A 230,686-nucleotide genomic window follows, 5' to 3' on the forward strand; every position below is an offset into this window, starting at 1 on the left:
TACAAGTTTTTCGTAGTCTGTTTTTTGCTCTACACGATAATTTTCAATGCTGTATTGTACTTTCTTGATCGGCGTGAAAATAGAGTCAATAGCAATAGTACCTACAGGAGCATTGTTTGACTTATTTTGTTCTGAAGGAACATATCCTCTACCTTTTTCAATATTGAAAGTAATTTCGAAAGTTACATCACTGTTTAGGTTACAAATCACTAAATCCGGGTTTAGTACCTCGAATCCGTTGATCGACTTTCCTAAATCTCCAGCAGTAATAATCGTTTGACCTGAAACTTTAGCAACAACCTGCTCGTTAGCCTGGCCTTCTGCTGCAGCTTTTAATCTAACCTGCTTTAGGTTAAGAATAATTTCGGTAACGTCTTCGATTACTCCTGGAATGGTTGAAAATTCGTGCTCTACACCTTCTATTTTGATAGATGAAATAGCATATCCTTCCAGAGAAGAAAGCAACACTCTTCTCAAAGCATTACCGATTGTAAGCCCGAAACCTGGTTCTAAAGGTCTGAATTCAAATTGACCTTTAAATTCATCAGAGTTAAGTAAAATTACTTTATCGGGTTTTATGAATTGTAAAATTGCCATATTATTGGGTTGAGCAAAAATTTGATTAAAAAATTATTTAGAGTAAAGTTCGACGATAAGGTTCTCCTTGATATCCTCCGGAATTTGGATTCTTTCAGGAGCAGAAACGAAAGTTCCTTCTTTTTTCTCATCGTTGAATTGTAACCACTCATAGTTTGACTTAGAAGCCAATGCATTGGTAACAACATCAAGAGACTTAGACTTTTCTCTTACAGCGATTACATCACCAGCTTTTACCAAGTAAGAAGGGATATTAAGGATTTCTCCGTTCACAGTGATGTGTCTGTGAGAAACTAATTGTCTAGCTCCAGATCTTGTTTTAGCAAAACCTAATCTGTATACTACGTTATCCAATCTTGATTCACAAAGTTGTAATAGTACTTCCCCTGTTACACCTTTACTTCTGTGTGCTTTTTCAAATAGGTTAGCAAACTGTCTTTCTAAAATACCGTAAGTATATTTAGCTTTTTGTTTTTCAGCTAACTGAACTGCATATTCTGATTTTTTAGCACCTCTTCTTTTGTTAGGACCGTGTTGTCCTGGCGGTTGGTTCTTTCTTTTTTCGAAGTTTTTATCATCTCCGTAGATTGCAGCACCAAACTTTCTAGCAATCTTAGTTTTAGGTCCAATATATCTTGCCATAATGGGTAAATTCTAAAAATTAAACTCTTCTTCTTTTTGGTGGTCTACATCCATTGTGCGGCATTGGAGTCACATCAATGATTTCGCTAACTTCAATTCCTGAATTGTGGATAGATCTGATAGCAGATTCTCTACCTGCTCCAGGACCTTTCACAAACACCTTTACTCTTCTTAATCCAGCTTCATGCGCTACAGCAGAGCAATTTTCAGCTGCCATTTGAGCAGCAAAAGGAGTGTTCTTTTTAGAACCTCTGAATCCCATTTTACCGGCAGATGCCCAAGAGATAACCTCTCCGTTTTTATTTGTTAAAGAAATGATGATGTTATTGAAAGAAGCTTGAATATGTGCTTCACCAATAGCTTCAACTTTTACTTTTCTTTTTTTAACTACTTTACTTTGTTTTGCCATAATTCCTAACGATTATTTACTTGCCTTTTTCTTGTTAGCAACTGTTTTTCTCTTTCCTTTACGGGTTCTAGAGTTGTTTTTCGTTCTCTGGCCTCTTAAAGGTAATCCTAGTCTGTGACGTATTCCTCGTTGGCATCCTATGTCCATCAATCTCTTGATGTTCAATTGCACTTCAGATCTTAATTCTCCTTCTACTTTAACGTTTTCAGAGATATATGTTCTGATTGCAGCCAATTCATCGTCATTCCATTCGTTGACTTTCTTGTCTTCGCTGATACCGGCAGCTTTAAGGATTTCAGAAGAAGTACTTCTTCCTACTCCATAGATGTAAGTTAAACCGATAACACCTCTTTTGTTTTTTGGTAAATCAATACCTGCAATTCTCGCCATAATTTAATGTTAGCCTTGTCTTTGTTTAAATTTTGGGTTCTTCTTGTTGATTACAAATAGGACACCTTTTCTGCGTACAATCTTGCAATCAGCGCTTCTTTTTTTAATTGATGCTCTTACTTTCATTTTGATAGTATTTATTTTTTACAAATGCCAAATGGAATGTGTATTCCATTTGGCTAATTGTTTTAATATCTAAATGTGATCCTCCCTTTTGTCAAATCATAGGGAGACATTTCTAGTTTTACCTTATCACCGGGTAAAAGTTTAATATAATGCATTCTCATTTTGCCGGAGATATGAGCAATAAGGATATGCCCATTTTCCAACTCTACACGGAACATGGCGTTCGAAAGTGCTTCCACGATCACGCCATCTTGTTCAATATGTTTTTGTTTTGCCATAAATTAATATCCAGTCGTTCTTGATAATTTAGACTGCATTAAGCCATCATAATGATGGTTCAGCAGATAAGTATTAATCTGTTGAACTGTATCTAAAATTACACCCACCATAATTAATAGTGACGTTCCCCCGAAAAACAGGGCAAACGCATCCGTCTGAACAAAGCTTCCATGCACAATTGCTGGAAGGACTGCAAAGATAGATAAAAAAATTGCACCTGGCAAGGTAATTTTTGATAAAATATCATCTAAATAATCAGCGGTCTCTTTTCCGGGTCTTACTTTTGGTACTAAACCTCCGTTTCTCTTTAAATCATCAGCCATCTGGTTTACCGGAATTGTAATCGCAGTATAGAAAAATGAGAAGATAATAATTAGTAGCGCAAACAATACATTGTACTGCCAGCTAAAAACATTCTTGAAACCTGCAAGAAAAGTGTTAGACTCATCGAATTTTGTTAATAGTCCTGGTACGAACATCAATGCCTGGGCAAAGATAATCGGCATTACACCAGCAGCATTCACTTTCAATGGAATCCATTGTCTTGCTCCCTGCATAAGATTTCTGTTTACACCTCCTCTTGCTTGAGCTCTGCTTACATACTGAATTGGAATTTTTCTAACAGCTACTGATAAAATCACAGCTAAAAGAACAACCAACATCCAGAATAATACTTCAATAAGGATCATGATTGATCCCATTCCTCCTTTTCCGTTCTGCACGGCCATCTCCTGTACGAATGCCTCAGGTAATCTTGAAAGGATCCCCACCATAATAAGGATAGAGATACCATTTCCGATTCCTTTATCGGTAATCTTTTCACCTAACCACATTGCAAATACTGAACCGCCTACCAGGATAACAATACTTGGTAACCAGAACATAATTGAATTGGGTTCTACAAAATATGCAGACTGGAACTGAGCATATGGTAAGAATAATTGAGTAATAGAAGTTAAGTAAGAAGGTGCCTGTACCAGACAAACCCCGATCGTTAACCATCTTGTAATTTGGTTCAATGTATTTCTACCTGACTCTCCATCTTTCTGAAGCTTCTGAAGATAAGGAATAGCCATCCCCATCAACTGAACAATAATAGAAGCAGAAATATAAGGCATGATTCCTAACGCCATTACGGAAGCGTGGCTGAAAGCTCCCCCCGTAAACGACGAAAGCAAGCCAAGGAGACCTGCTCCTTGCTTGTTACCGCCTTGATTTTTATAATGCTCTAAGAGATCTCCCACTTCTGCAAGGTTAATTGCGGGAAGTGAGATATAAGATGCGAATCTATACACAAGGATAATACCTAACGTAAAGAGAATTTTATCTCTTAATTCCTTTAGGCTCCATATATTTTTAAGTGTTTGTATAAATTCTTTCATTAGTAAGTATTATAAGGTAATTGCTTTTCCACCTGCTTTAGCAATAAGCTCTTCAGCAGATTTCGTGAATTTATCAGCAGAAATTGAAACCGCAGATTTCAATTCTCCTCTACCCATAATTTTCACTAATTCGTTTTTAGAAACGATCCCGTTTTCTACTAAAACTTCTTTCGTGATATCTCCTGTGATGGATTTGTTCTCGATTAAAGTCTGGATAGTATCAAGGTTCACTCCTCTAAACTCTTTTCTGTTTACGTTTTTGAAACCGAATTTAGGTAATCTTCTTTGCAAAGGCATCTGTCCACCTTCGAAACCGATTTTCTGAGAATAACCAGCTCTAGCTTTCTGACCTTTGTGTCCTTTTGTTGAAGTACCTCCTTTTCCAGTACCTTGTCCTCTACCAATTCTTTTTGAATTGAAAGTAGAACCTGCTGCTGGTTGTATATTGTTTAAATTCATTTTAATTTCTCTTTTATAAAATTATTTTTGAACTTCAAGTAAGTGACCTACAGCAGCGATCATTCCTAAGATAGAAGGAGTAGCTTCGTGCTCTACAACTTGGTGAAGTTTTTTTAATCCTAATGCTTCAAGCGTTCTCTTTTGGGTTTTTGTTCTACCAATAGCGCTTCTTACTTGCTTTACTTTAATTGTTGCCATTGTTTTATTATTAACCGTTAAACACTTTACTTAGAGAAATACCTCTCATTCTAGCGATTTCTTCAGGTCTTCTGATATCCAATAACGCTTTGAAAGTAGCTTTCACCACGTTGTGTGGGTTAGAAGATCCTTTAGATTTTGAAAGGATATCGTGAATACCAGCTGATTCCAATACTGCTCTAACCGCACCACCTGCGATCAATCCTGTACCGTGAGAAGCAGGTCTTAAGAAGATATCTGCACCACCGTATCTAGCAGTAGTTTGGTGAGGGATCGTATGGTTCATTACAGGAACTTTCACAAGGTTTTTCTTAGCATCTTCCACTGCTTTAGCAATTGCAGAAGCAACCTCTTTAGATTTTCCTAAACCGAAACCGATAACACCTTCTTCGTTTCCTACTACAACAATAGCAGAAAATCCGAAAGCTCTACCTCCTTTTGTTACTTTTGTTACTCTGTTAACAGCTACGAGACGATCTTTTAATTCTAATCCTCCCGGTTTTACTCTTTCTATATTATCTAGTCCTAACATATTTTCCGAAATTTAATGATTAGAATTTAAGTCCACCTTCTCTCGCACCATCAGCTAGAGCTTTTACTCTACCGTGATATACGAAACCGTTTCTGTCAAATACAATACTTTCGATTCCTGCAGCGATAGCTTTAGCAGCGATAGCTTTACCAACAGCAGCAGAAACTTCAGTTTTAGTACCTTTAGCGTCTACACCTTTTTCTCTTGAAGAAGCCGATGCTAAAGTTGTACCGTTTTTATCGTCGATTAACTGAGCGTAAATTTCCTTATTACTTTTGTATACAGATAATCTTGGCAATTCAGAAGATCCAGAGATTTTCCCTCTTACTCTTCTTTTGATTCTTATTCTTTTTTCTAATTTACTTAATGCCATAATACTTATAATTTATTAAGCAGATTTACCAGCTTTACGTCTAACAATTTCTCCTACGAATCTTACACCTTTTCCTTTGTATGGTTCAGGCTTTCTGAAAGAACGGATCTTTGCAGCTACCATTCCTAGAAGTTGGTTGTCGTGAGACGTTAAAGTAATAATTGGGTTTTTACCTTTTTCAGTCAATGTATCAACTTTTACTTCACCTGGAAGTTCTAATACGATACCGTGAGAGAATCCTAAAGCCAACTCAAGTTTTTGACCTGCGTGTGAAGCTCTATATCCTACCCCTACTAGTTCTAGTTTCTTTTCGAAACCTGCACTTACTCCAACGATCATGTTGTTGATTAACGCTCTGTATAGACCGTGAAGTGCTTTGTGTTGTTTAGAATCAGATGGTCTGTTTACGTTAAGTTCACCATCTTTCTGTTCTATAGTAATTCCTGCTGTAAGCTCCTGAGAAAGTTCTCCTTTAGGACCTTTTACAGTTACTACACCGTTGTTTTCAGTGATTGTAACTCCAGCTGGAACTGTAATAATTGCTTTACCAATTCTTGACATTTTCCTCTGATTAAAAATTAATAAACATAGCAGATTACTTCACCGCCTACTTTCTCTTCTCTAGCTTTCTTGTCAGTCATTACTCCTTTAGAAGTAGAGATGATAGAAATACCCAAACCGTTTAGTACTCTTGGAAGCTCAGCTGAACCTTTGTACTGTCTTAGACCTGGTCTTGAAGCTCTTTGGATAGACTTAATAGCAGGTTTGTTAGTTTGCTTATCGTACTTTAAAGCGATTTTGATCACTCCTTGAACAGCGTTATCTTCAAACTTGTAGTTTAAGATATACCCTTGATCAAATAGGATCTTAGTAATCTCCTTTTTGATTTTCGATGCAGGAATTTCCACCACTTTGTGGCCTGCGCTTTGTGCGTTCCTTACTCTAGTTAGGAAATCTGAAATTGGATCTGTTACCATTTTTCTTTTATAAATTATTGGTTAAAGAACAATCAGTTTTGCAAAGACTTGAAGAGTAAAATATCAGACTTCAGAAAACTTCGGTCTGATATTTTTTATCTTTAGTATCTGAACAACTTAATTGTTCCGATTTTAATTAGTAATTACTACCAACTGGCTTTTCTTACACCTGGGATAAGACCGTTGTTTGCCATTTCTCTGAAAGTTACTCTGGAAATACCGAACGTTCTCATGTATCCTCTTGGTCTACCTGTCAGTTTACATCTGTTGTGTAATCTTACAGGAGAAGCATTTTTAGGCAATTTTTGAAGTCCTTCGTAATCACCAGCTTCTTTAAGAGCTTGTCTTTTAGCAGCGTATTTAGCAACTAGTGCTTCTCTTTTGCGCTCACGCGCTTTCATTGATTCTTTAGCCATTTCTTAGTTCTTTTTAAATGGTAAACCGAAGTGAGTTAATAATGCTTTAGCTTCTTTATCTGTTTTCGCAGTTGTCACGAAAGTGATGTCCATCCCTTGGATTTTTTTCACTTTGTCAATTACGATTTCAGGGAAGATAATTTGCTCAGTAATACCTAAGTTGTAGTTACCTCTACCATCGAAACCATCTGCTTTGATACCAGAGAAATCTCTGATACGTGGTAAAGCAGAAGAAGTAAGTCTATCTAAGAACTCATACATTCTCTGAGCTCTCAAAGTTACTTTTGCACCTACAGGCATTCCTTTTCTCAGTTTGAATGCAGCTTCATCTTTCTTAGAGATAGTCCCTACTGCTTTCTGACCTGTGATGTTTGTCAATTCTTCTACAGCATAATCAATGATTTTCTTATCTGCAGTAGCATCTCCTAAACCTTGTGATACAACGATTTTCTCTAATCTAGGTACTTGCATGATTGACTTGTACCCGAATTCTTCCATCATTGCAGGAACAATTGTCTCTTTATATGCTTTTTTGGGTCTTGCTATAAATTCCATGTTAATTCAAATTATAAAGTTTCACCCGTTTTTTTGTTCACTCTTACTTTCTTATCTCCTTCGATTTTGTAACCGATTTTGATAGCTTTTCCGTCTTTACCAACTAAAGCTACGTTTGAGATATGAATAGAAGCTTCCTTTTCAGTAATTCCTCCTTGAGGATTTGCAGCTGAAGGCTTAACGTGTTTTTTAACGATGTTAAGTCCTGCAACAATTACTCTTGGGTCTCTACCTTCTTTCTTGATCACTTCAATAACTTCACCAGTCTTACCTTTGATATCTTTCTTACCAGTAGTAATGATTACGTTATCTCCTCTTTTTATTTTTAACTTTGACATTTCTTTAAAAAATTTTAAAAATTAAAGTACTTCAGGAGCTAATGAAATGATTTTCATATATTCTTTGTCTCTCAACTCACGAGCAACCGGTCCGAAAACACGCGTTCCTCTCATTTCTCCCGCTGCGTTTAGTAATACACAAGCATTGTCGTCGAATTTGATGTATGAACCATCTTTTCTTCTTACTGCTTTTTTAGTTCTTACTACGACAGCTTTAGATACCTGACCTTTTTTTGCGTTTCCTGATGGTGTAGAATCCTTGATAGTAACAACGATTTTATCACCAACTGAAGCATATCTTCTTCTGGTTCCTCCCAGAACTCTGATAACTAGTACTTCTTTTGCACCTGTGTTATCAGCAACTTTTAATCTTGATTCTGTTTGTAACATTATTACTTAGCTTTTTCAATGATTCTTACTAATCTCCATCTCTTGCTCTTGCTCAAAGGTCTAGTTTCTTGGATCAAAACTGTATCACCTTCTGTGCATTCGTTGTTCTCGTCGTGTGCGGTATATTTTTTCGTTTTCAAAACGAATTTACCGTACATCGGGTGCTTTACTCTTGTAGTTTCACTAACAACAATAGTTTTTTCCATTTTATTGCTGGAAACCACTCCGATTCTTTCTTTTCTTAAATTTCTATCCATTGTAAAATGAAATTATTGTTTGTTAGTTAACTCAGTGTTTAGTCTTGCGATTGTTCTTCTCAAATCTTTGATTTGAATCGGGTTTTCAATTGGGCTGATTGCATGAGCCAATTTCAGTTTAGAATATTGAGCTTTTGCTTCAGTTAATTGAGCTTGAATATCACCCGCGCTTAAATTTTTAATATCAGCATTTTTCATTGTATTCAAAGATTATAGAGGTTTAACAAAATCGTTAGCAACGACGAATTTAGTAACTACTGGTAATTTTTGTGCAGCAAGTCTTAAAGCTTCCTTAGCGATTTCGTAAGATACTCCACCGATTTCGAACATAATTTTACCTGGTTTTACTACAGCTACCCAATATTCAACAGCACCTTTACCTTTACCCATACGTACTTCCGCTGGCTTCTTAGTAATTGGTTTGTCTGGGAAGATTTTGATCCATAGTTGACCTTCTCTCTTCATATATCTTGTCGCAGCGATACGAGCCGCTTCAATTTGTCTTGCAGTGATCCAAGCTCCTTCCGTTGCTTTGATCCCAAAAGTTCCGTAAGCAAGTTGACTACCTCTCTGGGCATTCCCCTTCATCTTCATCTTGTGAACTCTACGGAATTTGGTTCTTTTTGGTTGTAACATAATTTCTAAATTTTAGATTTTAGATTTTAGATTTTAGATTTTTTTTAATTTTAAAAAAGTAACGGTAATTTAAAATTCAAAACTTCTAATCTAAAATTTTAATTATTATTGTTATTGTTGTTGTTTTTTCTAGGTCTTCTGTTGTCTCTGTCTCCTCCTCTGTTTCCTCTGTCTGACTGACCTCCTTTTTTCTGTTGTCCCACTAGTGGAGAAAGTTCTCTTTTACCGTAAACTTCACCTTTCATGATCCAAACTTTTACTCCTAGTCTACCGTAAGTAGTGTGAGCTTCTGCCCAGTGGTAATCGATATCAGCTCTGAAAGTTGACAATGGAATTCTTCCTTCTTTGAAAGATTCTGATCTTGCCATTTCAGCTCCGTTCAATCTACCAGAGATCTGAACTTTGATACCTTCAGCACCCATTCTCATAGTACTTGCCATCGCCATTTTAACAGCTCTTCTGTAAGAGATTCTGTTTTCAATTTGCTTAGAAATACTATCAGCAACCAGTACAGCATCTAATTCAGGTCTTTTGATTTCGAAGATGTTGATCTGAATATCCTTACCAGTCAATTTCTTCAACTCTTCTTTCAATTTATCAACTTCCTGACCTCCTTTACCGATGATCAATCCCGGTCTAGCAGTAGTGATTGTAACTGTTACTAATTTAAGTGTTCTTTCAATAAAGATTTTTGAAATACCACCTTTAGATAATCTAGCCTCAAGGTATCTTCTGATTTTGTAGTCTTCAGCGATTCTGTCTCCATAATCGTTTCCACCAAACCAGTTAGAATCCCATCCTCTGATGATACCTAATCTATTACCAATTGGATTTGTCTTCTGTCCCATACCTTGATTAATTTTCTTTATTACCTAAGATTAATGTAACGTGGTTAGATCTCTTTCTGATTCTATACCCTCTTCCTTGTGGAGCTGGTCTTAGTCTCTTCAATTGTCTTGCACTATCCACGAAGATTTCTTTAACGATAAGGTTAGCTTCTTCGATATCCGCACCTTCGTTTTTCACCTGCCAGTTTGCCATAGCAGAAAGAAGTAATTTTTCTAACTTGTTAGAAGCATCCTTCTTAGAATATTTTAGGATATAAAGAGCTTTATCTACCTGCTCTCCTCTAATGATATCAGCAACTAATCTCATTTTTCTCGGAGAAGACGGGCAATTATTTAATGAAGCTTTTACAACGTCTTTGTTAGCTTCTTTTCTTGCGATTGAACTATCTTGTTTTCTTGATCCCATGATTATCTGCTTCCTTTGTTTTTGTTACCACCATGACCTCTGAAAGATCTTGTTGGAGAAAATTCGCCTAACTTGTGACCAACCATGTTTTCTGTAACGTAAACAGGGATAAAAGATTTCCCGTTGTGTACAGCAATAGTTTGTCCTACGAAGTCCGGAGAGATCATAGATGCTCTAGACCAAGTTTTGATAACTGTCTTCTTACCAGACTCTATATTTGCCTGAACCTTCTTATCTAAAGTATGATGAATGAACGGTCCTTTCTTAAGTGATCTTGCCATAATTATTTTCTTTTAGATACGATGTAACGGTTAGACACTTTGTTTTTCTTTCTAGTTTTGTAACCTTTAGCCGGTTTACCGTTTCTAGATCTTGGGTGACCTCCTGAAGAACGTCCTTCCCCACCACCCATTGGGTGATCTACTGGGTTCATTACAACCGCTCTTGTTCTTGGTCTTCTACCTAACCATCTGCTTCTACCAGCCTTACCTGATACAGTTAATTGGTGATCTGAGTTGGAAACTGATCCAATCATTGCATAACATTCAGTAAGGATCATTCTTGATTCTCCTGAAGGCAATTTGATGATCGCATACTTACCATCTCTAGAAGTCAATTGAGCTGAAGAACCAGCACTTCTTGCTAAAATTGCACCTTGACCAGGCTTCATTTCAACACAAGAAATTACAGTACCTAAAGGAATGTTTTTCAACTTCATTGCATTTCCTACATTTGGCTCTACGTTTTCACCAGAAATGACTTTCTGATCAACTTTGATACCGTTTGGAGCGATGATATATCTCTTCTCTCCGTCAGCATACTCTAATAAAGCGATAAATGCAGTTCTGTTTGGATCGTATTCTACAGATTTTACAGTTGCTTCAACGTTTGCTTTGTTTCTTTTGAAGTCAATAATTCTGTATTTCTTTTTGTGTCCACCTCCGGTGTAACGCATGGTCATTTTACCTGTTTGGTTACGTCCACCTGACTTTTTAATACCAACTGTTAGAGATTTCTCTGGTTTGTTGGTAGTAATTTCCTCAAAATTGTTTACAATTCTGAATCTCTGTCCCGGGGTGATAGGTTTTAATTTTCTAACAGACATTACTATTATTTATAATTAATAATTAATTTACAGCAAAAATATCGATAACCTCACCTTCAACAAGTTTAATTACCGCTTTTTTCAATTTGTTTGTCTTTCCTACTTGAAGACCTTTTTTAGTGTATTTTGAAGAAACCTTCGGAGCATAAATCATTGTGTTAACGTCTGCTACTTTTACACCGTAAGCTGCTTCAACAGCCTTTTTAATCTGGATTTTATTCGCCTTAGGATCAACTAAGAAAGAATAAGAACCCCTTAAATCTGTAAGGTAATTAGCCTTTTCTGAAATAACTGGTTTAATAATAACTGACATGACTTATTTCTTTAAATTTTCCTGGAATTTTTCAACTGCACCTTCGAAGAAAATGATCTCACCAGCGTTTACTAAATCGTAAGAGCTTACTTCGTTGAAGTTCATTACTTTAGTCTTAGGTAAGTTTCTTGAAGATAAATACACATTCTTGTTAGCTTCAGGAAGAATAAACAAAGATTTTTTACCGCTTAATGTCAATGCATCTAATACAGTGATGAAATCTTTAGTTTTAGGAGCATTTAAGCTCATATCTTCTAAAACTCTGATGCTGTTGTCTCTCATTTTCTGAGATAAAACAGATTTTTTAGCTAATCTCTTAAGAGCTTTGTTCAATTTGAATCTGTAGTCTCTTGGTTTTGGTCCGAATACTCTACCTCCACCTCTGAAAGTTGGAGATTTAATATCACCATATCTAGCAGATCCTGATCCTTTTTGCTTCTTAAGCTTTTTAGTAGAAGCAGTAATTTCGCTTCTTTCTTTTGCTTTATGAGTTCCTTGTCTTTGTGCAGCAAGGTACTGTTTAACTTCTAAGTAAACCGCGTGCTGGTTTGGCTCAATTCCGAATACTGTTTCGTCTAGAGTTACTTTTCTTCCGGTCTCTTTTCCTGATGTATTTAATACTACTAGTTCCATTTTCTGATAATTACATAAGAATTTTTAGCTCCCGGAACAGCACCTTTTACTACTAAAAGATTTTGTTCTTGATCAACTTTTAACACTTGAAGGTTTTGAACAGTTACCTGCTCACCTCCCATTCTTCCAGCCATTCTCATCCCTTTGAATACTCTTGAAGGGTCTGAACCAGCACCGATAGAACCTGGAGCTCTAAGTCTGTTGTGCTGACCATGAGTTGCCTGCATTACACCTCCAAATCCGTGTCTTTTAACAACACCCTGGAAGCCTTTACCTTTTGAAGTTCCTGTTACGTCAACGTACTCACCTTCAGTGAATAAATCAACTTTTACTTCTTCTCCTACTTTTACTTCATCAACGAATTCTCTGTAGAATTCTACCAATTTAGCTTTAGGAGCAGAACCAGCCTTTTTAAAATGACCAGCTAACGCTTTACCAACGTTCTTCTCACTCTTGTCATCGAAACCTAATTGAACAGCTTTATAACCGTCTTTTTCTAAGGTTCTGACCTGTAAAACCGAGCATGGACCAGCTTGGATAACTGTACAAGGAATGTTTTTTCCTTCTTCGTTAAACAAAGATGTCATACCGATTTTTTTACCAATAATACCTGACATTGTTTATATTAAATAAAATTTATCTTTCTGTTTATCACCATTTTTAGGAGGTCTAAAGTAATTTCTACTTCTGATATAGGCATACTACGCCCCTAAAATGAGTGTGCAAATCTACGAATAATTTTGTAACTGACAAATATTTCAACTAAAATATTTTGATTTTTAATCATTTAGGTCATTTTAAAAAAATCAGAAGACTTTGAGAAAAAGATTTGCTGACTCAAAATATTCATGATCTCCATCTGTTTATTACAAAGACTTTGCAGCGAACAGCTATACACAAAACAAATGCCATAACTCATAGAGAATGAAATATTTCCCTTTTTTATCGGAAAAAACTTACAATTCATCACGTACAGAAAATTATAGATGGTTATTTCTGCCATGATGACATCCCATTTAATGAAAAAAAACCTTATGAGATCATAAGGTTGATAGTATTATATAGTAAAGTTCTGATTATATTATCTGATGACATTCACACCGATTTCTTCCAGTTTTGCCTGGTCTTCATCCGAAATTCCATGATCCGTAATGAGATAATCAATCTGATCCAGTGAACCAATTTTACCGAAACCTTTTTTATTCAGCTTGGAAGAATCCGCAAGGATCACGGTCTGATCAGCACATTCAATCATAACCTGATTAAGATGAGCCTCTGCAGCATTGGAGGTACTGATTCCAAATTCAAGATCAATCCCATCCACACCCAGAAAAAGTTTGTTACAGGAAAACTGCTTAAGGATCCCTTCGGAAATAGATCCCACTATGGAAGTAGAGCTTTTCCTCACCTCACCTCCTAATTGGATAATATTAATATTAGGATTATTACAAAGTTCAATTGCGACCCTCAAAGATGACGTCAATACTGTAAGCGGTCCAAAATTCACCAGCATCCTTGCAAGATAGTGCATGGTAGTTCCCGAAGCCAGGATAATACAGTCATTTTCCTGAATCAACGACAAAGCCGCTTTGGCAATTGCCTGCTTCGCTTCCACATTGATATTCTCTTTCTCCCCTACATTCTTCTCATAAGCATATCTTACCTGCTTACTAGCTCCCCCATGATTTCTGAAAAGAAGTCCCAGACTTTCGAGATAGTTCAGATCCTTTCGGATCGTAACTGAAGATACATTTAACCTCTCACACAAATCCTGAACGAGAACATGACCTTTTTCATCCAGTTCTTTTAATATTTCATCATGCCTTGGTATTAGCTTCTCCATTTAATTTGTTTGTTCAAAATTACCGCTTTTTTTTCAAATATAAGCTTTTATTGTTTTTTAAAAGCCCGTTACAATTCGTTCGTTTTCAATGATAAAAGCCTTTTCCAAACAATAATGATTTCATTCGTTGAAATTTCATTTATTTTTCTTTTACTTTCATTTTAAATTTATATATTTGAAAACGAAACATAAACGAAACATTTATGAAACGAAACGAAGAACTCAGTAAATTAACCAATGTAAAACAGTGGGACTTTATAGTCATAGGAGGAGGAGCCAGTGGTTTAGGTTCAGCATTAGACGCAGTAAGCAGAGGATTCAAAACTTTATTGCTTGAATCCCACGACTTTGCGAAAGCAACATCCAGCAGAAGTACCAAATTGGTACATGGTGGAGTAAGATATCTTGCACAGGGAGATATCGGTTTGGTAAAAGAAGCATTAAAAGAAAGAGGCTTGTTGGCTAAAAACGCAGCACATATTGTGAAAAACCAATCTTTTATCATTCCTAATTATACCTGGTGGGGCGGAATCTACTACAAAATAGGATTATCAGTTTATGATTTCCTAGCCGGAAAACTAAGTTTGGGAAAGACAAAATACATCAGCAAATCAAAAACCATCGAAAAGCTGCCAACTATTGAACAAAACCATTTGATGAGTGGAGTTGTTTACCAGGACGGACAGTTTGATGATGCCAGATTGGCGATCAATTTAACCCAGACTATTATTGAAAAAGGCGGAAGTGCAATCAATTATATGAAGGTAGTAGGTCTGTTGAAAAATGATTCCGGTAAAGTAATCGGAGTGACTGCAGAAGATCAGTTTACCCAACAACAGTATCAGATTCATGCCAATGTTGTCATCAACGCGACAGGAGTATTCACCAACGAGATTCTCAACATGAATAATCCGAAACATGGCAAATTTGTTGTACCGAGTCAGGGAATCCACCTGGTATTGGATAAATCTTTCCTTAAAAGTGATGATGCCATTATGATTCCAAAAACTTCCGATGGCAGAGTATTGTTTGTTGTACCATGGCATGACAGAGCACTGGTAGGAACTACCGACACTCTTTTGAAGGATGAAAGTTTTGAACCCCGTGCCCTGGAAGAAGAGATCAGCTTTGTTTTAAACACAGCAAGACAATATTTAGCAAAAAAACCTACCCGCGAGGATGTGAAATCAGTTTTTGCAGGCCTTCGTCCGCTTGCCGCCCCTAAAGACGGTGCCAAAAGTACAAAAGAAGTTTCCCGCAGCCACAAAGTGATCACTTCAGACACAGGACTGGTTTCTATTATCGGAGGAAAATGGACGACCTACCGTAAAATGGCTGAAGATACAATAGACGAAGCCATGAAAGTGCATCAGCTTGGAAACACCCCTTCTAAAACAGAACATCTTTCCATTCACGGGAATATGAAACCGGAGCTGGTAGACAGAACCAATCATTTATATGTTTACGGATCTGATATCCCGGCTGTAAAAGCTCTTCAGGAAAGCAACCCTCGTTATGCGCAAAAAATACACCCGGATCACCCTTTCACTGTGGCCGAGGTAGTATGGGCGGTAAGAAACGAAATGGCTGTGATCATTGAAGATATTTTAGCAAGAAGAGTTCGTTTGTTATTCTTAGATGCAAGAGCAGCGATAGACTGTGCTCACAATGTATCGCGCATCATTGCTGAAGAAAATGGGAATTCTGAAGAATGGGCTCAAAAACAGGAAGACGAATTTATAGCACTGGCAAAAGGATATTTACTGACTCCTTACTCCCCTAAAGTTATTAACCTAAATTAACACCATATATGAATGAAAAATTAATTCTCGCTCTTGACCAGGGGACAACTTCCTCCAGAGCGATTCTTTTCAACCACAGTGGAGAAATAAAATACGTATCACAGAAAGACTTCAGACAAATTTTTCCAACTCCGGGTTGGGTAGAGCATGATCCGAATGAAATCTGGTCATCACAAATCTCTGTGGCAGCAGAAGTGATAGCAAAAGCAGGAATCTCCGGACTGGAAGTTGCCGCTATCGGGATTACCAATCAACGTGAAACAACGGTGGTTTGGGATAAGGAAACAGGTGAACCGATCTATAATGCCATCGTATGGCAGGACCGCAGAACTGCGAAATACTGCGACGAACTGAAAGAACAGGGACACGCCGAAGCTATCAAAGAAAAAACAGGACTTGTACTTGATGCCTACTTTTCAGCAACTAAATTAAAATGGATTCTTGATAATGTAGACGGGGCAAGAGAAAAGGCGGAAGCCGGAAAATTATGTTTTGGAACTGTTGACACATGGCTTGTATGGAAACTTACCCGTGGCAAAATGTTCATCACAGATGTATCGAATGCAAGCAGAACCATGCTTTTAAACATTCATTCTCTGGAATGGGATCAAGATTTACTGGAACTGTTTAATATTCCTAAAGCCATTCTTCCTGAGGTAAAGCAAAGCAGCGAAGTATATGGTGAAACAGCCACTACTCTATTCTCTACAAAGATCCCGATTGCAGGGATAGCAGGAGATCAGCAGGCAGCTTTATTCGGTCAGATGTGTACCTCTCCGGGAATGGTAAAAAATACATACGGAACCGGATGTTTCCTATTAATGAATACGGGAAAAGAAGCGGTATCATCCAAGAACAACCTTCTTACAACTGTAGCATGGAAAATCAACGGCGAAGTAAATTATGCTCTGGAAGGAAGTGTATTTGTAGGTGGCGCAGCTATTCAGTGGCTTCGAGACGGGCTTAAACTGATTGACTCTTCGGAACAGATCAATACATTGGCATCATCTGTTAAAGACAATGGTGGCGTTTATTTCGTTCCGGCCCTTACAGGATTAGGAGCTCCTTACTGGGATCAATATGCCCGTGGAACTATTGTAGGAATCACCAGAGGTACTACCGATGCCCATATCGCCAGAGCAACTCTGGAAGGAATTGCATTTCAGGTCTATGATATTGTAAAAGCGATGGAAGCAGATTCAGGAAGAGCAAGTCTTGAATTGAGAGTAGACGGCGGAGCTTCTGCCAGCAATCTTCTGATGCAGATACAATCCGATTTGTTCAGCTTTAAAATCACAAGACCAAAAACTTTGGAGACAACAGCCCTAGGAGCCGCATACCTGGCAGGTCTTGCTGTAGGATACTGGAAAAGCATAGATGAGATCCAATCTCAATGGATCGTAGACAAAGATTTCCATCCTCAGCTGGAGAAGGAAAAGGTTGACAAAATGATCCATTCATGGAAAAAAGCTGTGAGCCGTGCTCAAAACTGGATAGAAGACTAATTCCCTTACCTTAAAAATACACTTATGACTCCATTTATTGCAGAAGTAATCGGGACGATGCTTCTTATACTGTTAGGCAACGGCGTTGTAGCAAATGTTGTCTTAAAAGATACCAAAGGGAATAATTCCGGATGGATTGTGATCACTACTGCCTGGGCGCTGGCTGTTTTTGTCGGGGTTACAGTAGCCGGCCCTGTGAGTGGGGCTCATTTGAATCCTGCAGTAACCATTGGTTTGGCTACAGCAGGGCAGTTTTCATGGGATCTGGTACCTTCTTATATTGCTGCCCAAATGATCGGAGGGATGCTTGGTGCCTTTCTGGTATGGCTGTTTCATAAAGATCATTTTGCAATTACAGAAGACGAAGGGGCAAAACTGGCCTGTTTCAGTACGGGCCCTGCGATCAGAAAGACTTCTTCAAACCTGATCAGTGAAATTATCGGAACATTTGTACTGGTATTCTGTGTATTCTATTTTGCCAATCCAAGTATTTCCCTGCAGGCAGATCCAACGGCTAAAGTAGGACTCGGTTCCATCGGTGCCATCCCGGTTACGTTTGTAGTTTGGGCCATCGGTCTATCTCTAGGAGGAACTACAGGGTATGCTATTAACCCCGCAAGAGATCTAGCCCCGAGAATAATGCATGCCATCCTTCCGGTAAAAGGGAGCAGTGACTGGAGCTATGCATGGATTCCGGTAGTAGGCCCTATCACAGGAGCCGTTATTGCCGCTGTTTTATATGGATTTTTAAAATAATACAAATGATGAAAAAAATCTTAAAAGGAATCTTCCTTCTTGCCCTGGGCACAGGAAGATTGTTTTCTCAGGAAAACACAGAGGCCAAAGAAGGCAGGTTGGATTTTACCGCTAACATCCAGAACAATCACCTGTGGAGAGGTCTTATTATTACAGATAAACCTGTTGTAATGGGGAATCTTTCCTATGCGCTGGATGCAGAAAAGAAATGGAAAGTAGGAATATGGGGAGCATCGGCATTGGCTGATGATAAAGACAATACCCATTACAAAGAGATCAATTATTATATCCAGTATTCGGACGGACGCTTTTATATTGGATTATGGGATCTTTACAATTCAAGGAACATCAATACAGCTGTTGCCGCTGATGATATCTTCAGCTATTCACAACGAAGAACTGCACATATCATTGATTTAAGGACGAATTACACTTTCGGACCATCATTCCCAATTAATATCGAAGCAGATATTATGCTGTACGGAGGTGCCAATGCCGGAGAAGTGATTCTTGAACCGGACGGAAGTTATAAAAAGAACAGATATTCTACGTACATTCAGGCAAGCTATCCGGTAATCAGCGGGCAGAAAGTAAACCTGGATGCTTTTGTGGGGGCAGGTTTTGCTCTTAATGACAAGACATTCCTCTATGGAAATGGGAAAAACAGTTTTGATATCGTGAATGTAGGTGTGAAAGCAGGAAAAGTGGTTAAGATCACCGATCATTACAGTCTTCCCGTCCATATGATGGTGATGTGGAATCCTTCTAATAAGTTTGCAAGAATTCAACTGGCAGCCACCGTTTTTTAAACCGGTTTCTATAAAAATGATATATGGCCACTCTATTTCGGAGTGGTCTTTCGTTTATTGCATGGAGATCACCCTTACAGATTATCTGATATAGGTTTAAAATTGATATGATGAGTCCCTATCCATTCACCGGGATTTTACGGTTGAGGATTTAAACAATTATTTTTACTTTTGAAAAAAAGAAACTATGAAAAAGATCTTAAGCTTAGTAGTTGTATGTCTTTGTACTTTTGTTTTAGCACAACAGGGAAAGGTACCCTTTACAGGGAAAAGAAGTTTTGATATCATGAAAGGCTACAGCGGTACCGGCACTCCTCATTATTATCTGGATGTAAAGAAAACCGGCGATGTATACTTTGGATACGTTCAGGTGAATCAGGCGAACGGAAAAGAAATGACCGAAGAAGTAAACGCCGGGAAGTATGTTCCTAATAAAGTAATGAAAGTACATTTCAAAAAATACAACGAGACTTTCTTTGTAAAGTTTGATAAAGACAAAATCTTTATGACAGACGAAAAAGGGAAAGTTCAAAATCTTGAAGGTTGCTGCTCTTCCCGAGAAAGTGTGGACAAAGATACTTGCAATTGTGAAAGTGAATTGTATTAACATCATACACAGCCATTCCTTTTGGAGTGGTTTTTTATTTTTAAAAGATCAGGTTGCCCCTGTTCATGCGAAGAAAATAACAAGACGTCCGTTTATCATCACATAAGAGATAAAACAGCTCTATTACCATTAATCACCGGGAAATTACGGTTGAAGATTCAGATAAATATTTCTACTTTTGAAAAAAAAACTATGAAAAAGATTTTCAGTGTACTGATCTTATGCCTGAGTATTTTATCTTTCGCACAGTCTCAGACTCCGTTTACAGGGAAAAGAGATTTTAATATTGAAACCGGAGAACAAGGTTCAGGAGCACCGTCTTATTATCTGGAGGTAAAGAGCAACGGAGATGTTCACTTTGGCTCTGTTCAGGTAGACCCTGAAAGTGGAAAAGAAAAAAAGGAAGTTATCAATGCCGGGAAGTATAATCCGAAAGTCATGAAGGTTCATTTTAAAACATATCATGAAACATTGTATGTGAAATTCGACAAAAAAAATATTTATTTAACGGATGCTAACGGAAACATCAAAAAATCTGATGACTGCTGTCCGGAAACGGGTGAAAAGAATTGTAACTGTAAGAGTATTTTATATCAATGAAAGCATTAAAACTTTTATTTCTCTTGCTCCTTATTGTTTCATGTCATAAAAAGAAAGACCACCCTTATACATTTTATTACTGGAAGACCAATCTGAAGCTGGATCTGGAAGAAAAAAAGGTTTTGGACAAAGCTCCGGTGCCTTTTCTCTATACAAGATTTTTCGATGTCGATAAAGTAAACGGTACATTTCAGCCTGTGGCCGTTATTACCAGGGAGTCAAGTTTTAAGACAGTCCAAAAGATTGTACCCACTGTATTTATCACCAACCCTACTCTGCTGGGGATTACTCAGGAAGAAATTAAGTTTCTGGCAGAAAGTATTCATCATCTGATTCAAAAGAAATCGGAAGAATATCATTTGACAACAAACAATGAAATTCAAATTGATTGTGACTGGACCGCCGGCACACGGGATGATTATTTTAGATTTTTAAAAGAACTGAAAAGAGTTTCGGGAAAAGAGGTTACCTGTACGCTTCGCCTTCATCAGGTAAAGGATAGAAAGCTGACAGGAATTCCTCCTGTTGATAAGGTATATTTAATGTGCTATTCTACTTCATCTCCTCTGGAAAAGTCTGATAAAAATTCAATCCTGGATGTCAATATTCTCAAAAGTTACCTTTCAAAACTGGAAGATTATCCCATCAAGAACATTGACGTTGCGTTACCCATCTATTCATGGGGAATTGTAACGAATCATCTCGACAAACATAAGCTCATCAATGCGTTATCTAAAAAGGATCTTGAAAACCCCGATTTTAAAAAAATCTCTGAATATGAAGCGGAAATCACAAAAGACGGTTTCTATTTTGGAAGATATTTAAACAAGGGATTTACCATAAAAGTAGAAGAAATATCTGAAGAACAACTTGAAGAGGTGATTCAGTTTTTAGAGAAAAAAATCCCTACTTTTAATGTAATTTATTATCAATTAGATAGTAAATTTGTGTCAGATCGAAAATTTTAAATCTTCAAAAGATAGAGGCATTACAATGCCCGGGATCATAAACATCAATTACAAAAAAACTAAAAACACGACAAACCCTATGAAAAAGTATATTCTTTCACTTGCGGTTGTATCACTTTTCTATACCCAATCTGACGCCTGCGCGTGGTCGGATCCTGATTATGATTATTTCAACCTTTTCACCCAAAGCGTTATTAAAGATAAATCATATCTTCCGTTTCTGCGGACGTATTCTGATCGGTTCTATGGAGAATACAGCCCTTCCTTGATTCCTGATGACAATATTGAAACATGGAAAAAGTTCTTTAATAACCAGCTTACTTATTCCGAGACACAAAATCTTGTGTACAAAATGAGTATGAGTGACCTGAATGCGCTTAAAAATGGTAATCCTGCTAATCCATTGCTTCTCAAATTAGGCAACGGGTCCTATCAGAAATATAAGGAAGGTATTGATTATTTAATTGAAGCCAAATATCTGGAACCTTATATGAGCATCAATTATATCGAAAGTGAAAATTCATTTTATTATGAAAGGGATGCCAACCGGAAAAATGCCACTGCCCTTGATTATGATAAAACGATCTCAGCTTTAACATCGCTGTATACTGCGGCCAGAAATCCTGAGATCAAACAACGGTACGGCTATCAGCTGGTGCGTCTGAATCACTATACCAGAAACTATGATTCTGCCGTAAAAGCCTTCAACACCTATGTAACGCCCATTAAACTGAGAGGAACTGTTTACTTTATGGCTTTGGATCAGCTGGCGGGAGCTCAAAGAGGCCTTGAAATGAACGGTGATGCCAACTGGAACTTCTTCCAGGTGTTTATGAACAGTAAAGATCGTAAAGAGTCTGCTTTTGTATCTATGAAACTTTCAGATACGGCTTCTTTCAATAATATCATGAAAAGGGCAGGCAGCAATGAAGAGAAAAATATGGCCTATTTTCTTTTGGGATATGAAGAATACGCCAATCCTATTCCGACTATGGAAAAGATGTATGATATCAATCCTGATTCGGAGATCTTAAAGGTGATGGCTGCAAGGGCTATTAATGAGTTGGAAAGAAATTACCTTCCTACTTATTATTATTCTGAATCAGCATCAGAGAAAAGTGCGGTTCAGAAAGGAAATACAGTAACCAACGATTCAAAAGATAAAGCAGCACCGGTAGTCAAGGAAGAAAAGATCTCTTTCTGGCAAAAAATAGTGAGGTTTTTCAAGAACCTTTTCGGAAGTTCTTCATCTGACAAAAATGGCAATACTAACAAATCAGACCTGAGTGATGATGCATTATTCAGCAATCCGGACAGGATCCCTTTCTATACCCGTGCCAATTATTATTACGATACTAAAAATCAGGACTTCCTGGATGACCTTGAAAAGTTCACTGAAAAAACAAAAGAAAAGTCCGGTGATGAATACTGGCAGATTGCGGACGCTTACCTTAAGTTCCTGAAGAAAGACTATAAAGCCAGTTCTGAAATTCTGAATGATATTAAAACAACCAATCCGGAATATCTGGAAGAAATCAAAAGAATGAAAGTTCTGAATGACATTGTATCCCAGCCTAAAATTGATGCAGCCTACGAAGACCATTTAATGAAAGATTACCCTCAGTATTTTGTAGAAAAAGAGGGTAAGAAAGATACGGCTACTACTGATAAATCCGATTATTACGGAAGTGCACCGTCAACGGCACGCTTCCTTAAAGATGTGCTGGCCAACCGTTATTTCCTTCAGGGAGAAGACGGAAAATCTTTCCTGATGAACAATAAACTTTCAGATTTGCAGTATAACCCGAATTCAGATTTGGTGAAGAGTGTTGAAGATTTTTACAGAAAGCCAAATAAAAATCAGTTTGAGCAGCAGGTCATAGCGAAAAATATGGATAGCGTAGGAAATATTGATGCCTTCTTCAATATGATTTATGGTGACAGGGAGATGAGACTTGCCGACTTTGAGAAAGCAAAATCATATTATGAAAAAGCCCAGAACTTCACCGGAATACCAAGACAAAACTACGAATGGACGGAAAAAGATGGCCAGAAGATCAGCCAAAAACAATATGCTTCCACTGAATACAACGGTTTCAATAATATCTCAGATCTTGTTTTCGGACATAATGTATGGGAAAGTTTTGAGAGCGGGGATACGGAAACAATGAAGGCTGAAAATTATTCGGACTTTCCATTTATTAAGAGTAATATGAACAAGCTCGACCTGGCCAACACCCTTATTCAGCTTAAAAAGATCGGAAGTGGAAATGATGAGAAAGCAGCGAAAGCGAATCAGCTGATCGGAAACCTTCTTTACAACACTTCAGTTTTGGGATATTACAGACAATTGTTTGTAATGGATATCGATAATAGTAACGGAGGAAAGTACCATTTCTGGACAACAGACCGAACCAACCCATACCAATATTATTACAAGGATTTCCTGAATACCATCTTTATTGAACCTGATAATTTTGATCTGTCCATCAATTATTACCAAAAGGCCCTTAAGCTTTCTAACAATAAAGAAGAAAAAGCAAGGATTCTCTTCCAGATGGCAAGTGCTGAGCAGGGTAAATATTATCAATATGAAGCAAAAAACAAAAAAGAATATGACTATTCTGATCCTAAATGGTCAGAAAAAGAGGCCGCCTATCAGAAAGAACTTGACAATCTTAAAAATCAGAAATACAGAACATATTTTGCACAGTTAAAAACTCAATATGGAGATACGGAAGCAGCAAGAAGCCTTATGGGTAGTTGCAGTTACTTCAATTATTTTATGAGATAATTAAGTTACCGGTCTATATTCTGTCAACTTATAGTAAAAAGGAATCAGTTTGATTCCTTTTTTTGTTGTTCCTGTTTTTGCAGCCATTCTTCATGCTTTCGTTTAAAAAAATCATACTTATAATCATGATTTCTCTGGGCAGCATCAATAGAGTGAGAGGTGTGTATATCCAAATCTTTTTTAGACAACTGGGCGAGCTGTTCATAGTAATGGTGAAGCTGATCCAGCTCTACCTCTGTAAGATCTTCGATGTCCACTATTCTATTGCTCGCTTTTTCATGCGCAGCAAGGAGTTCATTTAATTTGATCTGTATGGCTTTGGAATCTTTATTCTGCGCTTTCTGAATAAGGAATACCATCAGAAAAGTGATGATTGTAGTACCGGTATTAATGACCAGCTGCCAGGTTTCCGAGTAATCAAAGAATGGTCCGGAAAATGCCCATAGAACGACAATAAGGAAAGCCCCGACAAAGGCATATGCACTGCCTGTAAATTTCACAGCCCAGTTTGAAAATTTTTCAAAAAACTGATTCTTCTTATGTCCCATACTATTTATTTTTCTTCTAATAAATGTATAAAATTAACATGAATCTGATGAAACAAAAATAAGAAATGAGGTATATAAAAACAGAAAAGAGAAGTTAAAAAACTCCTCTTTAATTTTTCCAGCTGATCTATGTATTGTTCATCTTGCTGTACCTGTGCCACCATATCAGGAATCCCGTCACCGGCAGAGAGCATCCGATGAGGGATACAATACAATAAATAATGATGCTTGGTAATCCCATGATTTCCCCCGTATGCAGAGGTTTTGCCAAAGCAGTAAACTGCTTGTTCAGGGGTTTGTCTGAAAATAATTCTTTGGTTTTGAAAACTCCTGTTTTATCAAAAGTTACTTCATCGGGAAACATCATCCCCAAAGCGTTCTGAGTATTGGTTTTAATAACAACATATCTCGGATTGTCTTTATTGGGAAGTTCTACGCTGGTAACAGCTTTATAAGGCAAATGCTGGTCAGCAAGATGTAAAATCATATCAATGGATGCTGAAGCAGAATTCTTAAGGTTTTTCTTTTCATCCTGCTTTTGAAGCATATCTTCCAAAAGTCCTCCGAAAGGATCATCTGCATTATCTTTCTCTTGAGCAATATTATCTATCGATGTTCCTCCAAGCCCTACAATAAGACCATTCTTCACCCATGGATAGGTAACATATAATCCGGTGACAGCCATAAAGAAAAGCATCAGAAAGGTATAAAAACCAAGGGTATTGTGCAGGTCATAATTGACCCGTTGAAACTTTGCTTTCCACATTACCGTTAAGCCCTGTTTCAAAAACTTCAGCTTTTTGGGCAACCATAATATCAACCCTGAGATCAACAGGATACAAAAGATCAGTACCGATGCTCCTACAATCTGTCTTCCCACATTACCCAACATAAGGTTTCTGTGGAGATCGAGCACAAGTTCAAAGAAACGACCGGAACCAACATCAGCCTGGCCCAGCAACTCTCCTGTGTATTGATTATAATAAGCACTTTTGTCCAGTTGATTTTCACGGTAGCCGATGACGTAACTTCTTCCTTTGTCTGCAGGAATCAGTAAAGACGTTAATTGTTTGTTCTCTCTTAACAATTCGGCCTGAATCAAGTCAGCATTTTTAGTTTTTTCAGCCGTTGCACTGATATACACTTTATCCCTGTTGCTAAAATCGATAACCTGATTTTTAAAGGCATACAGACAACCGGTAAGGCACATCACAAAAACAATAATACTTGATAAAAGACCCAGCCACAGGTGAATCAGCCACATCAGATACTTAGTGACAGATTCATTTTTCCTTTTTTTCCTGTAAAGACTTTTAAGTAATAATTTCATAGGGGGCTTAATAGCAAAAACATTAAGACGCGTTACCGTCTTAATGTTTTCCAAAATTAAAATTGATATGAATAAATTAAAAAAGTTAATATGATTCTGAGTGAAGCCGGTCAAAAAAACGTTTATTTTACAAAACATCTCTTTTTCCTGCATTCAAAACTTAAAACATATTATTTTCTTCCTTTAAACTGAACATCTTTTACAATCTCCTCGAATTTTGTATAGTGTTCAGGGGTTAATGCTTTTTGAATAGCCGCTTTTCTTTGTGCATCGAATTTGTCCCAGTATTCTTTTGCCAGGTCATTGTTTCCGTGGTACACATCATGAGCATCATTAAAAGCTTTTTCAAATGCATCATTGGCAGCGTTTACTACTTTGAATTCGTCCTCTGAAAGTTGGGCTTCCGTTTTGATTCTTTCCAATAAGGCATTATCGTATCTGGGTCTCTTTCTGGAATTTTCATCAACGAACTTATTGAATTGTTCCATCTGAGGACCATCCAAAACCTTAGCCATTTCTATTGACTGCTGGGCTCTCAACTCTTCATTTTTAATTCCCAGAGCCACACGGTCCATATTTCCTCCCTGTGCTTTCGCAGCCTGGAAGTTTTGTTCCTGAAGGTCCTGGTATTTTTTGGTGATTTCGTCAAAACTCTTCGTCTGATCGGGAGTAAGCTGTACTTCGGTTTTGAACTGATTATAGTCGATTCCTTTTTTCTTATCTCCTGAGCATGACATAGCAACTGCTCCAAGAGCTACAGCTATACATAATGTTTTTACACTTTTCATATGAATGATTTTGTTGATTAGAATTTATAGTTAACCTGTACCGCAAAGTTTCTAGGCTGAATCTGGTCGATGTATCCACCTCTGAAATAAGAACTATATCCTACTCTATCAAAAATGTTGTTGAAGAATACTCTCAGCCCCATTCCGTTTTTCAGGGTATATCCTACCTGAGCATCTACCGTAGTATATTCCGGCATATCGAAAGGTTTATCTCCTGGTTGTACACTATTAACGTGGCCTGCTGTATATGTTTTTTGGCTCCATTCATCTACCGGACGGCTTCCCACATAATAAATTCCGGCACCTACATCTAATCCTTCTAATATGGTTGTATTAAATTTATAATTCAACCATGCATTTGCTGTATGTTTCGGGGCATTCATTGGTCTAGAACCATTCATATATGACGGACTGTTCTGATATTGAGCGTCAAGATAAGCCCACCCAGACATAATCTGAAGATTAGGCAAGATTCTACCAATCAATTCAACTTCTACCCCTTTTCTTCTAAGGTCACCAGCCATTACGTAAAGATCACCTCTGCTATCAGACACCGGATTGTAATTACTATCAAGAACTCTGTTTGATAAATTATTAGTATTAATATCAAACCAAGTAAAATTAAATCTTAAACGTTCATTGAACCAGTCTGATTTAAATCCTGCTTCCCATTGTTTTGTAGTAGAAGGCCCCATTAACCCTCCAATCTGAAGAACGTTATTAGCTGTTCTTAAAGAAGTAGTAGTGGTATAAGATCCGAATACATTAATATTTTCAACTGGTGAAAGTATTAATCCAAAAGAAGGGTTCCACGCATCTTTATCATTATTGGTTGTACCATTCAATCTACTATATCTTAAGCCTAAATGAGCTTTTACATATTTTCCGAAAGACATCACATCCTGAGCCATAACTCCAATGGTAGGACTCAAGTTAGGTTTTGATCTCTGTAATTTTTCAAATGCCAGATCAAACGGAAGTTCATTTGGAATAACTCCGTTAACCACATCAAACTGATCGATCACAACTGATGGAATAGGTTTATTATTTACTTTTCTTGGAGACGAAAGTAAATTACCTGGCGCAACAGAGTTTTTATAAACATCGTATCCTGTAGTAGAAGTTTCTGTTTCTCTCCAATCAAATCCTACCTGGAAGGTATGTTTGATAAAACCGGTTTTAATATCTTCTCCAATGAAATCAAATTGCAATACTTTATTAAGATCTTCTGATGCTGATCTGCTTATTGTACGTTGTCTTAAATTATAGTTGATCGTTTTAGGGTCTTTACCTATTGTAGAAATAGATGAACCTAAATTATCTGAATTGCTAACTGAGTTTATAAAAGCTCCTCTAACCTTTAGTTTATTGGTAAGCTGACGCACTACAGTTGTAGCAAAATTATAGGTTTCCGTTTTCATGTAATCAGAAGAATATCCTAAAAACTTTCCTTTTGGCATATGGTATAGTGCCTCTGTAGTTCCTGGCGCGAGGTTAACTGTCCCTCTATCCGGAGTTCTTTTATCATGAAGATAGTCCATCTCCACATTGATTAACGTTTTATCATCCGGACGGAAAGCCACTGAAGGATTGACATATATTCTTTCTCCTGAAACATGGCTTCTAAAAGAATTGTTGTTCTGATAAGCACCATTGAATCTTACGGCCACTTTACCCTGAGAATCCAACACTCTTTGGAAGTCTACGGTAGGTCTGTAAAAATCCCAGCTCCCATAACGGAACCCTACGTTAGTCTGATCAATGAACTGGGGTCTTTTTGTCACCACGTTGATAACTCCACCGGCAGATCCTAAACCATTTCCGATTCCCTGACTAACTGCAGCAGAACCTTTGATGACCTGGATACTTTCAACTCCCTGCATATCTGTCATCATTCCTGCAGTACGGAAGTCCGAATCCATCTGAACTCCGTTTTTCAATACGGGAACACCACGGTATCCCCTGATAGACATACTTTCGTTACCACCTCCATAACTTGAGAATAACGTTACTCCCGGTACGTTTTTAGCAACATCTGTAACGGTAAGCGCACCCAATTCTTCGATTGCTTTGTGAGAGATTACAGAAATACTCTGAATCTGATCTCTGGTTTTTAATGGCAATCTGGTAATTGCATCTAAACCTTGCGGCTGTTTTTTTCTTTCACCAAATAATTCTACTTCTTCAATGTCTTTTGACTTCTTAATAGAATCATTCACTTTCTGTGCGTTTACAAAAACCCCACCCAATACAAGCAGAGAAAAGGATACTACTTTATTCATCTGATAATTTTTTGCAAATTTATTGTTTTTATTCATTCTAAATAAACAATGTAAAGTGACATATGTCACCCACAAAAGACTAATCAATATCAGATCATAAAGTGTTATTTAGAAACATTCAAAATAACACAATATATTAATCAGATGGATAGTTATACCACTTAAAACCTGCTTTATGGTTACGGATCATTAAATTGAAAAAAAAGTAAAGTTTTATAACTTTAACCTTCTATTTTAAATATTCTGAGACTTTTTATAGCAAAAAAAATCCGTTCCTAAAATAGGAACGGATTCTATAATCATTGCAAAGTATGCAATTATCACACTTTAATTTCAACGTCTACTCCTGAAGGAAGTTCTAATTTCATTAGAGCATCAACAGTTTTAGAAGAAGAAGAGTAGATATCCATTAGTCTCTTGTGAGCTGATAACTGGAACTGCTCTCTAGCCTTCTTGTTTACGTGCGGAGATCTCAACACTGTGAAGATTCTCTTATTTGTTGGCAATGGAATTGGACCGTTTACAACAGCACCAGTAGCCTTTACCGTTTTTACGATTTTCTCAGCAGACTTGTCTACCAAGTTGTAATCGTAAGATTTTAGTTTTATTCTGATTCTTTGTGACATTTCTTTAATTTAAAAATTAACCTTTTGCTTTAGCTATGATTTCTTCAGCAACGTTTTGTGGAGTAGCCTGGTACTTCTCTAATTCCATAGAAGAAGTAGCTCTTCCTGATGAAAGTGTTCTTAGAGTTGTTACGTATCCAAACATTTCAGAAAGTGGAACAGAACCTTTGATTACAACAGCACCGTTCTTTTCTTCCTGACCACTGATAGTACCTCTTCTTTTGTTAAGGTCACCAATGATGTTACCCATGTATTCTTCCGGAGTTACAACTTCCAGTTTCATGATAGGCTCCATAATTACTGGCTTAGCAGCACGTCCCGCTTCTTTAAATCCTAACTTAGCAGCCATTTCGAAAGAAAGAGCGTCAGAATCCACCGCGTGGAAAGATCCATCTTTAAGAGTAACTTTAATACCTTCAACTTCGAAACCAGCCAATGGACCGTTCTTCATTGCAGCTTTAAATCCTTTCTCAATTGCAGGAACAAATTCTCTAGGAACGTTACCACCTTTGATCTCATTGATGAATTCTAAACCAACTTTACCTTCGTCTGCAGGTCCTAGTTCAAATACAATGTCAGCAAATTTACCCTTACCACCAGATTGTTTTTTGTAAACTTCTCTGTGTTGAGCAACTTTTGTTAAGTTTTCTTTGTACTCTACCTGAGGTTGTCCTTGGTTTACTTCAACCTTGAATTCTCTCTTCATACGGTCTACAATGATATCTAAGTGAAGCTCACCCATACCAGAGATGATCGTTTGTCCAGAAGCCTCGTCAGTTCTAACAGTAAACGTTGGATCTTCTTCAGCCAATTTAGCTAGAGCGTTACCCATTTTATCCTGGTCAGCTTTAGTTTTAGGCTCAACAGCGATACCAATTACCGGATCAGGGAAAACCATCGATTCAAGAACGATTGGGTTTTTCTCGTCACACATTGTATCACCAGTTTTGATAGACTTGAATCCTACAGCAGCACCAATATCACCAGCTTCAATATATTCTACCGGGTTTTGCTTGTTAGCGTGCATCTGATAGATTCTAGAGATTCTTTCTTTATCTCCTGAACGAGTGTTCAAGATATAAGAACCAGCATCCAGTCTTCCAGAGTATGCTCTGAAGAATGCTAATCTTCCCACGAACGGGTCAGTAGCAATCTTAAATGCCAGAGCAGAGAAAGGCTCATCTACAGATGGCTTTCTTGTAATTTCAGCGTCTGTTCTTGGGTCAGTACCTTTAATATCATCTTTATCCAATGGAGAAGGCAGGTATTTACATACTGCATCCAACATAAACTGTACTCCTTTGTTCTTGAACGAAGAACCACAAGTCATTGGGATAATAGATAAATCGATAGTAGCAGCTCTCAATGCAGCATTGATTTCTTCTTCTGTAATTGAATCCGGATCTTCGAAGAATTTCTCCATCAAAGTTTCATCATACTCAGAAACAGCTTCTACTAATTTCTCTCTGTATTCAAGAACTTCATCTTTCATGTCTTCAGGAATTGGAACTACCTCGAAAGTAGCACCTTGTCCAGCTTCATCCCAGATGATCGCTCTGTTTTTAATTAAGTCAACAACACCTTTGAAATCTTCTTCAGCACCGATTGGTAAAACGATTGGAACTGCGTTAGATCCTAACATTTCTTTAACCTGGTTTACCACGTTAAGGAAGTCAGCACCTTGTCTGTCCATTTTGTTTACGAATCCCATTCTCGCAACTTTGTAGTTGTCAGCAAGTCTCCAGTTTGTTTCAGACTGAGGCTCTACTCCATCTACTGCAGAGAATAAGAATACCAATCCATCCAATACTCTTAAAGATCTGTTTACTTCTACGGTGAAGTCAACGTGTCCCGGTGTATCGATGATGTTGAAGTGGTAAGGTTTAGTATCAGCAACAGGTTTTCCTTGATCTGTTGGAAAGTTCCAAGAACAAGTAGTCGCTGCAGAAGTAATAGTAATACCTCTTTCTGCTTCCTGCTCCATCCAGTCCATCGTAGAAGCACCGTCGTGAACCTCTCCAATTTTGTGGTTTACACCTGTATAGAATAAAATCCTTTCTGTAGTGGTAGTTTTACCCGCATCAATGTGAGCAGCAATACCAATATTTCTTGTAAATTTAAGATCTCTACCCATTTCAGATTAGAATTTAAAGTGTGAAAACGCTTTGTTAGCTTCCGCCATTTTGTGAGTATCAGTTTTCTTTTTGAAAGCTGCACCTTCTTCTCTTGAAGCAGCTACAACTTCATTAGCTAATTTTAAAGCCATAGACTTATCATTTCTCTTTTTAGAGTAGCTAATTAACCATTTCATTGCCATAGAAATTTTTCTGTCAGCTCTGATTGGCATAGGAATCTGGAAGTTAGCTCCACCTACTCTTCTAGAACGTACTTCTACGTGAGGCATAACGTTTGTTAATGCATCTTTCCAGATTTCAAGGGCTGTTTTCTCAGTTTCTCCTTTTTTAGTTTCTACGATATCTAATGCATCATAGAAAATTTTGAATGCGATAGACTTCTTACCGTCTAGCATTAAGTTGTTTACGAATCTCGTTACCAATTGATCATTAAACTTCGGATCTGGTAACAACGGTCTTTTTTTCGCTTTTGTCTTTCTCATTGCTTTTGTACCTTATTTAATGATTATTTTTTCTTTCCTTTTGCAGGAGCTGCAGCAGCTTGTCCTGGTTTAGGTCTCTTAGCTCCGTACTTAGATCTTCTCTGTGTTCTTCCATTTACACCAGCTGTGTCTAATGCACCTCTTACGATGTGGTAACGTACTCCCGGTAGGTCTTTCACCCTTCCGCCTCTAACCAATACTATCGAGTGCTCTTGAAGATTATGTCCTTCGCCCGGGATATAGGCGTTAACTTCTTTACCGTTAGAAAGTCTTACCCTTGCTACTTTTCTAAGTGCAGAGTTAGGTTTCTTAGGTGTAGTCGTATATACTCTCGTACATACACCACGTCTTTGTGGACAAGAATCAAGGGCAGCCGATTTGCTCTTCTTGGCAAGCGTGGCTCTTCCTTTTCTTACTAATTGTTGAATAGTAGGCATTTAATTGCTTTTTATTTTAGGCTGCAAAAATAGTAATATTTTTTTAATTGACAAGCAGTTATGTATTTTTATTTCTCCTGAAAATCTTTACATTGATTTTCCTATCTGGCTGAAACCTGCATCCTATTTATATTATTGAATCTTTTTTAAATCAGAAGATTAGACAAAAAAATTATTTAAAAGCATCTTTAATTACTTTTCCTTTTGCATACTGCATCGGAAGTCTTAAAAGTTCTGCTATAGTACTTGCAATATCAATTTGTTCGTAGTTTCCTGTACTGATGGTTGCATTCTTTTTAAAATCAGGTCCCATCGCAAAGAACTCAATATGTCTGCATCCTGCACAATCGTCTCCATGTTCAGCAAAACCTCCGTTGGCGTCAATATGTCTGCCATGGTCATTAGAAACGATAAGTGTAGTTTTATCTTTATAGGCAGGCTGTGACTGGATGTAATCCCAGATTTCTTTAATGGATGCATCTGTAGTTTTAATCGCTTTGATATATTCATTCCAGTTATTAGCGTGGCCATAAGAATCCACATCTTTAAGATTGATTACGATAACATTCGGGCTGTATTTCGTCATCACCTCTTTGGTTTTCGTCATCGTAATAAGGTCATCACGATATCCTGTTCCGTTTCCGTTCACTCCGCAATCTACACTTGGCTGGAATTTACCTTTCCAATCTGCCAGTTTACAGTCGTTCAAAACTTCCAGCTTATCTTTAGAAGCAATAACCCATGCTTTTGTTTTATCTGCCCCGGTGAATTTAAGCCACTGCTGCATTACAGACGGAAAACCTGGTAATTCCGTCCCATTATTTTTAATATTTTCATAGACTCCTGAGCACATGGCACTATGCCCGGGGTTTGTATTTGTAGTTCCGTTATTTTTAAAATTACTGATAAATACACCCTGGCTGAGAAGGCTGACTCTGTTTGGAATATTTTCTTTATTGGGAGCTTCCCAGGTTTCAGAAATGCGGGGCCCGTCAACAACAAGGAGGACTACGTTTTTTGTTTGGTATTTATCCGCAGTTTTTGTTTGTGCATCCGTATCATTATTGCATGACAACATAGAGATTGATACCATTAAATACAACAAGATCTTTTTCATAGCTTACCCATTTATTTGTGGTTTTCGAATGCAAAGCTAGAAAATCAGACCCCGACGTATATTAACATATTATTATGTAATTCTTAAAAATTCACAATGAGGGGGATGATACGATTTCAATTCCTTGTTATCTCCAAAGTCTTGAATCTGTAAAATTCCTGTAATATCCTGTAGAATAATATAATAGGCAACTAAATTACAAAGTCTGATAAATTCAAACTATTTTAAAAAACTTTCTTATAGTTATCATCTATTAACAATCAGGGAAGTTCGGCACGATATTTCGTAAATTTGGGATATAAAACTAATAAGCATATTGCATTGATGTCCGCAAAACCTCACAGCCAACGATCAGAAAAGCCTGAGGACGGCACGCGAATCATGACCTTTAAAAATAAATATATACATATGAAAAATGCTAGTATTATTGGCTTAAAAGAAGCCGATTGCAAGAAGATCTCAGAAAAATTAAATGTCCTGTTGGCCAACTATTCGGTATTCTACCAGAATACAAGGGGATCCCACTGGAATATTAAAGGAGACCAGTTCTTTACCCTTCACCCGAAATTTGAAGAACTTTACAACAGCCTGGTTTTAAAAATTGATGAAATTGCAGAAAGAATCCTGACTTTAGGGGCTACTCCGGCACATAACTATTCAGATTACCTGAAAGTGGCTACTATTAAAGAAAGTAAAGAAGTAAGTGACGGTACAAAAAGCGTTGAACAAATCTTAAGTTCATTCAAAGTAGTGCTTGATCTTCAGAGAGAGCTTTTAGATATTACTGATGCCGCAGGAGATGAGGGTACTAACTCTCAGATGAGCGATTATATTACCGAACAGGAGAAAGAAGTCTGGATGTATAATTCTTACCTGGGAAAATAGATTGAGAAACACGATCAAAATATTTCAAAAAAATCGCCTTACATTTAGGCGATTTTATTTTTATTTTTTATATTTGCGTTAAAATTACACATATTATGAACGATGTACGACTCAACTCTATTCTAGATAATGATTTCTATAAAATAACCATGCAAAATGCAGTGGTAAAATTATTTCCAGGTTCTATTGTAAAATATGAATTTATCAACAGAGGAAAGCATCATTTCCCGGCAGGATTTGATGCAGCTTTAAAGGAAGCGGTCAACAAAATGGCAGAACTTAAGCTTACCAAAGATGAGAAAAAGTTTATGGCCAGAACCTGCCCTTATATTGATCTTCCTTATCTTGATTTTTTAGAAGGTTATCACTATGATCCTTCTGAAGTAAAGATCCATCAGGAGGGAGGAGATCTTTCTGTGGTGGTAGAAGGACTGTGGTACAGAACAATTCTTTGGGAAGTTCCCTTGCTGGCACTGATCAGTGAGCTGCATTATGAGATGAACCATATGGAAAGAGATTCCAATGAGGTTGTGATGAGCAAAACAGTGGAAAAAGCAGATGCACTCGCTAAACTTGGGGTGACCTTTGCAGAATTCGGGACCCGAAGAAGACATTCTTATAAAGTACAAAACCTGGTGATGGAAGCTTTAACAAAAAATAAAAATTCCACTTTTATCGGAAGCTCAAATGTTCATTTTGCGATGAAGTATGGTGTAAAACCAATAGGAACACATGCTCACGAATGGTTCATGTTTCATGCAGCGGAATATGGTTTCAAAATGGCCAATGAGCTGGCTCTGGAACATTGGGTAGATGTATACAGAGGTGACCTTGGAGTAGCTCTTTCAGATACATATACTACAGATGTTTTCTTCCAGCAGTTTGATAAAAAATTTGCTAAATTGTTTGACGGCGTACGCCATGATAGTGGCGATCCTTTAGAATTTGCAGATAAAACCATTGCCCATTATCAGAATAACGGCATCAATCCTATGTTTAAATATATTATTTTTTCTGACGCCCTCAATCTTGAAAAAGTAGAGGAAATCACCAACTACTGCAGGGGAAAAATCGGAATATCTTTCGGAATAGGAACCAACCTTACAAACGACGTAGGTCTGAAGCCAATGAATATTGTGATGAAACTTATCGGTGTACAAGCTCCTAATAAAGAATGGATCCCAACGGTAAAACTTTCCGATGAACATGGGAAATATACGGGTGATCCTAAAATGATCGAACTTGCTAAAGAATTTTTAAGAATAAAAAATTAAAAGGTAGGTTTCCGTTGTCAGATTTCAGATATTTATATAGTCATAAAACCCGATATCATGAAAGCAAAATTATACCTCATCTTGAGTATGATGATGACTGTTTTATCGTTTAGCCAAGAGAAGAAAAAAGAAAAGCCTGCATTCAATCAGGAATTGGCAATATCCCTTGGTGCTGATAAATACGGAATGAAAGCATATACCATTGCCATGCTTACCACAGGCAACATACAGATTGATGATAAAGCAAGGAGATCAGAACTGATGAAAGGACACATGGCCAATATCAGAAAACTCGCTGATGAAGATAAGATTATTGTGGCAGGACCTTTTCTTGAAAAGAATAAAGAAAATTACCGCGGTATGTTTATTTTCAATACCCCGTCTGAAGAAGAAGCTGAAAAATGGGTGAAAACAGATCCGGCTGTAGAGGCAGGCATTTTCAATTACAAAATCTTTTCCTGGTATGGATCAGCAGCTTTACCTTTATATCTTAAGCATCATGAAGAAATTTCAACAGAAAGCCCATAAACAAACCGCTAGCCCTACCTGATCGATTCCGCAAAAGCAGAGTAATAACAAAAAAATAAAATCAATCTAAACTTCACAATAAAAGAATATTTTTTCTAAATAATAGGTAAACAAACCTTAATTTTCATATTTATTTTGCTGTTTTACAGAATATTATTATATTCGGTCAAATAAAACTTTTACCCTATGAAGAAAATACTATTCTTGAGTTCAATGGTACTTGCCTCGATGAGCAGTGCCCAAATTTTAGTTAATGAGAGTTTTGAAAACGGAACCTATCCGGGTTTTGTCATCACCGGTGGTTACAGCGATACCAGTGGTGGTACAGCGGGTACGTATCTAGGAAGTACCTGTGATGGAAACATACAGATAGGTGCTGAATCCTATGGATCAAGCGTAGCCAACAGAACAATCAACCTTGTGTATACAAAACCTGCAGGGGTGACCGCTAACGGAAAAAAAATTGATATTTCTTTCCAGTTCACTACAACTCCTTATTCAACAGGAGATAGCATCGGAGGAGTTATCAATGTAGAATATTCTACAGATAACGGGACTACCTATGTACCGGTTGGAAGCCCGATTACATTGTCCAGCACCGCTCAGACCTGTGTACCCTTTACAGGTACCATTCCTGAAAGTGCCAATATCAATGGTAACTTCAAGCTGAGAATCCAGACTGTAGGAAGTTCAGGAACCACGTTTGATTTTTATAGCTTTATTGATAAGGTCGTTATCAAACAGGAAGTGACAGCACCTCCGGCATGTACAACAATAAGCGCTCCTGTTACAGGTGCTACCGGGACTTCAGTACGTCAACAAATTACATGGGCTGCCACCGCAGGATCTGAAGGCTACAAAGTGAAAATAGGAACAACACCGGGAGGTTCAAATATTTATACCGGAACGACTATCAATACCTTCCATACTCCGGCATCAACCGAGACATTCCCGCAAAACACGACTCTTTATGCAACTGTTACTCCAACGAATTCTTTAGGTGATGCCACAGGTTGTACTGAAATCTCATTCACAACCGGTGCCAATCCGTTTGCTCCATATTGCAGTCCGCTTTTGGCAAGATCAAGCGTATTCCCTATTTCTAATGTGGTATTGAGTGATATGACCAATGCATCAAGCACCACAACCAATACCGGAAGTGGTCATGAAAATTTCATTTCCAAAATAGCAACTGTTGCAAGAGGATCTTCTTATCCGCTAACTCTTACCGCTACAGGAGCCGGTGCCAACCGATTCGGATTTACAGTATTTATAGATTGGAACCAGAATGGAAGCTTCAGTGATCCGGGAGAGTCTTATTTCGTGACTTCTGATTTTGCTGGAGGTACAGGTAATACTGTAACGGTTAATAAAACCATTGCCGTACCTGCGACAGCAGCTTTAGGAAATACAAGAATGAGAGTTAAGTATCAGTTCAACAGCTCTTCAACGTCAGTAAGAACAGAATTATCTGATCCTTGTTCGGACGTAAACGAGGGACAAGTTGAAGACTATACTATAAAAGTAGATGCGGTATTGGGAACTTCTGAAACCATGGCCAATAAAAAGGGTGATATCTCAGTTTACCCTAATCCGTTTAAGGATACGTTAACCATTTCAGATATTAAGGATGTAAAAACGATTATCGTAAGTGATGTATCCGGAAGACAGTTGAAAACAATTGCGGCAACTCATCAGCTTAACCTTTCTGACCTGAATGCAGGATTATACCTGATCAGTCTTCAGATGAAAGACGGAAGTTCTAAAACAATCAAAGCCGTGAAAAAATAATTAATATTAACATCATTATATATAAAAGGCAGCAGTATGACACTGTTGCCTTTTTAATTTTCATACTGCCGTCATTTCAATACGGTTTGTGATGTAAAAAATCTCCGGGTTGAAGGTTTTTACCAGTCGCTACAAATTGGATGTGGCTTTATGATGCGGAAACAACAATAAGGATCGCAGGATGCATAACCTGGTTTGCAAACTCCGTCTATGGGTGGTTCACATGCTTTTTCAAATCCGCCCAGAACGGCTTTCAATTCTTTTCTGTTTAAACTTCTTACATTTTTCATAGGTATTGTTTATTGTAAATTCCTACTCTTTAAGATTTTCGGATACCTCTGTTTATCTATTTATTTCCTTTTTCCGAGATTTAAATATATAAAATATTTTACAAATCATTAAATTTCAATAGATTATATCAAAATAAACAGAATCTTTTTTTAAAAAAACAATAAAAAATCAATCAATTTTTATTATTTTAGCGATATTGTAAAATACGTTATAACACAGATTATAAGAAACTTACAAACCAAACCTTTAAAAAATTAATTCCATGAAAAAAATGAATCTCTCAAAACTTTCGAGAACAGAACTGAAAGATGTATTCGGCGGGTATTTATATCCTGCACCATGTCCCGGCGGATGCCCTGGTGAAGCTATGATCAGATGCCCTGACGGATCTACTACAATGACCAATTTTATATGTATGGGGAACAGATGTGAACCGGCTGCAAGGTGTAAGCCACTGGTTCTGGAACCGTTTCCGGATCCGATAATCATTAACCCATAACCTGATGAGCACAGATAAGAGCTTCCGGCTCACTTTATAATGATCTGTCATAAAAAAGGCCGGGATCTTCCTCACGGATCCCGGCCTACATAATGAACAAATAAAAAGAAACTATAGGGCTTCTCTGTACTTTTTACGGTAAGCATAATAAAATACAATAGGTAATACTGTAAAAGACAACAGCATACAGATGATCAATCCGCCTACAATCATAATTGCTAAAGGTTTTTGAATCTCAGATCCCATTCCGTTGGATATCGCTGCGGGGAAAAGTCCCATTGATCCCATTAAAGCAATCATTACCACAGGACGAATTCTGCTTCTTACTCCTTCTGAAATGGCATTTTTAAGAGACATTTTATTCTGAAGGTTTTCTTTCATCACCCCGATCAGAACAATACCGTCAATGGTGGCTACTCCGAAGAGAATAATAAAACCAATTCCTGCAGAAATTCCGAAAATAGTTCCTGTAAACCACAGGGACAAGAATCCGCCAATAAATGCAAAAGCAAGGGTAATGGATGAAATTAAAGTGTCTTTTACATTTCCAAAATTAAAATACAGCAACATTAAAATAAGAACCAGGGAAATGGGAACAACCATTGCCAGTTGTTTTGCCGCTCTTTCTTTACTTTCAAACTCTCCTGCCCACGTCATTTTATGATTTTTGGGAAGCTTTACCTCTTTTGCCACTTTAGTCTTGGCTTCGGCGATGGTACTTCCCAGATCTCTTCCTTCGATATTAAATCCAACTCCTATATACCTGCTGTTTCCTTCGCGGTAAATAAAAGAGGGTCCCGTGTGATAATCGATCGTTGCTATCTCTTTTAAAGGCACCTTTTTATTATCCTGAGTAGGGATCAGGATGTTCCCCATTTTTTCGGGAGTATCACGATATTGTTTTTCAAATCTTAGCATCACATCAAACATCCTTTCTTCTTCATAAAATTTAGTCGCCGCCTGACCTCCGATCGTCATTTCGATTACTGCCTATGCATCTGCTGTGGAAACACCGTATTTTGCCATTTTAGAATCATGAAGCTGTATCCTGAGCTCGGGTAAGCCAATATTTTTAAAAACATTTACATCCGATATTCCCGGTACAGTTCTGATAGAATTGGCGACCTGGTTGGCATAATTTTCAAGTTCAAACAGATTGTTCCCGAAAATTTTAATAACGAGCGGCGCCTTTACTCCGGCCACATATTCTTCTACATTATCCTGTATGGGCTGGCTGAATCCGAAGTTTATTCCCGGATATTTTTCAAGAGAAACCCTCATTTCTTCCAGAAGTTCTTCTTTGGATATTTTTTTCTTCCATTCGCTTTCAGGTTTCAGCTGAATATTAAACTCGATATTAAAGAAACCTGTAGGGTCGGTACCGTCATTGGGACGGCCGGTCTGGGTCATGACAAATTTCACTTCATCATATTTCATTAAAATTCCTTTCATTTCCTTGGTAAGACGCACCGATTCGTCCAGATTCACACTATTAGGTAAAGTGGCACGTACATAGATTGCCCCTTCATTCAGTTTCGGGAGAAACTCTGATCCGTAATTTGAAAATCTCCACCCGCAGATGGCCAGCAATGTGAGAAATCCGATAATGAAACCCTTTTTATAACGGTCACTAAACTCATAGATCCTGTAGATATTGACTCTGAAGAATCTGGAAATAAAATTCTCTTTTTCTTCTATATTTTTTGTCAGTAAAAGCTTACACATCGCAGGAACGTATGTCAGGCTTAAAATCAAAGACCCCAATAAGGCATATCCTAATGTAAATGCCAGGGGAGAAAACATTTTCCCTTCCACTTTCTGGAACGAGAAGATTGGCATCAACGCTACGATAAGGATCAGGAGTGCAAAGAAAATATAACTTGCCACACTTCCTGCGCTTCTCTTTATAATTCCGAGTTTGGAAATTTTATTGAATCTCTGCAGTCCGATCTTTTTCGCTTTATGTTCAAGTGCTACAAAGACATTTTCGACAATAACAAGGGTTCCTTCGAGAAGAAGACCAAAATCCAGAGCTCCCATAGAAATCAGGTTCGCAGGCAATCCCTGGATCCTAAGCATAATGATGGCAAAAAGAAATGCCAAAGGAATAACCGATGCCACGATAAAGGTCGTTCTCCAGTTGTACAGGAAAATAAATACGATAATGGAAACAAGAATGACCCCTTCAACCAGGTTTTTGGAAACTGTATGAACCGTGGTGTTCACCAGCTCAGTTCGGTCAATAATAGGTTCAATCTTCACATCACCGGGCAGCTCTCCCCCGTTCAATTCTTCGATCCTGTCTTTTAATCGGGCAATGACTTCACTTGGGTTTTCACCGCGGAGCATGATGACAATACCTTCTACAACATCATTTTCTTTGTTGTATCCCACCTGACCTAATCTTGGTTTTGCCGACACTTTTACTTCAGCAACATGCTTTACTAAAATTGGTGTGGAACCTTTTACTTCAATCTGAATATTTTCAATATCCTCCTTACTTTCCAAAAGACCTATCCCCCTTACTACATAAGCCTGATCTCCTTTTGCCACAACATCTCCACCAACATTGATATTACTCTTCGACACCGCTTCATACACATCCAGAGGGGATAGATCGTAATTGTGTAATTCTGTAGGGTTAATTTTTATTTCGTATGTTTTTTCTTCTCCTCCAAAGCTAACCACATCGGCTACACCGGGCACGGCCAGCAATTCCCTTTCAACCACCCAATCCTGAATAGCGGTAACTTCTTTAATTGGCAATTTACTCCTGATAATATACCGGTAAATCTCACCGGTAGCTCCTGAAGGCGGTTCGATGCTATATTCTGCGCCATTGGGCAGTTGTACATTTCCCAGTTTATTGGATGCATACTGCTGGGCATAAAAATCATTCACATGATCATCAAAAATTACGGTGACCACGGATAGTCCGAATAATGAAATAGACCTTACCGAGGTTTTATTCGGAATGGCATTCATTTCCTTGGAAATAGGCAGAGTAACGAATTTTTCAATTTCCTCAGCACTTCTTCCCGGCCATTGGGTGATTACCCTTACCCTTGTATTGGTAACATCCGGAAATGCCTCGATGGGAGTGTGTATATAGGAATAGATTCCTCCTGCCAAAAGAAGGAAAGTCCCTAAAAGTACAATCAATGAATTTTTTAAGGAGAAGGAAACTATTTTTTGTACAAATTTTCGCATTACTTCATAGAATTATTTAATTGATTTTTCATGTTTTCATAGATCAACAATCCGTTGGAAGCGATAATGGTTTCACCCGGTTTTAAATTCCCTTCTACATAGATATACCGGCTGTTGGAAGCTATTTCCGTCACAGGTCTTATTTCCAGCTCACAGTCTTTTTTGTACACCACTACATAACTTTGGTTATTATCAAATATCAGTGCTTTTGCGGGAATAGCCAATGCGCTTTTATTTTGCGGATTAATTGGCAGAATAACGTCTGCAGACATACCGGGTCTAAGCTTCATTCCATTATTATCCATAATAATTTTGGCTTTCAGGACTCTTTCATTTTCATTAAAAACCTGAGAGATATTATCTATTTTTCCAGCAAAGCTTTCGTCAGGATAAGCCAGGGTTTTCACTACTACCGGCTGATCTACATATACATTTCTCATATTTGTTGCATATACATTGGCCATTACCCAGACCTTATCAAGATTTGAAATGATAAAAAGCTGATCACCTCCGGCAGTAACAGGCATTCCTTTGGAAACATTCTTTGAAATAACATATCCGTCCGCAGGTGCTTTAATCTGAAGCGTGTTTCCGCCTGCAGAATACAGCTGCATATTTTTCCGGGTCTTGGAAATATTAGATTGTAATATAGCCACCTCAGATCTTGCTTCCTGCAGGTCTTTCTGGGAAGCAATATCATCTTTATACATCGCTTCTACTGAAGACAGTTTTCGTTTGGCCACAGCGAGTTGTGCCTGTAAGGTTTGTGTGTCGTCCTGCATTTCGTTCACCGCAGTACTTTTTACCGTAGCCAGTACCTGGCCTTTTCTGACATAGTCTCCCAACGAAAAGTAAGTATCGGTTACTATCCCGTCTACAAGGCTGACAAAAGGAACGGTTTTATCTGAATTGCTTTCTACTTCTCCGGTAAGGGTAATGCTTTCTTCGATAGGAAGAATTTCGGCCTTCACCAGCTTAATATCTTTTTTAAGTTCTTTACTGATACAATAAGCTTTTTCCGTTTCATTTTCCTGTTTTTTATCTTTACAGCCTGTAAAGATCATGAAAGCAGAGAGGTAAATTACCGCAATGTATCTGGTAGTATTCATTTTCATATGTAGATGTTCATTTTTTATAAGGTATCCTATCACCATTCGCTTCAGGCGACTTTTACAAAGCTTTTGAATGATGGTTTAAGATTCTAAAGATCCTGTCCTACAACATATTGCAGGTTTTCATAATATTGATTAAGCTCTTTTTTGGTATCCAGGATGATCATTTTATTTCCGATATAGGTATCTAAGAAGTCCATATACTCGAGCATGCTGATATTTCTTAATCTGAAATTTTTCTCATGGCTGACCAGTAAGCCATCCAGTGTAGACTCGTAAGAGGCGTCTATTTCTTCTGAAACCTGCTGTGTCCGGATATAATTTCTAAAGACTGAAACAATTTCATTTTCCGATTTCAGCATATTTTTCCGGGTTTCATACTTACTTTTTTCAATTTCCAGTTTTGCTTCCTGAATATTTCCCTTATTGCGGTCAAAAATGGGTAGATCAACCGAAACCCCGAGTCCAATGAAGTCCTTCATGATATTCCCTCCCCTGTCATAGCCTATTGAAACAGCTACATCGGGAGTCTTCATGGCATTTTGTATTTCCAGATTCTTTGCCGCATGTTTCTCTTTATTTCTTGAAATAAGAATATCCGGCCGGTTTTCTTTGGCCTTCTCCAGCCATTGCCCCAGTTCCAACTCTGAGAGTTGTTTTTCGGGCATGACAAACGGATCGGAAATAACAAGATATGACGTAGACGGAATCATCAGTAAAGCTTTCAGCTCCACCTGCTGGTCTTCAATCTCCTGCTTCAATGAAACAAGTTTTTTCTTGAATTCAATCTCTTGTGCTTTTAGACGGACATACTCCGCTTTACTGATATTTCCAAGGTTTAATTGGTTCTGATAAGATTTTGTAAGTTTTTCAATGGAAGCAATTTGCCCCTGATATATTTTCTGCTGCTCCTGATTGTACAGGATTTCGGTAATGGTATTCCGTAACGTTTTCTTTAACTCACGTAATACTTCCTGCAGTTCATATTTTTCGCCTTCCACTTCAATTTTCTGCAGCTCAATATTTTTTCTTCTTTTCCCGGCTGTCTGAATAACCTGTTCTATTTCTGCAGAAACCTGGGTATTCTTTCCCCAGTTCCCTATCAAAGCGGGTTGTTCTTCAATATCGTACGTTCTCCACAAATTAACTTCGCTGATACTTAATTTTGGATTAGGCCAGTATTTAGCCTGCAGAGCACGGGCCTCGGCCTGAGAAATCTCCAGCTTCTGAGCAATAAGATCTAAATTTTTTGCCAGAAAAACTGCTTCAGCCTCCTTTCTGCTCACCTTTACAGTGTCTGCAATCTGAGCCGAAAAAAAACTGAAGCAATGAATATAAAATAGGGTAAATATAATTTTCTTCAAGGTCTGATATTTAAGACCACAAAGCTATCTGTCTAATATTAAGCCCAATTTTGAATAGAATTAAAATTCGGTTAGTCCAACATTAGAGTTTGATTAGAATAGGTTGGGATTTACTTAAAATATCCCGCTGATGAGGAAGATTATACCTCTCTTTTTTGACACAATTACACAACTGCTCTTCACCAGCGATATCATTGGCTTTATCCAAACCCGGTCCAAGAAATCTTGTTTTAACAATTAGAAGGAAATATAAGCAGAACGCTTGTTCCCATGTTAATTTTAGAATCAATTTTCATTGTAATATGATGAAGATCAAAAATACTTCTGGAAAGAGATAAACCAATACCACTGCCTTTAATATTATCTACATTTTTTCCTCTATAAAATGTTTCCGTAATTTTATCAAGGTCCTCCTTAGGAATTCCCTTTCCCTGATCTTTTACTTCAATATTCAATTGATTATATTTTTCCGACAGAATAATCGTTACAGGATGGTCTTTAGAATATTTGATCCCGTTTTCCACAATATTATATAAAGCGAGATACAGCAAGGTCTCATTTCCCGGAAACTCCAGTAAAGAAGGCTTTGAAACTTCCAATTGAATTTTAATTGATGAATTATTTTCCTTCGCTTTACATTCCAGTTTTTCGTATATCTTCCAGATCAGCTCATCTACCCTTACCTGCTTATGAGAAGACTCAAGCTTTGTCATCCCTGACATCAGTAAAAGGTTGTTCAGGATATTTTCAATTTCATAGACGTTTTCCAGAGACTCTTTGGCTACCTCTCTGTATTCCTCAGGAGTTCTGTCTCTTTGGGCAAAGACTTCAAGATTCCCTGATATGGCAGCCAACGGAGTTTTAAATTCATGAGAGACATAATTAATAAAATTCTGCTGCAGGAGAACATTTTCAGAAATCCTGCCCAGTAATTTATTATACGATTTTATAAGATCTTCAATCTCGTCATTGGTATTGGTAGAAGTAATTGCAGTAGAAATATTATTGAACTCAACCTTATTGATCCGCTCTACCACATTGGAGATCGGCTTATAAACAATCTTTGAAAGGTATCTGCTTAAAAAAAAGATGGCAAGAAGTCCCAGGATCAGCACTGAAAGCATAATAATTGAAAGCCTCCATATCTGAGACTGAAATGAATCGTTGGGTGACTTGACAAAGACAACAAAATCGCCCTGATTATCCGGATAAAAAATACCGTAATAAAATTGATTGTCAGACATAAATTCTACGCCTTTATTCTTTCTTACGGTTTGTAAATGAATAGGTTTTATATTTTTATCATTCAGATTGTGACCAAATGTGACCTCATTATTCCGGTTATAAACGGCAACCCTGTTATTTTGAATGAGATGGTTGTATTCTTTTTTGATCTGCGCATGCCTGTCTTTGGGAAGTTCATCTTTTTCAAGGTAATAAATGGCAGAAATCAGAGCCGTATTCCTCAGTTTTTCAAAGTAAAAAATCTTGGTACTGTCGTAATAGGCAAAAAATATCACCGCCGATGTGATGATAGAAACGATGCCGAATGAAAGGCTTGAAATCAGGGTGAAACGGTTTCTAAGCGTCATTTTTAATCTTTAATTACATATCCGGTTCCTTTGACCGTATGGATAATCTTCTGATCAGTTTCGTCAATTTTATTACGAACATAAGAAATATACACATCTACCAGATTGGTGGTATTATCAAAATCTATCCCCCATACTTTGTGCAGAATCTGAGTCCTGCTCAGTACTTTATTTTTATTTTCCAGGAGAAAGGTAAAAAGCTTGTATTCTGTAGGAGAAAATTCTATTTCTTTACCATTCTGTGTTACTTTATGCAGGTCGGTATCAATCATTATACTCCCGCAAGACAGCATTTGATCTTCTTTTTGATAACTGAGTTTGTTTCGCCTTGTCAATGCTTTAATTCTTGAGATCAGTTCTTCAAAATGGAAAGGTTTAGACAAGTAATCATCTGCTCCCAAATCAAGCATTTTAATTTTATCATCAGGACTGTTCAGAGCACTTAAAACCAGAATAGGAGTATAATTTCCCTTAAACCGTATCACCTGGGTAAGCTGCATACCGTTCAGACCGGGAAGCATAATATCCATAAGAATAATATCAAAATCGTAGGTACTGATAATTTCCCGTGCTTTCTCACCTGAATCCGCAAGGGTAGTATTGTAACCCGCCTCTGAAAGTCCTTTTATCAGGAAATTACTAATTCTCTGATCATCCTCTACCAACAAAATGTTCATATTCTTCTGAAATTTCCCATAAATATAGGCAATCTTTAGAAAAGGGAAACGGAATGCCGGGAGTTGAAAGGTATAAAAAATCCAACACATTGTGGTTCCCTACTACCATCTTTCTCCAACTTATGACCTTTTTTCATACTTTTGAAAAATGGAGATGACCTATTTACTTATTGGATGTATTGCCGGCGGAATATTGGGAGCTGTCATATTATATTTTGCCTTGAAATCATCAATGGTTTCAAGAAGTACTTATGATGAAATCAAGACAATGCATATCAGAAGTAATTCCGATCTCGAAAATGCCAGCGTAAAAATTAATGAGCTAACCCAAAATATCATTACCGAAAAGGAACTTAATCTCCAGCAACAGGATTTGCTGAACGATCTTAAAAATGAATTTGCAAAGATCTCAGCGGAACATGCATCTTTAAGCTCCCAGTTTCAGGAGCAAAGGCAACTGAATGCCCAGCAAAGCATTCAAATTGAATCGCTGACGGCTGAGAAACAGAATATTTTTGCCAAAAATTCTGAGCTCTTTGCAAAAAATGAAAGCCTTCAACAATCTCTTACTACCCAAAAGGAAGAAATTGCAAAAATTCAGGAAGAAGCAAAATTGCAGTTTGAAAATCTGGCCAATAAAATCTTAGAGGAAAAAACAGAAAAGTTTACTACTTTAAACCAAAACAATCTCAAAAATATCCTTGAACCCTTCCAGGAGAAAATGGCCGATTTAAAAAATAAGGTCAATGAAGCCTATGAGAAGGAAAATAAAGAACGTTTCTCTCTGGCTGAAAAAGTAAAGGAACTTGCTGAACTGAATCAGCAGATTTCCGAAGATGCTAAAAAACTGACCCGTGCCCTGAAAGGAGAAAGTAAAACACAGGGAAACTGGGGAGAAATGATTTTGGAAAGTATCCTCGAAAAATCAGGACTCGTAAAAGGAAGAGAGTATTTTCTGGAACATGAGTTGCGTGACGAAGATAATAAGGCGTTGTTTTCTGAATTTTCAGGAAAAAAAATGCGCCCTGACGCTGTTGTAAAATATCCCGATGAAAGAAATGTCATTATCGATTCCAAAGTATCTCTGACGGCTTTTACAGAATTGGTTGACGAAACAGATCAGGATATTTATCTCATGAAGCTGAATCAGCACCTGGGTTCCATCAAAAATCACATCACACAACTCAGCCAGAAAGCTTATGATGATTATGGGAAGTCATTGGATTTCGTAATGATGTTTATTCCGAGCGAGCCGGCATACATTGCGGCCATGCAGGCAGATCAGGATCTCTGGAACTATGCTTATGAAAGAAGAATTCTACTGCTAAATCCAAGTAACCTGATAACGTCACTTAAACTTATAGCCGATCTCTGGAAACGCGAATACCAGAACAGGAACTCCATGGAAATTGCGGAAAGAGGCGCTAAGTTGTACGACAAATTTGTCGGATTCGTCGATAACCTTGAAAAAATAGGAAAGAACCTGGATCAGGCTAAAAATGTATATGATGATGCGTACAAACAGCTTTCTACCGGAAATGATAATCTGGTAATCCAGACCCAAAAACTAAAATCCCTCGGAATAAAAAACAAAAAAGACTTACCACAAAGTCTTATTGATCATAGCAACCTATCAGACTAAAAATCAAACACCATGAAAAAATCAAATATTATTCTTCTATTCAGTCTTTTTCTATTTATAGCATCACTGCCTTTTACAGCTGTATTTGCACAAAGTCACGAAATGAGCGGATTAGCATGTTTCCTGTTGGGATGGGCTGAGATGCAGGGTGGCGGAATTGCCTGGATGGCCAATCCTCTGATGTTTTTTGCCGCGTTTTTCTTTTTACTGAAAAAACCAAAAATATCAGCAGTGATCAGCTTTATTGCTGTATGTCTCACATTTTGTTATTTATCAGTGGGTGAAATCACCGTAAATGAAGCCGGACATAAATTTCCTATCACAGGCTACGGAGCGGGATATTTTCTTTGGATCGCCAGCTGTCTTTCGTTATTTGCCGGAAGTATTCTCCTTATTCTCTCACCGGAAAAGCAGAAAACAAACAATCCTGTAGGATAAGGTCAAAGCTGATAAGCTCATCCCTATGTTCTCTTTTACCGCATTCCCCTATCCAAAGTCTGGATCTATAAAAGAAATGCTGCTTTCTTCTCTTGCAGCAGGCATTTCTGTATATTTGTTTTTAATCATTTTCCAGCCTTTTGGGACTGAAAACTTCCATCATCCCTATAAACTGATACTCCTTTTCCCCTATACTGTTATATTCGGAATGGCGTTTCTTATCATGAGTCTTTCCACATCAAAATTCAACAACTGGAATCTTGGTGCTGAGCTTCTGAAGATCACAGGTACTTTAATAACGGGGTCAGTTTTCTCCTACTTTTATAATTCATTATTCCTGAGCCATGTGGCACTCAGTTTTGGTAATTATTTCTATATGCTTCTGTATTCTCTGGCAGTAGGAATTCCCGTATCAACCATTTATATTCTTTCCCGGTATATTTATTTAAAGAATTTCTACGAAAATACTGCTAAAACCATTTCACAGCATCTGGCCGGTAAACAAAATGTTCTCCAAAGTGATTCTTTGACAATTTCAGCCGGCAGCACCAAGCTGGTAATCGATGAAAAAGATTTTCTCTATGTTCAATCGATGGAAAATTATTGTGTGTTCTATTGTTTAGAAAACAATCAGCCCAAAAAACACATACTCCGGATAAGTCTCTCCAAGGTTTTACCACAAATTGAAACCCAATCTATTCAGAAATGCCACCGGTCATACATTGTCAATCTCGGAAAAGTAAAAAACCTCAAAGGCAATGCCCAAGGATATAAATTATACATTCTGGACATCGGTTTTGAAGTTCCTGTTTCAAGAAGTTTTATTCCGGCGGTTATTCCCCGGTTAAAGCAATCTGATTCTTAAAAGCTTGTCATTGGTCACACTTGCTTGACATCCATCACTTCTGTTTGACATCCATCGTTAAAAGCTACAATTTTGCTCAAAAATAATCATCATGAGTAAAAACATCCGCTTTTATTTAATCTTTATCATCGGCTTTTCCGTTTACTATTTTTTTGATGCATTTTGTTTTAAAAGCATCCAGACAGTATCAAAAAACTTTTTTCACTCGAAGGCTTTAGCTCATATCATCGCCTATTCCATCACACTGCTCCCTTTGCTCATTACCGGAAAAATTCTGTTACCCGGAAAAAGTATTTTTGACTTATTTTCCCTGAATACATCGATTAAAAAAGGATTTACCCTGGCATTTACCGGAACTCTACCGATGCTCACAGGCTATTTTGTCCATTTCGGCCTATCTTCCTCTATACATTTTGAATCTCTGTTTATCAACACTGTTTCTTCAGCATTTTTTGAGGAAATCATCTTCAGAGCATTCCTTATCGGAATCTTATATAGATTTACAGCACTTGGATTTTTATCTACTGTATTATTGGGATCACTGCTGTTTGCACAGGTTCATTTATACCAAAGCCAGGATCCTGTTGAACTACTCGAAATATTTTCCATTACATTTCTAGGGTCCATATTCTTTGCATGGATCTATTTTGAAACAGACTTTAACCTCTGGACAGCCATTTTTGCTCATTTTTTCATGAATTTATATTGGGAAATATATAATGTTTCTGAAAATGTATCCGGAAATTTATATGGAAATATTTATAAGATTCTCTCACTTCTTGTCATTATTCTCCTCATCATCTATGATAAAAAGAGACATAACACTGCTTTCCAGGTTACTTTGAAAAGTCTTTTTATAAAAAGCAGAGAAGCTCAATCATAATTTTTGCATAATTTTGCAATATGTTGATAGAAAGTTTTCAGAACGATAAAATAAAAAATGTCACTAAGCTCCTTACTGACAACAGATTCCGTAAAAAATCGAAAGTTTTTGTAGTGGAAGGCCAACAGGAGAATGAAAGAGCAATACAATACAATTTCGAACCGGTAGAGTTTTTTCTTTGTGAAAATATATTCAAAGGCAAGCTTCCCAACGGAAAGATCCATTATGTAAGTGAAAAAGTATATGAAAAGATAGCATACAGAGGCAGCTCAGAAGGTATTATAGGAATATATACCGCCAAAGAAACTCCGCTTTCGGATTTTGTACCTAAAGATAATTCTACGGTCATTATTGTCGAGGGAGTGGAAAAACCGGGTAATCTCGGGGCTATTTTAAGGAGCTGTGAAGCATTTGGAGTAGACGCCCTTATCGTTGCAGACGGCAAAACCGACTTTTACAACCCCAATGTGATCAGGTCCAGTGTCGGTTGCCTTTTCGGAATGGAAGTTTATCAGGCAGAAAATGAAGAAACATTAGAATTCCTTCACAAAAAAGGGTTCAATATTTACACCACATTGATGGATGAAACTGCGGAAGACCTTTATAAAAGAGATTTTAAACAACGTTCGGCAGTTTTATTCGGGACTGAACATTCGGGACTGAGTGATTTCTGGATGGGGAAAGGGAAAAACACTTTGATTCCTATGGCCGGAAGTATTGACTCCTTAAACTTAAGTAATGCGGTAGCAATTACCTGCTACGAATCTTTAAAGCAGAAGAAGGGATAAATATAGTTGGGTAAAACTCTTTTCTTAAACAGATTGTTTCACCTTCGGCCCGCAATGGCCTTTTACTATAAAGCATAAAAAAACCGTTTCACTGGGTGAAACGGTTCTTTTATTTTTAAGCTTATGCTAAAATTATTTCTTAGCAGCGTCTTTTGCAGCATCTTTAGCAGCGTCAGCAGCTCCTTTAGCAGCATCAGCAGCACCTTTAGCAGCGTCAGCAGCACCTTTAGCAGCATCTTTAGCAACTTCAGCACCAGCAGCAGTTGTAGCAGCAGCAGCATCTTTAGTAGCACCTACAGCAGCAGTAGCAGCAGAGTCAACAACTTTAGCAGCAGAGTCAGAAACTACAGCAGCAGAATCAGCTACGTTAGCAGCAGCAGAATCAGTTGCTCCTTCAGTAGAAGTAGCTTCAGTTTTTTTACAAGCAACTAGAGAGATTGCAGCGATAGCAGCTACGAATAATGACTTTTTCATAATAAATTAAATTTAATTTTGTTAATATTGTTTTATAAAATTTTCTTCTGTTCTGTTATTTGAACAAGACAAAGGTATAGCAGATAGAAAATTTGTCTATGAAAAATAATTGTAATACCTTTGTAAAATAGTTTTACAAAAAAACATAACTGATAATCAACAATTTAATTATTTTAAAAAAAATTGACAGATTTAGATCTATTACACTTTGAGCAACTAAAAAAGGACGTTCAGGGTCAATATTTAAAAGAATATACCCCTTCACAGGATGACATATCCAAATGGAAGGGTATAGATATCATATATTTCCAGGAAGACCTTCGTAAAAAAGCGAAAGGTAACATCAGCGAAAAATCATTTTACACTTATTTCAAAACATCACCGGTCACTAAATTACCAAGGATTGATATGCTCAATTTACTCAGTAATTATGCGGGTTACGATTCATGGTATGAATTCAAAAAGCTTCATCTTTTTGCTGGAGAATTGTTGCAGGAAAATGAAAATCCGGAAGAGGATGACCTCACTGAACTTGAAAAAACAGTTTCGGATGCTCCTGATCTGCCAAAAGAAGAGATTCCGGTGAAAAAAACCGAAATACAGCCTGGTCTAAATACTGATTTACAAAAAACAACCACTGAAAATCAGCAGGTTGCAAATATCTCCTCAAATCATGATGAAATCAAAAAGTCATCTGAATTACCGAAGAAAAATTTCGTCAAAAAGAATGCATGGGCCATTGTTACCTCCGTATTAATTGCCATTACAGGATTATTAGGATTTAAAGATGTTCTTTTTTCCAAAACTTATAAATACTGCTTCATCGATAAAGACAGAGGAGTAAGCGTGATCAATACTCTAGATATTATGGTCATGAAGGAAAATGAATCTCCGATCATGTATAAAATAAAACCCGGAGAGTGTTTCTTCTATTCTACGAAGGACAAAAATCTTAGGATGAAGATCAGCGCTCCTTTCTACGAGCCGTTGGAAGTTTCAAGGAACCTGGAAAACGCCCCTGAAGAAGAGAAAATTGAATTGAAGCCTGATGATTATAAAATGGCAGCCTACTATTTCTCTATTAAAGATGTAAAGGGAGGTAATCCCGAAGAACAGGTAGCCCTCATCAAGCAAAAAAGAAATCAACTTGAGAACCTGATTAGCAACAGTGCTGTCATTTACCAGGTTTATGACAACGACACTTATGGTATTGAACGATTGGACAAACAGAAGTATATCACGTTGGTAACCACTCCTACAACCTCATTAAAAAACCTGAATGTTATAGAAATGAAAAAGGATACAAATGGTAAAATTGTATCTATCAAATTTAAAATCTCCACAACAGATGAAAAAAATTAATAATTTTTTACTTCTCACCATACTTCTTGCTTTATTTGTTGCCTGCAATAAAAAAAGTACAGAGATAAGTGACCTTGATAAATTACGAAACAGTACTAATGCAAAAAGTTATCCTGCCGTACAAATGGACAGTATGCAGGCCATCAACTCTATTACCAAGCAAAAAGTTCAGGAGCTTCTTGATCTTTCTACCCTTTACCTCTCCGGAAACAGAAATACGGAGATCGATACTGTTATTTATTCACAGATGGAAAGCTATTTTCACAAGCCTGATTCTCTGACCTTCAAAAGGTTATTTAAAGAACTAGACAGCATGAAAGTAAGATCAGTAAAGGTCAATAATCTCAATGTCTATAAAGAATTTTATAAAAAAGACACCTTGGATTACGCCAAATTTAATGTGGAATATTTTGACGATAAAAATAAGTCTTTAGGTAATTTTGAGAAAAATGCACAATATATTTTAATCTCCAGACCAAAGCTTAAGAAGGAATTTAAATTCTATTTTTTAGATTTTTATTCTAAACCTTTAAAGAAAGACAGTACTTCAGCAGGAGTTACCAAATAGTCGAGAGGAACATCGTTTTCCCAGACATCATCAATATATTCATCGGGGTCAAAATAATTGACTCCGATTTTTTTTGTTTCAGGCAACACATTTTGAAACAAACCGTCATAAAATCCTTTTCCGTAGCCTACCCTATTGCCTTTCCTGTCGCAATACAGTAAAGGAGTAATGACATAATCAAAATACTTTTCTCCGGAATCTATATCTGAAACCGGCTCCGGAATCCCCCAACTGCTGGTCACAAAGGTCGTATCCTGAAAAATCTCAACACTGATCAATTGACCTCCTGCCACTTTAGGAACAAAGACACGTATCTGATGTTCAAAAAAATAATTGATAAATACTTGGGTATCTACTTCCTTCTTTTCCAAAATTGGCAGGAAAATATGAACTTTCTCCGTCTCTTTCGGGTCAAAGTAATGAACAAAGTTTTGAAAAATACGTTCAGATAACAAGAAAGCCTCATCAGAAGACAAGGCTTTTCTTTTTTGTATATATTGTTTTCTAAGCTCAGCTTTTTGCATAATTACTGCTTTTTTTTCACTGAAATCAATCCTACTGGCTTTTTTATGATCTACTAAGCGTTTTCAGAAGGCTCGATAATTTTGTATAATTTGTCTGACAAACGAATTCTAAACGGAATTTCAAAAGTAATCTGATCTCCTGTTTTAGCTGTTTCACAAGGTCCTCCATTTGCAAAAATTTCAGTAATGGTAAGCTCTTGGTCTCCGGTAGTCGGTCCTGAAACCAATACTTTATCTCCTACTGACAATTCTTTATTTTCAATTAGAAACTGTCCGATTTTAGATTTTGAAAAGTAATGTTCGGCTTTTCCAATCAAAACTTTCTTGACACTGATTTTCTGACGGATGTTCTTAGTTTCCGCTTTTGCCAAAGGTTTATCCGGAAGATCCCCTGAATTTTTAAATTTCAAAGCATCAGATTTTCCTTTTCTGAAAACTTTATTGCCCACCTGCAGACCTTTTCTCAATTCCACCTGCTTTTCCCAAGGCAAATGTATTGTTTCCAGACATTCTGTAGAACAGCAGTTTTCCATAGCAGCCTTGCATTCGTCACATTGAATGAACAATAAATGACAGGCATCATTTGCACAATTAGTATGATTATCACAAGGTTTACCACACTGGTGGCACTGTGAAATAATATCATCTGTTATTCTTTCTCCCAAACGGTGATCAAATACAAAATTCTTTCCTATGAACTTACTTTTTATACCTTCTTCTTTGATCTGTCGGGTATACTCAATGATACCTCCTTCCAACTGGAAAACATTTTTAAAGCCTTGATGTTTAAAGTAAGCACTTGCTTTTTCACAACGAATACCACCCGTGCAATACATCAAAAGGTTTTTATCTTCTTTAAAATCCTGTAACTGATCGTTGATGATCGGTAAGCTTTCTCTAAAGTTTTCCACATCCGGCGTAATAGCTCCTTCAAAATGCCCCACCTCACTTTCGTAATGATTCCTGAAATCTACTACAATCGTATTAGGGTCATCAAGCATATCGTTGAATTCCTGTGCTTTCAGGTGAATCCCCTTATTGGTAACATCAAAAGTTTCATCATTCAATCCATCGGCAACGATTTTATGTCTTACTTTTATTGTCAGTTTCAAAAAGGAATGGTTATCCTGTTCAACTGCCACATTCAGGCGAATACCTTTCATGAAATCGTATTCTTCCAGCGTAGCACGAAAAGCGTCGAAATGATCTGCAGGAATACTCATCTGAGCATTAATTCCTTCATGGGCAACATAAATACGGCCAAGCGCATCAAGTGCATTCCAGGCTATAAATAAATCGTCGCGAAATTTTTTGGGATCTTCAATTTTGGCATACGCATAGAAAGATAATGTAAGGCGTTCCTTACCAGCTTCATCAATAAGTTTAGCTCTTTCTTCTGCGCTTAAGGTGTTATACAGTTGCATGCTATAAACGTTTTAAGTGAGAAAAATATTTTGGCAAAGATAATCATTTTAAAATTAAGTATATTTATAGACGTAAAGCACGACTAACCAATAACCTTAGAAATCATGAATTTTATACAGCATATCAAATATCATTTTGTCTTATTTTCTTTAATTTTTTTTTAAGTTTTGTTAACTGCCACCTTAACAATTATGACATAAGGTATAAAATGACATAATACCCGTTAAATTTTAGTTAAAATTGAAACATAGCATACTAATTGATTACTTATTTAACATTAAATTTGTTTACTCAAAAACATACAATAGAAATTAATTAATAAACAAGAAAGATATACAATGAAGAGTACTTTAAAAAAACTATTACCATTTGCAGTAGTGGGAGTTGTTTCAGGAGCTACAACCGTTGGAGCAATTCAATATTTCGGACATAATTCCAACAATGGAGACCAATCTTATTTTACAACATCAGCACCTACAGCATCATTCGCGGGTATGAACACTGCAGCAACAGGTGAAGATTTTGTAAAAGCAGCCAAAACGACAGTTCCGGCTGTAGTTACCATTAAAAACTATCAAAGCAGAACAGCCAGCAGAGCTTCTGAGCAGGACTTGTTTGATTTCTTCTTCGGAGACCCTTTCGGAGGAAGAGGCCAGCAGAGACAAAAGCAGCAGCAGCAGGCTCCGGATAACATGCCATCAGGAATGGGTTCTGGTGTTATCATCTCTCCAGATGGTTACATTATTTCAAATAATCACGTGGTAGCAGGTGCCAATAAACTGGAAGTGGTACTAAGCAACAAGAAATCATACATTGCTACTTTAGTGGGAACCGATCCCAACACAGATATTTCTTTATTAAAAATTGAGGAAAAAGGACTTCCTTATCTGAATTTTGCTAACTCAGACAATATTGACGTGGGACAATGGGTACTGGCAGTAGGAAATCCACTGGGATTAAACTCTACAGTAACAGCCGGTATCGTCTCTGCGAAAGGAAGAGGTATCGGAATTCTGGGAAGCCAGGGGAAAGCTACCAACCCTATTGAAAGCTTTATCCAGACGGATGCTGCGATCAACCCGGGAAACTCAGGTGGAGCATTAGTTAACACCAATGGAGAACTGATCGGGATCAACTCTGCCATCCAGTCTACCACGGGATATTATCAGGGATATGGATTTGCTGTTCCGGCTAACCTGGCAAGAAAAATTGTAGAGGATATCAAAAAATTCGGAATTGTACAGAGAGGATTCCTTGGAGTACAATCATTAGACCTGTCTAACGACCAATTGGTTGAAGCATACAACAGACAGAATAAAACAAGTCTTAAAGTAGGTTCCGGAGTATATGTTACAGGATTCGGGGAAAATAGTGGTGCTGAAGATGCAGGTCTGAAAAAAGGAGATGTGATCACCAAAGTAGACAGCTACAATATCACTGATTTTGCAGATCTTTCCATGTCAATCGGAAGCAAGCGTCCGGGAGATAAAGTACAGGTTACTTATTCCAGAAACGGGAAAGAATCTACCACTATGGTAACATTAAGAGATCAGAAAGGCGGAACTTCTACCAGAACAAAAGCTGACCTGAGTGTCACTGAAAAAATCGGAGCTGAGTTCCAGAGCCTGGACGACAGAACAAAGGCATATTATGGTTTAAACAGTGGAATTGTAGCTAAAAACGTTATCGAAGGCAGCGAGTTTGCGAAGGCCGGTATCGTAGACGGTTACATTATCACCGAAATCAACGGTAAGCCTGTGAATTCTCAGAAAGATGTTGAAGCTTTATTAAATAAATTCTCAGGTACAGGCCAGATAAAATACATGGATGATTACGGAAGGAATTATCAGAGAGGATTTAAAATGCCTTAATTAAAACAGATATTTTTATATCAACAAAAACGCTGCAAAAATTTGCAGCGTTTTTTTATGGTTTACTTAAGTTTATTCATTTTTTCAGCAATCCTTTTCTTTTTATTTCTTTCATAAATGACTTCTACAATCTTACCGCCAATCCACGAAAACGGAAAAAAAGTAAGGAAAATAGAGATCTTATAAAATGTAGGATGATACGGAAATATAATAACATCCAACATGGCTATAAAAAGCATAATAAAACCGATCAGAATTGCGTAGGCTACTTTCGCATATTTTACAATGATAGCAGTGGCCACCCCGCCAATTGTAGTTCCCAGTCCGGAAATAAATAATAAGAAGCCAAAAAAGGCCTTATCATCCTTCATGCTGAACAGAAACCTTTGCCAGTGCTCAAACGGAGCAAAAGCTTCAAAAGTAACCCATTGCGGAAAAGCCCTTATCCCAAGAGTGATAATAAGTCCTGTTATCGCAAGACCCACCAAAACCGCAATTGTATTTCTTATAAAACTCATTAATCCTTATGTGCAATCATAGAAATTTCGATATCCACATTTTTAGGCAAACAAGAAACCTGTACCGTTTCACGGGCTGGATAGCTGTCTGCATCTAAATAAGAAGCATAAATATCATTCATCACTGCAAAATCATCCATACTCTTCAGGAAGATGGTAGCTTTTACCACGTTTTTGAAAGTCATTCCCGCTTCCGTAAGAATAGCTTCAAGGTTTTTCATTACCTGATGTGTTTCTTTTTCAATTCCCTCTACCAATTTACCTGTCGCCGGATCTACAGGAATCTGTCCGGAGATATACAAAACCCCGTTTGCCAGATTTGCTTGTGAATAAGGCCCGATCGCTGCAGGTGCATTCGCTGTGTTGATTATTTGTTTCATAGTGGATATTTATTTTTTTAAGTCTTTATGTAATTACAGGTATACGGAATTTATGTATCAAAATTTTGTAACCCGTGATTCCATTAGAATTTATTTTGGTTGCAAATATAAAATTTATATTCTCAAATGCCAATCTGATATTAGAAAGGTGCATTCGGCTGGGTAAAGCTTCTGTCCTTATATTTCAGTGCATCACTTAAGATATTGGCTTTAATCCCGATAAAGAAGTCATATACTTTATATTGTCCGAAAGGAACCCAGTTAAAGTTGATGGTAAAGCTTCGCTGGTCTCGTGAAAAACCGATTCTCGTATAAGCCAGCTGCTTGGTCACCAAATCATAATGCGTACTTCCGTTGATATTCCAGTAAGGAGTAAGTTTAATACTTCCATCCAGACCTAATGATGCAATTTTGCTTCCAAATCTGTTTAGTCCCTTAGAGTAGGCATAATTGGCATTAATATTTAAAGTCCAGGCCTGGTCAAAATGCGCATAATGATCATCATCAAAGTAATAATTTTCATTTCTTACCTCTCCTTTTGATGAATACTTTTTAGCATAATCCGTTTTTTCTCCGAAGATCTCGCTGCTTAAAGGATAAGATAACTGAACATTGAAGCCCTGAACACTGAAAGCGCCGAACTTTTCCGTTCTGATTCCTGTATCTTGTCCCGGAATAAATTCAATTTTATATGGATCCAGGGAAAGGCTTGTATTAACGGTCAGTTTGTTATTGAAGAAAGATGATTGCCCGTTGATCGTAAAGATAGACCATGGATGATCTTTAGCCGCAAAATTGTAACTTCCCGAAAGGTTTAAAGATTCAAAAATTTTGATCTTTTTCATCCCTGTGGAATCACTTTTCGACTTCACTTTCATTTCAATATTGTTTCCGATATTAAAACCTAAAGATCCTACCATTCCGCTTGACGGACTTCCGACGATGCCTTTTTCAAAGATAGAATAAGGAGTCAGTGCTCCGGTTGCATTATAATAATTTTTATAGTACCCGAAATTAGGACTTGAAAAATCTGGAGAATAAGTAAACCCGATGCTCGGCGTCATCATGTGACGTATTGCTTCTATTGCAGATCCTTTTTTGAACTTCAGCATTCCGTACAATGTTGTCTGAAGACTTGCCGTGGTAGAGAAGGTAGAATATCCCGCAAACTTCTTTTCGATGTCGTCTACAGTAACATTCTTTATAGGATCATAATATTTGTTCAATGTTTTTGTCGTCAGGGCATTGTCAATATTGGCACTTAAACTGAAGGTAAAATATTTTGCCAGCGTGGTATTGGTAGCCAGGGCAATATTGTTTTTAAGACCTGTCTGCATTTTATCCCACATTTCTTTTTTAAACAATTCGTTTTCCTGAGTATTTACAAAATTGGTAAGGTTGAATCCTGTATTCACTGTGATATTTTCAATTAACCCTTGTCTTACTCCCGTTTTTGATTTAAAAAGATAAAACTGATTGATCGCCACATTCATTTGTGGAAGACGAAGGTCTGCTAATCCGGTGGCAAAGTTCTGAGAATATGATGCCGTCCCCGTAATGGTCATTGGCAGCTTCAGAAATCGCTTGGTAAGGGTTACCGTCGAGTTCTGTTGCGTATTTAATACATTCTGGTTGAAAATATAATTGTTGTTCAGTGGGTTGTTATAGAACTTTGTACTTACAATATCCACAGAAGCGCTGAATGTCAGAAACGGATTGGCCTTGGCATCCTGAGAGTGTGTCCAGTTGATTCTGTAAGTACTGTTTCTCGTATAATCATCAAGTCCTTTGATTCCTCTTACCATAGTACCGATATCCGCATTAAAGTTTCCGGAATATTTGTATTTTTTCTGGTAATTCATCTGGGGCCTCACGTTCCAGCTTCCTTTGGTATAGATATCAGCAAGTACTTTAAGGTCGAAATGCTCACCGATCGGTTGATAATACCCTATTCCGTTCAGAAAGAACCCTACATCTTCCCTTTCTCCAAAACTCGGGATCAGGATACCGGCTGCTCTTTTGTCTGAAAACGGAAGAATGGCAAACGGCAGATAAAGTGGTGTAGGAACCTTCTCTATAAACATTTGAATAGGTCCTGTAACGATCTGGGATTTGGTTTTGGTTTTAATAAGCTTAATATTGTAAGCCCTCATAAAATAATCCGCTGCCGTATCTTTTTTCTTAATAAAATAATCATCAGTGGTATAATCCGCTTTTCTCATGGCGTACACTGAATCGTTGTATTTTTTTGTTTTCTGAGCGATAATGACCCCTTCACTTTCTTCCGTTCGGGCATTGAAAGCAATAGCCTGTTTCGTCTTTGTATTATAGCTGAACTCGTTGGTTTCATACTTTTTACCTCCCTGCATCGTAATGACAGGCTCAATAATCTTCCCCAGTGAATCCTGTTTTCCGCGGGCATAGATCAGGCTTTTATTATCGTCGATGGAAATATAATCCGCATCAATCTGCATATCCTGATATTTTACCTGGGCATTCTTGTTCAGAAATGTCATTTTCTTTGGGATATCCCTTCTCTGATCATCTGCTTTTGTACGCAAAATATCATCTAAGGATTCCTTTTTTACAACAATGGTATCCTTTTTGGAAATAGTATCATTAACCGCATTTTTAGGCAATTTTTCAGGAGTTTTTTGTGCTAAAAAATTGTTAAAAATTAGGATAATTAAAATTTGTAATATATTTTTGAGGACGGTTTTGGCCAATTTTGTTCTATATAATTAAGGCCCAAAATTAATATAATTTTTATAACTGTAAGATGCACAAACAAAATTTTAAAATAATTTTATCATTTCTCCTTATCCTTTTAAGCAACTTTATTTTCTCCCAGAAGAAGTTCACTATCGTTCTGGACGCAGGACACGGAGGAAGTGACCATGGAGCCAACAGGACTTATGCTGATATCGGAAGAGTCGCAGAAAAAGACATTACACTTGCCATTACGTTAAAGGTAGGGGCAATGCTCGAGAAAAACAGGGACTTCAAAGTAATATACACCCGTAAGATAGATGAGTATCCTTCTTTATCGGACAGGACCAATCTGGCGAACAGAAGCAAGGCGGATCTGTTCGTGTCTATTCACTGTAACTCTGCACAGAGATCAACAGCGTATGGAACGGAAACTTACGTACAGGGACCCAACCAGAATAACGAAAACCTTGAAGTTGCCAAAAGAGAAAATGATGTAATTTTCCTGGATGAAAAAGACAGACAGACCTTCGGTTCTTATAACCCTGATTCTCCGGAGTCATTAATTGCCTTAAAACTTCAACAGAGCAAATATCTTGAATCAAGTCTTCTGTTGGGAGGACTCGTAGAAGATAATTTCGTCAATAAAGACAAAAGATTTTCCAGGGGGGTCTTCCAGAAAAACCTTCACGTTCTTCGTATGAATGCAATGCCCTCTGTGCTGATAGAAACAGGTTTCATCAATCATCCCGAAGAAAGCCACTATATTGCTTCTGAAAAAGGGCAGAATGAAATTGCTGAAAGTATCTATACCGCAATTATCGATTATAAAAAAGCAATTGACAGAAAATCCGGCGGATCTTTTACCACTAAAAAACCGGAGCCGGAAAAACCGGCAGAAGTTGCGCTGAAAAATGATTTCAGAATACTGCTGATGAGTTCCCCGACCAAATACAATGAAAATGATCCTGCCCTGAAAGGCTTGAATTACGTTCTTACCATCAAGGAAAATGGTCTATACAAGTATTACTATGCTGTTACCAATATGGCTTCTGTAAGGGATATTAATCTTAAAACCGCTAAAGATGCAGGATTCAGAAATGCATTTGCGGTAGGATTTATGCCTAATCAGAAAATAAGCATGGGATATTATACCATTGAAGTATACGCCGGTGACAAGCTTAATGGCAATTCGTACATCATCCAAAACCTTAAAGATGTCGAAAGAAATAAAGACAATGGAGTATTCTACTACACCTACGGAAAGGTGTATACTCTGGAAGATGCTGTAAAGCTTCAAAAAGAGCTAGAATCTAAGGGTGTGAAAAACACCGTAATACAAAAAGTTTATAAATAATTTGTAAAAATAATTTTGAAGTTTAAAAGTTAATTCCTACTTTTGCAACCTCAAAATTTGGCCTATTCGTCTAGTGGTTAGGACTCAAGATTTTCATTCTTGCAACAGGGGTTCGATTCCCCTATAGGCTACAAAATTTGATATCATGCCGGATTTAAAAATACAAGAAGCGAAACTGCTTTTTAAGAAAATCCACTCTAACCCAAAAAGTTATGATTTACAAATCAATGAAGACGGGATTACAGGCAGGGATGATAAAATAAGTTTCAGACTTTACAGGATGGGAGAAAGGGTTGCTTTTGAAGTAACAATAGATGAACTCACTTTCACCAATACGACTGGAGAATGGAACAACGCATTGATCATGTTGGGAAACACGATCAAAAAAATAGAAAAAGAACAGGAAAATTTAAAAATAGAACAAGCAATAGATAAACTTAGAAAATACCTGTCAGAAGAAATTTAAAAATTTTTGAAAATAAATTTGGTAGTTTAAAAAAAAGTTTATAGTTTTGCACTCACATTTGAACGATATGGCAAATCATAAATCAGCACTAAAGAGAATTAGACAAAACGAAACTAGAAGACTTCGTAACAGATATTATCACAAGACTGCTAGAACAGCATTGAAAGCTCTAAGAAATGAAGAGAATAAAGCTGCTGCTACAGAACAACTGCCAAAAGTTATCGCTTTATTGGATAAATTAGCTAAGAAAAATATTATCCACAAGAACAAAGCTGCTAACTTGAAAAGCAAATTGACAAAACACGTTAATAAGTTAGCGTAATAGTATAGTAGGCCCGTTCGTCTATCGGTTAGGACCTCAGATTTTCATTCTGGTAAGAGGGGTTCGATTCCCCTACGGGCTACAAAACTAAGAGTTGATACTTATAAAAACAAAACTAACACATTACTTCGGTAGTGGAAGATAGAGGGCCCGTTCGTCTATCGGTTAGGACCTCAGATTTTCATTCTGGTAAGAGGGGTTCGATTCCCCTACGGGCTACAAAGAGAAGACTTTATTTTAAAGTCTTCTCTTTTTGTTTTTATTCCTTTCTATTCTATTAGAAACATTTTGGTTCAGTTCAACAACTGATCAAGCACTACAACAGCTATTGTCGGATCAGTCTCAAAAGCTAAAGAAGCGGGAATATTTATACCTATATCATTGAAATGTAAAGCAAAGTTTTCACTAAATACGATAATAGCATCTGCTACCTGAATCTGGAAATTCATTTTCATATAATTCCACAGTATTTCAACCCTATGCATGACTGATGGATTCATAAATTAGTGTGATTTAAGATCATAAAACCTGAATTTTAAGTTGATCAATTGGGAGCATGATCATATACAGATTCCCAGTATTGCATCAATGAATGACTGATCTTAATATTTCTACGGTCCATCATCATCTGCATTTCCTTCGTAAAGTCTTCCATACTGAATTTTAATCCGGGTACAACCTTTGTGAAAGGCCTGATATATCCTTTTAACAACGGCAGCTGCACTATGGTTGTGCAGATATCAATGAAGGTTCCGGGCATTATCGTAATTCCACCACCTACACGAACAAAATCTCCTATTACCGCTCCAAATTTATTGGTACCGGTTTCGTAAGTATTATCACGATATTTGACAATAATATCTGAATAGTCGGTTTTAAGACAGGCAGTGTTTGTATATCCCCCAAGATTGCACCAATCTCCAACATAGCTGTTGGCAACAAGTCCTTCATGGGTTTTATTGGAATAGTCTCCCATAACGGAATTAGATATTTCTCCTGAAATTTTACAGGTTTTACCAATCAGCACACCACCACTTATCCTGGCAGATTTTATTTCTGTCCGATCTCCTATGTAGGCAGGTCCCTCTATAATAGAAAAAGGATATAACACGACAGAATCACCAAGAACTATTGGTCCGTTAGTGGTGTCCAAAACGACACCTTTATGAATGGTAACATTTTCACCCCAAGTTTTTACCAGATCCGGATCGCCAAAAAAAATTCCATTCGTTCTATCTTTTTCAGGAAGCTGTTTTAACAGATTATATTCACTCAAAAGAACGTAGTCATTTTGGATGTTCTCCTTTATATTTTTCAATATACTCCAAGGGCTAAATTCTGTATCATTTAACACAATTTCTGGAATTACATTGTGAGTAACGGTATCGAGACCACTATAATGCGCATATTTTAAGTTGATCGGATCATCAAGTTTGAAGATCAATCTTTTTTGTGGCTTCATAATGCCAAGTCGTTCAAAATCATTTAATATGCCTTTTTTAATTAATGACAAAGGCCTTTTGATCATATTTTCGTGAGAAAAAAGTTCCTTAACATAAATTTTATCCATAATATATTTTTTTCGATATCAATTTTATGATATGGCGAATTTATTGCGATAATTTTAGCCCCTGAAGAATCATGTCAATTGAAAGATTGTTTGTTACCTGGTCTGCGATTTTAAATCTTTCATCGTCTATGTTCTTAACCCAGGCTATCGTATATAGGCCTGCTGCTTTAGCTGAATGTACACCTGATATACTATCCTCTACAGCCACGCAATCTGCCAAATCTACATGGAGGATTTCCATTGCGGTCCTATAGGGTTCCGGATGGGGTTTTGGGTTCTTTACATGATCGAGGCTTATAATGGAAATACAGTTTTCATAGATATTGGAATTCTTAAGATATAGAACCGCAATGTCATGATAGCTGCTGGTGACAACAGCCTGTTTGATGCCCATTTGATGGGCTGTATTCCAAATATCCACGATATTTTCCCTTGATCTGACCATAGAAATATTTTGTTTTAGACAGGATACGGCATGGTTTTCCCATATTTCAAAAGCGCTCATTAAATTCTTTTCGTCGGTCACTCCATTCGCTTGCAGCACAGCCTTAAAAACTTCCAGACCAGTATGACCGATGTATTGATCTTCAGATATATTAAAATCCAGGCCTGTATTAAGGCAAGCTGTCGAGAATATGAGGCTCTTAAACTCAGGATCCTCACTGTTGACGATTGTCCCGTCCAAATCCCACAAAATGTATTTTTCCATCGCCTATCATTTTGTATTAATTTCTTTTAGTTTGCGTGCTACGCTCTCAGAAATCTGTTGATACGATTTATATTCCTCAATTTCAGATGGGCTGAACGAAATATCAAAAGCTGATTCAAACTCCGCGATCATTGTGAGATGCGACAGCGAATCCCATCCCTCAATAGTTTCACTTGTACAGTATTCGGTAAGCTTGTGAACTGGCATATTAAATGCATATGCCATGATCTGTTTAATTTGGTCTTCCATAGAATTCTATTTTGTAATTATGATGATGTTGTTTTAATTGATCGTATTTTGCAAGATAAACCTTGGTATCATCCCCATGTTTCGTGGTATGGGTAAATCCCAAGTCATCAAAAAAGGTCGCGCACTGTTTGTTTTTTTCAGATGGTCTGTACATCGCTTTTATACATAGATTATCCTTTTCAGCGTAGGTTTTCAGTATATAACACAAGAGGATATTTTCAATATTCCGGCCTAGAATTCTACAGCTGAGCAGATAGGATTCGATTGACAAAGTATCGTCTCTTACTTCCAATATGCATACAGCTGTAATCCCGTTGTCGCCAAATTTATCCTTCACTCTTGCTGACAGTATCTTAAAGCCTGTGTTACGCAAATGGATAAGGTCATTTTCCAAATACCGTTTGGTTGTAACATTAAACTGGTTGGTTTTATTCATCAACTGGGCAATACGGCCAATATGTTCATCTGTATTTTCGTAGATCGCTATTTTTATATCCAACGAGGATAGATAATCTTCAATATTGATCGCTTGCTGCATCAACTGCTTTCTCTTTTGGTTATCTTTATATGATCTGGTCTTATTTCGGTCTTCATCCGATAATTGATACGCTAAAAAATAGTTCTGGTAAACTTGCCAAAAAAATGGTATTAGATTGTAGCTATTTTCTGGAAAATCAGGAACTTCTACTTCTGGCAGATATTTTTTGATCAGTTCCCGTTCAGTTTCATTATCATCGATAAATACACAACTGTCCAATCCAATATTCAATTCCTCAGCAATTGATTTGATATTTGAAGCCTTATCCATCCAATTGATCCTGAAAGCTGATAGATGCTTTTCATTTAAAATATTAGCGGGATGACTATTCCAAACATGCTGAACATCCTGCAGGTTGTTTTTACTGCATACCGCAAGAATTATCCCTTTTTCAGAAGCTTCTACAATAAGTTGCTGGAATCTCTGGAAGCATTCTCCCGGATAACCTTCCCCCAGATGTATTTGATGGTCATCTTCTCCAACAATCCCTCCCCAAAGTGTATTATCACAATCGAGAATCATACATTTTTTCCTAGCCCCGAATAATGAGCGGATCTGCATCGAATACCAATTTTTGAACTTTTCCGAAAGTTTGGGGTCAATGATCATCTGGGAGAGAAAAAGATATTTCCAATCTGTCAGGTTTGTAAGGCAATGAAAACTATTCAAATCAATGATCTGTACAGCAGATTTTTCAATCTCTAAACCCTTTAAATATTGGTTGTTAAAGCTGTTAATTTCGTTAAGGAGCTCATTGCAACAGCATTCCCATGCAAAAATCCAATGTGTGGATAAGCTCATAACCACAACCCTGATGGAAGAAGGAATTTGATCTGTTATCAACGATATTCTCTCCTTGATTGTCTGTATTTCTGCAACTTGCTTATCAGGAGTAGACGAAGGGTTGATCTGAAAAAACAGGAGATAGTATTGATATTCTGATTGTGGAACATTTAGATTGCCATAGGCTCCAATTTCAAAATCGTTCTCATCAAAGAGATGCTCGACGGTATAGTTTCTGAATACATATGCTTTCATAAGAGTTTTTGTACCAATTCGATTAACCCTACATGGGAGTGAAACATGAAACATATAGACTGATAGTTGAAAGCCACTGCCGGCACTGGGTCATGAAGTAAAACGAATCTCTGCTGTTTTAGCTTCTTGATCGATAATGCCATATCCTCAACCTGATAGCAGGTATGATAGAGTGAATTGCCATTCTTCTTTAAAATATTAACAACGGGCGAACTAGCATTCAATGGCTCTACCAATTCGATGGCGACATCATCATCCTTCTGAATAAAAATAATTTTGACACGTTGTATCTCATCCATGAATACATCTGAAATGATTTGATAGCCAAGATTTAGATAACTGTCGGTAGACTTTGCAAGATCTTTGGTTGCGAATCCATAATGATCAATCTTCATAGAGGTAGAATTTGCTTATTATTGATTTGTTGAATTCTTCTTTTGATATATTGTGTCAGGATAAAAACTACAGAACCCAATATAGCAAGTATAGACAAAGCGCCTCTCAGGGTAATGATCCCCGAAAGAAATCCGATCACTGCAGGCCCCAGCAGAATGCCTACATAACCAATTGTCGCAATGGCAGAAAGCGCCACGGGGTGTCTCTTTATCAGATAGTTTGGAAGTGAAGGTGTAGGTGATCGGTACGATATTAGAAATACTTAAGCCACTGATGATGTAACCTAGAATGACCAACAACGGATTTATCGTACATAAGGAAAGAATCATTCCTGAAAAAAGTCCGATCTCGCTTATCGAGAGTATTGTTGTTGGCCGAAATCGATTCACCAAATCGTCACCGATCCACCTGCCCAGCGTCATTGCGATAGAGAATGAGACTAAGGCACTTGCAGAGTAGTTAATAACGGAACTACTGACATATTGCCTGAAATATACTGCGGCCCAGTCAATTAAGATGCCCTCACTTACTACACCACAGAAAACAATAAATCCTAGTATCCATAGATTTTTATCGGAAGTAATAATAACTAAGTTCCGAGTGTTATTTTTTGCCCTATTTTCGCTATCCAACAGGTATCTAAAAGCCAAAATGGCCATTACCACATTAGCAACGAGTAAAAAAGCGAAATGGTTGAAAGGTGAAATATTCTGTTTCGAAAGTATTCCGCCAAAACCAACACTCAGCATGAAGCCGATGCTGTATATGGCGTGGAAGGAAATCATTATAGACTTCCTCATTTTTTCCTGTATAGCTAATGCCTGGGTATTGATGGCAACATTCAGGGTATTTCCAAAAAGACCAAAAAGGAAAAGGGAGAAAACCAGTATATCCTTTGATCCTAATAAACTCAAACCTAACAGGGATAGATTCAAAAGCATGAATGATCCCAGAATAATCAGTTTAGTATTGTACCTAGATATAATTTTACCGCTGAACAGCAGGAAAATAATCGTTCCAAGAGGCATCGTCATAAGAACCGCACCGAATTGGGAATCTTTTAACTGTGGCGAAATTTCGATATCAGGAATTCTTGCCGCCCATGCGGCAAATATGGTTCCGTAAAGAAAAAAGACTATCGAACGGGAAATCCGTGCATGATTGAAACCTGTAGATGTATCAGAATTAGAGTCTGTTTCTTTAATTCTCATAGTCAGCATTTTAAATGTATTCCAAATATAATACTATTTTTCACATAACAGTGAAAAATAGTATTAAATATTTATTTTAAACATTTAGAGTACACCAAAAGGTCATAACCGTATAAAATTCAATCGATTACCGACCGCTACATTTGACTTGCAGTGATAAATAATTGAAATATTAATCAATGATTTAAGGCAGAGGTAAATAGGGAACGACTCGATTGCAATTATTTGAAAAGCGCAATATAGCGTGTGGAATTTAAATAACTGAAATGCATGGATTAGCGAAACCATGCTGCAGATCACTTTTCAACCATATTTCATGTGCCACTATAGGTTTTCTTAATAATAGTGCTTATAACGGTTTTGATTCTTTCAAAACCTTCCAGTTTATTGATATCAATTTCACAAAAACATGAATCGGTAGATTTCGCATGCAAAACAAGGTTATAAACGCCTGCAACCACTAATGCAGATACAGCTCTTAGGTCAATATTTTTATCTGCAATTTCCTGATCAGCCAATGCGAAAAATTTAGTACTCAACAGTTCCCTTTCCTTGCATATTTCGTTCATGATTTCGTAACTCTTACTCACTTGCCAGGCGGTAATTTTCTTTGGCTATTTCCTGGGTATAGTTCCACAGCTCTTCAAGCTGGGATTCTATACGTTCTTCATTCTTTTTGATAGCCTTTCCCCATACAAATGTATATCGATTAGCATTGGCTTCTATTTTGGTTCCATCTGTAAAAACAGTCTGTAAACTTACCAAACCTTCTTTTCCCAAATACACTACAATTTGTGCAAATATATCTTTGAGCTCACCTTTTAACCTTTCACTTCTGAAACGGTTCAGTGTATTATGATCTGGCCGGTTCATGGCACTAAGCCACATAAAGTGGACGTTTTCCTTAAGAGCTTGTTCCAGCTTTCTGCTTGAATAGATATTGCACAAATAGCCATATACCAATACTTTCAAAAGCATTTTAGGATGATACACGGAAGTTCCACCAGGTTTGTAAGTACGAATTAAATTGCTGATATCCAGTCCGCCTATCACTGCGGAAACTGTTCGTACAGGATGATTATGGTCTATCAGTTCCGATAAATTCGGAGGAAAAAGAAAATTTGGCTTGGGATTATAATCTTTTAAAGATCACCTTTAACTTAGTTAACACACAGCAAATTAATCAATTTGCAACTATTAGGAAAGCTTTTGCTTTCCTTTTTTTTGTAACCATAAAAAAAAGGCTATCTCACTTTTGAGACAGCCTCTTTTTGTTTTATTTCTTTCTATTCTATTAGAAACATTTTGGTTCAGTTCAACAACTGATCAAACACTACAACAGCTATTGTCGGATCAGTCTCAAAAGCTAAAGAAGCGGGAATATTTATACCTATATCATTGAAATGTAAAGCAAAGTTTTCACTATTCCTGTGGATTATTTAGGATGGCTTCTCTTTTCTGTCTGTCTCATCAATAAGGAATTGCGGAACAGATCCTTATTGGTTCCTAAGTTTTAAATAAAAGACTTCACTTTTTTGAACAAATTATTAAATCTGACAAAAGGCATCGTAAAAATCACCAAAAAAGGAAATATTATTTCCTACTGTTCTTATTAATCATTAACTTTGAGGGAACTATTCATCAAAAAATTAACAACATGAAATTTAATTTACTTTTGAAGGAGAGAATCTCTTTACAAACGGCATTTGTTGCCTTACTACTCTTTTCATCTCAAACGTTGGTTTCTGCTCAAAATCGTATTTATGCCCATGCTCAAAGTTCCGGAGTTTTCGGAGTGGCATGTTTAGGCTGCCGTGTAGATAATCCGGAAAATGCTGTAGGCGATAATGAAGACAACTACTCCACTATGGTATTGGGCACAGCATTACTGGGTGGCATACAACAAACTTTAGTTTTTCCGGATCTACGATCAGATACAAGGCTTGTTGTAGGAATCGGAACAGATAATATTCCTTTATCTGTACAATTACTAAGCGGTGTATCGCTGGAAACGATGAACGGAGGTTCATCCAATAATGACCGAAGAACGGTAGATGTAAGTTTGCTAAAACTGGGAGCCACTCCCAACAGAGGAACAATAGAATTTAAACCTTCAAAACCATACGATGGGATCAGAATTGGTCTTTCAGGAGGAGTACTCAGCCTTGGAGGTGGATTCAGGATTTATTATGCTTATCAGGATCCGCTGAATTCATTAATGGCACATAGTCAAAACGGGCAGATTACCCTTGACGGCAATATTGCTGTGGACGGAGCTGAAGTAAGCTTGGTTAATACATCCGGAAAAGAAGTATACCGTAACACACTCAGATCAAAAACATTTGATTCAAGGCAATCTGAAGGTATATATATTATGACACTCAAAACCAAAGAAGGAAAAATGTATTCGCGAAAAATTATGATTAAATAGATAATTGTTTTTCAACTCATGTACGGCAGGCTATTTAGTCTGCCGTATTTCTTTTTACCTATATAAGAAAGAATGGCGTATACCACATAAAATAAAAGCAAATAACAATCCCGTATAAGAACAAATTATTAACAAATCACATAATTATGAAATAAATTATACAACATAATCATTTTATGTGTAAATTAGTAAAAACTATAAAACTCAAATTTTTATATATATGAAAACTCATTTATTACTTAGCCAACGCACTATTAAAGCGGCTTTAATGGCTTCATTCTTATTTTTAGCAAGCACAATGTCTTTTGCACAGATTACTAAAATCTACGCAAGCAGTCAAACAAATCAGGTGGTAGGGATCTGCCTCGGATGCGGTGTATTAAACCCACAAAATGCTGTGGGAAGTAATGAAAGCGATTATTCTACACTACAGGTTTCTGTAGGGTTACTCGCAAGAACTGAACAAACCCTGATTTTCCCAGCAACAAATATTGCTATGGGAACGAATAAGTTTGTCCTGGGTTTTGGTACTGATCAGGTAATGCTTTCCGCACAGTTGATAAGCGGAATTTCCATCGAAACATTCAATGGGGATGTATCGAACGGGGATTATCAAAACCTCAACAATGACGCTATTAAACTGGGAGGTACGGATCCAAGCAAAGGAGAGCTTGAACTTACCATGAACAAACCTTTTGACAGAATTAAAGTAAACCTTAACGGTGGATTACTAAGTGTTAATGGTGCACTTAGGCTGTATTATGCATATCAATATAATGATCCGTATATCAATTTTGCTGCGCACAATGATAACGGACAGATTACTCTTGATAAAAAACTTCCTGTAGAGGGAGCAGAAGTTACTTTAACGAATACTTCAGGAAAAGAAGTGTATCGTTCCAAGTTAACATCTAATACATTTGAGGCTAAGCAAGCCCAGGGAATGTATATTATGACCCTTACAACAAAAGAAGGGAAAACGTATTCCAAAAAAATTATGATCAAGTAAATAACAAATCTTATCAATTCAAACGGCAGGCTTTTCAAGCCTGCCGTTTTTTTTCCTTAATAAGCTAAAATCCATCAGTTATTTTCCAGAAAATGATTGTTGCAATGACTATTTACCTCTTTAAAAAAGAGGTAGATTTTTTGTCTACCTCCCATAAAATTAATTCAAATCTATTTTTAAATGCTAAAATTAAAATTTAAAAATTACTGCATCAGCCAAGCAACAGCATTAGCATATAGGATGCTGTTGTAAACCGTACTTCCTGCGCCTGGTCCTGACCCGAAATTGGTTTTTGGAATTGGTCTTCCTGCTGCATCCACACCTGCCGGATAAGAACCCGTTGAAGTGTTATTAACAGCTCCCAGAGGGAAGCCTCCGTCGCCCCAGAAGAATAATTTGTAAGTTTTATGAACAAATCCAACCACAAGTCCGTTTTTAGTAGATAAAATATCCGCATTGGAACTGTTAAGATTAGAATTTGTATATGAACTCGAATCATCATTATCATCACCTACAAGCTTTCCTCTTACATCTCCAAACGGACCATTAAGAACGGGGTGATTGATATTAGCAATGGTTTTGATGTAGTTGGTTCCTGTGGCAGGCGTGACAACGGTAGGTGCTCCAAATATCTGGTTCAAAGCCTGAGTCGGCTGAGCCTGCTGGAGAAAGATCATCGCCCGGCCTCCTTTATCCAGATAATTTTTTAACGCTACGGCATCTGCATCATTACATGTATAATCCCATGTCATAATAATCATATAGGGATTATGAATTGCAATATTAACAGCAAGATCTCCGCTACCTGTTCCCATAGATTTGATATCAAATCCTTGAGACGGCACTGTTCCGGTAGGTCCGAAATTTGCCGCAGACTGTAATATTGTTGTCGGCGCAGTTGTACCTGTAGGACTAGGGGTATAAATACCTCCGCCCAGAGATAATATGGTCCTTCTAGGAATTACTCCGGAGTTTACATTGACGGAAAAGCCACAAGATTGTCCTGCAATATTTATAGTGAAATAAGCCATTCCGGAGGCAGAGGGAGTTCCGGAGATTGCCAGTGATATACTTCCACTACCATTAGCCAGTGTACCTGCAGGTGCTGTGGCTGTAAGCCCGGATACCCCTGATGAAGCTGCTGAAACAGCATTATATGCCTGTCCGTTTGCATTGGTATAATTGATCGTTTTTGATCCGCTGCTCATTGCGCCGGATGTGTAGGTTCCGGAAATAGCGCCGCCTGTACAGTCTAAGGTAAAGCCAGGTGTAGGGCCGCACTGATCACACAAACAGTTTGACCAACCTGAAGATTTGTATACCCGGACACAGCTCAATGTAGAATCATACATTATTGTTCCAATTGCTACATTTCCTCCTTTTGGATTGATCATATTTTTAGGATCTTCATTGGTAGGTAGTACCAATCCCATATTATTGGTGGTTTCTTTATTAATGTCTAAAGCACCTCTGGGATTGGCCGTACCTATACCTACTTGAGAGAACAAGATATTTACGAAGAATATCATCGGTAATACATAATTTTTTCTATTTTTCATTTGTTTCTGTTTGCCGCAAAAATATCTTATAGTTTTCTTTTCTTCCAAGGATCTATATACATCATAAATACATCAATCATTTTACCGAGAGTGCTCCTCAAACTCTACATTCGCTCTACAGGGCCAATATACACGGGAGATAGCGCTTATACCTTTTAAAAATTTCGCATGAATAAATTCGCGTTTAGAAACATAAAATTTTAAAACATTTTTTAATTTTGATTGAATAAACTTAATCTATCATACTTCAAAAAGCCATAATCATCATTTCTATATTCAAATAAGGTTATAGATTTACTTACCGAATGTATATAATAAGATACAGAGGCTATTCTAAATAATATAAAATATACAGACCGCGTTCCACCCATCTATAATGCGCATTATTTATTACAAAAAAAACCGTTTCAATCTTATGAAACGGTCTGAAATAATTTGATCCAATATTCTTTTCAGAAATATTGTAAGTATGATGATGTGTTTTTTTAAATGGATCTCAACTTTTAATTTGATAATACATATTGTACTGCTTTTTCAAATATATTACAGAACAAGATAGAAGAGTTATTTTCGGTACAGCTCGATGTTCCATTATAAAAGCCATCCGTCGATTCATATGCTGTATACCAGTTTGTATCGCCTACCGTTACATAGTTATCTCCAGCAACAGCATTTACAGATCCATCAGGATTTGAAAGAAAAGCAGATCCTGCATACTCGGTAAGCTTACCTACGGCACGGGTTTGCTGTATCGTCTGGCCTGTCGGAATAGTTCCAAAAATACCATTAGCCGGTCCGCCACCCATTACAGATATCTGGGTTGTTCCAAATCCATAATAATCGTAGGTATTGCCTGCAAATGTGGTTTTGGCCGGAAAATAGGTTCCATTGTAATTATCATTACCAATAAAGAAAAATTTCTTTTTATCATTTATTTTCTGTGTGATCATTTGTCTTTTATCAGAATTTGGCGGCAAATAACCTGTTGCAACATATCCAATCCATATAATATCTGCATTATCTATAGCGGTTCCTATCTCCTCTGCAGTAGCAGTACTTACATTAATGGTATTGTATGAGAAATTAGTCATTTTTACTGTTCCATTAGGTCCGAAATTAGCCGGATTGTTTAATTTCAACCTCGCTATGTTAGAATAGGAACCATTTGATAAATTGGCATTCCAGGTATCTGGTATAAAGCTTAATATCCTCACTGTTCTTAAAGCAGCCTGAACTGTTATAGTAAATGTACACGACTGCCCGGCAATACTGATCATAAAGCTCGCAGACCCTGAAGAGGACGGTGTACCGTTAATGGTAAGGGTTATACTTCCGTTTCCATTGGCTAAGGTTCCTGCGGGTGCTGTAGCAGTAAGTCCCGTCACTCCTGTCGATGGAATCGAAAGAGCATTATAGGATTGCCCGGTGGCATTGGTATAATTAATCACTTTTGTCCCTGTACTATTCGTATTGGCTCTAAAATCTCCCGTAAGGGCTCCACTGGAACAATCGAGGCTAAAGCCTGCCGTTCCGCATTGGTCACACAGACAATTGGACCATCCTGAAGATTTATACATCCTCACACAACTTAAAGTAGAATCATACATAATGGTACCGATGGCTATACCTCCTCCCATTGGATTAACCATATTATCGGGACTGGAATTGGTGGGGAGAACCAACCCCATTGTATTGGTTGTTTCTCTGTTGATATCCAGAGCACCCCTTGGATTTGCCGTACCTATCCCAACCTGGGAAAAAATAATGTTCGCATAAAGCACTAATAGTAAATAATATTTTTTACTCGTCATTTGTTTAACTTTCCGGCAAAAATATATTTTCAACTATTCCGTTGCGACTATAAACATACAACACGCATACCTCAAATTTCAAAAAAGTCCACTTAAGGCTATACATACCTACTACATCAAAATTATAAGAATCTATAAATCAATTCATTAAAATACAATTTTACAACAATAAGCAATTATCAAAAAAATCAATAAAAATTCCAGTTATTATTTTAAAAGCCAAGCATCAAGTACACTAAAAAGGCTTTTATTCATCCGGCGTTTAACATACGTATTAGTCAATTTACAAATTAAGGCGAAAAAATTACATCTATCTTTTGATGATCGGGGTTTGTTATTTTACCAGCTTTGAAAAAAAAACCGGCCCATAAATGGCCGGTTCAATGAAACAAAATAGCTATGCTAAAAATTATTTTTTCATAAGTTTTTGCTGGTATATTGCTTTATCAGTTGTTGCTTTTAAAATATACAATCCTTTCGGCAACATCCTAACGTTTACCTGTCCATTACTGAACTGTGTATTCATCAATTTACCTGATGCATCATATACAGATACGTTACCTATTTTTTCCTGAGTTTTAATATATAAAACATCTGTTACCGGATTGGGATAAATTTCAAATTCAAGTTTCTTTACCTCCGTAGTTGCTAAAGTAGAACCAAGGCTATTGATGGCAAGGGTTCTTTCAACAACTTTACCATTTGAATTGAAACTGATCACTACTTCCGCAAATCCTGTTGCCAGTGGTGTTATTACTAATTCTTCATCAGCATTAATCTCGGCAGAAACTACGGAAGGGTTATTGTTTGACTTTACCGTTTTTACAATAGAAGCCCCGAAACTATCTTCATCAGAAACCATTGTTTTAAGATCAATGCTTGTAACGTTAGCTGCCGTAACCTGTGCCGGGAATGTATTACTAACAGTTGGTGCAGAATTATCCGGAAATACGGCTAACGAAGGGAACCAATAATAATCATTCAATGTTTTGGTGTTGATAAGATTTCCGCTGGCATCAAATGTGTGAATCCAGTTCTTTAAAAAGTGAGCACCATATCCGCTTTCCGTCGTATTCAGGATAAGGTTACCTGTTGCAGGATTAACACGAAGTGCTGCTCCGTAAGGAATTTGTTTAAAGTTGCCGGACTGCCCGGGAAGGGTAATAAAATTCTCATTGAATGCTTTAGTTGTAACATCAAATTTCACAATTTGGTTTCCGGCATTAAACCCTGTTCCGGCTTTGATCCAATATAAGGTATTCTCGCTATTACTTGCTGTAAAGCTTCCTGCATTCCAGGCTCCCCATGAATCGGAATATTTCGATGTCGGAATATTATAATACTGCACTATAAGGGTAGCGGGATTAATATTGGCTAACTTTTGGTTCTGGATGGCCCAGATACTTCCATCTTTTGCCTGAACAATGGAACTGAATGCTCCTGCGATAGTGTTCACCACGGTATCAGTATTCGGATCTATTACTAAAATTCCGGCTGTTTGCTTCACGGCAAAAACATAGTGTGAGGTGCGAATCATATTACCGATTTGTCCTGCATACTGGCTTCCCCCGCCTGTTCCGGCAATCATATTTCCGACCTGCATATTATCAATGTCAAATAAATAGATTCCATTAGAGGCACCAATGTACCCTTTATGCTGATTCACTCCAAGAAATGATCTGCCATCTCCTGTTCCAATAGTATTGAATGTCGCAATTTTCTGCATTGTCTGTGCATTGGCAACAACCAATCTGCCTCCCGGTGTATATTGAGAATCTCCTCCATCAGCAGCCTGTTTGGATACGAAATAGAATTTGTCACCATAGATGGTTCCATACTGAGTAGTTGCCCCAAAAGCGTGATTATTGTTTACTTCACTATAAACACGGTAATTAACCGGTCCGTTATTACTAATAAAATTAACAGAACCATTGGTATGCCCATACCATTCTTCATTGACCATGAAGAAACCATTGGTAAAATCTGTAGAGGTTACATACGGAGAAACCGGTGTCAATGTTGAAGAAATCGGGAATGATCCTGACATGGGACTATAGTTCCATACATCCCACGAACCGTTTTGTAATATTCTTGAGGTCGCTCCTACTCCTGAAAATCCGAAATCAGCATCTGCAGGGTTTTTAACGTAATACGACCAGAAACCGTTGTACCATCCGGAACCCCAGTGATCATTAGTATCTTGTGCTGTATAGTCATCAAAATCATAAGCCGTTGTGTTTACAATTCCATTCAGCGGATACAAAGGGTAAGTCGTATTTCCGCTTTTAATCAGGGCATTTGAGTTTTGCCCGTCAAGGTCAAATCCAAGTCCTCCTACTGCTGTTCCGAACTGTGTTCCCTGATACAATAAGGTAAAAAATCTACGATCTGCCTTTGCAATAGCCTTCAGCATATCTTCTCCTGTAGCATTGCCGTCCCATCTAAAACCCCATACCAAGGCATCAGGGATTTTGCTATCGTTCCATTGTACAACAAAAGCTGCCTGATTGGAACCTGTTCCTACCCAATATTGGATATCAGAAAAGCTTAAGGTGCTTGTCGTATTGGTCGTGTTGAGCTGAGTATTCCCTGAAAGATCATTTCTGGGTACTCCCTGTACTGTTATCTGGGCATTGGTAAAAAATGCAAACAGAAAAAGTACGGTAAAAAGGTAAAACTTTTTCATTCTTTATTAATTTAAAAATATTTTGATTGTTTTTATTTGAGACGCAGGTCGTAGGCGCCAGCCACTTCTGTAGATACTTCACCCAGCCATCCGGCCTCCTGATTGATACCTGTATATACCTTCACAAAATCAATTCCCGGAAGTTTTACGTATTTTCCGTTTTTGTCTACAGCCCAGGAGATATCAATATTAGACGCCTCATCGTTGTTCGGGGCATTATCTGCGTATCCGAATTCGTAGGACTTTCCTACCCAATAAGTTCCGTTTCCACTTTGGTCATAAAAATTATCTTTAAGCCTTGTTCCGGTAAATCCATAGGAAGCATCTGTAAACCATAATGGATAATAGCTTTGTGAATGGAAAACATTTCTGGTTCTGAATCCGGTATTTCCAAGATTATCTGTCCATTTAATATATTCAACATCAGCCTGCCAGTCTTCACTTCCCGCCACGGGGGTTTTGTTTTCATTGGGCTTCATATAGGTAATGCTGTACTCTTTTACAGTGGTATTTTTAAAATACTCGCTTCCGGCAATTTCATACCATTCGTTATCATCAGGTTTTCCGTTTTTGTTTTTGTCGTAGGCTACCATGATAATTCCCGGCTCACAGTTTCCTGAGCGGGGATCATTGGCTGCATTTCCAAAAAAGGCATTTCCAAGAATTTTAAAATCTCTTCCTTCAAGGTTAGGAATGGTATGATCAAAGCCAAACACCACATAGCCTCCGAAACCACCAAGGCTGATCATGGTAGAATTGGAGCCTACAAGAGAAGCATTCGCTTTCTTGATCATATCTGATGCGGTATTGCCCTGATCATATTCCGGGATTTCATTCATGAACTGTCCTACAGCAGGGCGGAAATCAAAGACCTTAGAGATGTATCTGCTTAAGGTTCCTGTCTCTTTGGTCACTTTAATCTTTGAATGATAAACTTTAGCATCTGCGTTGTTTCCAATCTTTAATGTCAAAGGATAGGTAGCAGTACCGGCGCTGATGAATTCCAGCTCTGATTTTTCGGAGATGACAGAATCATTAATACTCCAGGTAAGTTTTTCTGAAAGCTGAGTAGGAATAGTCAGTACTCTGAAACGTTCAATTGTATACACGGAATCCAGTCCTTTAAAGGGTTCTACGACAGGATCTGTGGGAGTAATCACCTCATCGTCATCATGTTTACATGAGGCAATCATTCCTGCAAAAAGGAGGGATAGAAATCCGAATGTTACATAATTAATAGTTTTTTTATTCATGTCTGTCAGTTTCATTATTTATATAAAAAAGCGAAATGGGCAGGGATATTTCCGCCTTCTGTTTTCCATTTTAAATGTCCGTTTTTATCAAAACAGTATACAAAGCCCATCGATACGTAGTTTCGGGCATCGGTGATATAGATATCTTCTGTGATTGGGTTTACTGTAATTCCGTAAGGTGTTTTAATAATGTTTTCATACTCCTTATCCATAATTTTGTTGGATATGATCTGCTCAGTTTTTACGTCGATTATTCCAAATGTTTTTTTGTAGGAGTGGGTATTGTAATTGAATTCATTCCCATAGAAATAAAGTTTATCATTAACAATAGTCATTTCACTTACTGCCATGTGAAAATTCTTTTTGATTGTCCCTGTGGCAGCATCAATAAGATATAAATTGGAAGGAACATTATAATAGTCTCCTCGTGAACTCACATACAAATCGCCGTAATTGTCTTTTTTAAGGCGATGAAGATTGATCGCAACATCTATCTTTTTTGTTTCTGTAAATGTATTGAGATCGATCACGGAAACGGTTTTATCGTAATTGGGCACCATATATCCACCGGAGTTGGCCACGAATAGTTTGTTTCCTACGATTTCCATCTCTTCAGGCTGATATCCTACGGTTACTTCACGTTGCACGGCAAGGGAGGCAGTATCAATTTCCACCACTTTCCCTTTTGGAGCCAGGGGATTAATATCAACCGGGCCGGCATAACTGCTTGCGTAGGCTTTTCCATCTTTAAAGGTTAAATATCTGCAGTTTTGCAGCTGGATAGATTTTATACGTCTGGCGGTTTTAGCATCCAGCACTTCAATTTTGTTGGAAACATTCACTACCACGTATAGTTTACTGCCATAAATTTTAATATCATTCCCTACGTCTCCTAATTCCTTTACGACATTCGGATTGATTTCCGCATAGATATTCCGAAAGTAAGTTCCTTTAGTATAGTCAAAAAAATCCAGGGTACATTTATTGCTTCCCATATTGCCCTCATTCAAAACATAAAACCCTTTGATCGCTGTATTTTCAGGAGGAGCAAGCCCATCTACAACTTCCATAGGAATCACTATTTCATCGGTACGGCACGAGACAAGCAATACAAATACAAGAAAAAGAAGAAGAGAATTTAGTTTTTTCATAATGTGAAATTTAGAATGAGTTTAAAATTTCTTCCCGGCATCGGATAATTGATCACTACATCATAATACTGGTTGAATATATTATTCATCTCAAAGCTTACTTTAAACTGGTGATCCGCCCAATTAAATTTCTTCTGAACCGATAAATCATGGGTATACCAAGGCTGAACATAATTGTAAGGGATATTGTCCTGATTCACATCATATCTCTTACCTACATAGATTGTACTATAATTAAAACTCCAGCTTTTATAATCTGCCATCATGGTAAAAGATCCGCTGTGCCATGGCGTATAAGGAATCTGATCGCCATAGAAACTATCTCCAGGGGTCAACTGATCTCCGGGATTGGTAATATCCTTTGCCCTCTGATAGGTGTAGGCAAGCAATGGTTTAAGCTTCACCTTCCCCAGAATCATTTCTGCCTGTACGTTGACATCGGCCCCAACAATCTCCACGAGTCCCAGGTTCATCATCAACCAACGGAACATACTTCCATTGGGGGCTGCGATAATTTTATCTTCTACTTTGTTGTAATATCCGTCTACTTTCGCATAGAAAGCTTTGAAGAAAGAATGATCATATTTTTTCTGGTACGTAAACCCAATATCATACTGGTTGGTAAATTCCGGCTTAAGGTAAGTATTTCCGATACTGGTATAATACAAATCATTAAATGTGGGAAGTCTGAAAATCCTTTTATAAAATGCTCTGAGGGTAAGCTCCGGAACAGCGGCCGGCTGGTAGCTCATAAAAACAGCAGGTGTCCATTCACTTCTGTCATCAGGTCTTTTATTTCGTTTTACTTCTTCAAAAGTAAATGTACCTAATAGGCTTCCCATAAATTTAAACCTGTTCCACTGAAATGTAGTGGCTAACGCAACCAATGAGGTGTAGCGGGTAGGGAAAGAAAAGTCATTCAGACCTTCAGCATCCAGATTGTTATACTGGAAATCGCCACTCAGGCTGACATCCCAATTGGAGTTGATAGAGTAAAGGTTTGAGGAAGAAACATAGACTTCTCTCTGGATATAAACATTATCCGAAGGTTTAAGGTATTCTGATTTTATGGTATCCAGAAAGCGGGTATAATCATAAGCAAATTTTGCTTTTAACTGTGTTTCAAACTTTGGGAATACCTTTTTTCTTACATGAGCCTGTACAAAATAATTTTCGTCAGATATTCTGGCTCCTCTGGCTCCAAACCTGTTATTAACAATAGAAGCGGGCATTCCGCGATTTGAAATATATCCGTAACCACGTACATTCCAGCTTCCGTTATTTAAAGTTCCGTTGACAGAAGTTTCAAAACGTTTGGCTTTGATATCAGAATCCTGTCTTTTGGCAATAGTATCATTAGCAACCTGTCCATTGGGATATTTCCGGCCATAATGATATTTGTAAATACCGTCACTCTGCATGAATTCACCACTAAAACTGGCAGAAATTCTTCGTGAAATCTTTTGCTCTAAACGAAAGGAAGGATTAAATAAATCTATAGAAGCACTTTTGGCCCTTATCACGAGGTTGGTCTTCCTGTTTCCCGTAAATACGGGAGTCTTCGGTTGCAAATAAATAGATCCCGATGAGCCGAAATCTTTTGCAGGCTGGAAGATTTCACTTTTCTGCCCGTTATATAAAGAAATTTCTTCCAGATCATCCAGAGAATACCTTCCAAGATCCACCAACCCATTCTGGGCATTCCCCAACTGAATCCCATCATAAAAAACACCGACGTGCTGGCTTCCCATACTTCGGATATTAATGGTTTTCAAACCACCCATTCCTCCATAATCTTTGATCTGGACACCTGAGAAATACCGTAAAGCATCAGCTACAGAATGACTGTTAAGTCTTTCCAGTTCTTCTCCCTGTAAGGTTTGTGCCGGAAGAATCTCTTTGTAGTTTTTTTTGTAAATATTGACCGCCTTAATGGTTTTTCCTTTAATGCTGTCTTTTTTGCCGGTTTGGGAAAACAGGAATTGTGAAGTTAACACACATACGGTGAAAACAACTTTATGAAGTTGAGATGTATTCAGTTTTGCTACCATTAGCTCATTGGAATAATGATGACGCTAATGGATGTAAGAAAGCAACGACAAAGCACAGCGATCACTGTACAGTATCATTATTGTCCTAGGCTTTATTCCACGAAAGCGTCAAACGTTTATTATTTTGGCAGGTCTTCTGACTTACTCCATTTTTGAAATCCTTCCCATTAAAAAACAGTGGATATATTCTTCAAAAACTTTGATGCGGAGCTTACAGCAGCGGGTCTGTTCCGGATTTTCACCGGATTCCCTTTTAAGAGCTTATTAAGGCTCACCAAATTCCGGCAAAGATAGAAAATTATTAACCAGATACAATGTTATACAGAACAAAATGATTATCAATGTATAAACAAAAGAAAATCCCACTACATTGTAGCGGGATTTCTGAATGGTCTGTACATTAATTTTTGATCTGGTTGTATCGTTTTCCGGAATCTGTCAATGATGGGCCAGGTACTGTTATTTCTGTATAAATTCCCGGTCGCTCAATGTTTTCATAAACAAAATAAGATTGTTCTTCTCCTGTTCAGTTAATGGAATTCTATTTCCATTTTGTTTAAAAACAGGATCAAGATTTTCTGTATTTAAAACCCCTTTATCAAAATAATCGAGAACAGCCATTAATGTGGGAAACTGTCCAAAGCTTCCATACGGAGCCGTATATTCTATATTCCGTAAAGAAGGTACTCTGAAACTCATATAATCCGCTGCAATACCTGTAACTCTTGCCCTGCCTGCTTCATTGGTATCAGGATTCACAGGAAAACCGATGTTTCTGAAACTCTGATCAGTAAATAATTCTGTACTGTGACAGCTTGCACATTTTTGTTGAAACGTCTGGTAGCCCTGTGCTTCTTCTGCTGTAAATTTTTCACCTACATTCCTTTTAACCTTATCGTATTTACTGTTGGCAGAAATCAAGGTGTACTCATATTGAGCAATACTTTTATAAATTCTTTCAGGCGTTATATCGCCATCCCCGAATGTCTTTGTAAATAAATCTTTGTACGTCAGATCCTCTTTTATTTTCCCTATGACTTCCAGAATAGAAGAACCCATTTCTTCATGGGTGATGATCGGAATCAGAGGTTGTTTCTCCAATTGCAGTATATTACCGTCCCAATTATAAAACTTCATAAACATCATATTCTGAACTGCAGGAGCATTTCTGAGCCCTAGTCTGTTCTGAATACCGATGGCCTGTGCATTGTGATCTGCAAAGGCATTGGCCTGCATGTGGCAACTGGAACAGGAAATGGTATTGTCTGCACTCAGCCTTTTGTCATGAAATAGTTTTTCTCCCAGTTCCACTCCGTACATGGTAGGCTTATTAGCATTCACTGAACTGTTTAATTCAGGAAAACCAAAAGGAATCTTAAGTGATACTTCAGGATTATTGTAAGAAACAGGTTCATAGTAATCAGTATGACATGATATTACAAGTAAAAGTATCGCTAAAAAACCAAGTCCGTTTTTCATTGTTGTCATAGGTTAAAAAGGAAAAATCTAGTTTTCAACAGTAGTTACGGAAAACATTCCCGAAATGTCACTTGAACCGTTTCCTCCTAAATTATCAACAAATTTCACCATTTGATTGGCAGTGTGGATATTTGGAGTCGCATTACCGTCCATTCCGGTACCAGTGGTTAAGAGAATGGTGTTGGTTTTTCCGGTTAATAATTTATCAAAATCTGCTTTAATAGTGATTTTTGGAGCTTTAGCATCTACAACTGCTACTTTGGGAAGATCCAGAATAACTTCTCTGTAGGCATCTACTCCCTGTGTATAGTTTCCTTGGGTTCCTTTGATTGTACTTCCTGTGTGAATAGACAATTGTTTATGATCTGTCCCATAAAATCCTTCAATTTTTGTAAAACGATATCCTGCTCCCCATTCCCACATCATTTGAGTATCATTGGAACCGGCCATCGCATAGAACTTGGGAAATTTCACCTGGTCCAGCACATTTATTTCTTTTTTAACCCCAAGACCGAGCTTAATCTTTTTATATTCTCCCGCAGGAATATTACTCAGCAGGTAACGAAGTGTTTCGGGTTTAGACTGATCTACTACGGTAGCTCCCTGGTCAAGATCATTAATGTGATAGGGAATTTCATCACCATTGGCTTTGATAAGACGGATATTACTGATGACATATTTCAATTCCGAGAACTGATGCACCTGTCCTTCCGCAGAAATGTTTACGGTAGCTTTACCTGAGGTGGCATCTCCCAGCACAATAGTCTGGCTCTTGAATGTATTATTGAATTCCAGGGTGACATTATTGGCGACAGGATTATCATCGGTGTTCTGACAAGAAGTTAATCCTAAGGTAAAAGCTGATAATAAAAGGTATTTTTTTAAATGTTGCATTGTTGTAAATTTTAATGTTGTTGTTTTATAGTAATAGGACCGTATCCCTGTTTTTGCTTAAAAGCTGAATTTTAAAGCCGTGAAAACATTACGTCCCATCCTTGGAATATTTCCCCAATCTGCGTAGGTACTGTAATATTTGTTTAAAAGATTTTCGGCTCCCACCTGGAGAACGGTTTTAAATTGTTTGATTCTGAAGGTATAGTCCACCGAAACATTCCATACGGTAAACGCCGGGGTCTCATCTTCTCCATATTCCGGGCTGTAATTCATCTGGAGAAAATCTCCGTTTACAGACGTCTGAAATCCCAAATTACGGTGCATAAAATGGAGAGAGGTCAGATAGCTCAGCGGGCGGATGAATGGCAGGTTTTTCCCTTTATCATCCTTACCTCTTGCATACGTTAATGTTCCTTTCCAATGTAAATCAGGGGTAATAGTATATGCAGTATTCAGGGACAAATTAACGAGGGTCGCATGATCCAGAGAAGTGTAGGCTTTCACGCCCACCGACTGATAGTTCATCGGACTTCCCAAACTTAAAATCCTTCCGATGATGTAATTCTGAATATAAAAATAGTTCACCTTCGCTTCAATACTCAGTTTATCAGTTTTAAAACCTGCACTGGCATTGCTTTCATAGGAAACTTCATTTTTTAAGTCAGGATTTCCGATATAATCATAACGGTCAAAACTGTTGTAGATATAATATCCGTATCCCTCCGAAACTGAAGGAGCTCTATGACCATATCCCGTTCCTACAGAGAAATTAAACTGATCTACATTGAGCTGATATCCAGCATGTAAAGCAGGCAGAATCCTCGTTTTCTGCTGTGGTGCTCCCGGATGAAAAATCCAGTTGAATTCCGCATACTTCGATTGATTATAATTCAGGCCCAGCGATCCGCCAAAATTGAGTCGGCTATTCTCAGAAATATCCCATACATTATTCATGGAAAGCCCTATAAACCGTGTCGTCACCCAGGGCCAGGAGTAAGCAAACATTGTTCTCCTGCTCCGGTCCTGCGGATACATCCTCATTTCGGCAATCGAAACATTATGATACGCATTAAGCTGAAGTTCGGAGGCATATCTTTCCTTCTTTACATTCACCGTAGAAACGAGCCCGTACGTCGTGCTCCAGCCTGGCATATCCATATGAACAAGATTTTCCGGTCGGTTGCTATCGTCCATATAATGTTCTATGGTGTTGAAATAGATTTTAGTATCCCACGATTTGATCAGGCTTTCTTTATACAATTGTTTATAAGAAGCTGAGGTAATCATAGCACGGGAAAGCCATAAATCCATGGGCAATGCAGGAAATCCTACATTTTTTGCCATATCAAAAATAGCATCAACGCGTAGGGAAGATAAAGGACCTGTTTTATAGGCAACTCCTAATCCGGTGTTGAATTTGGTAAATTGAGAATGTTTTACTTCATCACCATTTCCATTATCATAATTCCCTGCTTTCCGGTAAGAAATGCTTCCATCAATCACAAATCTATTCCCTGAATAGGATACAGATCCCAGATTAAAAGCCTGTTTATTGTTAAACTCAAAACCTGTCTGGTAGGCACCACCCCATTTTTTTTCAAGACCGAAAGGAGTGCTTTTCCTTTTCAGGTCAATACTTCCGGCAATAGTTGCTCCATGCATGCTTCCTTGCTGTCCTGATTTTATATCAATAGAAGAAAGATTGTTGCTCTCCAGATAAGAGGTAACCGGATCCATTTTATCTGTACATGCCCCGAAAATATGCATCCCGTCAATCGTCACTGTAGAACGTTCCGTACTCATATTATTCAGTAAGGGTTCCCAGGCATAGGCTCCCCGTTTGATAAAACTTATCTTATCGGAAGATGCCAGAAATTCATCCACTGAAACAGCCATTTTCATTTTTGTTTCAATTTTCTTTTGATCCCCTTTTACTTTTATTTCATCCAAAAGGGCAATACTGTCTTTGCTTACCGGTCTGTGCTGTGCATTGAGCAACATACCCAAAAAGACAAAAATAAGTCCTGATTGTTTCATGAAATTAGAATAAAGTATCGATAAAAAGTTCACTTTTCGCCCCTTCAACACCGGGCGTAAAATCGGTAGAAACCTTAGTTCCTTTAATGATTTTCCCGTTCTGGTTCAGCATAATGAAGTTTAATGTCCAGTTTCCGGTCATCGTATAATTGACCACTCCATGATACAAACCGTCATTTCCCTGGATCAAATCTTTATTATTCGGTGATGAGTGATTTCCCATTGAAGGCTCCGGCATTCTTGGATCTAGCAGCAATGTGTAGCCACTTACCTCGCTGTATGAAAATTGCGCCGGATCCGGAAAACTTCCTTCTGAAGCGGTAGGTTGATTGTATTTATAAATTCCGACAACCAGTTTGTTTTCTGCGACCTGTGGTTTTTGAGGGGATACAAGCGCAATAAAATATTGTTCTCCGTCATTCCCTGTAAATGAAGTCATATTGAGGTTTTTATTAGGTTGCTCCTGCACGGTCACTTCTTTATCTATCGTATAAGTCTTTTGATTCACGGTAAAACTCATATATAACTTCCAGGTTCTTCCTGCATTGCTTGTACTGGTAAACACAGAGTATCCGGTAAAATATTGACCACCGGCCTGGCTGTTCAGAGAAGACCGATGAGGACATGAGGTCTTGTTTCCGTTGCCATTAGTCATAACAGGTAAAAATGTGATGTCTGATACACTGGCATTCTCCTTGGTCTGGGCATTGCGAATCTTCAAACGGATTTCATTATACCCCTGATAGAATGTTCCGTTCAATGCTTCAATGCTTATCGTATAATCTTCTTTGGTAATGGCAGCGGCTTCCTTAAATTCATAATGTTCAGGAACAGCTGTGTTGATTTCATCTTCATAATTTGTTTTGTCGAGAGTACAGGAAACGACCGTCAACAGTAGACCCATTATGAAAAATTGATACATTTTCATTGTTTATTTTTAAATTAAATGGATTTGATTTTTTCACCACAAAAGGCACAAAAGCTGTATAACAGGTAAGTTACTATAAAGCCTGTCAGTAAACGGTTGAGATGCACACGTGTGAATTTTGAAAAATCAGATATTTTCAAAATTTGTGAACATTCTACCCACGACATTTTACTTACTTACAAATTCTAAGTAAACTTTTGAAACTTTTGCAGTTCAATTTCTATAAGTGAATTGTTGAAATTTAAAAAACCGGTGGTTTGAAAATGTGTTTCAGAAACAGAAAAGAATAGTCTGTTTTGTAAATGAAGGTACCTATGAAAAATAGAATTTTTTCAGTAATGGCCACCTTTGTAATATCAGGAAGAATATAGATATCGAGAATTTTCTGCCCTGAATTTTTTATTTTGTTAAATGGTGTAGATTCTGAATCGCTGTTTGCTTTTGCCAGCTCTTTGCCAAGGTAACATTTCCCGTTACAATGCAGCTCCGGTTTGCTCTTATTGACACAGAGACTATTGACAATATAATCATAATTTACAGCATACTCAGCCAGTGGTATCAGAGGTCTGAACACCATATAGCAGGTAAAGAGTATGCTGTAAAATAATTTCATAAGGTTTATTTCTTGCTTAAGGCATCGTCATATCTTTTGCTTACTTCTTTCCAGTTCAGCACATTCCAGATCGCCGAAAGATAATCCGCTCTTTTATTCTGGTATTTAAGATAATAGGCATGCTCCCAGACATCAATTCCTAAAATAGGAGTTCCTTTCTCTTCCACGATATCCATCAACGGGTTATCCTGGTTAGGAGTTGATGAAACGAATAGTTTTCCGTTTTTATCCACAGAAAGCCATGCCCATCCTGAACCGAAACGGTCTGCGCCTGCCTTGCTCATTTTTTCTTTAAAAGCATCAAGACTACCAAAAGTTTCATTAATAGCCTTAGCTAATTTTGCAGAAGGCTGCGTATTTTTTTCAGGAGTTAAGATCGTCCAGAAAAGCTCATGATTGTAGTGTCCGCCGGCATTATTTCTAACCGCAGGACTCAGCTTTGACGTTTCAGAAAGAATCTGAAGCAAAGTTTGTTTCTCCTGGGGAGTTCCTGCGATCGCCTTATTCAAATTGGCAGCATAAGCAGCTCCGTGTTTTGAATAGTGAATCTCCATCGTTTGTGCATCGATAGAACCTTCCAACGCATTATAAGCGTATGGCAAAGGGGTTTGCTTAAATTGGGCAAAGGTAAACTGAGTCGCTAAAACTGCACCTAGAGCAGCTATTTTTAAAATCTTCATAACGTTTTGTTGTATGGTTAAACAATATTATTCTGCGGGTGAGGCATGAAGCTCGAAGACGGAACACATGTACATCTTTTTTATCTCGTTAAATGAAACCAAGTCACTATAATTCCTTTGATGAACGATCAGTACCTCCGTCTTCCCTCTTCCTTTCTTCCTTTCCTACTTTAGTAATTTCTTAATATCCTCAATCAGAATTTCGCGATCAGGATGATACTTCCCATTCAGTTTGGGAGTTTTTCCTTCCGGATCATCATAATTCAGTCCAGAGTAGTACAATATAGGCATATTATCTTTATTGTATCTGCATCGGATATTCCCTTCCTGATCTACCAGAGCAATCATGCCACTATGATTAAGGCTTTCCCCTTCATCTTCCTGATCTCCGACGTAGATATTAAATTTATCGGCAAGATTTCCGATATACGTTCTGTCTCCTGTCAGAAAGTGCCAGTTGGGAGATGTGGCTCCAATTCTTTTGGCATGTTCTTGTAAAGCTGCAGGAGTATCATTTTCAGGATCAATACTGATAGAGATAATACCAAAATCCGGATTGTTAATCTGATTCTGAACGGCCTTCATATTGGTATTCATAACGGGGCATATCGTAGGGCATTTGCTAAAGAAAAACTCTACCAGATATACTTTCCCCAGCATATCCCTATTGGTTATTTTTTTATTATTCTGATCTGTAAGTTCAAAATCGGGAACTTTCATTACCGTATAGAGGTTCTTCTCAAAATAGCTCATTCCTACTCCAATCCCCAGGAAAAGTAAGGCAATAACCGCAATAGGAATTATGATTTTAGTCTTATTATTATTTGACTTACTTTTGGGCATAGCTCTCAGGATTTTTTTTGAATTCGTCTTTACAGTAAGAACTACAGAAGCCGTAAGTTTTATTTTTATAGACTGCTGTATCTTTAAGGAAGTTTGCCGTTTTCATATGACAGATCGGATCTTCTTCATTCACCACCTGTACATTCTTCATATTTTCCTTTGAAGAAGCCATATGGGATTTATGCTTTACCTGCGGCGTTTCTTTCGCGCAGGAAAACAGGGATATTGACAGTACAACTGCCAAAATAATAGGTGATTTCATTTTGATATTACAATTGAAATTAATGATACTGTTAGATAAAATATACATCGCGCTTAAACCAAGTTGGCTATTGAGTAAGATCAGAATGTTACCTGTAGGCAATCCGGACCCGATCCAAAAGAACTAAAAACTTAGTTTTAATCACAGGTTTTAAACTAACGGAGGATGGAATACGCGGGAAAAGTATTCTGTAGTATGAGAGTCAGAATAATTGGAGTCTGTTATTTTTATCCGGGACCCCATTTCGTCTTTATCTGCAAAGGAAAATATGTCGTGAGAAAGAAACACATCTAATCCTGCAATCTTGATATTTTGAGAGCCGGTGGATTGTTTTTCTGTCTTTGCCAGTTCTTTTTCCACATAGCATTTCCCTTTACAGGTAGACTGCGGAATATTCCTGTTCTCACAAAGATTCTTTACAATATAGTCATAGTTGACGGCATAATTTACCAGTGGCAACACGGGGCGTATTGCAACAGTGAAAATAATAAATATGGAAATTAATAACCTCAACGATAGATTCTGTGTTACAAATATACTACTTCAAAATTGTTTTCCGCTTCATTCATGATGAATGTCATTGATGTTTTTTAATGTACTCTTTTGACAAAGCTGAAATTAAACTGTTACCTATAAAAATAACAAAACTGTATCTGTCACCAAATTGATATTATTGCGACCTTTGAATACAAGACCTTACCGTGATCAAATAAGAACGGCGACTGCTGGAGATACACAGCAAATTGCATTGTTGGAAAGCGTAAGTTTTACAGAAATATTTCCCAATCCGCAGGTAGAAAGTGTTTGGTTTCTCTATCAAAAAAATTAGTTTCTTTTATACAATTTAATCTTGTTAATAAAAGCTCTGTTGAACAGCATCAGCGGAGCTTTTTCTTTATCACTTATGTTTTTGGGGACGCACAAAGACAAGTCAAAACAATATTGAGAAAATTAAAAGCCTATGTGGTAAAAATTGATGGTACCACACAAGCACATAGATGCTATTCGTGAATTCGTTGTATAAAAAAGCTCCACTGAACAGTATTCAGCAGAGCTTTTTCAATATAATTTAGTCGTATGTTTATTATTTCCTGCAATTAATCTGCCATCTTTATTTTCTGCCTTTTTGGCTACTTAAAACTTCATTCTCTGAATTCTTACTGCATTTAAAATCGCTAAAAGCGCCACACCAACATCCGCAAACACTGCCTCCCACATGGTGGCAAGACCTCCGGCTCCCAGAACCAACACTACTGCTTTTACGGCAAAAGCTAAAATAATATTCTGCCAAACGATCTTTTTAGTCTGTTTACCGATATTGATGGCCATTGGGATTTTACTTGGTTTATCATCCTGAATCACTACGTCGGCAGTTTCAATGGTAGCATCACTTCCTAAACCGCCCATGGCAATTCCTACATCACTTAAAGCGACTACCGGCGCATCATTCACACCATCTCCAACGAAAGCTACGGTCTGGTTTTTGGCTTTGATTTCTTTTACTTTATTCACTTTATCTTCCGGTAAAAGATCTCCGAACGCATTATCAATACCCAGCTGGTCTGCCACATATTTTACTACAGTGCTCTTGTCACCACTCAGCATGGTAGCCTTTACATTCATCTTATGCAGATTATCCACCGTTATTTTTGCATCTTCTTTGATACTGTCTGCAATGGTAATGTATCCTGCGAATTTTTTATCGTAGGCCACAGCAATGACAGTATATACAATATTGGCATGATTAATATCATAGCTGATATTGAATTTGTCCATTAATTTAAAGTTCCCGACTAAAAGTTCTTTCCCGTTAACGGTAGCTTTCAGTCCATGGCCAGCTATTTCTTCCACATTTTCCAATGGGATGGAATAGTTGATATCTCCTACATAATTATGTATGGCTGTTGCCACAGGGTGGGTACTTTTGCTTTCAAGAACATTCACTAGCTGAAGGATTTCATCTTTATTAAATTCAGGAGCAATGGTTACTTCCTGAACTTTGAAGACCCCTTCTGTCATGGTTCCGGTCTTGTCCATCACGACATTCTGAATTTCTGCAATGGCGTCCAGGAAATTACTTCCTTTAAACAGAATACCATTTCGGCTGGCAGCTCCGATTCCTCCAAAATATCCTAACGGGATGGAAATTACCAATGCACAAGGGCAAGAAATTACCAGGAAGATCAATGCTCTGTATAACCAATCTCTGAATTGATAGTCACTGACAAAGAAATACGGTAATAAACAGATTCCGATAGCAAGCATCACAACAATGGGTGTATATACCTTTGCAAATTTTCTGATAAATAATTCTGTAGGAGCTTTTTGGGCTGTTGCGTTCTGAACCAGTTCTAATATTTTACTTAATTTACTGTCTTCATAGGCTGTGGTAATCTTCACAAGGGCAATACTGTTCATATTGATCATCCCTGCGAGTACAGCTTCGCCTTTATTTTTGGTGTCAGGCTTACTTTCACCGGTCAATGCAGCCGTGTTAAATGAGGCTGAATCTGAAAGCAGTTCTCCGTCCAGCGCAAGTTTTTCACCTGGTTTCAGCTGGATGGTATTTCCTATTCCGGCTTCTTTTGCTTTAATCGTTTTAGGCTGGTTGTTTTCGATAATTGTTACCTCATCGGGACGCTGATCAAGCAATGCTTTTATATTTCCTTTTGCTCTGGAAACAGCCATAGTCTGGAAGACTTCTCCTACGGCATAGAAAAGCATTACCGCTACTCCTTCAGGATATTCTCCGATAATAAAAGCACCGATGGTAGCAATACTCATCAAAAAGAATTCTGAAAAGACATCTCCTTTGATAATACTTTTATAAGCATCTTTCAATACGGGAAGACCTACAGGAATGTAAGCCGCCAAATACCATACTAAACGTACCCAACCTGCAAACCATGAAGGTTTTATATAATTATCAAAAGCAATTCCTATCAACAGAAGCGCAAAGGATATAATCGCCGGGAGAAACATCTGAAAAACAGTCTGATCTCCTGAATCATGAGAGTGATCATGACCGTCATGGTCGTGTCCGTCTCCTTCTGAATGATTATGTTGGTGTCCTTTTGTATCTGGTTTTTCCGGGGTTGTACTACAGCATTTTTCCATAAGTGAATTTTTATACAAATTTAAAGGTGAGACTGATGCAATGCTATTGCAAACTTTCAAGACAATTTTCACAGATTCCTTTAGCAAAGAGCCTTACTTCGTCGATTCTGAAGTTGGTCTGTATGTTTTCGGGAAAAGAAATATCTTCTTTACAAGTGGTTTGTTTACATATTTTACAATAGAAATGCAGATGCCAGTCTTTGTGTGTGTTTTCATCACAATCATCTTCACACAATTTGTATTTTGTGGTGGTATTTTCCTGGATACTGTGAACAATACCTTTTTCTTCGAATGTTTTTAAGGTCCTGTAAATCGTAATTCTGTCCGCATTATCAAAGTGATTTTCTATTTCAGAAAGAGACATGGCTGCATCCTGAGAGCTTAGAAAATCATACACCAGAATCCTCATACTTGTAGGTTTGGTGTTTTTATCAATGAGTTTGCTTTCGATATCTTTTTTCATTGTAACCATTTAATTTTTACAGATGAACTTCATTTTCTTGATATCCTTCCTCTTCAATCTGAAAAGTGGTATGGCTGATCTTGAAATTTTTAGTCGTCTGATCTGTTAATGTTTTTAATAATTGATTCTGGGCATAAGCTTCATCCTTTACAATGTGAGCACTCATAGCATTCACGCTTGAAGTAAGAGACCATACGTGCAGATCGTGAACATCTTTTACCCCGGGAGTTTTCTCCAGGGAGGTACGGAGTTCCTGAATATTGACATCTTTCGGTGTTCCTTCGAGTAAAACATGCACGGCTTCCATCAGCAGTTTCCATGTTCTGGGGAAAATCAATAATCCGATCGCTGCTGAAATCAAAGGATCGGCATAATACCAACCTGTAGTCAGCATAATGACTCCTGCGATCATTACTCCAACAGAAGTCAGCATATCAGAAAGAACTTCGAAATAAGCCCCTTTCATATTCAGGCTGGCTTCGGAATCTTTTCTCAGAATCATTAAACCAACAATATTGACTATTAATCCGATTCCTGCCACAATCAGCATCGATGTACTTTGTACTTCCGGCGGATCCTGAAAACGTTTGTAGGCTTCCACTAAAACATATACTGAGATTCCCAACAAGACAACGGCATTGATCACTGCTGCCAATATTTCAGTCCGGTAATATCCGTATGTCTTTGAGGGATCTGCTTTTCTTTCCCCGATTTTTATAGCAATAAATGCTAAAAGCAGTCCTACCACATCCGTCAACATGTGCGCGGCATCTGCTAATAAAGCAAGACTATTGGTAACAATTCCTCCTATTACCTCAGCAATGAGGTAAGTACCGCTTAAGGCAAGTACAATCAGCAGGTTTTTTTTGTGTTTGCTGGCTGCAGAGGCTGTCTGTATTTGTGTTTTTACTTTTTCCATAATATGAGTATGGTTTTTAATTACATTTCATAATACAATGTATTTTCTTTTTTTAGAGGAACATTTTGCTCACCTGTCATTTGTCTGATATTGATTTCAATGGTTTGCGCCAAAGAAGTCATCGGGGTATCCACGGGGGTATTTTCAAATGGATCCTGCATTATGATCGATGTTTTTTCAATAGCAATGAATACAATCGGAATCAGGAAAGTAATTCCTATTTCTATTGCGAGCTGTGAATCATCCAGCCCGAAAGGAAGGATTGCGGCAAAAACATAGATCAAAATATGAACTAAGACACTGTAAGATCTTGGGAAAACAGTATTTTTCAGTCTCTCACATTTTCCCATACTGTCGCAGAGCCTGGTGATCATATCGTTCAGCTGCATTTGTTGAAAATCTGTTAAGCCCTTTGATACCGCAACCTCTTTCAATTGTTTGGAATGCGCATCCAACAGAGCGTTAGGAATATTGAGAGCACTGATAGTATTCTTTTTAAGATATTCCTGTACCTTTTCTGAAAAAGGCTGTTTTCTTAAGGATTCTCCCAGAGCATAAGTCCAGATGATCTGTCTTTCCGCAAAGTCTTTAATAGTTTTATCTTCTCCTGCCGGCATAAACTGTATGACCAATCTTACCAAAGAGCGGGAATCATTGACAATTGCTCCCCAGACTGTTCTGGCTTCCCACCATCTCTCATATGACTGCGAAGTCCTGAACGCGAGAAGAAGTGACACGGCCGTTCCCAGCAGTGCCGGAATATTTAATGGAAGAGAAATTTTTCTGAACCATGGGAGCATATCTAAAAGCCCTATGGCTACTGCAAATATCCCGATGAACAAAATCTGAGATTGTATTCCGCGAAGGAAATACCCGATTGATATTCTTTTGTTTAATAGCATAGTAGAATCGTTTATTAAATACTGTAAGATAATCTTTACTTCCTACCAGCCCGTTTTATACTTCAATCAACTATTTGGTAAACAGTTCCAATTTAAGGATAAAATCTGATATTGAGCTGATTCCAGATCACATTCATTACGACTTATTCATGTTCACCTGAATTGACAAGTTTGGCATTGACAAAAAAGGCACCTTTCACCACAATTTTTGCATCAGCAGGAATCTCGCCAATAGGTGTAATAGCTGTATATCCCATATCTGAAGTTCCTTTCACCACTTCTATTTTTTCAAAATTGGTCGTTTTAGGATGAGGTTTTCCTTTTTCCTCATGTTCTTCTTCCGGTTTTTTATCGGTTTGAACAAAAACATAATATTTGCTGTCTGCTTCTACAATGGCAGAAGTAGGAACGGCCGGCGTTGTTGTTTTATCGAGGCTTACGATACCTGTGATATTCATTCCGTCTATCAATCCTGCTTTATTACCGATCACTTCACAGTGCATCGAAATGGTTTTGCTTTCATTTTCAAATGAGGATCCTATACTGTAAATCCTTGCGTCATATTCTGTTTCAGGATTATTTGTCAGATTAAAATGAACAATTTGCCCCACTCTCATCTTTGGAAGGTCTTTTTCAAAAACCTGAAGATCCAGGTGAATGGAACCATTGTCAATCACTGTAGCTACAGGGGACGAGATATCCACATAACTTCCGATCTGTGCCGTGATTCCGCTCACGGTTCCACTGATTGGAGAAGTAATCACCAGTCCGGATCTCATATTTCCGTTATTCACACTACCCGGGCTTATCCCCATCATCTGAAGTTGTTTTAAAAGGGAAGCTCTTTTGGTTCTCAGAGTTCGCAATTCGGCGTCGGCGCTTTGTAGATTTTTCTTCGCACCCGCATCATTGTCAAAAAGTTCTCTTTGTCTTCTGAACTCCTGCTCTGCATAGGTTATTCTGCTGTTGGTAGTCAGATAATCTTCCTGAAGCTGAATGTATTCAGGATTGGCAATGGTGGCGATTACCTGTCCTTTTTTTACAATACTTCCTACCTGTATATTTAGGGTTTTTATAATTCCTCCGTACAGAGAAGTAATGGTTGCTTTATTATTGTTAGGAACACTTAATAAACCGTTTGCTTTGATGGTGGATGTCAGTTCTTTCATTTCCACAGGTCCTACAGCTACTCCTACTGATTTCATTTGTTCTTCTGTTAATGCAGCGATGGTTGCCGGAGCTTCTTCTTTTGCAGCTTGCTTCTGTTCGGTCTTTTCCGGAGTTTTTTCAGCGGCCTTTTCTGTTGAGGCCTCCTTTTTTCCACAGCTTACAATAAAGAGCGAAACAAGAGCAAGGGATATGATATTATATTTGAGTTTCATATGCAAATATTTATTTTTATAAGGTCGTATGATACCGCTGCTTTCATCGGATGATACGAAGATGTTTTGAGCAGCGTTTTCATAATTATTTATTAATGATTGAATTAATAGTTACTACAGCCAGATTGACTTGCTGGATCGATTCCAGGTATTTTAACTGAATATTGGTTGCCGTCTGCAAAGCAAAAAGATATTCTACGTACGATATTTCTCCCGTTTTATATCCCAGCTGAGCTGCTTTCACAATTTTATCAGCATTAGGGATAGCCTGATTGGTATAATAATCATACTGCTGGATGTCCTGCTGATACTGGCTGAATGCATTTTCCAACTGAGTGGTAAGCTGCTTCTTCTGCATGGCTGCATTTGTTTCAGCTACCTGTTTTTCGTATTCCAGCGATTGGATTCTCGCCTTGGTCGCTCCGAACGTCAACGGAATAGAAACTCCCACTGTAGCAGCACTGAACCGATTTCCGGATCCATAATATCTTTCCTGCCCGTTGACAGTCTGAAAACCGATCAATGACTGGTTTGTATATCCCAAACTGAAATCAGGTAATCCCATAGATTTCTCCACCTTTTTATTCTTCTCGGCAATTTCCATATCCTGGTAAAAAGCCTTTACTAACGGGTTGTTAGCAACAACGGCACTATCAAGGACATTTTCTGCTTTCAGAGGCTCATAATTCTGATTAAAAGGAACTTCAAAATCTTCTGAAGTATTTAAAACTGTTTTTAAATTTTTATAGGCATTATTTAAATACACTTCATTCTGTCTTAATAACAGATCAATCTCTCCTTTTTGTGTTTCTGCCGTGTTTATCTCAATTTTTTTAATATCACCTGCTTTAAATCTCACCGTTGCAATTCTGATAAAGTCTTCATACACTTTGTCCAGACTTGACAGCTGCGCTTTATTATACTGAAGATATTCAATTTGATAATAGTAAGTCCTGACCTGTCTGATCAATTCATTGGCTGTTATTTCCTTATCAATCTGTCTGCTTTTAATATTCTCATTGATCAGTTCCTTTTTTGCTTTAAATAATGTCGGAAAAGGAATGCTTTGAGAGATCGCAAAAGACTGATCGAAATTACGACTGTTGTATTGTCCCAACTGCGTTTCAAAACTTAATTTGGGAAGTTCTTTGGCAGTAGGCCGTAATGCTTCAGCTGATTTTATACTTAGATCTTTTGATTTTAAAGTTAAGTTATTATCTACTGCCATCTGTACAGCCTGCTCTACGGACATCGGCTTAGACTGAGCTTTAAAAGTCTGTCCCAGCATCATCAGTCCTAAAACAAGAACAATGGTAAAAGTTCCTGTGTTATTGCTTTTTCTTTTCAAAATCTTTGTATTAAAAATAATATACAGCATCGGTAAAACAAATAGTGTAAGGAATGTTGCGGATACCAGACCACCGATTACCACTGTTGCCAAAGGTTTTTGAACCTCGGCCCCTGCTCCGGTGGAGATAGCCATTGGCAAAAATCCTAATGAAGCTACTGTAGCGGTCATCAAAACCGGTCTTAACCTGCTTTTTGTTCCTTCATATACCCTTTTCAGAAGGTCTTTTTCGCCTTCTTTTTCAAGCTGGTTGAATGTTCCTATCAATACAATCCCGTTCAGTACGGCAACTCCAAAGAGGGCAATAAATCCGATTCCGGCACTGATACTGAATGGCATATCTCTCAGCAGAAGAGCAAACACTCCTCCGATAGCACTCATCGGAATCGCTGTAAAGATCAAACCGGCCTGCTTAAATGAGCGGAATGTAAAATACAGCAACATAAAAATCAGAAGCAATGATACGGGAACGGCAATCATCAAACGCTTGCTTGCTTCCTGTAAGTTTTCAAACTGTCCGCCATAGGTAAAATAATACCCTGAAGGTAATTTGATCTCTTTGTCCAGTTTTGCCTGAATATCTTTTACCACGCTTTCCACGTCACGTCCTTTTACGTTAAACCCGATTACAATTCTACGTTTCCCCAATTCACGGCTGATCTGTGCAGGGCCCAGTTTATAGCTTACATTGGCTACCTGTGATAATGGGATCTGGGCTCCTGTAGCAGTGGTAATCATTAAATTATTAACATCGGAAATATCTGACCTGTGAAGGCTGTCCAGACGAACCACTAAATCAAAACGTCTTTCATTTTCAAAAACCTGTCCGGCCGCTTTTCCGGCGAATGCTGTACTTACGGCATTGTTAACATCTTCGATATTTAATCCGTAATTGGCAATTCTTGTTCTGTCGTATTGTACGTTGATTTGAGGTAACCCACTCACCCTTTCAATCTGAGGCGCAGTGGCACCATCTACCGACTGAATCACTTTTCCTACTTTATCAGCATATACTGCCAGTGAATCCAGGTTTTCACCAAAAATCTTCACGGCTACATCCTGTCTGATCCCTGTCATCAATTCATTGAATCGCATCTGGATCGGCTGGTTTTTTTCAAAAAATACTCCCGGAATTGTTTCTAACTTTTCGCTGATCTCATCGGCGAGTTCGTTGTATGATTTTTTGCTTTTCCATTCACTTTGCGGTTTTAATACGACAATCATATCAGTAGCCTCTGGTGGCATCGGGTCGGTAGGCACTTCAGCTGAACCTGTTTTTCCTACCACCATTTTCACCTCATCAAACTGCTTGATGATCCTTGAAGCCTGCATCGAGGTTTCTATACTCTGACTCAGTGAGCTACCCTGCGGCAAAATACAGTGAAAGGCAAAATCACCTTCCTGCAGCTGTGGAATAAATTCTCCCCCCATCCCTTTAAAGATGAAAGCAGCTACAATAAAAATCGCAACGGTTGCGGAAACAATAATATATTTTATTCTGATCGCTTTTTGTAATAATGGCTGGTATACTTTCTGAATTGCGTTCATCATTTTATCGGAAAGAGTCTCCTTGTGCGAAATCTTTTTAGATAAAAACAGGGCGCTCATCATCGGAATGTAGGTGATTGACAAAATAGTTGCTCCAATGATGGCAAAACCTACCGTCTTAGCCATCGGCGTGAACATTTTTCCCTCTACACCCGCTAAAGTAAGGATCGGAACATACACAATCAGAATGATAATCTGCCCGAATATGGCACTATTCATCATTTTTGAGGCTGCGGTTCCTACTTCCTGATCCATTTGAACCTGGGTCAGCACTCCTTTATTTTTATTGTGTAACAAATGCAGAGTGGCCTCAACAATAATAACGGCTCCATCTACAATAAGGCCAAAGTCTATGGCTCCTAAGCTCATCAGGTTGGCACTTACCCCAAAAACATTCATCATTCCCAACGCAAATAAGAGCGAAAGCGGAATGGCGGAGGCTACGATAAGTCCTGCTCTCAGATTCCCAAGAAAGACCACAAGAACGAAAATCACGATCAAAGCTCCTTCCATCAGGTTTTTTTCAACAGTACTGATGGCTCTGCTTACTAAATCTGTTCTGTCCAGGAATGGCTCTATCACCACGTCATCCGGAAGAGATTTCTGAATGGTAGGGATCTTAGCTTTTACATTTTCTACGACCTCGTTACTGTTGGCTCCTTTCAGCATCATCACGACTCCTCCTACCGCATCTACCTTTCCGTTATATGTTAATGCTCCGTAACGAACAGCGCTTCCAAGACGCACATCTGCAACATCTTTTACAAAAATAGGAACACTCCCTGTTTCGTTTTTTACGGCTATATTTTTTATATCTTCCAGAGAGGATACCAGTCCGATACCACGGATAAAGTAAGCGTTGGGCTTTTTATCAATATAGGCCCCTCCGGTATTCTGATTATTTTTTTCAAGTGCTGTAAACAAGTCGCTAATACTGATTCCCATCGCTTTCAATCGGTTGGGATCAATAGCTACTTCATATTGTTTTAACTCGCCTCCGAAACTGTTGATCTCAGCTACGCCCGGTGTTCCGTTGAGCTGTCTTCTGACAATCCAGTCCTGCATGGTACGGAGTTCTTTGGCATTGTATTTTTTCTCACTTCCTTTTTTAGGGTGGAGGATGTACTGGTATACTTCGCCCAGACCTGTACTTACAGGAGCAAGTTCAGGAGTTCCAACGCCTTTGGGAATTTCTTCCACTGCATTTTTTAATTGTTCGCTGATCAGCTGTCTTGCAAAGTAAACATCAACCTCTTCTTTGAATACTACGGTAATTACGGAAAGTCCAAACCTGGAGATACTTCTTGTTTCCTGAATGCCGGGAACATTGGCGATACTTTGCTCTATCGGAAAAGTTACCAACTGCTCTACTTCCTGTCCTGCCAATGTTGGGCATACGGTAATGATCTGAACCTGATTATTGGTGATATCCGGTACAGCATCTATAGGAAGTTTGGTAGCGCTCCAGACTCCCCAGATGATCCAGATTAAGGTCATGAGACCTATGATCACCTTATTTTTAATACTAAATTTTATTATTTTATCTAACACGATCTATATTTAATTTTTATTGAAAATAAATGCATACAGTAGAAAATACTGCAGCAAAAATATCCTGAAAAGCTCTGCAATGGTATTGCAAAGTTTCATACTGTTCAGAAAGCTAACTTTCTAAAGGTCAATAAAAATTAAATTTTGGGAGGTTGCCAGATAGGATCGTATACCTGGTAGGCGAAATCGTTTTTACGAAATAGGATTTTCTTGGAGAAATAAGCTTGAATCGGTTCCGGAATTTCTAACAGAGGATCCATTTTAAATACAGAAACTGCAATCTGGCAGCAGCTGCATGCACAAAGTGGCGAACAGATATCCCCTTTTTCTGTTGAATGAACGCCATGAACAGTTAAAGATATTTTCTTATTTCCAGAATCTAAAGGATGAGATACATCTTCACATGGCATTAATGCTAACGCCATGAAATAAATTGCGAGTATCCATCTTAAAAGATTCATTGCTACAAAGGTAAAGTTTTTTTCTAAAATGAGTAAATTCTATCGAAACTTAGTTGGAATGCAAAATAAATTTATCATTTCCATGACTTCTTTTTATTTAAAATTATTTTTTTCATCCAATTGTTATTGATTACCAAAATAAATGCCATTCTTTTTAAATTATTCCTTACCATAACAAAGATATTAAACAGCTATCTAAAGATTAACATTATTTAACTCTTTTACACACTTTTTAGTGTCTATTTATTATCTTTGCTCAAACTTAAATAGCCACTCAAATTTGACAATACAATTTACATCTTATTTAGAAATACTACTGTTTCTAATATTTCCAAAAACAATTTTTAAACTTATTTATAATATATGAAACAAACACTACTGATTACCGGAATGGCATTCTCAAGCTTAGCCTATGCACAAAATGCACCAGCACTGACTGTTCATGACACCAGAAACACAAATGATTTACCATCTGCTTACAATCATGAAGTTAAAGCAGAATTTAAACTTAGAGATGTTGTAGGAGTTCCCGGGACAGGAAGTTACTCCGGGATGTTGACGATTGCTCCATGGTTTGATAATTCAGGAAACAAGCGCCATCAGCTTAACTTTAATGATGGAGGAATTTTTTATCGAAATGCATTATCAAGCGATCCTCAATGGGGAAGCTGGAGCAGACTTCTCACCCAATCCAGCGATGGAAGAGTAAAAATTGGTTTAAATGATCCTGATAACAACTCACCTGCTTCATTAAGGGTTTATAGCAATGAAAGTACCCTTTTTGAAATAGGAAATTCAATAGGAAGATTTCAGATTGCTAAAGTAAGTTGTAACGGATGCTATGGGGGATCAATCGGAGATACTGTTTTAAGAAATTTGGGAAATTCGCATAACATTATTATTGCTCAGCCTAATGATGGTAATGATGGAGGGTCTTTTGTAGGGTTTCAGGATGGTACACGCGGAATCTGGATTAAATTCCTTAATAATGGAATTGCCAAATTCGATGGTAAAATCGAGGCTAAAGAAGTTGAAGTAAAAGCAAATGTTTGGGCGGATTATGTTTTCAAAAAGGACTACCAATTGAAATCTTTGGATGAGGTAGAAAAACATATTTCAGAAAAAGGTCATTTACCTAATATACCATCTGCTGATGAAGTATTAAAAAACGGAATCAATGTCGCAGAAATGAATACCAAGCTTCTTGAAAAAATTGAAGAGTTAACCCTTTATTCTATAGATCAGAATAAGCGGTTAAAATCTCAATCACAAAAGATTGAACAATTAGAACAACAAATTCAGAAACTTTTATCTGCTCAAAAATAATCATCCATGAAAAGAAAATTATTTTCGATATTTTCTCTTATCATCGGTTTTCTAGGATATTCACAAACCGAAGTCTATTTCAAATATGACGAAGCCGGAAACCAACGATACAGAGGAACAAATGCCGCAGGCAAAAAAGGAGAACAACTCCTTCCAAAAGAAACACTATTGCAGGAGCAGGCAAAGGTAACCACTACTACACAACAGGCGCCTATAATTGATGAAAAAACATTCTGGAAACAGGTCAGACTTTACCCTGTCCCTGTAAATGATTACTTAACCATTGACTGGACAGAGGAGCTGGACAGTCTTATTGAATCCGTCTCATTGTATCAACACAGTACAGTCCATTGGAAGTTCCAACAACAGAATATTCCGGGATTAAACCGTCAGGTGAAGATCAATATGACAGGATATGACTGGGGAGTTTACATACTACGTTTTACTTTGAAAGACGGAAGAGTCTTTGGAAGGAATGTTACTAAAAGATAGAAAAATAGCAACTAATAATTTAACAAATACAATGAAATTATTTTCATCATTGATGTTATCCTTGTGTTCGGTCTTTGGTTTTTCACAAACCATACTCTACCAGGCAGAATCCACCTCGCGGACGGTACAGGATCCGCAGGCAGTGGTCATGGCACAAGGTTTTAACGCTAAAGGAGATGTTTCGAATCCCTTTATAGCAAAAATAGGTCCTGCCACTGAGAATCCTGGCGGAGGACCAATAAATTCAAATGCCGGAGCTAATAATCCAAGTGGAACTTCTGCCCCTACGGGTAAAAGCTTCCATGATACCCAAGGAAATATAGAAGTTACAGGAACTGGACAATTACAATTTACATTACCAATTGCTTTGCCACCAGGAGTAAAAAATGTAGTTCCTCAGGCTAATCTTGTATATACCAGTGGTACCGGAAATGGCATTGCAGGCTATAGCTGGAATCTTTCAGGAATAACATCAATTTCAAGGGTCGGAAAAAACCATGAAAAAGATGGAGAAATCAAAGGAGTTCAATTAGACTACTCAGATTATTATAGTTTCAACGGACAGAGATTGATTTTAAAATCTGGAGAATATGGAAAAGACGGTGCTGAGTACATTACTGAAAAGTATTCTAATATCAGAATTAAATCTGTAGGCTCCTACGGTCTCAATGGACAAGATGCCGGACCTGCACATTTTGAAGTTACCTTTGAAGATGGGTCACAAGCCCAATATGGTGCAAATACCGCAGGCTTTAGGGGAGGTCAAACAGTGACAACACCTTTAGAATATAATATTGTAAAATGGAAAGATGCACAAGGGAATCACATTACTTACAAATACGCATCTGAGTCAACTCCAGGAGGCTTCAGAAGTTTAAATCGTGTCATGAGAATATCCTCAATAGAATGGGGAGGCAATGAAACATTAAATAAGCCCCATTTCAACTCAATTGAATTCATCTATATTGACAGGGATTTAAAAGAACAATCTTATGTACAAGGCTTGGAATACAATCAGAATAAAATTCTGTCAGAAATTATTGTAACCTCTCATTTACAACCTTTCAAAACTTACCGTCTTGCTTATAAAAAAGACAATAACGGAACAAATTACCAATTTCTGGATAAAGTTACTGAATATAACTCTGCTAATGAATCAGCCAATCCTGTAAGCTTTGAATATGAAAGCTCGGTAAGGGGCACCAACTGGTTACAATCGACAAGTCATTCTCTGGAATCAGGAGTATTAGGAGATTTTGACGGAGATGGAAAAATAGATGCTTTAGAATATAAAGATCAACCTTTCAGAACTTGTGAAAGTATTTCTGGCACTGGTTTTAATGCCGTATGCGTTAATCCAACCACTAAGCCAGCAGGAATGTATCTGGCAAGAAAAGCTTTAGATGGACCACAGATAGTGAAAGAACTTACATTTCTTGGTTCATTAGATATTACAAAGGACGAATTTAAGAAAGCACTTCCTATTTCTTTCAAAGACACATCAGGAAATCTGGAGAATCAACAAGGATTTGCCTTTTATAAAGTAGCCAATGATACAAAGGACATCCAACTATTTGTTTATTCGATTAACCAGAATAATCAGCTAGTACATCAATATACTAAGGTTCTTCCTAAATCTGTGTATGATCTTACAACTCCTGAGATAGACCCTATGGAAAGTGGGAGCAGTTTCAAGACCACTCCTCTGAGACTTGTCGAATTAGATCTTGATGGAGACGGAATTTCTGAACTCATGATGGGATTTAATGATGCTGTACATACAAAAGTTCAAAAACCTCAAGACCCTCATGGCCCAATTAGTCTTCCTGAGTTTGATGAGACTTTTCAAGACAGAAAAAGATATATTGTTATTAATTTAGATAATACAATCAATACATCCCAATCCTATTCTCAGATGTCTTTTTATCCTTATGATACTGATATATTCGAGATTTACAAAATTGGGGATTTTGACGGAGATGGAAAAACAGATTTCTTACGTTTTGATAGTGGAAATCGTGCATTTATTGTTCAATTCCAGAAAGGTTCCAATAACCTTTACTCAATTATCGAACGCGGCTTTTATCTCAATGATGAAAGGATTAAGGGAGTTAATAAAAGAGCTGTTGTGGGTGATTTCAATGGAGATGGGAAAACTGATTTATTAGTTCCTGCTTCAGATACTACTACAGATTGGTACTTATATCAGTCAACAGGGAAATCCTTTATAGAAGAATTTAAGCCTGGCTTTTCATTATTCCGAAAGGATCAGCTTGTTAATTCGAATAAGGATGGTACTGCAACTGTGGAAAGAACAAGCCACCAGGCTTATGATCTAGACAGGGATGGCAAGAGTGATTTCGTTACTTTTAACTATAGAAAAGAAAGAGTTAAACTCGGGGGTTCTCTAACCATTTTTAATATCTATTATTACAATACTGTTGATATCAAAATATCTGCAGGAGAAAAAAAATTCAACAATGATATTCGCTATGCATTCAATGAAGGACCTTTAGGAGATAGTAGTGGCTTTAGAGATAATCCGCATACTTACCTTAATGAAAGAACCAAATATGACATGCAGGAGCTTTTAGGCAACTTTAAAATAAACCAATCCGTTCACCAGATCATACTTGTCAGCCCCAATCCCATCAGGGGGGTTTCAGGAGACAGAGTAATTAGGATTGATTTTTATGATGTTTCTAAAGAAGCCCGTATCAGTTCTATCACCCAAGGCGGTGTAAAAACGGATATCAGCTATAAAGAGCTTGACCCTGTAGCTTCACCTAACTTCTATCAGGCTGTAAAGAAAGAGAAGTATCCTTTTATGGAGCTTGCTAATGTTCAACAATCTTACGCTGTGTCACAACTGCAACAAGAAGGTAAAAAGCAGGATTTCCGTTACAGAGGATTGTTAGCTCATCTACAGGGTCGTGGAACAGTTGGATTCCGTCAAACTGCACGTTCATCATGGTACGCGGATGGTCTTGAAAACACTAAAATATGGAACGGTGTGGAAATAGATCCTCTGAACGAAAGTTTACCCATTAAAGAATGGTCTATCCGTACAACTGACGAAACAAAAGTTTTCCCGGCGGATATCTCTGAAAACAATAGCCAGCTATTAACCTTCAAATCTACCATTTACCAAGCTGACAAATTAATAAATGGTCAGGTTACTGCTGTAGTTTCAGAAAATGATAAGTCCAAGACAGTAACAGCAATTGTACCGAAAATAATCAAAACAAAAGATTTCTTAACAAACACTTTTGCAGAGAATACAATTACCTACGGAAATTATTATCTCCCGTCACAAAATATTACCAATATTAATAATGGATATGCCGTTACGACCTCAGCATTTACCTACTTCCATAACCCATCCGGAACAGGGGCAGAGTATTATATTGGCAGACCGCACGAAAAAACAGAAATCAAACAGGCATATAATGACACCAAGTCTTCCAAAGAAGAATACACGTACGAAAATAATTCGGTGAAGACAAAGAAAACCTGGAATAGAGATAATACAGGATGGCTGCTGGAGAACTACAATTATGATATTTTTGGAAATATTACACAGAAAACAACAACTAACAGTATAGATTCTCAGTCACAAACTGTAAATACACAATTTGATGAAAAGGGTAGATTTGTTGTTAAAAAAACTGATAACTTAGGGCTAGTTACCAATATTGTTTACAATAATTGGGGACAGATTACAAAACAGACTGATCCTCTTGGAAATATTCTAGAAAACGAATATGATACATGGGGTAAATTAATGAAATCAAAAACCAGCTTAGGTGGAACAACCACTTTTGAATATATTAAAGATGATCAATACAACAGTATAGTAGTACAGCATGAGCCTCATGGAAATACTTCAAAAAAATACACCAATAAGTTTGGACAGAAATACAAAGCATCTACAAAAGCATTTCAACAAGGACAATTCCTCAATATTGATATTCAATATGATGCACTAGGAAGAAAAACAAGTGAAAGTGAGCCTTATGCTGAAGGGGCAAGTGCATGGCAATGGAATACTATAGTTTATGATGATTCTGTATTTCCAACCAAAGTTACCGCTACAGCATTTACAGGTAAGCAGATGGAAACTTCAATTGTTGGCGGAACTACAACAGAAAAAGAACTCAATGGTTATACAAGAACAACTTCCAAAACAACCGACGCCTTAGGAAACGTAGTATCATCTACAGATAAAGGAGGCACTATCACATTCTCTTACAATGCTGTCGGAGAGCAAATTAAGGCACAATATGCTGAAAATACCGTAATTATCAAATATGACTCATGGGGAAGAAAATCAGAATTAAATGATCCGTCTAATGGCACTTACAAATATGAATATAATGGATTTGGGCAAACCAAAAAAACTATTAGCCCTAAGGGTACTAAAGAATATACTTATAATAATCTTGGGCAGCTTACTTCTCAAAAAGAACTCTCTACAACAGATGGTGGGCAGGCAACTAATAAGCTAATTTCTTTCGGCTACGATGATAAGGGAAGGCTTATTTCAAAGACCGGAACCTCTAAAGGAAAAACGTACAGCTCAACAACCACTTTTGATCAGCAAGGAAGAGTATTATCATCTTCTGAAAGTAGTAATGACAAATACTTTATCCAAAAAGGAATTACCTATGATGATAAAGCAAGAATTATTTCTTACGAAAAACAACTATATTCTTCCGGGGTACTCACAAAAGTTCAGGTAGAAAATGTATACAACCCATGGAATGGAGATTTATATCTGGTAAAAGATAAAAACTCTGGAAAAACTCTTTGGGAACTGAAAGATGTAAACGCAAGAGGTCAGGTTCTTAAAGCTCAGCTAGGAGCTGCTGAAATTAACCAAACGTATGAGCCTGATGGCACTTTAAGCCAGGTAAACCATGGTTCAGCCGTTAAAAAACATATCTTACGACTGTCCTATAATTTCAATGCCGTTAAGAATGAATTGGAAACCAGAACTACTGAAGGTGATTTCTATATTGCAGAATCATTTGATTATGATGATAATAACAGACTTATCAACTGGACCAATCCCGTAACAGGAGTTAAAACACAAAATGCAGTACTTAATGTTTATGATACCAAGGGTAGAATCTTAGAAAATGATCAGGTAGGAAAAATTAAATTTGATAATTCTTCTAAAATCTATCAGCCTACAGGAATGACCCTTAATGCAGCAGGAACGCAAAATTATAACAATGATTTAATTCAAAATATTGCTTATAACGAAAACAATGATCCTGTATTTATTGATGGCATGAAAGGTGATGTTGCTTTCCAATATGGATTGACGGCAATGAGACAAAGAGTTACCTATGGTGGGAATTTCGCTAACGATGGAGATGGCAAGTTCACCAAATACTATAGTGAAGACGGAAGCTTCGAAGTTGTAAAAGATAACGCCACAGGTAAAGAAAAGCATATTCTTTATATTGGTGGAACTCCTTATGAAAGTGATATTATCTATGTAAAGAACTATGAAGAGGTTTCTGGTTCTTATAAATTCTTGCACAAAGATTATTTGGGAAGTATCCTGGCCATTAGTGATGAAGCAGGAAATAAACTGGAACAAAGACATTTTGATGCATGGGGAAATATGACTCACCTTCAAATAGCTAATGGACCAATTATATCTGATATAAACAAAATTCAGGAAACTGTAAATAAAGGAGGATTACTACTGGAAAGAGGTTATACTTCTCATGAACATTTTATGGAGGTAGGAATCATCCATATGAACGGAAGATTATATGACCCATTATTAAGAAGATTCTTAAATGCTGATGAACATATTCAGGATCCTTATGATACCCAAAATTATAACAAATACGGATATGTTTTGAATAATCCGTTGATGTTTAATGATCCTAGCGGGGAATTTCTTCAGTTCTTGATACCTGTTCTTATCAAAATCGCTATAGGAGCAGCATACGGTGCTATTATAGGAGCAGGCATTGGTATTTTGGCATATACAGTTAAAGGTTTGATTACCAAAGATTGGAGTGGTTTTGGTAAAGCAGTATTGGGAGGAGCTATTGCAGGCGCAATCTCCGGAGGATTAAACGGCTTAGGTGCAGCACTATTCAGTCCAAGTAGTGCCATTCTTAACAATGGAACATGGGAACTTCTTTCTAATATTACCACTCAGTCTATGTTGGAAGGAAAAATTGATGCCATAACAATTACTTCTTCAATGATTGGGGCATTTGTTGGAAATAAGCTACCAGGATGGAAAGGTTTGAGCGGAAAAGGTGTTTGGGGCTGGACCAAAAATGCAGTAGGAGAAATTCTCTATAACTCTACCAAATATGGAATAACAGGTGCTATTTCAGGTGGATTTACAGCAATGTTCCGTGGAACAAATGTATGGCAAGGAATTAAGAGTGGCTTTGAAAACGGAGCCTATAATGGAGCCGGACAGGCAGCGTTTATGATTACTGTTTTTGGGGCAACGTATAAACCAACAGAAACACAGCTTCAAGATGTAAAATCAATGTCTAAGGAGTTAGATATTTCATATAAACATGTAAAATGGAGAAACAAGGGTCTATATCAACTGGCACAGCCTTTCTTCGCAAAATTATTCACCTCAAATAGTAGAGGATATTCTATAAACGAATTTAGAAGAGAAGTTACCTGGGGAAATAATGTAGCCACATTTGGGGCTGAAGGAGCACTAACTCATTTTACTACATTTGGGCACGAATTTGGACATATATTTCAGGTTTATATACAAGGTTGGACGAATTTCCAGGTAAAAGGAATATGGGAGCAGCTTTTCATGAAAGGAGATCCGTATGAAACCTTTGGAACCAATGAATACAATGCCACACAAATGTTTAAAATATATAGAATATCTAAAGATGAATAAATGTATTTTATTGCTCTTATCACTTTTTTTAATAACTAGTTGTATTTCAAGCAATTTCAAAAGCTACCAGTCACTTGATAGTTTAAAAAAAAATAAGGAGTATTATGAATTAAAGGAAGCAGATGGTAGAATTAATTACGTAAAAGTAGGTGTAAATACCATCTACAATACACAAAATAACTATTCGATATACATTGCTTTTAAAAACAAACTTATCACGGCTGCGAGCATTCAATCAACTACTTTTGGAAAAATAGACATATCTTCTAACGAAAATGTCTATCTTAAGAAGATTGATAGAGAAAAAATGACAATAGATACAGTCTATATAAGTTTACCCAACAAGGTTTATACATTTTATTACAACGGAAATTTATAAACTATAAAAAAGTAGCCACAAATTTAAATTTGTGGCTATTTTTTTTCAGTCTCACCAATAAAAGCCACCGCAAACGCGATGGCTAAAAAAATCAATCTAATTATAAACTATGGACTTTATCTTACAGATTCGGGTTATTCTCCCCTTCTCTCTGTGGAATACTGAATAAGTAATACTTGCTGTTCGGAATAAAGGCGGTCTTATCAGGGAAAGCAAAAATAGAATGCCCTCTTCCGTCAACTGTTTTCACGGTTCCGTCCGGAGTAGTGATCTGAACTTTCACTGGTTTTCCGTCTGTTCCTACAAATGGTTTTCTTACGACTGTTCCCTCCGTTCTGATAATATCTGAAAGGGCAAACCCTTCTCCGAAGAGTTCTTTTCTTCTTTCAATCAGAATTTCTTTCACCACGTCGCTTTGAGCGGAAGAACCGGTGTATACATTCGCTTTTCTCGCTGATTTTAATTGATTTAAAACCGTTACAGCTTGTGATGTATTTCCTGTTCTTGCCTCGGCCTCGGCTTCGATCAGGTACATTTCAGCAGCTCTCATATACACAAGATCTCCGATAAGAGTGGGTTTAAACTTAAACTTGGCATATCTCAGCAATCCTTCCCTTCCTTTAAGACCATCCCAAGAAAACAACTGGTACCTGATGTCATTCGTATCAAACAAATCCTTAAAGTAAGGATCAGCCATAAAACTGTAGTAGAAACTTCCTGATGAAGACACATCCAGATAGTGGAAAGCATAGCTCGCATCCGACTGCTCCTGCGTTTGGCCGTGTCCCCAGATCCATTCTACATTGCTGATATCATTGAATCCGTCCTTGTATTTTTCAGCCGGCATCAAAGGAAATCCTTCTCTTGCGATTTTCGCAGAAGCAGAAGCTTTACTCCAGTCTCCGGTATTTAAATAAGTTCTTGCCAAAAGCCCGTTCACTACTGCACGGTTAATTTTATCCTTATTATTTCGGTCATAATCCTTCAATAAAACATCCGCATCTGTCAGGTCACTTTTAATCAAAGTATAAATATCTTCCAGGCTTGACCTTTTCTTTGCAGGCGTATTGATTGTCGAAGGTTCCGTATAAATAGGAGCTGTCAAAGCCGTTTTATCTTTCAAATAACTGAACTGGTATAAGCTGGCAATATTGAGGTAGCAGAATGCACGTAAGGCTTTCGCCTGCCCTTTCACCTGATTTTTCTTTTCCTGGCTGCCTTCTGTTCCGTCAATTTTTGTAATAACATTGTTCATATTATTAATGGTCGAATACAGCATAGACCAGATAAACAGAGGCCGGGCGGCTGTACTATTCGACATTTCTGCAAACTGATAGGTAGAAGAGAAACCATATTTATTGGTAAGCACCGCTACATCACTTCCCATGGCATCACTGGCCCTTAAAACCGTTGAATACCCGATATTGGCATAGGTTGTTCCATCATCATTAAACTTAGCCCATGCTCCGTTGATGACGGTTTCTGCACTTTCTGCAGTTTTGAAAACCTCAACCTGATTTGCCTGATTTGTCGGAGCTGTTTCCAACTCACTTTCACAACTGGTAAGCAACCCCAATCCGATCAGACCAAAAGATAAATATTTTAAATTTTTCATTGTTTTAATTTTAAAGTTAAAGCGTTGCCTGAAGACCAAAAGTAATTGTTCTCATGGCCGGATATCTGTAATACGTCGTTCCATCCAGTGCCTGCTCAGGATCCATTCCTTTATGTTTATAGAATGTCAGAAGGTTTTCTGCCTGAACATAAATTCTGAATTTTTTCAATCCTATTTTTTCAAAGTAATCAGATGGAAGGGTATATCCTAAACTTATATTTTTAAGTCTTGCATATGTTCCTGAATATAAAAATCTGGTAGAATTGCCCGTCCAGTTGGTAAGTGTCGTAGTCAGTGCAGGAACATCTGTATAACGGTTGTCCGGTGTCCATCGGTTCAGCATTTCAGCGCTCCATGCACGTCCCGCTGAATTTCCGCTATGCATAATTGAAGTATAATCAGTATCCAGAACTTTTCCTCCGATTTTAAAGGTCAGCAATGCAGAAAAATCAAAGTTTTTATAAGAGATATTGGTACTTACTCCTCCGGTAAGTTTCGGCAATGCGGAGGCTTGTATTGTTCTCGTAGCCTTTGCAAATTCAGAAGTTGTGCCTTCCACTGTATTTCCATTGGCATCAGTGGTAAATGTTTTCCATAGCGGATTTCCGTTATTCGGATCCACTCCAGCCCATTCCGCAAGATAGAAATCATATACAGATCCTCCTTCGCGCAATAACTTGGTTCCTGTTACAATAGAACCTTTAGGAAGTTTCGTTATGGTATTTTTTAAAGTACTCAGGTTAACATCCAAATCCCATCTGAAATCATCTGTCTTAATCGGCGTTGTAAACAATGAAAACTCGAATCCTGTATTTTTTATCGTTCCGATGTTCGCAGGGAAGTCACTGATCCCCAGTGATGGGGCTACCGGCATGTTAAACAGAAGATCCTGGCTTTTTCGCTCAAAATATTCCACATTACCTTTAACTCTGTTATTAAGAATTGCAAACTCCAATCCTACATTCAAGTTAAGGTTGGTTTCCCATTTCAGGTTTTCTGTCAATGCTTTTTCAAGAACTGTTCCGGGCTCACCCAGATTATTATAGAATTTGTATAATTCCTGGTAAGCATAATACAACGGAGATTTATTAGGCTGTAATAATTTATCATTTCCCTGGCCACCATAACTGGCACGAAGAGTCAATTGATTGAAGACATTGAGGTTTTTGATAAATTCTTCATTTGAAATTTTCCATGAACCTCCCACAGACCAGAATTTTCCCCATCTGTTCCCCGGAGAAAACCTTGAAGAACCGTCTGCTCTTCCTGAAGCAGATAAGAAGTACGTATTGTTATAATCATACTCTACTTTACCCAGGAAACTTAAAAGGCTGACTTTATCGCTGTTTCCACTGAAGCTTCCCAACAACGCGGCAGCATCAGGCTCATAATAGTATGGCAGTGAAAACTGAGTTCGCGTTCCGGAGATGGTCTGGTAATCATATTTATAAAATTCCTGGCCGCCTAAGATATTGAAGTGGTGTTTTCCAAATTTCTTATCAAAGGTCAAAATATTACTCGTAGTATAAGATAAAGTCCTGCTATTGGATCTTGTCACTGAACCGTTGGTTTCACTTCCCTGTCCTATCAGTGGATTCGAATAATAATGTCCGTTATAATTAACCAAATCAACAGAAAAGCTTGATCTGAACTTTAATTCCGGTAAGAAGGTAAAATCAAAAAATCCTTTTCCTGAGAAGTTATCTTCCTTATTTTCATTCTTGTCCAATGGTAAAGTTGCCGCTGCATTTTCGTTCTGAAGGGCATTTGCTGGTCTGTATTTACCAAAATCATAAATGGTATTTCCGCTGGCATCCAATACATAACTTCCATCAGGATTTCTTTCATAATACGGATAGAAAGAAGGGATCACCCTTGCTGCCTGAATGATATTGCTGGACTTGGAATCTGACGAAGGAGGTGCCTGCTGAATACTGTTGGTATAGCTTAAGTTCACCCCAACATTCAACCAGCTTTTTACTTCAGAATTGATTTTTAATCGCGTATTGTATCTTTTAAATCCAGATTCAATGGCCATTCCTTTATCATCAAGATAACCCAATGAAAAGAAATAGTTACTTTTCTCACTTCCTCCGCTGATATCCAGATCTACCTGATTTCTGGAAGCTACTCTCTGTAAAATATCTTTCCAGTTGTCGTTCCACAATGGTCTTGCTCCTGCCAATAATTTACCGTCTGTACCTACAGGTTTTGGATATGCTGTTCCATAAGGATTTATCGATAATCCTACACCTGAAGTAAGGTTATCTGTAGCCATTTGGGCCGCCTGCTGAGCAGTGATTTGTCCGGATTGGTAGCCGTTTCTCATTGCTTCCCAATACAATTGGAAATACTGGTCGGTACTTACCTGTTCGTAATCTTTTACTGCTCTGCCGGAAAATCCCTGGCTGATATTAAAATTGACTCTCGCCTCGCCTTTTTTACCGGATTTCGTGGTAATAATAATAATTCCGTTAGCTCCTCTGGAACCGTACAACGCACTTGCTGTAGCATCTTTCAAAACACTGATAGATTCAATGTCATTAGGGCTTATCGCGTTGATATTTCCGTCAAAAGGAATTCCGTCTACTACGTAAAGAGGATTACTGTCGGCACTGATAGACCCTACTCCCCTGATTCGGATGGTCGCTGTAGAACCCGGCTGCCCCGATGCGCTTGTGGTCTGAATCCCCGGGACCTGCCCTTCCAGAGCTTTTGTAATGTTCGTTACCGGCCTGTTATTGATTTTTTCACTGGAAATGGTGGCTACAGAACCTGTATAGCTTGTTCGCTTTGCCTTTCCGTAGGCAACTACCACTACTTCATCAATCTCTTTTTCTTTGAGTGTATCTTTTTTTAGCTTTGAATCCTGTCCGCTTACACCGGTAATTCCTAAGAAAAACGCAGCTACCGGCGGAATCCAAACTTTATAATCAATTAAACTTTTACTAATCATAATCAATTTTGTTTATCATATATTAAAATTTAGCCCCTTGCAGAATAAACAGCAAAGGGCATCGATAAATACGATAAACCAAATGCTTATTTTTCCATTAAAGGCTGAATGTAACACCTTACACAACGCAGGTTGTTAAGACTTCTCAGGGTCAGTTCCCTCCGTCTTTCTTTATAAGCCGATCGAAATATGTTTGCAAAGCTATAAATATTTAGTCCACAAAACAAGTAGACTTTATGTTTTTTCATGATAATTTTACTAAAATTAACATAAGATTTTATCAAAAGCCGTTAAAATAACTGATTACATCAATTAGTATTTTAACAAACATGATAAATATCATTAAAAATAATTCAATAACTCAAACTCACTGTAAACAAAAAAAATGACATCCGAAGATGTCATTCCCTACCATATATATATTTATTAATTGAACAATCAGGTTGGAAATTATCCAATATTTTGTGTTCCGAATCAAAAAACAACTGGTAGCCTAGGATTATGGTTTATATAGTATTTTTTTATCTTACGTAGTTAACCGCAATATCAAACATATTGCAAAACATTCTCGCATTTGAGCTTTCTGTACACCCTGTTCCCTCATTATAAAATTTATCCGCAGATTCGTAATTGTAAAATAAATTGACATCCGTATAGACTAATACATTATCATCTAAAGTTCCGGCAACTCTCCCCGCACTGTCCTTCATAAAAACTTTGGCAGTGGCCGGAAACTGAGTAATCCTTCCCATATATCGGTTAGTTTGTATTCTTGTGTTTTCAGGAAGGGTGCCAAATGCTCCACTGTTAGGTCCCTGAGAACTTGTAGTGAAAAAAGAACCCGGACTTTGAGAATTGATATATTGTGCGGTATAGCCAATATTCAGCTTATTGATAGGAGTAAGGTTCTGATGCTCCGCATCTATCACAAAAAATTTTCTTTTTTCCTGTATTTTCTGTCTTAAAACAGCGATACTCTGATCAGAAAAATAACTGGTATACACATACCCGATCCAAACAATGTCCGAATTGTCTATTGCCTGTGATAACTCTGCCGGGCTTGCAGTCCGGATGTTAATGGTATTAAAAATAAAGTTGGCCATCACTACACTTCCGTTGGGTCCGAAATTACTTGGATTTGTCAGTTTGGAACGAGCTACTGATGAATATCGTCCGTAAGAATCTGTGGATAAAGTTCCGTTCCAGGCATCAGGAACAATAGAAAGTATTCTCACCACCTTGCCGGAAGGCTGGCCCGTGACCCTAACCGCAAAAGTACAGTTTTCATATCCTGAAGGAGTAACAATTGAATAGGTATAATTTCCAGTCTGCACGGGAGTTCCTTCAGCCGAAAGAATGACATACTGTTCTCCGGTAGTTTCAAAATTTCCTTCTCCGTTAAAGCTCATTCCATTGATGACAGCTGTACTTATCTTATAACTTCCTGGCCGGCTTACGGTTACTTTAATTCTCACAGAACCGGAAGCTGGAGCTCCCGCATAGAAGCTTCCGCTAACTACTGGTTCACAGTTAATAATATATACAGCAGATCTTCCCTGGCACATATTAATCCATTCCATACTGTTCCAGAACTCCAGACAATGAACTGTTTTATTGTAAATCGTCATTCCTTCGGCATCAAGGTTTAAACTATCCGCCGGGAGAAGAATATCTCTTTCAGCCGTAGTAAGCCGTGGGGGAAGAAATCCTTTATCATTAGAAAAAATTTCCAGCATTGCTTTATGATAAGGCTTAGCTGTATTGATTCCTATTTGTCCGTTAATTAAAAAAAACGAAAGTAAAAATGTGAGTAAACGTAATAATTTCTGTTTTTTCATCCTTTGTATTTTATATAAATTAAATCTGAAACATCTTTTTCCACTTTGCGAGTGTGTTTCGGCTTATTTTAAATTGTTTAGCAGTCTGCATGTTGTTGTAACCACTTTTCTTCTGGAATTCCAGAATCTCTACAATGGCATTCTGATCATATGCCTTATATTTCTGACTGGATCCGCTGTAGCCTTCTTTATCTACTCCAAATATTAACTGATTGATTTTGATCACATCTAATGTTGTGAAGGTTTTCTTTTGTAAAATAGCTTTACATGCATCCAGTTTTTCAGGATGTTTCATAAAAATGATATCAGTATATATCTTTCTGTAGTCAGGTTGTTCAGTTTTCATATTCCATGTTTAAATTAATTTGCAGAGAATCAGGCATATCTAAAAATCTTTAATCTGAGATATTATACTTTGCCATCCATTTATGAAGTGTTGTTTTGGGAATTTTGTAATCATTTATTATTTCATTTTTTGTTTTCCGGTCTGTGTTCACCATCTCCAATACAAAGTGTATTAATTCTTTAGTATATATATTTTTACGGAACCTGGACCGTAAAGAAAATTGCTTATTGAATGTATTCTGACTATTACCCGGAGGGGCAAACATGACAAGATGCTGTGAATAGACTCTGAAGAAATCGTATTGTAACAGTTTACTCCACTTCATAAGCAATTCTGTACTTAAGCTGTTTTGGGTGAACATTTCACACACCTCCTCTTCATTAATCTCAAGAAATGTACTGATACCTGCCACAGAGAGGTCCATCTCCTCAATCCTGTTCCTGATACATTCACCGATATGAATATTTTTAAAATCAAATTTCATTTGTAAAGAATTTTTTCTATAAAGTCTTTGCTTTCTAAGATGATATGCAAATAATCATCATTTGTGTTTTTGTATCCTATAATAACACTTGTGTCTGTTTGTTAATCAGGTTGAACATACTGTCATAATCCAAAAAGCGAGTCATAGAAAACAAGATCACCTCGTTTTGTCTAATGTATACGCTACCACATTATGAATAAATCTTTCCTGTGGTGTATCTATTGCTCCAGCTACAGAGGCGCGAAAAACACCTTCGTCCCAAAAGAAAACGGCTCTTCCCCCTGCCCCGGTAATCCATCCGCCAGCATTAGATGTTGCTTCAGTAGCTAAAAGCCGGCTGCCGACAGGTAATTGAGACATCAGAACCCTTCCTGCAGTATTAGCACCTGAGATCGGCATATCCCTTGTGTCTCCGAACACCCCATTATTAACATCGTCGTTTGTACTTCTGGCAACAACGCCACCATTACCTACCGTTCCATTACCTCCAAAGGACTGAAGTAGATTTGATCCCACATTTCTATCAAGTGATAAAAGAGCAACACCTCCACGATCTACATACTCCTTTATTTTACTTGCATCCGACGCACTTATATCTGAGCCATTCCATCCTGTAAAGATGATATCGAATCTGGCAAGCAAATCTTCCACTGTCATATCCGATAAAGAAGAGGTAATGTCAGTAAGCTTAAGTCTTGAAAATTTCTTATAAGTCCCAAAAGAGCTGTAATTATTAGCATCAGTAAGCTGAGTGTTAAAAGCAATCCCCGCAGGAACTGCCCATTGTCCGATACGACCAACAGGAGCTTTTTTAGTTTTAGTTTTGCCTGATAAGCATCGGGACCAGCCACCGGATTTATACAGCCTGATACAGTCCTTAGTGGAATCGTACATAATTGTTCCGGCAGCAACATCTCCTCCAAGAGGATTAACCATATTTTCGACAGCCGAATTAGTGGGCAATACCAATCCGGAAGTATTGGTTGAAGGTTTATTAATATCTAAAGCGCCCCTCGGCGTTGTCGTTCCGAAACCCACCTGCCCGCATGCCAGCGATACCATGGTACACAAAACAACAATACTGTAAATAGATTTATTCTTTATCATTTCTTGTCTATCGTATAATTGAAGGATCTAAAGGGATTATGATCCTATTTTATTTAAGGCATAGGCCATTATATTGTGTAAAAATTTTTCCTGGTTTGTATCAATTGCAGTTCCTTCAACATCAGAAGCACGGAAAACTCCTTCATCCCAAACGAAAATAGCTCTACCATTAGCTCCTGAAATCCATACTCCGGCATTAGTACCGCCTTCACTGGCAAGAAGTTTACTGCCGGTAGGGAGTTGAGATGTTTGTATCCTGCCGGAACCGGGTACACCTGCTAAAACCACATCTCTGGCATCGCCAAAAATCCCGTTATTGATATTATCTGTTGTACTTCTTCCATTAATTGTTCCCGTAGTTACAGTTCCAGTACCTTCAAAAGCCTGAAGGAGATTGGTTCCAATAGTATTATCTAGCATAATAATGGCAATTCCTCCTCTATCAACATATTCTTTAATTTTGGCGGCATCATTTGCATTCATATTAGCACCGGTTCCCGTACTGATAATATCAAAATTAGCCAGCAGGCTTTCAACTGAGGTACTTGCCAGACTTGAAGTAATAGTAGTAAACTCGAATCCGGAAACATCTTTATAAGTTCCGAAGGCACTGTAATTGTTAGCACTGTTAAGTTGAGAATTGAAAGTACTCAGATTGGAGCTTCCAATAGAAAATGTGGACCAGGAAGCAACACGCGCAACTTCAGGTCTCTCTGCTGCATCAGACAAACATTGCGACCAACCGCTTGTTCTGTAGAGTCTGATACAATTCTGAGAAGAATCATATATAATGGTTCCGGCAGCAACGTTTCCTCCCTGAGGATTGATAATATTTCCAGTTTCTGAATTAGTAGGAAGTACTAACCCAAAGGTATTGGTGGTAGGCTTGTTAATATCCAAAGCCCCTCTTGGTGTGGCTGTTCCGATTCCAACTTGTCCCCAAGTCATAGTAATCATACTGCAGAAGACTGCAATACTAAAAATAATTTTTTTCATCCTTAATTATATCTTTATATCATTCAATACTTACTGACCCTTAGCAGGTCTGCCGTCCCTTTACTACGGCAATTGATTATTAAAACAACTCCAAATCTTCACATATATAACAGGCAAGAGTGATAAGCTTACCATAATAACTCACAAAAAAAGAATTGTTATTGGTGAAGCAGCTTTGTACTTTTTTCTATATTTTAGCTAAAATTAACATTGTTACATTTCAGGCTTGGAATGTAAAATATTGTTACAGGCTATGGAAAAAAAAGCTTGTTTTAAGAAAATTGAAGAATTGGTTGGTAGAAAATTTTTAATTCATTTTTGTTTTTTTCATCGCCCGGTTGCAAAGTTATAGTTTACAACCGCTGAAAAAATTAAAGCATCAATGAGAATCCAGAAAATGACTTAAAGTTTATACATAATTAAAAACCAATACTTTATATAAATGAATTTTGAGAAATCAGTTAGATATGGTGAATAAAAAATAATTTGAACTGTTATATTGAGTGCCAGAAAAGAACAAATAAGAAAATTGAAACTTGAATTGATGGACAGATATGTAGCGCTTATGACTTTCATAATTGCTGTTTATATTGTCATCTTTGCATTTTTTATTCATGACACTATAATGTCATGGTATCTGGTTGCGGGGTTATTGCTTCTCAGCTGTCCTTATGTTTTTACCCGGAAAAGGCTTTCACCCGATTTACTGGTCCATACTTTTCTGATTTCTGTTCCCATTTACAGTTTCTATATTATACTGTCCTTTTGGGAAAATTCTGTGGCTAGTTTTTCCATATTACTTCCCATTCCATTGGGTGCTTATATTTTTTTTTCAAATAAGGAAGTATTATTATATACCTTATATGTGGTGGTTACAATTGTGGCAGTAAGTGTAGTCGCCAATCATTTCAGTTTTAATCTTCCCAAGCATACACAGGAAGAAGTTAAGTTCAATGATACCTTATTATTTATCTCCAACATTTCGGTGGTCTTTTTACTCATTTATTATAAAGACAAAATTAAAAAGCCGGAAACATTGGATAATATCTATGCAGAGGATGCTCTCATAATTAATAAAGAAGACCCAACTGAAGTGGTTATTAGAACACCAGCAGAGTCAGCAGATAGCGAAGCTTTTGAGAAATTGTTTGAAAAAATCGAATCCGCTATGACTCAGGATATGCTGTTTAAAGATACCAAACTGAATCTTTCAAGATTGAGTGTAGTTTTAGAAGTTAATAGTGCTTATATCTCCAAAGCTATCCGTTATAAAGGCTATCCAAATTTCAGTACCTACCTTAATACCTACAGAATTAATCATGTAAAAAAACTGTTTACGGAAACAGATTTCCAAAAGGCTACTTTAATGTACATCTATACTGAGGCGGGATTTTCTAATCAATCGACATTTAACCGAGTTTTTAAACAGATCGAAGGAATTACCCCATCAGAATACATCCAGCAAAACGTGAACACTGTTGATAATCAAGATCAGTAGAAAATATTTATCTTTGGGTAAATTTTTTATATGAAAGTTTTGATTATTAACGGGCCTAATTTGAATCTTTTAGGCACCAGAGAACCGGAAATTTATGGTACAATCTCCATGGAGGCCTATATGGAAACCTTACAATCTGAGTTTCCTGGTTATGAATTAAAATATTATCAGTCTAATATTGAGGGAGAACTGATCAACATACTTCAGCAAGATGATTTTGATGCTGTGGTTATTAATCCCGGAGCTTTTACCCATTATTCCTATGCTATAGCAGATTGTTTAAAAAACATACGAAAACCTAAGGTGGAAGTTCACATCAGTAATATCTACAAAAGAGAAGAGTTCAGGCAGAAATCTGTGACAGCAGCTAATACTGATGCGGTTTTATCCGGATTCGGGATGGATGGATACAGATTGGCCATTCTCAGTCTGAAATAACCAAATGATGAATCTTCAGATTTTATAATATATAACTATTTTGCTCGCAGATTTTACAGATTACGCAGATCTTATTTTTATAGGGTTTCATATTTTTCCCCAAACATCTGCAAAATCAGCTTAATCAGCGAGAGTAAAAATAAAAAAGCCTCATCGTTGATGAGGCTTTCCTATGTCTTATAATCTTATTAGATTGTTTGTTCCTGCAATTGAGGCCCTGAAGGGATTAATCTTTTTCCTTCTTCTGTATCACAATACTGCTCGAAGTTTTTGATATATCTTGAAGCAAGATCTTTTGCTTTTTCTTCCCAGTCTGTAGTATTCTCGTATGTATCTCTAGGATCTAAAATACCTGTAGAAACGTTTGGAAGCTCTGTAGGAATTTCAAGGTTCATGATGGGAACTTGAGTTTTTGGTGCATTATCAATAGAACCGTCAATAATTGCATCAATGATCGCTCTGGTATCTTTCAGAGAAATTCTCTTTCCTGTACCATTCCAGCCTGTATTCACTAAATATGCTTTAGCACCGTGTTCTTTCATTTTACCGATCAATGTTTTAGAGTACATGGTTGGGTGTAATGTAAGGAATGCTTCACCAAATGCAGGTGAGAAAGATGGTTGAGGCTCAGTAATTCCTCTTTCAGTTCCTGCTAATTTAGAAGTGTAGCCACAAAGGAAATGATATTGTGCCTGATCTTCATTCAAGATAGAAACCGGAGGCAATACCCCGAAAGCATCTGCAGAAAGATAAACGATCTTTTTCGCATGTCCTGCTTTAGATGGCAATACAATTTTGTTAATATGATAGATTGGATAAGAAACTCTCGTATTTTCAGTAATAGATCCGTCTTTATAATCAGCAACACCATTGTTTACCACAACATTTTCAAGAAGAGCATCTCTTTTGATGGCTCTGAAAATATCCGGTTCTTTTTCTTCTGACAGGTCAATAACTTTAGCGTAGCATCCTCCCTCATAGTTGAATACTCCGTTGTTATCCCATCCATGCTCATCGTCACCGATAAGGTATCTTTTAGGATCAGCAGATAATGTTGTTTTCCCTGTTCCTGAAAGACCAAAGAATAAAGCTACATCTCCTTTTTCTCCAACATTTGCAGAACAGTGCATGGAAGCCATACCCTTTAATGGAAGGTAATAGTTCATCATGGCAAACATTCCTTTCTTCATTTCACCTCCGTACCATGTACCACCGATGATTTGTAGTTTTTCAGTAAGGTTGAACATGATGAAGTTTTCGGAGTTTAATCCCTGAGCTTCCCAGTTTGGATTTGTTGTTTTTGATCCGTTGATTACCGTGAAATCAGGTTCTCCGAAGTTTTCAAGCTCATAATGAGAAGGACGAATGAACATATTAGTAACGAAATGCGCCTGCCATGCTACTTCCACGATAAATCTTACTTTAAGTCTTGTATCTGCGTTGGTTCCGCAGAAAGCATCAACTACATAAATTTTCTTAGCTTCAGCAAGCTGGTTCAGCACTAATTCTTTACAAGAACCGAAAATTTCTGATGTAGTTGGTAAATTTACTTTACCATCCCAGAAAATTGTATCTCTTGTAACATCATCCTGAACAATATATCTGTCTTTAGGTGAACGACCTGTGAAAATTCCTGTTTTTACCGATACCGCGCCAGACTCTGTAAGCTCAGCTTTCTCAAATCCTTGATTTTCAGGAGAAACTTCAGCCTGGTACAATTCTTCGTAAGAAGGATTATACACCACTTCATAGTTTCCTTTAATCCCCAATTTTTCTAAATCCTGGATGATTTTAGTGTTTTTCATTTTACTTATATTTTCTATTTCTTTATTGAGTTCAACAAAAATAATATTAATTATTTGTTAAAGACGGTTTAAATATACTGATATAAGTCAGAATGACAAATAAAAAAACAGGATTGTAAGATACTGACTATAAGCTGATTATTTCAGGCCATTCAAAAACGGTTGTAAATCCTTTCTCCCAAAAATAGTCTTTAAAGCCCCCAAATTTGGCACTCATCACGAAATCTCCACCCCATGCGCCTAAACTTTTGACAAAGGAAGGACAATCAGAGAATAGCTTTTCTCTAACTGTGAGTATTTCAAGAAAATCTGCAATTTTACGTTCATGAATCATCATTAATTCAGAAAAACTTTCCAATTCATTGCATAATAAAATTTTCTTTGTGATATCTGAAAATTCATTAATCAATTCCGGTGATTTATTTTTCGACTTGTAAAGAGTGATTCCTTCTCTGCTGTCTTGCTTTTGATTTAAGTGAATAAATATCAGCTCATTTTTAAAAGGAGGATTAAAATCTACTTTTTCATATCTGATCTCAGGTTTATTTTGAAAAAGGATAGCAGATTTCTCTTTTGCAACGGCAATATCATATCCGCTCCCTCCAAGACTGATTGAATTCAGGTGAAAAGGGTTGATATCTGCCCATTCGCCAAGATTATTCATCAGGGTAGAGCTACTCCCAAGACCATAGTCAGCAGGAAACTGAAGATTTGTTTTTAAATGATAACTGAGATCGCTTTTAAATCTTGTGGTAGAAAGTTGCTGAACATTGTATAATGTTTTTAGAATAAATTCAGCACTTGAAGGGATATTGGTTTCTACAATCTGCCAGTTGTTATAGTCTATGACAGCTGTTAACCATAATTTGTCCTGATGGTAGGCTTCCCAAAGAATTAAAGATTTTTTATCTTCCCTTTCTTCAAAAAAAAACTCTTGTCCCAGCCTGGTTGGTACCGCTAAGACAAGAGCTCCATCTATTGCGAAATATTCTGAAGTAAGCATAAGCTTTCCCGGTGAAAAAATCGCTTTCATATTTTTATTTAGATTGCAGAAGTAGCTTCTACTGATCCGTCAATTTTTCTGATCAATCCCTGAAGGGTTTTTCCTGGTCCTACTTCTATAAAATTGGAGGCTCCGTCTTTGATCATATTCTGAACAGACTGAGTCCATTTTACCGGTCCTGTAAGCTGGTCAATCAGATTTTGCTTGATTTCCTCAGGATTGGTTACTGCAGTAGTCGTAATATTCTGGTATACGGGAATAGTGGCTTTTCTGAATTTTGTTTTTTCAATAGCTGCCGCTAATCTTTCCTGTGCCGGCTGCATCAATGGTGAATGGAAAGCTCCGTTTACGGGTAGTAATAAAGCTCTTTTTGCTCCAGCTTCTTTAAGTTTTATACAAGCTTCTTCTACCGCAGGTGTTTCTCCTGAAATCACCAGTTGTCCCGGACAGTTGTAGTTAGCAGGAACAACAATTCCGCTGATCTGAGCACAGATTTCTTCAACTTTAGCATCTTCCAATCCTAAAATTGCAGCCATAGAACTTGGATTGGCATCGCAAGCCTCCTGCATGGCCTTAGCTCTTTCTGATACCAGTTTTAAACCGTCATCAAAAGATAAAACGCCATTAGCAACCAATGCTGAGAACTCTCCTAATGAGTGTCCTGCCACCATTTCAGCGCCAAGACCGTTTACTGCTTTTAGTGCTGCTACCGAGTGTATAAAAATTGAAGGCTGGGTAACCTCTGTTTTCTTCAGGTCTGCATCCGTTCCGTTAAACATAATGGAAAGAATATCGAAACCTAAAATTTCATTGGCTGATTCCATAAGATCTTTGATATCTTTTCTTGAATCATACAATTCTTTTCCCATTCCTACGAACTGAGAACCCTGCCCTGGAAATACAAGTGCTTTCATGTACTGAATTAAATATTATGCAAATATAATGATAATGTAAACAATATTCTTTTAACCAGATATAAATCATCTAGGGAACCAGCCTGATTACTCTGTAGCCGGTGTTTACATAAGCACCATTAGCCTTTGATTTTACAAACTCAAACTTGGTAGCAAGCTGCGTCTGTACTTTGTTCATCTGTCTGAATATTTCTCCTTTTTTATTTTCCCTGGTCAACATATCATTCACGACATCGAAACCTACGATTGCATATTTAGGAGGTATTTTGCAATACTTGCTTTTATAAGCTGCAAGAATCTCTTTTTCAAAATTACCGTCTGTGTTGATCTTTCTATCCATCAGATATACTAGGCTTGCCTGGCTCAGATCATCCACTTTCTTTTCAAATACAGGTGCATAAAACATACTGAATGCTTTCACTCCCTGAGCTTCTTTGGAAAGAGCAATGACTTTATTTGCAAATGCGTCACCCATATCATCATTAGCTAAGACAGCGATAACAGGGGCAGCCTGTCCTGTCATCATATTCTGATCCAGCTGAATATCTGCCGGAGAGGTAACGATGACAACATTAGGATTTTTCAGCGTCTTTTCAAGACCGGCTTTGATGTAGTTGGCATTTTCTTTTTTAGTGTCTGCTACCACATATATTTTCTGATCCGAATAGACCGCTTTTACTTCTTCAACAATTTTGTCAGCATAGGTCTGATTATTGGTTTCAACAATGATCAGGTTGCTGTAGTTATAAAGTTCCGGGGTATTAGCAAATGGTGCCACTACCGGTATTTTTTGATTTTTAGTAAAATCCAGTACGTCTATTACGTTGGATTTGAAGAAAGGACCTATAATAAGATCTGTATTTTCAGGATTAATCTGTGTCAGAGAATTCTTAAATGAAGCTTCATTTCCTGAATCTACTACTTTGATATCAAGTTTTTGCCCTCCTTTGGCATTTCTTTCGATGGCCAGTTTAGCACCTGTCAAAAAGTCAAGAGCCATCCCTCTGTATTGGGTTTCATTGGTACTGTACCCGAAAGGAAGCATCAATACTACGCTTAGGGCATCACCGTTTTTCTTCACGTAAGCAGGATCCTGCTTTTTGATTTTCAAAACCATTCCTGATTTTAATCCGTGAGAAAGCTCGGGGTTAAGTGCGATCAGATCATCAATTGAAACTCCGAATCTGTTGACAATAGAGAAAACTGTATCTCCCTGCTGAACCGTATAGGTTACATAATCATCTCCTGCAACCACATTTCCGGAAGCAGATGAAGATCTGTCATTGCCTGAATCTACTTTTGTTTTTGGATTTACAGGTTCTGGTTCAGCTACAACTGATTCAGTGGCAGGTGTTGATTTTTTTATTTTAATGGTTTCACCAGGCTTTAACCCTTTCTCCTCCAACCCTGGATTTAAGGCAAAAAGATCCTGTTGGTTGATCCCAAATTGTTTTGTAATTCTGTAATAATTATCTTTTGCCTGAATCACGTATGTTTCTCCTTCTACCGGTGCAACAGTATTAGTTGTTATTACGGTTGTTGGTTTTTCAACAACTGTTTCAGCCGGTTTTTCCGCTGCAATAACCTGCTGGCTGTCACCATATTTTTTGATACTGGCAAGAGGTAACGTAATTTCATCTCCGATTTTCATATGAGAATCCAATTCAGGATTCAGCTTTCTTAAATCGGTTTCAGAAATCCTGTATTGCTTGGTAATTCCGTATATGGTTTGTTTGGGCTGTAAAACAATTTTCCCTAAAGCAGCGCTCGTGGCAGGAGTTGTTTTCACTTTTTCAGCGACAACCGCTTTGGCAGCAACAGGAGCTGTTGCTTTATCGGATTTTATTGTTAAAACATCTCCGATAGCAAGCTTACCATCTTTATGCTTAGGGTTTAGCTTCAGCAATTCATCTACAGTCATTCCATACTTCTTTGCAATGTTGTAAGGGTTGTCACCTTGTACAACTGTGTGCGATTTCTGAGCTGAAACTCCCAAAACCATACATAAACTGGATAGAATAAAAAACCTCTTTATCATATTCGATAATTATAATTTACAAAAATACTCCTTTAAAATTAAATGGCAACAATTATTAGTTTGGATTCTTGAACCACCATTTCTTCCAAACAATTTTCAAGCCATGAATAGCCGTAATCTGAAAAGAATACGCTAAAGTTGTAGACCCTTTCCTGCCATGTACCGGAAGGGTGTATGTCTAAAAACAGATTTTCAAGTCTTTCCAGCAGCTCTGCCTGTTTTATTTTTTCAGCATGAAGCAGACGTTTTTTCATTCTTTTAAATGATTTCAACTGTCTCACTTCTTCGGCCTTTACCATATTGCCAAAAGATCTTTCGGTCATTTCTGCAGTGGCTTTCAATTCAGAAAAATTATTGATCAGGAGCTGCTCTTTTTCTTCCAGTAATGGTAAAATATGATTATCCTTTAAAATCTTACGGTTGGTTATGATGGCAAAGTTCTGGAAGAAATCATCAATTCCGAGATCGAGTTTCCGGATTTTCCCCAGTGTCTTTTCTTTTATAAAAAGCATGGAATTTCTGGGAATAAGAATCGGAAAAGGAATTTCAATTTTTGAAAAATAATCTTTCAGTTCCAGCCAGTACATGATTTCGGCATTTCCGCCGATGTACGCCAGGTTAGGTAATATTTTTTCCTGATATACCGGGCGCATCAATGCATTTGGGCTAAATCTTTCGGGGTAGTTTTCCAGCTCGGCCAGTATTTCTTCTTGTGTAAACTGAATATTTTTGTCTACAACGATATATTTCTGACCGTTAAATTCAATCCTGTCTCTTGTATCTGACAGGTAAAAGAGATTAATTTCGCGGGGGTTTACCTGAACTTTACCATATTTTTCAGTCAGAAAATCTACTTTGGCTTCGGATTGTGTTTGCAGGCTGAAATGCAGGAGCTCATCTTTAAAAATCTCTTTCATCTCAGCTTTAAGCTCTTTCGAATCACCATCCAATATCAAAAGTCCGAATTCAGAAAAAAGTCTATTAACCAGGATTCTGATCGCCTGTGTTAAAGTATTTCCGGTTTTATAAGCTTCTTTAAGCATTAAAATCAATTCGGTTCCGAAGACAGAATCTTTAAATTCTTTTTCAAACTCAGAAATAAAATAGGTATCACTGATTTGAATTCTGCCTACCGGGCCACCGGATTTCTCGTTGATCTCGTAGAAATGATTTTCTGTTTTAAAATGGTTAATTTCAGCAAAATCATGATCTTCGGAAGCCATCCAATAGACCGGAACAAAATTGAAGTCCGGAAAATTTTCTTTGAGATAAGTACATGTTTTTATCGTCTGCAATATCTTATAGACAAAGAAAACAGGCCCCGAAAACAGGTTCAACTGATGTCCTGTAGTAACAGTAAATGTATTGGGAAGCTGAAGATCCGCCACATTACCTTTTTGCTTTGAAGACAATGTAAGCTCTGAAAGCTGCTCTTCTAATACCGCAGACAATATTCTTCTCTGCTCTGATGATAAAGACGAATCGCCTTTAAGATGGATCTGCTGACGAAAATGATCTACAGTAAATGTTTTATTTTCAAACCCCTCAATTTGTTGATTCAAAAAATCTTTTACCAATTGAGGAATACTTTCTATATCGTTGAATGATATCTTATTAATTGTTTTCAACCTGTATCGTTTTTAGTTGAACAAATACCACACAATTCCAATATTCAGTCTGAAGTCATATACCGGATAGTGTGGGAATGCATACGCTTTGTTGTTGGAAATAAGAGTTCCTATCTGCTGACCTTCGATGAAGAAGAACATTTTCTTCACTTTCAAATTGATATAAAGATCGGCAATCGGCTGCCCACCAATAGAGAACGAACCGGAATCAGGTAACATATATTCGTTTAGGATGGGAAAATATTCTCTTGAAGCAAATTTAGAGAAGTAATACACCTTAAGTCCTGCCTGGATTTCTGCGGCTTTCTTAAAGGCCTGCGTCTGAAAGAAGAAATTGGCTCTTCCGATAAAGCTTGGCATCGGAAGCAGATTTTTATTTGTCAATGCATTTTGGAAATGCAGCCTTGTATTCAAATGGAATTTACCAAAACTAAAGGTAGCATCTCCTCCAATCTGAGAAATATTAAGAGAGCTGTCACTTTGCTGTGGGCTACCTTCGTTATCAATATACGTATAATTGTCTATTCTGAAATAGTTGGCAAAAATTTCTGTTTTGAACCACTTCAGGTTTATACTTCCCCCGATTTCCATTACCGATTGGTTTCTGGCATTTTCAAGGTAATAATTAAAACTGTTATATACGGAAGTATTCAAGAGGTAATTGAATGAAGGATATGCGCTTTGGAAATTTACTTTAGCATTGACAAAATAATCCTTTACCGGTTCAAATTTTAAAGTATTGGCAGTTCTAAGATAGCTTTTAAACTGACTTCCGTTTGAAAATTCAAGGAAGGAATTCAACTGAACTTTATCCCAAAGTTTTACCTGCAGATTTCCTACAGCACCAATTCTGTTTTCTTTAAGTTCTGACGGAAAAGATACGCCTCCTATAGATACGACATCCCTGATTCCGAATTTGATCATCTGGTAACGAACTCCAGCATCCAGTTTGAATTTTTCATTATTAAAAACCAGACTTACCGTGTTACTGAAATTATCAGAATATTTCTTTGTTGTCAGAGGAAAATTGGCAACGATTTCACTATCATCTTTATACCAAACCCTTTCCAGTGCTCCCTGATTATAGTAGTATTTATTTCCCTGATGTAACATCGTGTGGCGTATACTAAAAGGAAATTTCTCAGCATTGAAAGGTGTAAACTGATGACTCAGGTAATATCTCCGGTAAGAAAACTGTGAGCTGCTTGAAGAAAGATTCATCTGGGCATTCTGTCTGTTTCTATAATTACTGTCGCCACTTTGAAACAAATTATCTTCGACAATTCCACCACTTTCCTGATTATTTACATTTTGATGCAGGTAATGGGCAAAAAGCTCATAGTTTCCACTTTTGGAAATATAATGTCCTGAAAATATTGTGTTGTTGTTTGCTGCCAGTGAGTTTCTATACAATCCCTGAGATCTTAACCCCATATATTCAAGGGCAAAATTGAATCTTTTCCCAATATTTTGGGTGTAAGTAGAGTTCAATGCGGCACCGTTTCTCATTGCATTATGATAGATGAATGCGGCAGTAGGAGTTTTTACATCATAATATTTTACATCATTGGCTCCGAGAATCATATATGCTTTATTGGAAGGCAATAAAGACAGGTTCTGTTCCGGATTCACTTCAAATACAAGAGGGTTAAATCCTGACCCGATATTGGCAGGCTGTACTCTTCCGAAGTTATCTTGATTATTATATTGAGAGAAAATGTGTGTCTTATCAAAAGTCATCACGGTATCAAAGACTTTCTTTTCTGAAAACTGTGTCTGAAAGAGATAATCATTGATTGTAGGTTTGAAAATTTTCAAAGAATCTTTTTTACCGGAGTCTATGACAAGAGTATCTTCCGGGTTTCGTTGAAGTTTTTGAGTTTTTATAGAATCCACAACCTGCGCCTGAGCAGCCAAACTGAAGAAGGTGATTATGAAAAGGATGTACTTCATTATTCATTATTGTTCAGCAAATTTAATAAAAAAAAGGCTGTCTCATTTTTGAGACAACCTTTTTAGTTAAATAAAAAGAAAATTTTCTTTTTTTATCCCTTTTTCTATGATTAGAAATGTGGGTTATTTACAATTTCTTCCTGAGGAATTGTTAAAGATACTCTAGGATCATTATAAGGGAACGCAGTACCTACGAAGAACAAGTGGTTAGAACCTCTTGTAACGGTAGCTTTGTTTCTCTTAAATGCTAAGTAAGATTTACCTTCACCCCAGAATTCAAATCTTGTTTGGTTGTAGATTTCCGTTTGAAGAGCTGTTCCTGTCAAAGTATCAAGGAAACTGTCAACATAAGCTGCTGCTGTTTTGTTTGGCTCCGCAGGATCTGTTGAATCTGAATATCTATTGTAAAGTACTTGTTTTAAGATAGTTTTAGCCTCAGCATCCTGTCCTGTTTTAGCAAGAGATTCAGCAGCCAGGAAATAGAATTCATCTACTCTCATGAAGATATAGTCCGCAGTAATCTGTCTTTGTCCCTGAGCAATTCTGTTAAGGTCAAAGAACTTGTTACCAGGGAAGTTTCTTGCAGGAGTAGTAGCTATAGGAGTTCCCTCACTATCATTAATTGTACTCATCACAAATTGATTTCTTCTGATATCACGGGCTTTCATATTATTATACAAGCCTAGATCAATTCCTTTTCTTGTCCCTACTGAAGCATAGCTATATGAGAACATATCCACTTGGCCCCACCAGCTAACCAGGTCTAATCCGTTTACAACAGCGATATCAAATCCCCACATCCAGCTAGGTGTCTTCAAATCATTGAATCCTCCTCCACTTACTACGTTAGATCCTGCCGAATGTGCCATTCTTACAGTTTCTGTTTTGGTAGTAGACGTATAACCATAATCATTAATGATCTCTTTAGAGAGTTTAGCAGCCTGCACCGGTTGATCTATTGCAGCATATGTATAAGCCAAAAGACCTTTGGCAACAGACTGATCGATCATCCCTTTATTTGTTCTCTGGAAACCTTCAAGATAATTTACAGCTTTAGTCAAGTCGTCCACAATAAGTGCATATACCTGAGCTTGAGTAGATTTTGGTTGAGCCGGCATACCTGCTTTTGTATAAACAGGAATTGCTGCTTCACTAGCACTATATCCTTTCGTATAGAATTGCATCAGATAAAAGTAAGCATAAGCACGTAGAGCTTTAGCTTGTCCCATTGCATATTTATCAGCATCAGTAGTAGGAACAAAATCCGTCCCTCCAAGAGCATCAATAATTTGGTTCGCACCTGCAATCATTCTGTAATAGTACCTCCATGGTTTGTAGTTCATGGTATTGGTAAAGTCAGTCTGAGCGGTCATATTTGCCATGGCAACATACCATCCGTAAGATGTAGCCTCAAGAGCCATATCCTGGGAAAGCATGTCACTGTAAATATCGTATCCTTTTTGACCGAAGTCATCATGATCCAAATCTGTTCCCCCTGTTCCTGTGTTAATCATCATCACATACAAACCATTCAGTTTTGTTTGTGCAGGAGCATCAGCAATTGTTTCTGTAGGTGATGATTCAAGAAACTCTTCACGACATGAAACAGTCAATGCTGATAATGCTATACTTAATAATAATATCTTTTTCATTGTAAATTAATAGTTAGAAGTTAATTTTAGCTCCAAAAGTTATAGTAGATAATGGTGCATAAGCATATGTGCTACTTGCTCCTGTTTCTGAAACACTTGGATTAAATCCTTTTCTTTTTGTTGCAATCCATAAGTTATCTCCACTTACGAATAAGTTGAATCCTGTAAGGCCAATTGCTTTTACAAAGTCCTGAGGAAGGTTATATCCTAAACGGATATTATTAAGTGCCAGATAGTCAGATTTCACTAGGAATCTGCTGGATCTTGCATTTTGGTTAGCATCAATAGCAGCGTTAGAAGACATTCTTGGAACATCTGTTACATCACCAGGATTCTGCCATCTTTGTCTGATATCAGTGTGCCAGTTGTTGTTACCTACAACACCGTTACCCATTAGCCCGGCATAAAGCCCGTCATATGCATATCCACCAAGACTATACAGGAATTGTACTCCCAGGGAGAACTGCTTATATCCAAAATCTAAGTTGAATGCTCCTCTAATAGCAGGAATAGCAGATTTGTCTAAGAATTTCTGAGTTGCCTGAGAATATACTTCTGTAACTCCTGTTCTGATGTCTGCATTAGGATTCAGCTTTTGGAATTCATAAAGTGACCCGATTTGTTCACCTGCATCAAATTTTCCGTTTCCGTTGGTATCAACATAGCTGACAGACCATTGAGCGGCACCGGTAGCTGAATTTACTCCTACATATTCTCTCATGTAAAAGTCGTATAATGATCTTCCTTCTGCTCTACCAAAACCTGCTTCAGATAAATCAATGATCTTAGCAACTCCAGTAGATGGATCAATTGGCATCTGTGTAAGTTTATTACGTAAGATCTCACCATTGATACCAAAATCAAGATACATATTATCTTTATTAATGATATGTGTTTTCAAAGTAAATTCTAAACCTTGGTTAACAAGCTTACCATCATTTACTTTTAAAATTCCATTACCTGTAGAAGGAGCTAATCTGTTATCAAAAATCAAGTCGTTCGTTGTTCTGTGGTAGTAATCCACTTCAAGCTCAACAGCTCTGTTTTTAAATAATCCGATTTCAGCACCTACCTGGAAGATATTAGATTTCTCCCAAGTTAAATTAGGATAACCATCTCTGTCATAAGTAGCAGCAGGAAGTCCCATGAAGTTTCCTGGATTATATACATTATATCCTGGATAGTATCCTCCATTTTGAGCTGAAGCAGCAGTACTTCCAACGATCGACTGATCACCTACTGTACCATAACTCGCTTTTAATTTTAAATGTTTGATGGTTTTATTATCATTAAGGAAATTTTCCTTTGTAACTAACCATCCAAATCCTGCTGACCAGAATGTATCCCATTTATTTTGTAAGAATCTTGAAGTTCCATCTCTTCTAACTGTTCCGTTGAAGAAATATTTCCCTTGGAAGTCATATGTTAACTGTCCGAAATAAGATTCTAGTGTATAATTATATGTGTAAGAATTGGATAACGATTCTCCCACCCCCTGATTCAATTCAGGAATCATATCAATAATAGTTGGTCTTCCGGCAGATAGATACTTTTGTTCCCAGCTGTTACTTTCGTGAGCTGCAAAAGCCATCACATTGTGATCACCAAATCTCTTTTGGTATCTTAATAACTGTAACCAGTTATAAGCCATTAATTCAGTCTTAGATTTGGAAATATAACCATTCTGACTCGCTGCATTTCCATAGAAAGGGTTATCTACCTGATCATTACTGTTGTTATAATATTGCCCTCCAATTCTTGTTTCAAAGCTTAAATTTTTAGTAATATCAGCTTTTAAGAACATGTTGGCATTGATCTCATGCTTATAGAAGTTGTTGATATTATTGGTAGCATCACCAATTGCATTGGTAAGACCTCCAAATCCTCTACCGTAATCTCCCATACCATAATCAAACTGATTTCCTCCAAAGTGTGGATCCGGAATTTTATTTCCATTTGCATCACGTGTAAATAGTGGATATAGGGAAGGAATATTATCTACAAACCAGAAAATACTTCCTGAATCACTACTTTGTCCGTTTCTTTTAGCTTTAGAGTATGCATAACCTAAATTAAATTCTCCCTTCAACCAAGGTCTTGCCTGGTGAGTTAAATTTAATCTACCATTATATCTTTCAAAGTTTGAGTTAATAGAATATCCTTTATCACTTAAGTAACCAATATTCGTATAATATGTTGTTTTACCGCTACCACCACTGATGGATAGGTTATTTTCCGTTCTTGCAGAAGTTTGGAAAGCATAATCTTCCCAGTTTTCCGGATCATAGATTCTACCAATTCCCGAACGTACCATACCGGTATTAGGGTCAATCAGATTTGCAGCCGGTGTACCCCAGATATTATAATCCGGGCTAATTCCCGCTGTACTAAAAAGTCTTGTGTTAGCATATGCGGTTGGATTAGCGTTCCCAGCAAGTCTACCTTGGTTTCTTAACGCCTGCCAGCTTAATCCAACATATTCTTCAGGAGAGCTGATTCTTGAATATCTTGGAAGTAATGACATGTTGAAACCTACCTTAGATTCCAACTGGATTACAGATTTGCTAGATCTACCTTTCTTAGTATTAATAACAACAACCCCGTTAGCACCTCTAGCACCATAAATAGATGTAGCGGTAGCATCTTTAAGGATCACCATGTTTTCAATGTCCTCAGGGTTAATTGAGCTCACATTTCCTGTAAAAGGCATACCATCAAGTACGTACAATGGGCTTCTGTTTCCACTCATTGAACCAAAACCTCTGATACGGATAGTTGCATCTGTACCAGGCTGTCCAGAAGTATTGATTACTCTTACCCCTGCTGCTTCCCCTGCAAGCGCCTGGCTCACAGTAGATACGTTTTTCGAATCAATTGACTTAGCATCAACTTTAGACGCTGTTCCAACATAACTTTCTTTTGGAACCTGGCTATACCCTATTACAACAACTTCTTCAATCGCTGTTTCTCCAGCTGTTGTATCTTTAGGCTTTTGCTGTGCGTAAGCGGCTTGCCCCAAAAAGAACAAAGCTCCCGCACTTAGTACACGTAGTTTAACATTCATATTAACAAATTTTAATATATTTTAGCGACAAATATGTTAATAAATATTAACACTAGCAAATTTTTAACTTAGCATTAAACGTATTTTTTTAACAACAAATACCGTTTTAAACTTAAATTATAAAAATATGATAATTTTAAAGACATAAAAAAGGTTAAAAACAAAAAAAAACTATAAAAAATACAGTTTCAATAATTAATTATAAATGTATATTTTTTTATTTATAATGATTCTAAACTAAAATATAGAATAAAATCAATTGCTTACATTACTTTATATGAAAAAAAATACAGAAAAACGAGATTCACCACACAAGTTCAACACTTTACCTTTCAATAATACTTTTCATATTTAATTACGGAATATAGTTATACTGCCAAAAAACTTTGGGGCAACATATTCTTTTTCTTTAACAGAAAATAATTTAAGCGAAAAAATTACGCAAATAAGTTAAATAACATTAATTTTATCAACATTAGCAATAAGGAATTAAAGTATAATAAAGGGAATTTAGGAAATTTGAATTCATGAAACTATCTTTCTTTATACTGCCATATTACTCTAAATTATCCTATATCGATAAAAAATTCCTGTAAAATAGTAATATTACTGTCGCTCTGAATGCACCTCAGGAAAATCCTTATCCGTTAACAAAAAGACATTAATTCATATCTATATTTTAACAAATAAGATCACAATTTATTGGCTAAGGGTATTGGATTCAAATCCAATCAGAATACACACTCACCATTAAATTTTATCAACAAATGAGCATAAAAAAGCGCCACCTCTTCGAGGTGGCGCTTCATATAAGTATTTTAAGATATTATTTAAGCTTTTTCTTAACAGCTACTTCTTCGTATACTTCAAGAATATCGCCGATTTCAATATCATTGTATCCTTTAAGATTCAGACCACATTCGTAACCTTTTGTTACTTCCTTCACATCATCTTTGAAACGTTTCAAGCTTTCAAGCTCGCCGTCAAATTTAACGATTCCGTCTCTTAATACTCTTACTTTTGAGTTTCTTGCTACTTTTCCTGAAAGAACCATACATCCGGCAATTGTTCCAACCTTAGAGATTTTAAATACTTCTCTGATTTCCACATTACCAATAACCTGTTCTTTGATCTCAGGCGAAAGCATACCTTCCATAGCTTCCTTCACCTCTTCGATAGCAGCATAGATTACAGAATAGTTCCTGATCTCAATTTCTTCTCTATCTGCAAGGTCTTTAGCATTGGCACCGGCTCTTACGTTAAATCCGATAATAATTGCATCTGAAGCTGCGGCTAAGTTAACATCAGATTCAGTAATCTGACCTACGCCTTTATGAAGGATATTAACGTTGATTTCAGCTGTTGATAATCTCTGTAACTGATCAGATAATGCTTCAACAGATCCGTCCACGTCACCTTTAAGGATAATGTTCAATTCTTTGAAATCACCCAAAGCAATTCTTCTACCCAATTCTTCAAGCGTCGTATGCTTCTTGGTTCTGATAGAAAGTTCTCTTTGAAGCTGCTCTCTCTTATTAGCGATTGTTTTTGCTTCACTCTCGTCAGCGTATACTTTAAACTTATCACCAGCTGTAGGAGCTCCGTCAAGACCTAAGATCGTAACCGGAATTGAAGGCCCTGCTTCTTTAAGGTTTCTACCTCTTTCATCAAGCATAGCTTTTACTTTACCGTGGTTTTTCCCGGCAACTACGTAATCTCCAACTCTTAGAGTACCTGTTTGTACCAACATAGTAGCAACATACCCTCTACCTTTATCCAGTGAAGCTTCGATAACAACTCCCTGGGCATTTCTATCCGGATTGGCTTTTAAGTCAAGCATTTCTGCCTGAAGTAATACTTTCTCCAATAGAACATCCATATTATTACCGAATTTCGCAGAGATTTCCTGAGACTGAACATTTCCTCCCCATTCTTCAACAAGGATATTCATTCCGGAAAGCTGCTGTCTGATATTATCCGGATTTGCACTTGGCCGGTCTACTTTGTTCAATGCAATAATCATTGGTACACCAGCTGCCTGAGCGTGAGAAATTGCTTCTCTCGTCTGAGGCATCACATCATCATCTGCTGCAATTACAATAATTGCAATATCTGTGATCTGAGCACCTCTTGCTCTCATTGCTGTAAACGCTTCGTGACCCGGAGTATCCAAGAAAGTAATTCTCTGTCCGTTTTCAAGCTTCACGTTATACGCACCGATATGCTGTGTAATTCCTCCGGATTCACCTGCAATTACATTGGTTTTTCTGATGTAGTCAAGTAATGAGGTTTTACCGTGGTCAACGTGCCCCATTACAGTAACGATTGGAGCTCTGCTTACTAAGTCTTCTTCGTTATCGATTTCTTCTTCAGTATCATTTTCTTCCAGATCAGCATCTGAGAATTCGATTTTATAACCAAATTCATCCGCTACCAATAATAAGGTATCTGCTTCCAGTCTTTGGTTCATGGTAACCATTACCCCAAGTGAGAAACATGCAGAAATCACTTCTGTTGGTGATACGTTCATTAAGCTGGCTAATTCACCTACTGTAATGAATTCCGTAACTTTAAGAGTTCTGTCTTGTGCTTCAAGCTCTTGTTGACGCTCATCCTGTTCTCTTCTGTACGTTCTTTTATCTTTTCTGTGTTTCGCAGATTTAGATTTACCACCTTTATTGGTCAGTTTCTCTAATGTTTCCTTAATCTGGTTTTTAACTTGCTCGTCAGTCAATTCAACCGGCATGACTCTTTGACCAGGTCTGTTGTTTTGACCGCCTTTTTTGAATCCACCACCTTGGCCACCTGGACGGTTTCCTCCCTGGTTGTTTCCGAAACGGTTTCCACCTTGGCCTCCCTGACCTTGAGGACGGTTCCCCTGACCTCCTTGACCCTGACGGTTTCCACCTTGTCCACCGTTGTTATTCTGACGGTTTCCTTGGCCCTGACCTCCTTGGTTGTTATTGTTTCCAGAGTTTTGGTTATTCCCCTGACCTTGTTGGTTATTCTGACCAGGTTTTTCGATTCTCTTTCTTTTCTTTTTCGCTCCAGAACCAGGTTTTGGTGCAAACTGAGTCAGGTCAATCTTTTCTCCGACAATTTTAGGACCGTCAAGTTTTTGATATACTGTCTCAATTTTCTGTGGTTCCTGAGACTCCGGTTCAGCATCCACTTTCGGAGCTTCTACTTTTTTCTCCTCTGCAACTACCGGCTTAGGAGTTTCTTTTACTGGTTCCACAGGTTTTATTTCTTCTTTTTTCTCCTCTACTTTTGGTTTGTCTTTTTTCACAGGTCTATTTCTAGATTCTATCTGAGACAAATCAATTTTATCCAAAACTTTAAACTCCTGCTTTTCAGGTGCTGCTTTCACTTCCGGTTCTTCTTTCACGATTTCTTCTTTCTTTTCTTCAACCGGTGTCGCTACAGGAGCAGCAGGGGTTTCTTCAACTTCAGGCTTGCTAGTTTCCAAATCTATTTTACCTAAAATTTTAGTTTCTGGTTTATTTGCTTTAGCTCTTATCACTTCAGGGGTTTTCTTCTCTTCAATTTCCAGTTTTTCTTCCGGAACTTTAGTAATCACCACCTCATGGGAAGCCTTTCTTTGTTCGCCATCCTTAGCAAACTCAGCCTCCAATGCAGAATATGCCGCTTCTTCCAATTGAGCGTTAGGATTGCTTTCAACCTCAAACCCCCTTGATTGTAAAAATTCTACTAATCTGGACATCGAAATGTTGAATTCCTTAACCGCTTTATTTAATCTAATTTTTGGCATCTATATTATTTACTATTTTTTTAATTCTTAAAATTAAAGTATTTCTTTTTTACTGTTTATTAAAATTTATTTAAAATCTTAATCTTCAAATTCTTCTCTCAGAATACGTTTTACCTCTTCAATAGTTTCTTCTTCAAGGTCAACCATATTTAAAAGACTTTCTGTCTCTTTATCTAATACTGATTTTGCAGTAGTAAGTCCTACTTTCTTAAATTCATCCAAAATCCACTGCTCGATATCATCATTGAATTCTCTTAATTCAACATCATCATCCTCGCTGGACTCTCTGTATACATCAATTTCGTATCCTGACAACCAAGAAGCCAGTCTGATATTCTGTCCTTGTTTTCCGATTACTTTAGAAATCTCTTCAACAGGGGTATATACTAATGCATAGTTTTGATCCTCGTTGATGTCAATTTTATTAATGGTAACATTTCCTAAAGCTCTCTTCACCAAAATCTCAGAGTTTTTAGACCACTGAATAACATCGATGTTTTCATTTCTCAACTCTCTTACAACGCCGTGAATTCTGGATCCTTTCACCCCAACACAAGCTCCTACAGGATCTATTCTGTCATCGTAAGCATCTACTGCAATCTTCGCCTTCTCTCCCGGAATTCTCACTACCTTTTTCAAGATAATTGTTCCATCCTGGATTTCAGGAATTTCCAGCTCTAATAACTTCTCTAGGAATTTAGGTGCAGTTCTGGAAATAATAATCTGTGGTTTAGAACCTTTAAAGTCTACTGTTTCAACAATAGCTCTGATATTCTCACCCTTTTTAAAGAAATCGGATGGGATCTGGTTTTCTTTAGGTAAGATAAATTCGTTTCCTTCATCATCCAGCAAAATCACGTGTTTGTGACGGATATGGTGGATTTCTCCTACTACAATCTCCCCGATCTTATCTCTGAATTGTTCGTACAGCATTGCATTATTATGCTCCTGAAGTTTTGTAGCCAGAATCTGCTTCAGTGTAAGAATATTTCTTCTTCCCAACTGGGCAACAGGGATTTCCATTGTAAAGTCTTCTCCCACTTCGAAAGTAGGGTCAATTTTCTTTGCTTCAGAAATTTCAATTTCCAAATCATCGTCTTCAGACATTTCGTCCTCTACAATTGTTTTATTTAAAAATATCTGAAAATCTCCTTTATCAGGGTTTACAATCACATCAAAATGATCATCTGAATCGAATCTTTTTCTCAAAAGTGTCTTCAGTGAATCTTCAATAATTGCCATAAGATCAATCTTACTGATCCCCTTTTCGTCTTTAAAATCACCAAAGGATTCAATCAACGCTATATTATCCATCTATTCTTTTTTCTTTTTTAAAATTTAATTACTACTAATGCCTTTTTGATCTCAGAGTAAGAAATTTCTTTCTCCTCTTCCACATCCACTTTACCTTTCCCGATATCTTTCGGCTTTCTGTAACGTAAAACAAGTGTGATCTTCTCGTCGTCTACTTTTGACAATTCCCCTTCAATTTTAGAAGAATCCTCCAGCATCACCTCAATCTCTCTTCCTATGTTTTTATTGAACTGTCTTGGTGTTACTAATGGCTCGCTCAGTCCTGCAGACATCACCTGAAGGCTGAAATCATGTTCTTCACGATCCATATTGAATTCTATAGCACGGCTTGCATCAAGGCAATCCTGCAAAGAAACTCCGTCATCACCATCTAAAATCACTGTAATATCATCCCCGGCAGAGATCTTAAGATCAATAAGAAACAGATCTTTTCTGGTCTCAAGGAATTCATTTAATAATTCTTCAATTCTTTTTTTAAACTCCATACATTCTTTTATCTTGATTTACAGTACGAAAAAAGGCTTTCTTGCGAAGCCTTCCCATTTTTTCCGTAAATCCAATGCAAATATACGCTTTTTTTCCAAAAATGCAAAATTATCTTATTATCAAGTAAATAGAGATCAGTTCTTTTACAATAATTTAAAGAAGCAGATGAAGTATTTTTATTATTTTTGTTTCTGAATTTTAAAAACAAACATTTTGAATATAACGATTGTAGGAACAGGTTATGTAGGATTAGTGACAGGAACTACCCTTGCAGAACTTGGCAATTCAGTATACTGTGTTGATATTGATGAAAAGAAAGTAGAAGGTATGAAAAACGGCATTGTTCCCATCTATGAGCCGAACCTTGAAGAAATGTTCCTCAGAAACATTCAGTCTGAAAGATTATTTTTCACTACAAATTTAAAAGAAGCTTTAGACAAAAGCGAAGTTATTTATCTTGCTTTACCTACTCCCCCGGGAGAGGATGGTTCTGCAGATCTTTCTTATGTATTAAAAGTTGCCAACGATATTGGTGAAATGATGACGGAATACAAGGTCATTGTAAATAAAAGTACTGTACCGGTAGGAACTGCCGATAAGGTAAGGGAAACGATTGCTGCCAAAACAGCGGTTTCTTTTGACGTAGTTTCCAATCCTGAATTTTTAAGGGAAGGATTTGCTGTTGAAGATTCTATGAACCCTTCAAGAGTTGTTGTGGGGGCCAGTTCAGAAAGAGCAAAAGACATTATGTCTAAAATCTACCAGCCTTTTACCAATACAGGTATTCCCATTATTTTCATGGATGAAAAATCATCCGAATTGACAAAATATGCTGCCAACTCATTTCTTGCAGTAAAAATTACCTTTATGAATGAAATTGCCAACTATTGTGAAAAAGTAGGGGCAGATGTGGATAAAGTAAGATTAGGAATGGGAAGTGATGACAGAATCGGGCACAGATTTTTGTTTCCGGGAATCGGATATGGTGGAAGCTGTTTTCCTAAAGATGTAAAAGCGCTTATCAAGTCAGGAAAGCAGGAAGATTTCAATTTCCAGATCCTTGAAGCTACCGAAAATGTAAACACAGCTCAGAAAGTAATCCTAATTTCAGAAATTGAAAAATATTTCGGAGGAAGCATCGCTGGGAAGAAAATAGCAATGTGGGGTCTTGCTTTCAAAGCCAATACTGATGATATCAGAGAAGCTTCGTCTTTAGACAATATTGCTCTATTGCTTGAGAAAGGAGCTGAAGTTGTAGCGTATGATGCGGTGGCAGAAAGTAATGTAAAAAAACTTCTGGGTGACAAGATACAATATGCTAAAGGAATGTATGATGCCCTGGAAGGAGCTGACGCTTTATTCATATCAACGGAATGGCCGGAGTTCAAAAATCCAAATTTTGAACTGATGGCTAAAAAAATGAATAATAAAGTTATTTTTGACGGAAGAAACATGTACCCGCTTGAAATCCCGGAACAGAACGGATTTTATTATAAAAGTATAGGCAGAAAAACCATTTCACAATAATATTAAATGAAAAACATTATCATTACAGGAGGGGCAGGCTTTATTGGCTCTCATGTTGTAAGAGAATTTGTAAAAAACAACCCAAACACCACAATCATTAACCTTGATGCTCTTACATATGCCGGAAACCTTGAAAACCTTAAAGACATTGAAGATGAACCAAATTATATTTTCGAGAAAGCCGACATTACCCAGCCGGAAGAACTAAGAAGGGTATTTGAAAAATACAATCCTGACGCCGTTGTACACCTGGCTGCTGAAAGCCATGTTGACAGAAGCATCACGGATCCGATGGCATTCATCAATACCAACGTCAACGGAACAGCCAATCTCCTTAATCTTTGTAAGGAATTCTGGACATTAAATCCTGATCACACCCACGGAAGATTTCCTGATGAGAAAAGAACCAACCTCTTCTATCACGTTTCTACCGATGAAGTATATGGAAGCCTTGGAGAAACCGGATTTTTTCTGGAAACGACGTCTTATGATCCGCAATCTCCTTACTCTGCATCAAAAGCAGCCTCCGACCATCTGGTAAGAGCTTATGGCAATACTTATGGATTACCATTTATCATTTCCAACTGTTCCAACAATTATGGACCGAATCATTTCCCTGAAAAATTAATTCCATTGTGTATTTCAAACATTATTAATGAAAGACCTTTGCCCATTTACGGAGATGGAAAATATACCAGAGACTGGTTATTCGTGATTGATCATGCTAAAGGAATCCACCAGATTTTTAATGAAGCAAAAACCGGAGAAACCTATAATATCGGAGGCTTCAATGAATGGCAGAATATTGACCTGGTAAAGGAACTGATCAAACAAATGGATGCTAAACTGGGAAGACCTGAGGGCTATTCGGAAAAGCTGATCACGTTTGTAAAAGACAGACCGGGACACGATAAGCGCTATGCCATTGATGCTACAAAACTGAATAAAGAACTGGGCTGGAAACCATCCGTAACTTTCGAAGAAGGACTGGGAAAAACCATCGACTGGTATCTAGAGAATAAAGAATGGCTTGATAATGTAACATCAGGAAACTACCAGGAATATTACAATAAACAATACAGTTAATTGCCCAACACTAAATAATCACCGACAACACAAATGAAAACCGAATAATTCGCAAAATACATGAAAGGAATAATATTAGCCGGAGGATCCGGAACCAGACTTTACCCTCTGACAATCGCAGTCAGCAAACAGCTTATGCCTGTTTATGACAAACCTATGATCTATTACCCACTTTCTACACTTCTATTAGCGGGAATTAAAGATATCCTGATCATTACCACTCCACATGACCAACCGGGATTCATCAAACTTCTTGGCGACGGCTCTCAGCTAGGGTGCAATATAGAATATGTTGTTCAGCCAAGCCCGGACGGGTTGGCGCAGGCATTTATTCTGGGAGAACAATTTATCGGAAATGATCCTGCTGCACTTGTTTTAGGAGACAACATTTTCTACGGTTCTGAAATGGGAACCTTATTAAAAAACAAGACCAATCCTGACGGAGGTGTTGTTTTCGCTTATCACGTGGCAGATCCGGAAAGATATGGAGTGGTAGAATTTGATGACAACTTCAAAGCCGTTTCTATTGAAGAAAAACCTTTGCAGCCGAAATCAAATTACGCCGTACCCGGATTGTATTTCTACGATAACGAGGTGGTAGAAATTGCCAAAAACATACAGCCTTCTGCAAGAGGAGAGCTTGAAATCACAGATGTAAACAATGTTTATCTGAGCAAAGGAAAATTAGAGGTAGGAGTTCTGGACAGGGGAACCGCCTGGTTGGATACGGGAACATTCGATTCCCTTCATGATGCTTCTGAATTCGTAAGCGTTATTGAAAAAAGACAGGGATTCAAAATCGGATGTATTGAGGAAATAGCCTTTAGAAATAAGTTTATTAACGAAGAAAAACTATTGGAAACCGCGGTTAAATATGGAAAAAGCGGTTATGGACAATACCTTAAACAACTGGTTGGTAAATAACCATATAATTTATTAAATATGCAGACTATTGGCTTTATAGCCAATAGTTTTTGCTCATCATAACAATTATCAATATATTAGTTGTTATTTTTTAGTTTTATGTAAACAATTGTTCATAAACTAAACAATACGGTAAGAAATTAATTATTATAAATTTGCAAAAACTTACACAAATGAACGAACCACAGCAAAAGTGGACGGAAACGATTGAAGCCAACCATTCTTTACTTGATATACAACTCAAAGAAGTATGGCGGTATAAAGATCTTGTTTATATGTTTGTCAAAAGAGACTTTATATCAAGTTTCAAACAAACTATTTTAGGACCTATCTGGTTTTTTATTAATCCCATATTGACAACAATTGTTTATTTGGTTGTCTTCGGTGCGATTGCCAAACTTCCTACTGATGGCGCTCCGCCGATTCTATTTTACCTGTCAGGAGTAACGTTATGGAATTATTTTTCAGCTTCATTACTTGGTACATCCGGGACATTTGTAGGAAACTCAGCCATTTTCGGAAAAGTTTATTTTCCCAGACTTGTTACTCCACTGTCTATTGTTATTTCAAACCTGATGCGTTTTTCTGTACAATTCCTTTTATTTATTCTGGCATGGGCTTACTACCTGAGCCAGGGGAAGGTACATCCAAACTTATGGATTCTCGCTACGCCGTTTTTAGTTTTATTAATGGCTCTTTTTGCATTAGGTGCCGGAATGATTTTTTCAGCCTTGACAACGAAATATAAAGACCTTAGTATGCTATTAGGTTTTGGTGTAAGTTTATATATGTATGCCACCCCTGTTATTTATCCGGTTTCCTCGCTTCCTGCAGGTTTTAAAAAGCTTGCGTATTACAATCCTCTTACAGGAGTTTTTGAATGTTTTAAATACGCATGGCTTGGTGTAGGTGATTTTTCACCCTTAATGCTTGGAATCAGCACCATGCTTATTCTTATTCTTTTGCTGATAGGAATAGTAATCTTTAATAAGGTAGAAAAAACTTTCATGGACACTGTTTAATTTCATATCCTTATTTTTATTAATTTAAAATACAATCAGAACATGCTGGCTTTAAAAGCAGAAAACATATCAAAACAATACCGCCTCGGACAGGTGGGCACAGGAACTTTATCTCACGACCTCAACCGGTTCTGGCATAAAGTAAGAGGAAAGGAAGATCCTTATCTGAAAATCGGTGAGGCCAATGACAGAGCAACAAAAGGAGATTCTGAATATGTATGGTCCTTACGTAATGTCGACTTTGAAATCGAGCAAGGGGACGCCGTAGGAATTATAGGAAGAAACGGAGCGGGTAAATCTACGTTACTTAAACTCTTAAGCAAAGTAACTAAACCGACTACCGGAAAAATTTATACTCAGGGAAGAATCGCTTCATTATTAGAGGTAGGAACAGGTTTTCATCCTGAAATGACAGGACGTGAAAATGTATATCTTAACGGAGCCATCCTTGGAATGACCAGAAAAGAAATTACCCGAAAATTTGATGAAATTGTAAATTTCTCAGGGGTAGAACGATATATTGATACTCCTGTAAAAAGATACTCCTCCGGAATGTATGTCCGTCTGGCATTTGCGGTAGCAGCCCATTTGGAATCAGAAATTCTGATTGTAGATGAAGTACTGGCAGTTGGAGACTCCGAGTTTCAAAAAAAATGTCTCGGAAAAATGGGAGATGTGACCCGCGGAGAAGGAAGAACCGTTCTTTTTGTAAGCCATAATATTACGGCGATCAAAGAGCTTTGCAATAACGCTTTACTTCTGGATAAGGGACAGCTGATCACCACCGGAGAAGTGAATAAATGTATTATTGAATATCAAAAAAACAGTGATATCAAGTTTTTTTACAATTATCAGGAAGATTCCAGAGTTGTTGAAAACGAAAAAATCATGGTTAAGTCTTATAAGGCGGAAGCTATTGACGGGGATATGATCAGCACAAAGTCCGGTATTCGTGTAACGGTCACCTTTATGTCCAAAATGGAAAATGTGGATATTGATCTTTCATTCTTCCTTAAAAACAGTCATGACCTTACCATTATGAGTACAGGCCTGATGGTAAGTCAGAACCGGAACGGAATAAAAGGTGATTATACAATCAGCTTTGAAATTCCGCCTTACACTATTAATGAAGATTCTTATTATTTTGATTTCTTCTGGGGTGTAAACAGATCAGATATTGCATTCAGAACCCAGTTATTCGGTTTTGAAGTGCACGGAACGCAGAACGAATTTGGGGAGATCGTAAAATCACCGGGAATATTATTTCCAAGAATTACCCACACAGTAGAAAAACTCTAATTCAAATTTCTCCTGTTTATTCGTTTTTTCCCCGGCTTGTATATTTTTTATATTTTTATTTATCAGTGATCATTATTAGATATTAAATGGATACCCCTCAACTTATAGAATTTCCAAGAATAGGCTCTCAGGATTTAGGCTATATTACTGTTGCCGAAGCACAATCCAATACTCCCTTTGATATTAAGAGGGTGTACTGGACCTATTATACTCCCCAGGATGTCATTCGGGGAGGCCATGCCCATAAAAAACTACAGCAGGTTATATTTGCCGTTTCAGGAACGATAGAATTCAATACTCTAGATCTTGAAGGCAATAGAGAAAATTTTATCCTGGATTCACCTTCAAAGGGGCTTTATATTCCAAAACTGATCTGGAGAGATATTAAGTTCAGCCATAGCGCAGTTTTGCTGTGTCTTGCTTCTGAGCATTATGAGGAAGAGGATTATTTCAGAGATTTTGAAGAATTTAAAAATTATCAAGAATGATACATAGTCTGGCTGACGTTCAATCCCAACAGATAGGTGAAGGGACAACTATATGGCAATTTTGCGTGGTATTGAAAAATGCCAGAATCGGTAAAAACTGCAATATCAACTGCCAGGTACTGATTGAAAACGAAGTAAGTATCGGGGACAATGTTACAATAAAACCAGGAGTTCAGATATGGGATGGTATAACCCTTGAAGATAATGTCTTTGTGGGTCCCAATGTGACTTTTACGAACGATCTGTTTCCAAAATCAAAAAACAAGGATTTCAAACTGGAAAAAACCCTTATACAAAAAGGGGCTTCCATTGGTGCTAATGCCACCATACTGGCAGGAATAACAATTGGGGAGAATGCCCTGATCGGGGCCGGAAGTGTGGTTACTAAAAATGTACCTCCAAACGAAATATGGGTAGGAAATCCCGCAAAATTTTTAAAGAAAAACAATCATGATTAAATTTCTTGATTTACAAAAAATAAATATGAACCATCAACAGGAAATTGAGGATGCTTTGTTGCAAACCTTTCGTTCCGGATGGTATTTATTGGGTGAAAAAGTAAAAAAATTCGAAGAACAGCTTTCTTCCTATTGTAATGTTCCGTATGCCATTGGTGTTGCCAACGGCCTGGATGCGTTACGACTGATTTTCCGGGCATATATAGAACTTGGGATCATGCAGGAAGGAGATGAAATTCTTGTCCCTGCCAATACTTATATCGCTTCTATTCTTGCCCTTACCGATAATAAACTTGTCCCGGTACTTGTAGAACCGGATATCAATACGTATAATGTTGACCTTACTAAACTGGAAGAAAAAATCACTCCCAAAACGAAAGCTATTCTTTTAGTTCATCTATATGGAAGCATTGTTTTTTCTGAAGATCTGCAGGCACTTTCTGAAAAATACAACCTAAAAATTGTTGAAGATAATGCACAGGCAATCGGAGCAAGTTGGAAAGACCGAAAATCCGGTGGTTTAGGAGACGCAGCGGGTTTCAGCTTTTATCCCGGGAAAAATCTGGGGGCAATCGGGGATTCCGGTGCCATTACCTGTAAGGACAAAAATCTTTCAGATTGTATAAGAGCATTGGCCAATTATGGTTCTCAGGTAAAATATGTCAATCAATATCAAGGGTACAATTCTCGCATGGACGAAATTCAGGCAGCAGTACTTTCAGTAAAGTTCAATTATCTGGACATTGAGAATTCAAAAAGAAAAGAAATTGCCAATCGCTATTTATCCGAAATAACACATCCGAAAATCAGTTTACCTCACCATAAACTGGATGAGCATAGCCATGTCTACCATGTTTTTGTCATAAGATCTGAAAAAAGAGATCAGCTTCAGCAATATTTAACAGACAACGGAATACAGACACTTATCCACTACCCTATTCCACCTCATCATCAGGAGGCTTATTCTGAGTGGAAAGATCTGCAGCTTTCGATTACTGAAAAAATCCACAAAGAGGTTTTAAGTATTCCTATTTCTCCTGTAATGACAGAGGAGGAAGTAACAAAAGTAATAGAAACCTTAAATGCCTTCGACCAATGATTCTTAATGTAATTTTTTCTTATAACCGTGCTATTCAGCTGGATTATCTTATTCAGTCTGTTATTAAACGTTTTAAGTCAGATTCCAAAGTAGTTATTTTATACCATACAACAGGAGCTCATCAGCAGGGATATGACCTGTTGAAAAAAAAATATGCAGATCAAAAAAGCATCTCTTTCGTTGAAAGGAAAAATGTTGTTTTTGACTGGGCATATTGGGACGCTCTTAATTCAAAAAAAGACTGGGCCTTTTTTAAGGAAAGGAACTTATTTAATAAAAACGGAGATAACTTTAAAGGAGCTCTCCAAAAAATCATAAAAAACAGCGGTTGTGAGTTTGTTATGTTCAATACTGATGACGGTGTGTTTTTTGAAGATGTTATCGTACCGGAAGAAGTTTTTAGTATTATCAGAAATAATCCGGAAAACGCTTCCTACAGATTATATGTAGGAGACAATCTTGAAGGTATGCCCCACTATCTGGAGAAAAAAAATGATTTTTACCAGTGGGATTATTATAAAGATACGGTCATTCATCACTGGTCATATCCTTTTTCTGTAGATGGTACCATTTATCACTCAGAAGGGCTTTTAAAGCACCTGAAAAGGATGGTGTATCACAACCCGGTTACTTTGGAAGAAAACGGGTTTCAATATATAAGATACCGTAAACTCTTTGCTATTGGCCTGAGTCCGTTACAATCTAAACTGGTTGCAACCAAACTTAACAGGGTTTCCGTTGATACATTGAACCCTACCATCCATATCAAACCTGATTTTCTTAACGAAAAATTTTTAGCAGGATACACTCTGGAACTTGTTATTCCCGAAAATATAGACAATGCGAATATTGTTCCCTCAGAAATTTATCTGGTAAACGGTGACAAGAAAGAACTGATCTACTCAATGGATGAACAGGGTAAAAAAGTACAGGGATTGCTTGGTATAGAAGGAGCAAAAAGTCAGTTAGAATAAAATGCCGGAAGAATGAATTACCCACTTGTATCAATTATTGTTGTTTCTTATAACCACTCCGGATATATCAAAGAAAATCTGGATAGTGTAAAAAACCAGACCTATCCCAATATTCAGTTAATTGTTGCTGATGATGCCTCTCCTGATAATTCGGCAGAGGTTTTTGAACAGTGGCTGAAAGATAATAATTATCCGGCAGAAAAAAATTTTCACAGTCAAAATACCGGATTTACCCAGACCCTTAATGAGTGTATTGAGCTGGCTAAGGGTGAGTATATTAAAATTATCGCGGCAGATGATGTATTGCATTCTGAATATACAGAAGAGTGTGTTTCCAGACTTGAAGCATTGGGAGAAAGCTACGGAATGGTTTTTACCAATACCCATACCATAGATGACTCGAGCCATATTCTTCAGGATTATGCAGATTATGATGCGTTGGGAAATGTAGACCCTCAAGTTTTCAAAAAGGAGCTGATTAAAGGGAACAGAATTGCAGCACTATCAGTTTTACTAAGAACGGCAGCTCTTAAGGCAACCGGTAAGTATGATACAAAATTCATTGTAGAGGATTATTTTCGCTGGTTAAAAATTAACGAAAAGTACTTGATTGCTTACGTACCGAAGAAACTGACTTATTACCGTTTGCATGCCGAGAATATTTCAAAAGTCAAGGCCGACCGTATTGAAAAGGAAACGCTATTACTTCAGATCATGTTTGATAAAGACGGGGATGTAAGACAGAAAATCAACAGCCTTACTCAAAGATATTATCTGAAAAAAGACCATCTTTCCCCGGAATTTATAGAGGCTTATCAAAAGTATCCTTATCACATAAAAAGACTATCTTTTGCACTGCAATACAAGGTTGCACCCTCTTTGTATAAGATCTTAAATAAAATTATCTAAACATGATGCCTACCATTTCCATTATCGTCCCTTGCTACAATCAGGCCATTTATCTTGATGAATGTCTGCAATCTGTTCTGGACCAAACCTATGGCAATTGGGAATGCATTATTGTGGATGACGGTTCTCCTGACAATACCAAAGAGGTTACTGAAAAATGGATAGAAAAAGACAATCGTTTTATCTATCTTCATAAAGAAAACGGAGGTTTGTCTTCAGCAAGAAATGCCGGTATAGAAGCAGCAAAAGGAGCATGGATTCTTCCCTTGGATGCAGATGATAAGATCAGCAACCGGTATCTGGAATTGGCAGCGAAGGAATTTGATAAACAATATACAATCATTTATTGTAAGGCAAAAAAATTTGGCTCCGTTAATGAATTCTGGGAACTACCCGATTTCAGCCATCTGGCATTAGCCCAAACGAACATCATTTTTTGCACAGCTTTTTTTAAGAAACAAAGTTGGGAAGAAGTAGGAGGTTATGATACTCATATGTTGTATGGTCTGGAAGACTGGGAATTTTGGATTTCACTGTTAGAGAATGGGGGCAATGTGTATAGAATTGATGATGTATGTTTTTATTACAGGATCAAAGAAAATTCTATGATTACCGAACTGAGCCAATCCAGAAAAACAATGATGTTGTTTCATATAGAAAAAAAGCATCTGGATTTTTTCCATCAATATCTGGGAAGTCTGCATCAGCTTCATTATCAGTTGGAGCAGAGTCAGAAAAAAGCGGACTATTACAACAGTCAATTACAGAAATTAATCAATTCCAAAAGATATCAGTTAACAGAAAAAATACTTTCTATTTTTAAAAGATAATGAAGAAACTTGCTATTGTCATTCCGTATTATAAGATAGATTTTCTGGAAAAAACCGTACAATCTATCGTTGCACAAACGAATCGCGATTTTGTGCTCTATATCGGCAATGATAATAGCCCACATGATCCCTTACCTGTTCTCGAGCAATATCTCAGCAATGATGAATATCAATATTTTGATTATAAAGAAAATCTAGGTGGTAAAAATCTGGCTCTACAATGGGCCCGAATTCTGGAAAATGTAAAAGAAGAATGGTTTCTTATTTTGGGAGACGACGATACTGTTTCTGAAAATTTTGTTGAAGAATTTTACCATCACCTGAATACCATTGAAGAGCAAAAAATCAATATTGTAAAGTTTTCCCAGGCTTTAATGGATGAGGATGGCAAAATTCTTTCTTCTTTCACAAAATACAATACGACAGAATCTGCAGTGCATTTATGGCTGCAAAAAATATATGAAGGGCATCGCTCCAGTTTGTCAGAACACATTTTCAGGAAAAGTGCCTATGAGAAATATCACTTCAGGGAATTTCCCCTGGCGTGGCATTCAGATGATCTCGCGGTGCTGGAATTCTCGGACTTTGGCTCGGTATACTGTATTGATACTGCAAAAACATTTGTACGTATATCTACCGCCAGTATTTCAGGAGATGTAGAAAACAAATCGTATCAGGAAAGAAAGACAGAGGCGAGATATCAGTTTTTCGGATACCTCATCAATACCTATTACGGCAAATTCAGTCCTGATGTTTTACACAAGCTGATCAATGTACATCTTCATTATTGCTGGCAGAATAAAAAGAAATTAAATATCAGTCTTTATAAGCTGTATTATCATTTAAAAAGCTATAAACAGCTTTTAGGCATTCCCAGAAAAGAGTATCTTTTACTTAAAAACAGCAATCCTGTCTGGGATCCTGCGCATTATACGGGAAAACTGCATCAAGTGACCAACAAGTATCTGTATCAGTATCTGATTCATAATGATGAGCTTGTAAAATCTCAAAGAGAAAACCCGTTACGCATTCCTGTTATCATTATCAATTTTAATCAGCTTCACTACCTCAAGCAACTGATTGCTTTTTTACAGCAGAGAAAATTTGAAAATATCATTATTATAGATAACCAATCAGATTATCAGCCGCTACTTGATTATTATCAAACCATTGAAAAAGAAATTACCGTAGAACGTATGCCTGGGAATCTTGGTCATAAAGTCTTTTTCGACACCCCTTATTTACAGGAAAAATATGGTAAAGGCTATTTTGTTTTAACAGATCCGGATATTGTTCCCAATGAAAAACTACCGGTTGATTTTATGTCTGAGATGATCTCCAAAATGGATATCTACCATAGCACAATCACTAAAGTTGGTTTTGCCCTCGATATAGAAACCATTCCTGACTATTTCCCGTTGAAAGAAAAAGTGCTGAAATGGGAAAAACAATTCTGGGAAAAACAACTGGAAAACAATGTTTATTCAGCCTATGTTGATACCACTTTTGCTTTATATAAACCGTATTATCCGAAACGATTCAATAACCTTGCGTTTTTGGAAGGCATAAGAATTGGAGGAGACTTCACCGCTTTACATGGAGGCTGGTATATGGATCCTCAAAATTATACGGAAGAATATTTGCATTATATTCAATCTGTCGATAAATCCAGCTCATGGAAGCTCAACACCAAAGGAGAACATGACAATAAAGGGATTGCTAAATATGAAAACTAACAGAAACCATGGATATTCTTATTAAAACATAGTTTTTTTTAACTATAAAAACACACATTGGTCAATGATTATAGGAAACGGACTTATCGCCAACGCATTACAAAGCATCGATTCAGAGGATTATCTATTCTTTGCATCCGGTGTCTCCAACTCCCTTGAAACGAGGAGTTCAGAGTTTGAAAGAGAATCTGCTCTTTTAAAAAACACAATGAAAAATAGCGGCGATAAAAAATTAATATACTTTTCCACATTAAGTGTAAAAGATCAGTCTAAACAAGACAGTCACTATGTTTTGCATAAGCTGGCTATGGAAGATTATATCCAAAACCATTCAAAAAATTACCTTATCCTCAGAATCGGGAACATTGTAGGAAGAGGCGGAAATCCCAATACCCTTTTTAATTACCTGAAAAACCAGATCAAAAATAACAATGAGTTTACGGTTCACAGTAAGGCAAGAAGATTATTGATCGATATGGACGATATCACAAAATTTCTGGAAATCAACTGCGTTCTTCTTAATAATGGGATTGTGAATTGTGCATTCCCTTATTATTATGATTTAAAAGAGATTATCAGAGCTATTGAGAATAAAACCGAGCAAAAAGGAAAGTACTCAGAAATCAATGAAGGGGATTTTTACAAAGTAGACTTTACAGAAAACATCACCTCCTTTTTCTCCGGAGTGAGCCCGGAAGACTATTTAAATACCTTAACCCAAAAGTATATGTAAAATGGCGAATATATATGTTATCATTGTCACTTACAATGCCATGAGATGGGCAGAAAGATGCTTTACAAGCTTAAGGCAATCTTCTGTGCCTGTGACTTGTATAGTCATTGACAACGGATCTACCGATGGGACCCAGGAATATATAAAAGCCCATTTTCCGGAAGTAGACTTTATTCAATCTCCTGACAACGCGGGATTTGGAAAAGCCAATAATATCGGTATTGAAAAAGCTTATCAGGAAGGAGCAGATTTCTTTTATCTGATGAACCAGGACGCCTGGATTTACCCGGATAGCTTTCAGCAATTGCTGGACGTATATCATGCTCATCCGGAGAAAAATCAAATCGGGATCATGAGCCCCATGCATCTGGATGGAAGCGAAAAGAAGCTTGATCTACATTTTGAAAATTATCTGGCGAAAGATCTTCGAAACAACAGAATGCTTTCTGACGTCTATTTTGGTGATACCCGGCCCTATTACGAGATCAGTTTTGTGAATGCTGCCCATTGGTGTATTCCAAGGAAAATCATTGAAAAAGTGGGTGGATTTAATCCTTATTTTTTCCATGGTGCAGAAGACTATGAATATGTACACCGTGTGACTTATTTTGGGCTTAAAATCATTGTCTGCTCAAAAAGCAAGGTCATTCATGACACCGTACAGTCATTTTACAAGAAAGAACCCAATGATAAAGCTGAAGCATTAAAAATAGCAAGACTTTCGATGCAAATGCAAAGGGAAACCAAATATCTGGATCCCAACTATGATTATAATGTTAAAAGAGAAAAGACAGCACTTCTTTCCTATCTCCTAAAAATGAGTGTTAAAGGAAATATCAGTGAAGCGAAGTTCTGTCTCGAACAATATAAATACTTTTCGAAAAAATTCGAGGAGATTGAGCAGGCAAGAAAAACTTCAATGACAGCCCAACATCCATTCCTGAACCTATAAGCAATAATGACTATGGAAAAACTCCCCATCAGCGTCTGTATTCTTTCATGGAAAAGTGGAAACACCCTGAAAAACACTTTAAAATCGTACAAAAAATTCGGTCTTCTGGAAATGATCGAAGATATAGTGGTACTTTTTCAGGAAGTCAGTGATGAAGACAAAAAAACAGCCGATCAGTACAAGGTAAAGTACATAGGATTACAGGAAAATATAGGAATCGGGAAAGGAATGAAAACATTGGCTGAAAATGCAGCCTGCGACAATATTCTCTTTTTGGAACACGATTTTGAGCTGATTGAGAATGAAAAAACTGTATTTTCACGCCTTAAGAGCGGACTGGAATTGCTTAACAACGGCTTCGATGTCATCCGTTACAGAAGCAGAGAGCAACCGGGCTACCCTCTCATCTCTATCAGACATAAAGGTAACGAGCTCAACTATTACGACGATTGGCACGAATGTACTTCCCCTCACCTTCTGGAATCCCTGCACTGGCTGGATCCCGCAGCAGAATTTCCCGACAAAATTCAGAAACAGGGAGAATATTTTATTACCACTTCCCGCTGGGCGAACTGGACCAATAATCCTTATCTTGTTAAAAAAAATTTTCTGCTGGAAACAATTATTCCGTTTTCGGGAGAAACAGCCTCTCTGGAAAGAAATATCGCGGCATGGTGGGTGAAGCAAAACTTTAAGATTGCCCAGGGAGAAGGACTTTTTAAGCACAATGATCTTACCAAGTATCCGAAGAAGACCCTTCTTCAAAAGATCAAAGGAAGATTGAAAAAAATATTTAAATAATATGAGCGGAATGAAAATTCTTTTCCATGAAGATGAACTCAATTACAGGGGGACTTCTATCGCAGTTTACGATTATGCAGATTTCAATGAAAGATATCTGGGAAATGAATCTGTAATAGTTTATAATAAAAATGCAAAAACCAATCATCCGCTAGGCATTGAAAAGTTTGAGAAACGTTTCAAAGTACACGGTTATTCAGACTTCAGTGAGGTAGATAAAATGATCACAGAAGATCAGATAGACCTTTTTTATGCCATCAAAAACGGATATATCGACGGAATCGATACAAAAGAAGCTAAAACAGCCATACATAGTGTATTTACCCACTTCGAACCTCATGGTGATGTCTATGCTTATGTCTCCGAATGGCTGAGTGAAGAAATGACAGGCTCCAAACACCCTTATGTTCCTCATATGGTTAATTTCGAAACCCAGACCCATGAGAATCTAAGGGCAGAACTGAATATTCCCCCCAAAGCAAAAGTATTTGGATACTATGGAGGCTACATCAGTTTCAACATCGTATTTGCGCAGCAAACTATTGAAAAAATAGCTTCTCAGTACAAAGACATTTATTTTATCTTCATGGGCGTAGATCCTTTCATCAAAAAGAAATGGTGGAAATCAGCTCCTCCCAATATTATATTTCTTCCGCCCAGTTCGGATATCATCATGAAACAGAAGTTTATCAACACCTGTGATGCCCTACTGCATGCACGACAGAGAGGAGAAACTTTCGGGATAACGGTTGCAGAGTTTGCCATCATGGGAAAACCTGTGATCGCCTTTGCCAATCCTCCCGAAAAAGCCCATATCAGCCACATGAGAGATCAGGCATACTATTACAACGATAGTAAAGAGCTCAGAGATATTATTCTTGATGCAGAACTCACCTTGTCAGCCCGGGAATTATATCAGAAATTCCTGCCTCATCCGGTAATGGATAAGTTTAAAAAAGTATTTATTGATTAAATAGCTTTTTTCAAGACATCTGTTTAAATAGCATTATGAAAACAAAACTCATCAATTACATCATTGGTTTTATATTGGTTATCTACTATTGTATTAGTGTACAAAACACTTATAATCAGGTAATCTTTTATAAAAACGGATGGTATCTTGGTGAATGGCTAATCAGCTATCAGGATGGAGGTTTCAAACGTAGAGGACTCTTCGGATCATTTTTTATTTTTCTTAATGAGATTACCGGAGTGCAACTGGAATGGGCAGTCTTTACCTTTGTGACCTTGATATACACTCTGTTTTTCTTTCTTCTCATAAAACTTTTTGTTCAAAAGAAAAACACTTTACTGACCATAAGCCTACTATTACTGCCGGCAGGATTGGGGATGATTTTAAAAGATCCCACAATTGCAGCTAAAAAAGAAATTTTAATCTTTTTATTATACCTGATTTATTTTTCTTTTCTTGACGCGAAGAAAAGGGTTCCTCATTTTTGGGTAACTTTCTCCATCATTCTGGCTATCCTTAATCATGAAGTCGCCTTCTTCTTTATTCCTTTCGTCGGTTTTACCTATTTTATGAAGGATAAGGCCCCTCCACCGGTCAAAATAAAAAACATATTGCTTTATCATATTGCTCCTTCAGTAGTCACTATGATGATCCTTTATCGATTTGGATACAGTATTACTACTCCCAATTCTATTAATTTTTTAAAAGAACATGGGCTCAACCTCGTACTTCGGGGAATATACGGATATGATCCGCATTATAACGTACTGAACTTTTACAAGGCTCACCTTTATGGGTACCTTACCTATCTGATCAGTTTGTTTTTTGCAGCATTAACCTTTTTCATTTATTGTAAATTCAACAACGTTATAATCAATAAAAAATTCCTCATTATACAGGTTATTTTCCTTCTTCCCTTGTTCTACATTGCTTACGATTGGGGAAGGTGGATTAATATTTTTTTCACATTATTAACGATATTCATTGCAGGGGAACAACAGCTCAACAGCTCTCTGAAAGAAGATATCATTGCCATTATTTTGATCTTGTTTAATTCGTTATGGACAATGCTTCTTTTCACCCAAGGCTTTATGACCTATCCACCGGTTGATGCATTGATAAAAAAGATATATTACTTTATCTATTTTAAAATCCATAATTTGCTGTAAATTATTCTGAACAGTACAGAAAAAAGATTAAAATAAAATGTCGAAGATTCACATTATCATTGTAACCTACAACGCCATGAAATGGGCGGAAAGATGTTTCAGCAGCCTGAGACAGTCCTCTGTTCCGGTTACATGTTTCGTCATAGACAACGGCTCCACAGACGGAACCCAGGAATATATAAAAACGCATTTCCCCGAAGTAGATTTTACCCAATCCGAAACCAATCTTGGATTTGGAAAAGCTAATAATATCGGTATTGAAAAAGCTTACAAAGAAGACGCCGAGTTCTTTTATCTCATGAATCAGGATGCATGGATCTATGAAGACACCATGGAAAAACTTCTTGAAGTATATAATGACCATCCCAATCAGGATGAAATAGGGATTCTCAGTCCTATTCACATTGATGGAACTGAGAAATATCTTGATATTTTCCTCGATCAGTACATTGCCAAGAATTATGAGAAAACCAGAATGATCTCTGACCTGTATTTTCAAACCCTGAAACCGTATTATGAGATTATGTTTGTGAATGCTGCCCATTGGCTTTTGCCCAAAAAAACAATAGAAAAAATAGGAGGTTTCAACCCGTATTTTTTCCATTACGGCGAAGATGATGAGTACGTCAACAGGCTTCGTTTTCATCACCAAAAAGTGCTTCTGGTTCCAGGCAGCAAAGCCGTACACGACGGGGTACAATCGATTCATAAAATAGATGTCAAGAAATATCCGGATCTACGTGTGGAAACCAATATCATGAATCCGGCCATCCCGGATGGACTGGAACTGGAAAAAAAATCTTTAAAGCAGAGCATGATCAAAAACCTGGTCACAGGTAAGATCAGCAAATACAAAGAACTTTCAGAAAAATACAAAAAAATTACAGCAGAAGAGAAAAAGCTGACTGATTTCAAAAAACAGGTTGCGCAAACAGGTGCAAGTTTTCTTAATCTGTCGTAAATTAGCATATCCAAAACCGGAAAATTAATGATGAAAAATAAAATATTATGTGCGGAATAGCAGGAATTATCGGCCAGAATGCCAAAAATTATCAGGTGGAAATCCGGAAAATGACAGATTCTATGATCCACCGCGGCCCGGATTCTTCGCATTATGAGTTTTATGAAAATGCAGCACTGGGACATCGCAGACTTTCTATTATCGATTTATCAGACAATGGAAAGCAACCCATGTTTTCCAATACCAACAACGAATGCATCGTTCTGAACGGGGAAATTTACGGATATCAGGATCTTAAGAGACAATATGCCGAATATCCCTATCACGGGGGTTCTGATACCGAAGTCATTCTTGCCATGTACCAGCGAAAGCAGGAGAACCTTATCCATGAGCTTCCGGGAATGTTTGCATTTGCCATATGGGATGACCGTAAGCAACAATTATACTGTGCAAGGGACCGGTTTGGAGAGAAGCCCTTTTACTATGCCATAGGAAGCAACAATGAATTTATTTTCGCTTCAGAAATCAAAGCTATTTTAGCATCCGGACTCATTCAGCCGAAAGTAAATCCCGAAGCTCTTTCAAATTATCTGCAATACGGATATGTAAGCACGTATCAAAGTATCTACAGTAATATTTTTACCCTTCCACCAGCCCATCAGCTGATCTGGAAGGATGGAAACATAAAGGTTTCACGTTATTACAGTCTTCCGGCCAGAGACAGGGTGATCAGTCTTTCTGATGCCAGGGAAGAATTTACTTATCTTTTAAAAAACGCCGTCAAAAAACAACTTGTTGCAGATGTGGAAGTAGGAAGCTTCCTGAGCGGAGGCCTTGATTCTTCATCCGTCGTAGCACTGGTTGATGAATTTTTACCTCACCAGACCACGATCAGTTTTGGATATGATCATAAGGACAGTGAACTGAAGTATGCAAGAGAAATAGCGGATAAATACAGGACCAATCATATTGAGGTTCATGAACAAAAGAAAGATCTTGCTGAGTCCCTGCGTAATATCTCTCCTTTCTTTGATGAGCCCTTTGCAGATATTTCATTTATTCCACATTATGAAATATGTAAGAATGCGAGAAAAAATCTTACCGTGGCTCTTTCGGGAGACGTCGGAGATGAGTTGTTTGGCGGGTATCACTTCTATACGGTAGAAAATAAACTGAAAAATCACTTCAGTTATCAAAATATTATTGCAAGATTCGGACTCAATCTGTACCAGAAAATAAAACCTGTTTCTTTTCTGACCCAACAGAATTTAAGGTATGATTCCATTCTGGATTTCCATCTTAATTCGGTCAGAAATGATTTTAATAAAGAAGAACGCAAAATGCTGGGAATCTCTACGGATTACCAACAGGGATATAGCTTCACCCCGGATCCGAATTCACTAAACGACATCATGAGAGTAGACCTTGAAAACTATGTTCCTGGCAATATGATGGTAAAATCAGACCGCATGGCTATGGCTAATTCATTGGAGGTGAGAACCCCCTTTCTGGACCTCGACTTTGCTGAATTCTGCATCCAGTTACCGGATCATCTAAAACTTACCCATGAAAACGATAAGATCATCCTCCGGGAAACAATGGGTTCTTACTGGACAGAAACCATCAGAAACAGGCATAAGCAGGGCTTTGGTCTTAGCGTTAAGAGCTGGTTTGAAGAAGATAGTCTGATGAAGTTTTCTGACGACCTCCTGAAAGATAAAAATAACAAAGTTTTCAACTATATTGACTTTGATGCTACCCAAAGGTTTTTACATAAAGATAATAAACACTGGAACCTTTTGCAATTGGCGCTTTGGGCACACAATAACCAATCTGTATTATAATGCTTGATATCTCTGTAATAATTCCCGTCTACAATGCTGCTGAATTTCTTGAAAAATCAGTACTTTCCGCATTGTCATTAGACGAAGTAAAAGAAGTTATTTTAGTTGAAGATCAATCAACTGACGATTCATTGGAAATTTGCAAAAAATTAGCAGAAAACTATTCTAAAATAAAACTTTTCCAACATCCGGATCAAGGAAATCATGGAGCTGCAGCTTCCCGAAATCTGGGAATTGAAAAGGCTGGCACAAATTTTATTACCTTTCTGGATGCGGACGACTACTACCTTCCTAATAGATTTGAGGCGGAAAAAGATATTTTTAAAGATCCAAAGACAGATGCTGTTTTCGGGGCTGTAGGTATAGAATACCTTACTGAAAAGGGCAAACAGGAATTTCAATCCAAATTTAGCGACAGTACACTTACCACGGTTAATTATTCAGCAGAAGGAAAAGATGTCTTCCGTGGCCTGCTGGGACTTACACCGAAAAGTTTCGGTTCATTTTTCCATCTTAATGCTCTTACGATAAGAAAGTCTGCAATCGACCGTCACCATTTGAGGTTTAATGAGGTTCTCCGCGTACACCAGGATTCAGATTTCATTATTAAACTAGCCTATTATTGCTATCTGAAATCCGGAATAATTGATCGGCCTGTAGCGATGAGAGGAATTCATGATGATAACAGAATTACTAAAATTGTAAAATATTCACCTCAATATAATCAGAGACAATCTCTTTTCTGGAACTCTCTTTATGAGTGGTCGAAACCTCTGTCTATGGACAAAGATGTTTCGCAACTTTTGTATCTTCAGAAAAAAGCATTTGAGCTGTCAGGAAAGAAGGGCTTTTCCAAAGCGATAAGCTTATTGGGTGCTTTGCTGAAGAATCCGGATATTCTAAAAACAAAATATAGATTCACCTATCTTAATTCGTAATCGAAAAAAAATTAAATCAGATACAATAAAAGACACCCAAAATATTTAAAATCTCCTAATTTCATTGTTTTTTTCTTTTAAAACAGGACCACCCGCTTGAAAAAACACCTTTTTCTTAACGCCAGTGTCCATTTTTTCACATTTTGTTGAAAAAAATAAATCAGAATCCCCAAAACTGAAATTAAAAGCTTAAATTTCGTACTTAAAATGGTACTAAATAAAACGCATAATAATTCTAAAATTATTGCAAAGGAGAAATGAAAATGAGAATATCAGTAATTATTCCCGTTTATAATGCAGAAAAGTTTGTCTCACAGGCAGTAGAGTCAGCTCTTCAATTCGATGAAGTATTTGAAATTCTTCTGATTGAAGACAAGTCCCCGGATAATGCATTACAAGTATGTCAGCAACTCGCAGAAAAGTACGAAAGAGTGAAGCTTTACCAACACCCGGATAAAGAGAATCATGGTGCAGGTCCCAGTAGAAATCTGGGAATGGAAAAAGCATCTGGTGATTTTATCGCTTTTCTTGATGCTGATGATTATTTTTTACCCAACAGATTTGATTCTGAAAGAGAATTATTCAAAGATTCTAAAGTGGAAGGGGTATATGGAGCGCTGGGCGTTCATTATTATTCAGAAAAAGCAAAAGAACAATATTACCGTTTGTTTGGAGATCGCTTAACTACCGTGTACAAAAGATATGATCCAAAGGATGTATTCCCCGGGCAACTTCATATGCTTGGAAGCTTTGGATTATTCAGTATTGATACTTTAACAGTCCGTCGTACGTCTTTGATGAATAAGATGAAACCTTTATTTAAGGCCCATTTAAGGCTTCATGAAGACACCGAATTTCTGTTTCGCCTGTCCTATTATCTGGATCTTTATCCGGGCAGCCTTGATAAAGCCATTGCGATGCGGGGTGTACATGAAAACAACAGAATCACCAAAGTTGATATGCGGGTCATAGATCCTGCCTTTTCAAGGGCTTTACTATGGAGGGAAGTTGATCTTTGGTCACAAACTGAAGAGACCATTTCTGAAGAAGTAAAAACTCACATCAAAAGAATGCACAGAAGCTTTGAAATAGCCAAGGCTCCTATTTTGAAGAAATGGGGAATGATTGTAAAATACATGGTCACAGATTACAGAAGCATCAGATCCGGACTTTACAATATTAATTTCAGGCATTCACTACTATCATAAGCAAATGCTACATTAAAATATCAAAAAGAGACATTATTCTAGTCGCGGGAGCAGAAAAGTGAAATAGATATATCACTAATGGATATAGATAAATATCTGTATTTTTTTAATAAAAAAAATCTGTTATAAATACTTACAATTGACTATATTGCAATAGTTTTCAAACACAAAGATGAAATAAAATCAAGTTCAATAATGAAGATTTCAGTAATTATTCCTGTTTATAATGCCGAAAAATATGTTTCGCAAGCAGTAGAATCTGCCTTACAGTTTGATGAAGTTTATGAAGTTATTCTGATAGAGGACAAGTCTCCGGATAATGCACTGCAGGTATGTGAACAGCTTTCCGAAAAATATGAGAAGGTAAAACTTTACCAACACCCCGATAAAGGAAATCATGGGGCGGGTCCCACCAGGAATTTAGGAATCTCAAAATCTACCGGTGATTTCATCGCTTTTTTAGATGCAGATGATTATTATCTTCCCAATAGGTTTGATGCTGAAAGAGAGCTTTTCAAAAAGCAGGAAGTAGAAGGCGTATATGGAGCTCTTGGTGTACATTACTACTCACAAACGGCAAAAGAACAGTATTATTCGTTATTTAAAGACAAGTTGACAACTGTTTATAAAAGACATGATCCTAAAGAAGTTTTCCCGGGTCAGCTTCATATGCTGGGAAGTTTTGGACTGTTCAGCATTGATGCGCTGACGATTCGTAAAGATTCCTTGATGACAAAAATGAACCCTTTATTTAAATCTACTTTAAGACTTCATCAGGATACAGAATTTTTATTCCGTCTGTCCTACTACCTTGACCTTTATCCCGGCATCCTGGACAAGGCGGTTGCTGTAAGAGGAGTACACGAAGACAACAGAATTACGGTCGTAGATTCTAAAAAAGTAAATCCGGCCATTACAAGAGTTCTCCTGTGGAAAGAAGTAAATGAGTGGGCAAAAAATGAAGATACAATCCCGGAAAATGTAAAACTGCACATCGAAAGAATGTACAGAAGTTTTCAGATCGCCAACACATCTACGGTACAAAAATGGAAAATGATCCTGAAATACCTGATAACAGATTATAAAAGTATACGGTCGGGAATTTATAATATCAACTTCAGAGAAAATTTATTTTAAGCCTTTCTTATCCTGCAGAATAGAATCGGCAATCTGAGCAGTAAATACCTTACCGGATTCTTTATACATGTGATTTCCGTCTGTGTACTCAAAATCTGCATAATTCTTCGAAAAATCAAACACTTTTATATTATGTTTTCGTCCAATGTCTTTCAACGACTTGCTGAACATTGGAAATTTTTCATTTTCAAGAACCATCAATTTCTCAGATGCAGGAATGCGAACTATATACACTTTCCCTCTTGTTCGTAGGTAGCTGATAATTTCTTCAAATGCTTTTAATCTCTCGGGGGATAGTTCTGTTTCCTTTGCCAATACTTGATATCCTTCAATTTTTTTTATTGTTCTCGCGGCTACCGAATCTTTGTTCATATCTACATTCACTTCCATCCATCCGTCTTTATGCAAAAAAGTATTAGATTTACCTGCTTCTTCTCTCTCGGTATATATTTTAAACCAACTTCTTGAATAGTTTTTGAGTAAGTATTCATAATTGGGAGAAAGATCAAAGAAATACATATTATTCAATGGAGAATTTTCATCCGGGAAATCTTCTGTTTTTTTAATAGAGTTAGCAAGCGATACATTCCATGGGCTTATGCTTAAAATGAACGTACCCCTTTTAGTATCGGGATCCAGCTTTCGTTTCAAAGCTTTCAAATAAACCTGACCATAAGGAGATTGAGCAATGTTCAGGGAAAAATTATCAAAAGGCACAGAAAGTTTATTTTTTAAAACTTCAGGTAATATTCCTTGAGATCCTCTGGAATCTCCCAAGATAATATTCTGTGGTTTCTTAACAGCAAAATGCATGTAATTATCATCTGTATTACCGTCAGCATAAGATCCCAGCACAGCAAGGGTAATAAGCACTGCAGCGCAATAAGGTAGTATTTTGATTAAAAATTTTTTCATGCTAAAACTGAAAATAAATGAATGCATTATTTCCGAAATTGGCGTAACGAAGAATAATGAAAATAAGTATAATATAAAAGAAACGTCTTATCCATGGAGAGAACCTTTTAATTTCCAATCCATGAAAACGTTCCCTGTTAATCCATTCCACTATCAACATTATTGCAATAAGAGCCATTGCTTTAACAGGTAAATGAGGAATAGTAAAAAGCTCGGTACTGCATATTCTTTTTATATACTGATAGGCCTGAGTGACAGATTCTGCTCTAAAAAAAATCCAGGCAATACAAGTGACAGAAAATGTGATGATAATCTGAAGACATTCTTTAGCTGACGGTAGCCATTTCCCCTGAGCCGCCACTTCAAGATTCTGGCGATTTTTATTCATAAGCAAAAGAGGCATAAAATACAAAGCATTAAGACCGCCCCAAACAATGAATGTCCAGTTGGCGCCATGCCAAAACCCCGAGACCAAAAAGATAATAAAGGTATTCCTTATTTTCATTGGAAGACCTCCTTTGCTTCCCCCTAACGGAATATAAAGATAATCTCTGAACCAGGATGAAAGTGAAATATGCCATCTTCGCCAGAATTCGGCAATATCTCTCGAAAAATAAGGGAATGCAAAGTTCTTCAGCAACTCAATACCAAACAATCTGGAAACACCCAGTGCTATATCGGAATATCCTGAAAAATCTCCATAGATTTGAAAAGCAAACAGGATCGCTCCAACAACAAGAGTGCCGGGGCTTTCTGTATGATAATGAGTAAAAATTTCATTAACTAAGGGGGCACAATTGTCAGCAATCACCATTTTCTTGAAAAAACCCCAAAGAATCTGGCGCATCCCATCTACAGCCTGTTCATAATTAAAGATTCTTTGTCTCTGTATCTGTGGCAGCAGATGGGTCGCCCTTTCTATGGGTCCCGCTACCAAAAGAGGAAAATAACTTACAAACACGGCATAATCTGTAAAGTTTCTTTCAGCTTTAATCCTTTTTTTATAAACATCTATTACGTAAGACAGCCCGTGAAAAGTATAAAATGAAATTCCCACAGGAAGTATCACATTGAGAAGCCATACATTAGCTTTAAACCCAAAACCGTTCAGAAGATCAGCAAAACTTCCGACAAAGAAGTTATAATATTTGAAAAAACCTAAAAAACCTAAATTGATAACAATACTCAGGGTAAGCCAGAATTTGGCTTCACGATTATTTTTACTGTTTTCAATCTTGATTCCTGACAGATAATCTAAACCAATAGAAAACATTAACAAAAACAAGAATCTCCAATCCCAGCAAGCATAAAAATAAAAACTCGCCAGTAATAACAATCTGTTTTGATGTTGAAATTTTCTATTGAAAACAAACCAATAACAGCAGAATACTATCGGTAAAAATATAAGAAATCCTAGGGAATTAAATAACATATACTGCTTTTAGAAGTTAATGATATATTCTCATACTTCCTTTGAAGCCGGGAGACTTCAACTTCTATATTATTCTTTCGAAAAAAAAACAAAATTATAAGGCTTTTCCGTATGGAATAAGTCTTTTTTTTGGTGGGAACATTGGCTATTTCAATCACTGTGAATACTTTAAAGTTACACAAAAATAACTATTTTCAACTAATTTTTATTTTTTTCAAATAATCTCTTAGTGGTTTTTCAATAAACTGATAAAATAAAACAGAGGTTATGATAAGAACGACCATATATATCCAAAAAACATTATCAATACCCAGATCATAGTTTTTCAGCTTCAGAACTTCTCTCAAGATGTACAGAATGGGAATATGGGTAATATAAACAGCATAACTGGCTTCTCCTAAGTATTCCAAGGGTTTGAATGAGAACAATCTTGTCAGCATCCCGTTATTTTTGGATATCAAAACGATAAGAGGAATAAATAAAACGGCCATCAGACCATTGTGGTAAAATAAAGGAACAAAAATTAAAGAAAATATAATGAATAGAAAGATGATAATAATGGAAAGATCATAATTCTTTTGTCTTGTATTTTTCACAAAAAATAATCCTGCAAGGTTTCCGACTAAAAATTCATTGATATGCATCATAGGGAAATAATACAGCAGCTCATGGCTTTCCGTGTGAGGACCTTCATAATAAGATGAACCGAAATACAAAGTACAAAACACCTGGGTCACCACCCAGATCATTATACTGACCACCCAGATACTTTTATTTCCTCTGGAATAAAAATAATTGTACAACAGAGGAAAAATAAGGTAAAACAGAAATTCAACTGAAATAGACCAGCCGGGGAAATTCAACACCATGGCCTTTCCGGGAATCCAGCTTTGAAGCCCAAACAAGTATAAAAAACCGTCATATATACTGAAGCCCGAATACCTCGTAACGAGATAAAGTAATAACCCCAGGACGTACAGAGGATAAATTCTGGCAAATCTGTTTCTATAATAATCCAGATAAGCAATTTTCTCTTTCCTGTGGTAGGCTACAATCATAATAAAGCCTGAAAGAATAAAAAAATAGCTTACTCCTACATTGGCTTTCAGAAAAATATTGGAAATGTAATCGATTTTATACAGGAACAGATCTTTATTAAAATGGGAAATGACAATAGCCATAGCCGCAATAAACCGGGTAAATGTAATCTGACTTATCTTCATACAAACTATATCAGTAAAGTACTGTAAGTTATTTAAACATTATTAATCCGGAAATCTTCTACTGGCTTTATCATTCAACAGATCGGCACCTCTCGGTTATTTAATAAAAACACCGATGTATTTCCCTTCATATTCTACTACTGTAGTTTCAATATCATTATGCTCACAAAAGTCCTGATATGCAGAATTATCACCAATATCATCGCTGATGAAAACACCTCCTTTTCCTAAGTGCTTATAAAGTTCCTGGTAAGCCCAGATTCTTCCGTTATAGCTTTTATCGGAATCATAATGAAGTACATCGAAAACTGCATTCTCAGAAAATATCTTCGGCAGCGATTCCTTGTCTGCAAAACGGAAAAGCTTCCAGTTTGCTCTAAGATTCTGGGGAACTACATAGCCTACATATTGATCGCCATCCTGAGCCAGATAAGGCATGTCTGAACTGTACAAGGTCCCGTTTCTCTTTGCCAATGATAAAAGTGAAGCTAATGAAGACCATCCGTAGGCAACCCCTGTCTCCACCACATGCTGAGCATTTGTAAACTCACAGGCATAGTAGATCAGTTCCAAAGCACCGGGGCCTCCCATTTTTACCGGGCATTCTTTTTCTCTTTGATCTGCCTTAGCTAAAGTCTCCTGGAAATCATTACGAAAAGAATCTATTTCCAAGCCAAAGAGTTTTGAAACAGCCTGCTTTTGTGATACCGCTCTTTCAGCCGCCCATAGATTGGTCTTTTCTTTTCCTTTAAAGGCATTATCCCTGTTTATTGTATTTTTAATAATTTTCCGGCCTAATTCCGGATAAAGGTCAGGTCTTTTAAGGTACCCGACAAATGTTTTGAGAACTCTTGTTATTTCATTCACTGTATTGCTTTTAAGAGGACAAAAATAAAGATTTTTTTTCCATTTATGTAAAAACAGGTTATATTTGTGGGACTCAAATGAAAAAAAAGAAGGGCCGTATCCCCGTAATGAAAAAAGCCAATTTACAACCAGCACTCCATTTTCCCGGTAACGGTTTTCGTTCTGCCGAATCCCTGAATGGTCTATCAATAGAGAAGCATTGTATTGTCATCAGACAGGAATTAATTTTCAATACCATTTTAAATTAACATGAAGTTTTCTGTACTTATCGCTCATTATAATAATGCAAGGCTATTCAGAGAATGTTATGATTCTTTACTTTCACAGAAATATCAGGACTGGGAAGCTGTCATTCTTGATGACGCTTCTTCGGAAGCAGAGAAGGAAGTAGTAAAGAGCATTATTGCAGGAGATAAAAGATTCAGGTTTTTTGAAAATGAAAAAAACTCCGGTGTCGGGATTACAAAAAGTAAACTTATAGAACTTGCAACCGGGGAAATTTGTGGTTTTGTAGATCCGGATGATGCTATACTTCCGTCGGCTATAGAATCGGCTGTACATATTTTTAAAAGTAAAAAAAATGTAGTCCTTACCTATTCCAGATTCATGGCCTGTGACAAGAACCTTACGCCTATCACTCCGTACAAATCGGCCATGCAGGTAAGAAACGGAGATCCTTATTTCTTTAATTATCCTATTCAGATCGGACATTTTACAACATTCCGAAAAGATATTTATGAACAGACGGATAAAATGAATCCGGAATTACGCATTGCCGAAGACCAGGATCTTTATCTGAAAATGTATGAGAAAGGAGATGTCTATTTCATCAATGATGTCAATTATCTTTATAGAGCTCATGCAGGAGGTATTTCACAAAATGACAATAAAGGAAGATCTTATGATTACTTTGCAAAGGTTGTGTTCAGTACCATGAAAAGAAGAAAACTAACCCACATCAATGGAAAAAAGATTCCGGACACCTATTCCAATCATCAGGAAATTTTTGCCCTTTTGGAATATCAGAACGGAATCTGGTTCAGAATAAAGAAAAACATCGCTATTACCTTACAAAAACTCTTCAGATAATGTCAGAAAACAAAAAAATAAAGGTTCTTTTCAGACACCGTTTTATGGAAATGGGTGGTGTGGAAAAAGTAATATTAAGTATGCTCAACAACCTGAACCCCGATAAGTTTGATATAACGATATGTCTTACTCTCAATCAGGGAGAGCTTAAAGATGAAATCCCCAGCCATGTAAAAAAGGTATATATCACTGAAGGGAAGGAAAGTTTTTCCAAAAACCCACTGATTCATAAACTTCAGCTTGTCCGTCGCAGAATACAGCTGGCCCGTGCTGCGAAGGACCCTAGATTTTCAGACCGTATCTTAGAAAACACTCAATTTGATATTGAGATTGCGCCATCCTACTCTACATTTTTACCGGTAATTAATTCCAGCAACAAGGCATCAAAAAAAATCGGTTGGTTTCACTCTGAAATTAACATCCCGGCAATGAAACCATTGGTTCCGAATATTCTGAAAAGTTTTCCAAAGTTTGACCATATGATCTATTGTTCCCAAAACATTAAAGATCTTATGCATAAATGTTATCCGGACTTACAATATCCTGCGGAGAGTGTTGTCATCAATGCCATTCCTATTGAAGAGATTAAAAAGAAAGCAGAGGAAGCCATAGAGCCCCTTCCGCAAGGTCCTGTTTTTGTATCAGTCGGACGCCTTCACAGTAGAAAAGGATATCATAAACTGATTGATGCCCATAAAAAACTTATAGACGAAGGATTCCAGCATAGTGTAGTTGTTATTGGAAATGGTGAAGAGATGAACAACCTGACGGAGCAGATTAACGCCAATAATGTGGAGAACAGCTTCATTCTAACCGGTAATAAAATGAATCCCTATCCTTATATAAAAAATGCGGATTATTTTATTCTGTCTTCCGAATCTGAAGCATGGCCACTCGTTATTGCTGAAGCATTAATTCTGCAAAAACCTATTATCGCGACTGAAACGGGTGATGTAGGTCTTATGATCAAAGACAGAGAAACAGGATATCTCATCAATTATGATACCCGGGAAATGTATGAGGCGATGAAAACTTTCCTTACGGATACAGAACTTATTTCGAAGATTAAGAAAAACCTTGAAACAATTGAAGATCAATTTGACAATAAGAAAATTTTTAATGCTGTAGAAAAGATTATCGAAGATCTATCCCAAAAATAATTACTGAGCAGAATATCCCCCGTCTACGACCAGATTGGATCCAGTGACCCATCCCGCTGCATCAGAAAGCAGGAAAATGCATGCATTGGCTACATCTTCGGGTTTTCCGATTCCAAGTGGATGTTTTCTAATGATTTCTTGTGCAGCATCTTCTCCTATACTTTCAAACATATTCTCCAAAATGGGTGTATTCACCATCGCCGGACTGATACTATTGACCCGAATATTGCTTCGGGAGAGCTCCATAGCCAAAGAACGGGCTCCTGAAATGACGGCCCCTTTGCTCGATGAATAAGCAGCCTTTCCAATCTCTCCCACCATACCTGCAACAGAGGAAATAAATACAAAACTGGAAGTTTCGGTTTTATATTTTTTGAGGGATAATATCTTTGCAATTTCAAATCCGGCAATAACGTTAACTGCAAAAATATCCTTATATAATTGGGGGGTATGTTTTTTCAGAGGAAGAGTTTTTTCAACTCCTGCACAATGAATAAATCCTGAAATCTTTCCGATACTCGATATCTTCCCGGCGATAAGTTCTTCGAGGTTTTCAGATGTTGTAATATCGGCAGCAATAATTTCCCATTGGGTATTGGGAGCCAGCATCGATACTGTTTTTTCAAGCTCCTCTTCGTTTCTGGCAACTAAAATCAGACTGGCACCACTTTTACTGCATTCTACAGAACAGCTTCTCCCGATCCCGGAAGAAGCCCCTGTAATAAGAATAGTTTTATCTTTTAATGAAAACGGATTCATTAGTCTTCAAAATTTTCTGTGCCGATCACTTTCATCAGATCAGAGACTGTTTCTACATCTTTAAAATCTCTTGTATCAACTGTTTTATTAAAGTTTTCATCAACAAAAGCAATGATAGATAGCAAACTGATGGAATCATAACTTTCTAATTCTTTCAGATTCGTATCTACAGTCAGCGACTGCTCTTCTTCTAATTCTTCTTGCAATTTTTCCAAAAAAACGGATGTCTTCATATATTTTTTATTTATTATGGTATTTATTACATTTCCACCAGGGTTGCCCCCCAGGAATATCCTACGCCAAAACCAGCCATTAGAACCTTCTCGCCACCTTTCAGCATCCCTTTATCAATCATATTTTTCAATGCGATCGGAATAGTAGCTGAAACAGTATTTCCTGTTTTTTCCATATCAATATAGAACTTTTCTGCCGGTATTTTTATTTTTTTTCTCAAATAGTTCAGCATAAAGGAATTAGCCTGATGAAAAACAAAATAATCTATTTCTTCCATTGTCACGCCGTTTGTCTCCATGGTTTCTTTTACCAGCCCGGGAATATTTTCGATCGTAAAATTAAAAATCTCGGGGCCATTCATATAAAGGTTTTCTGCTTCAAACTCATGATCCGGATTCAGCTCAAAGCCGGTTCTGAAAGCTCCTTTCTTCACGATAAGGTTTTCTGCTCCACTCCCGTCAGTCCCTAAACAGAATTTATACTCTCTTGCAGTATCATCCTTTTCAACAATAACTGAAGCAGAGGCATCTCCGAAGATACTGCGGTTTCCCTTATCTTTAGGATGGATATGTTTGGTATAGGTTTCTGAGGTAACCAACAAAATACTTTGAGCAATTCCTGCTGCTATTAAACCTTTGGCAAATGCCAGACCATACACAAATCCGGAGCACCCCAAATTGAAATCCATGGCGCCAATATTCTTTCTTAGCCCAAGTTTATCCTGTAAAATACAGGCCGTAGTGGGTAAAAAGTAATCAGGACTTTGTGTACAAAAAAGGATGAAGTCGATTTTGTTTTTGTCATAGCTTTCAAAAAGCTTTTTTGATGACTGGATAGCCAGATCTAAAACCGTCTCATTTTCAGCAGCAACATGACGCTCTGTGATCCCTACCTTTTCTTTAATTCTGTCTGAACTCCACTCAGGAAATTCTTTCTCCAGATCCTCATTGGTAAGAACATACTCAGGCAAATAATATTCTATTTTAGAAATTTTTATCATAGAAATTCTTTTCTTTGTAGAAGAAACAAATTTAGAATAATGATATTGCTATACCGTATCATATTAAAAATTCATACGACCTATCAATACATCATCAAGCAAATTTACCTTAAAATTTGTATTGCGAAAGGATTAAAGGTAGGAAAAAATGTTCGCTTTGTAGAAGTTCCCGAACTCGGCACAGAACCCTTCCTTATTGAAATAGGTGATGAAACCACTCTTTCCAACAATGTAAGGTTCATCAATCACGACGGAGGATACAATGCTTTGCATTTTTTCGAAAAATATAAAGATGTAAGAGCATTTGGACGCATAAAAATAGGGAAACAATGCTTCATCGGTGCTGACACGATCATCATGCCCGGTGTTGAAATGGGAGACAACTGTGTTCTCGGTGCCGGCTCAATTTTAACCTCTTCTATGCCCCGTGGAACGGTGTATGCCGGAATTCCTGCCAGATACATATGCACCATTGAAGAATATGGTGATAAAGCTTTACAAAACAACACCATGTATCCAAGAGAACTGGAACCAGAAAGAGCAAAACTGGAAGATTATATTAAGAAGAACCTTCCTTTTACGTATAAACCTATTAAAAAATAAATGGCTGAAAAAAAGAAAATCCTTATCAGAATCGGTTCCCTACGACATGGAGGTGCAGAAAAAGTCTTAATTAATTTTCTAAAAAACCTGCCGGAAGACAAATATGAGGTTGATTTGCTGATTAACCTTTATACCGGCATGTACATTAAGGAAGTACCGTCATGGGTGAATTTACACTACCTGATCAAAGGTGAGATGATTACAACCAACAGACCACATGAAATTCCTGTCAAGGCATTCAGGGTGCTTTATCAGAAAATGTTCCTGATGTTTCCGTCTCTGCTCTATACATTTGTTTTAAAAAATAAAAAGTACGATGTTGAAATTGCGGCGATCCATGGGATGTACAGAGAGCTTTTATCCAGTCCGCAGAAAGATTCAAAAAAAATCATCTGGATTCAGAATGATATTTTTAACCTGAAGGAATATACTCCGGATATCATCAGACAATTTTTCAAATTTGACAGAATCCTGGTTATTTCCAACAAGCTTAAGGAAGAAATGCAGAAACTGGCTGCATCGGATAAGGAAAAACAGTCGGTTATCAAAATCTTTAATCCCATTGATAGAGAAGATACCCTTCAAAAAGCGAATATGGAAATTAAAGATTTCCCGTTTTCAGGAGAACTCCCAACATTTATCACAATAGGCACTGTGTACCCTCAAAAAGGATATGACAGACTTCTCGATGTTCATAAAAAGCTGATGGATGAAGGGCTGAAACATCAGATTATCATTATCGGGGATGGATTTGATTTTGAAAATATTCAGTCGAAGCTTAATCAACTGGGGGTACAGGAAACCGTAAAAATGTTAGGATTCCGAAGTAATCCTTACCCATACCTGAAACAGTCGGATTTTTATGTTATGTCTTCAAGGCACGAAGGTTTTCCAACCATTATTGCTGAAGCTCTCATTCTGAATAAACCCGTTGTTTCTACGGATGTTTCGGGAATAAAAGATCTTCTTCAGGACGGTAAGCTGGGCATCATTACCCCCAATTCAGAAGACGGAATCTACGAAGGCATGAAAAAATTCCTTACCGAAAAAGGCCTTGCAGGTCAGTACGAAAAAGAAATAGCCAATACAGATCTTCCTTTCGTACTTCAAAAATCGGTAGCCTATCTTCAGGAAATTATTGATGAAGTATAAAAAATTCATTATGCCAGAGTACACAGCAATACAGAAAGATTTTTACAGAGAAAGCGGTAAATGGCTTTCTACCCTTAAGATTTGGGCCAAATGCATCAATCCCAACCTTCATTATATTTATATTCTGAGAAAAGCTCAGCAATACAAGAAAAGATCGGTGTCGGGTGTATTCTGGAGAATGGTCCTGAGGCATTATCAGATCAAGTATGGCTTCCAGATCTACCCGGAAACAGAGATAGGAGAAGGGTTTTACTTAGGACACTGGGGAGCACTGGTTATCAATCCGAAAACCAAAATCGGAAAAAACTGCAATATTGCCCAGGGCGTTACTATAGGACAGCAAAACCGCGGTAAAAACGAAGGTTTCCCCATCATTGGTGATGAAGTATGGATTGGCCCCAATGCGGTCATAGTAGGAAATGTCAATATTGGAAACAATGTACTCATTGCTCCAAATGCCTACGTCAACTTTGATGTTCCTGCTGATTCCGTTGTTGTGGGAAATCCCGGGAAAATCTATCCGGCATCTGATGCCACAAAAGGTTATATCAATAATAAAATTGACTAGTTATTACATTTTTTAGTTAGATTACAGAGATATTCACTGATCTGAATCTCTTCCCTTTACACATACAGAATTAAAAGTAAGCCCTTGATTGATTAATTTTCGGGTGTAGATGAATATTTTTTAATCTGTGGAAAACTGATTTGCTGAATTCCACAAAATTTAAAAATATTTTAATCTGCAATTCCAGAATAATGATTTATACTTTGTACTTTTATCTTAGTTTTTTTAAACGTTTGGATTATGGAATGGTAAAGAATTTCATTAAAGCAAAGTATATCGTTAATTTACATATGATTTTAAGCATATTTTAATATTAAACTTTGTTAAAGGTGATTGATTCTTGAGCAAAAATTATATTTTTGCATGATTATTGATTTAATCTATTGATTTTAAAAATAATTTAAACGAAACAAATAATTATAAACCTTTTAAAAATTTAAAATTATGTCACAATCGTACGAAGTTATTTTTGAAAACAATAGAAAATGGGTAGAATCCAAAGTATCAGAAGACCCGAATTTCTTCCAGGAGCTGGCAAAAACTCAACATCCTGACTATCTGTATATCGGATGCTCAGACAGTAGAGCAACAGCGGAAGAACTGATGGGTGCAAAACCCGGAGAGGTTTTTGTTCACAGAAACATAGCCAATGTTGTGAATACTTTAGATATGAGCTCCACAGCAGTAATTCAATATGCTGTAGAACATCTGAAGGTAAAACACATTATTGTATGTGGACACTACAACTGCGGAGGTGTAAAAGCAGCTATGACTCCTCAGGATTTAGGATTATTAAATCCTTGGTTGAGAAACATCCGTGATGTGTACAGATTACATCAGGCAGAGCTTGATGCCATCGAAGATGAAGACAAGCGTTATGACAGACTTGTAGAGCTTAACGTTCAGGAACAGTGCATCAACGTTATAAAAATGGCTTGCGTACAGGAAAGATACATTTTGGAAGAACAGCCTATTGTACACGGCTGGGTATTCGACCTGAGAACAGGTAAGATCATTGATTTGGAAATTGATTTTGAGAAAACCTTGAAAGATATTCAAAAAATCTACAACCTTACAGGTTCTGACTGGGTAATGAGCAGAAAGACGAAATAGTTTTTCTAAAAAGAATGTAAGATGAAATTCTGGAGTATTATTGTATTAACGTTTTTTTTGAATTTTACAGCGCTGCCGAGCATTGCTGCGATTGCAGGCTGGAATATTCAGAGAACGAATATCATAATCAATGAAGAAGAACCACATTCTCATGCCTCCTCACTAATTGTTTACGAAAAGACCCTTCCGAAACCTTTGGACGTTTTCGACTATCTGAAATTTTCAGAACCCGATCTTCAGGGGATGTCTTTTGTATTGGTAGATGATTCCTTTCATCTGGGCCCTCTGTTAACTATATTTTCTCCGCCTCCGGAAGCTTAATTTTAAAGTGTAATTAGATTTTTTTTTAATAGGTATTCAGGTCTTTTCAAGGCATTGAATATCATGCGCGTACTTTAAAATTAAATTTCCAATCTTTTATAATTGATTATTTAGGAATAAATCAGTCGGTTATATATTCTCAAAAATATCATGAAAAAAACATCATTTTTAGGAGGAATCAAGGAGAATTTCCCTTCTGGACTCGTTGTATTCTTAGTTGCACTTCCGTTGTGCTTAGGAATCGCCTTAGCATCCGGAGCACCACCGTTATCCGGTATTATTGCAGGGATTGTAGGAGGCCTTGTTGTAGGGTTTCTCAGCAATTCCAATATATCGGTTTCAGGACCTGCTGCAGGTCTTACCGCTATTGTGCTTACCGCCATTACTGATCTTGGAGCATTTGAACTTTTCCTTTGTGCCGGGATCATTGCAGGGCTTATTCAATTGGTTTTAGGGTTTGTAAAAGCTGGAAGTATTTCCAACTATTTCCCCAACAACGTGATTGAAGGAATGCTTGCTGCCATTGGTATCATTATTATTTTAAAACAGATTCCCCATGCATTAGGATACGACAAGGATCACGAAGGGCATGAAAGTCTTTTTGATAATGGGATCAATTTTAATTACTTCAATGAATTGCTGAACGACATACATCCGGGAGCTATCATTGTAACATTGGTCTCTGTAGGAATTCTTCTTGCGTGGGATAAAATCCCGGTTTTAAAAAGAATGAAAATGCTACCGGGTGCCTTAGTTGCCGTTGTTGCCGGAATTGTAATCAATGAACTTTTCAAAGCATCGGGAAGCTCTTTGGCTATCGCTAAAGAACATTTGGTATCCTTACCGGTTCCGAAATCGTTGGACGATTTTAAAAATCTGATTACCATGCCCGATTTCGGAGGATTTACCAATCCTAAGGTATGGATCGTAGGTGCAACTATCGCCATTGTAGCATCTATTGAGACTTTACTTTGTATTGAAGCATCAGACCGATTGGATAAACAAAGAAGGATCACAGACACTAACCTTGAACTTAAAGCTCAGGGAATCGGAAACCTGGTAAGTTCATTTATCGGAGGACTTCCAATGACATCTGTGGTGGTGAGAAGTTCTGCCAATGCCAATGCAGGGGCAACGACTAAAATGTCAGCGATGATCCATGGGGTACTTTTATTGGTATGTGTCCTTACCATTCCTGTTGTCTTAAATCTGATCCCGTTGGCAACCCTAGCCGCAGTTTTGATTTTGGTAGGATATAAATTGGCAAAACCGGCTACTTTCAAGCACTTCTGGCATCTTGGAAAATTCCAGTTTGTACCGTTTGTAGCCACTGTGGTGGCTGTGGTGGCAACCGACTTATTAAAAGGAGTGGGAATTGGTCTTGCGATCTCTATTTTCTATATCCTTCAGGGGAATATGAAAAGAGCTTATTATTTGAGCAGAGAAAAGCTGGATGATGCTGATGGTATCAATATCAAACTGGCTGAGGAAGTTTCATTTTTAAATAAGGCCGCAATCAAAAAGACTCTTAAAAATATCAAACCTAATTCTACAGTAACAATTGATGCGAGAGACACTTCTTATATTGCCACAGACGTTCTTGAGATGATTCAGGATTTTGCCAATATCCGTGCAAAAGAAGAAGACATCACCGTGGAACTTTTAGGCTTTAAAACATCATACAGAGACTACGAAAGAAGTCAGGATTCTCACATTTTAATTACTCATAAAAGAGCAATGTAAGCTCATTAAACATCAGTTATTTTTTTTAACTTTAAAATTCAAAACAATACAATTATATGAAAGCACATACATACGAAACTCAATCGACCATCACACCTGAAAAAGCATTAGAATTTTTGAAGGAAGGAAACCAAAGATTTGTCAACAACCTGAAAGCAAACAGAGACCTTCTGGAGCAGGTAAATGCTACGCGTGAAGGACAATGGCCTTTTGCTGTCGTGCTAAGCTGTATAGACAGCCGTACATCTGCAGAACTTATTTTTGACCAGGGATTGGGGGATGTTTTCAGTATCAGAATTGCCGGTAATTTCGTTAACCAGGATATTCTTGGTTCAATGGAATTCGGATGTAACGTTGCCGGTTCTAAACTTATCGTGGTTCTGGGCCATACTAAATGCGGGGCATTAAAAGGAGGTCTTGATGCAGCACAAATCGAAGGGATGGGAATGGATAACCTTAACCATCTGATCAATCATTTCAGCCCGATCATCGATGAAGTGATTGAAGGTAACGAGGAACGTTCATCAAAAAACAGCTCTCTTCTGGAAAGATTAAATCAGCAGAACGTAAGAAATGCGATTGAAGATATCCGTAAGCAAAGCTCAACGCTTAAGAACCTTGAAGATGAGGGCAAGATTAAGATCGTTGGAGCCAATTATGATGTAGAAACCGGTGCAGTAACCTGGTTATAAAATCTGCATTATCCCAATTCAGCTAGCTAGTACAAAAAATAATATAAAAGAGCTCCGGCTCTGACAACTTGATTGGAAATCAATTTTAAAGCGCAACAATAAGGCCATCGGAAATCCGATGGCCTTTATTTTTTGCTACATGATACACTTTATAAAAGTAAATAGTTAACCATAAAATATATTGAACCGGCAAAATGATCAATATATTTCAATTCAAGGACATTCATTTTTAATTAATGAAGATTAATTATACATTGCAATTGCTTTTTAAAGGAATATCTAGGTGCTGCTGGTGCAATTTGTGGATCTATAAGCCAGATTTCCAAAAATATAAAAGCTGCTAAAATAGGTGCTCCGCAAGGAACAATTTTAAAAGGAGCTCCTATTGCCCAGGGAAGAAGTGCATGGACCCTGAACAATACTCCGAAAACAACCGCAGTGGGGATAACACCAGTGAAAACAACTACTCTGAATTGGAGATATAGATTTTGCGGTCGATGAAGTGGTTGGTTATGAGCTCGCAAATGAAAAGCCGGTATGATGCTTTATCTTTTGATAAGCCCATGTCAGATGAGAAAAGAAGGAACGATTACAGGAATTTTTTAATACTACTATCACACTGTTTGTAAGTAACCTTATGACAAAATATAATATTATTGACTTAGAAAGCAAAGGAGAGATAATTCTTCTAACTGTTTTCAAAATAATAACAAAATAAACACATATGATTTTTCCAAAAGCAAAAAAAATAGCCAAAGACCTTGGCTGGTACAAAACAGGCGATGGCGTATTCGGGCTTTATAAAGGTTACTTTTTTAATGTTTCAGATGCAAACCTGATAAGCAGCCCTCAATACAAATTTGTATCTGCAACTACAGGCAACCTGACAGAAGAAAAAAAGCTGCAGATCAACGTAGAGCTGGTCACCAATAAAAAGAGGTTAAAATTTACAAGTTTTGAAATTGGAGATACCTGTATTTTCTTCCGGTTTGCAGAAACCTTTATTTACACTAAGCTTAAGACGGTTTATTCTTTGTTTGACTTTTTAGTTGATCTCTTCAAAAAGCTCAATATACCGGAACAAAGCAAATGTCATAGCTGTGGAACAAATCAAAAAATCAATTATTATGACTCAAATGATAATGGCATCATACTTTGTGACACTTGCTTCCATAAGACCAATAATAAATTCTATGAAATTGAAAAGGAAAGAATTTCAAAAGAAAAAGATTATGTGACAGGATTATTTGGTGCCGTAATATTTTCAATTCCAGGTATTATACTTTGGGTCTTACTGGCCGTATATTTAGGAAGAATGGCCTCTGGAATGGCCTTTATTATTGCTTTTTCTGCTTTCCTAGGATATGGCATTTTAAAAGGGCGTGAAGGTGTATTAAAAAAGTATATCATTTTTCTGACAAACATGGTAAGCATTATTATTGCCAATACTATAACTGTAATTGCTTTACTGATAAAACAGGACGCCACTGTGAAGCAGGCAATATCAGAGCTACAAACCAATGAAGCAGTAAAAGAAGCATTTTACGCCAATATGGTACTTTCTTTTATATTGGCATCAGTCGCCTGGATTTGGATATTGTTTATCATGAAGGACAATACACTCACCATAAAAAAAGCGGATAAGTTTTAGAAGAAAAACATTGGATATAAACTTACAAAAGACACTGTGAACAGCAATTAATTATCATATTTTATAATTTTTAAAACATATTACATGAAAAAACTATTATTAAGCTTAAGTGTAGTGATCGGAACTATTTCGTTTGCTCAATCTGCAGACCGACCAAGATTTGGCATTAAAGCCGGAGGTAACCTTTCTAGTTTTACTGGAGGTGATTCAAAATCTAAAATCGGATATTATGCTGGGGCTTTTGTTAATGTCCCTTTATCTGAGGCATTCAGTATTCAACCCGAAATTGTTTACAGCCAACAGGGTGCAAAAGCAAAAGACGATTATGAAATGGCAACTTATACAATAAAGAATATGCAGCAAACTCTTGGTTATATCAATGTTCCTGTAATGCTTCAATATAATGCCACACCGGAATTTTATCTGGAAGCCGGCCCCGAATTTGGACTTCTTATAAGCGCTCAGGCGAAAGTAGATATTAATGGCAGTACATATAAGGCTGATAATAAAGATAGTATGAAAAGCTTTAATTTTGGTGCCGGGATAGGATTAGGATATAAATTTACACCTAACTTAGGAGTGAATGCCAGGTATATTGCCGGCATAACTAAAATTTTAAAAAATAACTTTGGAGATTCTTCCAAAAATACTAATTTCCAGCTTGGTGTAAATTATTATTTTTAAAAAGAATTAGATATCTTCTTAAGCATATGAAATAAATGACTGCCTTGTTTTTAAGGCAGTCATTTATTCTATAAACTATATGGTAATTGCAGTTTTTCCCTTCTGAAATTATTTCCCGTTAAAAGCAGACATTGTATTATTGATTCCTGCGAAAACAAAAGAAAGGCTGGCTTTCGCAAAAGTTTCAATTCTTTCGGGAAGTTTTTCAGTTTCTTCCTCATTCCATACTCCCAATACATAATCGACCTGACGACCCGCAGAAAAGTCAGCAGAAATGCCAAAGCGCAGCCTTGCATAATTTTGGGTCTGCAATACTTCGTTAATATTTTTCAGTCCGTTATGTCCGGCATCAGAACCTTTTCCTTTCATTCTCAATGTTCCGAAGGGAAGTGCCAGATCATCTGTTACGATCAGTACATTCTCCAAAGGAATATTTTCTTTCTGCATCCAGTATCTCACGGCATTTCCGGAAAGGTTCATATAGGTGTCAGGTTTAAGGACAAAAACTTTTCTGCCTTTGTGCTTGCCTTCTGCCATCCAGCCAAAATTTGCAGTATTGAATGATACTTCCAATGATTCAGCTATTTTTTCTGCTACTTTAAAACCTATATTGTGTCGTGTATTTTCATATTCTGAGCCTTTGTTTCCAAGCCCAACTATTAAATATTTCATCAGAAATTTTTTGCAAAATTAAGGGATAAAAAATAAAAAACTCAATCTTCAGCAGATTGAGTTTAAATATTCTTTAAAAAGGATTTTACTGTGGTTTGTAAATGTAGTTGATACCATATCCTTTCGTCATGTATGTCTGGGGATCATAAACATAGTTCGTACTCTTTACAATAGGAGTAGGAATAGGCGGTGTAAGATCTGTTACAGACCATCGCTTAGGATTGTTTGGTGAAAGAATCAGGCTTTCTTTATCATTAATTACGGTTGACAGAAGCCTTGAAAGTTTATATGCATGTGGCAACAGTGTAAAAGGGCTGATCTGGTCATCATAAGCATAGTATTCATAACTGTATTTTCTATTGGGAGCACCAAATACATCTCCTGCTCCTATAGGTCCGTAATATCTTACTACTTTAGACACATTGTCTCCTACATAGGTATATTTAGTCCTTGAATAGGCCGTAAATGCAAAAGTGGTTCCGGCAGCATCAGGGCCATTTCTCATGATGATAGAATCCAGTTTGGCTGTACTTGCATTGTAGTATACATTATATAGAATCTTCTCCTTTCTGAACAGAGTCTGTGGTCCCGGTGTGGTAGCAGGCGGAACAGGCGGCGGTCTTCGGAAAATAGAACGGTTTTCGGAAATTTTATCAATTTTGTTATTGTTTGTGTACGTAAACAGCTGCGTATAGGATACACTATCTTTATCCAGCTTTCCGTTTCCATCCAGATCCAAAAAGCCATTAAAATTAATCTGGCTGATTTTATCACCGCTGTACATAATATCTGTAACTGATGCACTGTCTGTAATCACTTTATTGACCAAAAGCCCGCTGTAAAAGTATTCAGCAATGGTATCTTTATCTGTAATTTCTCTGTATAATGCTCTGGGGCCCGAAAGACCTCCTGTATTATTCAGATCCAACAATGGATTTCCTTCTTCGTCCAGTAAACTTTTGCATGAATGTATTGAGGAAAAGCCTGCTATTATTAAAATAAAATAGAAAATTTGTTTCATTTCCTGGTAATTGATTATTTTTTTGACAAATATAATTTTTTTTGTTTTAAAATTATATGATTATTTATATTCCAATAAAATCAATAATGAGAGTCTCCTAAAAATTTTTATAGGTATATGCTACTTTCTGATTTTTTTCAACCGTCGGATATCCCTGATTATCATAGCTGTAACTTTGGGCAGTGTTTACCGTAGGTTTTGAAGGTATTTCAATATACATCGATGTCGGATTATTGGGAGATGCTCTGTAGAAATTAACAGGATCGATCAGACTTCGGATAATAGAAAATGTTTTTGGAAGTGTAGAAAAAGGACTTTTATTGTTATCATAGTTCTGGAAGTTATACTTGGACTGCACTGCTGTTCCCATATTAGGGTTGCCATTGATATCCAATATCCCTTTTGAACAGATTGTCTGAAAGATATTTTCCCCGTTATAGGTGAAAGCATATTCAATGAATTTATTATAAGCACTTATTCCTCCTTCTTTTCTTTTCTCAAGAATTTTAGTTAATTTTCCGTTAGCCGGGTCATAGGTAAAGGCATAATCACTGATATACGAAAGCCCCGGATTGGGATTCGTGGCAATACCTGTCGCATTGTAAATCTTTCCCTTGCTATCCGGAGTAATATCAAAGACATACTTGAAGCTGGCGGATGATGAACTCACAAAGCTTATCGTTTTAACATCTTTCTTTTTATTGTCAGCCCCCAAAGTATACGACAGGGTCGCAGTATAACTAGCTCCATTAGCCGTAGATGCTTCATCTTTAAAAACAGCCTGCTCCAAAATCCCTTCAGTACTTATATATTCTTCCTGGGCAACAGCATTCACAGAAATCTTTTCTAAAATCTTCGGAGGTGGTACTCCCGGATCCGGATTAGAGCCAGATTCTGTAGGGTCTGCGGTAGTATTACATGATGCCAGTATACCCATCAAAGCAATCCCGGCAAGCATTTTAAGAAAATAGTTTTTCGCCATAGAAAATTAGTTTTAACATCTTCAAATATAATTCAATTTTCGATAAAACCGATTAATTTTTGCAGACAAATTCACAATGAATAGCCATAATAAACAAAAAAAATCTAAAAACATAACGTTTCCAGATTCTTTTTTATTGTTGTATGATAAAAATTAATACGGTTGCAATACGGATATTGTAAGAACAGATTGAGACATATCTCCGTTAAGGAACGTTGTTTCAACTGCTCTTCCTATTCCCAGTGTATTGGTACTGATTGTTCTTTTGATACAGGCCACTTTCACTGTATACTTGTTTTTAGGGGTAAGGTTTGCTAAGGTTGCATTAAGGTTAAAAATTTTATAAGCTCCTTTTTCCCCCAGCAAGACATCTGTTCTTACGGCTCTTAGCAAATCATCTACAAAGACACCACAGGCAAAACTCGCTGCATCCGTTTCGGTTTTCTGAACAGTTGTCTGAAATGAAAAAGTAACCTTATTATTGGCATTAGTCACAGAAAAAGTATCGGAATTTCCCGGCAGTACACTCCATCCATTAATAGAATCTCCATCGTTATAAGGAACCGCACTCCCATTTCCGGTGAAAGATACTCCTGTCTGGTCTGATGTTGTATTGATTGAAAATAAAGACATACTTCCCTGTCCGTCAGCAATTTTAATATTTTTCCAATCATTGGCAGCCATCTCGGAATTATTGTGAAAAATATCGCCTGCATTTCCGGCCGATCCCTTCAGTATATCAGTACCGGCAGTTCTCAGTTCTTTTCTTACATTTAAGTCACCATTGATGTCCAGCGTATTTACAGGGTTTGCTGTATTAATTCCCACTTGAGCAGTCATCAATCCGACAATCAATAAGAACTGAATAAAAAATATTTTTTTCATAATTGTTTAATTTATAATCGGGTTAAATACTTGTGGCACTTCATACACATCTACTTTTAAAGATGACTGGGCAATAAAGTCATTAATATTGGTATTCGTATTCCTTCCGATTGCCAGTTTTTTAGAGGTATCACCGTATGAAGCAAGTCTTGAGCATGCTACACTTACCGTATGATTTCCTTTGGAGAGGTTGGCTACAATTCCGATCTGATTATGGGTAAGAAAAGGAAATTGCGAATTGATCGCCTTTAAATTCCTTTGTCTCATATTGATCAGCTTATCATCCACAAAAATTCCGCAGGCATAATCTATCGAAGTATCGGTAGTACCGTTCGAGGTAAAATTAGCCTGAACTACTGTTTCAAACTGAAAATAGGCTTTGCTTTCTGTACTGAAGACACTGATCGTCTGGGAAAGGCCATCAATTTTCTTAAACCCTTTCAGCGTACTGATATCAGCTCCTTTACTAAAAGCTGCTGCTTTCGAGGTAGTCATATTCGGCTGTTCCGAAGTTAAAAACTCAATCCCGGTTTTGTCTGAAAAAGAATTGTTGAAGATTAAGTAAAATTTGTTCGGCTCATATTCTGGAATACGAAGGGTCTTCCAGATAGGCGGATAGCCTGCCCCCTGAGAAACCAATAATTGATCATTATTTCCTTCTGACAGGGTATTTGCTGTAACATCCAATACAGCTATTTTTTTTCTTAAGGTAATATCTCCGTTGACATCAAGTTTTGCCTTTGGCGAATCTGTATTTATTCCTACTTGAGCAGACAGCATCAATCCCGAACCGAGAAGTAAGGTTGATAATATATTTTTCATCACTTGATTAATTGGATTTATAGGTTACGTATTCTATAACGTCTATCTTCATCGTAGACTCAAGGGTAAATGCATTAGAAGCCCCGTTTGAGCTTGCAACATCACGCCCGATAGCAAACTGAGAACCCGAGTTTGAGGTGGTTATTTTTCTGCAGGCAATTTCAAGCTTCTGGACACCAACCGGAACATTCAGCTCGGTATAGTTAAGTGTAAAAATATAATCCTGCAGGCCTCCCTTTTCAGAATTATTATTGGAGGCCACCCTGTCCGGGCGCACTGCAACCAATTTTCCGTTTCTGAAAACACCACATGCGAATCTCACATTATCCGAAATTGTAGAAGTAGGAGCTTTCATTTCAACTCCTGTCTGAAACTGATAAGTAAGTCTGTTTCTTCCGTTCTTAATGGTAAAAGTTGTTTCCAGGCCTCCGATTTTTGCCCACTTACCTTTTGTAGCATCCGTGATATCGTCCCCCACACTATTCTTATATACATTATCACCTGCTACCCCATTGGAAAGCGATGCAATACCTATCTGATCTGATGACAAATACGAATTGATCAATTTGTACTGTCCCTCTTCCATAAAGGAAACATTCAAGGATTTCCATACAGGAGCTTTACCTTCTCCCTGGGAAACCAGAACCTGACCGTTCAAGCCTGCACTTCCGGCTTGGGTAGAGGTTCCACCTACTCTAAGTTCTTTTCTTAAGGTGGTCTTTCCGTTCACATCGAGAACAGACTTAGGTTTTGTAGTCCCGATTCCCACCTGTGCGTGGGCATAGAAAGATAGAAATCCAGCCGCGCAACAAAATATAATTTTTCTCATAATAAGGACTGCAAATGTACAAATTAGAAATCGAAAAAATTCCAGTTATACATCCTAAACCTATAGAAATAAACACATTACAGCATAGAATTAATCACATAAAAAAGTAGAATTATTACTACATAACTCTACTTTTAATTTCTGTTTAAAATATAAATACGCTCCAAACCCTTTCTGTACAGCAGATTGCCTGGTGTTTTTAATCATTACAAGGTGATTTTCACCCTGTTAAAACTGCGTTAATTCTCTTGGGGTTGAATAGTAAAGGAGATAAAAATGATAACAATCACAAAAAAACATATAAAAACTTAAGTTTTTATATGTTTTTCAAATTTTATAGGAAATTTTAAATTGTATTTTAAAAATAATTTATTGATGTTCAATTATAGCTTTCAATAATACATTGACCTCATCAACGTTTTTAAGTCTCTCCTTTCTCATCATCAGCTGATTGCCTTCTTTACCGGATTTTTCTTTAAGCTGTGCTTCTGCAGGGTTTTTTGTCAAATAACTGATGATATGTCTGAATCTATCGGTTTGATAGAACTTATCCTGAGGATTGCCCGGGAAATACCCTAGAAAGACGCCGTTTTTCATCACAATTTTTTCAAAGCCGATATCGGCTGCCAGCCATTTTAAAGAAACACTTTTTAAGAGATTTACAGCTTCTTTGGGTAACGCCCCGAAACGGTCAATTAATTCAAGCTCAAACTGATGAAGATCTTTTTCATTAGTAATCTCTGACAGCTTCTGATAGAGAAGTAGCCTTTCTTCCGTATTGGAAATATATGAATCCGGCAGCATCAATTCTAAATCAGTATCAATATTGACATCTTTTACGGATTTGAATAATTTTTGCCTGTCTTCTTCGTTTTCAAACAAGCTTTCAAAGTCTGCGTCGTCTTTCAGTTCTTCCAATGCTTCCTGCATCAGTTTCTGATAGGTTTCAAAGCCCATTTCATTGATAAAACCACTTTGCTCAGCGCCCAGCAAATCACCGGCACCACGGATTTCAAGATCTTTCATTGCAATCTGGAAACCACTTCCTAAATCTGAAAACTGTTCAATAGCTTCCAGACGTTTTCTTGCATCAGAAGTCATCATATCATACGGAGGTGTGATCAGGTAGCAAAAAGCTTTTCTGTTGCTACGCCCTACTCTTCCTCTCATCTGATGAAGGTCTGCCATACCGAATCTTTGCGCATCATTGATGAATATCGTGTTGGCATTGGGAACGTCCACCCCACTTTCAACAATTGTGGTAGATACAAGAACGTCATATTTGCCTTCCATAAAATCCAGAACATTCTTTTCCAGTTGTTTTCCTTCCATCTGACCGTGTCCGGTAATGACCCTGGCATCAGGAACTAATCTCTGGATGAGCCCCGCAATATCCTTAAGGTTTTCAATTCTGTTATTGATAAAATACACCTGCCCATCTCTCTGAAGCTCGTACGAAACCGCATCACGAAGTGTTTCTTCATTAAAATCGATCAATTGAGTATCAACAGGTTGCCTGTTGGGAGGTGGTGTTTTGATCACAGACAGGTCTCGTGCGGCCATTAATGAAAACTGCAGAGTTCTAGGTATGGGTGTTGCTGTGAGCGTAAGAGTGTCAACATTATTTTTTAAGGTTTTCAGTTTATCCTTTACAGACACCCCAAATTTATGTTCCTCATCAATAATCAATAATCCCAGATCTTTAAACTTGACAGAGCTGCTGGCCAATTGATGGGTTCCTATAATGATATCTACCTTACCGTTTTTCAGGGCTTCTAATGTTTCAGATTTTTGCTTAGCTGTTCTGAACCTGTTTACATAAGCAACATTGACAGGGAAGTCTTTAAGTCTTTCTTTAAAACTTCTGTAATGCTGAAATGCTAAAATGGTCGTAGGAACCAATACTGCTACTTGCTTTCCGTCTGTTGCTGCTTTAAAAGCGGCCCGAATTGCAACTTCCGTTTTACCAAAACCTACATCTCCACACACCAGTCTATCCATCACGGTATCTGCTTCCATATCTTTTTTCACATCGATGGTAGCCTTTTCCTGATCGGGAGTATCTTCGTAAATAAAGCTTGCTTCCAGCTCATTTTGCAGATAAGAATCCGGAGTGTAGGCAAAACCTTTAGCGGTTTTTCTTTCAGCATAGAGTCTGATAAGGTCAAAAGCAATCTGTTTTACTTTTGCTTTTGTCTTTTGTTTTAAAGATTTCCAGGTAGGAGATCCAAGTTTACTCAGTACAATTTCCCGTCCTTCCGGACCATTGTATTTTGAGATCTTATGCAATGAATGAATACTTACATATAATAAGTCCCCGTTTTTATAGGTCAGCTTAAAACACTCCTGAATTTTGCCGTCATTATTTACTTTTACCAGCCCCATAAACTTCCCGATCCCATGATCGATGTGAGCAATATAGTCTCCGATCTTCAGAGACATTAGGTCTTTCAAAGTAAGTTGCTCTGATTTGGCAAAAGTATTTTTTGCTTTATACCTCTGATACCGGTCAAAGATCTGGTGATCCGTATATACCAGTATTTTATGCCCGTTATCTACGAAGCCTTCGTGTAGTTCAGATTTAAAGCTTTTAAAAGGAAGCTCATGTTCCAGTTCTTCAAAGATCGATTCGAGTCTTTCTTTTTGTTTCTCTGTGGAAAATGAAATCCAGGTATCAAACCCGTTCTTCTGCTTTTCTTCGATATCTTCAATCAGAAGTTCAAAATTTTTATGGAAAGAAGGCTGTGGAAGCTGATCCATCTTAATTTCAACAAGTTCTTTTAAGCCCTCAATGGCAACATTACCAAAATCGATCGTTTTGAATTTTTTGTAATCAAACAGGAATTCCTGATCTGAAATAAAAAGTTCCTGGGGAGTTCTGTGGGCAATATCTTTACTTAATGTTTCATACTTTTCAAGGGACTTCTCATAGAATGTTCTGATTTTCTGCATTCCGATCATCCCGTTCTTAGAGACCACATAGCTTTCATCGGATAACAGCTGTAATAATGAAACCCTGCTTCCCGTCACTGAAAAGTTCATATTCGAGACCAACTGAAAATCCTTCACCTTATCTACGGAAAGCTGTGTTTCGATATCAAAGGTTTTAATGCTTTCAACTTCGTTTCCAAAAAATGTAATTCTGTAAGGTTTTTCATGGGAATAAGAGAAGACGTCTACGATTCCTCCTCTTACGGAAAATTCTCCGGGTTCGGATACAAAATCAGATTGTTGAAAATGATAATGATTCAGTAATTCATCAACAAAATCAAAATCCAACTGATCTCCCACCTTAATATGATGTGATATTGCCTTAAAATCTTCTTTCTTCAATACTTTTTCAGACAGCGCTCCTGCATAGGCAACAATAACTTTCGGAGATCGCCCGGAATTGATTTTATTGAGAACTTCAGTCCTTAAAACCAAATTAGCATTTTGCGTCTTTTCAACCTGATAGGGTTCAAGATGGGTTGCCGGAAAGTAGAGAACTTTTTCTTTTCCAAGCAGATCCTCCATTTCAGTATTAGCATACAACGCATCTTCCTTATCATCAACAAGATAAAGGATGTTTTTCTTCTGAACCAGAAAAAGTTCTGCTATAAATATAGAAATTGAAGATCCTGCACTTCCTTTCACAGTAATATGCGGATTGTTTTCTAAGCGGGTGAAGATTTCTTTTCCAAATTCCTTTTGCATGAGATCCGGAAGAAACTTTTCGTTGATGGATTTTAACTGCATAAATAGTAATTGTATAAACGACAAAAGCGATTCCGGGAGTTTTCCGGAACCGTTTTCATGTTATAACAAAGGTACGGATAATTTTTTTTCAATGAAAAACAGAAACTTAATCAAAGGAAATCTTAATTTTTTACCAATTTATTTAACAGCAAGTTAAAATAATCCTAATTTTTAGAGATGGCACAGTGTTTGGGAATGTTTTCCTACCAAACAATTAAAGTATAGTATTATGAAAAAAGCAATTAGAATCTTAGGACTTTTTATGCTGGTCTTTGCAGCAGTATCATTCTCGTCGTGCAGCAAAGATGATGATCCCACAAACAACGACTTTTTTGCAGGGACGTATAAAGGAAAAGTTTCCTACAACGATGGCGGATCTACCAATATCAGTAATGATAACGGAAGTGTATTTGTAACAAAAATCGCCAGTGGAACTAAGTACAATTTTTCATTTTCAAACAGTATTCCAGACCTTAACGGAATTGAATTTGAGCAAAAAGGTGATCACACCCTGGTCATGGTAGGATCTTCTGCAACGTCTTATATCAGAATTGATAACAGTGAATTGAAAATCCTATACCTGAAAGATGGTAAGACATGGACAGCCAACTGTACCCGATAAAAATTAATAAAATTTATATAAAAAAGCCTGTTTTCCTTAAAACAGGCTTTCTTTTTATATTAAAAATGCTTTAATCTTTTTTTAAGCTCTGATAAACTTTAGTTAAGTTCAGAAATACAAATTTTCTAGCCTGCTTTTTGTATATCTTTATTCAACAAAAACAAACAGTATTTCCTATGAAAAAATTATTATCTGCAATGTCATTAATCTTAGGATTAGGCCTTGCAACTGCCCAGCAGACTGCTCCCACTACCAGTGCCAAAGCTCCTCAAACCGTAAAAGCAACCAAACCGGCTGAGATGAAAACTGCAAAACCGGCAGACGTAAAAACGGTAAAGCAGGCACCAACTACACCACCCGCTGCAAAAATGAAAAAAGACGGTACACCGGACAAGAGATATAAAGCAAACAAACATTTAAAAAAAGACGGTACTCCTGATAAAAGGTATAAGGCCAACAAATAAGCATAACTTAACATATAGTTGTTATTTTCATAATCAAATTTCGATAAACCGGTGGACTCATTCATCGGTTTTTTCATTGGTAATATTTAATGAATTTTATAGCGAAAGAAAGTTTATCCAATAAGAGGTTCTGAAATCCTTTGTATTGTAGCTTTCTCAATCTGGTGAAACAATGTCATGCAAGTTTTCAGTGTTTTTTTATGTCAAGCCTCATAAAAATGATTTCATATTCTTTACTTATTTATAAATTTGAAGCATGTTAAACTTCTTCAAGAAAAATGCAGCGCGTATCTGGGCAAAAAAGCATGTTCAGAATGCCGAGAAATTCAAGAAAAATGCTGAAAAAGATCAGGAGGAATTATTATTTTCTCTTGTGAATACGGCTCAAAAAACACTTTTTGGGCGTGAACATGATTTTGAGAATATACATTCTGTAGAAGAATTTCAGCAGCGGGTACCCGTTTCGGATTATGAAGATCTTAAACCTTATATTGAGAGAGTAAAAAAAGGACAGTCTCATATTCTCTGGACAGATACCCCCGAATATTTTGCAAAAACTTCGGGAACTACATCCGGCTCAAAATATATTCCCATTTCTAAAGAGGCCATGCCTTTTCAGATCGCCGGGGCGCAAAGTGCTCTTTTCCATTATATCAGTAAGAAAAATAATGCTGATTTTGTGAACGGAAAAATGATTTTTCTACAGGGGAGTCCGGAACTGGAAGAAGTTTTTGGCATAAAAACCGGCAGGCTTTCCGGAATTGTGGCCCATCATATTCCTAATTACCTCCAAAAAAACCGGCTGCCAAGCTGGGAGACGAATATTATGGAAGACTGGGAACATAAGGTAGACAAGATTATCGAGGAAACAGAGAACGAGGACATGACTCTTATTTCAGGGATTCCACCATGGCTGATCATGTATTTTGAAAAATTGACGGAAAGACATGGAAAAAAGATCAAACAATTGTTTCCCCATCTTCAGCTTATTGTGACCGGAGGTGTAAATTATGAGCCTTATCGTGACAAAATGGAAGATCTTTTGGGAGGACAGGTAGATATCATTCAGACCTTTCCTGCTTCTGAAGGCTTTTTCGCGTTTCAGGATGATTATACAAAAGAAGGATTGCTACTGCTTACCAATCACGGTATTTTTTATGAATTTATTCCGTTGGACGAATATGGTAAGCCTGGTGCCCGAAGACTAACTTTAAAAGATATTGAACTGAATAAGGATTACGCTTTAATCCTTACGACCAATTCAGGTTTATGGGCGTATTCTATAGGAGATGTAGTTCGATTTATCAGCAAAGATCCGTACAGGGTTTTGGTAAGTGGCCGGACCAAACATTTCACATCTGCTTTCGGAGAGCACGTTATTGCTTTTGAAGTAGAGGAAGCTATAAAAGCTAGTCTTGAAAAATATCCGGCTCAGATCACAGAATTCCACCTTGCTCCACAGGTAAACCCGAAGGAAGGGCTTCCTTATCATGAATGGCTGATTGAATTTGAAAAGATGCCTGAGGATTTAGAAGTATTCAGGAATGAACTTGACCTGCAGCTGAGAGCCCGGAATACCTATTATGACGATCTGATTTCGGGAAATATTCTTCAAAAGCTACACATTACAACGCTCCAAAAGAACGCCTTCCATGAGTACGCTAAGTCTCAGGGAAAGCTGGGAGGGCAAAATAAAACACCCAGATTGGCGAATGACAGAAAAATTGCAGATTTATTAGAAATTTTTAAAATTTAGAGCGATATTTTTCAATTCCAAAAAACGTATATTCGAAAAAAATTATAAATTTGAAAAACTAAACAAAAGTAATGAAAGCATCTGTACTGTTAAAATCATCTTTATTAACTTCTTTATTTGTCATCTCATCGTGTGCAACTACAAAATACAGCGAGGATATTTCAAAGAATAATTATTCTAACCTGGAAGCAGGAAAAATCTATAAGGTTACCATGAGAGATGGCTCTCCTAAACAAAAAATTCTTTTCAGGAATATGGTAGGTGACAATCTTGTAGGTACAGCGGGTAAAAAAGACAGTACGGAAGTCATCATTCCTAAAGCTAATGTTGCGGCGGTAAAAGACAGCAGAAAAGCAAGAATAGCTACAGGTGCCACCATTATTGGGGCAGCGGGTGTTGCAGCCATTATCATCAGTGCTTCAAGAGCAGACTAAAATAGATTTTATCTTTTGAACAATATTTAATATATCTTTCAAAAGTTGTCATATGAATAGCCCTAAATAAAATTTTAGGGCTATTTTTGTTCATGATTTCCTTTACCCCGTTACAGACCTTACAAAATGTTGAGTTCAGGAATCTTCTTACCGGAAGATTTTTTATTGTTTTAGCTTTCAGAATGCTTGCCACATTATTGGGATGGTGGGTGTATCAATTAACAAAAGATCCTTTTTCAATCGGGCTTATCGGGCTTTCAGAGGTAATTCCTGCAGTGAGTTGTGCGTTGTATGCCGGTCATGTGATAGATATGAATGAAAAAAAGCGATTGCTGCTCATCTGTAATTATGCTTATATTTTTCTGATCGGACTCCTCCTCATTCCGGCATTCCTGGATGTGGAAATGCACTTTACAGGACATCAGATTACGTATTTTATTTATGGTGTTATATTTTTCACAGGGATTGCCAGGGCTTTTATAGGACCTATTGTTCCCTCGATGATTCCTAAAATTGTAAAAAAGGAAAATTTACCCAATGCGGTGACTCTTAATCAGGCTACATTCCTTATATCGTCAGTGTGCGGACATGCTATTGGAGGTCTTTTAATAGGATATTTCGGAGTAAAATGGACCCTGGTCGTTATTCTATCTCTGATATTTATTGCTTCTCTATTTTTCTGGCAGCTTAAAAAACAGTATTCAGAATATAAAAAAGAAATGGTAAATGTTGTAGACAGCATGCGTGAGGGAATAACCTATATTTTTAAAACCAAGGAAATTTTGGGTGCATTGTGTCTCGATATGTTTGCTGTACTTTTCGGAGGTGCCGTTGCAATGATCCCTGTATTTGCCACAGATATACTCAACGCAGGTGCCGAAGGATTTGGTCTTCTGAATGCAGCCTCTGACATTGGCTCTATGTGTATTATTACTTTGCTGTCTATTGTTCCTTTGCGTAAAAACCAGGGAAAAATACTTCTTATAGTTGTTACCGGTTTTGGACTGTGCATTATCGGATTCGGACTTTCTAAATTGTATTGGCTGAGCTTTATGTTTCTGGTGATGAGCGGAATGCTTGATGGTATTTCGGTGGTAATCAGAGGAACTATCGTGCAATTGAAAACACCGGATCACATCCGTGGTCGGGTGCTGAGTGTGAATTCAATATTCATCATGTCCAGCAATGAGATGGGGCAGTTTGAGAGCGGGCTTATGGCCAAGCTGCTTGGGGTTGTACGATCTGTAGTTTTTGGCGGAACGATGACCGTTTTAATTGCTTTACTTGTAGGAAGCACCAATCCTAAGCTCAGAAAAATGCAATACTAATTACGGTTTAACATTTCAATATTTAAAGTCAATTGGTACGCGCTCTCTATTAAATTTTAATTTTTTAACTTATTGAATATTTTTTCATTCAATAATACAAAAACATTCCGCGATGGCAATTTCACTCTGATATCTGCGACTTTCACGAGCTGCAACAATAATAATTACAGTCGCCACAACAATGACAGCATCAATGATTTTATAGATTATTCAGCCCTGTAAGACAAGCAAAACTGAGTAATAAATATCTACAACCGGTACGGCTTAAGATTTATCAAAGTGACAAATCCACAGATTACAAACGGGATGGTATCCAATCCGGCAAAAAAGCTGCTACTGGTAGGTTCTCACCTGGAAAAGTAATAAGAACAATACACCTTCTAAATACTCGCCTTGGATTTTATTAAAAAACAAAGAATGAATCATTCATTTTTAGTGTAATCGTTTGTTTAGTTCCATTTTATGCTTGGAGAAGAATTTTTTCTGCTCCGAGTTTTTTGCCAATAAAAACTTCAGAAAAGTCTATAATAAATATGGCGTGAGATATAACAAATCTTCAAAATCAGCGTTTATAAGAAAGTAATCAAAAATAAAAATCATCAAATACATTATTGCATAACAACCCCCTGGTTTCTTTAAATATATCTCAAAATCTTTAATTTAACGTTAATAATTTTTTATATTTGCTATATAAAATATCCCCTTATGAATAAAACTTTACTAATTCTATTCTCACTTATAACATGTTTTTGGATAAAGGCTCAGACTTTTACAGACAAGACTTTATCACAGGCTGTTTTACAACTGAACAACGCGAAAACAACTACCGAGTTTGATACCCTTTTCAATAAATTTTCAAATGTAAAGACCACTGAAAAATGGCAGGCCAACTACTATGCAGCAGTTACTTTATATCTTAAAAATGAAATGCAGCTAAAGAAAACATCGGGACAAAACCTGGATGAATCTAATTCTCTTGCCAGAAAACTGGCTATATCAGCATCAACATCACAGCGCGAAAATCCTGAAATCACCACCTTAATAGGTTTAATTTACTTCCAGAAAATGCAGCTGAGCAAGTCTCAGGATGTACAGAAGGACGGAGATGTCATTGCAAAAATCATTGCAAAAGTTGAAAAAACCTCCCCTGACAATCCAAGGGTAACCATTTTGAAAGCAAAACTAAAAGAAAAATCGGGCGATAAAACAGAAGCAGATTTGTTGGCTAAAAAGGCATTACAAACACTTGAAAGCCAAAATCCTTCAGAAGCCGCTTCTCCAACATGGGGAAAATCACTCCTTCAATAATTAAATAACCTGAGGATAAAAATTAAAACTGTTAAAAAAAATGAAAAAATTTCTACTGATTTTTCTAACCATAATCACTCAGATGCTTTGTGCACAACAGGATTGTATGACCGCAATTCCTGTATGTAGTGATGCTGATATTTCTCTCAAACCGAATGGCTGGGGAACTATTCACGAAGGAGAGGTTGGTTGCTTAGGAACAAGGGGAGAGAGTAATTCAATCTGGCTGACTTTCAGTATCGAAACTGCCGGAACCTTGACATTTGTTGTTACCCCTACGGGCCCTACCGCCATAGATATCGACTATGATTTCGCACTATACGGACCTAATCATGACTGTGCCAATTTAACTGCAGCCCCGTTGAGATGTTCGTATGCTTCACCTAACTGGGGAGCTATAAGCCCGACCGGTCTGGATATGACTTCGGTAGACCTTTCAGAAGACAGCTCAGGCGACGACTTTGTAAAGTATTTAGATGTGCTTCCTGGGCAAGTATACCATTTGCTGCTTAATAACTACTCAGATGAAGTTTCACCATTTACTTTAACATTCGGGGGAACAGCTAAGCTTCTGACACCATTCGATCACAACTCATCTCATATTTACCAGCCCAATCCGTTTTTACGACCTGGCCCTACCCAAAATGGGGAAATTCCTGTCTGCGGAAGTATCGTAAATTATGACTTTTCAACACTTTCAGCACAAATTTTAAATGCAAACCCTAATTTCATCGTAAAATATTATGCCAGCAGTGCTGATTCTTCAAATGATGCCAATGCCATCACTACACCTACCAATATCAATGTAGCGACTACATATTATTATGCGATCAGCTATGTAGATCCTAATAGTCCTTCGAGTTTCTTAAATCAATGCAGAGAATTCGGACAAATAAAATTTCTGGATAAATCCTTTACTCTGAATCCTGCAACGCTTACTTCATGTAGCAATAATAATTCAGGGACCGCTTTATATGATCTTTCAACAGCTACGGTAGGAGCAGATCCGACTCATGTATTAAAGTACTATCCATCTATGTATGACCTTAATAACGGGACTAACGAGATCACAAATCCTTACCAATATTATTCGGCTGAGGGATCAGCGTTCGTAAAAGCAACAAACGAGTTTGGTTGTTTTGCTACGGCGGAAATTACTTTAAAATTCTATCCATTGGTGACGGTACGTGATGCTGAACTGACTACCTGCTTTCTGGAAAATAATCCGTCAACCGGTTTGTTCAATCTGAACAATGCACAGGTAACGGACGCATCAGGTACTCTAAGCAAAAAGTTCTTCCCATCATTGCTGGATGCCATAGATTCAACCAATGAAATCCTCAATTTCACCAACTACATCGCTCCCAACGGAGTTGTATATGTAAGGGTTTTTGATAGCAGAGGATGTTATTCGGTTGCAAAAATCACTTTAAAAGTAACTCCTCCTGTAAGATCCGAAGTTCTGAAAGATAAGATTATTTGTATAGAAGATAAAACCACCCTGGATGCAGGCCCTGGATTTAAAAGTTACGAATGGAGTACGGGAGCCACCACGCAGGTGATCAATAACGTAGGAGTAGGAACGTATTGGGTAAAACTGAAAACCGGAGAATGCACCACTACCCAAACAGTCAAAGTATATCCTTCCGAACAACCGGTCATCAGCAATGTTGATATTTCAAACAATACTTTAACGGTAAATGTAATCGGAGGAACACCGGAATATCAGTATTCAATGGACAATATAACCTGGCAAACCTCCAATGTATTCTCGAATATTGCAAGAGGAAGCTATAAGCTCTATGTAAAAGATGCGTATGATTGTGATCCGATTGTAATCACTGTACTTGTTCCGAACCTGATCAACGTGATCACTCCGAATGGAGATGGCGTAAATGACACCATAGATTACTCAGCAATTGCAGATAAGCAAAATCTTGTATTGACTGTTTTTGACAGATACGGTGCTAAAATTCATCAGGCCGATAAATCAAACGGCTATAAATGGGATGGAACAATTGCCGGTAAAAAAATACCGACAGGAACCTATTGGTATTCCCTGACCTGGAATGAAAACGACAAGAAAAATACGGCCTTTAAGTTTTCGGGCTGGGTACTTGTAAAAAACAGAGAATAAGGATATCATAATGTAAAGCCGCTCATGGCGGCTTTTACTCTTTAAAAAATAATAAAAGTTATTCGTAAATTTTGTTTCACAAAAAATCATTTTAACAATGAAAAAAATACTACTCTTTTTAATTTTATTAATAACTCAGGCAGTCTATTCACAGTCAGACTGTATTTCAGCTATTCCCATTTGTGGTAATTCTGATATTTCATACAACCCGGCCGGCCATGGTGATGTTATAGAAATCCTTAAGCAAAACGGAGGATGTCTGAATTCCAATGAAAATTTATCCGTATGGTATACATTTACGGCAGCAACATCAGGAACCCTTGCCTTCACCATCAAACCTAATCAACAGTCGGATGATTATGATTTTGCCGTTTACGGACCTACCACCAACGGCTGTACAGGCCTGATGCAGGATCCTGCACAAAATATTTTCAAACAACCTATCAGATGTAACTTCTCAGGTGCTTCCGGAGATACAGGACTGGACATCAATATGGCACCTCCTGCTGTATTCCCAACCTTTCCTCCCAACAATACTGCTGACATGAACAACGGTACCAAGTGGAGCCCTTATATGAATGTAACAGCAGGTGAAACCTACTATCTGATTATTGACAACTATCGTAGTACAGCTAAAGGTTTCTCTATGATCTGGTCCGGTACTGCAAGTTTAAGTTCCGCATTTAACGATCCGGTTCTTGCTCCATATCCGTTTATTACACCAGGAGTACCAGCAGCAAATCCTACAGACCCAAGTCAGGTTATGGTTTGCGGGCTCCCTACACAATTTAATTTCTCCACACTTACCGGAGCTATCATCAATGGAAACAGCGCCAACTTCAGTGTAAGCTACCACAGCAATACCAATGATGTACTAACGGGAAGCAACCCTCTTGGAATTGAAACGGTAAACGGAACTACCACATATTATTACAGAGTCGTATATCACGATCCTGCCAATCCTAATAATCCGATTAACGGATGTTTTATTACCGGAAAATTCAAATTTGTTGATGCGAGCATCACGGCGAATACCGCTACTTTATATTCATGTAATAATAACGGAGAAGGTAAAGCTCAGTTTGACTTGACAACGGCTAATGTATTTGGCGGTCCGGGAGCTATTATTAAATACTACCCTACCCAGGCTGACATGAACGCAGAGACCAATGAGATTACCAATCCTACCAACTACGTTTCGCCTGAAGCAACAGTGTATGTGAAAGTAACTTCTAATTTCGGATGTAAGGCTACTACAACAATCAGATTACTGTTTTTCCCGACCGTTGATTTAACAGACGCTGTCATTGAAAACTGTTATATTGAAAACGATATCACCCGTTCAACATTTGATCTTACAAAGGCTTCAATCGGACTTCCAAACCCGGTTCCTGCCAATACGGTCATCAAATATTACAAGACATTGGGAGATGCTAAAAACCAGACTAACCCTATTTTAAATCCTTCAGCTTATGTTTCTGAAAATACAATAGTATATGTAAGGGTTGAAAATGATAAACATTGCTACTCGATCTCCAAAATCACTTTAAAGGTTCTGCCACCGGTAAAATCAAGTGTTTTAAAAGATAAAATTATCTGTGCCGAAAACAGAACAACGCTGGATGCGGGACCTGGATTCGTAAGCTACGAATGGAGTACGGGAGCAACGACTCAGTCTATCAGCAATGTGGGAATAGGGGCATATTGGGTAAAACTTCAGACCGGAAAATGTTTCACCGTACAGGAAGTACATGTACGCGCAAGCCAGCAGCCGGTGATTACTTCAATAGACATCACCAATAACAACATTACCGTGACTGCTACAGGAGGAGTGCCACCATACAAATACTCTGTGGACGGTGTTACATGGCAGGATTCCAACTCATTCACAGGGCTTCCGAGAGGTGAAAACACAGTCTATGTAAAAGATACATACAACTGTAATCCGATCCAGATAACCGTTACCGTTCCAAACCTGATCAATGCGATTACACCCAACGGAGATAACATTAATGATTATATAGATTATTCTGCATTAGCCTATAAGAAAAATCTGATATTCACAGTTTATGACAGATATGGAAACAAACTGTATGAAGCCAACAAAACAAGAAACTTCACATGGGACGGAACCGCATCCGGCAAAAAAATAGTAACAGGAACCTACTGGTATACAATCTCCTGGAACGAAAATGATAAAAATAACACCGAGACAAAATATTCAGGATGGATATTGGTAAAAAATAAAGAATAATTGTATATCTTAATATGATAAAAAAATCACCCCGACCCGGGGTGATTTTTTTATCAACAAAAGCAATAGCCTGCTGACAGCATTTTCAGAAAGACTGCTAATAATTTGTTGAATACTATTTTTTATTATTTTTTTAAATAAACTATCTTTGCATCATGGCGCAGAAAGAAACATTATCATCCCTGACACACGGAAACTTTGCAAAAGAATTGTCTATTGCGGATGGAAAAATGCCTCCCAATGCAGTGGATTTTGAAAGGCTTGTTATAGGAACTTTTTTGATTGACAAAAAAGGTCTCGACCATTCTATTGACCTCCTTACCCCGGAAGTATTTTATGACCCCAGACACCAATGCATCTTTTCTACCATTCTAAAGCTTTATGAAGGGAATCATCCGGTAGATTTAATGACGGTGATCCAGGATTTAAAGAAAAATGATAAGCTAAGCCAGGCAGGAGGCGATCATTACATCATCGACCTGACCATGGGAGTAAGTTCATCTGCCCATATAGAATATCACGTTCGTGTTATCCTTGAAAAATATATTTTAAGAAGTCTCATTAATGTTTCAGCCAATGTGATCGATTCCTCTTACAAAGAATCTACAGATGTTTTCGAACTTCTGGATAAGGCTGAACAGTCATTTTTTGAAATCACCAACGGAACGATTAAGAAGGGATTCGATACAGCCAATTCATTGGTAAAACAGGCTATCGATACAATCAAGTCTTTAAAGGACAAGCAAGGACTTTCAGGAGTTCCATCAGGTTTCAGGGATGTGGATAAAGAAACCGGTGGCTGGCAGAATTCTGACCTCATCATTATCGCAGCCCGTCCCGCAATGGGAAAAACCGCTTTCCTTCTTTCGATGGCAAGAAATATTGCCGTAGGTCACAAAATCCCAATGGCCCTTTTCTCTCTCGAGATGGCATCTGTACAGCTTATCACCAGGATGATTGCTTCTGAAACAAGAATCTCGTCGGAGAAACTTAGAAAGGGTACTCTTGATGATGAAGAATGGCAGCGATTGTTTTCTAACGTTTCTGAACTGGAAAATGCTCCTTTGTACATTGATGAAACTCCCTCTCTCTCTATATTCGACTTCCGTGCAAAGTGTCGACGACTCGTTATGCAACATGGAGTAAGACTGATCATGGTCGATTATCTTCAGCTGATGACCGCAGGGAGCAGCGGAAAAGGAGTTGGAAACCGTGAACAGGAAATTTCAATGATTTCACGTTCATTAAAAGCTATTGCGAAAGAACTGAATGTACCGGTTATTGCACTTTCCCAGCTTTCCCGTAGTGTGGAAACACGTCCCGGCAAAAGACCTCAGCTTTCGGACCTTAGGGAATCCGGAGCAATTGAGCAGGATGCCGATATCGTATCTTTTATTTTCAGACCTGAATATTACAAAATCACAGTTTGGGATAATGATGAGGAAGGCCAGGAAACTTCTACAGAAAACCAGGCTGAGCTTATTATTGCCAAGCACAGGAATGGTGCTACTGCAGATGTGAGATTGTCATTCTTGAAGCATTTTGCAAAGTTTGGAGATATTGAAGCCGCTCTTGATGGGAGTGCCGGAGGTGGCTATCCTTCCAACTTTGGTGAACCAAGTGGTTTTGATAAAATTAAAACAACCATTCAGCCGGGTGCTGCATTTGACCTTCCGGACAGCTCAAAACTTTCAGGGTCATCAATGAATGACTTTGACGATGATGATGACTTTCCGTTTTAATCCGTATTGACAGGATTTAAGCTAAAATTAAATAATTCATTTTTATAATAGATTTGAAAATCGAAATCTACACCGACGGAGCCTGCAGCGGAAACCCCGGAAAAGGCGGTTACGGAATCCTTATGCGCGTTCCTGAAAAAAACTATCAGAAAACGTTTTCCAAAGGCTTCAGAAAAACAACCAACAACAGGATGGAGCTTCTTGCTGTTATTTCCGCATTGGAAAAATTAAAATCTACAGAAAATCAGATCCATGTTTATACAGACAGTAAATATGTAGCTGATGCCGTTAATCAAAACTGGATCCAGGGATGGATCAAGAGAGGCTGGAAAAATGTAAAAAATCCGGATCTCTGGAAAAAATTCATTGAGCTTTACAACAAACACACACCCACGATGCATTGGGTAAAAGGTCACGCAGGTCATTTCGAAAACGAGCTTTGTGATCAACTTGCAGTGGCTGCCGCCAACTCTGCCGATTTAGAAATCGATGCGTATTTTGAAGGATTAGATAGTAATTCTCTTTTTTAACATAATTAATACAATTCTACATTTACGGTTATAACTTTAATTATTTTATCATAAGAAATAATATTTTTTGATTAATATTATATTTTTTTAGTAAAATTAACATTAAATATACATTTATTTATCAGGATTTAATATCTTTACTTATTAATCTAAATCCCAAATAAATGAATAAAATACTACCGTTTTGTTTTTTCATTATTATACTATGTTTTTCGGGGAATTATTCACGGGCACAAACATACCAGCTGGCCGGGAACCCTGTAAACACCACAGGCTGGACTGTAGTTCCTACTGCTACAGTAAATACTGATTTCATCCAACTCACCCCTGACACGAACAATCAATCAGGTTCCATCAGACTCAATGATCCCATCAATTTAAAATATTGTGACAAATGGAGGGTCGAATTTGACTTCAGAATGGATTCCAACCAAAACTCCAACGGAGACGGTATTGCATTCTGGTATCTTGCCAACCCACCTATTGCAAGTGTACTAGGGTCCGGCCTTGGAGTTTCCCAAAATGCCGTCGGATTTATTGTCGGATTTGATACTTACAATAACACAACGACAGCTACAATGAGCAAAGTGCATGTTGCGTATGGGCAGGTGGCCAACACAACAGACAGTAATAATGTAGAATTCTTCAATGTTCCCGGAAGTTCTTTCCACTCACCTGACCTCAATACTACCCAACCTTTCCAGGGAACCACCTATAAACATGTTGAAGTAACCGCTCAGGTAGACCCTGCCGCTCCTGCCAACTGGATTGTAAAAATAACTATAGACGGTAATGTAATCTGCAATCAGTCTTTTGCACCTGCAGGTACAGCAGCTGCAATGACGGTAGGATATTTTGGCTTCTCAGCATCTACAGGAGGCGCCAGATCGAGACATTCAATCAAAAATGTAAAAATATATACGGACAAAGTCCCTATCCTGTTAAATTCTATATCTCAGTCTTTTTGCCCCAATCCTACAACCGGTTATGGAAGCGTAAACCTGACCTCATATAATTCCCAGTTTGTCAGCAATCCTTCTAATTATACATTCACTTATTATCCTTTAGGAAGTTCTACTCCCATTGCGAATCCCACTAATTACCAATTTAACACAAATACTACCGTCACAGTCGTAATAAAGGATAATGCGGGAATACTCTGTGATAATCCTGATGGAAAAATTCAGTTGAGCATTGCTCCTTTTAAAGCGGAGGACAAAACAATTCTTGCCTGTAATAATAATAAAATCGGCACCGCCACTTTCAATCTGAATACGGCTGCCGTCACTGGCGTTCCGGGTTCTGTTAAAAAATATTACAAGACCTTAAATGACCTGAATGCAGACACCAACGAAATATTAAATCCTGACAGTTATTTATCAGTCCCTGGCGTTGTTTATGTAAAAGTAACCACCCCACAGGGCTGTACTGGTAATGCTAAAATAACCCTCGCATTTTACGCTGAAACTCCCGTAAAAGAAGCAACCCTGAGAGCATGTTTTATTGAAAATAATATCACCAACGCTGTATTTGATTTAAACTCTGCAGACGTAACTTCTTTAACCAGCGGGTTTACAAAAAAATACTACACTTCAGTAGCCAACGCTCTAAGCGGCACTAATGAAATTGTAAGTTTCCTTCAATACATATCAGCAAGCACAACAGTATATGCTAAAGTAACCGACAGCAACGGATGTTTTGCTATTGCTAAAATCAACCTTATAGTTCTTCCTCCCGTAAAATCCGGAATTTTAAAGGATAAAACTCTTTGTATCGGTGAAAAGACGAATCTTGATGCCGGCCCTGGATTTAACGGATATGAGTGGAGCACCGGGGAAACCACGCAGTCTATCAAAGACGTTGGGGTTGGAGAGTATTGGGTAAAGCTTAAAACCGGAAACTGTATTACCACTCAGATTGTAAAAGTAATGGCGGCACCCAATCCTGTTATTGCAAACATTGATATTAACCACAATACAATTACGGTCTATGTAGCCGGAGGAACACCACCGTATCAATATTCTTTAGACGGAGCTACTTGGCAGACATCTAATATTTTTACCGGTCTGGCAAGAGGGGAAGTAAAAGTCTATGTGAAAGATTTCTACAATTGCTCACCCGTGGAAGTCCAAATCACGGTTCCTAATCTTGTGAATGCCATTACTCCCAATGGGGACAACATTAATGATTTCATTGACTATTCTGCATTAGGATATAAGAAAAATTTAGTGTTTACGGTGTATGACCGATATGGCAACAAGATGTACGAAGCAGATAAAATGAGGAATTTCACATGGAATGGGATGGCATCCGGTAAAAGGGTTCCTACGGGCACTTACTGGTATACCATTTCATGGAACGAAAATAATAAAAACAATACCGAAACAAAATATTCCGGTTGGGTATTGGTCAAAAATAGAGAATAGAATATGATATAGGCTGTTTTTTATAAGAAGACAGCCTATTATATGAAATTATAATGAAAAAAAATCTCCGGATCTCATTCACATTCTAAACAATATGTATTACATCAATAAGATAACTAACCCTCCAACTGTTATGAGAAAAAATATACTTATTTATTTATTAATCATTCTATTAGGAACTCCTTTAAAATTAGCTTCACAAACCTATCAGCTCAGCGGAAATCCGGTAAATACCACAGGATGGAACCTGGTATCTGATGCTGTCGTAAGCACTGATTTTATTAGACTTACAACCGATCAGACCAGTAGGTTTGGAGCGATAACGCTGGCCGATCCTATTACGTTAAGCTACTGTGACAAATGGAAAGTAGAATTTGATTTTAGAATTGACGGCAACGGAACTACTCAATTTGGGAGAGGTGACGGGTTTACCTTCTGGTATCTGGCCAATCCTCCTACAGGATTCGTATCGGGAGGAGGCCTGGGAATACCGGCTAATGCTTCGGGACTAATGGTGGGTTTTGACATTTTCAACAATACTACCGAAGGTCAGATGAGCAAAGTACATCTTTTATATGGTACCAATAATACCGCCGGGAATAATATTGAATTCAACAATACACCGGGAAGTACCTTCCACTCTCCTGACCTTATTGCCACACAGCCATTCGTAGGAGATACCTATAAGCACGTTGAGGTAAATGGTGAAACCGATCTTTCCAATCCGACGAGCTGGATTATTAAAATAAAAATTGATGGTGTACTAATTGTTGACCAGTCTTTTGCCCCGTCAGGCGGCGCGGCAGGAATGACGCAGGGGTATTTCGGTTTCTCTGCTGCAACCGGCGGAGCAAGCGCAAGACACTCTATCAAGAATGCAAAGGTATTTGTAGATAAAGTTCCTATTTTAAATAACACCGTCACTCCATTTGTTTGTACTAATCCTGCTACCGGAAATGGTTTTGTGGACCTTACTTCTTACAATTCGCAGTTTGTGAATAACCCCGGTAACTATATTTTCACCTATTATATTTTAGGAAATGCAACTCCTATTGCCAATCCCGCTAGTTTCCAATATTCAGGCAATACAACCATCAAAGTTGTCATAAAAGATCCTACTTCAACGCTTTGCGACAACGGAGACGGGGTCATACAGCTCAACCCGACCCCTTTTGCCGCTACCGATGCCAGCCTCAGCGGATGTAATAATAACAATGCAGGAACAGCAACTTTTGACCTCACCACTGCTGCTGTAACGACTTTAACCGGTACAACCAAAGAGTTCTACCCTACCTTATTTGACATGAATGCCGGAACTAATCAAATCACCAACCCTACCGCTTATGCAGCAGGCGCAGGCACAGTATATGTAAGGGTAACAACTGCACAAGGCTGCGTAAGCACGGCTAAAATAACTCTGAACATCTATCCTGTCGTAGTAGTGAATGACACTGAATTAAAATCCTGCTTTATTGAAGCCACCCCATCAATGGCACTTTTCAATATTTCGTCTGCTGTAGTTTCTCAGGGAGGGCTTACAAAAGAATATTATCCTTCTTTAACCGATGCTGTTAACGGAACGAACCCCATCCCTAATCCGGGAGCGTATATTGCGCCTAACGGAGTGGCATACATAAAAGTATTCGGTGCAAATGGATGTTACTCTATTGCGAAAGTGACTCTTACAGTGGTACCACCGGTGTTTTCCAGAGTTCTGCAAGACAAAACGATCTGTATTGAAAGTAAGACAACCTTAGACGCCGGTGCCGGATTCAAAAGTTATGAATGGAGCACGGGAGCTACAACCCAGACTATTACTAACGTGGGAGTCGGAACCTATTGGGTAAAACTGAAAACAGGGGAATGTACTGCTCTACAGACCGTAAAGGTTTTTGCCGCTGAAAATCCGGTAATATCCAGCATTGATATTTCAGGAAACAATGTGACGGTATTTGTTAACGGAGGAAAGCCACCTTACCGATACTCTATGGACAACGTTAGCTGGCAGGACTCTAATGTATTTCCTAATGTTCCCCGGGGCGAAGCTAAAATATACGTAAAAGACAGCTATAATTGTGTTCCTATGGAAGTTACCATCACGGTTCCTAACCTGATCAATGTAATCACACCGAATGATGACGGAATCAATGATATCATTGACTACTCTGCACTGGCCCGTAAACGAAACCTGGAAATTAACATTTATGACAGGTATGGTGTACAACTTTTCAGAGCTGATAAATCCAATAAATACACATGGAACGGAACTGCCAACGGAAGAAGAGTTCCGACGGGAAGCTACTGGTACTCTATTTCATGGGATGAAAATAATAAAAACAATACCTCCAACACTCCTGTTAAATTCTCAGGTTGGATCCTTGTAAAAAACAGAGAATAATCACCAATTTCATCTATTATAAAGAAATCACTCCGCCAGTCGGGGTGATTTTTGTATGATTAATAGGATATATTTTGTTTTAAAGACTTTTTATTCATATTCAATCCTTAAATTTGCCTTATGAATTATTTGGAGGCTTTAAGCAGAAGATATTCTGTAAAAAAATTTAATCATCAAATCATTCCTCAGGAGACATTACACAATATTCTTGAGTCAGGAAAACTGTCTGCAAGTTCGCTGGGACTTCAACCTTATAAAATCATTGTTGTGGAGAGTGAGGAAATGAAACGGAAATTAATTCCTGCTTTTTATAATCCATCTCAGATTTCCACCTGTTCTCATCTCGTTGTTATTATATCCAAAAAAACAATTGAAGAACATTATATCCGTGGATATTTCAATCACATTTCTGAAGTCAGAGAAACACCTTTAGAACAACTTGATCCTTTTAAAAATAGCATCAGGCAACATATCAGTCAAAAAACACAGGATGAAATCTTTAACTGGGCAGAAAAACAGTCTTATATTGTACTGGCCAATCTCATGTATGCTGCCGCTATTGAAAATATAGACTCCTGTCCGATGGAAGGCTTCCGACAAGACCTGATCGAAGAGATTCTGAATATCAATCCTGAAACGGAAAAAGTAACCGTTACCCTCGCTTTGGGCTACCGCTCCGAAGAAGATTACTTCCAGTACATGAAAAAAGTGAGAAAACCAAACGAAAAATTGTTTAAATTTATTTAATATTTAAACGGTTGTACCTAAAGCAAGCATATGATAAAAGCGGATGTATTAGTAATCGGTTCCGGAATTTCCGGACTTTCCTATGCCATTAAAGTTTCTGAACAGTTCCCTGATGCCAAAATCATCATTGTGACAAAATCTGATGAAGATGAAAGCAACACCAAATATGCACAGGGTGGGCTGGCCGTCGTAACAGACTTTCAAAAAGATAATTTTGAGAAACATATTGAAGATACCATGCGTGCCGGTGATGGCGAAAATAAACGCGATGTTGTGGAAATGGTCGTGAAAGAAGCACCTGCAAGATTCAATGAAATTGTAGAATGGGGTGCTCAGTTTGATATGAAAAACGGCAAATTTGCCCTGGGAAGAGAAGGCGGACACACCGAGAACAGAATTGTACATCATAAAGATATTACAGGTTTCGAAATCGAAAGAGCTTTACTGGAAACAGCCAATAACAGCCCGAATATCGAAATTCTGGATCATCATTACGTCATTGATATCATTACTCAGCACCATGTTCCGGGAAAAGAACTTAACGAAGGAGACATCCATTGCTATGGTGCTTATATTCTGGACGAGAAGTCTAAAACAATCAAAAAAATAACGTCCAAGATTACATTAGCCGCTACAGGAGGGGCTGGCCATGTGTATAAAAACACAACTAATCCTACAATTGCAACAGGAGACGGAATTGCCTTCGTAGCCCGTGCCAAAGGAAAGGTTTCCAATATGCAGTACTATCAGTTCCATCCTACTGCTTTATACAATAAGATTGACGGGATGTTGTTTCTTATTTCCGAAGCCGTAAGAGGTGACGGTGCTAAATTAAGGACAAAAAGAGGCGAAAAATTCATGCAGAAATATGATGAGCGTGAAGAATTAGCTTCCCGGGATATCGTAGCAAGAGCCATTGACAATGAAATGAAAATTTCGGGAGATGAGTATGTCGGTCTTGATTGCCGTGAGATGAATCGGGAAAAATTCCTGGAGCATTTCCCCAATATTTACAAAAAATGTAAAGATGAAGGCATTGATCCTTTCACGCAACTCATCCCTGTAGTTCCTGCCTGTCATTATCTTATGGGTGGTATCGAAGTAGACCGGGACGGGCAATCTTCTATCAGAAACCTTTTTGCTGTGGGAGAATGTACCAATTCCGGATTACATGGAGCCAACAGGCTTGCTTCCAATTCTCTGCTTGAAGGATTGGTATTCGGGCATAATGCTGCCATGAAAACCGTTGATTTATTAAAAGAAAATAATTTTAATTTCGATGATCTGAAGGCAGTTCCGGAGTGGAATGAGGAAGGCATGAAAATCATGGATGAAATGGTTATTGTCAGCTATCTCAGAAAACAGCTTCAGGAAATGATGAGTGATCTGGTGGGTATTGTCAGAAGCAACAGACGTCTGAGTATGGCCCTGCAAAAACATCAGGAAATTGCCGCAGCCGTGGATGAAATTTACCACTACTCTATCTTATCGCCTCAATTATCAGAATTAAGAAACCTAACGACCGTTGCCCATCTTATCATCACCCAATCGATGGAAATGAAAGAAAATAAAGGAGCATTTTACAATAAAGATTTAGTTTAAAAGCATACCATAATGAAAAGACCAAGCTACGTAACAGATAAGGCATTAAAGACTTTTATAAATAGCGCTTTGGAAGAAGACATCCAGGATGGAGACCACTCTACCCTTTCTACGATTCCAGAGGATCTTGTACAAAGTGCAAAGCTTTTGGTAAAGCAGGATTGTATTCTGGCCGGTGTAGAATTGGCAGAAATTATTTTCAAAACTTTTGACAAAGATTTAAAAGTTGAAACTTTTCTTAAAGATGGTGATGCAGCAAAAGTAGGAGATATTGTACTAACCGTAACCGGAAGTGCCAGATCCATCCTTTCTACAGAGAGGCTACTTCTGAACTGCATGCAAAGAATGAGTGGTATTGCCACCCTTACGCATGAATGGGATTCGAGATTGGTAGGAACAAAAACCAAATTACTGGATACCAGAAAAACAACTCCTAACTTCAGAATGTGCGAAAAATGGGCTGTTGCCATAGGTGGTGGAACAAATCACAGGTATGGTCTTTACGATATGATTATGCTTAAAGACAACCACATTGATTACAACGGAAGCATCACCAATGCTGTCGCTATGGCCAAGGACTATGTTAAAAAGAATAAGAAAAAGTTAAAAATAGAGGTTGAAACCAGAAACCTTGAGGAGGTAAAGGAAGCCATCAAAGCAAAAGTTGACAGAATCATGCTTGATAATATGGATGTGAAAACAATGAGAGAAGCTGTCCAAATGATCAATGGTTCTTGTGAGTCTGAAGCCTCAGGCGGAATTACCCGTGACATGTTGAAAGAGATTGCTTCTACAGGTGTTACATACATCTCTGTAGGCGCCCTTACACACTCGGCAGAAAATATAGATCTGAGTCTCAAAGCAGTGAAATAGTTTTGAATTTTTAACAAAAACACCCCGCCTTTGTTAAAAATTCAACAACATGACTTTTTTCATACAAAAATTCAACTTTTATTTATAATATTGAGAATCAATTACTTAATATTATTAAGATTGATTAAAAATTAACATTGAGTTAATAATAGTTAAATTTAATTTTGCGAATTTTGCAGAAAATTAAATCTAATTATTACTAACGATTATGAAATTAATCAACAAATCAATACTAACTGCGGTTATTACTTTATCTACAGCTAGTGTTTATTATGCTCAACAAACTCAGGACACTGTAAAAGCAGGACAGTCTAAAGAGATTGAAGAGGTAATTCTAAAAGGTGTAACCGATATCGCAAAAGATAGAAAGACACCGGTAGCAGTTTCTACAATCAAAGCTGCACAAATTCTTGAAAGACAAGGAAATCAGGAGCTTGTTGAAATTTTGAACACTACACCTTCCGTATATGCAACAAAAGGAGGTGGTGGTTTCGGAGACTCACAAATTGTAATCAGAGGATTCGAATCAAGAAACATTGCCGTAATGGTAAATGGTATGCCTGTAAATGACATGGAAGGTGGTACCGTATACATGTCAAACTGGACAGGTCTGTCCGATGTAACAAGTACTATGCAGGTGCAAAGAGGACTTGGATCTTCTAAGCTTGCTATTGCTTCCGTAGGAGGTACAATGAACTTCCTAACAAGATCAGCAGATATGAAACAAGGAGGTGTGATCAGATTAGGAGTTGGTAACAATGACTATTTAAAAACATCTTTTGCCTACAATACCGGTAAATCTGCCCAAGGTTGGTCTAGCTCATTCTTATTGAGCAGACAGGCAGGAAGTACATATATTCAAAACACAGATTATGAATCATATGCTTACTACTTCGCTTTAGGTTGGGAGCCAAATAAAAAACATAATTTCCAGTTTACTATAACAGGATCTCCACAATGGCATAACCAAAGAACTTACTCTCCGTTTATTAAAGACTATATTACGTATAATCCGGATCGTGATAATACTCCTGACAGAACATATAACTCCGACTGGGGATATTATACCAATGCAGAAGGACGATCAGTTTCACTTGCCAACAGAGCTAATTATTACTCAAAACCAGTAATAATGTTCAACTGGGACTGGACAATGAATGAAAAGTCTAAATTAAGTACTGTTCTATATATGTCTAATGGTAGAGGTGGTGGAACAGGAGACCTTGGAAGCTTCTGGAATGGAAAATTCAATAGCAATGGAACTCCAACTACCAACAACATCAACTCATACAGAAGAACAGACGGAACTTTTGATTATGATAAAATCTTCGCATTAAACAACGGTTTAATGGCTGGTACTCCTTATATGGTAACTAACCCGGCTAACGGGAAACAATATCAGGTAAGAGATGGTATCATCAGAAGATCAAGCATCAACTCTCACAACTGGTATGGTATCTTGGCCAACTTCCAGCACAAACTTAATGACAACTGGAACTTCTCAATCGGTACAGATGACAGATATTATTATGGTTACCACTATCAGGTAGTTTCTGATCTTTATGGAGCAAAAGGTTATCAGGAAATCCTTAATAACAATGTAGCACCTTACAATGTTACAAGAACATATGATTATCAGAAGCTAGCTTGGAACCCGTTCGGTGGAAAAACAGCTCCTCTGAACGAGCAAATCGGATATAGTAATGACGGTGAAGTTATCTGGTATAGCGCATTCGGTCAGGTTGAATATACTAAAGATAAGCTATCTGCGTTCCTCCAGGGATCAGTGTCCAACCAAGGATATCAAAGAATCGATAACTTCGTGAAAGACGGAGTAACTAAACAGCAAGGTCAAGTTGTTAATACAAAAACCGGTTTCAAAAATCTTTTCGGATACAATATTAAAGGGGGAGCCAACTATAACATTGATGAGCACCACAATGTATTTGCTAATATCGGATATTACAGCAAGCAGCCATTCATGAACTCTGTGTATCCAAGTAATTTCCAGGTGGTAAACCCTAGCTTAACCAATGAAAAAATCTTCTCCGCTGAAGTAGGATATGGTTTCAGATCTCAAAAGTTTAGCGCAAATGTTAACTTGTACAGAACTGAATGGAGAGATAGATGGTTAAGAAGAACAAACCAGACATTTACACTGGCTGACAATACAACAACTACCGGTTATGCAGAAATCAGTGGTATTACTGAAGTTCACCAGGGTGTTGAATTTGATGCAGTTTACAAACCAACAAGTTTCTTAGAATTCCAGGGTATGTTCTCTTGGGGAGATTATTATTACAAAGGAAATGCTAGTGGATCTGCATTTGATGACAATAATAACCCTCTTTCATTATCCGGAGCATCATCTTCCTCTGCTTCAACTCTATACTTAGACAAAGTAAAAGTAGGAGGAACAAGCAACAACAGTATTCCTCAAATGACTGCTTCATTAGGAGCTACAATTAAACCGGTAAAAGATTTAAGCATTTTTGGAACATGGAGATATGTAGGAAAAGTATACTCATCTATTGATATTGCTACTTTCTCTAACCAGGCAGCACAGGATAAAGGAGTACTAAAATTACCAGACTTCAATCTTTTTGACCTAGGTATTTCATATAAGATCAAGTTAAAAGATGCTTCACAGTATTTCACTATCGGGGCAAACGTTTACAACTTGTTTGATACATTCTATATTTCTGATGCGTCAACAAACGTGTTCGGATCTGATGCTCCTTCTAAACTTGCTGACGGTTCAAACAATACAGCTAAGAAAACTTACGAAGAGTTAGGATACATGTACAAAGGTGTTGCAACCGACAACCGTGTACTATTCGGATTCGGAAGAACTTGGGCTGCAACCTTATCATTCAACTTCTAATTATCACAATATTAGATTTTCTCAATATCAATCCCGGCTTTGAGCCGGGATTTTTGTTATCTTTGTCTACAAAAAAATAGGATTATGGATTTTTACAACATTTTGCTTAATGCCCACAAAGGATTCGGGTATCTTGAACTTCTTTTAGTAGCTTTATTTATCATCGCGCTTTTAGCAACCATGTTCGGTTTCAGTGGAAAAGTGAATAAGTTTTTAAAGAAGACCACCCTTTTCACAATGATTTTCTTCCACGTTCAGTTTTTAATTGGAATCATTATGTTGATCACCAATTTTACCAAAGGTCTGAATATGGGCGAAGTAATGAAAAACGCGGCATTAAGATTCCAATATGTTGAACATCCATTCTCTATGCTTATTGCAGCAGTATTGATGACTATTGTCAACAAAAAAGTAAAATCTAATGATACCATCTCTTTAGGAGTGGTTATGATGGGATTGATCGCAGTAGGTTTATTTGCATTCGCGTTTCCTTGGACAAGAGTCTTTGGGGCTTAAAAAGATAAAGAAATTATATGCGTTATAATTTATAAATAGTTTAATCTTAAATTTTTAATTAAATCAATGAAAGTAGCTGTAGTAGGTTCAACAGGAATGGTTGGACAAGTCATGCTTAAAGTTTTGGAGGAGAGAAACTTCCCTGTAACAGAATTAATCCCGGTAGCATCCGAAAGATCTGTAGGTAAAAAGGTGAAGTATAAACAGAAGGAATTTACGATTGTAAGCATGAAGGACGCTATAGCTGCCAAACCGGATATTGCTATCTTTTCTGCCGGAGGTTCTACTTCTCTTGAATTTGCTCCTTTATTTGCAGAAGCCGGAGTAACGGTAATCGATAATTCTTCCGCATGGAGAATGGATCCTGATAAAAAACTTGTGGTTCCCGAGATCAATGCTGATGTGTTAACGAAAGAAGATAGGATCATTGCAAATCCGAACTGTTCTACCATTCAATTGGTAATGGTTTTAGGACCTCTGAACAAAAAATATGATTTAAAAAGAGTAATCGTATCTACCTATCAATCTGTAACAGGAACGGGTAAAGCTGCCGTAGACCAGTTAAATGGTGAAATCAGCGGAGACGATGCTACTGCAAAAGTATATCCATATCAGATATTCAAAAATGCATTGCCACACTGTGATGTATTTGCTGATGATGATTACACAAAAGAAGAAATCAAGTTGATGAAAGAACCTAAGAAAATTTTAGGTGATGATACATTCAATTTAACGGCAACAGCAGTAAGAGTACCTGTTCAGGGTGGTCACTCTGAAAGTGTAAATATCGAATTTGAAAATGAATTTGAATTGGATGAAGTAAGAAAAATCTTATCCGAAACTCCCGGAGTAGTTGTAATGGATGACGTGAAAAATAATCATTATCCAATGCCTTTATATTCGGAAGGAAAAGACGAAGTTTTCGTAGGAAGGATAAGACGGGATCTGTCACAGCCCAAAACGCTTAATCTCTGGATTGTAGCAGATAATCTGAGGAAAGGAGCAGCAACGAACGCTGTACAAATCGCAGAATACCTTGTAGCAAACAACTTAGTATAAACTAACAAAATAAAAAGAGTCTCAAAATTGAGATTCTTTTTTTTATCAAACAGAATATGAAAAATACTTCAAAGAATACCCACAAAGATAAAATAGGATTCCAAAAGCTTATTGCCGTATTTGGAGTGATCCTTTTTGTCGGAAAGATTATTGCCTGGAAACTGACGAACTCTGACGCCGTATTCTCAGATGCGATGGAAAGTATCGTAAACGTCATCAGTGCTTTTATGGGACTTTACTCTCTTCATCTGGCAGCAAAACCTAAGGACGAGGACCACCCTTATGGCCACGGAAAAGTTGAATTTGTTACCTCCGGTATTGAAGGAGCCCTGATCGCTATTGCAGGTCTTATGATCATTTATGAGGGTATTCACAGTCTGATTGTCGGAAAAACGTTAAGCAAAATTGATCTTGGGATCTGGATCATCACCGCCACCGCTGTTATCAATTATCTTCTGGGATATATTTCCATTAAAAAAGGAGAACGGGAAAACTCATTAGTTCTTATTTCATCCGGAAAACACCTTCAGTCGGATACCATTACCACCCTTGGTGTGGTGGGCAGTTTAATTATAGTGTATTTTACCAAGATTTATTGGCTGGATTCTGTTGTAGCCTTAGTATTTGGGCTTTATATCATATTTGTAGGATACAAAATCGTCCGGAAATCTCTAAGTGGCATTATGGATGAGCAGGATCCTGAAATCTTACATCAGGTGATCAGGATTCTTGAAGAAAACAGAAGAACCGAATGGATCGACGTACACAATATGAAAATCCAGCAATTCGGGTCTTCACTTCATATTGATGCCCATATCACCTTACCATGGTACTACAGCCTTAGGGATGCCCATAATGAAATGGAAAAGGTCATACTTCTTCTCGCCAAAAATATAAAACGTACAATAGAATTCAATTTTCATATGGATGACTGCAAACCCGTTTCATGTACCGTTTGCCAGATTAAGGAATGCCCTGTCCGCGAAAGGGATTTTATCAAACGTGTAGAATGGACAGCCGAGAATGTAACAAGTGTAGAAAAACACTGCGCAGAATAAACAAAAAACGGGAAGGTAGAGCCCTTAGCTTTCTTTCCCTTTTTCCATCATCTGTTTTCTATAATAAAACATCGGAACAATCAACAGGATAATCAAAGGTTGAATCACAAACCTTCGCATATAAAAAGAAAAAAGGTAACCTATCTGAAACCGGTCATCAATACAGTACAGGTAAATCGGAAACGCAATAGCAAAAACGATCACCATCATCACTACACCCTGGAATGTCCATTGTTTGTTTTTAAAAAGGCCATAGATAATCAGGCAGGAAAAAAGCAGGTTTAAACCAAACCTGAAAAGATGCCCTACTACTAATCTGCTCCACTCAAATGGCGGAAATTCTATATTTTTATTGGCTTCGTGAAAATAACCAAGAAAAGGATCATAAAAGAGCTGATCCTCCAGAATCCTTACCCCCACAAGCCCGCAAACCCCTGCCACAACCAGGAACCAGTTAAGCATTTTCATGTCGCAAAGCAAAGAATTTAATCCAGACTAACCAGAGCACCACCACCGTTCCGTAAATAATCGCAGGAAAAATAAAATCGTGGAACATTTTTCCATATTCTTTATAATCGGACATCACAATATTCAACCCTGCAATTCTAAGGAGGTTCATTACATACAGTAAAAGCAGCCCCACTCCTACAAACAAAAACGTCTTGCTTCCCTTATAAAAGGCAAAGACAAAAGACACAAATAAAATGATGACAGAAATCGCATTACATCCTTCCACCATTCGGGTTACATAATCATTCTTGACATAAAACCATACCTGCTCATTCTTGACATCATCATACAGCTCTGTAGGATATCCTACCTTATTCTGTACACTGGTGACCTGCTCTGCAATTAATCTTGAAAAAGGATCGAGCCCACCGGCTTTACTGGTATTCAGATAAAACTGATACGCAAAAAGCAACACCAGATAGATGATGATGAAACGCAGTAAAATTCCTAAAACCGGCTTAAAGTCCTTTAACATGTTACAAATATAAAAATTCGGCTGCAAACAAAACTGATTTTGAGCGAAGAAAGAGAAATTTTAAATCACAAAAAAGGGAAGGCCAAATCTGAAACAGCAGTTGAATGGGCTCAAAACCTATTTCATGCGCTGCAAAAATTTCTGTTGCGGGTTGCAGTTTAACATGAGAAACATTATTACCCAACTCATGTTAAATTACTATATTTGTTTTCATATTATGACTTCTGAAAACGCAAAACGATTTTTCGAAAACCGTCTGGGAAAAAAATCTTCCGAATTCGTGACATTGGCTCAAAGCGGCTCTGCTAGAGTGAATTTTCTGGCTACTGCAGGCAATGAAAAATACATCATTACATACAATGAAAACCTTGCAGAAAACGAAACTTTCCTCTACTATTCCAGCCTGTTTTCTGATCTCCAACTCAATACTCCGGCTATTCTGGAGGTATCCGAAGACCGGACAACCTATATACAGGAATTTTTAGGAAACTACACCCTTTCAGAAATAATTACAAAAGAAGGTCTGTCATCTCACACAAAATCTCTGGTACAACAAACCTTGGAAAAACTTTATCAGCTGCAGGTTCAAACACAAGGGAAAATAGATTTCTCAAAGACGTTTGAGTATGAAAGCTATGATGAGCTCCCCGTGATCCATGACCTTTATTATTTTAAAAACTTTGTGGCAGACGTTCTGGAACTGGAGTACAACAAATCAAAACTGCTCAAAGAATTCAAACATATTGCAGCTCTTATCGAAGGCCTGCAGCCTACAGGAATTATGATTCGTGACTTCCAGGCCAGAAACATTATGGTCAATGAAAATAATGAAGTCTCATTCATCGATTATCAGTCTGCCATGAAAGGGCCATTGATGTATGATGTGATTTCTTTTCTTTTTCAGGCTAAAGCAGATTTTCCCGAAGATTTTAAAAATGAAATGCTGGAATTCTACATTCAGCAGTTTGATGACCAGGAAGTTAAAATTCAACTATATCATTCGGTGAGACCTGTACAGATGATGAGATTTTTGCAGGTACTCGGAGCCTATGGCTTCAGAGGTCTTATTCAAAGAAAGCAACATTTCATGGCAAGTCTGAAAAAAGGAATCCAAAACATCACAGGGTTTGCTGCTGCATGGGACCAGATGAAAAATTATCCCGAGCTTGAAAAGGTTATTCAACAGCTGACCTCTGAAAAGGCAACCTTAAAAATTGAAGAAATATTAAATTTCAACCATTAGGTTTTTTAATCATGTTAAGATCTAAGGATTACAATACCGTAATGGTTTTAAAAAATAAAAAGAAGAAAATGCTACACATCGACATCCACAGTTTTTCATACAAGAAAGGAGGAATTCCCAAAGACCAGTCAGGAAACGGCGGAGGGTTTGCCTTCGACTGCAGAGGAATCTTAAACCCCGGAAGAATAGAAGAATATAAAAGCCAGACCGGAAATGATATCGGAGTTCAGGAATACCTTGAAACTCAAACTGAAATGCCTAAATTTCTGGAACTCGTAAAATCAATTATTTCCATCAATATTGAAGACTATCTGGCCAGAGGGTTTGAAAACCTTCAGATCAACTTCGGATGTACAGGCGGGCAACACAGGTCTGTATACTCTGCAATAAAAATTGCAGAATTCATTAAAGAAAAATACCCTGAAGGAACGGAAGTTACCCTCAGTCATGACGAACAACCACAACTTAATATCAAGTAATCAGTAATAAGCAACAGGCGATTCAAGATCACCCGTTATAGCACTCATTACTGATTACCCATTATTTATACTATTATGAAAGCTCTTATTTTTGCAGCAGGAAAAGGTACAAGGCTTAAGCCCTTTACAGACCATCATCCTAAGGCTCTGGCTAAGGTAAATGAGATTCCGCTTTTGGAAAGGAATATCAATTATCTGAAAAGTTTCGGAATTACAGATTTTGTGATCAACATTCATCACTTTGGCGATCAGATAGTTGATTTTTTACATAAAAATAATAATTTCGGCTGTAAGATTGAAATCTCCGATGAGACCGGTGAATTGCTGGAAACAGGAGGCGGCTTGATTTTTGCTAGAAAATTTCTCGATCATGGAGAAGATTTCCTGATCATGAACGCTGATATTTTAACCAATATAAACATCAATACGTTGGTAGAATATCATAAAAAGATAAAAGATTTTGCTACTTTAGCAGTTTCGGACCGTGATAGTTCGAGAAAACTTCTTTTCAATGATGACATGGTTTTAAGAGGTTGGCTGAATGTACAGACAGGAGAACAAAGGCTTGCAGAATTCAACAAAGGATTCAGGGCACTTGCTTTCAGTGGCGTTCACTGTATCAATCCTGTCATCTTTGAAAAAATTAAAAGAACAGGCAAATTTTCTGTTATGGAAGAATATCTGGATCTGATGCAGACCGAGCATATTCACGGTTTTGTACACGACAGTATTTTGATCGATGTCGGAAGACCGGAATCTGTAATAGAAGCCGAAAAATATTTTAAATAATTTGTGCAATGGAACTTGATGGAACTAGGGATGAAAGTTTAGTAAATCCGGAACTTGACGTTAACGAAACAAAATTACATAACAGCTTCAGACAAAAAACCTGGGATGAAACCATCACCAAGGATAGTTGGATGGTATTCAAGATAATGGCTGAATTTGTAGATGGCTATGAAAAACTCGCTAAGATCGGACCTTGTGTTTCTATCTTTGGATCCGCACGTCTGAAACCGGAGAATAAATACTACGAAATGGCTGTGGAAATAGCCGAAAAAATCACCAAATTAGGCTTCGGAATCATTACCGGCGGCGGTCCCGGAATCATGGAAGCCGGCAACAAAGGGGCATTCAATGCTAAAGGCAGATCTATCGGATTGAATATTGATCTTCCTTTTGAACAGCATTTTAATCCTTATATCAACAAGTCTTATTCCATGAACTTTGATTACTTTTTCGTAAGAAAAGTAATGTTTGTAAAATATTCTCAAGGTTTCATAGTGATGCCCGGGGGATTTGGGACCTTAGATGAGCTGACGGAAGCACTTACCCTGATTCAGACCAATAAAATAGGTAAATTTCCAATTGTATTGGTAGGAAGCGAATTTTGGGGTGGATTATTGGAATGGTTCAAAGCAACACTCTTAAGAGACGGGATGATTGCAGAAGATGATCTTGATCTTTACAGAGTGGTAGACACTGCAGATGAGGCAGTAGCGCATATTAAAGCATTTTATGATAAATATTCTGTGAATGTTAATTTTTAATTGGCATATTATTTGTGACCTATAACTAGCAAGTATGATTGTAAATCTATTAATTAAGATGAAAAAACTTTTATATATATCAGGAATTTTAACATTTTTTGTGTTAATGAGTTTTATGTATGTAGACTTTTTCTCTTCAATGACCAAGGTGGATTATATTGATGGAAGCAAAACATTGAAGTTTACCACAAAAATGAATACAAGCCATATCTCTGATGCTATTAAAATCAATCCGAATACTGCCGGATTCGAAGCAGAAGTGAAAAAATATGTGAACAATAATTTTGATGTATTTGTCAATGGTGCTCCCAAAACAATAACTTTCACAGGAAGCCAGGTAAGCGGAGAAACTGTATGGGTATATTTCGAAACCGGAGGTGTTTCGGATATCAGTACCTTAAAGATTAAAAACACGATCCTTTTAAGCGCTTTTCCTAAGCAGATCAATCTGGTAAATATTGCCTATAAAGGCAGCCAGAAAACAATGAACTTCCAAAGAGGAAAAGAAGTGAATGAAGTATCTTTCTAAACGAAATTAGATTTAATCCATTATAAATGGGTACCCTGAAAAGTAAAGCTTTTCGGGGTATTTTTTTATAAAACAAAAACATATCACCATAAAGAGATTAATTAAGTATAAATACCTAGCTCTCAATTTCAGCATTTATACTCTTGGGCAGATATGGGTGTCATTATAAATTTGTGATGTAATTACAACTCAACAGTGAAGCCGTATCACCTATAATCACGGGGCGGAATCTGAAAAGCCAAATGAGTAGGAAAAAACCAAACGAAAATAATAATAACATGGACACATCACAATTATCATCAAGCCAGGTCATCGACATTATGGTCGTTATCGACACAGATTATGTAAAAGACTACATGAAAAAAAGAAATCTTTCTCCCAGTACAAAAAGTGACAGCCCGGTACCTATTGACCACATCGCCAAATATATGATCGTCCCAAGTGGAAACGCTCTTTTGGGCCAGGCAACAGGAGATTTAAATCTAAAAGCAAGAAACGGAGACAGGGTATCCTTCAGGGGAAGTTCAATTTATCAGAATTCGGATGACGCAGTCATTATCTACGGTTTTCAAAAGTATTCGGGAGATGAAATATTTAATGGTAACCCCATGTATTACGATGTTGTAGACAGAAAACTGGCTGCTGTACCGGATCATACCAAAAAAGACGGGCTTCCCGCTATACCTGCCAACGTTAATTTTTACAGCTATGATGCTACGATAGGACGCACAGGAATAGGAAATTATACTCTTAACTTTGCTTTGTATACTTTAGACCCCAATAACAGCGACAGGCAGATACTTTACAGCTATTGCTGCTGGGATCCGACGATTACAGTCGAATAAACAGATAGTATTAAACCACTGTGGATGCGCGGTGGTTTTGTTATAGTTTATATTGATAAGAACAATATAAAAAAGGCCGTCTTTTTCAAGACGGCCTGTATATTATTGAATAGCAGGTCAATTATTGAACCTGAATATTATCTAACTGTATTGAAGTCGTTACACCTACAGAAGATCCGGAGTACTCAAACAGGATAAATCCATTACCCGTTACATTCGCAGGAATGTTATAAGTTCCCGCAGGAGTTAATGTTCCATAACCTCCCGTTGGTGCTTGTGGAATCGTAAACGCAGAAGTAATATCTACCTTAGTAGCCGTTGTGATATCTCCAAGGGGTGTATAGTTTGTTGTATAGTATACTTTTAAAGCATTACCATTCCAGAACCCAACATTTACATCAAATTTCAATGTATTAGCATCTGTAAAGTTTACCGGTACCGCAAAATAAGTTAAGTAGCTTCCGGAACCTGAATTTGCTCCCAGCTGAATATATTTATTACCGCTGAACGTTTTTAACTGCCAGTATCTGTTTCCTAATACAGCATCATTTACATACTTAGGATAGATCTCAAGGTTGGCCGGTGATGCAGGATAGCTTTCAAAGTTTTCAAGGAAAGATCCTGAATAAACAATATCAGTACCTCCTTTAGGCGGAGTTGCATCTACTCTGTTTCCTTTAAAATTAATATCTTTTGTATTTCTGATAAGCATCTGCCATGTGGTATTGTAACGGCTTACTACAAAAGTAATATCTCCGTTACCTGTTGGCAATAAGGAAGCACCTTCAGAGAAAAACCCTGAATTTCTTAACGTAGCAGAACCTCCTGTCCCATCTTCCAAACCTCTGTCTGTATCTACACCTGCTCCTCCTACGTAATCAATAAATGTCTTGTTTACAGGATAGATATCACTGATTGCAAATTGAGAGTTGGGAACCTTAACCAAAGTATTGATATATTGATCACTCTTAGCTGCATTAAGGTTTGGCAATTCAACTGGCTTAATAGAAACGACTTCAAGCCCATTTCCATTACAAACTCCAGCTACATATCTGCTAAGCAAAGAAGCCGGAACCCTTCCAATTGAATATGTAGGATCTACAGAACCGATTTTCACAGTTCCTCTGTCAAGACCTAGTCTGAGTCCTTTTGCATTAATTCTGATATGTGCACCTACAGGGAAATCTGCGTAGTTACTTGATTTATCAACCTCGATCTGAAGACCTGCAGTAGGATTTTCAGCTTTATCCTGGAAAGAGATGGTTTTATAGAAATTTCCGTTTTCGTCTGAAGAGATTACGTACCCGTCAAAGATCTGATCTGTGGTAATCAGTTTATATCCTGTCGCAGGAGCCTGAGCTTTAAAGTCTGCAAGGGAGATATTGGGAGCAGCAAACTTATTCTCACATTTAATAGGTGGAGTGTCCCATTCGTCTTTTTGTACACAAGAAGTAAGAGCAATTACAGCGAATGCAATTCCTGTTACCGGACTTAAGTATTTCTTTATGTTCATTTTGATATTTTTTAATTAAAGTAGTTAATAAACTGATTATTAGAATCTGAATTGTAGGTTTACGAAATAAGATCTTCCCTGAGTATACCAGTATTTTGGAGCGAATAAAGTAGTTTCTCTACCTAGGTCCTGAGAATAGTCAGGGTATTTAGCGCTTCTTGTCTGCTCAAACCCTCCGGTAATATACTTTTTGTTGTCAAGAACGTTATTTACTGTTGCGGAAAGCAATACGTAGTACTTACCAATCACCCATGATTTACCTGCATTCACGTTAAAGAAGAAAGATGAAGGTAATTTATTAGGTTGTAAAACCCTTCTTAGCTCAGATTCCGTTAAACCATAATAAGGAGTAGAAGTATTGTCATTCTGTACAAATGATTCCGTCCTTACTAATGCAGCAGGATCCAGATAATTATCATCAAAATAATTCCAGTTTCCACCTACCCACCAGTATTTAGGGTTATTGTAACGGAATCCTAATGAAAATGCCTGTTGAGGAGTTCCTCCCTGACGGTAATTTTTAATATAAGCTTTCCCCACACTTGTATAAGGAAGTCCGTTACCAAAAACACCTACAGCATCCGAAGCAAAATAAGTCGTTGGATCATTTCTATAGGTATACTGCCCTATACTCGCCAGACCTTGTACCGATAATGTAGGTAATACTTTTACATCAACACCCATTTCTAATCCCATATTTCTCTTCTTCACATCCGTCATGATCTGAGAAACGAAGGCACTCTGAACATTGGTCATGTTTCCGTCTGCATCCACACCATTCAACTTAAGACCATCCGCAAAGAATCTCTGAACAGTAGTTTCATTACTCGTATCAATCAAATAACCTGTTAATCTTAATTTTAAGAAAGGGGTAGCAATAACATAACTAAGGTCATTAGCATTAACCACCATACTTCTTATTCCCGGAGCTACAGAGCCGTTCACTCTAGGATTTACAAATAAATCCTCCAGGTAAGGAGCCTGATTGTAGTAAGCACCGTTGTAAACAAAGAAGTTTCTTCCGTTTAACTTATAAATAAGCTGCCCTTTAAGACCAAAATTCCAGTAATTATAGTCTGCGCCTTTCCCGAAAGAATCTTTATATAAGTAGTGTTGGAACAATCCTTCTCTGCTGGAAGATGAATATCCTGCCATTGCAGAAACAAATACATCAAACTTTCCGGTTGAGAACTTTAATCCCGGGTTTACTTTCACTTCCTGTCTTCTGAAAATGTAATCGTATCCCATTTTATCTCCAACCCTTTTCGTTACACCATTTTCACCATCATTGAATAATCCTGATTTTCCAGGCTGATTCGTAGCGGCAAACGGATCCCTGTTCAAAACAAAATCTGCTCCTAACAAATCATTTACTTCTCTGTATTGCTCAGAATAATAATTTTGGTAAGATACATTGAATAAAAACTTGGTTGTATCAGTAAAGTTATGTACGAAGTGTGTTGCGGCATTCCAGATTCTATCGTCGCTTACGTCATTTACCATATAATATAAAGCTCTTTTACCTGTCTGCCCATAATATGATCCTACAGCTTGTGACATATTTCTTCTGTATAATCTGTCCCAATCCAGCTGGGTAACTTTTGGATCTCCTGACTGCCATGCTGACAATGCAGTTCTGTAAGCATCTTGTGAAGTGGTTACTGAGCCATCAGCATTGATAACTGAAGCATTAGGATCTAAAGAATCATAGTAGCTTGGTAAGTTTCTGTAGTATGTCGGAGAAGGATTCTGAACGTTCTGCCAGTCTAAACGGGAACCTTTGTCTTTTCCAAACTGATAGGAAAGCGATGTCCAAAGACTGGATTTTTTATTGATTTTCCAGAAGTCCTGGATTTGAAAAATCGGCTGGAAGCCTTTTCTCACCCTTTCACTTCTTTGTTCGCCATTCTGGTATCCCCAGTATGAATTATAATGTACACCTCTGTAATCATACACTTCCTGAGTACTCGGGCTTGCAGTAGATCTTCTGTAAGGAGCACCAATAAAGTTGAACGTCACAGTATGATTATCACTAAGTTTTTTCTCAATACCAAGGTACGCTCCGTAAGCATCATAGAAAGTTCCTTCCTGGATTCCTTCTTCGGCCCATCTTCTCGTTCCCATTACAGTAAATGCCCATCCTTTCTTACTCATTCCCGAAGAATAACGTAAAGAAGTCCTGTTTCTGTAATTTCTGTTTGTTAAAGATTGGGTAAACTGGAATCCTTTTCTATACTCACTGGCCTTTGTATTTTTATAAACAACTGAGCTGTTTCCCCCAAATGTGTACTCGGAGGGTGAATGGTTGGACGAAATTTCAGGATATCTTGTAATTTCATTAAGCCCACCCCAGTTATTGAAGTCAACATTACCATTATCAGATTTCACCATAGAAACCCCGTTTAGCATGTTTTCACCGGTTCTTCCGTCGATTCCTCTCGGACGGAACCAGTAAAATCCCAGATCAAACGCGGCAATTCTGCTAAAAATGTCCTGAGACGACTGAAGCAAACCAACAGTTGAAGCCTGTCCACTGCTATTGCTATCATCATCATCATTGTCTATAATCGCCAGACCTTGATCAGCGCTTGTAAGAGCAGAATAAAGGGTAATAACTCCTAAATCCTTTCTTTTCTCATCAGCTACGTCAAACTCCATCAACTTAGTTTCGAAGTTTGGTTTCGTAATCACAATTTGGTAATGGCCCGGCTGAAGATCTACAAACTGGAAGTATCCAATTTTGTCAGCCGTTACATCATTTTCGCTCCCTTTTAAATCTACTTGTGCCCTTTCAACAGGCTTTCCATCTGCATCTTTAAGATACGCAGACACGGTGGTCTGTGCAAAATAATAGGAAGCAGGCAGTAAAGTAAATAAAGAGACTAATGATAGTTTTTTAATCATGAGTATATTATTTTTTTTAATACTTTTCTTCTTAATTCTCAACAGTTTAAAAGTTGGGGGCACAAATTTAGTCAAAATTTGCAATTAACAACTTTTTTGACATTATTTTTTCTTAACATTGCAAGCTTTTATGAATCATTAAGTAAAAGTATTATATTTATGCTGTTTTAAATTTACAAATATTTAAAATTGAATGAATTAAAAAGAAGTAAATTTGTCGTTTTAATAATTTTAAATACTCTAGAGGATGAAGAGATTTATGAGTTTTATGGCCATCATTTTTTCAATTATGGCTTTTGCGCAACAGGGAAAACTTAGAAAAGTGGCTACTGTTGGCTTTTTGAATGTAGAAAACCTTTGGGACACAATTCGCTCTGCAGATTATATTGACGGAACTAAAGATATCAAAAACCCGGCTTTCCATAGAAGTATTCCAATCGATTCCGTTAATTTTCTGGATGTGGAAAAATACGACGGTCCTTGGAGTGATGGAGCCTTAAAGGGGAAAAAAGTTGTCAGATACCAAAGTGGCTCAGAAGAATTCACTCCAAAAAGTGCTAAGAATTACGGTTCTAAAATATATAAAGCAAAATTAGCGAATGAAGCCAAAGTAATTTCTGAAATGGGAGCGCAATATACCAAAACGGCTCCTGCCGTGGTCGGTCTGATTGAAGTTGAGAACAGGCAGGTTATTGAAGATCTTATCAACGAGCCTGCCCTGAAAAAATATGATTACGGAATTATTCATTACAATTCATATGACTACAGAGGTATCGATGTTGCATTAATCTATCAGAAAAGACGATTCACCCCGAGCAATTCATTAAAAAAGGAATTGAAAATTTTTGGTGGTGACGGAAGAAGAGAATACACCAGAGATATTTTGGTAGTAACCGGATTTTTAGATAATGAAAAAGTTGCTTTTTTTATGAACCACTGGCCTTCGAGAAGAGGAGGCGAAGCGGTATCTTTACCTAAAAGAAATGCTGCTGCGGCTTTATTAAAACAACAAATGGACAGTGTGAGAGCAGTAGATCCTTCAACAAAACTCTTCGCAATGGGGGATTTCAATGATGATCCCGTAAGCTCAAGTTTAAAAAATTATCTGAAAGCTCAGGCTAATTCAAAAGATTTAAGTGAAGAAACTCCATACCTTAATTTAATGTACCCTTTATATAAAAAAGGAGTTGCTTCTCTAGCGTATCAGGATGCGCCGAACTTATTTGACCAGATCATTGTTTCAAAAAACCTCGTTTCAGAGCAGGTAACAAAAGAATATTCCGTTTATAAAACTGAAATATTTGCTCCGGCATACCTTGTAAACAAAGAAGGAAATTATAAAGGATATCCTTTCAGGTCCTGGAACGGAGATCAGTTTACAGGAGGCTACAGTGACCACTTTCCGGCATTTGTAGTCCTCCAGAAAGAACCATAAAAATTAAGCACTCGCATAGAGTGCTTTTTTTATGTAACTTTATGAGTATGAAAAACATCATTATAATACTCTTCATAGCCTTTATTCCTTTTAGTTGTTTCTCACAGGATAACTCAAAGAATGATAAGGAGCAAAATGAAATGAAACCATCTAAAAATGATGACGGAGAATGGGATCTCACTGTGATAGATACCCAGTTTGATTATTTTTTAAGTGCTATCGCCAGACCTATCAGCCAATATTCCGAATCATATCTGAAAACGAAAAACACCTTCCTTGTGAATGAATGGAACGGATATTATAATTCAGGAAAGTACAGAAACATTATAGAATCCGGAATCGACTATGACCCCCGTGAAAACTATGGGATAAAATTTGAGTATAAACTCTATCAGGTATTTGCCTATGTAAAATGGAAATATGGCCTCAAAATGCAAGGACTGTCAGGAAGCGACGCGATAAGATAATTAACAGGCTATAAAATGTACATAAAAAAGGTTCAGAAAATTCTGAACCTTTTACTTTTATAATAGCCGGACAATTATTTGTTGAATAATTCCTCTACTTTATCCCAGTTTACTACATCGAAGAATGCAGAAACATAATCAGGTCTTCTGTTTTGGTAGTTTAAGTAATAAGCATGCTCCCAAACATCTAATCCTAAAACCGGAGTTCCTTTAACATCTGCAACAGGCATTAACGGGTTATCCTGGTTTGGTGTAGAAGAAACAGAAACAGAACCGTCAGCATTTTTTACCAACCAAGCCCATCCTGAACCAAATCTTGTTTTAGCAGCATCAGAAAAGTCAGTTTTGAATTTTTCAAGACCACCATAGTTTTCAATAGCAGCTTTTACATTTCCTACTGGTTCTTTGCTTCCTCCCGGAGTCAGAATTTCCCAGAATAAAGAGTGGTTGAAGTGACCACCTCCGTTATTTCTTACTGCCGGCTTATCAGTACCTGTCTGGCAGATCTCTTCGATAGTTTTTCCTGCTAAATCAGTACCTTCGATTGCTTTATTTAAATTGTCAATATACGCCTGGTGATGTTTTGTATAATGGATTTCCATAGTTTTAGCATCGATCGTAGGTTCTAATGCATCGTATGCATATCCTAATTTTGGTAATTCAAATGACATAATCTTTATTTTTAATGTTATACCCAAAATTAGCCAATATTTAAGGGATAATCAAAGATTGGGTATTACTTTAATAAATCTTTAACATTGATACAT

General features: G+C 37.4%; 205 protein-coding genes, 3 tRNA genes, 2 pseudogenes and 2 riboswitches (1 of these 212 running past the window's edge). Of the genes and pseudogenes, 94 read left to right on the forward strand and 116 right to left on the reverse strand.

Features of this window, described 5'->3' with window-relative positions; all coding sequences use genetic code 11:
• The 28 genes from M030_RS0100250 to M030_RS0100385 form a co-directional block, all read right to left on the reverse strand.
• On the reverse strand, positions 1-597 hold the 5' portion of the coding sequence (locus tag M030_RS0100250; protein WP_027371705.1) for a DNA-directed RNA polymerase subunit alpha. The gene continues 399 nt to the left of window position 1, outside the view; the window shows 597 of its 996 coding nt (coding positions 1-597); it begins with the start codon at positions 595-597; its stop codon lies off the left edge, out of view.
• Positions 598-630: 33 nt separating this feature from the next.
• Complete coding sequence (rpsD, locus tag M030_RS0100255) at positions 631-1,239, reverse strand: 30S ribosomal protein S4 (protein WP_027371706.1); 609 nt, start codon at positions 1,237-1,239, stop codon at positions 631-633.
• Between the two features lie 19 nt (positions 1,240-1,258).
• Entirely contained in the window at positions 1,259-1,648 is a 390-nt protein-coding gene (gene rpsK, locus M030_RS0100260) for a 30S ribosomal protein S11 (RefSeq protein WP_027371707.1), read from the reverse strand.
• A gap of 12 nt (positions 1,649-1,660) precedes the next feature.
• Positions 1,661-2,038, reverse strand: coding sequence for a 30S ribosomal protein S13 (gene rpsM, locus M030_RS0100265; protein ID WP_002983260.1), 378 nt, complete (start codon positions 2,036-2,038; stop codon positions 1,661-1,663).
• A gap of 9 nt (positions 2,039-2,047) precedes the next feature.
• Complete coding sequence (rpmJ, locus tag M030_RS0100270; RefSeq protein ID WP_007839480.1) at positions 2,048-2,164, reverse strand: 50S ribosomal protein L36; 117 nt, start codon at positions 2,162-2,164, stop codon at positions 2,048-2,050.
• Positions 2,165-2,226: 62 nt separating this feature from the next.
• A complete protein-coding gene (infA, locus tag M030_RS0100275) occupies positions 2,227-2,442 on the reverse strand; it encodes a translation initiation factor IF-1 (RefSeq protein WP_002983257.1) in 216 nt (71 codons plus the stop codon).
• Positions 2,443-2,445: 3 nt separating this feature from the next.
• Positions 2,446-3,825 (reverse strand): preprotein translocase subunit SecY, encoded by a 1,380-nt coding sequence (gene secY, locus M030_RS0100280; protein WP_027371708.1) that lies wholly within the window; start codon positions 3,823-3,825, stop codon positions 2,446-2,448.
• Between the two features lie 9 nt (positions 3,826-3,834).
• Positions 3,835-4,284, reverse strand: coding sequence for a 50S ribosomal protein L15 (gene rplO / locus M030_RS0100285; protein ID WP_027371709.1), 450 nt, complete (start codon positions 4,282-4,284; stop codon positions 3,835-3,837).
• A 21-nt stretch (positions 4,285-4,305) separates the two neighbouring features.
• Positions 4,306-4,482: a 50S ribosomal protein L30 gene (gene rpmD / locus M030_RS0100290; protein WP_027371710.1), complete on the reverse strand. Its 177-nt coding sequence runs from the start codon at positions 4,480-4,482 to the stop codon at positions 4,306-4,308.
• Positions 4,483-4,492: 10 nt separating this feature from the next.
• Positions 4,493-5,014 (reverse strand): 30S ribosomal protein S5, encoded by a 522-nt coding sequence (gene rpsE / locus M030_RS0100295; protein ID WP_002983245.1) that lies wholly within the window; start codon positions 5,012-5,014, stop codon positions 4,493-4,495.
• 19 nt (positions 5,015-5,033) lie between these two features.
• The gene (gene rplR / locus M030_RS0100300; RefSeq protein WP_027371711.1) at positions 5,034-5,387 is read right to left on the reverse strand and encodes a 50S ribosomal protein L18; all 354 of its coding nucleotides are present in this window, start codon (positions 5,385-5,387) and stop codon (positions 5,034-5,036) included.
• Positions 5,388-5,402: 15 nt separating this feature from the next.
• The gene (gene rplF, locus M030_RS0100305; RefSeq protein WP_027371712.1) at positions 5,403-5,948 is read right to left on the reverse strand and encodes a 50S ribosomal protein L6; all 546 of its coding nucleotides are present in this window, start codon (positions 5,946-5,948) and stop codon (positions 5,403-5,405) included.
• 17 nt (positions 5,949-5,965) lie between these two features.
• A complete protein-coding gene (gene rpsH / locus M030_RS0100310; protein WP_002983236.1) occupies positions 5,966-6,364 on the reverse strand; it encodes a 30S ribosomal protein S8 in 399 nt (132 codons plus the stop codon).
• 146 nt (positions 6,365-6,510) lie between these two features.
• On the reverse strand, positions 6,511-6,780 hold the full coding sequence (gene rpsN, locus M030_RS0100315) for a 30S ribosomal protein S14 (RefSeq protein WP_002983233.1): 270 nt from the start codon (positions 6,778-6,780) through the stop codon (positions 6,511-6,513).
• Between the two features lie 3 nt (positions 6,781-6,783).
• Positions 6,784-7,335 carry a 50S ribosomal protein L5 gene (gene rplE, locus M030_RS0100320; protein ID WP_027371713.1) on the reverse strand — a complete coding sequence of 184 codons (552 nt, stop codon included), beginning with the start codon at positions 7,333-7,335 and terminating at the stop codon, positions 6,784-6,786.
• Positions 7,336-7,346: 11 nt separating this feature from the next.
• On the reverse strand, positions 7,347-7,673 hold the full coding sequence (gene rplX, locus M030_RS0100325) for a 50S ribosomal protein L24 (protein ID WP_027371714.1): 327 nt from the start codon (positions 7,671-7,673) through the stop codon (positions 7,347-7,349).
• Positions 7,674-7,694: 21 nt separating this feature from the next.
• Positions 7,695-8,063: a 50S ribosomal protein L14 gene (gene rplN, locus M030_RS0100330; RefSeq protein ID WP_002983226.1), complete on the reverse strand. Its 369-nt coding sequence runs from the start codon at positions 8,061-8,063 to the stop codon at positions 7,695-7,697.
• Positions 8,064-8,065: 2 nt separating this feature from the next.
• Positions 8,066-8,320 (reverse strand): 30S ribosomal protein S17, encoded by a 255-nt coding sequence (gene rpsQ / locus M030_RS0100335; RefSeq protein WP_027371715.1) that lies wholly within the window; start codon positions 8,318-8,320, stop codon positions 8,066-8,068.
• Positions 8,321-8,332: 12 nt separating this feature from the next.
• Entirely contained in the window at positions 8,333-8,518 is a 186-nt protein-coding gene (rpmC, locus tag M030_RS0100340) for a 50S ribosomal protein L29 (RefSeq protein WP_027371716.1), read from the reverse strand.
• A gap of 12 nt (positions 8,519-8,530) precedes the next feature.
• Entirely contained in the window at positions 8,531-8,956 is a 426-nt protein-coding gene (rplP, locus tag M030_RS0100345; RefSeq protein ID WP_027371717.1) for a 50S ribosomal protein L16, read from the reverse strand.
• Between the two features lie 98 nt (positions 8,957-9,054).
• Positions 9,055-9,804 carry a 30S ribosomal protein S3 gene (rpsC, locus tag M030_RS0100350; RefSeq protein WP_027371718.1) on the reverse strand — a complete coding sequence of 250 codons (750 nt, stop codon included), beginning with the start codon at positions 9,802-9,804 and terminating at the stop codon, positions 9,055-9,057.
• 7 nt (positions 9,805-9,811) lie between these two features.
• Positions 9,812-10,210, reverse strand: a complete 399-nt coding sequence (rplV, locus tag M030_RS0100355; RefSeq protein ID WP_002983214.1) for a 50S ribosomal protein L22 — start codon at positions 10,208-10,210, stop codon at positions 9,812-9,814.
• 2 nt (positions 10,211-10,212) lie between these two features.
• The gene (gene rpsS, locus M030_RS0100360) at positions 10,213-10,491 is read right to left on the reverse strand and encodes a 30S ribosomal protein S19 (RefSeq protein ID WP_002983209.1); all 279 of its coding nucleotides are present in this window, start codon (positions 10,489-10,491) and stop codon (positions 10,213-10,215) included.
• Positions 10,492-10,493: 2 nt separating this feature from the next.
• Positions 10,494-11,315, reverse strand: coding sequence for a 50S ribosomal protein L2 (gene rplB, locus M030_RS0100365; RefSeq protein ID WP_027371719.1), 822 nt, complete (start codon positions 11,313-11,315; stop codon positions 10,494-10,496).
• Positions 11,316-11,337: 22 nt separating this feature from the next.
• Positions 11,338-11,628: a 50S ribosomal protein L23 gene (gene rplW, locus M030_RS0100370; protein WP_027371720.1), complete on the reverse strand. Its 291-nt coding sequence runs from the start codon at positions 11,626-11,628 to the stop codon at positions 11,338-11,340.
• Positions 11,629-11,631: 3 nt separating this feature from the next.
• Positions 11,632-12,261 carry a 50S ribosomal protein L4 gene (rplD, locus tag M030_RS0100375; protein WP_027371721.1) on the reverse strand — a complete coding sequence of 210 codons (630 nt, stop codon included), beginning with the start codon at positions 12,259-12,261 and terminating at the stop codon, positions 11,632-11,634.
• A complete protein-coding gene (gene rplC / locus M030_RS0100380) occupies positions 12,252-12,878 on the reverse strand; it encodes a 50S ribosomal protein L3 (RefSeq protein WP_027371722.1) in 627 nt (208 codons plus the stop codon). The genes rplD and rplC overlap by 10 nt, the downstream gene beginning before the upstream one ends.
• A 464-nt stretch (positions 12,879-13,342) precedes the next feature.
• Positions 13,343-14,104, reverse strand: a complete 762-nt coding sequence (locus M030_RS0100385) for a DeoR/GlpR family DNA-binding transcription regulator (protein WP_027371723.1) — start codon at positions 14,102-14,104, stop codon at positions 13,343-13,345.
• A 203-nt stretch (positions 14,105-14,307) separates the two neighbouring features.
• Here M030_RS0100385 and M030_RS0100390 point away from each other — a divergent pair, with 203 nt between their 5' ends.
• The 8 genes from M030_RS0100390 to M030_RS0100425 all read left to right on the forward strand — a co-directional run bounded on the left by M030_RS0100390 (position 14,308) and on the right by M030_RS0100425 (position 23,945).
• Positions 14,308-15,906 carry a glycerol-3-phosphate dehydrogenase/oxidase gene (locus M030_RS0100390; RefSeq protein WP_027371724.1) on the forward strand — a complete coding sequence of 533 codons (1,599 nt, stop codon included), beginning with the start codon at positions 14,308-14,310 and terminating at the stop codon, positions 15,904-15,906.
• Positions 15,907-15,914: 8 nt separating this feature from the next.
• Complete coding sequence (gene glpK / locus M030_RS0100395) at positions 15,915-17,411, forward strand: glycerol kinase GlpK (RefSeq protein ID WP_027371725.1); 1,497 nt, start codon at positions 15,915-15,917, stop codon at positions 17,409-17,411.
• Between the two features lie 24 nt (positions 17,412-17,435).
• Complete coding sequence (locus M030_RS0100400; protein ID WP_027371726.1) at positions 17,436-18,167, forward strand: MIP/aquaporin family protein; 732 nt, start codon at positions 17,436-17,438, stop codon at positions 18,165-18,167.
• 8 nt (positions 18,168-18,175) lie between these two features.
• Entirely contained in the window at positions 18,176-18,976 is an 801-nt protein-coding gene (locus M030_RS0100405; protein ID WP_027371727.1) for a hypothetical protein, read from the forward strand.
• A 187-nt stretch (positions 18,977-19,163) separates the two neighbouring features.
• Positions 19,164-19,583: a hypothetical protein gene (locus tag M030_RS0100410; protein ID WP_027371728.1), complete on the forward strand. Its 420-nt coding sequence runs from the start codon at positions 19,164-19,166 to the stop codon at positions 19,581-19,583.
• 192 nt (positions 19,584-19,775) lie between these two features.
• The gene (locus M030_RS0100415; RefSeq protein ID WP_027371729.1) at positions 19,776-20,183 is read left to right on the forward strand and encodes a hypothetical protein; all 408 of its coding nucleotides are present in this window, start codon (positions 19,776-19,778) and stop codon (positions 20,181-20,183) included.
• A complete protein-coding gene (locus tag M030_RS0100420) occupies positions 20,180-21,151 on the forward strand; it encodes a hypothetical protein (protein WP_027371730.1) in 972 nt (323 codons plus the stop codon). Before M030_RS0100415 ends, M030_RS0100420 begins: the two co-directional genes overlap by 4 nt.
• 79 nt (positions 21,152-21,230) lie before the next feature.
• A complete protein-coding gene (locus tag M030_RS0100425) occupies positions 21,231-23,945 on the forward strand; it encodes a hypothetical protein (protein WP_027371731.1) in 2,715 nt (904 codons plus the stop codon).
• 44 nt (positions 23,946-23,989) lie between these two features.
• On the opposite strand, the gene M030_RS0100430 is transcribed toward M030_RS0100425, so the two are convergent.
• From M030_RS0100430 to M030_RS0100475, 9 genes are all read right to left on the reverse strand, one after another.
• On the reverse strand, positions 23,990-24,493 hold the full coding sequence (locus M030_RS0100430) for a low affinity iron permease family protein (RefSeq protein ID WP_027371732.1): 504 nt from the start codon (positions 24,491-24,493) through the stop codon (positions 23,990-23,992).
• Between the two features lie 127 nt (positions 24,494-24,620).
• A complete protein-coding gene (locus tag M030_RS0100435) occupies positions 24,621-25,823 on the reverse strand; it encodes a PepSY-associated TM helix domain-containing protein (protein WP_034721944.1) in 1,203 nt (400 codons plus the stop codon).
• Between the two features lie 170 nt (positions 25,824-25,993).
• Complete coding sequence (locus M030_RS0100440; protein ID WP_027371734.1) at positions 25,994-26,611, reverse strand: hypothetical protein; 618 nt, start codon at positions 26,609-26,611, stop codon at positions 25,994-25,996.
• A 17-nt stretch (positions 26,612-26,628) separates the two neighbouring features.
• On the reverse strand, positions 26,629-28,893 hold the full coding sequence (locus tag M030_RS0100445; RefSeq protein ID WP_027371735.1) for a TonB-dependent siderophore receptor: 2,265 nt from the start codon (positions 28,891-28,893) through the stop codon (positions 26,629-26,631).
• Between the two features lie 320 nt (positions 28,894-29,213).
• Positions 29,214-29,519 carry a 30S ribosomal protein S10 gene (gene rpsJ / locus M030_RS0100450; protein ID WP_002661363.1) on the reverse strand — a complete coding sequence of 102 codons (306 nt, stop codon included), beginning with the start codon at positions 29,517-29,519 and terminating at the stop codon, positions 29,214-29,216.
• 16 nt (positions 29,520-29,535) lie between these two features.
• Positions 29,536-31,653 carry an elongation factor G gene (fusA, locus tag M030_RS0100455; protein WP_027371736.1) on the reverse strand — a complete coding sequence of 706 codons (2,118 nt, stop codon included), beginning with the start codon at positions 31,651-31,653 and terminating at the stop codon, positions 29,536-29,538.
• A 6-nt stretch (positions 31,654-31,659) separates the two neighbouring features.
• A complete protein-coding gene (rpsG, locus tag M030_RS0100460) occupies positions 31,660-32,136 on the reverse strand; it encodes a 30S ribosomal protein S7 (RefSeq protein ID WP_027371737.1) in 477 nt (158 codons plus the stop codon).
• A gap of 23 nt (positions 32,137-32,159) precedes the next feature.
• Positions 32,160-32,573, reverse strand: coding sequence for a 30S ribosomal protein S12 (gene rpsL, locus M030_RS0100465; RefSeq protein WP_002983146.1), 414 nt, complete (start codon positions 32,571-32,573; stop codon positions 32,160-32,162).
• 172 nt (positions 32,574-32,745) lie between these two features.
• Positions 32,746-33,690, reverse strand: a complete 945-nt coding sequence (locus M030_RS0100475) for an alkaline phosphatase family protein (RefSeq protein ID WP_027371738.1) — start codon at positions 33,688-33,690, stop codon at positions 32,746-32,748.
• Positions 33,691-34,098: 408 nt separating this feature from the next.
• Between M030_RS0100475 and M030_RS0100480 the strand changes: the two genes are divergently transcribed.
• The 5 genes from M030_RS0100480 (at position 34,099) to M030_RS25355 (ending at position 38,958) form a co-directional block, all read left to right on the forward strand.
• Positions 34,099-34,575: a Dps family protein gene (locus tag M030_RS0100480; protein WP_027371739.1), complete on the forward strand. Its 477-nt coding sequence runs from the start codon at positions 34,099-34,101 to the stop codon at positions 34,573-34,575.
• A gap of 95 nt (positions 34,576-34,670) precedes the next feature.
• Positions 34,671-35,849 (forward strand): nicotinate phosphoribosyltransferase, encoded by a 1,179-nt coding sequence (gene pncB / locus M030_RS0100485; protein ID WP_027371740.1) that lies wholly within the window; start codon positions 34,671-34,673, stop codon positions 35,847-35,849.
• A 57-nt stretch (positions 35,850-35,906) separates the two neighbouring features.
• Positions 35,907-36,377, forward strand: a complete 471-nt coding sequence (locus M030_RS0100490) for a YciI family protein (protein ID WP_027371741.1) — start codon at positions 35,907-35,909, stop codon at positions 36,375-36,377.
• A gap of 186 nt (positions 36,378-36,563) precedes the next feature.
• On the forward strand, positions 36,564-38,168 hold the full coding sequence (locus tag M030_RS0100495) for a GEVED domain-containing protein (RefSeq protein ID WP_081806276.1): 1,605 nt from the start codon (positions 36,564-36,566) through the stop codon (positions 38,166-38,168).
• Positions 38,169-38,721: 553 nt separating this feature from the next.
• Positions 38,722-38,958 carry a hypothetical protein gene (locus M030_RS25355; RefSeq protein WP_123840742.1) on the forward strand — a complete coding sequence of 79 codons (237 nt, stop codon included), beginning with the start codon at positions 38,722-38,724 and terminating at the stop codon, positions 38,956-38,958.
• A 111-nt stretch (positions 38,959-39,069) separates the two neighbouring features.
• On the opposite strand, the pseudogene M030_RS23490 reads toward M030_RS25355, so the two are convergent.
• From M030_RS23490 to M030_RS0100530, 5 genes and pseudogenes are all read right to left on the reverse strand, one after another.
• Positions 39,070-42,168, reverse strand: a pseudogene (locus M030_RS23490) (efflux RND transporter permease subunit).
• Positions 42,168-43,283 (reverse strand): efflux RND transporter periplasmic adaptor subunit, encoded by a 1,116-nt coding sequence (locus tag M030_RS0100515; protein WP_027371745.1) that lies wholly within the window; start codon positions 43,281-43,283, stop codon positions 42,168-42,170. Before M030_RS0100515 ends, M030_RS23490 begins: the two are co-directional and overlap by 1 nt.
• An 86-nt stretch (positions 43,284-43,369) precedes the next feature.
• The gene (locus M030_RS0100520; RefSeq protein WP_027371746.1) at positions 43,370-44,644 is read right to left on the reverse strand and encodes a TolC family protein; all 1,275 of its coding nucleotides are present in this window, start codon (positions 44,642-44,644) and stop codon (positions 43,370-43,372) included.
• Positions 44,645-44,874: 230 nt separating this feature from the next.
• Positions 44,875-46,236: a sensor histidine kinase gene (locus M030_RS0100525; RefSeq protein ID WP_027371747.1), complete on the reverse strand. Its 1,362-nt coding sequence runs from the start codon at positions 46,234-46,236 to the stop codon at positions 44,875-44,877.
• Positions 46,237-46,238: 2 nt separating this feature from the next.
• Positions 46,239-46,913 carry a response regulator transcription factor gene (locus tag M030_RS0100530; RefSeq protein ID WP_027371748.1) on the reverse strand — a complete coding sequence of 225 codons (675 nt, stop codon included), beginning with the start codon at positions 46,911-46,913 and terminating at the stop codon, positions 46,239-46,241.
• Between the two features lie 148 nt (positions 46,914-47,061).
• Here M030_RS0100530 and rmuC point away from each other — a divergent pair, with 148 nt between their 5' ends.
• From rmuC to M030_RS0100555, 5 genes are all read left to right on the forward strand, one after another.
• A complete protein-coding gene (rmuC, locus tag M030_RS0100535) occupies positions 47,062-48,555 on the forward strand; it encodes a DNA recombination protein RmuC (RefSeq protein WP_373695757.1) in 1,494 nt (497 codons plus the stop codon).
• 12 nt (positions 48,556-48,567) lie between these two features.
• Complete coding sequence (locus M030_RS0100540; protein WP_027371750.1) at positions 48,568-48,993, forward strand: hypothetical protein; 426 nt, start codon at positions 48,568-48,570, stop codon at positions 48,991-48,993.
• A gap of 25 nt (positions 48,994-49,018) precedes the next feature.
• Positions 49,019-49,858 carry a LytR/AlgR family response regulator transcription factor gene (locus M030_RS24795; protein WP_027371751.1) on the forward strand — a complete coding sequence of 280 codons (840 nt, stop codon included), beginning with the start codon at positions 49,019-49,021 and terminating at the stop codon, positions 49,856-49,858.
• A gap of 91 nt (positions 49,859-49,949) precedes the next feature.
• The gene (locus M030_RS0100550; RefSeq protein ID WP_027371752.1) at positions 49,950-50,741 is read left to right on the forward strand and encodes a CPBP family intramembrane glutamic endopeptidase; all 792 of its coding nucleotides are present in this window, start codon (positions 49,950-49,952) and stop codon (positions 50,739-50,741) included.
• Positions 50,742-50,761: 20 nt separating this feature from the next.
• Positions 50,762-51,529 carry a TrmH family RNA methyltransferase gene (locus M030_RS0100555; protein ID WP_027371753.1) on the forward strand — a complete coding sequence of 256 codons (768 nt, stop codon included), beginning with the start codon at positions 50,762-50,764 and terminating at the stop codon, positions 51,527-51,529.
• 132 nt (positions 51,530-51,661) lie between these two features.
• Here the strand turns inward: M030_RS0100555 and M030_RS0100560 are convergent, their stop codons facing one another.
• The gene (locus tag M030_RS0100560) at positions 51,662-52,003 is read right to left on the reverse strand and encodes a hypothetical protein (protein WP_027371754.1); all 342 of its coding nucleotides are present in this window, start codon (positions 52,001-52,003) and stop codon (positions 51,662-51,664) included.
• A gap of 183 nt (positions 52,004-52,186) precedes the next feature.
• Here M030_RS0100560 and M030_RS0100565 point away from each other — a divergent pair, with 183 nt between their 5' ends.
• Positions 52,187-53,365: a hypothetical protein gene (locus tag M030_RS0100565; RefSeq protein WP_027371755.1), complete on the forward strand. Its 1,179-nt coding sequence runs from the start codon at positions 52,187-52,189 to the stop codon at positions 53,363-53,365.
• Positions 53,352-53,933: a hypothetical protein gene (locus M030_RS0100570; RefSeq protein WP_027371756.1), complete on the forward strand. Its 582-nt coding sequence runs from the start codon at positions 53,352-53,354 to the stop codon at positions 53,931-53,933. Before M030_RS0100565 ends, M030_RS0100570 begins: the two co-directional genes overlap by 14 nt.
• Here the strand turns inward: M030_RS0100570 and M030_RS0100575 are convergent.
• Together M030_RS0100575 and M030_RS0100580 are read right to left on the reverse strand one after the other, a co-directional pair.
• Positions 53,882-54,457 (reverse strand): 5-formyltetrahydrofolate cyclo-ligase, encoded by a 576-nt coding sequence (locus tag M030_RS0100575; protein WP_027371757.1) that lies wholly within the window; start codon positions 54,455-54,457, stop codon positions 53,882-53,884. The genes M030_RS0100570 and M030_RS0100575 overlap by 52 nt on opposite strands.
• Positions 54,458-54,510: 53 nt before the next feature.
• Complete coding sequence (locus M030_RS0100580) at positions 54,511-55,881, reverse strand: rhodanese-related sulfurtransferase (RefSeq protein ID WP_027371758.1); 1,371 nt, start codon at positions 55,879-55,881, stop codon at positions 54,511-54,513.
• 339 nt (positions 55,882-56,220) lie between these two features.
• Between M030_RS0100580 and M030_RS0100585 the strand changes: the two genes are divergently transcribed.
• Positions 56,221-57,753, forward strand: a complete 1,533-nt coding sequence (locus tag M030_RS0100585; protein ID WP_027371759.1) for a trypsin-like peptidase domain-containing protein — start codon at positions 56,221-56,223, stop codon at positions 57,751-57,753.
• A 62-nt stretch (positions 57,754-57,815) separates the two neighbouring features.
• Here the strand turns inward: M030_RS0100585 and M030_RS0100590 are convergent, their stop codons facing one another.
• The 3 genes from M030_RS0100590 to M030_RS0100600 form a co-directional block, all read right to left on the reverse strand.
• Positions 57,816-58,271: a hypothetical protein gene (locus tag M030_RS0100590; protein ID WP_027371760.1), complete on the reverse strand. Its 456-nt coding sequence runs from the start codon at positions 58,269-58,271 to the stop codon at positions 57,816-57,818.
• Positions 58,271-58,651: a RidA family protein gene (locus M030_RS0100595; RefSeq protein WP_027371761.1), complete on the reverse strand. Its 381-nt coding sequence runs from the start codon at positions 58,649-58,651 to the stop codon at positions 58,271-58,273. The genes M030_RS0100590 and M030_RS0100595 overlap by 1 nt, the downstream gene beginning before the upstream one ends.
• Before the next feature lie 140 nt (positions 58,652-58,791).
• Positions 58,792-61,377 (reverse strand): putative LPS assembly protein LptD, encoded by a 2,586-nt coding sequence (locus M030_RS0100600; RefSeq protein WP_027371762.1) that lies wholly within the window; start codon positions 61,375-61,377, stop codon positions 58,792-58,794.
• Between the two features lie 53 nt (positions 61,378-61,430).
• Here M030_RS0100600 and M030_RS0100605 point away from each other — a divergent pair, with 53 nt between their 5' ends.
• The 6 genes from M030_RS0100605 to M030_RS0100630 all read left to right on the forward strand — a co-directional run bounded on the left by M030_RS0100605 (position 61,431) and on the right by M030_RS0100630 (position 63,724).
• A complete protein-coding gene (locus tag M030_RS0100605; RefSeq protein ID WP_051584821.1) occupies positions 61,431-62,717 on the forward strand; it encodes an N-acetylmuramoyl-L-alanine amidase in 1,287 nt (428 codons plus the stop codon).
• A gap of 59 nt (positions 62,718-62,776) precedes the next feature.
• Positions 62,777-62,848: transfer RNA gene (locus M030_RS0100610), tRNA-Glu, on the forward strand.
• A gap of 14 nt (positions 62,849-62,862) precedes the next feature.
• Entirely contained in the window at positions 62,863-63,183 is a 321-nt protein-coding gene (locus M030_RS0100615; protein WP_027371764.1) for a hypothetical protein, read from the forward strand.
• A 67-nt stretch (positions 63,184-63,250) separates the two neighbouring features.
• Positions 63,251-63,505, forward strand: a complete 255-nt coding sequence (gene rpsT / locus M030_RS0100620; protein ID WP_002983073.1) for a 30S ribosomal protein S20 — start codon at positions 63,251-63,253, stop codon at positions 63,503-63,505.
• A 10-nt stretch (positions 63,506-63,515) separates the two neighbouring features.
• A tRNA-Glu gene (locus tag M030_RS0100625) sits at positions 63,516-63,587 on the forward strand.
• A 65-nt stretch (positions 63,588-63,652) separates the two neighbouring features.
• Positions 63,653-63,724: transfer RNA gene (locus tag M030_RS0100630), tRNA-Glu, on the forward strand.
• Between the two features lie 74 nt (positions 63,725-63,798).
• On the opposite strand, the gene M030_RS0100635 is transcribed toward M030_RS0100630, so the two are convergent.
• The 9 genes and pseudogenes from M030_RS0100635 to M030_RS23515 form a co-directional block, all read right to left on the reverse strand.
• A complete protein-coding gene (locus M030_RS0100635) occupies positions 63,799-64,005 on the reverse strand; it encodes a hypothetical protein (RefSeq protein ID WP_027371765.1) in 207 nt (68 codons plus the stop codon).
• Positions 64,006-64,049: 44 nt separating this feature from the next.
• Positions 64,050-65,075 carry a hypothetical protein gene (locus M030_RS24800; RefSeq protein WP_051584822.1) on the reverse strand — a complete coding sequence of 342 codons (1,026 nt, stop codon included), beginning with the start codon at positions 65,073-65,075 and terminating at the stop codon, positions 64,050-64,052.
• Between the two features lie 40 nt (positions 65,076-65,115).
• Entirely contained in the window at positions 65,116-65,784 is a 669-nt protein-coding gene (locus tag M030_RS0100645; RefSeq protein ID WP_027371766.1) for an HAD family hydrolase, read from the reverse strand.
• Positions 65,785-65,790: 6 nt separating this feature from the next.
• Positions 65,791-66,033 carry an acyl carrier protein gene (locus M030_RS0100650; RefSeq protein WP_027371767.1) on the reverse strand — a complete coding sequence of 81 codons (243 nt, stop codon included), beginning with the start codon at positions 66,031-66,033 and terminating at the stop codon, positions 65,791-65,793.
• A complete protein-coding gene (locus M030_RS23505; protein ID WP_051584823.1) occupies positions 66,017-67,609 on the reverse strand; it encodes an HAD-IIIC family phosphatase in 1,593 nt (530 codons plus the stop codon). Before M030_RS23505 ends, M030_RS0100650 begins: the two co-directional genes overlap by 17 nt.
• The gene (locus tag M030_RS0100660; protein WP_027371768.1) at positions 67,606-68,004 is read right to left on the reverse strand and encodes a VOC family protein; all 399 of its coding nucleotides are present in this window, start codon (positions 68,002-68,004) and stop codon (positions 67,606-67,608) included. Before M030_RS0100660 ends, M030_RS23505 begins: the two co-directional genes overlap by 4 nt.
• Before the next feature lie 18 nt (positions 68,005-68,022).
• The gene (locus M030_RS0100665; protein ID WP_027371769.1) at positions 68,023-69,216 is read right to left on the reverse strand and encodes an MFS transporter; all 1,194 of its coding nucleotides are present in this window, start codon (positions 69,214-69,216) and stop codon (positions 68,023-68,025) included.
• 314 nt (positions 69,217-69,530) lie between these two features.
• Positions 69,531-69,785, reverse strand: coding sequence for a hypothetical protein (locus tag M030_RS23510; RefSeq protein ID WP_051584824.1), 255 nt, complete (start codon positions 69,783-69,785; stop codon positions 69,531-69,533).
• A 37-nt stretch (positions 69,786-69,822) separates the two neighbouring features.
• Positions 69,823-70,359 (reverse strand): annotated as a pseudogene (locus M030_RS23515) (transposase); the annotation flags it as partial.
• 514 nt (positions 70,360-70,873) lie between these two features.
• Between M030_RS23515 and M030_RS0100675 the strand changes: the two are divergent.
• Together M030_RS0100675 and M030_RS0100680 are read left to right on the forward strand one after the other, a co-directional pair.
• Positions 70,874-71,647, forward strand: coding sequence for a T9SS type A sorting domain-containing protein (locus M030_RS0100675; protein ID WP_027371770.1), 774 nt, complete (start codon positions 70,874-70,876; stop codon positions 71,645-71,647).
• Positions 71,648-71,867: 220 nt separating this feature from the next.
• The gene (locus tag M030_RS0100680) at positions 71,868-72,656 is read left to right on the forward strand and encodes a T9SS type A sorting domain-containing protein (RefSeq protein ID WP_081806279.1); all 789 of its coding nucleotides are present in this window, start codon (positions 71,868-71,870) and stop codon (positions 72,654-72,656) included.
• A gap of 203 nt (positions 72,657-72,859) precedes the next feature.
• On the opposite strand, the gene M030_RS0100685 is transcribed toward M030_RS0100680, so the two are convergent.
• From M030_RS0100685 to M030_RS23520, 22 genes are all read right to left on the reverse strand, one after another.
• The gene (locus tag M030_RS0100685) at positions 72,860-74,215 is read right to left on the reverse strand and encodes a hypothetical protein (RefSeq protein WP_027371772.1); all 1,356 of its coding nucleotides are present in this window, start codon (positions 74,213-74,215) and stop codon (positions 72,860-72,862) included.
• A gap of 503 nt (positions 74,216-74,718) precedes the next feature.
• The gene (locus tag M030_RS0100690) at positions 74,719-76,026 is read right to left on the reverse strand and encodes a hypothetical protein (protein WP_027371773.1); all 1,308 of its coding nucleotides are present in this window, start codon (positions 76,024-76,026) and stop codon (positions 74,719-74,721) included.
• A 409-nt stretch (positions 76,027-76,435) separates the two neighbouring features.
• Complete coding sequence (locus M030_RS0100695; protein WP_027371774.1) at positions 76,436-78,712, reverse strand: DUF5074 domain-containing protein; 2,277 nt, start codon at positions 78,710-78,712, stop codon at positions 76,436-76,438.
• A 32-nt stretch (positions 78,713-78,744) separates the two neighbouring features.
• Positions 78,745-79,965, reverse strand: coding sequence for a hypothetical protein (locus tag M030_RS0100700; RefSeq protein ID WP_027371775.1), 1,221 nt, complete (start codon positions 79,963-79,965; stop codon positions 78,745-78,747).
• A gap of 14 nt (positions 79,966-79,979) precedes the next feature.
• Positions 79,980-81,116 carry a YncE family protein gene (locus tag M030_RS0100705; protein WP_027371776.1) on the reverse strand — a complete coding sequence of 379 codons (1,137 nt, stop codon included), beginning with the start codon at positions 81,114-81,116 and terminating at the stop codon, positions 79,980-79,982.
• Positions 81,113-83,167 carry a TonB-dependent receptor plug domain-containing protein gene (locus tag M030_RS0100710; protein WP_027371777.1) on the reverse strand — a complete coding sequence of 685 codons (2,055 nt, stop codon included), beginning with the start codon at positions 83,165-83,167 and terminating at the stop codon, positions 81,113-81,115. The genes M030_RS0100705 and M030_RS0100710 overlap by 4 nt, the downstream gene beginning before the upstream one ends.
• A 108-nt stretch (positions 83,168-83,275) precedes the next feature.
• A riboswitch (cobalamin riboswitch) is annotated at positions 83,276-83,461 on the reverse strand.
• 165 nt (positions 83,462-83,626) lie between these two features.
• On the reverse strand, positions 83,627-84,646 hold the full coding sequence (locus M030_RS0100715; RefSeq protein WP_027371778.1) for a cytochrome-c peroxidase: 1,020 nt from the start codon (positions 84,644-84,646) through the stop codon (positions 83,627-83,629).
• 27 nt (positions 84,647-84,673) lie between these two features.
• Positions 84,674-85,540 (reverse strand): MbnP family protein, encoded by an 867-nt coding sequence (locus tag M030_RS0100720; protein ID WP_027371779.1) that lies wholly within the window; start codon positions 85,538-85,540, stop codon positions 84,674-84,676.
• 57 nt (positions 85,541-85,597) lie between these two features.
• Entirely contained in the window at positions 85,598-87,577 is a 1,980-nt protein-coding gene (locus tag M030_RS0100725) for a TonB-dependent receptor plug domain-containing protein (RefSeq protein ID WP_027371780.1), read from the reverse strand.
• A gap of 4 nt (positions 87,578-87,581) precedes the next feature.
• Positions 87,582-88,505: a hypothetical protein gene (locus tag M030_RS0100730; RefSeq protein ID WP_027371781.1), complete on the reverse strand. Its 924-nt coding sequence runs from the start codon at positions 88,503-88,505 to the stop codon at positions 87,582-87,584.
• Between the two features lie 241 nt (positions 88,506-88,746).
• A complete protein-coding gene (locus M030_RS0100735; RefSeq protein WP_027371782.1) occupies positions 88,747-89,118 on the reverse strand; it encodes a hypothetical protein in 372 nt (123 codons plus the stop codon).
• 5 nt (positions 89,119-89,123) lie between these two features.
• The gene (locus tag M030_RS0100740; RefSeq protein WP_027371783.1) at positions 89,124-89,798 is read right to left on the reverse strand and encodes a superoxide dismutase; all 675 of its coding nucleotides are present in this window, start codon (positions 89,796-89,798) and stop codon (positions 89,124-89,126) included.
• Positions 89,799-89,963: 165 nt separating this feature from the next.
• Positions 89,964-90,641, reverse strand: a complete 678-nt coding sequence (locus M030_RS0100745) for an SCO family protein (protein ID WP_027371784.1) — start codon at positions 90,639-90,641, stop codon at positions 89,964-89,966.
• Positions 90,628-90,903: a YHS domain-containing protein gene (locus M030_RS0100750; protein WP_027371785.1), complete on the reverse strand. Its 276-nt coding sequence runs from the start codon at positions 90,901-90,903 to the stop codon at positions 90,628-90,630. The genes M030_RS0100745 and M030_RS0100750 overlap by 14 nt, the downstream gene beginning before the upstream one ends.
• A 150-nt stretch (positions 90,904-91,053) precedes the next feature.
• The gene (locus M030_RS0100755; RefSeq protein WP_228375172.1) at positions 91,054-91,365 is read right to left on the reverse strand and encodes a hypothetical protein; all 312 of its coding nucleotides are present in this window, start codon (positions 91,363-91,365) and stop codon (positions 91,054-91,056) included.
• Between the two features lie 672 nt (positions 91,366-92,037).
• On the reverse strand, positions 92,038-94,020 hold the full coding sequence (locus tag M030_RS0100765; protein ID WP_027371787.1) for a heavy metal translocating P-type ATPase: 1,983 nt from the start codon (positions 94,018-94,020) through the stop codon (positions 92,038-92,040).
• A gap of 43 nt (positions 94,021-94,063) precedes the next feature.
• Entirely contained in the window at positions 94,064-94,483 is a 420-nt protein-coding gene (locus M030_RS0100770; protein WP_027371788.1) for a Fur family transcriptional regulator, read from the reverse strand.
• A 16-nt stretch (positions 94,484-94,499) separates the two neighbouring features.
• The gene (locus M030_RS0100775) at positions 94,500-95,402 is read right to left on the reverse strand and encodes a cation diffusion facilitator family transporter (protein ID WP_027371789.1); all 903 of its coding nucleotides are present in this window, start codon (positions 95,400-95,402) and stop codon (positions 94,500-94,502) included.
• Between the two features lie 20 nt (positions 95,403-95,422).
• Positions 95,423-96,304 carry a bestrophin family protein gene (locus M030_RS0100780; protein WP_027371790.1) on the reverse strand — a complete coding sequence of 294 codons (882 nt, stop codon included), beginning with the start codon at positions 96,302-96,304 and terminating at the stop codon, positions 95,423-95,425.
• A gap of 143 nt (positions 96,305-96,447) precedes the next feature.
• A complete protein-coding gene (locus M030_RS0100785; RefSeq protein ID WP_027371791.1) occupies positions 96,448-97,686 on the reverse strand; it encodes an efflux RND transporter periplasmic adaptor subunit in 1,239 nt (412 codons plus the stop codon).
• 85 nt (positions 97,687-97,771) lie between these two features.
• A complete protein-coding gene (locus M030_RS0100790; RefSeq protein ID WP_027371792.1) occupies positions 97,772-102,133 on the reverse strand; it encodes a CusA/CzcA family heavy metal efflux RND transporter in 4,362 nt (1,453 codons plus the stop codon).
• A gap of 137 nt (positions 102,134-102,270) precedes the next feature.
• Positions 102,271-102,594: a DUF6660 family protein gene (locus M030_RS23520; protein ID WP_034721879.1), complete on the reverse strand. Its 324-nt coding sequence runs from the start codon at positions 102,592-102,594 to the stop codon at positions 102,271-102,273.
• 363 nt (positions 102,595-102,957) lie between these two features.
• On the opposite strand from M030_RS23520, the gene M030_RS24805 reads away from it, so the two are divergent.
• From M030_RS24805 to M030_RS23530, 3 genes are read left to right on the forward strand one after another with little or no spacing between them, the layout of a single operon-like run.
• On the forward strand, positions 102,958-103,920 hold the full coding sequence (locus M030_RS24805; protein WP_051584826.1) for a hypothetical protein: 963 nt from the start codon (positions 102,958-102,960) through the stop codon (positions 103,918-103,920).
• A gap of 6 nt (positions 103,921-103,926) precedes the next feature.
• Entirely contained in the window at positions 103,927-104,412 is a 486-nt protein-coding gene (locus M030_RS0100805; protein ID WP_051584827.1) for a hypothetical protein, read from the forward strand.
• A gap of 31 nt (positions 104,413-104,443) precedes the next feature.
• Positions 104,444-111,322 (forward strand): RHS repeat-associated core domain-containing protein, encoded by a 6,879-nt coding sequence (locus tag M030_RS23530; protein ID WP_185097374.1) that lies wholly within the window; start codon positions 104,444-104,446, stop codon positions 111,320-111,322.
• Between the two features lie 500 nt (positions 111,323-111,822).
• Here the strand turns inward: M030_RS23530 and M030_RS0100820 are convergent, their stop codons facing one another.
• The 7 genes from M030_RS0100820 to M030_RS0100850 form a co-directional block, all read right to left on the reverse strand.
• The gene (locus M030_RS0100820) at positions 111,823-113,316 is read right to left on the reverse strand and encodes a RagB/SusD family nutrient uptake outer membrane protein (protein ID WP_027371795.1); all 1,494 of its coding nucleotides are present in this window, start codon (positions 113,314-113,316) and stop codon (positions 111,823-111,825) included.
• A 16-nt stretch (positions 113,317-113,332) separates the two neighbouring features.
• Positions 113,333-116,272 carry a SusC/RagA family TonB-linked outer membrane protein gene (locus M030_RS0100825; RefSeq protein WP_027371796.1) on the reverse strand — a complete coding sequence of 980 codons (2,940 nt, stop codon included), beginning with the start codon at positions 116,270-116,272 and terminating at the stop codon, positions 113,333-113,335.
• An 83-nt stretch (positions 116,273-116,355) separates the two neighbouring features.
• A riboswitch (SAM riboswitch) is annotated at positions 116,356-116,452 on the reverse strand.
• A 341-nt stretch (positions 116,453-116,793) separates the two neighbouring features.
• Complete coding sequence (locus M030_RS0100830) at positions 116,794-118,110, reverse strand: hypothetical protein (RefSeq protein ID WP_027371797.1); 1,317 nt, start codon at positions 118,108-118,110, stop codon at positions 116,794-116,796.
• Between the two features lie 19 nt (positions 118,111-118,129).
• Positions 118,130-118,456: a transposase gene (locus M030_RS0100835; protein ID WP_027371798.1), complete on the reverse strand. Its 327-nt coding sequence runs from the start codon at positions 118,454-118,456 to the stop codon at positions 118,130-118,132.
• Positions 118,457-118,505: 49 nt separating this feature from the next.
• The gene (locus M030_RS0100840; RefSeq protein ID WP_027371799.1) at positions 118,506-118,940 is read right to left on the reverse strand and encodes a hypothetical protein; all 435 of its coding nucleotides are present in this window, start codon (positions 118,938-118,940) and stop codon (positions 118,506-118,508) included.
• 156 nt (positions 118,941-119,096) lie between these two features.
• Positions 119,097-120,047: a hypothetical protein gene (locus M030_RS0100845; protein WP_155860225.1), complete on the reverse strand. Its 951-nt coding sequence runs from the start codon at positions 120,045-120,047 to the stop codon at positions 119,097-119,099.
• 36 nt (positions 120,048-120,083) lie between these two features.
• Positions 120,084-121,043 carry a hypothetical protein gene (locus tag M030_RS0100850; protein WP_123840750.1) on the reverse strand — a complete coding sequence of 320 codons (960 nt, stop codon included), beginning with the start codon at positions 121,041-121,043 and terminating at the stop codon, positions 120,084-120,086.
• 544 nt (positions 121,044-121,587) lie between these two features.
• On the opposite strand from M030_RS0100850, the gene M030_RS0100855 reads away from it, so the two are divergent.
• Both M030_RS0100855 and M030_RS0100860 read left to right on the forward strand, forming a co-directional pair.
• Positions 121,588-122,541, forward strand: coding sequence for a helix-turn-helix domain-containing protein (locus M030_RS0100855; protein WP_123840751.1), 954 nt, complete (start codon positions 121,588-121,590; stop codon positions 122,539-122,541).
• A 30-nt stretch (positions 122,542-122,571) separates the two neighbouring features.
• Positions 122,572-122,979 (forward strand): type II 3-dehydroquinate dehydratase, encoded by a 408-nt coding sequence (locus M030_RS0100860; protein WP_027371803.1) that lies wholly within the window; start codon positions 122,572-122,574, stop codon positions 122,977-122,979.
• A 188-nt stretch (positions 122,980-123,167) separates the two neighbouring features.
• Here M030_RS0100860 and pckA read toward each other — a convergent pair whose 3' ends face one another.
• From pckA to rimP, 11 genes are all read right to left on the reverse strand, one after another.
• A complete protein-coding gene (gene pckA / locus M030_RS0100865; protein WP_027371804.1) occupies positions 123,168-124,784 on the reverse strand; it encodes a phosphoenolpyruvate carboxykinase (ATP) in 1,617 nt (538 codons plus the stop codon).
• Between the two features lie 127 nt (positions 124,785-124,911).
• A complete protein-coding gene (locus M030_RS0100870; RefSeq protein ID WP_027371805.1) occupies positions 124,912-125,817 on the reverse strand; it encodes a GYDIA family GHMP kinase in 906 nt (301 codons plus the stop codon).
• An 8-nt stretch (positions 125,818-125,825) separates the two neighbouring features.
• Positions 125,826-126,701: an ACP S-malonyltransferase gene (gene fabD, locus M030_RS0100875; RefSeq protein ID WP_027371806.1), complete on the reverse strand. Its 876-nt coding sequence runs from the start codon at positions 126,699-126,701 to the stop codon at positions 125,826-125,828.
• Positions 126,702-126,771: 70 nt separating this feature from the next.
• Complete coding sequence (locus tag M030_RS0100880; RefSeq protein ID WP_051584829.1) at positions 126,772-128,739, reverse strand: LysM peptidoglycan-binding domain-containing protein; 1,968 nt, start codon at positions 128,737-128,739, stop codon at positions 126,772-126,774.
• A gap of 38 nt (positions 128,740-128,777) precedes the next feature.
• Entirely contained in the window at positions 128,778-130,367 is a 1,590-nt protein-coding gene (gene bshC / locus M030_RS0100885) for a bacillithiol biosynthesis cysteine-adding enzyme BshC (protein WP_027371808.1), read from the reverse strand.
• Between the two features lie 12 nt (positions 130,368-130,379).
• On the reverse strand, positions 130,380-132,320 hold the full coding sequence (locus M030_RS0100890; RefSeq protein WP_027371809.1) for a putative porin: 1,941 nt from the start codon (positions 132,318-132,320) through the stop codon (positions 130,380-130,382).
• A gap of 110 nt (positions 132,321-132,430) precedes the next feature.
• Positions 132,431-133,972 carry a RagB/SusD family nutrient uptake outer membrane protein gene (locus M030_RS0100895; protein ID WP_027371810.1) on the reverse strand — a complete coding sequence of 514 codons (1,542 nt, stop codon included), beginning with the start codon at positions 133,970-133,972 and terminating at the stop codon, positions 132,431-132,433.
• A gap of 13 nt (positions 133,973-133,985) precedes the next feature.
• Positions 133,986-137,036, reverse strand: a complete 3,051-nt coding sequence (locus M030_RS23535; RefSeq protein WP_051584831.1) for a SusC/RagA family TonB-linked outer membrane protein — start codon at positions 137,034-137,036, stop codon at positions 133,986-133,988.
• Between the two features lie 826 nt (positions 137,037-137,862).
• Positions 137,863-140,808 carry a translation initiation factor IF-2 gene (gene infB / locus M030_RS0100905; protein ID WP_027371811.1) on the reverse strand — a complete coding sequence of 982 codons (2,946 nt, stop codon included), beginning with the start codon at positions 140,806-140,808 and terminating at the stop codon, positions 137,863-137,865.
• Positions 140,809-140,886: 78 nt separating this feature from the next.
• Positions 140,887-142,122 carry a transcription termination factor NusA gene (gene nusA, locus M030_RS0100910; RefSeq protein ID WP_027371812.1) on the reverse strand — a complete coding sequence of 412 codons (1,236 nt, stop codon included), beginning with the start codon at positions 142,120-142,122 and terminating at the stop codon, positions 140,887-140,889.
• A 17-nt stretch (positions 142,123-142,139) separates the two neighbouring features.
• Entirely contained in the window at positions 142,140-142,607 is a 468-nt protein-coding gene (gene rimP, locus M030_RS0100915; RefSeq protein WP_027371813.1) for a ribosome assembly cofactor RimP, read from the reverse strand.
• Between the two features lie 214 nt (positions 142,608-142,821).
• Between rimP and M030_RS0100920 the strand changes: the two genes are divergently transcribed.
• The 22 genes from M030_RS0100920 (at position 142,822) to M030_RS0101030 (ending at position 165,676) form a co-directional block, all read left to right on the forward strand.
• Positions 142,822-144,135, forward strand: a complete 1,314-nt coding sequence (locus M030_RS0100920; RefSeq protein WP_027371814.1) for a UDP-glucose dehydrogenase family protein — start codon at positions 142,822-142,824, stop codon at positions 144,133-144,135.
• A gap of 6 nt (positions 144,136-144,141) precedes the next feature.
• Positions 144,142-145,221: a dTDP-glucose 4,6-dehydratase gene (gene rfbB / locus M030_RS0100925; RefSeq protein ID WP_027371815.1), complete on the forward strand. Its 1,080-nt coding sequence runs from the start codon at positions 144,142-144,144 to the stop codon at positions 145,219-145,221.
• 60 nt (positions 145,222-145,281) lie between these two features.
• The gene (gene rfbA / locus M030_RS0100930; protein ID WP_027371816.1) at positions 145,282-146,145 is read left to right on the forward strand and encodes a glucose-1-phosphate thymidylyltransferase RfbA; all 864 of its coding nucleotides are present in this window, start codon (positions 145,282-145,284) and stop codon (positions 146,143-146,145) included.
• Between the two features lie 173 nt (positions 146,146-146,318).
• Positions 146,319-147,167, forward strand: coding sequence for an ABC transporter permease (locus tag M030_RS0100935; RefSeq protein WP_027371817.1), 849 nt, complete (start codon positions 146,319-146,321; stop codon positions 147,165-147,167).
• Positions 147,168-147,209: 42 nt separating this feature from the next.
• Positions 147,210-148,466 carry an ABC transporter ATP-binding protein gene (locus M030_RS25835; protein WP_034721885.1) on the forward strand — a complete coding sequence of 419 codons (1,257 nt, stop codon included), beginning with the start codon at positions 147,210-147,212 and terminating at the stop codon, positions 148,464-148,466.
• An 86-nt stretch (positions 148,467-148,552) separates the two neighbouring features.
• Entirely contained in the window at positions 148,553-148,954 is a 402-nt protein-coding gene (locus tag M030_RS0100945; RefSeq protein ID WP_027371818.1) for a sugar 3,4-ketoisomerase, read from the forward strand.
• Positions 148,951-149,412, forward strand: coding sequence for an acyltransferase (locus M030_RS0100950; RefSeq protein WP_027371819.1), 462 nt, complete (start codon positions 148,951-148,953; stop codon positions 149,410-149,412). Before M030_RS0100945 ends, M030_RS0100950 begins: the two co-directional genes overlap by 4 nt.
• Positions 149,405-150,511, forward strand: a complete 1,107-nt coding sequence (locus M030_RS0100955; protein WP_027371820.1) for a DegT/DnrJ/EryC1/StrS family aminotransferase — start codon at positions 149,405-149,407, stop codon at positions 150,509-150,511. The genes M030_RS0100950 and M030_RS0100955 overlap by 8 nt, the downstream gene beginning before the upstream one ends.
• Positions 150,508-151,485: a hypothetical protein gene (locus tag M030_RS0100960; RefSeq protein ID WP_027371821.1), complete on the forward strand. Its 978-nt coding sequence runs from the start codon at positions 150,508-150,510 to the stop codon at positions 151,483-151,485. The genes M030_RS0100955 and M030_RS0100960 overlap by 4 nt, the downstream gene beginning before the upstream one ends.
• A 12-nt stretch (positions 151,486-151,497) precedes the next feature.
• Positions 151,498-152,394, forward strand: coding sequence for a glycosyltransferase family 2 protein (locus M030_RS0100965; protein WP_027371822.1), 897 nt, complete (start codon positions 151,498-151,500; stop codon positions 152,392-152,394).
• A gap of 2 nt (positions 152,395-152,396) precedes the next feature.
• Entirely contained in the window at positions 152,397-153,224 is an 828-nt protein-coding gene (locus tag M030_RS23545; RefSeq protein WP_034721888.1) for a glycosyltransferase family 2 protein, read from the forward strand.
• The gene (locus M030_RS24810; protein ID WP_051584832.1) at positions 153,224-154,960 is read left to right on the forward strand and encodes a glycosyltransferase family 2 protein; all 1,737 of its coding nucleotides are present in this window, start codon (positions 153,224-153,226) and stop codon (positions 154,958-154,960) included. The genes M030_RS23545 and M030_RS24810 overlap by 1 nt, the downstream gene beginning before the upstream one ends.
• A gap of 64 nt (positions 154,961-155,024) precedes the next feature.
• Complete coding sequence (locus M030_RS0100980; RefSeq protein ID WP_027371823.1) at positions 155,025-155,693, forward strand: NAD-dependent epimerase/dehydratase family protein; 669 nt, start codon at positions 155,025-155,027, stop codon at positions 155,691-155,693.
• Between the two features lies 1 nt (position 155,694).
• Positions 155,695-156,645, forward strand: a complete 951-nt coding sequence (locus M030_RS23555; protein ID WP_051584833.1) for a glycosyltransferase family 2 protein — start codon at positions 155,695-155,697, stop codon at positions 156,643-156,645.
• A 12-nt stretch (positions 156,646-156,657) separates the two neighbouring features.
• Positions 156,658-157,446, forward strand: a complete 789-nt coding sequence (locus M030_RS0100990; protein ID WP_027371824.1) for a glycosyltransferase family 2 protein — start codon at positions 156,658-156,660, stop codon at positions 157,444-157,446.
• Between the two features lies 1 nt (position 157,447).
• Positions 157,448-158,419 carry a glycosyltransferase gene (locus M030_RS23560; RefSeq protein WP_051584834.1) on the forward strand — a complete coding sequence of 324 codons (972 nt, stop codon included), beginning with the start codon at positions 157,448-157,450 and terminating at the stop codon, positions 158,417-158,419.
• 35 nt (positions 158,420-158,454) lie between these two features.
• Positions 158,455-159,588 (forward strand): hypothetical protein, encoded by a 1,134-nt coding sequence (locus tag M030_RS0101000; RefSeq protein ID WP_027371825.1) that lies wholly within the window; start codon positions 158,455-158,457, stop codon positions 159,586-159,588.
• Positions 159,589-159,625: 37 nt separating this feature from the next.
• On the forward strand, positions 159,626-160,549 hold the full coding sequence (locus tag M030_RS23565) for a glycosyltransferase family 2 protein (RefSeq protein WP_034721890.1): 924 nt from the start codon (positions 159,626-159,628) through the stop codon (positions 160,547-160,549).
• 47 nt (positions 160,550-160,596) lie between these two features.
• Positions 160,597-162,393 (forward strand): asparagine synthase (glutamine-hydrolyzing), encoded by a 1,797-nt coding sequence (gene asnB, locus M030_RS0101010; protein ID WP_027371826.1) that lies wholly within the window; start codon positions 160,597-160,599, stop codon positions 162,391-162,393.
• A complete protein-coding gene (locus M030_RS0101015) occupies positions 162,393-163,331 on the forward strand; it encodes a glycosyltransferase family 2 protein (RefSeq protein WP_027371827.1) in 939 nt (312 codons plus the stop codon). The genes asnB and M030_RS0101015 overlap by 1 nt, the downstream gene beginning before the upstream one ends.
• Positions 163,332-163,594: 263 nt before the next feature.
• On the forward strand, positions 163,595-164,539 hold the full coding sequence (locus tag M030_RS0101025; protein WP_027371828.1) for a glycosyltransferase family 2 protein: 945 nt from the start codon (positions 163,595-163,597) through the stop codon (positions 164,537-164,539).
• 195 nt (positions 164,540-164,734) lie between these two features.
• Positions 164,735-165,676, forward strand: a complete 942-nt coding sequence (locus tag M030_RS0101030) for a glycosyltransferase family 2 protein (RefSeq protein WP_027371829.1) — start codon at positions 164,735-164,737, stop codon at positions 165,674-165,676.
• On the opposite strand, the gene M030_RS0101035 is transcribed toward M030_RS0101030, so the two are convergent.
• The 4 genes from M030_RS0101035 to M030_RS0101050 all read right to left on the reverse strand — a co-directional run bounded on the left by M030_RS0101035 (position 165,668) and on the right by M030_RS0101050 (position 170,113).
• On the reverse strand, positions 165,668-166,591 hold the full coding sequence (locus tag M030_RS0101035) for a hypothetical protein (protein WP_228375173.1): 924 nt from the start codon (positions 166,589-166,591) through the stop codon (positions 165,668-165,670). The two genes, M030_RS0101030 and M030_RS0101035, sit on opposite strands and share 9 nt — an antisense overlap.
• A gap of 1 nt (position 166,592) precedes the next feature.
• Positions 166,593-168,023 (reverse strand): MBOAT family O-acyltransferase, encoded by a 1,431-nt coding sequence (locus M030_RS0101040; protein WP_027371831.1) that lies wholly within the window; start codon positions 168,021-168,023, stop codon positions 166,593-166,595.
• Positions 168,024-168,217: 194 nt separating this feature from the next.
• Entirely contained in the window at positions 168,218-169,246 is a 1,029-nt protein-coding gene (locus tag M030_RS25180) for an acyltransferase family protein (protein WP_081806281.1), read from the reverse strand.
• A 96-nt stretch (positions 169,247-169,342) separates the two neighbouring features.
• The gene (locus tag M030_RS0101050; RefSeq protein WP_027371832.1) at positions 169,343-170,113 is read right to left on the reverse strand and encodes a class I SAM-dependent methyltransferase; all 771 of its coding nucleotides are present in this window, start codon (positions 170,111-170,113) and stop codon (positions 169,343-169,345) included.
• Between the two features lie 249 nt (positions 170,114-170,362).
• Between M030_RS0101050 and M030_RS0101055 the strand changes: the two genes are divergently transcribed.
• On the forward strand, positions 170,363-171,202 hold the full coding sequence (locus M030_RS0101055; protein WP_027371833.1) for a glycosyltransferase family 2 protein: 840 nt from the start codon (positions 170,363-170,365) through the stop codon (positions 171,200-171,202).
• Positions 171,202-172,362, forward strand: coding sequence for a glycosyltransferase (locus M030_RS0101060; RefSeq protein WP_027371834.1), 1,161 nt, complete (start codon positions 171,202-171,204; stop codon positions 172,360-172,362). Before M030_RS0101055 ends, M030_RS0101060 begins: the two co-directional genes overlap by 1 nt.
• Here the strand turns inward: M030_RS0101060 and M030_RS0101065 are convergent, their stop codons facing one another.
• From M030_RS0101065 to M030_RS0101075, 3 genes are read right to left on the reverse strand one after another with little or no spacing between them, the layout of a single operon-like run.
• Positions 172,363-173,121, reverse strand: a complete 759-nt coding sequence (locus M030_RS0101065; RefSeq protein WP_027371835.1) for an SDR family NAD(P)-dependent oxidoreductase — start codon at positions 173,119-173,121, stop codon at positions 172,363-172,365.
• Positions 173,121-173,354 (reverse strand): phosphopantetheine-binding protein, encoded by a 234-nt coding sequence (locus M030_RS23575; RefSeq protein ID WP_034721895.1) that lies wholly within the window; start codon positions 173,352-173,354, stop codon positions 173,121-173,123. The genes M030_RS0101065 and M030_RS23575 overlap by 1 nt, the downstream gene beginning before the upstream one ends.
• Before the next feature lie 26 nt (positions 173,355-173,380).
• Positions 173,381-174,355: a ketoacyl-ACP synthase III gene (locus M030_RS0101075; RefSeq protein ID WP_027371836.1), complete on the reverse strand. Its 975-nt coding sequence runs from the start codon at positions 174,353-174,355 to the stop codon at positions 173,381-173,383.
• A 39-nt stretch (positions 174,356-174,394) separates the two neighbouring features.
• On the opposite strand from M030_RS0101075, the gene M030_RS0101080 reads away from it, so the two are divergent.
• The 9 genes from M030_RS0101080 to M030_RS0101125 all read left to right on the forward strand — a co-directional run bounded on the left by M030_RS0101080 (position 174,395) and on the right by M030_RS0101125 (position 182,882).
• Complete coding sequence (locus tag M030_RS0101080) at positions 174,395-174,958, forward strand: acyltransferase (RefSeq protein ID WP_027371837.1); 564 nt, start codon at positions 174,395-174,397, stop codon at positions 174,956-174,958.
• Positions 174,959-176,110, forward strand: coding sequence for a glycosyltransferase (locus tag M030_RS0101085; protein WP_027371838.1), 1,152 nt, complete (start codon positions 174,959-174,961; stop codon positions 176,108-176,110).
• Positions 176,111-176,120: 10 nt separating this feature from the next.
• The gene (locus M030_RS0101090; RefSeq protein WP_034721977.1) at positions 176,121-176,678 is read left to right on the forward strand and encodes a serine O-acetyltransferase; all 558 of its coding nucleotides are present in this window, start codon (positions 176,121-176,123) and stop codon (positions 176,676-176,678) included.
• Positions 176,679-177,122: 444 nt separating this feature from the next.
• The gene (locus tag M030_RS0101095) at positions 177,123-177,791 is read left to right on the forward strand and encodes a carbonic anhydrase (RefSeq protein ID WP_027371840.1); all 669 of its coding nucleotides are present in this window, start codon (positions 177,123-177,125) and stop codon (positions 177,789-177,791) included.
• 21 nt (positions 177,792-177,812) lie between these two features.
• Positions 177,813-178,112 carry a hypothetical protein gene (locus M030_RS0101100; RefSeq protein ID WP_027371841.1) on the forward strand — a complete coding sequence of 100 codons (300 nt, stop codon included), beginning with the start codon at positions 177,813-177,815 and terminating at the stop codon, positions 178,110-178,112.
• A 150-nt stretch (positions 178,113-178,262) separates the two neighbouring features.
• A complete protein-coding gene (locus M030_RS0101105) occupies positions 178,263-179,855 on the forward strand; it encodes a SulP family inorganic anion transporter (protein ID WP_027371842.1) in 1,593 nt (530 codons plus the stop codon).
• Between the two features lie 56 nt (positions 179,856-179,911).
• The gene (locus M030_RS0101110) at positions 179,912-180,547 is read left to right on the forward strand and encodes a carbonic anhydrase family protein (RefSeq protein ID WP_027371843.1); all 636 of its coding nucleotides are present in this window, start codon (positions 179,912-179,914) and stop codon (positions 180,545-180,547) included.
• A gap of 724 nt (positions 180,548-181,271) precedes the next feature.
• The gene (locus M030_RS0101120) at positions 181,272-182,198 is read left to right on the forward strand and encodes a hypothetical protein (protein WP_027371845.1); all 927 of its coding nucleotides are present in this window, start codon (positions 181,272-181,274) and stop codon (positions 182,196-182,198) included.
• Between the two features lie 84 nt (positions 182,199-182,282).
• On the forward strand, positions 182,283-182,882 hold the full coding sequence (locus M030_RS0101125) for a porin family protein (protein ID WP_027371846.1): 600 nt from the start codon (positions 182,283-182,285) through the stop codon (positions 182,880-182,882).
• Positions 182,883-182,990: 108 nt separating this feature from the next.
• Here M030_RS0101125 and pth read toward each other — a convergent pair whose 3' ends face one another.
• From pth to mfd, 7 genes are all read right to left on the reverse strand, one after another.
• Positions 182,991-183,554: an aminoacyl-tRNA hydrolase gene (gene pth / locus M030_RS0101130; protein WP_027371847.1), complete on the reverse strand. Its 564-nt coding sequence runs from the start codon at positions 183,552-183,554 to the stop codon at positions 182,991-182,993.
• Between the two features lie 85 nt (positions 183,555-183,639).
• The gene (locus M030_RS0101135; RefSeq protein WP_027371848.1) at positions 183,640-184,575 is read right to left on the reverse strand and encodes a hypothetical protein; all 936 of its coding nucleotides are present in this window, start codon (positions 184,573-184,575) and stop codon (positions 183,640-183,642) included.
• Between the two features lie 97 nt (positions 184,576-184,672).
• Positions 184,673-185,557: a hypothetical protein gene (locus tag M030_RS0101140; protein WP_027371849.1), complete on the reverse strand. Its 885-nt coding sequence runs from the start codon at positions 185,555-185,557 to the stop codon at positions 184,673-184,675.
• A gap of 153 nt (positions 185,558-185,710) precedes the next feature.
• A complete protein-coding gene (locus M030_RS0101145; protein WP_027371850.1) occupies positions 185,711-186,442 on the reverse strand; it encodes a hypothetical protein in 732 nt (243 codons plus the stop codon).
• Positions 186,443-186,448: 6 nt separating this feature from the next.
• The gene (locus M030_RS0101150; RefSeq protein WP_034721900.1) at positions 186,449-187,264 is read right to left on the reverse strand and encodes a hypothetical protein; all 816 of its coding nucleotides are present in this window, start codon (positions 187,262-187,264) and stop codon (positions 186,449-186,451) included.
• 7 nt (positions 187,265-187,271) lie between these two features.
• Positions 187,272-188,093, reverse strand: a complete 822-nt coding sequence (locus M030_RS0101155) for a hypothetical protein (RefSeq protein WP_027371852.1) — start codon at positions 188,091-188,093, stop codon at positions 187,272-187,274.
• 369 nt (positions 188,094-188,462) lie between these two features.
• Complete coding sequence (gene mfd, locus M030_RS0101160) at positions 188,463-191,831, reverse strand: transcription-repair coupling factor (protein WP_027371853.1); 3,369 nt, start codon at positions 191,829-191,831, stop codon at positions 188,463-188,465.
• Positions 191,832-192,060: 229 nt separating this feature from the next.
• Between mfd and M030_RS0101170 the strand changes: the two genes are divergently transcribed.
• From M030_RS0101170 to M030_RS0101260, 19 genes are all read left to right on the forward strand, one after another.
• Positions 192,061-192,453 carry a hypothetical protein gene (locus M030_RS0101170; RefSeq protein ID WP_027371854.1) on the forward strand — a complete coding sequence of 131 codons (393 nt, stop codon included), beginning with the start codon at positions 192,061-192,063 and terminating at the stop codon, positions 192,451-192,453.
• Between the two features lie 176 nt (positions 192,454-192,629).
• A complete protein-coding gene (locus M030_RS0101175) occupies positions 192,630-192,917 on the forward strand; it encodes a hypothetical protein (protein ID WP_027371855.1) in 288 nt (95 codons plus the stop codon).
• Positions 192,918-193,173: 256 nt separating this feature from the next.
• Positions 193,174-194,673 carry a GH3 auxin-responsive promoter family protein gene (locus tag M030_RS0101180; RefSeq protein WP_027371856.1) on the forward strand — a complete coding sequence of 500 codons (1,500 nt, stop codon included), beginning with the start codon at positions 193,174-193,176 and terminating at the stop codon, positions 194,671-194,673.
• Between the two features lie 71 nt (positions 194,674-194,744).
• The gene (locus M030_RS0101185; RefSeq protein ID WP_027371857.1) at positions 194,745-195,107 is read left to right on the forward strand and encodes a hypothetical protein; all 363 of its coding nucleotides are present in this window, start codon (positions 194,745-194,747) and stop codon (positions 195,105-195,107) included.
• 92 nt (positions 195,108-195,199) lie between these two features.
• Complete coding sequence (locus M030_RS0101190; protein WP_034721902.1) at positions 195,200-196,435, forward strand: MFS transporter; 1,236 nt, start codon at positions 195,200-195,202, stop codon at positions 196,433-196,435.
• Positions 196,436-197,140: 705 nt separating this feature from the next.
• Positions 197,141-197,743: a hypothetical protein gene (locus M030_RS0101195; RefSeq protein ID WP_027371859.1), complete on the forward strand. Its 603-nt coding sequence runs from the start codon at positions 197,141-197,143 to the stop codon at positions 197,741-197,743.
• Between the two features lie 40 nt (positions 197,744-197,783).
• Entirely contained in the window at positions 197,784-199,880 is a 2,097-nt protein-coding gene (locus M030_RS0101200; protein WP_027371860.1) for a T9SS type B sorting domain-containing protein, read from the forward strand.
• 97 nt (positions 199,881-199,977) lie between these two features.
• Positions 199,978-202,134: a T9SS type B sorting domain-containing protein gene (locus M030_RS0101205; protein ID WP_027371861.1), complete on the forward strand. Its 2,157-nt coding sequence runs from the start codon at positions 199,978-199,980 to the stop codon at positions 202,132-202,134.
• Between the two features lie 155 nt (positions 202,135-202,289).
• Positions 202,290-203,876 (forward strand): replicative DNA helicase, encoded by a 1,587-nt coding sequence (gene dnaB / locus M030_RS0101210; RefSeq protein ID WP_027371862.1) that lies wholly within the window; start codon positions 202,290-202,292, stop codon positions 203,874-203,876.
• Between the two features lie 53 nt (positions 203,877-203,929).
• Complete coding sequence (rnhA, locus tag M030_RS0101215) at positions 203,930-204,406, forward strand: ribonuclease HI (RefSeq protein ID WP_027371863.1); 477 nt, start codon at positions 203,930-203,932, stop codon at positions 204,404-204,406.
• A gap of 164 nt (positions 204,407-204,570) precedes the next feature.
• Positions 204,571-206,832, forward strand: coding sequence for a lectin-like domain-containing protein (locus tag M030_RS24815; RefSeq protein ID WP_051584835.1), 2,262 nt, complete (start codon positions 204,571-204,573; stop codon positions 206,830-206,832).
• Between the two features lie 133 nt (positions 206,833-206,965).
• Positions 206,966-209,230, forward strand: a complete 2,265-nt coding sequence (locus tag M030_RS24820) for a T9SS type B sorting domain-containing protein (RefSeq protein ID WP_051584836.1) — start codon at positions 206,966-206,968, stop codon at positions 209,228-209,230.
• A gap of 120 nt (positions 209,231-209,350) precedes the next feature.
• Complete coding sequence (locus M030_RS0101230; RefSeq protein WP_027371864.1) at positions 209,351-209,977, forward strand: NAD(P)H-dependent oxidoreductase; 627 nt, start codon at positions 209,351-209,353, stop codon at positions 209,975-209,977.
• Positions 209,978-210,007: 30 nt separating this feature from the next.
• Positions 210,008-211,579, forward strand: coding sequence for an L-aspartate oxidase (gene nadB / locus M030_RS0101235; RefSeq protein WP_027371865.1), 1,572 nt, complete (start codon positions 210,008-210,010; stop codon positions 211,577-211,579).
• Positions 211,580-211,591: 12 nt separating this feature from the next.
• Positions 211,592-212,452 carry a carboxylating nicotinate-nucleotide diphosphorylase gene (gene nadC / locus M030_RS0101240; RefSeq protein ID WP_027371866.1) on the forward strand — a complete coding sequence of 287 codons (861 nt, stop codon included), beginning with the start codon at positions 211,592-211,594 and terminating at the stop codon, positions 212,450-212,452.
• Positions 212,453-212,660: 208 nt separating this feature from the next.
• Positions 212,661-215,336, forward strand: coding sequence for a TonB-dependent receptor (locus M030_RS0101245; protein ID WP_027371867.1), 2,676 nt, complete (start codon positions 212,661-212,663; stop codon positions 215,334-215,336).
• An 84-nt stretch (positions 215,337-215,420) separates the two neighbouring features.
• Positions 215,421-215,852 carry a hypothetical protein gene (locus tag M030_RS0101250; protein ID WP_027371868.1) on the forward strand — a complete coding sequence of 144 codons (432 nt, stop codon included), beginning with the start codon at positions 215,421-215,423 and terminating at the stop codon, positions 215,850-215,852.
• A gap of 66 nt (positions 215,853-215,918) precedes the next feature.
• On the forward strand, positions 215,919-216,911 hold the full coding sequence (locus M030_RS0101255; RefSeq protein ID WP_027371869.1) for an aspartate-semialdehyde dehydrogenase: 993 nt from the start codon (positions 215,919-215,921) through the stop codon (positions 216,909-216,911).
• A gap of 56 nt (positions 216,912-216,967) precedes the next feature.
• Positions 216,968-217,969, forward strand: coding sequence for a cation diffusion facilitator family transporter (locus tag M030_RS0101260; RefSeq protein ID WP_027371870.1), 1,002 nt, complete (start codon positions 216,968-216,970; stop codon positions 217,967-217,969).
• Between the two features lie 24 nt (positions 217,970-217,993).
• Here the strand turns inward: M030_RS0101260 and M030_RS0101265 are convergent, their stop codons facing one another.
• Both M030_RS0101265 and xrtF read right to left on the reverse strand, forming a co-directional pair.
• The gene (locus M030_RS0101265) at positions 217,994-218,437 is read right to left on the reverse strand and encodes an exosortase F system-associated membrane protein (protein ID WP_027371871.1); all 444 of its coding nucleotides are present in this window, start codon (positions 218,435-218,437) and stop codon (positions 217,994-217,996) included.
• The gene (xrtF, locus tag M030_RS0101270) at positions 218,424-218,954 is read right to left on the reverse strand and encodes an exosortase family protein XrtF (RefSeq protein ID WP_027371872.1); all 531 of its coding nucleotides are present in this window, start codon (positions 218,952-218,954) and stop codon (positions 218,424-218,426) included. Before xrtF ends, M030_RS0101265 begins: the two co-directional genes overlap by 14 nt.
• Before the next feature lie 217 nt (positions 218,955-219,171).
• On the opposite strand from xrtF, the gene M030_RS0101275 reads away from it, so the two are divergent.
• From M030_RS0101275 to M030_RS0101300, 6 genes are all read left to right on the forward strand, one after another.
• Positions 219,172-220,197 (forward strand): aminoglycoside phosphotransferase family protein, encoded by a 1,026-nt coding sequence (locus M030_RS0101275; RefSeq protein WP_027371873.1) that lies wholly within the window; start codon positions 219,172-219,174, stop codon positions 220,195-220,197.
• Positions 220,198-220,265: 68 nt separating this feature from the next.
• The gene (locus M030_RS0101280) at positions 220,266-220,676 is read left to right on the forward strand and encodes an RNase adapter RapZ (RefSeq protein WP_027371874.1); all 411 of its coding nucleotides are present in this window, start codon (positions 220,266-220,268) and stop codon (positions 220,674-220,676) included.
• Positions 220,677-220,751: 75 nt separating this feature from the next.
• Positions 220,752-221,465: a nucleotidyltransferase family protein gene (locus M030_RS0101285; RefSeq protein WP_027371875.1), complete on the forward strand. Its 714-nt coding sequence runs from the start codon at positions 220,752-220,754 to the stop codon at positions 221,463-221,465.
• A gap of 8 nt (positions 221,466-221,473) precedes the next feature.
• Positions 221,474-222,226, forward strand: a complete 753-nt coding sequence (locus M030_RS0101290; RefSeq protein WP_027371876.1) for a TIGR00730 family Rossman fold protein — start codon at positions 221,474-221,476, stop codon at positions 222,224-222,226.
• Between the two features lie 58 nt (positions 222,227-222,284).
• Positions 222,285-222,755, forward strand: coding sequence for a DUF6702 family protein (locus M030_RS0101295; protein ID WP_027371877.1), 471 nt, complete (start codon positions 222,285-222,287; stop codon positions 222,753-222,755).
• A 278-nt stretch (positions 222,756-223,033) separates the two neighbouring features.
• Complete coding sequence (locus M030_RS0101300) at positions 223,034-223,600, forward strand: inclusion body family protein (protein WP_027371878.1); 567 nt, start codon at positions 223,034-223,036, stop codon at positions 223,598-223,600.
• 121 nt (positions 223,601-223,721) lie between these two features.
• On the opposite strand, the gene M030_RS0101305 is transcribed toward M030_RS0101300, so the two are convergent.
• Positions 223,722-225,113, reverse strand: coding sequence for a DUF5689 domain-containing protein (locus M030_RS0101305; protein WP_027371879.1), 1,392 nt, complete (start codon positions 225,111-225,113; stop codon positions 223,722-223,724).
• A gap of 39 nt (positions 225,114-225,152) precedes the next feature.
• Positions 225,153-228,017 carry a carboxypeptidase-like regulatory domain-containing protein gene (locus tag M030_RS0101310; protein WP_027371880.1) on the reverse strand — a complete coding sequence of 955 codons (2,865 nt, stop codon included), beginning with the start codon at positions 228,015-228,017 and terminating at the stop codon, positions 225,153-225,155.
• A gap of 247 nt (positions 228,018-228,264) precedes the next feature.
• On the opposite strand from M030_RS0101310, the gene M030_RS0101315 reads away from it, so the two are divergent.
• Complete coding sequence (locus tag M030_RS0101315; protein ID WP_027371881.1) at positions 228,265-229,452, forward strand: endonuclease; 1,188 nt, start codon at positions 228,265-228,267, stop codon at positions 229,450-229,452.
• Positions 229,453-229,499: 47 nt separating this feature from the next.
• Positions 229,500-229,919 (forward strand): DUF6146 family protein, encoded by a 420-nt coding sequence (locus tag M030_RS0101320; protein WP_027371882.1) that lies wholly within the window; start codon positions 229,500-229,502, stop codon positions 229,917-229,919.
• 74 nt (positions 229,920-229,993) lie between these two features.
• On the opposite strand, the gene M030_RS0101325 is transcribed toward M030_RS0101320, so the two are convergent.
• Complete coding sequence (locus tag M030_RS0101325) at positions 229,994-230,590, reverse strand: superoxide dismutase (RefSeq protein WP_027371883.1); 597 nt, start codon at positions 230,588-230,590, stop codon at positions 229,994-229,996.
• Positions 230,591-230,686: the final 96 nt, after the last annotated feature.

It is taken from the genome of Chryseobacterium sp. UNC8MFCol (assembly GCF_000482305.1).
Taxonomy (GTDB): domain Bacteria; phylum Bacteroidota; class Bacteroidia; order Flavobacteriales; family Weeksellaceae; genus Chryseobacterium; species Chryseobacterium indologenes.

Excerpts from the sequence above, each read along its gene's own strand:
- rpsD (WP_027371706.1), bottom strand. The coding sequence starts at position 1,239 with ATGGCAAGATATATTGGACCTAAAACTAAGATTGCTAGAAAGTTTGGT.
- rpsK (WP_027371707.1), bottom strand. The coding sequence starts at position 1,648 with ATGGCAAAACAAAGTAAAGTAGTTAAAAAAAGAAAAGTAAAAGTTGAA.
- rpsM (WP_002983260.1), bottom strand. The coding sequence starts at position 2,038 with ATGGCGAGAATTGCAGGTATTGATTTACCAAAAAACAAAAGAGGTGTT.
- rpmJ (WP_007839480.1), bottom strand. The coding sequence starts at position 2,164 with ATGAAAGTAAGAGCATCAATTAAAAAAAGAAGCGCTGATTGCAAGATT.
- infA (WP_002983257.1), bottom strand. The coding sequence starts at position 2,442 with ATGGCAAAACAAAAACATATTGAACAAGATGGCGTGATCGTGGAAGCA.
- secY (WP_027371708.1), bottom strand. The coding sequence starts at position 3,825 with ATGAAAGAATTTATACAAACACTTAAAAATATATGGAGCCTAAAGGAA.
- rplO (WP_027371709.1), bottom strand. The coding sequence starts at position 4,284 with ATGAATTTAAACAATATACAACCAGCAGCAGGTTCTACTTTCAATTCA.
- rpmD (WP_027371710.1), bottom strand. The coding sequence starts at position 4,482 with ATGGCAACAATTAAAGTAAAGCAAGTAAGAAGCGCTATTGGTAGAACA.
- rpsE (WP_002983245.1), bottom strand. The coding sequence starts at position 5,014 with ATGTTAGGACTAGATAATATAGAAAGAGTAAAACCGGGAGGATTAGAA.
- rplR (WP_027371711.1), bottom strand. The coding sequence starts at position 5,387 with ATGGCATTAAGTAAATTAGAAAAAAGAATAAGAATCAAAAGAAGAGTA.
- rplF (WP_027371712.1), bottom strand. The coding sequence starts at position 5,948 with ATGTCAAGAATTGGTAAAGCAATTATTACAGTTCCAGCTGGAGTTACA.
- rpsH (WP_002983236.1), bottom strand. The coding sequence starts at position 6,364 with ATGGTAACAGATCCAATTTCAGATTTCCTAACTAGAGTAAGGAACGCA.
- rpsN (WP_002983233.1), bottom strand. The coding sequence starts at position 6,780 with ATGGCTAAAGAATCAATGAAAGCGCGTGAGCGCAAAAGAGAAGCACTA.
- rplE (WP_027371713.1), bottom strand. The coding sequence starts at position 7,335 with ATGGAATTTATAGCAAGACCCAAAAAAGCATATAAAGAGACAATTGTT.
- rplX (WP_027371714.1), bottom strand. The coding sequence starts at position 7,673 with ATGTCAAAGTTAAAAATAAAAAGAGGAGATAACGTAATCATTACTACT.
- rplN (WP_002983226.1), bottom strand. The coding sequence starts at position 8,063 with ATGTTACAAACAGAATCAAGATTAAAAGTTGCTGATAACACAGGTGCA.
- rpsQ (WP_027371715.1), bottom strand. The coding sequence starts at position 8,320 with ATGGATAGAAATTTAAGAAAAGAAAGAATCGGAGTGGTTTCCAGCAAT.
- rpmC (WP_027371716.1), bottom strand. The coding sequence starts at position 8,518 with ATGAAAAATGCTGATATTAAAAATTTAAGCGCGGGTGATATTCAAGCT.
- rplP (WP_027371717.1), bottom strand. The coding sequence starts at position 8,956 with ATGTTACAACCAAAAAGAACCAAATTCCGTAGAGTTCACAAGATGAAG.
- rpsC (WP_027371718.1), bottom strand. The coding sequence starts at position 9,804 with ATGGGACAGAAGACAAATCCAATTGGTAATAGATTAGGTATCATCAGA.
- rplV (WP_002983214.1), bottom strand. The coding sequence starts at position 10,210 with ATGGGATCAAGAAAACAAGATAGTTCAATCGCAAGAAAAGAAGCTAAC.
- rpsS (WP_002983209.1), bottom strand. The coding sequence starts at position 10,491 with ATGGCAAGATCACTTAAGAAAGGACCGTTCATTCATCATACTTTAGAT.
- rplB (WP_027371719.1), bottom strand. The coding sequence starts at position 11,315 with ATGTCTGTTAGAAAATTAAAACCTATCACCCCGGGACAGAGATTCAGA.
- rplW (WP_027371720.1), bottom strand. The coding sequence starts at position 11,628 with ATGTCAGTTATTATTAAACCAGTTATTTCAGAAAAGGCTAATTACCTT.
- rplD (WP_027371721.1), bottom strand. The coding sequence starts at position 12,261 with ATGGAACTAGTAGTATTAAATACATCAGGAAAAGAGACCGGAAGAAAA.
- rplC (WP_027371722.1), bottom strand. The coding sequence starts at position 12,878 with ATGTCAGGTATTATTGGTAAAAAAATCGGTATGACATCTTTGTTTAAC.
- M030_RS0100385 (WP_027371723.1), bottom strand. The coding sequence starts at position 14,104 with ATGGAGAAGCTAATACCAAGGCATGATGAAATATTAAAAGAACTGGAT.
- M030_RS0100390 (WP_027371724.1), top strand. The coding sequence starts at position 14,308 with ATGAAACGAAACGAAGAACTCAGTAAATTAACCAATGTAAAACAGTGG.
- glpK (WP_027371725.1), top strand. The coding sequence starts at position 15,915 with ATGAATGAAAAATTAATTCTCGCTCTTGACCAGGGGACAACTTCCTCC.
- M030_RS0100400 (WP_027371726.1), top strand. The coding sequence starts at position 17,436 with ATGACTCCATTTATTGCAGAAGTAATCGGGACGATGCTTCTTATACTG.
- M030_RS0100405 (WP_027371727.1), top strand. The coding sequence starts at position 18,176 with ATGAAAAAAATCTTAAAAGGAATCTTCCTTCTTGCCCTGGGCACAGGA.
- M030_RS0100410 (WP_027371728.1), top strand. The coding sequence starts at position 19,164 with ATGAAAAAGATCTTAAGCTTAGTAGTTGTATGTCTTTGTACTTTTGTT.
- M030_RS0100415 (WP_027371729.1), top strand. The coding sequence starts at position 19,776 with ATGAAAAAGATTTTCAGTGTACTGATCTTATGCCTGAGTATTTTATCT.
- M030_RS0100420 (WP_027371730.1), top strand. The coding sequence starts at position 20,180 with ATGAAAGCATTAAAACTTTTATTTCTCTTGCTCCTTATTGTTTCATGT.
- M030_RS0100425 (WP_027371731.1), top strand. The coding sequence starts at position 21,231 with ATGAAAAAGTATATTCTTTCACTTGCGGTTGTATCACTTTTCTATACC.
- M030_RS0100430 (WP_027371732.1), bottom strand. The coding sequence starts at position 24,493 with ATGGGACATAAGAAGAATCAGTTTTTTGAAAAATTTTCAAACTGGGCT.
- M030_RS0100435 (WP_034721944.1), bottom strand. The coding sequence starts at position 25,823 with ATGAAATTATTACTTAAAAGTCTTTACAGGAAAAAAAGGAAAAATGAA.
- M030_RS0100440 (WP_027371734.1), bottom strand. The coding sequence starts at position 26,611 with ATGAAAAGTGTAAAAACATTATGTATAGCTGTAGCTCTTGGAGCAGTT.
- M030_RS0100445 (WP_027371735.1), bottom strand. The coding sequence starts at position 28,893 with ATGAATAAAGTAGTATCCTTTTCTCTGCTTGTATTGGGTGGGGTTTTT.
- rpsJ (WP_002661363.1), bottom strand. The coding sequence starts at position 29,519 with ATGTCACAAAGAATCAGAATAAAACTAAAATCTTACGATTACAACTTG.
- fusA (WP_027371736.1), bottom strand. The coding sequence starts at position 31,653 with ATGGGTAGAGATCTTAAATTTACAAGAAATATTGGTATTGCTGCTCAC.
- rpsG (WP_027371737.1), bottom strand. The coding sequence starts at position 32,136 with ATGAGAAAGACAAAAGCGAAAAAAAGACCGTTGTTACCAGATCCGAAG.
- rpsL (WP_002983146.1), bottom strand. The coding sequence starts at position 32,573 with ATGCCTACTATTCAACAATTAGTAAGAAAAGGAAGAGCCACGCTTGCC.
- M030_RS0100475 (WP_027371738.1), bottom strand. The coding sequence starts at position 33,690 with ATGAAAAAGATCTTGTTGTATTTAATGGTATCAATCTCTATGTTGTCA.
- M030_RS0100480 (WP_027371739.1), top strand. The coding sequence starts at position 34,099 with ATGAAAAATGCTAGTATTATTGGCTTAAAAGAAGCCGATTGCAAGAAG.
- pncB (WP_027371740.1), top strand. The coding sequence starts at position 34,671 with ATGAACGATGTACGACTCAACTCTATTCTAGATAATGATTTCTATAAA.
- M030_RS0100490 (WP_027371741.1), top strand. The coding sequence starts at position 35,907 with ATGAAAGCAAAATTATACCTCATCTTGAGTATGATGATGACTGTTTTA.
- M030_RS0100495 (WP_081806276.1), top strand. The coding sequence starts at position 36,564 with ATGAAGAAAATACTATTCTTGAGTTCAATGGTACTTGCCTCGATGAGC.
- M030_RS25355 (WP_123840742.1), top strand. The coding sequence starts at position 38,722 with ATGAAAAAAATGAATCTCTCAAAACTTTCGAGAACAGAACTGAAAGAT.
- M030_RS0100515 (WP_027371745.1), bottom strand. The coding sequence starts at position 43,283 with ATGAAAATGAATACTACCAGATACATTGCGGTAATTTACCTCTCTGCT.
- M030_RS0100525 (WP_027371747.1), bottom strand. The coding sequence starts at position 46,236 with ATGACGCTTAGAAACCGTTTCACCCTGATTTCAAGCCTTTCATTCGGC.
- M030_RS0100530 (WP_027371748.1), bottom strand. The coding sequence starts at position 46,913 with ATGAACATTTTGTTGGTAGAGGATGATCAGAGAATTAGTAATTTCCTG.
- rmuC (WP_373695757.1), top strand. The coding sequence starts at position 47,062 with ATGGAGATGACCTATTTACTTATTGGATGTATTGCCGGCGGAATATTG.
- M030_RS0100540 (WP_027371750.1), top strand. The coding sequence starts at position 48,568 with ATGAAAAAATCAAATATTATTCTTCTATTCAGTCTTTTTCTATTTATA.
- M030_RS24795 (WP_027371751.1), top strand. The coding sequence starts at position 49,019 with ATGTTCTCTTTTACCGCATTCCCCTATCCAAAGTCTGGATCTATAAAA.
- M030_RS0100550 (WP_027371752.1), top strand. The coding sequence starts at position 49,950 with ATGAGTAAAAACATCCGCTTTTATTTAATCTTTATCATCGGCTTTTCC.
- M030_RS0100555 (WP_027371753.1), top strand. The coding sequence starts at position 50,762 with ATGTTGATAGAAAGTTTTCAGAACGATAAAATAAAAAATGTCACTAAG.
- M030_RS0100560 (WP_027371754.1), bottom strand. The coding sequence starts at position 52,003 with ATGAAAAAGTCATTATTCGTAGCTGCTATCGCTGCAATCTCTCTAGTT.
- M030_RS0100570 (WP_027371756.1), top strand. The coding sequence starts at position 53,352 with ATGAAAAAAATTAATAATTTTTTACTTCTCACCATACTTCTTGCTTTA.
- M030_RS0100575 (WP_027371757.1), bottom strand. The coding sequence starts at position 54,457 with ATGCAAAAAGCTGAGCTTAGAAAACAATATATACAAAAAAGAAAAGCC.
- M030_RS0100580 (WP_027371758.1), bottom strand. The coding sequence starts at position 55,881 with ATGCAACTGTATAACACCTTAAGCGCAGAAGAAAGAGCTAAACTTATT.
- M030_RS0100585 (WP_027371759.1), top strand. The coding sequence starts at position 56,221 with ATGAAGAGTACTTTAAAAAAACTATTACCATTTGCAGTAGTGGGAGTT.
- M030_RS0100590 (WP_027371760.1), bottom strand. The coding sequence starts at position 58,271 with ATGAGTTTTATAAGAAATACAATTGCGGTTTTGGTGGGTCTTGCGATA.
- M030_RS0100595 (WP_027371761.1), bottom strand. The coding sequence starts at position 58,651 with ATGAAACAAATAATCAACACAGCGAATGCACCTGCAGCGATCGGGCCT.
- M030_RS0100605 (WP_051584821.1), top strand. The coding sequence starts at position 61,431 with ATGCACAAACAAAATTTTAAAATAATTTTATCATTTCTCCTTATCCTT.
- M030_RS0100615 (WP_027371764.1), top strand. The coding sequence starts at position 62,863 with ATGCCGGATTTAAAAATACAAGAAGCGAAACTGCTTTTTAAGAAAATC.
- rpsT (WP_002983073.1), top strand. The coding sequence starts at position 63,251 with ATGGCAAATCATAAATCAGCACTAAAGAGAATTAGACAAAACGAAACT.
- M030_RS0100635 (WP_027371765.1), bottom strand. The coding sequence starts at position 64,005 with ATGAATCCATCAGTCATGCATAGGGTTGAAATACTGTGGAATTATATG.
- M030_RS24800 (WP_051584822.1), bottom strand. The coding sequence starts at position 65,075 with ATGGATAAAATTTATGTTAAGGAACTTTTTTCTCACGAAAATATGATC.
- M030_RS0100645 (WP_027371766.1), bottom strand. The coding sequence starts at position 65,784 with ATGGAAAAATACATTTTGTGGGATTTGGACGGGACAATCGTCAACAGT.
- M030_RS0100650 (WP_027371767.1), bottom strand. The coding sequence starts at position 66,033 with ATGGAAGACCAAATTAAACAGATCATGGCATATGCATTTAATATGCCA.
- M030_RS23505 (WP_051584823.1), bottom strand. The coding sequence starts at position 67,609 with ATGAAAGCATATGTATTCAGAAACTATACCGTCGAGCATCTCTTTGAT.
- M030_RS0100660 (WP_027371768.1), bottom strand. The coding sequence starts at position 68,004 with ATGAAGATTGATCATTATGGATTCGCAACCAAAGATCTTGCAAAGTCT.
- M030_RS0100665 (WP_027371769.1), bottom strand. The coding sequence starts at position 69,216 with ATGAGAATTAAAGAAACAGACTCTAATTCTGATACATCTACAGGTTTC.
- M030_RS23510 (WP_051584824.1), bottom strand. The coding sequence starts at position 69,785 with ATGAACGAAATATGCAAGGAAAGGGAACTGTTGAGTACTAAATTTTTC.
- M030_RS0100675 (WP_027371770.1), top strand. The coding sequence starts at position 70,874 with ATGAAATTTAATTTACTTTTGAAGGAGAGAATCTCTTTACAAACGGCA.
- M030_RS0100680 (WP_081806279.1), top strand. The coding sequence starts at position 71,868 with ATGAAAACTCATTTATTACTTAGCCAACGCACTATTAAAGCGGCTTTA.
- M030_RS0100685 (WP_027371772.1), bottom strand. The coding sequence starts at position 74,215 with ATGAAAAATAGAAAAAATTATGTATTACCGATGATATTCTTCGTAAAT.
- M030_RS0100690 (WP_027371773.1), bottom strand. The coding sequence starts at position 76,026 with ATGACGAGTAAAAAATATTATTTACTATTAGTGCTTTATGCGAACATT.
- M030_RS0100695 (WP_027371774.1), bottom strand. The coding sequence starts at position 78,712 with ATGAAAAAGTTTTACCTTTTTACCGTACTTTTTCTGTTTGCATTTTTT.
- M030_RS0100700 (WP_027371775.1), bottom strand. The coding sequence starts at position 79,965 with ATGAATAAAAAAACTATTAATTATGTAACATTCGGATTTCTATCCCTC.
- M030_RS0100705 (WP_027371776.1), bottom strand. The coding sequence starts at position 81,116 with ATGAAAAAACTAAATTCTCTTCTTCTTTTTCTTGTATTTGTATTGCTT.
- M030_RS0100710 (WP_027371777.1), bottom strand. The coding sequence starts at position 83,167 with ATGGTAGCAAAACTGAATACATCTCAACTTCATAAAGTTGTTTTCACC.
- M030_RS0100715 (WP_027371778.1), bottom strand. The coding sequence starts at position 84,646 with ATGAAAAACGGACTTGGTTTTTTAGCGATACTTTTACTTGTAATATCA.
- M030_RS0100720 (WP_027371779.1), bottom strand. The coding sequence starts at position 85,540 with ATGCAACATTTAAAAAAATACCTTTTATTATCAGCTTTTACCTTAGGA.
- M030_RS0100725 (WP_027371780.1), bottom strand. The coding sequence starts at position 87,577 with ATGAAACAATCAGGACTTATTTTTGTCTTTTTGGGTATGTTGCTCAAT.
- M030_RS0100730 (WP_027371781.1), bottom strand. The coding sequence starts at position 88,505 with ATGAAAATGTATCAATTTTTCATAATGGGTCTACTGTTGACGGTCGTT.
- M030_RS0100735 (WP_027371782.1), bottom strand. The coding sequence starts at position 89,118 with ATGAAATTATTTTACAGCATACTCTTTACCTGCTATATGGTGTTCAGA.
- M030_RS0100740 (WP_027371783.1), bottom strand. The coding sequence starts at position 89,798 with ATGAAGATTTTAAAAATAGCTGCTCTAGGTGCAGTTTTAGCGACTCAG.
- M030_RS0100745 (WP_027371784.1), bottom strand. The coding sequence starts at position 90,641 with ATGCCCAAAAGTAAGTCAAATAATAATAAGACTAAAATCATAATTCCT.
- M030_RS0100750 (WP_027371785.1), bottom strand. The coding sequence starts at position 90,903 with ATGAAATCACCTATTATTTTGGCAGTTGTACTGTCAATATCCCTGTTT.
- M030_RS0100765 (WP_027371787.1), bottom strand. The coding sequence starts at position 94,020 with ATGGAAAAATGCTGTAGTACAACCCCGGAAAAACCAGATACAAAAGGA.
- M030_RS0100770 (WP_027371788.1), bottom strand. The coding sequence starts at position 94,483 with ATGAAAAAAGATATCGAAAGCAAACTCATTGATAAAAACACCAAACCT.
- M030_RS0100775 (WP_027371789.1), bottom strand. The coding sequence starts at position 95,402 with ATGGAAAAAGTAAAAACACAAATACAGACAGCCTCTGCAGCCAGCAAA.
- M030_RS0100780 (WP_027371790.1), bottom strand. The coding sequence starts at position 96,304 with ATGCTATTAAACAAAAGAATATCAATCGGGTATTTCCTTCGCGGAATA.
- M030_RS0100785 (WP_027371791.1), bottom strand. The coding sequence starts at position 97,686 with ATGAAACTCAAATATAATATCATATCCCTTGCTCTTGTTTCGCTCTTT.
- M030_RS23520 (WP_034721879.1), bottom strand. The coding sequence starts at position 102,594 with ATGAATCTTTTAAGATGGATACTCGCAATTTATTTCATGGCGTTAGCA.
- M030_RS24805 (WP_051584826.1), top strand. The coding sequence starts at position 102,958 with ATGAAACAAACACTACTGATTACCGGAATGGCATTCTCAAGCTTAGCC.
- M030_RS0100805 (WP_051584827.1), top strand. The coding sequence starts at position 103,927 with ATGAAAAGAAAATTATTTTCGATATTTTCTCTTATCATCGGTTTTCTA.
- M030_RS23530 (WP_185097374.1), top strand. The coding sequence starts at position 104,444 with ATGAAATTATTTTCATCATTGATGTTATCCTTGTGTTCGGTCTTTGGT.
- M030_RS0100820 (WP_027371795.1), bottom strand. The coding sequence starts at position 113,316 with ATGAAAAATTTAAAATATTTATCTTTTGGTCTGATCGGATTGGGGTTG.
- M030_RS0100825 (WP_027371796.1), bottom strand. The coding sequence starts at position 116,272 with ATGATTAGTAAAAGTTTAATTGATTATAAAGTTTGGATTCCGCCGGTA.
- M030_RS0100830 (WP_027371797.1), bottom strand. The coding sequence starts at position 118,110 with ATGAAAAAACAGAAATTATTACGTTTACTCACATTTTTACTTTCGTTT.
- M030_RS0100835 (WP_027371798.1), bottom strand. The coding sequence starts at position 118,456 with ATGAAAACTGAACAACCTGACTACAGAAAGATATATACTGATATCATT.
- M030_RS0100840 (WP_027371799.1), bottom strand. The coding sequence starts at position 118,940 with ATGAAATTTGATTTTAAAAATATTCATATCGGTGAATGTATCAGGAAC.
- M030_RS0100845 (WP_155860225.1), bottom strand. The coding sequence starts at position 120,047 with ATGATAAAGAATAAATCTATTTACAGTATTGTTGTTTTGTGTACCATG.
- M030_RS0100850 (WP_123840750.1), bottom strand. The coding sequence starts at position 121,043 with ATGAAAAAAATTATTTTTAGTATTGCAGTCTTCTGCAGTATGATTACT.
- M030_RS0100855 (WP_123840751.1), top strand. The coding sequence starts at position 121,588 with ATGGACAGATATGTAGCGCTTATGACTTTCATAATTGCTGTTTATATT.
- M030_RS0100860 (WP_027371803.1), top strand. The coding sequence starts at position 122,572 with ATGAAAGTTTTGATTATTAACGGGCCTAATTTGAATCTTTTAGGCACC.
- pckA (WP_027371804.1), bottom strand. The coding sequence starts at position 124,784 with ATGAAAAACACTAAAATCATCCAGGATTTAGAAAAATTGGGGATTAAA.
- M030_RS0100870 (WP_027371805.1), bottom strand. The coding sequence starts at position 125,817 with ATGAAAGCGATTTTTTCACCGGGAAAGCTTATGCTTACTTCAGAATAT.
- fabD (WP_027371806.1), bottom strand. The coding sequence starts at position 126,701 with ATGAAAGCACTTGTATTTCCAGGGCAGGGTTCTCAGTTCGTAGGAATG.
- M030_RS0100880 (WP_051584829.1), bottom strand. The coding sequence starts at position 128,739 with ATGATAAAGAGGTTTTTTATTCTATCCAGTTTATGTATGGTTTTGGGA.
- M030_RS0100890 (WP_027371809.1), bottom strand. The coding sequence starts at position 132,320 with ATGAAGTACATCCTTTTCATAATCACCTTCTTCAGTTTGGCTGCTCAG.
- M030_RS0100895 (WP_027371810.1), bottom strand. The coding sequence starts at position 133,972 with ATGAAAAAGATATTATTATTAAGTATAGCATTATCAGCATTGACTGTT.
- M030_RS23535 (WP_051584831.1), bottom strand. The coding sequence starts at position 137,036 with ATGAATGTTAAACTACGTGTACTAAGTGCGGGAGCTTTGTTCTTTTTG.
- infB (WP_027371811.1), bottom strand. The coding sequence starts at position 140,808 with ATGCCAAAAATTAGATTAAATAAAGCGGTTAAGGAATTCAACATTTCG.
- nusA (WP_027371812.1), bottom strand. The coding sequence starts at position 142,122 with ATGGATAATATAGCGTTGATTGAATCCTTTGGTGATTTTAAAGACGAA.
- rimP (WP_027371813.1), bottom strand. The coding sequence starts at position 142,607 with ATGGAGTTTAAAAAAAGAATTGAAGAATTATTAAATGAATTCCTTGAG.
- rfbB (WP_027371815.1), top strand. The coding sequence starts at position 144,142 with ATGAAAAACATTATCATTACAGGAGGGGCAGGCTTTATTGGCTCTCAT.
- rfbA (WP_027371816.1), top strand. The coding sequence starts at position 145,282 with ATGAAAGGAATAATATTAGCCGGAGGATCCGGAACCAGACTTTACCCT.
- M030_RS0100935 (WP_027371817.1), top strand. The coding sequence starts at position 146,319 with ATGAACGAACCACAGCAAAAGTGGACGGAAACGATTGAAGCCAACCAT.
- M030_RS25835 (WP_034721885.1), top strand. The coding sequence starts at position 147,210 with ATGCTGGCTTTAAAAGCAGAAAACATATCAAAACAATACCGCCTCGGA.
- M030_RS0100945 (WP_027371818.1), top strand. The coding sequence starts at position 148,553 with ATGGATACCCCTCAACTTATAGAATTTCCAAGAATAGGCTCTCAGGAT.
- M030_RS0100950 (WP_027371819.1), top strand. The coding sequence starts at position 148,951 with ATGATACATAGTCTGGCTGACGTTCAATCCCAACAGATAGGTGAAGGG.
- M030_RS0100955 (WP_027371820.1), top strand. The coding sequence starts at position 149,405 with ATGATTAAATTTCTTGATTTACAAAAAATAAATATGAACCATCAACAG.
- M030_RS0100960 (WP_027371821.1), top strand. The coding sequence starts at position 150,508 with ATGATTCTTAATGTAATTTTTTCTTATAACCGTGCTATTCAGCTGGAT.
- M030_RS0100965 (WP_027371822.1), top strand. The coding sequence starts at position 151,498 with ATGAATTACCCACTTGTATCAATTATTGTTGTTTCTTATAACCACTCC.
- M030_RS23545 (WP_034721888.1), top strand. The coding sequence starts at position 152,397 with ATGATGCCTACCATTTCCATTATCGTCCCTTGCTACAATCAGGCCATT.
- M030_RS24810 (WP_051584832.1), top strand. The coding sequence starts at position 153,224 with ATGAAGAAACTTGCTATTGTCATTCCGTATTATAAGATAGATTTTCTG.
- M030_RS0100980 (WP_027371823.1), top strand. The coding sequence starts at position 155,025 with ATGATTATAGGAAACGGACTTATCGCCAACGCATTACAAAGCATCGAT.
- M030_RS23555 (WP_051584833.1), top strand. The coding sequence starts at position 155,695 with ATGGCGAATATATATGTTATCATTGTCACTTACAATGCCATGAGATGG.
- M030_RS0100990 (WP_027371824.1), top strand. The coding sequence starts at position 156,658 with ATGGAAAAACTCCCCATCAGCGTCTGTATTCTTTCATGGAAAAGTGGA.
- M030_RS23560 (WP_051584834.1), top strand. The coding sequence starts at position 157,448 with ATGAGCGGAATGAAAATTCTTTTCCATGAAGATGAACTCAATTACAGG.
- M030_RS0101000 (WP_027371825.1), top strand. The coding sequence starts at position 158,455 with ATGAAAACAAAACTCATCAATTACATCATTGGTTTTATATTGGTTATC.
- M030_RS23565 (WP_034721890.1), top strand. The coding sequence starts at position 159,626 with ATGTCGAAGATTCACATTATCATTGTAACCTACAACGCCATGAAATGG.
- asnB (WP_027371826.1), top strand. The coding sequence starts at position 160,597 with ATGTGCGGAATAGCAGGAATTATCGGCCAGAATGCCAAAAATTATCAG.
- M030_RS0101015 (WP_027371827.1), top strand. The coding sequence starts at position 162,393 with ATGCTTGATATCTCTGTAATAATTCCCGTCTACAATGCTGCTGAATTT.
- M030_RS0101025 (WP_027371828.1), top strand. The coding sequence starts at position 163,595 with ATGAGAATATCAGTAATTATTCCCGTTTATAATGCAGAAAAGTTTGTC.
- M030_RS0101030 (WP_027371829.1), top strand. The coding sequence starts at position 164,735 with ATGAAGATTTCAGTAATTATTCCTGTTTATAATGCCGAAAAATATGTT.
- M030_RS0101035 (WP_228375173.1), bottom strand. The coding sequence starts at position 166,591 with ATGAAAAAATTTTTAATCAAAATACTACCTTATTGCGCTGCAGTGCTT.
- M030_RS0101040 (WP_027371831.1), bottom strand. The coding sequence starts at position 168,023 with ATGTTATTTAATTCCCTAGGATTTCTTATATTTTTACCGATAGTATTC.
- M030_RS25180 (WP_081806281.1), bottom strand. The coding sequence starts at position 169,246 with ATGAAGATAAGTCAGATTACATTTACCCGGTTTATTGCGGCTATGGCT.
- M030_RS0101055 (WP_027371833.1), top strand. The coding sequence starts at position 170,363 with ATGAAGTTTTCTGTACTTATCGCTCATTATAATAATGCAAGGCTATTC.
- M030_RS0101060 (WP_027371834.1), top strand. The coding sequence starts at position 171,202 with ATGTCAGAAAACAAAAAAATAAAGGTTCTTTTCAGACACCGTTTTATG.
- M030_RS0101065 (WP_027371835.1), bottom strand. The coding sequence starts at position 173,121 with ATGAATCCGTTTTCATTAAAAGATAAAACTATTCTTATTACAGGGGCT.
- M030_RS23575 (WP_034721895.1), bottom strand. The coding sequence starts at position 173,354 with ATGAAGACATCCGTTTTTTTGGAAAAATTGCAAGAAGAATTAGAAGAA.
- M030_RS0101075 (WP_027371836.1), bottom strand. The coding sequence starts at position 174,355 with ATGATAAAAATTTCTAAAATAGAATATTATTTGCCTGAGTATGTTCTT.
- M030_RS0101080 (WP_027371837.1), top strand. The coding sequence starts at position 174,395 with ATGATATTGCTATACCGTATCATATTAAAAATTCATACGACCTATCAA.
- M030_RS0101085 (WP_027371838.1), top strand. The coding sequence starts at position 174,959 with ATGGCTGAAAAAAAGAAAATCCTTATCAGAATCGGTTCCCTACGACAT.
- M030_RS0101090 (WP_034721977.1), top strand. The coding sequence starts at position 176,121 with ATGCCAGAGTACACAGCAATACAGAAAGATTTTTACAGAGAAAGCGGT.
- M030_RS0101095 (WP_027371840.1), top strand. The coding sequence starts at position 177,123 with ATGTCACAATCGTACGAAGTTATTTTTGAAAACAATAGAAAATGGGTA.
- M030_RS0101100 (WP_027371841.1), top strand. The coding sequence starts at position 177,813 with ATGAAATTCTGGAGTATTATTGTATTAACGTTTTTTTTGAATTTTACA.
- M030_RS0101105 (WP_027371842.1), top strand. The coding sequence starts at position 178,263 with ATGAAAAAAACATCATTTTTAGGAGGAATCAAGGAGAATTTCCCTTCT.
- M030_RS0101110 (WP_027371843.1), top strand. The coding sequence starts at position 179,912 with ATGAAAGCACATACATACGAAACTCAATCGACCATCACACCTGAAAAA.
- M030_RS0101120 (WP_027371845.1), top strand. The coding sequence starts at position 181,272 with ATGATTTTTCCAAAAGCAAAAAAAATAGCCAAAGACCTTGGCTGGTAC.
- M030_RS0101125 (WP_027371846.1), top strand. The coding sequence starts at position 182,283 with ATGAAAAAACTATTATTAAGCTTAAGTGTAGTGATCGGAACTATTTCG.
- pth (WP_027371847.1), bottom strand. The coding sequence starts at position 183,554 with ATGAAATATTTAATAGTTGGGCTTGGAAACAAAGGCTCAGAATATGAA.
- M030_RS0101135 (WP_027371848.1), bottom strand. The coding sequence starts at position 184,575 with ATGAAACAAATTTTCTATTTTATTTTAATAATAGCAGGCTTTTCCTCA.
- M030_RS0101140 (WP_027371849.1), bottom strand. The coding sequence starts at position 185,557 with ATGGCGAAAAACTATTTTCTTAAAATGCTTGCCGGGATTGCTTTGATG.
- M030_RS0101145 (WP_027371850.1), bottom strand. The coding sequence starts at position 186,442 with ATGAAAAAAATATTTTTTATTCAGTTCTTATTGATTGTCGGATTGATG.
- M030_RS0101150 (WP_034721900.1), bottom strand. The coding sequence starts at position 187,264 with ATGAAAAATATATTATCAACCTTACTTCTCGGTTCGGGATTGATGCTG.
- M030_RS0101155 (WP_027371852.1), bottom strand. The coding sequence starts at position 188,093 with ATGAGAAAAATTATATTTTGTTGCGCGGCTGGATTTCTATCTTTCTAT.
- mfd (WP_027371853.1), bottom strand. The coding sequence starts at position 191,831 with ATGCAGTTAAAATCCATCAACGAAAAGTTTCTTCCGGATCTCATGCAA.
- M030_RS0101170 (WP_027371854.1), top strand. The coding sequence starts at position 192,061 with ATGAAAAAAGCAATTAGAATCTTAGGACTTTTTATGCTGGTCTTTGCA.
- M030_RS0101175 (WP_027371855.1), top strand. The coding sequence starts at position 192,630 with ATGAAAAAATTATTATCTGCAATGTCATTAATCTTAGGATTAGGCCTT.
- M030_RS0101180 (WP_027371856.1), top strand. The coding sequence starts at position 193,174 with ATGTTAAACTTCTTCAAGAAAAATGCAGCGCGTATCTGGGCAAAAAAG.
- M030_RS0101185 (WP_027371857.1), top strand. The coding sequence starts at position 194,745 with ATGAAAGCATCTGTACTGTTAAAATCATCTTTATTAACTTCTTTATTT.
- M030_RS0101190 (WP_034721902.1), top strand. The coding sequence starts at position 195,200 with ATGATTTCCTTTACCCCGTTACAGACCTTACAAAATGTTGAGTTCAGG.
- M030_RS0101195 (WP_027371859.1), top strand. The coding sequence starts at position 197,141 with ATGAATAAAACTTTACTAATTCTATTCTCACTTATAACATGTTTTTGG.
- M030_RS0101200 (WP_027371860.1), top strand. The coding sequence starts at position 197,784 with ATGAAAAAATTTCTACTGATTTTTCTAACCATAATCACTCAGATGCTT.
- M030_RS0101205 (WP_027371861.1), top strand. The coding sequence starts at position 199,978 with ATGAAAAAAATACTACTCTTTTTAATTTTATTAATAACTCAGGCAGTC.
- dnaB (WP_027371862.1), top strand. The coding sequence starts at position 202,290 with ATGGCGCAGAAAGAAACATTATCATCCCTGACACACGGAAACTTTGCA.
- M030_RS24815 (WP_051584835.1), top strand. The coding sequence starts at position 204,571 with ATGAATAAAATACTACCGTTTTGTTTTTTCATTATTATACTATGTTTT.
- M030_RS24820 (WP_051584836.1), top strand. The coding sequence starts at position 206,966 with ATGAGAAAAAATATACTTATTTATTTATTAATCATTCTATTAGGAACT.
- M030_RS0101230 (WP_027371864.1), top strand. The coding sequence starts at position 209,351 with ATGAATTATTTGGAGGCTTTAAGCAGAAGATATTCTGTAAAAAAATTT.
- nadB (WP_027371865.1), top strand. The coding sequence starts at position 210,008 with ATGATAAAAGCGGATGTATTAGTAATCGGTTCCGGAATTTCCGGACTT.
- nadC (WP_027371866.1), top strand. The coding sequence starts at position 211,592 with ATGAAAAGACCAAGCTACGTAACAGATAAGGCATTAAAGACTTTTATA.
- M030_RS0101245 (WP_027371867.1), top strand. The coding sequence starts at position 212,661 with ATGAAATTAATCAACAAATCAATACTAACTGCGGTTATTACTTTATCT.
- M030_RS0101250 (WP_027371868.1), top strand. The coding sequence starts at position 215,421 with ATGGATTTTTACAACATTTTGCTTAATGCCCACAAAGGATTCGGGTAT.
- M030_RS0101255 (WP_027371869.1), top strand. The coding sequence starts at position 215,919 with ATGAAAGTAGCTGTAGTAGGTTCAACAGGAATGGTTGGACAAGTCATG.
- M030_RS0101260 (WP_027371870.1), top strand. The coding sequence starts at position 216,968 with ATGAAAAATACTTCAAAGAATACCCACAAAGATAAAATAGGATTCCAA.
- M030_RS0101265 (WP_027371871.1), bottom strand. The coding sequence starts at position 218,437 with ATGAAAATGCTTAACTGGTTCCTGGTTGTGGCAGGGGTTTGCGGGCTT.
- xrtF (WP_027371872.1), bottom strand. The coding sequence starts at position 218,954 with ATGTTAAAGGACTTTAAGCCGGTTTTAGGAATTTTACTGCGTTTCATC.
- M030_RS0101275 (WP_027371873.1), top strand. The coding sequence starts at position 219,172 with ATGACTTCTGAAAACGCAAAACGATTTTTCGAAAACCGTCTGGGAAAA.
- M030_RS0101280 (WP_027371874.1), top strand. The coding sequence starts at position 220,266 with ATGCTACACATCGACATCCACAGTTTTTCATACAAGAAAGGAGGAATT.
- M030_RS0101285 (WP_027371875.1), top strand. The coding sequence starts at position 220,752 with ATGAAAGCTCTTATTTTTGCAGCAGGAAAAGGTACAAGGCTTAAGCCC.
- M030_RS0101290 (WP_027371876.1), top strand. The coding sequence starts at position 221,474 with ATGGAACTTGATGGAACTAGGGATGAAAGTTTAGTAAATCCGGAACTT.
- M030_RS0101295 (WP_027371877.1), top strand. The coding sequence starts at position 222,285 with ATGAAAAAACTTTTATATATATCAGGAATTTTAACATTTTTTGTGTTA.
- M030_RS0101300 (WP_027371878.1), top strand. The coding sequence starts at position 223,034 with ATGGACACATCACAATTATCATCAAGCCAGGTCATCGACATTATGGTC.
- M030_RS0101305 (WP_027371879.1), bottom strand. The coding sequence starts at position 225,113 with ATGAACATAAAGAAATACTTAAGTCCGGTAACAGGAATTGCATTCGCT.
- M030_RS0101310 (WP_027371880.1), bottom strand. The coding sequence starts at position 228,017 with ATGATTAAAAAACTATCATTAGTCTCTTTATTTACTTTACTGCCTGCT.
- M030_RS0101315 (WP_027371881.1), top strand. The coding sequence starts at position 228,265 with ATGAAGAGATTTATGAGTTTTATGGCCATCATTTTTTCAATTATGGCT.
- M030_RS0101320 (WP_027371882.1), top strand. The coding sequence starts at position 229,500 with ATGAAAAACATCATTATAATACTCTTCATAGCCTTTATTCCTTTTAGT.
- M030_RS0101325 (WP_027371883.1), bottom strand. The coding sequence starts at position 230,590 with ATGTCATTTGAATTACCAAAATTAGGATATGCATACGATGCATTAGAA.